General features: G+C 47.6%; 220 protein-coding genes, 6 pseudogenes and 1 riboswitch (1 of these 227 cut by a window edge). Of the genes and pseudogenes, 187 read left to right on the top strand and 39 right to left on the bottom strand.

The features are described from left to right. From BMY11_RS14865 to BMY11_RS14850, 3 genes are all read left to right on the top strand, one after another. A protein-coding gene (locus BMY11_RS14865; RefSeq protein WP_090577416.1) for a spore germination protein crosses the window boundary here: on the top strand, positions 1–219 show its 3' portion. The gene continues 1305 nt to the left of window position 1, outside the view; 219 of the gene's 1524 nt are visible here — the last part of the coding sequence; the start codon falls outside the window, past its left edge; it ends in the stop codon at positions 217–219. Between the two features lie 33 nt (positions 220–252). Then, on the top strand, positions 253–1410 hold the full coding sequence (locus BMY11_RS14860) for a Ger(x)C family spore germination protein (RefSeq protein WP_256217534.1): 1158 nt from the start codon (positions 253–255) through the stop codon (positions 1408–1410). Between the two features lie 233 nt (positions 1411–1643). Continuing rightward, on the top strand, positions 1644–2747 hold the full coding sequence (locus BMY11_RS14850; RefSeq protein WP_090577408.1) for a GerAB/ArcD/ProY family transporter: 1104 nt from the start codon (positions 1644–1646) through the stop codon (positions 2745–2747). Positions 2748–2763: 16 nt separating this feature from the next. Here BMY11_RS14850 and BMY11_RS14845 read toward each other — a convergent pair whose 3' ends face one another. After that, entirely contained in the window at positions 2764–3582 is an 819-nt protein-coding gene (locus BMY11_RS14845; protein WP_090577404.1) for a DUF2935 domain-containing protein, read from the bottom strand. 371 nt (positions 3583–3953) lie between these two features. On the opposite strand from BMY11_RS14845, the gene BMY11_RS14840 reads away from it, so the two are divergent. The 3 genes from BMY11_RS14840 to BMY11_RS28500 all read left to right on the top strand — a co-directional run bounded on the left by BMY11_RS14840 (position 3954) and on the right by BMY11_RS28500 (position 7796). Next, complete coding sequence (locus BMY11_RS14840; protein WP_090577401.1) at positions 3954–5801, top strand: assimilatory sulfite reductase (NADPH) flavoprotein subunit; 1848 nt, start codon at positions 3954–3956, stop codon at positions 5799–5801. 14 nt (positions 5802–5815) lie between these two features. Further along, a complete protein-coding gene (gene cysI, locus BMY11_RS14835) occupies positions 5816–7537 on the top strand; it encodes an assimilatory sulfite reductase (NADPH) hemoprotein subunit (RefSeq protein WP_090577398.1) in 1722 nt (573 codons plus the stop codon). A 136-nt stretch (positions 7538–7673) separates the two neighbouring features. Next, positions 7674–7796: a VOC family protein gene (locus tag BMY11_RS28500; RefSeq protein WP_143069275.1), complete on the top strand. Its 123-nt coding sequence runs from the start codon at positions 7674–7676 to the stop codon at positions 7794–7796. A gap of 580 nt (positions 7797–8376) precedes the next feature. Here BMY11_RS28500 and BMY11_RS14830 read toward each other — a convergent pair. Next, complete coding sequence (locus BMY11_RS14830; protein ID WP_090577395.1) at positions 8377–9978, bottom strand: xylulokinase; 1602 nt, start codon at positions 9976–9978, stop codon at positions 8377–8379. A 38-nt stretch (positions 9979–10016) separates the two neighbouring features. After that, positions 10017–10670, bottom strand: a complete 654-nt coding sequence (locus BMY11_RS14825; protein WP_090577393.1) for a TetR/AcrR family transcriptional regulator — start codon at positions 10668–10670, stop codon at positions 10017–10019. Between the two features lie 193 nt (positions 10671–10863). Between BMY11_RS14825 and BMY11_RS14820 the strand changes: the two genes are divergently transcribed. The 4 genes from BMY11_RS14820 to BMY11_RS14805 are packed head-to-tail and all read left to right on the top strand — an operon-like array spanning position 10864 to position 16399. After that, the gene (locus tag BMY11_RS14820; protein ID WP_090577390.1) at positions 10864–12339 is read left to right on the top strand and encodes an aspartate aminotransferase family protein; all 1476 of its coding nucleotides are present in this window, start codon (positions 10864–10866) and stop codon (positions 12337–12339) included. Positions 12340–12369: 30 nt separating this feature from the next. Beyond that, entirely contained in the window at positions 12370–13575 is a 1206-nt protein-coding gene (locus tag BMY11_RS14815; protein WP_090577388.1) for a class II aldolase/adducin family protein, read from the top strand. 31 nt (positions 13576–13606) lie between these two features. Beyond that, a complete protein-coding gene (locus tag BMY11_RS14810) occupies positions 13607–14986 on the top strand; it encodes an aldehyde dehydrogenase (protein WP_090577386.1) in 1380 nt (459 codons plus the stop codon). A 57-nt stretch (positions 14987–15043) separates the two neighbouring features. Then, on the top strand, positions 15044–16399 hold the full coding sequence (locus tag BMY11_RS14805; RefSeq protein ID WP_090577383.1) for a glycoside hydrolase family 30 protein: 1356 nt from the start codon (positions 15044–15046) through the stop codon (positions 16397–16399). 73 nt (positions 16400–16472) lie between these two features. Here BMY11_RS14805 and BMY11_RS14800 read toward each other — a convergent pair whose 3' ends face one another. Then, positions 16473–16763, bottom strand: a complete 291-nt coding sequence (locus tag BMY11_RS14800) for a DUF3817 domain-containing protein (RefSeq protein WP_090577380.1) — start codon at positions 16761–16763, stop codon at positions 16473–16475. A 188-nt stretch (positions 16764–16951) separates the two neighbouring features. Here BMY11_RS14800 and BMY11_RS14795 point away from each other — a divergent pair, with 188 nt between their 5' ends. The 24 genes from BMY11_RS14795 (at position 16952) to BMY11_RS14680 (ending at position 41859) form a co-directional block, all read left to right on the top strand. Further along, positions 16952–18217, top strand: coding sequence for an ankyrin repeat domain-containing protein (locus BMY11_RS14795; RefSeq protein WP_090577378.1), 1266 nt, complete (start codon positions 16952–16954; stop codon positions 18215–18217). Between the two features lie 155 nt (positions 18218–18372). Next, the gene (locus BMY11_RS14790) at positions 18373–18849 is read left to right on the top strand and encodes a DUF2975 domain-containing protein (protein WP_090577375.1); all 477 of its coding nucleotides are present in this window, start codon (positions 18373–18375) and stop codon (positions 18847–18849) included. 9 nt (positions 18850–18858) lie between these two features. After that, positions 18859–19077 carry a helix-turn-helix domain-containing protein gene (locus tag BMY11_RS14785; RefSeq protein WP_090577372.1) on the top strand — a complete coding sequence of 73 codons (219 nt, stop codon included), beginning with the start codon at positions 18859–18861 and terminating at the stop codon, positions 19075–19077. Between the two features lie 102 nt (positions 19078–19179). Further along, complete coding sequence (locus BMY11_RS14780; RefSeq protein WP_143069274.1) at positions 19180–20130, top strand: hypothetical protein; 951 nt, start codon at positions 19180–19182, stop codon at positions 20128–20130. Positions 20131–20199: 69 nt separating this feature from the next. After that, positions 20200–21123 (top strand): phosphotransferase family protein, encoded by a 924-nt coding sequence (locus BMY11_RS14775; RefSeq protein WP_218150186.1) that lies wholly within the window; start codon positions 20200–20202, stop codon positions 21121–21123. Between the two features lie 163 nt (positions 21124–21286). Beyond that, on the top strand, positions 21287–21622 hold the full coding sequence (locus tag BMY11_RS14770; RefSeq protein WP_090577366.1) for an ArsR/SmtB family transcription factor: 336 nt from the start codon (positions 21287–21289) through the stop codon (positions 21620–21622). Continuing rightward, complete coding sequence (locus BMY11_RS14765; RefSeq protein WP_090577364.1) at positions 21619–22017, top strand: SRPBCC family protein; 399 nt, start codon at positions 21619–21621, stop codon at positions 22015–22017. The genes BMY11_RS14770 and BMY11_RS14765 overlap by 4 nt, the downstream gene beginning before the upstream one ends. A gap of 132 nt (positions 22018–22149) precedes the next feature. Further along, positions 22150–24408, top strand: coding sequence for an ATP-binding cassette domain-containing protein (locus BMY11_RS14760; protein WP_090577361.1), 2259 nt, complete (start codon positions 22150–22152; stop codon positions 24406–24408). Positions 24409–24518: 110 nt separating this feature from the next. Then, positions 24519–25067 (top strand): YdeI/OmpD-associated family protein, encoded by a 549-nt coding sequence (locus BMY11_RS14755; protein ID WP_090577849.1) that lies wholly within the window; start codon positions 24519–24521, stop codon positions 25065–25067. 96 nt (positions 25068–25163) lie between these two features. Continuing rightward, positions 25164–26237: a Gfo/Idh/MocA family protein gene (locus BMY11_RS14750; protein WP_090577358.1), complete on the top strand. Its 1074-nt coding sequence runs from the start codon at positions 25164–25166 to the stop codon at positions 26235–26237. Next, positions 26237–27064 carry a sugar phosphate isomerase/epimerase family protein gene (locus BMY11_RS14745; RefSeq protein ID WP_090577355.1) on the top strand — a complete coding sequence of 276 codons (828 nt, stop codon included), beginning with the start codon at positions 26237–26239 and terminating at the stop codon, positions 27062–27064. Before BMY11_RS14750 ends, BMY11_RS14745 begins: the two co-directional genes overlap by 1 nt. Before the next feature lie 17 nt (positions 27065–27081). After that, positions 27082–28335: a carboxylate--amine ligase gene (locus BMY11_RS14740; RefSeq protein WP_177182654.1), complete on the top strand. Its 1254-nt coding sequence runs from the start codon at positions 27082–27084 to the stop codon at positions 28333–28335. Between the two features lie 25 nt (positions 28336–28360). Beyond that, the gene (locus BMY11_RS14735) at positions 28361–28840 is read left to right on the top strand and encodes a DUF6376 family protein (RefSeq protein ID WP_090577349.1); all 480 of its coding nucleotides are present in this window, start codon (positions 28361–28363) and stop codon (positions 28838–28840) included. 122 nt (positions 28841–28962) lie between these two features. After that, the gene (locus BMY11_RS14730; protein ID WP_256217498.1) at positions 28963–29814 is read left to right on the top strand and encodes an RMD1 family protein; all 852 of its coding nucleotides are present in this window, start codon (positions 28963–28965) and stop codon (positions 29812–29814) included. 131 nt (positions 29815–29945) lie between these two features. Continuing rightward, positions 29946–31448 (top strand): xylulokinase, encoded by a 1503-nt coding sequence (gene xylB / locus BMY11_RS14725; RefSeq protein ID WP_090577346.1) that lies wholly within the window; start codon positions 29946–29948, stop codon positions 31446–31448. 18 nt (positions 31449–31466) lie between these two features. After that, a complete protein-coding gene (locus tag BMY11_RS14720; RefSeq protein WP_090577344.1) occupies positions 31467–33302 on the top strand; it encodes a glycoside hydrolase family protein in 1836 nt (611 codons plus the stop codon). 32 nt (positions 33303–33334) lie between these two features. Then, positions 33335–33763, top strand: a complete 429-nt coding sequence (locus BMY11_RS14715) for a VOC family protein (RefSeq protein WP_090577341.1) — start codon at positions 33335–33337, stop codon at positions 33761–33763. Between the two features lie 35 nt (positions 33764–33798). Continuing rightward, positions 33799–34839 carry a zinc-binding dehydrogenase gene (locus BMY11_RS14710; RefSeq protein ID WP_177182653.1) on the top strand — a complete coding sequence of 347 codons (1041 nt, stop codon included), beginning with the start codon at positions 33799–33801 and terminating at the stop codon, positions 34837–34839. Between the two features lie 27 nt (positions 34840–34866). After that, positions 34867–35550, top strand: a complete 684-nt coding sequence (locus tag BMY11_RS14705; protein ID WP_090577335.1) for an orotidine 5'-phosphate decarboxylase / HUMPS family protein — start codon at positions 34867–34869, stop codon at positions 35548–35550. Then, positions 35537–36451, top strand: coding sequence for a sugar phosphate isomerase/epimerase family protein (locus tag BMY11_RS14700; RefSeq protein WP_256217495.1), 915 nt, complete (start codon positions 35537–35539; stop codon positions 36449–36451). Before BMY11_RS14705 ends, BMY11_RS14700 begins: the two co-directional genes overlap by 14 nt. A 5-nt stretch (positions 36452–36456) precedes the next feature. Beyond that, a complete protein-coding gene (locus BMY11_RS14695; RefSeq protein WP_090577329.1) occupies positions 36457–37230 on the top strand; it encodes an SDR family NAD(P)-dependent oxidoreductase in 774 nt (257 codons plus the stop codon). A 1-nt stretch (position 37231) separates the two neighbouring features. Further along, positions 37232–38566: a phospholipase D-like domain-containing protein gene (locus tag BMY11_RS14690; protein ID WP_090577326.1), complete on the top strand. Its 1335-nt coding sequence runs from the start codon at positions 37232–37234 to the stop codon at positions 38564–38566. Between the two features lie 438 nt (positions 38567–39004). Then, positions 39005–41188, top strand: a complete 2184-nt coding sequence (gene glgP / locus BMY11_RS14685) for an alpha-glucan family phosphorylase (protein WP_090577323.1) — start codon at positions 39005–39007, stop codon at positions 41186–41188. Between the two features lie 176 nt (positions 41189–41364). After that, on the top strand, positions 41365–41859 hold the full coding sequence (locus tag BMY11_RS14680; RefSeq protein WP_143069273.1) for a hypothetical protein: 495 nt from the start codon (positions 41365–41367) through the stop codon (positions 41857–41859). A gap of 59 nt (positions 41860–41918) precedes the next feature. Here the strand turns inward: BMY11_RS14680 and BMY11_RS14675 are convergent, their stop codons facing one another. After that, positions 41919–42644, bottom strand: coding sequence for a YjgB family protein (locus BMY11_RS14675; RefSeq protein ID WP_256217492.1), 726 nt, complete (start codon positions 42642–42644; stop codon positions 41919–41921). Positions 42645–42812: 168 nt separating this feature from the next. Between BMY11_RS14675 and BMY11_RS14670 the strand changes: the two genes are divergently transcribed. From BMY11_RS14670 to cyoD, 9 genes are all read left to right on the top strand, one after another. Then, on the top strand, positions 42813–44297 hold the full coding sequence (locus BMY11_RS14670) for a spore germination protein (RefSeq protein WP_090577317.1): 1485 nt from the start codon (positions 42813–42815) through the stop codon (positions 44295–44297). Between the two features lie 8 nt (positions 44298–44305). Then, the gene (locus tag BMY11_RS14665) at positions 44306–45508 is read left to right on the top strand and encodes a Ger(x)C family spore germination protein (RefSeq protein WP_177182652.1); all 1203 of its coding nucleotides are present in this window, start codon (positions 44306–44308) and stop codon (positions 45506–45508) included. Positions 45509–45512: 4 nt separating this feature from the next. Continuing rightward, positions 45513–45740, top strand: coding sequence for a hypothetical protein (locus tag BMY11_RS14660; RefSeq protein WP_090577311.1), 228 nt, complete (start codon positions 45513–45515; stop codon positions 45738–45740). A 24-nt stretch (positions 45741–45764) separates the two neighbouring features. Then, positions 45765–46853 (top strand): GerAB/ArcD/ProY family transporter, encoded by a 1089-nt coding sequence (locus BMY11_RS14655; RefSeq protein ID WP_090577308.1) that lies wholly within the window; start codon positions 45765–45767, stop codon positions 46851–46853. A gap of 991 nt (positions 46854–47844) precedes the next feature. Then, positions 47845–48147 carry a hypothetical protein gene (locus tag BMY11_RS14645; protein ID WP_090577302.1) on the top strand — a complete coding sequence of 101 codons (303 nt, stop codon included), beginning with the start codon at positions 47845–47847 and terminating at the stop codon, positions 48145–48147. A 250-nt stretch (positions 48148–48397) separates the two neighbouring features. Further along, entirely contained in the window at positions 48398–49405 is a 1008-nt protein-coding gene (locus BMY11_RS14640; protein ID WP_090577299.1) for a ubiquinol oxidase subunit II, read from the top strand. Positions 49406–49426: 21 nt separating this feature from the next. Then, complete coding sequence (locus tag BMY11_RS14635; RefSeq protein WP_090577296.1) at positions 49427–51400, top strand: cbb3-type cytochrome c oxidase subunit I; 1974 nt, start codon at positions 49427–49429, stop codon at positions 51398–51400. A 1-nt stretch (position 51401) separates the two neighbouring features. After that, positions 51402–52028, top strand: coding sequence for a cytochrome o ubiquinol oxidase subunit III (gene cyoC / locus BMY11_RS14630; protein WP_090577293.1), 627 nt, complete (start codon positions 51402–51404; stop codon positions 52026–52028). A gap of 1 nt (position 52029) precedes the next feature. After that, positions 52030–52374 (top strand): cytochrome o ubiquinol oxidase subunit IV, encoded by a 345-nt coding sequence (gene cyoD / locus BMY11_RS14625; RefSeq protein ID WP_090577291.1) that lies wholly within the window; start codon positions 52030–52032, stop codon positions 52372–52374. Positions 52375–52385: 11 nt separating this feature from the next. Here cyoD and BMY11_RS14620 read toward each other — a convergent pair. After that, positions 52386–53441: pseudogene (locus BMY11_RS14620) on the bottom strand (GerAB/ArcD/ProY family transporter); the annotation flags it as partial. A gap of 23 nt (positions 53442–53464) precedes the next feature. Here BMY11_RS14620 and BMY11_RS14615 point away from each other — a divergent pair. The 18 genes from BMY11_RS14615 to BMY11_RS14530 all read left to right on the top strand — a co-directional run bounded on the left by BMY11_RS14615 (position 53465) and on the right by BMY11_RS14530 (position 67868). Further along, a complete protein-coding gene (locus BMY11_RS14615) occupies positions 53465–53875 on the top strand; it encodes an ABC transporter permease family protein (RefSeq protein ID WP_090577286.1) in 411 nt (136 codons plus the stop codon). 75 nt (positions 53876–53950) lie between these two features. Continuing rightward, positions 53951–54100: a 50S ribosomal protein L33 gene (gene rpmG / locus BMY11_RS14610; RefSeq protein WP_090577283.1), complete on the top strand. Its 150-nt coding sequence runs from the start codon at positions 53951–53953 to the stop codon at positions 54098–54100. Positions 54101–54262: 162 nt separating this feature from the next. Continuing rightward, a complete protein-coding gene (locus tag BMY11_RS14605; protein ID WP_371262838.1) occupies positions 54263–54682 on the top strand; it encodes a GNAT family N-acetyltransferase in 420 nt (139 codons plus the stop codon). Between the two features lie 27 nt (positions 54683–54709). Further along, positions 54710–55210 (top strand): DinB family protein, encoded by a 501-nt coding sequence (locus tag BMY11_RS14600; RefSeq protein WP_090577280.1) that lies wholly within the window; start codon positions 54710–54712, stop codon positions 55208–55210. A gap of 152 nt (positions 55211–55362) precedes the next feature. Beyond that, positions 55363–55788 carry a DMT family transporter gene (locus BMY11_RS14595; protein WP_090577277.1) on the top strand — a complete coding sequence of 142 codons (426 nt, stop codon included), beginning with the start codon at positions 55363–55365 and terminating at the stop codon, positions 55786–55788. A gap of 27 nt (positions 55789–55815) precedes the next feature. Continuing rightward, positions 55816–56514 (top strand): Crp/Fnr family transcriptional regulator, encoded by a 699-nt coding sequence (locus tag BMY11_RS14590; RefSeq protein WP_090577274.1) that lies wholly within the window; start codon positions 55816–55818, stop codon positions 56512–56514. A 2-nt stretch (positions 56515–56516) separates the two neighbouring features. Further along, the gene (locus BMY11_RS14585; RefSeq protein WP_090577271.1) at positions 56517–57017 is read left to right on the top strand and encodes a DMT family transporter; all 501 of its coding nucleotides are present in this window, start codon (positions 56517–56519) and stop codon (positions 57015–57017) included. Between the two features lie 143 nt (positions 57018–57160). After that, positions 57161–57610, top strand: a complete 450-nt coding sequence (locus tag BMY11_RS14580; protein ID WP_090577269.1) for a GNAT family N-acetyltransferase — start codon at positions 57161–57163, stop codon at positions 57608–57610. A gap of 133 nt (positions 57611–57743) precedes the next feature. Beyond that, positions 57744–58499, top strand: coding sequence for an SDR family NAD(P)-dependent oxidoreductase (locus BMY11_RS14575; protein WP_090577266.1), 756 nt, complete (start codon positions 57744–57746; stop codon positions 58497–58499). 14 nt (positions 58500–58513) lie between these two features. Next, a complete protein-coding gene (locus BMY11_RS14570) occupies positions 58514–59524 on the top strand; it encodes a sugar phosphate isomerase/epimerase family protein (protein WP_090577263.1) in 1011 nt (336 codons plus the stop codon). After that, positions 59521–60303: an SDR family NAD(P)-dependent oxidoreductase gene (locus tag BMY11_RS14565; RefSeq protein WP_090577260.1), complete on the top strand. Its 783-nt coding sequence runs from the start codon at positions 59521–59523 to the stop codon at positions 60301–60303. The genes BMY11_RS14570 and BMY11_RS14565 overlap by 4 nt, the downstream gene beginning before the upstream one ends. Positions 60304–60326: 23 nt before the next feature. Then, entirely contained in the window at positions 60327–62321 is a 1995-nt protein-coding gene (locus BMY11_RS14560; RefSeq protein ID WP_090577257.1) for a YjhG/YagF family D-xylonate dehydratase, read from the top strand. Positions 62322–62327: 6 nt separating this feature from the next. Continuing rightward, complete coding sequence (locus BMY11_RS14555) at positions 62328–63101, top strand: SDR family NAD(P)-dependent oxidoreductase (protein ID WP_090577254.1); 774 nt, start codon at positions 62328–62330, stop codon at positions 63099–63101. Between the two features lie 118 nt (positions 63102–63219). After that, positions 63220–64074, top strand: a complete 855-nt coding sequence (locus BMY11_RS14550; RefSeq protein ID WP_090577251.1) for a phosphotransferase — start codon at positions 63220–63222, stop codon at positions 64072–64074. Positions 64075–64098: 24 nt separating this feature from the next. Beyond that, positions 64099–64938 (top strand): MBL fold metallo-hydrolase, encoded by an 840-nt coding sequence (locus BMY11_RS14545; protein ID WP_090577248.1) that lies wholly within the window; start codon positions 64099–64101, stop codon positions 64936–64938. Positions 64939–65066: 128 nt separating this feature from the next. Beyond that, positions 65067–66011: a phosphotransferase enzyme family protein gene (locus tag BMY11_RS14540; RefSeq protein ID WP_177182651.1), complete on the top strand. Its 945-nt coding sequence runs from the start codon at positions 65067–65069 to the stop codon at positions 66009–66011. Positions 66012–66049: 38 nt separating this feature from the next. Further along, positions 66050–66907: a phosphotransferase family protein gene (locus BMY11_RS14535; protein WP_177182650.1), complete on the top strand. Its 858-nt coding sequence runs from the start codon at positions 66050–66052 to the stop codon at positions 66905–66907. Positions 66908–66941: 34 nt separating this feature from the next. After that, positions 66942–67868 carry a phosphotransferase family protein gene (locus BMY11_RS14530; protein ID WP_090577239.1) on the top strand — a complete coding sequence of 309 codons (927 nt, stop codon included), beginning with the start codon at positions 66942–66944 and terminating at the stop codon, positions 67866–67868. A 180-nt stretch (positions 67869–68048) separates the two neighbouring features. Here BMY11_RS14530 and BMY11_RS14525 read toward each other — a convergent pair whose 3' ends face one another. From BMY11_RS14525 to BMY11_RS14515, 3 genes are all read right to left on the bottom strand, one after another. After that, positions 68049–68417 carry a VOC family protein gene (locus tag BMY11_RS14525; protein ID WP_090577236.1) on the bottom strand — a complete coding sequence of 123 codons (369 nt, stop codon included), beginning with the start codon at positions 68415–68417 and terminating at the stop codon, positions 68049–68051. 85 nt (positions 68418–68502) lie between these two features. Next, positions 68503–69264, bottom strand: a complete 762-nt coding sequence (locus BMY11_RS14520) for an SDR family NAD(P)-dependent oxidoreductase (protein WP_090577233.1) — start codon at positions 69262–69264, stop codon at positions 68503–68505. Between the two features lie 28 nt (positions 69265–69292). Continuing rightward, positions 69293–69988 (bottom strand): GntR family transcriptional regulator, encoded by a 696-nt coding sequence (locus BMY11_RS14515; RefSeq protein ID WP_090577231.1) that lies wholly within the window; start codon positions 69986–69988, stop codon positions 69293–69295. Positions 69989–70205: 217 nt separating this feature from the next. Here BMY11_RS14515 and BMY11_RS14510 point away from each other — a divergent pair, with 217 nt between their 5' ends. The 9 genes from BMY11_RS14510 (at position 70206) to BMY11_RS14470 (ending at position 81325) form a co-directional block, all read left to right on the top strand. Continuing rightward, positions 70206–71000, top strand: coding sequence for an SDR family NAD(P)-dependent oxidoreductase (locus BMY11_RS14510; RefSeq protein WP_177182649.1), 795 nt, complete (start codon positions 70206–70208; stop codon positions 70998–71000). Positions 71001–71048: 48 nt separating this feature from the next. Then, entirely contained in the window at positions 71049–73982 is a 2934-nt protein-coding gene (locus BMY11_RS14505; RefSeq protein ID WP_177182648.1) for a sugar-binding domain-containing protein, read from the top strand. A gap of 1 nt (position 73983) precedes the next feature. After that, positions 73984–75558 (top strand): RICIN domain-containing protein, encoded by a 1575-nt coding sequence (locus BMY11_RS14500; RefSeq protein ID WP_177182647.1) that lies wholly within the window; start codon positions 73984–73986, stop codon positions 75556–75558. A 120-nt stretch (positions 75559–75678) separates the two neighbouring features. Further along, positions 75679–76530 carry an ornithine carbamoyltransferase gene (locus BMY11_RS14495; RefSeq protein WP_090577219.1) on the top strand — a complete coding sequence of 284 codons (852 nt, stop codon included), beginning with the start codon at positions 75679–75681 and terminating at the stop codon, positions 76528–76530. A gap of 29 nt (positions 76531–76559) precedes the next feature. Beyond that, positions 76560–78044 (top strand): amidase family protein, encoded by a 1485-nt coding sequence (locus BMY11_RS14490; protein ID WP_090577216.1) that lies wholly within the window; start codon positions 76560–76562, stop codon positions 78042–78044. Between the two features lie 222 nt (positions 78045–78266). After that, positions 78267–78998 (top strand): polyprenyl diphosphate synthase, encoded by a 732-nt coding sequence (gene uppS / locus BMY11_RS14485; RefSeq protein ID WP_090577213.1) that lies wholly within the window; start codon positions 78267–78269, stop codon positions 78996–78998. Between the two features lie 22 nt (positions 78999–79020). Further along, positions 79021–79680 (top strand): HAD family hydrolase, encoded by a 660-nt coding sequence (locus BMY11_RS14480; protein ID WP_177182646.1) that lies wholly within the window; start codon positions 79021–79023, stop codon positions 79678–79680. A 324-nt stretch (positions 79681–80004) separates the two neighbouring features. Then, complete coding sequence (locus BMY11_RS14475; protein WP_256217533.1) at positions 80005–80937, top strand: phosphotransferase enzyme family protein; 933 nt, start codon at positions 80005–80007, stop codon at positions 80935–80937. Positions 80938–80977: 40 nt separating this feature from the next. Beyond that, positions 80978–81325, top strand: a complete 348-nt coding sequence (locus BMY11_RS14470) for a VOC family protein (protein WP_090577204.1) — start codon at positions 80978–80980, stop codon at positions 81323–81325. Between the two features lie 67 nt (positions 81326–81392). On the opposite strand, the gene BMY11_RS14465 is transcribed toward BMY11_RS14470, so the two are convergent. Next, positions 81393–82709, bottom strand: coding sequence for a hypothetical protein (locus BMY11_RS14465; RefSeq protein WP_090577201.1), 1317 nt, complete (start codon positions 82707–82709; stop codon positions 81393–81395). 361 nt (positions 82710–83070) lie between these two features. Between BMY11_RS14465 and BMY11_RS14460 the strand changes: the two genes are divergently transcribed. The 6 genes from BMY11_RS14460 (at position 83071) to BMY11_RS14430 (ending at position 93543) form a co-directional block, all read left to right on the top strand. Continuing rightward, positions 83071–84870 carry an ABC transporter ATP-binding protein gene (locus BMY11_RS14460; RefSeq protein ID WP_090577198.1) on the top strand — a complete coding sequence of 600 codons (1800 nt, stop codon included), beginning with the start codon at positions 83071–83073 and terminating at the stop codon, positions 84868–84870. Beyond that, entirely contained in the window at positions 84867–86660 is a 1794-nt protein-coding gene (locus tag BMY11_RS14455; RefSeq protein ID WP_090577195.1) for an ABC transporter ATP-binding protein, read from the top strand. The genes BMY11_RS14460 and BMY11_RS14455 overlap by 4 nt, the downstream gene beginning before the upstream one ends. A 381-nt stretch (positions 86661–87041) precedes the next feature. Next, the gene (locus BMY11_RS14445) at positions 87042–87875 is read left to right on the top strand and encodes a sugar phosphate isomerase/epimerase family protein (RefSeq protein ID WP_090577192.1); all 834 of its coding nucleotides are present in this window, start codon (positions 87042–87044) and stop codon (positions 87873–87875) included. A 74-nt stretch (positions 87876–87949) separates the two neighbouring features. Continuing rightward, on the top strand, positions 87950–90658 hold the full coding sequence (locus BMY11_RS14440; RefSeq protein WP_218150185.1) for a UxaA family hydrolase: 2709 nt from the start codon (positions 87950–87952) through the stop codon (positions 90656–90658). A 33-nt stretch (positions 90659–90691) separates the two neighbouring features. Continuing rightward, entirely contained in the window at positions 90692–91231 is a 540-nt protein-coding gene (locus BMY11_RS14435; protein ID WP_090577189.1) for a P-loop nucleotide/nucleoside kinase family protein, read from the top strand. A 62-nt stretch (positions 91232–91293) separates the two neighbouring features. Beyond that, the gene (locus BMY11_RS14430; protein ID WP_090577186.1) at positions 91294–93543 is read left to right on the top strand and encodes a glycoside hydrolase family 76 protein; all 2250 of its coding nucleotides are present in this window, start codon (positions 91294–91296) and stop codon (positions 93541–93543) included. Between the two features lie 64 nt (positions 93544–93607). Here BMY11_RS14430 and spoVB read toward each other — a convergent pair whose 3' ends face one another. After that, the gene (spoVB, locus tag BMY11_RS14425; RefSeq protein ID WP_090577183.1) at positions 93608–95155 is read right to left on the bottom strand and encodes a stage V sporulation protein B; all 1548 of its coding nucleotides are present in this window, start codon (positions 95153–95155) and stop codon (positions 93608–93610) included. A gap of 211 nt (positions 95156–95366) precedes the next feature. Here spoVB and BMY11_RS29710 point away from each other — a divergent pair. Continuing rightward, positions 95367–95561 (top strand): annotated as a pseudogene (locus BMY11_RS29710) (zinc-ribbon domain-containing protein); the annotation flags it as partial. 328 nt (positions 95562–95889) lie between these two features. Here the strand turns inward: BMY11_RS29710 and BMY11_RS14415 are convergent. Further along, the gene (locus tag BMY11_RS14415) at positions 95890–96960 is read right to left on the bottom strand and encodes a lactonase family protein (RefSeq protein WP_090577177.1); all 1071 of its coding nucleotides are present in this window, start codon (positions 96958–96960) and stop codon (positions 95890–95892) included. Between the two features lie 185 nt (positions 96961–97145). Here BMY11_RS14415 and BMY11_RS14410 point away from each other — a divergent pair, with 185 nt between their 5' ends. From BMY11_RS14410 to BMY11_RS14390, 5 genes are all read left to right on the top strand, one after another. Then, entirely contained in the window at positions 97146–97955 is an 810-nt protein-coding gene (locus BMY11_RS14410; protein ID WP_090577174.1) for a hypothetical protein, read from the top strand. Between the two features lie 187 nt (positions 97956–98142). After that, a complete protein-coding gene (locus tag BMY11_RS14405; RefSeq protein ID WP_256217482.1) occupies positions 98143–99057 on the top strand; it encodes a phosphotransferase family protein in 915 nt (304 codons plus the stop codon). Between the two features lie 40 nt (positions 99058–99097). Then, positions 99098–99745, top strand: coding sequence for a P-loop nucleotide/nucleoside kinase family protein (locus BMY11_RS14400; RefSeq protein ID WP_090577171.1), 648 nt, complete (start codon positions 99098–99100; stop codon positions 99743–99745). Beyond that, entirely contained in the window at positions 99742–100377 is a 636-nt protein-coding gene (locus tag BMY11_RS14395) for a GNAT family N-acetyltransferase (protein ID WP_090577167.1), read from the top strand. The genes BMY11_RS14400 and BMY11_RS14395 overlap by 4 nt, the downstream gene beginning before the upstream one ends. Before the next feature lie 29 nt (positions 100378–100406). Beyond that, positions 100407–101105 carry a nucleoside/nucleotide kinase family protein gene (locus BMY11_RS14390; RefSeq protein ID WP_090577163.1) on the top strand — a complete coding sequence of 233 codons (699 nt, stop codon included), beginning with the start codon at positions 100407–100409 and terminating at the stop codon, positions 101103–101105. 69 nt (positions 101106–101174) lie between these two features. On the opposite strand, the gene BMY11_RS14385 is transcribed toward BMY11_RS14390, so the two are convergent. Then, a complete protein-coding gene (locus tag BMY11_RS14385) occupies positions 101175–102023 on the bottom strand; it encodes a helix-turn-helix transcriptional regulator (protein WP_090577160.1) in 849 nt (282 codons plus the stop codon). Between the two features lie 151 nt (positions 102024–102174). Between BMY11_RS14385 and fabF the strand changes: the two genes are divergently transcribed. The 16 genes from fabF to BMY11_RS14300 all read left to right on the top strand — a co-directional run bounded on the left by fabF (position 102175) and on the right by BMY11_RS14300 (position 117018). Next, entirely contained in the window at positions 102175–103425 is a 1251-nt protein-coding gene (gene fabF, locus BMY11_RS14380; RefSeq protein WP_090577157.1) for a beta-ketoacyl-ACP synthase II, read from the top strand. 162 nt (positions 103426–103587) lie between these two features. Next, positions 103588–105252 carry a glycoside hydrolase family 13 protein gene (locus tag BMY11_RS14375; protein WP_090577833.1) on the top strand — a complete coding sequence of 555 codons (1665 nt, stop codon included), beginning with the start codon at positions 103588–103590 and terminating at the stop codon, positions 105250–105252. Positions 105253–105596: 344 nt separating this feature from the next. Next, positions 105597–106601, top strand: coding sequence for a phosphotransferase (locus tag BMY11_RS14365; protein WP_090577152.1), 1005 nt, complete (start codon positions 105597–105599; stop codon positions 106599–106601). Between the two features lie 114 nt (positions 106602–106715). After that, positions 106716–107504, top strand: coding sequence for an RNA polymerase sigma factor (locus BMY11_RS14360; protein ID WP_090577149.1), 789 nt, complete (start codon positions 106716–106718; stop codon positions 107502–107504). A 17-nt stretch (positions 107505–107521) separates the two neighbouring features. Beyond that, positions 107522–108532, top strand: a complete 1011-nt coding sequence (locus tag BMY11_RS14355; protein WP_090577147.1) for a hypothetical protein — start codon at positions 107522–107524, stop codon at positions 108530–108532. A gap of 32 nt (positions 108533–108564) precedes the next feature. Continuing rightward, positions 108565–109527 (top strand): GyrI-like domain-containing protein, encoded by a 963-nt coding sequence (locus tag BMY11_RS14350; RefSeq protein WP_090577144.1) that lies wholly within the window; start codon positions 108565–108567, stop codon positions 109525–109527. A 157-nt stretch (positions 109528–109684) separates the two neighbouring features. Next, positions 109685–110311, top strand: a complete 627-nt coding sequence (locus BMY11_RS14345) for a cysteine hydrolase family protein (protein WP_177182644.1) — start codon at positions 109685–109687, stop codon at positions 110309–110311. Between the two features lie 171 nt (positions 110312–110482). Next, positions 110483–111046, top strand: a complete 564-nt coding sequence (locus BMY11_RS14340; protein WP_090577138.1) for a hypothetical protein — start codon at positions 110483–110485, stop codon at positions 111044–111046. A 150-nt stretch (positions 111047–111196) separates the two neighbouring features. Then, positions 111197–112204 (top strand): Delta(5) desaturase DesA, encoded by a 1008-nt coding sequence (locus BMY11_RS14335; RefSeq protein WP_090577136.1) that lies wholly within the window; start codon positions 111197–111199, stop codon positions 112202–112204. Between the two features lie 241 nt (positions 112205–112445). Beyond that, positions 112446–112790: an ArsR/SmtB family transcription factor gene (locus tag BMY11_RS14330; protein ID WP_305728894.1), complete on the top strand. Its 345-nt coding sequence runs from the start codon at positions 112446–112448 to the stop codon at positions 112788–112790. Positions 112791–112807: 17 nt separating this feature from the next. Continuing rightward, positions 112808–114118 carry an arsenic transporter gene (locus BMY11_RS14325; RefSeq protein ID WP_090577131.1) on the top strand — a complete coding sequence of 437 codons (1311 nt, stop codon included), beginning with the start codon at positions 112808–112810 and terminating at the stop codon, positions 114116–114118. 15 nt (positions 114119–114133) lie between these two features. Next, positions 114134–114568 (top strand): arsenate reductase (thioredoxin), encoded by a 435-nt coding sequence (gene arsC, locus BMY11_RS14320; RefSeq protein WP_090577128.1) that lies wholly within the window; start codon positions 114134–114136, stop codon positions 114566–114568. A gap of 269 nt (positions 114569–114837) precedes the next feature. Next, positions 114838–115203, top strand: a complete 366-nt coding sequence (locus BMY11_RS14315) for a DUF2089 domain-containing protein (RefSeq protein WP_090577125.1) — start codon at positions 114838–114840, stop codon at positions 115201–115203. A 13-nt stretch (positions 115204–115216) separates the two neighbouring features. After that, positions 115217–115639 (top strand): hypothetical protein, encoded by a 423-nt coding sequence (locus BMY11_RS14310; protein WP_090577122.1) that lies wholly within the window; start codon positions 115217–115219, stop codon positions 115637–115639. Between the two features lie 6 nt (positions 115640–115645). Then, positions 115646–115930 (top strand): hypothetical protein, encoded by a 285-nt coding sequence (locus tag BMY11_RS14305; RefSeq protein WP_090577119.1) that lies wholly within the window; start codon positions 115646–115648, stop codon positions 115928–115930. Positions 115931–116121: 191 nt separating this feature from the next. Next, positions 116122–117018, top strand: coding sequence for an aldo/keto reductase (locus BMY11_RS14300; protein WP_090577116.1), 897 nt, complete (start codon positions 116122–116124; stop codon positions 117016–117018). 291 nt (positions 117019–117309) lie between these two features. Here the strand turns inward: BMY11_RS14300 and BMY11_RS14295 are convergent, their stop codons facing one another. Further along, the gene (locus BMY11_RS14295) at positions 117310–117912 is read right to left on the bottom strand and encodes a YjgB family protein (RefSeq protein ID WP_090577113.1); all 603 of its coding nucleotides are present in this window, start codon (positions 117910–117912) and stop codon (positions 117310–117312) included. Positions 117913–118172: 260 nt separating this feature from the next. Here BMY11_RS14295 and BMY11_RS14290 point away from each other — a divergent pair. The 6 genes and pseudogenes from BMY11_RS14290 to BMY11_RS14265 all read left to right on the top strand — a co-directional run. Then, a pseudogene (locus tag BMY11_RS14290) lies at positions 118173–118733 on the top strand (thiamine pyrophosphate-dependent enzyme); the annotation flags it as partial. Further along, entirely contained in the window at positions 118730–119425 is a 696-nt protein-coding gene (locus BMY11_RS14285) for a DUF7002 family protein (RefSeq protein ID WP_090577107.1), read from the top strand. The pseudogene BMY11_RS14290 and the gene BMY11_RS14285, both read left to right, overlap by 4 nt. Before the next feature lie 58 nt (positions 119426–119483). Then, on the top strand, positions 119484–120404 hold the full coding sequence (locus BMY11_RS14280) for a LysR family transcriptional regulator (protein ID WP_090577104.1): 921 nt from the start codon (positions 119484–119486) through the stop codon (positions 120402–120404). Between the two features lie 114 nt (positions 120405–120518). Then, a pseudogene (locus tag BMY11_RS29290) lies at positions 120519–121502 on the top strand (SLAC1 anion channel family protein). Between the two features lie 62 nt (positions 121503–121564). Further along, positions 121565–122173: a hypothetical protein gene (locus BMY11_RS14270; protein WP_090577101.1), complete on the top strand. Its 609-nt coding sequence runs from the start codon at positions 121565–121567 to the stop codon at positions 122171–122173. A gap of 130 nt (positions 122174–122303) precedes the next feature. Further along, positions 122304–122642, top strand: coding sequence for a hypothetical protein (locus tag BMY11_RS14265; RefSeq protein ID WP_090577098.1), 339 nt, complete (start codon positions 122304–122306; stop codon positions 122640–122642). A gap of 82 nt (positions 122643–122724) precedes the next feature. On the opposite strand, the gene tatA is transcribed toward BMY11_RS14265, so the two are convergent. From tatA to BMY11_RS14250, 3 genes are read right to left on the bottom strand one after another with little or no spacing between them, the layout of a single operon-like run. Next, positions 122725–122907, bottom strand: a complete 183-nt coding sequence (tatA, locus tag BMY11_RS14260; RefSeq protein ID WP_090577095.1) for a twin-arginine translocase TatA/TatE family subunit — start codon at positions 122905–122907, stop codon at positions 122725–122727. Positions 122908–122932: 25 nt separating this feature from the next. Then, positions 122933–124129, bottom strand: coding sequence for a ZIP family metal transporter (locus tag BMY11_RS14255; RefSeq protein ID WP_256217479.1), 1197 nt, complete (start codon positions 124127–124129; stop codon positions 122933–122935). A 19-nt stretch (positions 124130–124148) separates the two neighbouring features. Further along, positions 124149–125015, bottom strand: a complete 867-nt coding sequence (locus BMY11_RS14250) for a multicopper oxidase domain-containing protein (RefSeq protein WP_371262845.1) — start codon at positions 125013–125015, stop codon at positions 124149–124151. A 446-nt stretch (positions 125016–125461) separates the two neighbouring features. Here BMY11_RS14250 and BMY11_RS14245 point away from each other — a divergent pair, with 446 nt between their 5' ends. From BMY11_RS14245 to BMY11_RS14200, 10 genes are all read left to right on the top strand, one after another. Beyond that, the gene (locus BMY11_RS14245; protein ID WP_090577089.1) at positions 125462–125962 is read left to right on the top strand and encodes a hypothetical protein; all 501 of its coding nucleotides are present in this window, start codon (positions 125462–125464) and stop codon (positions 125960–125962) included. A 227-nt stretch (positions 125963–126189) separates the two neighbouring features. Continuing rightward, positions 126190–126456 (top strand): CD3324 family protein, encoded by a 267-nt coding sequence (locus BMY11_RS14240; protein WP_090577086.1) that lies wholly within the window; start codon positions 126190–126192, stop codon positions 126454–126456. A gap of 154 nt (positions 126457–126610) precedes the next feature. Next, a complete protein-coding gene (locus BMY11_RS14235) occupies positions 126611–127690 on the top strand; it encodes a nucleotidyltransferase domain-containing protein (protein ID WP_090577083.1) in 1080 nt (359 codons plus the stop codon). Positions 127691–127847: 157 nt separating this feature from the next. Continuing rightward, positions 127848–128693, top strand: a complete 846-nt coding sequence (locus BMY11_RS14230; RefSeq protein WP_090577079.1) for a DNA-primase RepB domain-containing protein — start codon at positions 127848–127850, stop codon at positions 128691–128693. A 244-nt stretch (positions 128694–128937) separates the two neighbouring features. Beyond that, a complete protein-coding gene (locus BMY11_RS14225; RefSeq protein WP_090577076.1) occupies positions 128938–129843 on the top strand; it encodes an aldo/keto reductase in 906 nt (301 codons plus the stop codon). A 78-nt stretch (positions 129844–129921) separates the two neighbouring features. Then, the gene (locus BMY11_RS14220) at positions 129922–130494 is read left to right on the top strand and encodes a 2-phosphoglycerate kinase (protein ID WP_090577073.1); all 573 of its coding nucleotides are present in this window, start codon (positions 129922–129924) and stop codon (positions 130492–130494) included. A gap of 128 nt (positions 130495–130622) precedes the next feature. Further along, a complete protein-coding gene (locus BMY11_RS14215; protein ID WP_090577071.1) occupies positions 130623–131867 on the top strand; it encodes a multidrug effflux MFS transporter in 1245 nt (414 codons plus the stop codon). A gap of 259 nt (positions 131868–132126) precedes the next feature. Continuing rightward, entirely contained in the window at positions 132127–133050 is a 924-nt protein-coding gene (locus BMY11_RS14210) for an ABC transporter permease (RefSeq protein ID WP_090577069.1), read from the top strand. An 11-nt stretch (positions 133051–133061) separates the two neighbouring features. Continuing rightward, positions 133062–133955: a carbohydrate ABC transporter permease gene (locus tag BMY11_RS14205; RefSeq protein WP_090577063.1), complete on the top strand. Its 894-nt coding sequence runs from the start codon at positions 133062–133064 to the stop codon at positions 133953–133955. Positions 133956–134054: 99 nt separating this feature from the next. Next, entirely contained in the window at positions 134055–135668 is a 1614-nt protein-coding gene (locus tag BMY11_RS14200) for an extracellular solute-binding protein (RefSeq protein ID WP_090577060.1), read from the top strand. Positions 135669–135719: 51 nt separating this feature from the next. Here BMY11_RS14200 and BMY11_RS14195 read toward each other — a convergent pair whose 3' ends face one another. Then, entirely contained in the window at positions 135720–137969 is a 2250-nt protein-coding gene (locus BMY11_RS14195; RefSeq protein ID WP_090577057.1) for an AraC family transcriptional regulator, read from the bottom strand. A gap of 230 nt (positions 137970–138199) precedes the next feature. Here BMY11_RS14195 and BMY11_RS14190 point away from each other — a divergent pair, with 230 nt between their 5' ends. From BMY11_RS14190 to BMY11_RS14180, 3 genes are all read left to right on the top strand, one after another. Then, the gene (locus BMY11_RS14190) at positions 138200–138928 is read left to right on the top strand and encodes a class I SAM-dependent methyltransferase (RefSeq protein ID WP_090577054.1); all 729 of its coding nucleotides are present in this window, start codon (positions 138200–138202) and stop codon (positions 138926–138928) included. Between the two features lie 92 nt (positions 138929–139020). After that, positions 139021–139953: a dihydrodipicolinate synthase family protein gene (locus tag BMY11_RS14185; protein ID WP_090577051.1), complete on the top strand. Its 933-nt coding sequence runs from the start codon at positions 139021–139023 to the stop codon at positions 139951–139953. Positions 139954–139985: 32 nt separating this feature from the next. Beyond that, on the top strand, positions 139986–140684 hold the full coding sequence (locus tag BMY11_RS14180) for a copper resistance CopC family protein (RefSeq protein ID WP_090577048.1): 699 nt from the start codon (positions 139986–139988) through the stop codon (positions 140682–140684). Positions 140685–140791: 107 nt separating this feature from the next. Here BMY11_RS14180 and spoIIP read toward each other — a convergent pair whose 3' ends face one another. Further along, positions 140792–142276 carry a stage II sporulation protein P gene (spoIIP, locus tag BMY11_RS14175; RefSeq protein WP_090577045.1) on the bottom strand — a complete coding sequence of 495 codons (1485 nt, stop codon included), beginning with the start codon at positions 142274–142276 and terminating at the stop codon, positions 140792–140794. A 236-nt stretch (positions 142277–142512) separates the two neighbouring features. Between spoIIP and BMY11_RS14170 the strand changes: the two genes are divergently transcribed. Together BMY11_RS14170 and BMY11_RS14165 are read left to right on the top strand one after the other, a co-directional pair. Next, positions 142513–142785: a hypothetical protein gene (locus tag BMY11_RS14170; RefSeq protein WP_090577043.1), complete on the top strand. Its 273-nt coding sequence runs from the start codon at positions 142513–142515 to the stop codon at positions 142783–142785. 420 nt (positions 142786–143205) lie between these two features. Continuing rightward, positions 143206–143628, top strand: a complete 423-nt coding sequence (locus tag BMY11_RS14165) for a VOC family protein (RefSeq protein WP_090577040.1) — start codon at positions 143206–143208, stop codon at positions 143626–143628. Between the two features lie 117 nt (positions 143629–143745). On the opposite strand, the gene BMY11_RS14160 is transcribed toward BMY11_RS14165, so the two are convergent. Then, positions 143746–144396, bottom strand: a complete 651-nt coding sequence (locus tag BMY11_RS14160; RefSeq protein ID WP_177182642.1) for a ThuA domain-containing protein — start codon at positions 144394–144396, stop codon at positions 143746–143748. A 25-nt stretch (positions 144397–144421) separates the two neighbouring features. Further along, entirely contained in the window at positions 144422–145144 is a 723-nt protein-coding gene (locus tag BMY11_RS14155; RefSeq protein ID WP_090577034.1) for an SDR family oxidoreductase, read from the bottom strand. A gap of 150 nt (positions 145145–145294) precedes the next feature. On the opposite strand from BMY11_RS14155, the gene BMY11_RS29075 reads away from it, so the two are divergent. Beyond that, positions 145295–145621: a hypothetical protein gene (locus BMY11_RS29075; protein ID WP_090577031.1), complete on the top strand. Its 327-nt coding sequence runs from the start codon at positions 145295–145297 to the stop codon at positions 145619–145621. Between the two features lie 104 nt (positions 145622–145725). Then, positions 145726–146250, top strand: a complete 525-nt coding sequence (locus BMY11_RS14145) for a 5' nucleotidase, NT5C type (protein WP_090577027.1) — start codon at positions 145726–145728, stop codon at positions 146248–146250. A gap of 314 nt (positions 146251–146564) precedes the next feature. Here BMY11_RS14145 and BMY11_RS14140 read toward each other — a convergent pair whose 3' ends face one another. Then, on the bottom strand, positions 146565–147155 hold the full coding sequence (locus BMY11_RS14140) for an NAD(P)H-binding protein (protein ID WP_218150182.1): 591 nt from the start codon (positions 147153–147155) through the stop codon (positions 146565–146567). A gap of 265 nt (positions 147156–147420) precedes the next feature. On the opposite strand from BMY11_RS14140, the gene BMY11_RS14135 reads away from it, so the two are divergent. The 7 genes from BMY11_RS14135 (at position 147421) to BMY11_RS14100 (ending at position 154372) form a co-directional block, all read left to right on the top strand. Then, positions 147421–148002 (top strand): TetR/AcrR family transcriptional regulator, encoded by a 582-nt coding sequence (locus BMY11_RS14135; RefSeq protein WP_090577024.1) that lies wholly within the window; start codon positions 147421–147423, stop codon positions 148000–148002. A 462-nt stretch (positions 148003–148464) separates the two neighbouring features. Next, positions 148465–148665, top strand: a complete 201-nt coding sequence (locus BMY11_RS14125) for a cold-shock protein (RefSeq protein ID WP_090577021.1) — start codon at positions 148465–148467, stop codon at positions 148663–148665. A gap of 317 nt (positions 148666–148982) precedes the next feature. After that, positions 148983–149324, top strand: coding sequence for a DUF952 domain-containing protein (locus tag BMY11_RS14120; protein WP_090577018.1), 342 nt, complete (start codon positions 148983–148985; stop codon positions 149322–149324). After that, positions 149325–150287 (top strand): homoserine kinase, encoded by a 963-nt coding sequence (locus BMY11_RS14115; protein ID WP_090577015.1) that lies wholly within the window; start codon positions 149325–149327, stop codon positions 150285–150287. Positions 150288–150452: 165 nt separating this feature from the next. Then, complete coding sequence (locus BMY11_RS14110) at positions 150453–151361, top strand: helix-turn-helix transcriptional regulator (protein WP_090577012.1); 909 nt, start codon at positions 150453–150455, stop codon at positions 151359–151361. A gap of 31 nt (positions 151362–151392) precedes the next feature. Further along, the gene (locus tag BMY11_RS14105; protein WP_090577009.1) at positions 151393–153867 is read left to right on the top strand and encodes an alpha-mannosidase; all 2475 of its coding nucleotides are present in this window, start codon (positions 151393–151395) and stop codon (positions 153865–153867) included. A gap of 148 nt (positions 153868–154015) precedes the next feature. Then, entirely contained in the window at positions 154016–154372 is a 357-nt protein-coding gene (locus tag BMY11_RS14100) for a YciI family protein (RefSeq protein ID WP_090577006.1), read from the top strand. 647 nt (positions 154373–155019) lie between these two features. Here BMY11_RS14100 and BMY11_RS14095 read toward each other — a convergent pair. Continuing rightward, the gene (locus tag BMY11_RS14095) at positions 155020–155454 is read right to left on the bottom strand and encodes a hypothetical protein (RefSeq protein WP_090577003.1); all 435 of its coding nucleotides are present in this window, start codon (positions 155452–155454) and stop codon (positions 155020–155022) included. Between the two features lie 358 nt (positions 155455–155812). Between BMY11_RS14095 and BMY11_RS14090 the strand changes: the two genes are divergently transcribed. Then, positions 155813–156703 carry an AraC family transcriptional regulator gene (locus BMY11_RS14090; RefSeq protein WP_143069271.1) on the top strand — a complete coding sequence of 297 codons (891 nt, stop codon included), beginning with the start codon at positions 155813–155815 and terminating at the stop codon, positions 156701–156703. Here BMY11_RS14090 and BMY11_RS14085 read toward each other — a convergent pair. Beyond that, the gene (locus tag BMY11_RS14085) at positions 156690–157655 is read right to left on the bottom strand and encodes a zinc-dependent alcohol dehydrogenase (protein ID WP_177182641.1); all 966 of its coding nucleotides are present in this window, start codon (positions 157653–157655) and stop codon (positions 156690–156692) included. The genes BMY11_RS14090 and BMY11_RS14085 overlap by 14 nt on opposite strands. A 360-nt stretch (positions 157656–158015) precedes the next feature. Here BMY11_RS14085 and BMY11_RS14080 point away from each other — a divergent pair, with 360 nt between their 5' ends. The 4 genes from BMY11_RS14080 to BMY11_RS14065 all read left to right on the top strand — a co-directional run bounded on the left by BMY11_RS14080 (position 158016) and on the right by BMY11_RS14065 (position 161911). Next, positions 158016–158894, top strand: coding sequence for a class I SAM-dependent methyltransferase (locus BMY11_RS14080; RefSeq protein ID WP_090576995.1), 879 nt, complete (start codon positions 158016–158018; stop codon positions 158892–158894). A gap of 229 nt (positions 158895–159123) precedes the next feature. Then, complete coding sequence (locus BMY11_RS14075; protein ID WP_090576992.1) at positions 159124–160020, top strand: AraC family transcriptional regulator; 897 nt, start codon at positions 159124–159126, stop codon at positions 160018–160020. Between the two features lie 91 nt (positions 160021–160111). Next, positions 160112–160576, top strand: a complete 465-nt coding sequence (locus tag BMY11_RS14070) for a hypothetical protein (protein ID WP_090576990.1) — start codon at positions 160112–160114, stop codon at positions 160574–160576. A 417-nt stretch (positions 160577–160993) separates the two neighbouring features. Further along, positions 160994–161911 (top strand): phosphotriesterase family protein, encoded by a 918-nt coding sequence (locus BMY11_RS14065; RefSeq protein WP_177182640.1) that lies wholly within the window; start codon positions 160994–160996, stop codon positions 161909–161911. 110 nt (positions 161912–162021) lie between these two features. Here BMY11_RS14065 and BMY11_RS14060 read toward each other — a convergent pair whose 3' ends face one another. Both BMY11_RS14060 and BMY11_RS14055 read right to left on the bottom strand, forming a co-directional pair. After that, positions 162022–163434 carry an MFS transporter gene (locus BMY11_RS14060; RefSeq protein ID WP_090576985.1) on the bottom strand — a complete coding sequence of 471 codons (1413 nt, stop codon included), beginning with the start codon at positions 163432–163434 and terminating at the stop codon, positions 162022–162024. Between the two features lie 154 nt (positions 163435–163588). Beyond that, a complete protein-coding gene (locus tag BMY11_RS14055) occupies positions 163589–164152 on the bottom strand; it encodes a TetR/AcrR family transcriptional regulator (protein WP_090576982.1) in 564 nt (187 codons plus the stop codon). Positions 164153–164460: 308 nt separating this feature from the next. On the opposite strand from BMY11_RS14055, the gene BMY11_RS29280 reads away from it, so the two are divergent. The 3 genes from BMY11_RS29280 (at position 164461) to BMY11_RS14045 (ending at position 169062) form a co-directional block, all read left to right on the top strand. Then, positions 164461–165000, top strand: coding sequence for an aminoglycoside phosphotransferase/kinase family protein (locus BMY11_RS29280; protein ID WP_256217474.1), 540 nt, complete (start codon positions 164461–164463; stop codon positions 164998–165000). Positions 165001–165047: 47 nt separating this feature from the next. Then, positions 165048–165347 carry a phosphotransferase gene (locus tag BMY11_RS29275; RefSeq protein ID WP_256217473.1) on the top strand — a complete coding sequence of 100 codons (300 nt, stop codon included), beginning with the start codon at positions 165048–165050 and terminating at the stop codon, positions 165345–165347. Between the two features lie 463 nt (positions 165348–165810). Continuing rightward, the gene (locus BMY11_RS14045; protein ID WP_256217472.1) at positions 165811–169062 is read left to right on the top strand and encodes a carbohydrate-binding protein; all 3252 of its coding nucleotides are present in this window, start codon (positions 165811–165813) and stop codon (positions 169060–169062) included. A 92-nt stretch (positions 169063–169154) separates the two neighbouring features. Here the strand turns inward: BMY11_RS14045 and BMY11_RS14040 are convergent, their stop codons facing one another. Next, complete coding sequence (locus tag BMY11_RS14040) at positions 169155–170342, bottom strand: MFS transporter (protein ID WP_090576979.1); 1188 nt, start codon at positions 170340–170342, stop codon at positions 169155–169157. A gap of 117 nt (positions 170343–170459) precedes the next feature. Between BMY11_RS14040 and BMY11_RS14035 the strand changes: the two genes are divergently transcribed. The 9 genes and pseudogenes from BMY11_RS14035 to BMY11_RS14000 all read left to right on the top strand — a co-directional run bounded on the left by BMY11_RS14035 (position 170460) and on the right by BMY11_RS14000 (position 176656). After that, positions 170460–171347, top strand: a complete 888-nt coding sequence (locus BMY11_RS14035) for a LysR family transcriptional regulator (protein WP_090577821.1) — start codon at positions 170460–170462, stop codon at positions 171345–171347. 225 nt (positions 171348–171572) lie between these two features. Next, positions 171573–172610, top strand: a pseudogene (locus tag BMY11_RS14030) (LLM class flavin-dependent oxidoreductase). A gap of 103 nt (positions 172611–172713) precedes the next feature. Beyond that, positions 172714–173319, top strand: coding sequence for a pentapeptide repeat-containing protein (locus BMY11_RS14025; protein ID WP_090576976.1), 606 nt, complete (start codon positions 172714–172716; stop codon positions 173317–173319). A gap of 166 nt (positions 173320–173485) precedes the next feature. Then, on the top strand, positions 173486–174025 hold the full coding sequence (locus BMY11_RS14020) for a sigma-70 family RNA polymerase sigma factor (protein ID WP_256217471.1): 540 nt from the start codon (positions 173486–173488) through the stop codon (positions 174023–174025). Between the two features lie 4 nt (positions 174026–174029). Further along, positions 174030–174725: a DUF4367 domain-containing protein gene (locus tag BMY11_RS14015; RefSeq protein ID WP_090576970.1), complete on the top strand. Its 696-nt coding sequence runs from the start codon at positions 174030–174032 to the stop codon at positions 174723–174725. Between the two features lie 155 nt (positions 174726–174880). Further along, the gene (locus tag BMY11_RS14010) at positions 174881–175246 is read left to right on the top strand and encodes a GOLPH3/VPS74 family protein (protein ID WP_177182639.1); all 366 of its coding nucleotides are present in this window, start codon (positions 174881–174883) and stop codon (positions 175244–175246) included. A gap of 50 nt (positions 175247–175296) precedes the next feature. Next, the gene (locus tag BMY11_RS28885; RefSeq protein ID WP_177182636.1) at positions 175297–175455 is read left to right on the top strand and encodes a hypothetical protein; all 159 of its coding nucleotides are present in this window, start codon (positions 175297–175299) and stop codon (positions 175453–175455) included. A 185-nt stretch (positions 175456–175640) separates the two neighbouring features. Continuing rightward, positions 175641–175952 carry a DUF1806 family protein gene (locus BMY11_RS14005; RefSeq protein WP_090576964.1) on the top strand — a complete coding sequence of 104 codons (312 nt, stop codon included), beginning with the start codon at positions 175641–175643 and terminating at the stop codon, positions 175950–175952. Continuing rightward, positions 175949–176656, top strand: coding sequence for a PIG-L family deacetylase (locus tag BMY11_RS14000; protein WP_090576961.1), 708 nt, complete (start codon positions 175949–175951; stop codon positions 176654–176656). Before BMY11_RS14005 ends, BMY11_RS14000 begins: the two co-directional genes overlap by 4 nt. Positions 176657–176804: 148 nt before the next feature. Here the strand turns inward: BMY11_RS14000 and BMY11_RS13995 are convergent, their stop codons facing one another. Continuing rightward, positions 176805–177968, bottom strand: coding sequence for an acyl-CoA dehydrogenase family protein (locus tag BMY11_RS13995; protein WP_143069283.1), 1164 nt, complete (start codon positions 177966–177968; stop codon positions 176805–176807). A gap of 6 nt (positions 177969–177974) precedes the next feature. Beyond that, positions 177975–178955 carry an aldo/keto reductase gene (locus BMY11_RS13990; RefSeq protein WP_090576958.1) on the bottom strand — a complete coding sequence of 327 codons (981 nt, stop codon included), beginning with the start codon at positions 178953–178955 and terminating at the stop codon, positions 177975–177977. 158 nt (positions 178956–179113) lie between these two features. On the opposite strand from BMY11_RS13990, the gene BMY11_RS28880 reads away from it, so the two are divergent. Next, positions 179114–179281 carry a hypothetical protein gene (locus BMY11_RS28880; RefSeq protein WP_177182638.1) on the top strand — a complete coding sequence of 56 codons (168 nt, stop codon included), beginning with the start codon at positions 179114–179116 and terminating at the stop codon, positions 179279–179281. 54 nt (positions 179282–179335) lie between these two features. Continuing rightward, a complete protein-coding gene (locus tag BMY11_RS13985) occupies positions 179336–179779 on the top strand; it encodes a cell wall hydrolase (protein WP_090576956.1) in 444 nt (147 codons plus the stop codon). Positions 179780–179863: 84 nt separating this feature from the next. Here the strand turns inward: BMY11_RS13985 and BMY11_RS13980 are convergent, their stop codons facing one another. Next, the gene (locus tag BMY11_RS13980) at positions 179864–180499 is read right to left on the bottom strand and encodes a lysoplasmalogenase (protein WP_256217470.1); all 636 of its coding nucleotides are present in this window, start codon (positions 180497–180499) and stop codon (positions 179864–179866) included. Positions 180500–180739: 240 nt separating this feature from the next. Here BMY11_RS13980 and BMY11_RS13975 point away from each other — a divergent pair, with 240 nt between their 5' ends. The 15 genes from BMY11_RS13975 (at position 180740) to BMY11_RS13905 (ending at position 198052) form a co-directional block, all read left to right on the top strand. Next, complete coding sequence (locus BMY11_RS13975; protein ID WP_090576953.1) at positions 180740–181609, top strand: AraC family transcriptional regulator; 870 nt, start codon at positions 180740–180742, stop codon at positions 181607–181609. A gap of 217 nt (positions 181610–181826) precedes the next feature. Further along, positions 181827–183863, top strand: coding sequence for an ABC transporter substrate-binding protein (locus BMY11_RS13970; protein ID WP_090576950.1), 2037 nt, complete (start codon positions 181827–181829; stop codon positions 183861–183863). 104 nt (positions 183864–183967) lie between these two features. Beyond that, positions 183968–184966, top strand: a complete 999-nt coding sequence (locus tag BMY11_RS13965; protein WP_090576947.1) for an ABC transporter permease — start codon at positions 183968–183970, stop codon at positions 184964–184966. Next, positions 184963–186123, top strand: a complete 1161-nt coding sequence (locus BMY11_RS13960; protein ID WP_090576944.1) for an ABC transporter permease — start codon at positions 184963–184965, stop codon at positions 186121–186123. The genes BMY11_RS13965 and BMY11_RS13960 overlap by 4 nt, the downstream gene beginning before the upstream one ends. A gap of 45 nt (positions 186124–186168) precedes the next feature. Then, positions 186169–187188, top strand: coding sequence for an ABC transporter ATP-binding protein (locus BMY11_RS13955; RefSeq protein WP_256217469.1), 1020 nt, complete (start codon positions 186169–186171; stop codon positions 187186–187188). Between the two features lie 43 nt (positions 187189–187231). Continuing rightward, on the top strand, positions 187232–188251 hold the full coding sequence (locus BMY11_RS13950) for an ABC transporter ATP-binding protein (protein ID WP_090576941.1): 1020 nt from the start codon (positions 187232–187234) through the stop codon (positions 188249–188251). Continuing rightward, entirely contained in the window at positions 188248–188655 is a 408-nt protein-coding gene (locus BMY11_RS13945) for a hypothetical protein (RefSeq protein ID WP_090576938.1), read from the top strand. Before BMY11_RS13950 ends, BMY11_RS13945 begins: the two co-directional genes overlap by 4 nt. Further along, positions 188630–189094 carry a hypothetical protein gene (locus tag BMY11_RS13940; RefSeq protein ID WP_090576936.1) on the top strand — a complete coding sequence of 155 codons (465 nt, stop codon included), beginning with the start codon at positions 188630–188632 and terminating at the stop codon, positions 189092–189094. Before BMY11_RS13945 ends, BMY11_RS13940 begins: the two co-directional genes overlap by 26 nt. 33 nt (positions 189095–189127) lie before the next feature. After that, positions 189128–189892 (top strand): DeoR/GlpR family DNA-binding transcription regulator, encoded by a 765-nt coding sequence (locus BMY11_RS13935; RefSeq protein ID WP_090576933.1) that lies wholly within the window; start codon positions 189128–189130, stop codon positions 189890–189892. Positions 189893–189906: 14 nt separating this feature from the next. Then, a complete protein-coding gene (locus BMY11_RS13930) occupies positions 189907–191046 on the top strand; it encodes an acyltransferase family protein (RefSeq protein WP_090576931.1) in 1140 nt (379 codons plus the stop codon). A 363-nt stretch (positions 191047–191409) separates the two neighbouring features. Further along, complete coding sequence (locus BMY11_RS13925; RefSeq protein WP_090576928.1) at positions 191410–192549, top strand: Gfo/Idh/MocA family protein; 1140 nt, start codon at positions 191410–191412, stop codon at positions 192547–192549. A 264-nt stretch (positions 192550–192813) separates the two neighbouring features. After that, on the top strand, positions 192814–195453 hold the full coding sequence (gene ppsA, locus BMY11_RS13920) for a phosphoenolpyruvate synthase (protein WP_090576925.1): 2640 nt from the start codon (positions 192814–192816) through the stop codon (positions 195451–195453). Positions 195454–195653: 200 nt separating this feature from the next. After that, positions 195654–196277, top strand: a complete 624-nt coding sequence (locus tag BMY11_RS13915) for a thioredoxin family protein (RefSeq protein WP_090576922.1) — start codon at positions 195654–195656, stop codon at positions 196275–196277. Positions 196278–196353: 76 nt separating this feature from the next. Next, positions 196354–196884, top strand: coding sequence for a GNAT family N-acetyltransferase (locus tag BMY11_RS13910; RefSeq protein WP_090576919.1), 531 nt, complete (start codon positions 196354–196356; stop codon positions 196882–196884). 151 nt (positions 196885–197035) lie between these two features. Further along, the gene (locus tag BMY11_RS13905; RefSeq protein WP_090576916.1) at positions 197036–198052 is read left to right on the top strand and encodes a Gfo/Idh/MocA family protein; all 1017 of its coding nucleotides are present in this window, start codon (positions 197036–197038) and stop codon (positions 198050–198052) included. A 42-nt stretch (positions 198053–198094) separates the two neighbouring features. Here the strand turns inward: BMY11_RS13905 and BMY11_RS28875 are convergent, their stop codons facing one another. Together BMY11_RS28875 and BMY11_RS13895 are read right to left on the bottom strand one after the other, a co-directional pair. Further along, entirely contained in the window at positions 198095–198526 is a 432-nt protein-coding gene (locus BMY11_RS28875; RefSeq protein WP_090576914.1) for a hypothetical protein, read from the bottom strand. After that, positions 198523–198729 (bottom strand): helix-turn-helix transcriptional regulator, encoded by a 207-nt coding sequence (locus BMY11_RS13895; protein WP_090576912.1) that lies wholly within the window; start codon positions 198727–198729, stop codon positions 198523–198525. The genes BMY11_RS28875 and BMY11_RS13895 overlap by 4 nt, the downstream gene beginning before the upstream one ends. Positions 198730–198948: 219 nt before the next feature. Between BMY11_RS13895 and BMY11_RS13890 the strand changes: the two genes are divergently transcribed. Together BMY11_RS13890 and BMY11_RS13885 are read left to right on the top strand one after the other, a co-directional pair. After that, positions 198949–199830, top strand: a complete 882-nt coding sequence (locus tag BMY11_RS13890; protein WP_090576909.1) for a TolB family protein — start codon at positions 198949–198951, stop codon at positions 199828–199830. A gap of 135 nt (positions 199831–199965) precedes the next feature. Next, on the top strand, positions 199966–200745 hold the full coding sequence (locus BMY11_RS13885) for a squalene/phytoene synthase family protein (RefSeq protein WP_090576906.1): 780 nt from the start codon (positions 199966–199968) through the stop codon (positions 200743–200745). 120 nt (positions 200746–200865) lie between these two features. Here the strand turns inward: BMY11_RS13885 and BMY11_RS13880 are convergent, their stop codons facing one another. Further along, positions 200866–201126: an ArsR/SmtB family transcription factor gene (locus tag BMY11_RS13880; RefSeq protein ID WP_371262844.1), complete on the bottom strand. Its 261-nt coding sequence runs from the start codon at positions 201124–201126 to the stop codon at positions 200866–200868. A gap of 208 nt (positions 201127–201334) precedes the next feature. Between BMY11_RS13880 and BMY11_RS13875 the strand changes: the two genes are divergently transcribed. From BMY11_RS13875 to BMY11_RS13835, 9 genes are all read left to right on the top strand, one after another. Beyond that, positions 201335–202468, top strand: coding sequence for an NADH:flavin oxidoreductase (locus BMY11_RS13875; protein WP_090576899.1), 1134 nt, complete (start codon positions 201335–201337; stop codon positions 202466–202468). Between the two features lie 477 nt (positions 202469–202945). Further along, positions 202946–203374, top strand: coding sequence for a DUF1641 domain-containing protein (locus BMY11_RS13870; protein WP_090576896.1), 429 nt, complete (start codon positions 202946–202948; stop codon positions 203372–203374). Between the two features lie 38 nt (positions 203375–203412). Continuing rightward, positions 203413–204591, top strand: a complete 1179-nt coding sequence (locus tag BMY11_RS13865) for an NAD(P)/FAD-dependent oxidoreductase (RefSeq protein ID WP_090576893.1) — start codon at positions 203413–203415, stop codon at positions 204589–204591. 263 nt (positions 204592–204854) lie between these two features. After that, positions 204855–204989 (top strand): hypothetical protein, encoded by a 135-nt coding sequence (locus BMY11_RS29270; protein ID WP_256217468.1) that lies wholly within the window; start codon positions 204855–204857, stop codon positions 204987–204989. Between the two features lie 36 nt (positions 204990–205025). After that, positions 205026–206519, top strand: a complete 1494-nt coding sequence (locus BMY11_RS13855; protein WP_090576886.1) for an RCC1 domain-containing protein — start codon at positions 205026–205028, stop codon at positions 206517–206519. Positions 206520–206650: 131 nt separating this feature from the next. Then, positions 206651–206905 (top strand): hypothetical protein, encoded by a 255-nt coding sequence (locus tag BMY11_RS29705; protein WP_371262830.1) that lies wholly within the window; start codon positions 206651–206653, stop codon positions 206903–206905. Between the two features lie 483 nt (positions 206906–207388). Further along, the gene (locus BMY11_RS13845; protein WP_090576882.1) at positions 207389–208588 is read left to right on the top strand and encodes a hypothetical protein; all 1200 of its coding nucleotides are present in this window, start codon (positions 207389–207391) and stop codon (positions 208586–208588) included. A gap of 42 nt (positions 208589–208630) precedes the next feature. Then, positions 208631–209089 (top strand): signal peptidase II, encoded by a 459-nt coding sequence (lspA, locus tag BMY11_RS13840; protein ID WP_256217467.1) that lies wholly within the window; start codon positions 208631–208633, stop codon positions 209087–209089. A 120-nt stretch (positions 209090–209209) separates the two neighbouring features. Next, positions 209210–210079, top strand: coding sequence for an NAD-dependent epimerase/dehydratase family protein (locus BMY11_RS13835; protein ID WP_256217466.1), 870 nt, complete (start codon positions 209210–209212; stop codon positions 210077–210079). A gap of 206 nt (positions 210080–210285) precedes the next feature. Here BMY11_RS13835 and BMY11_RS13830 read toward each other — a convergent pair whose 3' ends face one another. The 3 genes from BMY11_RS13830 to BMY11_RS13820 form a co-directional block, all read right to left on the bottom strand. Continuing rightward, complete coding sequence (locus BMY11_RS13830) at positions 210286–211875, bottom strand: phytoene desaturase family protein (RefSeq protein WP_090577810.1); 1590 nt, start codon at positions 211873–211875, stop codon at positions 210286–210288. Between the two features lie 159 nt (positions 211876–212034). After that, on the bottom strand, positions 212035–213078 hold the full coding sequence (locus tag BMY11_RS13825) for a zinc metalloprotease (RefSeq protein ID WP_090576876.1): 1044 nt from the start codon (positions 213076–213078) through the stop codon (positions 212035–212037). 50 nt (positions 213079–213128) lie between these two features. Next, positions 213129–213386, bottom strand: a complete 258-nt coding sequence (locus BMY11_RS13820; protein ID WP_090576873.1) for a hypothetical protein — start codon at positions 213384–213386, stop codon at positions 213129–213131. A 105-nt stretch (positions 213387–213491) separates the two neighbouring features. On the opposite strand from BMY11_RS13820, the gene BMY11_RS13815 reads away from it, so the two are divergent. The 7 genes from BMY11_RS13815 (at position 213492) to BMY11_RS13785 (ending at position 218639) form a co-directional block, all read left to right on the top strand. Then, positions 213492–213674, top strand: coding sequence for a hypothetical protein (locus BMY11_RS13815; protein WP_090576870.1), 183 nt, complete (start codon positions 213492–213494; stop codon positions 213672–213674). Between the two features lie 271 nt (positions 213675–213945). Next, a complete protein-coding gene (locus tag BMY11_RS13810) occupies positions 213946–214962 on the top strand; it encodes a Gfo/Idh/MocA family protein (RefSeq protein ID WP_090576867.1) in 1017 nt (338 codons plus the stop codon). A gap of 226 nt (positions 214963–215188) precedes the next feature. After that, positions 215189–215758 (top strand): dihydrofolate reductase family protein, encoded by a 570-nt coding sequence (locus BMY11_RS13805; RefSeq protein WP_090576864.1) that lies wholly within the window; start codon positions 215189–215191, stop codon positions 215756–215758. A gap of 137 nt (positions 215759–215895) precedes the next feature. Next, positions 215896–216372 carry a DinB family protein gene (locus BMY11_RS13800; RefSeq protein WP_090576861.1) on the top strand — a complete coding sequence of 159 codons (477 nt, stop codon included), beginning with the start codon at positions 215896–215898 and terminating at the stop codon, positions 216370–216372. 192 nt (positions 216373–216564) lie between these two features. Then, positions 216565–216948 carry a YhjD family protein gene (locus BMY11_RS13795; protein ID WP_090576858.1) on the top strand — a complete coding sequence of 128 codons (384 nt, stop codon included), beginning with the start codon at positions 216565–216567 and terminating at the stop codon, positions 216946–216948. A gap of 214 nt (positions 216949–217162) precedes the next feature. Then, positions 217163–217969 (top strand): alpha/beta fold hydrolase, encoded by an 807-nt coding sequence (locus BMY11_RS13790; protein WP_090576855.1) that lies wholly within the window; start codon positions 217163–217165, stop codon positions 217967–217969. Positions 217970–218186: 217 nt separating this feature from the next. Continuing rightward, positions 218187–218639: a VOC family protein gene (locus BMY11_RS13785; RefSeq protein ID WP_090576852.1), complete on the top strand. Its 453-nt coding sequence runs from the start codon at positions 218187–218189 to the stop codon at positions 218637–218639. A gap of 212 nt (positions 218640–218851) precedes the next feature. Here the strand turns inward: BMY11_RS13785 and gcvPB are convergent, their stop codons facing one another. The 3 genes from gcvPB to gcvT are packed head-to-tail and all read right to left on the bottom strand — an operon-like array spanning position 218852 to position 222824. Next, a complete protein-coding gene (gcvPB, locus tag BMY11_RS13780) occupies positions 218852–220315 on the bottom strand; it encodes an aminomethyl-transferring glycine dehydrogenase subunit GcvPB (RefSeq protein WP_090576849.1) in 1464 nt (487 codons plus the stop codon). Next, complete coding sequence (gcvPA, locus tag BMY11_RS13775; protein WP_090576847.1) at positions 220312–221676, bottom strand: aminomethyl-transferring glycine dehydrogenase subunit GcvPA; 1365 nt, start codon at positions 221674–221676, stop codon at positions 220312–220314. The genes gcvPB and gcvPA overlap by 4 nt, the downstream gene beginning before the upstream one ends. 44 nt (positions 221677–221720) lie before the next feature. Continuing rightward, positions 221721–222824: a glycine cleavage system aminomethyltransferase GcvT gene (gene gcvT, locus BMY11_RS13770; RefSeq protein WP_090576844.1), complete on the bottom strand. Its 1104-nt coding sequence runs from the start codon at positions 222822–222824 to the stop codon at positions 221721–221723. A gap of 234 nt (positions 222825–223058) precedes the next feature. After that, positions 223059–223162: riboswitch (glycine riboswitch) on the bottom strand. A gap of 203 nt (positions 223163–223365) precedes the next feature. On the opposite strand from gcvT, the gene gcvH reads away from it, so the two are divergent. The 7 genes and pseudogenes from gcvH (at position 223366) to BMY11_RS13735 (ending at position 230469) form a co-directional block, all read left to right on the top strand. Further along, positions 223366–223752, top strand: a complete 387-nt coding sequence (gene gcvH / locus BMY11_RS13765) for a glycine cleavage system protein GcvH (protein ID WP_090576842.1) — start codon at positions 223366–223368, stop codon at positions 223750–223752. Further along, positions 223733–224644 carry a lipoate--protein ligase family protein gene (locus tag BMY11_RS13760; protein ID WP_090576839.1) on the top strand — a complete coding sequence of 304 codons (912 nt, stop codon included), beginning with the start codon at positions 223733–223735 and terminating at the stop codon, positions 224642–224644. Before gcvH ends, BMY11_RS13760 begins: the two co-directional genes overlap by 20 nt. Before the next feature lie 150 nt (positions 224645–224794). After that, entirely contained in the window at positions 224795–225631 is an 837-nt protein-coding gene (locus BMY11_RS13755; protein ID WP_090576836.1) for a gamma-glutamyl-gamma-aminobutyrate hydrolase family protein, read from the top strand. After that, positions 225552–227057: an NAD-dependent succinate-semialdehyde dehydrogenase gene (locus BMY11_RS13750; RefSeq protein WP_371262829.1), complete on the top strand. Its 1506-nt coding sequence runs from the start codon at positions 225552–225554 to the stop codon at positions 227055–227057. Before BMY11_RS13755 ends, BMY11_RS13750 begins: the two co-directional genes overlap by 80 nt. A gap of 3 nt (positions 227058–227060) precedes the next feature. Then, positions 227061–228479, top strand: a complete 1419-nt coding sequence (locus tag BMY11_RS13745) for a glutamine synthetase family protein (RefSeq protein WP_177182637.1) — start codon at positions 227061–227063, stop codon at positions 228477–228479. Next, positions 228427–229269, top strand: coding sequence for an SDR family NAD(P)-dependent oxidoreductase (locus tag BMY11_RS13740; RefSeq protein ID WP_256217462.1), 843 nt, complete (start codon positions 228427–228429; stop codon positions 229267–229269). Before BMY11_RS13745 ends, BMY11_RS13740 begins: the two co-directional genes overlap by 53 nt. A 203-nt stretch (positions 229270–229472) precedes the next feature. Next, positions 229473–230469: pseudogene (locus BMY11_RS13735) on the top strand (Gfo/Idh/MocA family protein). The last annotated feature ends 217 nt before the right edge of the window (positions 230470–230686 follow it).

Genomic DNA, 230686 nt, shown 5'->3' with positions numbered 1-230686 from the left:
GGTCTTTACGGCATTACGGTAGGGATGCTTTGCATATTAATCCACCTTGCCAGCCTCAAGTCGCTCGGAGTTCCTTATTTATTCCCTATTTCTCCCGTTAGTTTTCAGGGACTAAAGGATACTATTTTTCGAGCTCCGTTATGGACAATGAATTATCGCCCACAGCTGGATGGGAAGAGCCAAGCCCAAACCCGTATACCGAAAGGGCAAGAACCGTAGAGTGCGAAAGGAGGAATCAGGTTGAACAATAAAGTGCGGACACTTCTTCTGCTTATGTATATCCCGCTATTAAGCAGTTGTTGGGACAGGGTGGAAATGAATGATGTGGCTTTCTTCATGGCATCTTCGCTCGATATGACCAAGGATGGCCGGTTACTTGTTTCGATTCAGATCCCTCTCCCCGCTACGAAAGGAACTCCATCAGGTTCCCTTGGCAAAACGTTCTTCGTGTTGTCCGCCGTAGGGACCAATATTTACGATGCAGAGCGAAAATGCCAACAGCTGCTCTCGCGGAAATTTTTCAAAGGACATCGCAGGGTTGTTTTCATTGGAGAATCTTTCGCCCAAAAAGGGATAAAAGATATTATGGATTACTACACCAGAGATCCGGGAACCCGTCTGCGTACTTACCTCGTAGTTGCCAAAGGGAAACAGGCTATTGAACTGATCAAAATGGATCATCCTTTCGAACGTATACCGTCCGAGGAGGTTCGTGAATTGGAGTATAAACAAGTAGGTACAGCGGTTACGTTTCGGGATTTTCTCATCAACCAGGGTCGAGATGGAATTGTTCCTGTTCTAGGCGCGGTGGAAATTCAGAAGCTTTCACAGAATAAGGAGCAACAGGAAGGCGAGAAGCCGAAGCAAACCGTATTTCATCTGTCGTCGACAGCCGTAATGAAAGATTACAAATTGGTTGGATATCTGGATGACATTGAAACGAGAAGCCTCAGGTGGGTTAAAGGTGATTTAAAGCATGAATATCTGGCCGAGGAAATTCCGACGATTGGAGGGAGTGTCGGCGTTATTATGAACAAAGCGAGAAAGAAAGTGAAGGTGATTATCAAGGATGGTAAAGCAACGATTCATGTTGAGCTAAGCGGAGAAGGATTGCTTCAAGAATCGACGGTCAAGCTGGATATTGCTAGGGCAGAAAGTGTAATCAAGATTGAACAAGGTCTTAATAAACGCATTGAAGAGCAGACCCTTCGCACGATAAAGAAAGCACAGACACAATGGAAATCCGACATATTCGGATTTGGATTGTTGGTGCATCAATATCACTATGGGACGTGGAAAAAGGTGAGGCAGGATTGGGATACGATATTTTCTAAAGCTGATATTACCGTACATACTGAAATCCACTTGCGAAGAGCCGGCATGATTGGTTCATCAGTAAATACCGAATGATGAATATAGTGATGTACTCGTTGTTAGTTGCCATTCTCTACTGGGTTCAACTTAAGCTGATGAAAAAGATGGCGCGAACAAGGGATTATGTTGTGGTGGGGCTTATTTTAACACTAACGACTATTGTCGGTATATGTTTGGCAATGGGGATTCAACTCACAAGTCCCACTATGATTTTACAAAAATGGATATTGGATGTAGTGAAATGATGGAGATAAGGAAGGGAATAACAGATGAAGAGTTATGGACTCAATAACCTGATCTCAAATACAGAGCTATGGGCTCTCATGTTCGTATTTATGGTCGCAAGCTCCATGTCACTGCCCATCGGTTACACTTCCGAACATGATTCATGGATTTCTGCCATCATTGGCAGCCTTGCTGGGCTATTCATAGCTTGGATATATGTGACACTGTGCGGAAAATTCCCACAAAAGTCCGTCATTCATATCGCCAAAACCCTGTTTGGGACCTGGATCGGGACAGCGATCGGGATTTTGTATACAGGATACGGCTTCCAGCTGGGAGCTTACGTTTTGAGAAACTTTGAAGATCTTACCGTAACCGTGTTACTACCTCGAACGCCGAGCGTTGTCATCGGTTTGATTATGATTACCATTTCGGCGTGGGCTGCTTATCAAGGGATTGAAGTGATTTGCAGATGCGCACTTCTATTAATGCTCATTGTCGTTCTGCAAATTGTATCATTCACCTTGTTATTGATACCGGAAATGGATCCAAGCTTATTATTGCCTGTATTTGAATCAGATTGGGGTTCCGTGCTGGACGGAGCCGCACAAATCTCAACCTCTCCGCTGGGCGAGACAGTGTTATTTATCATGATCATCCCATTCATTAACCGCCCCGAGAAAGTGAAAAAGACTGTCCTCACTGTTATCGGAATAGCCGGTATCGTTTTGATCTCAACTCATTTCTTCAATGTCATGGTAATGGGGGAGCTTTCTAGCACACAAATTTTCCCCGCGTATACGACCGTAATGTACATTTCAGTAGGGGACTTCTTCGAACGAATCGAGCCGCTGGTGTATATCGTTTGGGTGTTTGGTGAATTTATGATGCTAAGTGTTTGTCTCTATGCTGCCGCTTTAGCATTAGCGCAGACGGTAGGGAGCCGAGATTATCGGATTTTCATTGTACCTCTCGGGTTGGCGCTGTTAGAGTTAACTTTGTTTCTTCATCCGAATCAACTGGACGTAATCGAGTTTCAGAAGCATTTTTGGCCATGGGTTTCCTTGCCTTTCCAGGTTGTTATTCCTCTGGTCTTGTTGCTATTCTCTCTAATAAAACGGAAGAGTAAAAGTGACTCATTGGAATGAGCACAAGCGAGATTGTTTAGTTCTCGGTTCTGGGCTTGGTTGGATCGCAATCCGGGCGGGCGAGACCATGCGCTGCTTGACTCAGCTTCGTTAAGTAGTAGCATTCCTCCCGGTACATATGGTCCGTAAGCAGAATCGTCATCGTACCGAGCAGCTCTTTGTTCGCCGTGAACTCCTGCACTTCGGTCAGAAACTTCATGAATAGGCGCATCTCACCATTGGCGTCTTGATTAAATCTGCGTAGAGCAGGGAAGTCCGCAAGCCCTGTTCGCATATACCCCGCAAGCTCGATTGCTTTTAGATACAACGCTTGAAAACAACGATCGAATTCCGTGCTTCTATTAATCCAACCTTTCTCCACAAGATCAAATTCGATGGCTAAGCTGCTGGAATGTCCGATGGCATCTTGAAGCCATACGAGATGCTGATGAACAGCTGGTCCCGGAGGTGGCAGCTGTCCGTTTGTCAACGCTCCAAATACACGCATTCCTTCCTCAAGCTCATTGACGTTATGATTCAGAAAAGTCTCGGACAAGTGGATGACGATATTCCCTGTGAGAGATCGCTGCAGCAGATGCAATTTAAAGGTGCGCAGCTCTATGGTTAGCGGAATGACGACTTGCAGCAAAGCAGCAATACCCTCTCTGGACAAGTTCATCCGCGCTGTAGCGAGTACCTGATCGAAGGTTTGAATGAAATGCTGAGCACGAGCAATCTCCATCGTCTCTCCTGGAGCAAGGCTATCATGGATAAACCTGGAATGATCCCCGAAAATCTGCAGCCAAAATCGGAGCTCGAATCGTGCGCCTTCCTCAAAGGTGCTTTCCGCCGTCATGCTTCATAACCCCCCGTCAAATATCGCATACCTTCCATGTATTAGACTATGTGGCGGTTGTCTTGTCAGATACCTGACTGCTGATCTGCTTTGAGTCGAATATAGACTGAGTGAATGATATATAGGACCGCCATAATGGACGGGACTGCTAGCAAATTATAATTTCAAGCTACTAGAAGCAGTCGCTCACACGTTTCGGCTGCATTTTTGTTGCTTTTTTGTTGCTTTATTGGAATACCTTATTAATGTTATAAAATCAATTGTGTTGTTCATACGAGCAAGGCGTGGTAGGGTAAATATATGAATGTTTGTAATTGATATCCGAATGCTCGGAATAATTCATATTACCCTGAGTGAGGTGTACGAAAGAGATGCTGCAAGTAACGAACAGTCCATTCGGACAAGAGCAGGTTGAATTGCTGAACCGCTTGCTTCCTACGCTGTCAGAAGTACAGAAGATTTGGTTAAGCGGCTATTTGGCTGCTTATCAGCAGGTTGGATTACAAGCAGGTGGCGCGGTTGCAGTGCAAGGAGCACCTTCGGCGAGTGCACCGGCGGTTGCGGTTTCGAAGGAAGCGACCGTTCTCTTCGGTTCGCAAACCGGCAACAGCCACAAGCTGGCGAAGAAGCTTGCAGGCAAGCTGCAGGATCAAGGGCTTCAGGTCACGCTATCATCCATGATTGATTTTAAGCCAAACACGCTCAAGAAGATTGAGAATTTATTCATCGTCGTGAGTACGCACGGTGAAGGCGATCCGCCTGACAATGCAATCTCGTTCTACGAATATCTCCACAGCAAACGGGCTCCACAGCTGAAAGAAATGTCTTTCTCTGTACTTGCGCTTGGCGACACATCCTATGAATTCTTCTGCAAGACTGGTAGAGATTTCGATACTCGGCTGGAAGAGCTTGGCGCGAAGCGAATTGCTACACGTATTGATTGCGATGTCGACTTCGAGGACTCAGCGCAGGAGTGGCTAACGAGCGTGCTGCAAGCAGTGGGACAGTCCGCAGCTGCGTCGGAGACTGTATCTGTATCGGCAGCTGGAGTCGGTGTTGCTGCCGAACGGAGCGGACAATCGACGGAAACGGAATATACGAGATCCAATCCTTTTCAAGCGAATGTGCTTGAGAATTTGAACTTGAACGGACGTGGTGCTGAGAGAGAAACACGCCATCTCGAGATTTCATTAGAAGGCTCTGGCATCCAATATGAGCCTGGAGACAGCGTTGGCATCTATCCGCAGAATCATCCGCGTCTCGTCGATGAGCTGATTGAAGCGATGGAGTGGCAGCCGGATGCACAAGTTCCTCTTCGGAAGAGTTCAGAGCGTATTCCGCTCAAGGAAGCTCTTACAAGCCATTATGAGATTACGGTGCTTACGCCTGTGTTAATTGAACAGCTTGCAGAGGTAGCCCCAGATAGCGGATTGAAGCAGCTGCTCGCGCCAGGTCAAGAAGGGGAGCTCAGATCGTACTGCAGAGGCCGGGATCTGCTAGATCTGGTACAGGATTATGACTTGAAGGGGCTAAGCGCTAAGGCGTTCACCGCTCAGCTGCGCAAACTGCCTCCAAGACTATACTCCATCGCAAGCAGTGCGAAAGCTTATCCGGAAGAAGTTCATCTGACGATTCGCAAGGTGCACTATGAGAGCCTGGGAAGAGTCCGCTATGGCGTCTGCTCGACATTCGTATCCGAGCGGTTGGAATCCGGCCAAGAGCTGCCGCTCTTCGTGCAAGAGAACCCGAATTTCAAGCTGCCATCGAACCCGGAGACGCCAATTATTATGATTGGTCCCGGAACAGGAGTGGCTCCATTCCGAGCTTTCCTAGGTGAGCGGGAAGAGCTTGGTGTGGAAGGGAAGTCGTGGTTGTTCTATGGCGATCAGCATTTCGCTTCGGACTTCCTCTATCAAGTGGAATGGCAGCGCTGGCTGAAAGAAGGCGTTCTGACTCGGATGGATGTCGCATTCTCGCGGGATACGGATCAGAAAGTGTACGTCCAGCATCGTATGCAGGAGCACAGTAAGGACTTGTATCAATGGCTGCAAGAGGGAGCCGTTGTCTATATTTGCGGTGATGAGAAGAAGATGGCGCATGATGTTCACGCAACACTGCTAGCCATTATTAGGCAGGAAGGCGGCTTAAACGAAGAGGACGCTGCTGCGTACTTGTCGAAGATGCAGCAAGAGAGACGCTATCAACGAGATGTCTATTAAGGAGGTTAGCGAGAATGTCAGACAATAACTTGCTGTCGAAGAACAGTGCACCGCATAGCGATGTAGAGGCGATCAAGGAAAGAAGCGATTATTTGCGTGGAACGCTAGAAGAGACTTTGAAGGATCGGATAACTGGCTCAATCTCGGAAGATGACAACCGGCTCATGAAATTCCATGGCAGCTATATGCAGGATGACCGCGATGTCCGTAATGAGCGGAATCGGCAGAAGCTAGAGCCTGCCTATCAGTTCATGGTTCGTGTTCGCGCGGCCGGTGGTATCGTCTCGCCGGAGCAGTGGCTAATGATGGATCGAGTCGCGCAGAAGTATGCGAATGATACGATTCGGTTGACGACAAGGCAGTCATTCCAGCTGCATGGCGTAATCAAATGGAATATGAAACAGGTTATCCAAGAAGTGAATGAGGAGCTGCTTAACACGCTTGCTGCCTGTGGTGACGTTAACCGTAACGTGATGTGCAACCCGAACCCTTATCTGTCCGAAGTACATGAAGAGGTCTATGAGTGGGCAAAACGGGTAAGTAACCATCTTGATCCGCATACAAGGGCTTACCATGAATTGTGGCTCGACGAGGAGAAGGTTGCAAGCAGTGATGACGGAGTCGAACAGGAACCGATCTACGGCAAAGTCTATTTACCACGTAAATTTAAGATCGGCATCGCGATTCCGCCTGCGAATGAAGTCGATGTATTCTCTCAAGACCTCGGTTTCATCGCCATTCATGAGAATGGCCGGTTACTCGGCTTCAATGTTGTGGTCGGCGGCGGCATGGGTATGTCGCACGGTGATCCGAAGACGTATCCGCAGGTCGCGCGTACGATCGGATTCATTACGCCAGAGCAGATGATTGATGTTGCGGAGAAAACCGTTATGATTCAGCGGGATTACGGAGACCGTGCGGTTCGCAAGCACGCGCGCTTCAAATATACGATTGACGATCGCGGACTCGAATGGTTTATTCAAGAGCTGCAGCTGCGTTTGGGCTGGAAGCTAGAAGAAGCTCGTTCGTATCATTTTGACCATAATGGAGATCGGTACGGCTGGGTGAAGGGAAGCAACAACAACTGGCATTATACGTTGTTTATACAGAATGGCCGTGTGAAGGATGACGGCGGCTATCAGCTGATGACAGGGCTGCGCGAGATTGCGAAGATTCATAAAGGGGACTTCCGTCTTACGCCTAACCAGAACCTCATTATCGGGAATGTATCCAGCCAGCGGAAGAAGAAAATCGATCAGCTTATTGAGACCTACAAGCTGACGGACGGAGCGATTTATTCGGCGCTGCGGCGTAATTCGATGGCTTGTGTCGCATTGCCGACTTGCGGCCTCGCGATGGCGGAATCGGAGCGTTATCTGCCTACGCTGATCGATAAGCTCGATCTGGTGATGGAAGAAGCTGGATTGCGCGACGATGAGATCGTCATTCGAATGACTGGCTGTCCGAACGGCTGCGCCCGACCGGCTTTGGCGGAGGTTTCGTTCATCGGTAAAGCGCCTGGCAAATACAATATGTATTTGGGCGGCGGCTTTGCCGGCAACCGGCTCAACAAGCTGTTCCGCGAGAATATTGGCGAGAACGAAATTCTGAGTGAACTGCGTCCGATCCTGCTCCAGTATGCGAAGGAGCGTAAGGATGGCGAGCACTTCGGAGACTTCTGCATCCGCGCGGAATATGTGAAGGAAGTTCATTCGGGACTTGATTTCCACGATTAGATAGTTGTTATGCAAGCAGTCGATCTCTAATGAGGATCGGCTGCTTTTTTAATTGAAGAGATCAGGAGGAAGCCGTATTACAACACGCGAATATAGTTGTTATGTGATAAATTTCCAATTATAGGAGTGGATCGTAATGGCAGAACAGACAAGCGTGAAACAGCAGGTCGTCAAAGATTTTACGCTCGAAATTCCGGTCAAAGACATTGAGCAGTCGGCAAAATGGTACGTGGATTATTTAGGCTTCGAGTTAGTTTAACCCGTGCTTGGCATAGCAGAATTGAGGCTCGAATCAGGTTGCCGCATCTGTTTGTTTCACCCTGATCACTCAGATGAAACGAGCTACTGGTATGTAAAGAATGCGGACAATTACCGCGTCCGCGTCTGTTAGAGGATTCCCAATCTCGAACAGCTTCACAGCCGGTTAGTCGAAGCCGGAATTACGGTTAGTCCAATCGAAGGAGATCTCGGCTGCGGCTGGGCATTTCATTTCTATGATATCAACGGGAACAAGCTCATCGCTTGGGGCGGCTATACAAAGGAGCATGTTTGGTATTATGAGTGAGGGTTGCAGGGCGAGCGAGGGATTCACATGCTGAGAGCACGTATTTGATCTCTCGGCGACATATAAAGTTGGTTACGGAGCCGAGAGAACATATATGGTCTCTCAGGCTCGGATTTGTGCGATACATAGTGGTTTTTCACGCTGAGAGCACGTATTTGATCTCTCGGCGGCATATATAGTTGGTTTCGGAGCTGAGAGAACTTATATGGTCTCTCGGACTCCGATTTGTGCGATAAGGTGTGGTGAGCGATGCGCGATCATGCTGAGAGGCGCCTTACTTGCTTGCATTAAGCAGTAGAAAGTCTTTCTTATTGTTCTTGTATAACGCCTTGAACACTTTGAAGTTCCTGTCATGTATGGCTTTATTCATTCGATTAGGCGTGTATCGCACACTCGCCTTAATCAGCTTCTTGGCGTCGTCGATCTTGTCAATCCAACCAAGGCCAACAGCTGCAACGATCGCCGCGCCGACAGCTCCAACGTTATGCGGGTTGTCGACGGTCTCAACATCGCGGCCGAGAATATCGGACAGCATTTGGCAGGTGAGGGGAGCGAGTGCACCGCCGCCGACGAAACGGATCACGGGCGACGTCTTCACTTTCTTCTCCTGCGCTTCCAGATGCCATCTGAGGTGATAACAAATCCCTTCGAGCACCGCGTGAATCATCTCGGTCTTCCCGGTTTCGAGTCCAATGTTGAAGAACATGCCGCGCGCATTGGCATCCTCAAAAGGGCATCTATTGCCATGCAGCCATGGCGTGAAGATAACCCCGTTGCTGCCGGCAGGTACGTTCTTTATCGCATCCATCATGTAATCGTATAGGCTTTCATAATGCGATTCATAAGCCTCCGACACATGCTTCTTCTCCAGATAGATGTTGATCTCATCGAGCGCAAGATGATCCTTGACCCATTCCAAACATTTTCCAGCAGTCTCAAGCTCTGCAAAATAGTTGAACGTCCCATGATTCGCACCTACAATCGCAGCAATCATCGCCGATGCATCCACGACTTGACGGTTCACGACGGTTGATACCCAGCCGGATGTGCCCGAATAAATATGTGTGCTGCCAGGCTCGACTGCGCCAGCACCTACACCAATGAGCGAAACATCGCCGCCGCCGCCGAACACAGGAGTACCTTCCGCCAGATTCAGCTGGGATGCAGCTTCCTTCGTGAGGCCTCCTACCCTATCAGTGCTACGGACGATGCGAGGGAGGTGGGTCATATCGACACCGTACATACTGCACACCGCTTCGCTAAAGCACTCTTTGCCTTTACGAGTATCATAGAGCAGGGCAGCGAATGCGCTGTCTTGGGTCATAATGAACTCACCTGTACATTTGCAGATGAGATATTCCTTCACATCAAGCCACTTGAATACCTTGCTGAATATGGCAGGCTCATTACGCTGCACCCATTTGTACTTCCAGACCGGGTCTTTGACGCTCGATGCGACGGCGCCAGTAATGGCCAATGATTTGAGCAGCTTGAAGACATTCGCTCCAGCAATCTGCAAGCCATTCGCGATACCTTCCTTCAGCTCACGCTTCGCCCGATGATCCATATAACTCATGGCACGCCGCAGCGGAACACCGTGCTTGTCGACGAGAACGAGCCCTTGCATCTGGGCACAGAACGATATCCCTTGAATACTTCCGGCAGGGAGGCCTGATTTCTCAAGTACGCGCTCCGTTGTGATGCACATCGCATCCCACCAATCCTGAGGCTCCTGCTCAACGCCGCCATTCTCCATTACATATAGCTTATAGTGCTCCGTTGCGGAAGCCACCAGCTTAATCGTGTCCGTAACTTCAATGAGACAGGTCTTGATCCCAGTAGTTCCTACGTCATACGCAATCACATAACAAGGCATGTTCTAGCATCCTCTCGCACGGAATGGGTCAATTTCACTCAATTCAAGAAGAAAGCTCCCTTAATAAACTTTATTAGCTGCTCTGCCACAAGCTCATCCTGATCGTGAATATCAATGCCTGCAAACGTCCGCAGCCGTTCTTTGTAATAATCGCTCGAATAGGAGAATTGCAGCGTAATGAAGAGGTTATCGAGAAAAAAAGCAAATAATTGCGGATGAATATCAGCTCGAATCGAGTGGGAGGCTTGTGCTTCTGCAATGAACGAAGCATAGAGCCCGGCAGTGTCGTTCTCCATCTCGGACACAATTCTGCCTGCTAGCTCGGATTTGCTCTCTGCTGCCATAATATTATATAGCCTCGTTAGATGAAGATTCTCCCGAGATTGGAGCTGAATCGTCCTTATGATCCGTTCTATGCGGCTGAGGAAATCTTGCTCACCCAACATAATCTCCTCGAGCACTTTCTTGGTGGATTCAATTCCGATTCGAATGATCATGAGATACAATTCTTCTTTGCTGCCAAAATATTTATAGAGAGAGCCGACGCTAATTTCTGCTTTCTGGGCAATCTGATTTATGTTAGCGCTGTCAAAACCGTGTTCAGCAAATTCGATAATGGCCGCATTTAATATTTTATCTTGCTTTTCTTGCGATATTTTCTTGAAAGAATCTGTGTAATAGGATTCAAGCATAAGGAACACCTCGAGTCAGTGAGTGAACGTTCACTCACATTCTAGCACATAATTCGACTATTGCAATCATTCAGATAATTCTGTTGACAACTGGCGATAGCCAACTATACTGAAGTCGTGAGTGAACGTTCACTCACATCTGACTCATGCATGCATGCTGAACCACTTCCGATATACTACGTGGAGGGCGAATATGGATAACAAAAATGGCATTTCAGAGTACCCTAATACGGCTGCAATCATAAGACAATTGGATGACTTAATTAAACAACCCATCTATACGATTAAACCGGAAGCGCTTACAGCCTACGAGCAACAATATTATGAGAAGAAGTGCGCGAAGTCTAAGGCCATGATTCAGGAGGCGGTCCATGTTATTCCTGGAGGTGTGCAGCATAATCTTGCCTTTAATCATCCGTTTCCACTCGTATTCACGAAGGCGGAAGGCGCCTATCTCTACGACATTGACGGCAATCAATACTATGATTTCCTGCAGGCAGGCGGCCCGACTGTGCTTGGCAGCAATCCCATTCATGTCCGCAGCAAAGTCATCGAATTGCTGAATGATTGTGGTCCTTCGACGGGCTTATTCCATGAGTACGAATATAAGCTAGCGAAGAAAATCGCTGATCATATTGAATCGGTTGAGATGTTCCGGATGCTCGGCTCAGGTACAGAAGCGTGTATGGCTGCAATAAGAGTGGCAAGACTTGCGACCAAGAAGAAGCATATTATTAAGATGGGTGGTGCCTACCATGGCTGGAGTGATCAGTTGGCGTACGGTATTCGTATTCCCGGCTCCAAATGGACGCAGGCACATGGCGTTCCGCGGCATATGTTTAAGTACACGCAGGAGTTCTATCCCGGCGATTTGAAAGACCTTGAGCGGAAGCTGCGGTTTAATCGTTTGCGCGGCGGCACGGCGGCTGTACTGATCGAACCGGTCGGACCAGAGAGCGGAACGAGGCCGCTCGAATTCGATTTTAACAAGGGTGTAGAAGAGTTGTGCCGAAAGTATGGCGCACTGCTTGTGTTTGATGAGGTTGTCACTGCTTTTCGGATCGGAATGAGTGGGGCGCAAGGTTACTTTGGCGTATCTCCCGACTTGACTGTGTTCGGCAAAGTCGTTGCCGGCGGGTATCCAGGAGCAGGAGGCCTCGGCGGTAAGAAACAATATATGAAATATTTGTCAGCCGGCTTGGGGTCGGGAGACAAACACAAGAGGGCGCTCGTCGGCGGTACGATGGCGGCGAATCCGCTCAGCTGTGTGGCAGGCTATTATACGCTTGATGAGATGGAACGAACGAATGCGGTTCAGCGTGCAGGTATAATGGGCGATAAACTGACTAGCGGATTGAAAGCGCTTATCGAGAAGCATAAGCTCCCATTCGTTGCGTTCAATCAGGGCTCCATCTGCCATCTCGAAACGGTAGGGACGCTCCATTATGCAATCGACTGGTCGAAGCCGTGGCGTATACCTGGCGTGCTCAAAGCAACCTCGGAACGCAAGAAAGAGATGGAGCATATGGGTGCGGCCTACATGGCAGAAGGAATTGTGACACTTGCAGGCAGTAGACTGTATACGAGCGCTGCTTATACGGATGAAATGATAGATGATGTGTTGGTCCGATTTGACCGCGTATTCGGGCAAGTTGCTATTAAAGCCTAATACAACGCTTAAGGCTGGGGGATTTCATGCATGCATATGGACACGCTTGAAGCAAAAGAACGAGTAGTAAAGGCAGGCAGGAAGCTTGTCGAGTCGAAGCTGATCGCTCGCACATGGGGAAATGTCAGCTGCCGGATAAGCGACTCGCATTTCGTCATTACGCCTAGAGGTAGAGATTACTTGCAAATGACGGTAAACGATATCGTCGAAGTGGCTATAGCAGATTGCAGCTACAGCGGCGATGTGAAGCCTTCTTCTGAGAAAGCGATGCACGCGGCGGTATATAAGCAGTATCCGGAGGTCAATTTTGTCATTCACACTCATCAGGAGAATGCGTCCGTCGTAAGTGCTGCGGGGTTAGAGGCGATGAAGGTAGTGGGTGAATATCCGCTGCTCGGCGGCGAAGTGATATGTGCGGAATACGCATTGCCGACGACGACGAAGCTTGCTCGCAAAGTTTCAAAGGTGTTAATGCGAAAAGGTGGTCAAGCTGTTATTTTGGCAAAGCATGGTGCGCTGTGCTTCGGTGTAAGTGATGATGAGGCGTTCCAAGTCGCTACGGACTTGGAGACTGCTTGTGCAGACTATGTCAACAGTCAGTACAATCATCTAAGCGGAAATAACAGTGGTGATTTGGTGGAGCTGAGTTATTATGCCATCTCGCGTCTAATGGGTAAGCCTCAGCCGTTGCCGGAAGCTATGGAATCCGGGTTCTATTTCGAGAGCGAGAGGACGGATTCAGGGTTCAGACTAAAGCTCAACAACGGTGCAACGATTGAAGTGAAGAGTGGTGAGCTGCATTCGTCGATGCCCGAGGAAGCGAAGCTGCTTAACGAGATTTATCAATCTTTTAACGACATTAATTATATTGTACATACGAATTCCTTAAGTGTAGCAGCCGTGTCGCACGCTGATTTGACCGTTCGTCCGCTACTAGACGATTTCGCACAACTAGTGGGCACTTCTGTGAAGACAGTAACGCCTTGGAATGCTCCACGCATTCGGAGTGCATTAAAACATGCTTCTGCTGTGTTGCTCCATCGGGAAGGTGCCTTATGCTGTGGGAGCACCAGAAGTGATGCAACCGCTGTAGCGATGGTTCTGGAGAAGAACTGTAAAGCGCTCATTGGTGCTTCTTTGTTCGGACCAGTCAAACCGATCCACCAGCTAGAGAGTATGCTAATGAGATTCATGTATTTGAAAAGCTATTCCAAGCAGGCTGCGAAGAAGTCTTAATCTCATACTTGATTGGAGGTAAAGCGGATCGATGCCAACCTATCCAACCTATTCAGAGCTTGTCGCATCCCAGCGGACGTTCTTTCAGTCTGGTTCCACACGATCCTATGCATTTCGCAAGCAGCAGCTGGAGAAGTTATATCGGCTCGTTGCAGACAACGAACAGCTTATCCTGAAAGCCGTTCACGAAGATTTAAACAAGAGCGAATTAGAAGGGTTCTTCGCGGATGTCGGTTACATCAAATACGAGATAACGCATGCGCTTAAACATCTTAAACGCTGGATGAAACCACAGCGTGTTAGAACACCTCTGACGCATTTTGGCAGCAGCAGCTCCATTTATCGCGAGCCGTACGGTGTGAATCTCATTATCGCACCGTGGAATTATCCTTTCTTACTGACCATTACGCCGCTAATTGGGGCCATCGCAGGCGGTAACACCGCGATTGTAAAACCTTCTGAGCTTGCAGTCCATTCCTCGGATTTGCTGCATAAACTGCTCTCTAACGCATTTCCGTCTGAATACATCGCCTGCGTAGAAGGTGGGGCTGAAGAGACGACCGCACTTCTGCAGGAGCGCTTCGATCACATTTTCTATACAGGAAGCAGTTCGATCGGCAAGATCATCATGACCGCTGCAAGCCAATATCTCACCCCAGTTACGCTTGAGCTTGGCGGCAAGAATCCGGCCATTGTCGATGAGAGTGCCAACATCCCGCTTGCAGCCCGAAGAATCGCATGGGGGAAACTGCTTAATGCGGGACAGACCTGCATCGCTCCTGACTATATCTATGTCCATCGCTCGGTTGAGCAACGATTTCGAGAGAGCTTGAGAGATGAAATGATTCAGTTATATTCGAGTCAACCATTAGATAATCCAGACTACACCTGCATCATTAATGATAGACACTTGAGCCGTTTGCAACGTTTGCTAGCTGAACCGACTGTTTACTATGGGGGAGAAGTAGACCGGCAGAAACGAATGCTAGCGCCGACCATACTGACAAACGTCACTTGGGATCATGCTGTTATGCAAGAAGAAATCTTCGGTCCGATCACACCGATTCTTACCTATGATTCGCTCGATGAAGCTATTGCACAGATTAAGAAGCAAGAAAAGCCGCTCGCGCTTTATCTATTCACAGAAAACAAGCAAGTGAAGCAGCAAGTCATTCGCGAGATTCCATTTGGTACAGGCGGCATCAATGATACGCTATTTCAATTCTTGAATCCGAATTTGCCGTTTGGCGGTGTTGGCAGCAGCGGCTCAGGCTCCTATCATGGAGTTTATTCCTTTCAATGCTTCACACACCCAAAGAGTGTTCTCTCCCAAACGACCAAATTTGACCTTCCACTCCGATATGGCAGAAGTAAAACTGCACTCCAGATTATTCGACAATTGTTCAAGTAGCATCGAAATCCGTTATCCGTTCCAGTCAATCTACTATGAAAAGGACAAGGTGAGCGTATGAATGAGCTGAATCGAATTGAAGTTAATCTGGCGAACAAGAAGCAGCAGATGGAGGGATTCGGCGCATCAGGCGCTTGGTGGGCACAGCATACGGGAAGCTGGCAGCCGAACGAACTATCACGATTTCTCGAGCTGCTGTTTAATCCGCAAACGGGTATTGGCCTTACCATCTATCGACACAACATCGGTGCAGGAGATGGTCAAGAGATTGAAGATCCATGGCGCCGTGCAGAAACGTATGAAGTGTCGGAAGGGGAGTATGACTGGAGCCGAGATGCGCAGGCTGTGGCTGTTATGAAGCAGGCGGTTGCAAGCGGTGCTGAACGAATCGTCGCATTCGCGAACAGTGCTACACCAAGAATGACGCAATCCGGTATGACCTCCGGGCATCAGGAAGGAAGATCCAACTTCAAGGAAGGTATGGAGGATGCTTTCGCCACTTATTTAGTTGATGTCGTTAAACATCTCATCGACGACGAAGGATTGCCAATTGATTGGATTTCCCCGATCAATGAGCCGATGTGGCTGTGGAACGCGCAGAATGGGCAAGAAGGCTGCCACTATCAGCCGGAGGAATGCGTAGCTGTTTATCGTGCACTCGCAAGGCGTCTCAAGGAGCAAGGGCTGCCTGTCCGAATTTCTGCTATTGAAGCAGGGGAATGGTCGAGTGCCAGAATGTATTACTACAAGCTGGCTGAAGACAAGGAGCTTATGAAGTATATTGACAATATCGCGGTGCACTCCTATGTCCCGCACGTATCCAACATTGTCTTTAAAGAAGAGTTTGCGACCTTGATTCAGAAGGAACAGCCTGAGTTGCCTATCTGGATGTCCGAATGGACCGAAATGGAAGGCGGCAAGGACTTCGGCATGTCTTCGGCACTCCATATGGCGAACTTAATTCAAGAAGATCTAGCGATTGGACAGGTTACCTCTTGGCAATATTGGATCGCGGTATCTCGTTATGACTTCCGAGATGGACTCGTCTACGTTGATGAGTCGGAAGGAACGTTCCAAGAAACGAAGCGATTGTGGGCGTTCGGCAATTTTAGCAGATTCATTCGTCCAGGCGATATTCGGGTCGAGGCTGATTCTGCTCATGCAGAGCTCAAAGTTGTTGCTTACACGGATCTGGGTGGTCATCGCGCGACGCTGGTTGTTATCAATAACAGCAAGGAAGCAATCACATCACAATTCCAGTTTGGCTCGGATACCAGCATCAAGCATGCTGCAATCTGTGTTACTTCAGAGGATGAGAACCTCGCATGTGTATACAGCGGTTTGCCGTTGAATGAGTGGACTTTTAAAGCAGAAAGCATAACTTCGATTATCGTGGAGACGAGTGAAGTGTAAAGAAATCGTATGTTTTCTGGATGAAGTAAGGCTGCTCGGTATCGTATCGGCAGCCTATTGCTTTTGGAAGGGATTATCGGCTTGCGCGAAGACGACGTTCGAATACGAACGGACCGAATGGCAGGAATGCACAAATAATTGCTCCGAGAAGCCTTGGAATCCGCCAGCTAGCCGAGAAAAGCATCGATATAGCAGTAAGGATATAGAGGCTGAATAACGCACCGTGAATCATCCCCACGATGGTGACGGGGCCAGGTATATCAGCAAAATATTTGAGCGGCATTGCGATGCATAGTAAAAGCAGGAATGAAATGCCTTCCAATGTCCCAATGAGACGGAATCTGTTATGCGGGTTGCGCAGCATGTCGTTATGAACCTCCTTGCAGAATAGGAATGCTATTATTTTACCGTAGCCCGTTCGTAGAATGCCAGTTGTTCACGAAAGTATCACCATTTCTGCAAAGCAACATCAGTGAGGATTAGGGTATAGATCTGGCAGAAATAAACAGGTAAACTAGAGGAGTTAGCATACCAATCGGAGGTGCGCGGGTAATGAGTGAGCAGCATGCGATTGAACAATTCAAACAAGCCGTTATGAATAATAATGTGGCAGAGGCTAGCAAGAGCTTACTCGATAATCCGTTCCTGGCTGAGCGAATTAACGAGTCTTGGTTTTCATTCGATACACCCGCAATTGTCCAAGCAGCAGCTAGTGGAAATCAAGAGATGGTAGACCTGCTCCTTGAGAACGGAGCTGATCTTAATGCCAAGAGTACTTGGTGGGCGGGAGGATTCGGCGTTCTGCACCATAATCATCATGAGCTATCCCACTATCTAATTGAGCGGGGAGCTCCCGTTGATATCCATGCAGCCGCCGCACTGGGGTTGCTTACGACTCTGCAAGATATGGTGGAGAAGAATCCCGCTGCCGTTAATGAGCGAGGTCCGGATGGACAAGCTCCGCTTCACTTTGCCACTGACACAGCGATTATTGATTTCCTGCTTGAACATGGAGCCGAGATTGACTTGCGCGATATCGACCATTATAGTTCACCATCACAGTGGGCAATTGATGATGTTGAGAAATGCAAATATCTCATCGAACGTGGTGCGTCTGCGGATATTTATATGGCGATCCAGCTCGGAGATCCGGAGCTAGTCCGCAACATATTGCTCACGGAGCCCGATTGTCTAGACGCTCGTGTAGGACAAGGCCGCTTCACATCAGGAGATTCCGAAGGCGGACATATCTACTTGTACAAGATCGGCGGCGATGTGACACCACTGCAGCTCGCTGCGCGCCATAAGTGTACTGAAATTGCAGAATTAATTCTGGAGCATCGTCCTCCAGCGCATCGGTTGCTGTATGCGTGCTTGACTGGTGATCAATCTGAGGTTCAAGCTCTGTTATCGCAAGAGCCAGGCCTGGTTCAGTCGCTTTCGACACATGATCTCAGCACGATTACCGATGCTGCTTCGAGCAACGATATGGATGCTGTTCGTGTCATGTTGCAAGCCGGGTTCCATGCCGATGCACGTCGCAGTGCGGCGGATTTCACAGCACTCCATAACGCGGCGATGCGGGGGAATGCCGAGATCGTGCGCCTCCTTCTCGCGCACGGTGCATCTCCTCAGATAACCCACGGATTCGGCGGTGACGCACTTGGCAGCTGCATGTGGGGCTCCGTTCATTTCCGCTCTCCAGCTGGGGATTATTTAGGCGTTGCAGAGCAGCTCGTAAGAGCCGGCGCGCCGGTGCCAAGCCAGTTGAGCGGAAGCGAAGAGGTTAATCGAATGATTGAACAAGCTCAAACTTAAGTTCGTCTGAATCCGCGGCTTCCGCGGATTCTTTTTTATTAGAGGGAACTGCTTAATAACAATTGAATTTTACTGCAACTCAAACATAATTTATTGTAAAACAATAAATATCGTGTTACATTGTTGCTGACAATAACGAAGTGAGGTGCACACAAGTGGAGCGAGGAACAACACTCTTCTTAAAAATTACAGTTTGTCTGATTGGTATCGTGGTGCTTGCTATGGTCTGCATATTGCTGCCTATAATCGCGCATGAAGTATCAGATGATTATCCGGCTCATTTACTCTATCCCATCTTCATTGTGATGTATTGTTCGGTAGTACCATTCTTCTATGCCTTATATCAGTCGCTGCGGCTTCTTGGTTATATTGACAAGAAGGAGGCTTTCTCGGACCTCTCCGTGCAGGCGCTGAAGCGGATTAAGTACTGCGCACTCACGATCAGTCTCTTATATGTCGCAGGGTTTCCGTTCTTTTTTATGTTGGCGGATAAAGATGACGCGCCAGGTCTTGCTGTGATTGGACTGGTCATTATTTTTGCCTCCATGGTCATCGCTGTCTTTGCCGCAGTTCTTCAAAAGCTATTAAAAAAGGCGATCGATATTAAATCAGAAAACGATCTTACGGTCTGAGGTGAAGACATGGCGATAATCATCCATATTGATGTCATGCTGGCAAGACGGAAAATGAGCGTGACTGAGCTATCGGAGAGAGTGGGCATCACGATGGCCAATCTTTCTATCTTGAAGAATGGGAAGGCGAAAGCGATTCGCATCTCCACATTAGAGGCGATTTGTAAAGCGCTCGAATGTCAGCCTGGAGATATTTTGGAATACAAGCAGGATGGAGCTGAAGGTTAGCGAAATGCGTAATTTGGAGATTGGTTATTGAATGCCTGCATATAGTTGTAAGGGATTTCGCATGAACATGTGAAGGATTCTTACGGAGAGCAGGTGTTCCTTGTGACTGTCAATCTGGATATTGCCACACTTGTATCTGCTGTGATGTGGCCGGTTGTCATTTGCGTCTTACTCTTAATCTCTCGCAAACACTTGCCGGATTTGCTGAACGTGTTGTTGAAACGCGTGAAGAGGATCGATTTTGCAGGGGTATCGCTTGAATTATCCGAGACAAAAGCCTTCACACCGACCTTATCGGTTAGTCAACTAGATTTAATCAATATGATGGAAATTATGCAGAAGTCCAGTGAAGCGATCGATATTAGAGATCTATTGTTATCGGAAGGCAGCGCAGATTATACAGTTATCCATTTGGGAAGTGGTAAGAACTGGCTTACCTCGCGTCTGTTTATTATGTCGATCATGTTTGCGCATCAGAAGAATATGAAAGCCTTTGTATTCCTTGAATCGAATAACGATAATCGCAAACGATATGCTGGCTGGGCCAAACCTGCCACCATCCGTTTTGCGCTCGCGAAACGATATCCATGGTTTGAAGCTGCGTTCGCTGAAGCTTATTGTGCGGTAGTAAAGAAGCATGGTCGCCTTCAGCTGGTCACCTCCAATCGTGGGGAACTCGGTAATGGTGAACCGTTTGTGTCTGTTCTTCGTGATTTTTTGAATGAGGTTCAAATTAACGACATTAAACAAATTGAGCTTGATGCAAGATCAGAATGGATTAGTTTAACTTCGGCGAACCGTACCTATGAACATGCAGAATGGATCAACGGTGTATTGTTAGAGGAGCTTCTTGAGGAAGACCTTCATGTATCCGTCATTCAATCAACCAAAGTCAAGGAGATAAAGCTAGACAACGCACAGTTTCAGAGAATACTGGACTCGCCAGAAGAGTTCATTGCGATAACTTCGTTTAACGGGAAATTTAAAGGGCTGTTGGAACGAAATGCTGTTCTTGAGCAAGCCGTTAGACAAGTCACACATTCGCCGGAATGAAATCGGGACAGCATTACTTAGCTCGAAATGAGGAAATAGATTGCTAATTGACGAAAAGGTTGTGTTCGAATGAAGCCGCAGTTTTCCCCGCAAGCTATCATGACCACTGTTTCACGAAAATTAAATTGCGAGCTTTCTAAATGGGAGCCTGTATCCGAAGGAGAGGAGTCACAAGCTTTCGCAGTCTCAATTGGCGAGAATGAATGTATTATTCGCGTCAATCGTTCTGCAAATGACTTTTACAAGGATGCATTCTGTTCTCGTCAGTTTGCTTCATCCGACTTACTAATCCCGGAAATCATCCATATCGGTGCACTCGATGTTGAATATACATACTGCGTTTCTAGGCGCGCGCAAGGTGTTACTTTGCAGGATCTGCCGTCTTCGGAGTTGCCATATGTGGTCAGGTCTGTCATGCAGGTAATGGAAGTGATGGCGAATGCTAATTGTGATGGGACAACGGGGTTTGGCCCATTCGACGAGCATGGAGTCGGTCGATTTGCGAGTTGGCACGACTTTATTATGAGCATCACGGACTCAACTCGGTATAATTGGGATGCTCTGAGCGAGGGAGTTGTCGATTCTAACAGGCTCGCGCCTTACTTTAAAGCTCTCGAAGCTTTCGCGCCGCGTTGCCCCGAGATTCGTAAGCTCGTCCATGGCGATTTCGGCTCGAACAACGTGCTGACGTATGGAGCTCGGATTACAGGTGTGATCGATTGGAGCGAAGCGCTGTTCGGCGATCCACTCTACGATGTCGCGAACATCTTCTTCTGGCGTACTTGGCTCGACTGTATGGAAGTACAGGCGCAATTTATCGAGGAGCAGCATCGCGAGCTAACCGGGCGGACAGAAGAGCTGCGTTGCTACCAGCTCCGTATTGGACTTTATTTGATCTTCCAAAGCGCGTCGGCAGGCGACACGGAGATGCTCGAATGGGCGTTGAAGCGCTGCGACGCGATTGTCGGAGATGAAGTAAAGCACAACGGCTAGCGATTCTAGGACAACCAGTCCGCGATTCATATCGCGGGCTTTTTTCTCATGGTATCGGGGCATAATAAAACAGAATTGACAGGACACCAAACGGTGTCATACAATAAAAATGTCACCAAATGGTGTCCAATAAAGGTCAACTGAAAACGTAGGAGAGGGTGTTGTGAGCGATAACGATCAGTTGCGGGATGTATTTGACGCGATTGCAGATCCAACGAGGCGAAGGCTCATACAACTGTTATCAGAGGCTGAGGAGCTGCCGCTTCATGAGCTAACTTCACAATTCGAGATGGGCCGAACAGCGGTATCGAAGCATTTGACTATATTGAAAGAAGCTGGACTGATCATGGACCGGAAAGTCGGTCGAGAAACGCGATTTAAATTAAATGCGGCTCCTCTACAAGAAATTCAAGATTGGGTAGCATTCTATAGCAAATTCTGGAGTACCAATATGCTGCGTTTAAACCAGCTGTTATTAGAGGAGGAAGAAGAATTATGAGTTTAACTTTGAATTTGGATTTTCAATATACAACAACGATCGAGAAGCTGTGGACTGCTATTACGGATCCTAACAAGCTTGCTAAATGGGTGATGGAGAACAACTTCAAGCCAGAAGTCGGCTATCAGTTCCAGTTCCGCCAGAAACCGACCGAATATTGGGATGGTATCGTTGAAGGAGAAGTGCTAATCGTAGACGAACCAAGCAAGCTGTCTTATACGTGGGGCACTGGAGCGGAGAAACATACCGTTGTTTGGACCCTGCAGGATTTGGGAGATGGCAAAGTCAATCTTCACCTCGAACAAACGGGAATTTCCAATCCGCAAGCGCTGGGTGGCGCGAAATATGGTTGGACGAATATGGGCGGCGAGCTGGAGAAGCTGCTGGCACAGTAATGACAGACTAGAATTAGACCGGCTGCATACACGCAGCCGGTTATGTCTGTTTATACAGTCTGACAAATTCCTCTTGTTTCTGTACAATATGAAGAGGAATATTATTGAATACATAGGCGGAAGGATGTTATCATGACCGATTCGAATCAGGAGTATATCGTCATATCAGGCGCAAGAGAGAATAATCTCAAGGACGTGTCCTTGCGCATTCCGAAGCGGAAAATCACGATCTTCACAGGGGTATCCGGTTCAGGCAAGTCATCAATCGTCTTCGATACGATCGCATCGGAATCTACTCGGCTGCTGAATGAGAACTTCAGTATGTTCGTGCGTAACTTCTTACCGCGTGTTCCGCAGCCGGACGCAGACGCAATAGAGAACCTGAGCATGGCGGTCATTGTGGATCAGAAGCGGCTCGGCGGCGGTTCACATTCGACGATGGGCACGATAACCGATATTTCTCCTATTCTTCGTTTACTCTTCTCCCGAGCGGGTCAGCCTCAAGTTGGACCCGCGAATATGTTCTCCTTCAACGATCCGCAAGGCATGTGTCCGGAGTGTAACGGGCTCGGCCGCAGTCTAGTCGTGGACATGAGAAAAGCGATTGATATGTCCAAGTCGTTGAAAGAAGGAGCGATTCTGCTTCCTGACTACAAGTCGAGCAGCTTTGATCTATCTATTCTAATTGAATCAGGGGCATTCGATCCTGATAAGAAGCTTAGCGATTTCTCGGATGCAGAGCTTGAAGAGCTGCTACATGGCAAAGCTAAGAAAGTAGAAGTCCAATTCATGAGTAAGGCGATGAATGTGACCGTTGAAGGCTGTATCGAGAAATTCACAAACAAGTACATTAGACGTGATATAAAAACGATGTCTGAGCGTACTCAGAAGGCCGTTATGCCTTATATTATCGAAGGCGTCTGCTCGAGCTGTCATGGAGCAAGACTCAGTCAAGCTACGCTTGGCAGCAAGATCAATGGGTATAATATTGCCGATTTGGCCGCTATGGAAGTCGGTCAGCTCATCCGAGTCGTGCGGGAGATTGACAGTCCTGTCGCTGCGTCTATCATCAAGGCATTAACTGATAGGCTGCAGCATCTTGTCGATATCGGACTTGATTACTTAACGCTTGACCGCGAGACTGATACGTTGTCCGGAGGAGAGTCGCAGCGTGTCAAGATGGTTAAGCATCTGAGCGGCAGTCTGGTCGATGTCACCTATATTTTTGATGAGCCAAGCGTTGGTCTTCATCCTCGTGATGTCCATCGTCTGAATGAATTGCTGCAGAAGCTGCGCGATAAAGGCAATACGGTCATTGTCGTCGAGCATGATCCAGATGTCATTAAAGTGGCGGATCATATTGTCGATGTCGGTCCACTAGCCGGCAGCCGTGGTGGTAATATTGTGTTTGAAGGAAGCTACCAGAGCTTGCTGGAATCAGGCACATTGACTGGCAACCATATGAAACGCCCGCTCGAGCTGAAGCAAGAGACCAGGAAGCCAAGCGGCAAGCTGTCAATCAACAATGCCACTCTGCACAACCTGAATAACGTCAGTGTTGATATCCCAACGAGTGTGCTCACAGTTGTTACCGGTGTTGCTGGATCTGGCAAAAGCACGCTCATTAACGATGTATTCCTAAGCAATCATTCGGACGCAATCGTCATTGACCAGTCGGCGATTGGTGTATCATCACGTTCGAATCCGGCAACTTACACGGGCATCATGGATGATGTTCGGAAAGCTTTTGCTTCGGCGAATAAAGTCAATCAAGGCTTGTTCAGCTTCAACTCCAAGGGAGCTTGCGAGAACTGTGGCGGGCAAGGCGTTATCTCCATTGACCTGTCATTCCTGGACAGCGTTGATCTGCCATGTGAAGTGTGCGGAGGCAGAAGATTTAAGGAAGAGGTACTCGTGTACAAGCTAAACGGCAAGTCCATTGCCGATGTGCTCGAAATGACGGTTGAGCAGGCACTCGAATTTTTCGAGCTGAAAGAAGTTGTGCGCAAGCTTCAGGCGCTGAGTGATGTTGGACTGACCTACATTACTCTGGGGCAGCCGATGAGCACGCTGTCGGGCGGGGAATGCCAGCGCATCAAGCTCGCAAGCGAGCTGCATAAAAAGGGCAGTATTTACGTCATGGACGAGCCTACGACTGGCCTGCATATGTCGGATATTGGGCATCTATTGGAAATTATGAACCGTCTCGTGGATGCAGGCAATACCGTCATTGTTATCGAACACAATCTCGAAGTCATTAGCCAAGCCGATTGGCTTATCGACATGGGACCGGACGGAGGCAGCAAGGGCGGTCAGGTCGTGTTCGAAGGTACACCTACGGATATTGCGAATGCAGAGCGCTCGATTACGGGAAAATATTTGAAATCCTAATCATAAACAAAAACATAAACACAAACACAATCATCACATATTCACGTAGAAAGGAGTGTACAGGAGTGGCCAATCCAGTCAAAAATGCAACAGTGGATACGTTCATCAGCATGGCTAGCAAGTGGAAGGAAGAGTTCGAGAAGCTGAGGGAAATCGTCCTGGATAGCGAGCTTACCGAGGATTTCAAATGGATGCATCCTTGCTATACGTTGAATGATAAGAACGTCGTGCTCATTCACGGATTCAAAGAATATTGTGCGCTGCTGTTTCATAAAGGGGCTTTGTTGAAGGATCCGCATGGCATTATGATCCAGCAGACGGAGAATGTGCAGGCGGCACGCCAGCTTCGGTTCACCAGCTTGCAAGAAATTATCGATATGGAGCTCACCATTAGAGCTTACTTATATGAAGCGATTGAGATTGAGAAATCCGGTAAGGAAGTGCCTCTCAAGAAGGCTACCGAATTTGCAATTGCTGAAGAGTTTCAAGTGAAGCTTGACGAGAGCCCTGCCTTGAAAACAGCCTTTGAAGCATTGACGCCAGGCAGGCAAAGAGGTTACCTGCTGCATTTCTCACAGCCGAAGCAATCCAAGACTCGCACCGCAAGGGTCGAGAAGTACAGAGAGCATATTATGAACGGTAAAGGTATAGATGATTAATGAAGAAGAAGTCCGCGGGCGATCGCGGGCTTCTTTCTTTTAGCGAGGTGTGATGCTATTGTAATATCAAACAATAGGAAATGAGGAGATTCATAGATGGAGAAACCTAACAAGTTAAAAGTCGGAGTGCTCGGCTGTGGTGTCATTTCTCAAGCTGCCCATCTGGAAGCTTGCGCAAGAGCGAACAATGTAGAGCTTATTGCCATTTGCGACGTCGCTCATGATTTAGTAGAGAAGATGGAACAGAAATATAACCCGAAGCGTACCTACACCAATTACGATGAGATGCTTGCCGATCCAGAGGTGGAAGCGGTGATCATCGGGATTGCAGACCAATTCCATGTGCCAATGGCGAAGAAGGCCGTGCTCGCTGGCAAACATGTTCTCGTAGAGAAACCGCTTGGCGTGACTATAGAGGAATGCGAAGAGCTCGAGGTAATTGTGACGCGCTCAAACCTGACGTTCCAGGTAGGCAACATGAAGCGGTTCGACCCCGGCATCGCCTACGCGAAGAACTTTATCCAGGAAGAAATGGGTGAAATGCTGGCACTGAAAGCTTGGTATTGCGATTCAACTTACCGATACACGGTTACAGAGAACGTAATGCCAGTCATGATGTCGAGTGGCGCAGCCAAGAAACCAGAGGGGAATCCGAAGCTGGACAAACAGCGCTATTATATGATGACGCATGGAAGTCACCTCGTGGATACGGCGAGATTGCTCGGCGGGGAAATCGAGAGTGTACATGCTTGGCATACAGAACGATTCGGTGCGCATAGTTGGCTTTGCACCATTGCCTATACGAATGGCACGGTAGGACAGCTAGATCTCACCGTCGCGGTGAGAATGGATTGGCATGAGGGCTTTCAAGTGTACGGGGAGCACGGCAGCGTAATTGCAAAGACCTATAATCCTTGGCTGTTTAAGTCAAGCGACGTAGAAGTGTTCTCGGCCAGAGACGGGTTATACCGCAAGCCGCTTGGTGCAGACGCGCATTTCTACAAGCTCCAGTTAGAAGGTTTCGCGGATACGATTCTGAGCGGTGCTCCCATGATCGGCGCTTCGATTCATGATGGCGTGCAAAATATGAGGGCGATGGTCGCATTGGCAAGATCAGCGGAAATCGGCGGCGGTAAAGTCAGCCTATCCGAAGTAACTGGCGGTGTGTAATGGAAATCGGAATATTCGCGAAAACCTTTAGCCGGAGCTCGGTCGAAGAAGTATTTCAAGCTATCCGTGGATACGGAATCATGACGACACAATTTAATATGTCCTGTGCCGGACTTCCTCCGATGCCAGACCATATTGATCCAGATTTCGCACATTCGATCAGAAGTGCTTGTCAGCACAATCAGATAGAGATGTCCGCACTATCTGGTACGTTCAACATGGCTCATCCCGATGCAAGCATTCGCGAGGCGGGAATAGACCGTCTGCATGTACTGGCACAAGCTTGCAGCACACTCGGAACATCAACGATTACGCTCTGCACAGGGAGTCGAGATCGAGACAATATGTGGAAGCTGCATCCGGATAATCGGAGTAAAAAAACATGGGCGGATATGATGCATACGATAGCGGCAGCAGTAGTAATTGCGGAGCAATATAACATTGTACTGGGTGTCGAGCCGGAGCTCGCCAATGTCGTGTATGATGCGAAGAGAGCTAAGCTTCTACTGGATGAACTTCAATCGCCTAACGTCAAGATTGTAATGGATGCCGCGAATTTGTATAATCCTGAGAGTGGCCGTTCGCAGAATGATATTTTGTCAGAAGCATTCGACTTACTAGGCGAACATATCGTCATTGCACATGCGAAGGATATCATTATGGATGGACATGCGGAGTTTGTTGCTGCTGGAGCCGGCATGGTCGATTATCATCATTATTTGCAGCTGCTCTCGGTACAGCATTTTACAGGGCCACTCATTCTGCATGGTTTGAGTGAGGATCAAGTGGATTCAAGCTTATCCTTCATTAGAGCTCTGATTCCATAATGAACAAGGAGATTACGATGAAAAGTTACGATTTTTTACCGATTATACTTGGAAGCGATGAGAATGCGTACGGCAATGTGAGGCTGATTCATGAGCGATACCAGATCAAGCCGCTGCTGCTGTGCAGCCGCTTATTAATTCCGACGATGAATAGTTCGTTGTTCGACCTGGTACAAATTGACCGCTTCGACAGTGAGAGTGTATTCCCAGGCGCATTGCTTAAGATATTGGTGAAGCATGCGGCTCCAAACCGCAAATTAGTCGTGATTCCTTGCTCGGATTACTACGCTGGTATGCTGTCGCGCCATTACAGCACGTTCAAAGGGCTGATCGCGAATCATTTTATATCCGAGTCATTGCTCGATACGCTAGATACGAAGGACAAGTTCTACAAACTTTGTGAAAAACATGGCATGGATTATCCGAAGACGATTGTAAGCGAGCCGAATGAACGCGAGAGAGCTTTGGAGCAGATGGAGTTCAAATTTCCGATCGTCGTCAAGCCGGAGAACAGTAATGCATATGAGTATTTGCATTGTGAATTCGAAGGGAAGAAGAAGGTGTTCTTCTTTAATAAGAAGGAAGAATACATGGCGATGGTTAGAAGCATGAATACATCTGATTACAAAGGAAAGCTGATCATTCAGGAGTTTATTCCAGGTGGGGACAGCTCGATGCGAGTCATTAACAGCTACTCCGATGATAACGGCAAAGCGCGCATGATGTGTCTCGGCCAGCCAGTCCTTGAGGAGTATACGCCGAAGACACTTGGCAACTACGCTGCGATCATTAGCCGTTCGGATAAAGCGATTTATGAGAAAATCAAGAAGTTCCTCGAAGAGATCGGTTATATCGGCTTCTCCAATATTGATATGAAATATGACAGTCGAACAGGCAAATATATGCTGTTCGAAATTAACCCGCGCCTTGGCAGAAGCAGTTTCTTTGTTAGGGCTGCTGGGTTAAATATGATTGAAGCATTGATTGATAACGTCGTTTACGGCAAGAATGAGGCTACCGTCTACAGTGACCAAACAGCGCTCTGGACGAACGTGCCGAGAGCTGTTCTTCGCAAATATGTAACAGAGCCGGCACTATCATCGGAGATTAACGCGCTCTATCGGCAGAATAAAGTGCTCAAGTCGTTGTGGTACAGCAAGGATTTGAACCTGAAGCGCATATTACGAGTTTCACGCTACTATTTCGGCCATATCAACAACTATCGGAAGTATTATTTTGATAAATTAGATACTTCGGTGACCGAACTTTAATGAAGCATTGGAGGGAGGATACCGCATGCTACGAAAACTGGCAATCGTTGTGAGTGTGCTTGTTGTCATCCTTGGAGGAGCATTTCTCTATTATAAAGACACCATAATCGAGACCGTTCACTTTGCCAAACAAACGAAGGAAACCGCTTCGAAGGTTAATGAGGTTAATAAGAAGCTGCCTGCATTGATTGAGCAAGCGAAGGGAAGTCAGGGTGCAACGAAGTCGGAGGACAAATCGGCGGCAGAGCAGGAGATCAAGCAACAATTGATCACTGTAAAGCAAGAGCTGAACAAGCTAGTTCAGACAGAGCCGCCAGCAAAGCTGAAGAGTCTTCAAGAAAAGCTTGCAGCGAGCTCTGACGAGGCGAATCAGCAGATCGACGAATACATCAGTCAAATCGATAACGGTCATTTTGACCCGGAACAGTTCGAAGCTCTTTATGAACAGATGAAGGATTCACCTGAGTTTAAAGAAGCAGAGAAGTACTTGAATATGTTGAAGTAAAGTAACCATGCAGGAGCAGTCGATTATTCGTTAATCGGCTGCTTTTTCTATTGCTCGAGTTTACATTGCCTCTAGTAGGTAAAGACTTACAGTTAGAACAACTTACTGAAAGTGGAAGATCAATGGAACTGACTAATATCTCGTTTAAAGCATTGTCCATCACGAGCGAAATCGATCTCAATAAAATTGCCATTTACTTAGGCATGCCCAAGAAATATACGTGGGAGCAGCCGTTAATTCTAAGAGCGAAAGAGCTCGAATCGATATACACGGATCGAATGAATGAACTGCAGCAAGTGCTCATATTTTCGTTTGGCAGCGTCGTCTTTGTGAATCACTCGGATAAGAGCGAGATCCAGATGCTTCTGAAGTTCCTCCAAACCTTCGAGCGGGATATCGATCTATCGCGCGTAGATAGCTTCACGGATGACTATAGTCTACATATTGGGAACATTGAGGATATGGAGCTGACGGACGAGTATGTAATCGTGAATGAGTATGAATTTTTCTTGCCGGAGTTAATTTCGACCGTGCTAGCTAAATCAGTCGCGCTTGAGAAAGCAGAGCAGCAGTTAGGCAAGGTTCAAGACAGCTTGGAAGTGATGATCGAGCAATTAGAGAAGGGCAAGCTTCGGATCAGCAACAAGGTATTAGCCACAACGACTGCGAAGATCGTTCGGCATGAATTTAATACGCTTGCTTATATTATGATACTGGACAAGCCCGAGGTCACATGGACGCATCAATCGGCAAGCCAGTTTCACGATAAGATGATGGACTTCTTCGAATTGAACGACCGTTATACGATCTTGAAAAGCAAAACAGATATTCTATATCACATCACTGAAGGCTTCTCCGACATCAGCCATTCCATCCGCGGTCTCTTTGTCGAATGGATCGTCGTTATTCTCATCGTCATCGAGGTCGTGCTCACCGTACTGCAAATACTGGGATGGGTTCCTTCCCATACCTAAACATAAGCCTCAGCAATCGCTGAGGCTTTTTTGCGTTTAAATTTGCAACAGTTTCTCAGCATGGAAAAAGGAGGAATGATTAATGTGGCGAACTTATTTAGGGAAGCGATGTTAGAAAGGAGTTTATCCGATTGGCAACTCTAATGGGCATTGATATTGGCACATCAAGCGTGAAATCGATGGTAATGGACGATCAAGGCAATATGCTCGGCCTCGCACAGATGAATTATGACATTAGCATCCCAAATCACGGCTATGCGGAACAAGATCCAGACGAATGGTGGGACTTGGTATGCCAAACTTCTACTGCAGCGATTCGGCAAGCACAATTGCGCCCAGATGACATTGCAGGAATCGGCTTCTCTGGTCAGATGCATGGACTGGTTGCGCTGGATGCGGAAGGAAAGCCGGTCAGACCTGCAATTATATGGTGTGATCAGCGTTCCATTCCGCAGAAGGAGAAGCTTAGCGAGCTCTTCACGCCGGAGGAGCTTGGACAGCTCATTCAGAACCATATCGCGACGGGGTTCCAATTGGCTTCCTTATTGTGGGTCAAGGAGAACGAGCCCGAAGTCTATAGTCAGATCCGTTCGGTCATTCTTCCCAAGGATTATGTCAGATATCGGCTCACTGGTGTCATAGGCGTCGACACGACAGATGCTTCCAGCACTTCGGCCTATAATGTGGTGGAGAGGGAATGGTCCACCGAGCTGTTGTCGCGCGTTCAGATTGACCCGACTTTGTTCCCCGAAACTAGCGAGCCATGGCAAATATGCGGAACCATCACGGCAACGGCAGCCGCAGAATCGGGCTTATGTCCAGGCACTCCGGTTGTATATGGCGGAGCCGATCAAGCGATGCAGGCGGTTGGCAACGGCATCGTAGAACCTGGCGTAATTTCCTGTACGATAGGCACTGGCGGTCAGCTCTTCACGACGGTTAACCGCATGGTATTCGATGAAGCATTAAGGACACATACCTATGTTCATGCCGTACCGAACAAATGGTATTTACTTGGTGCCTCAATGAGCGCAGGGTTGTCATTGAAATGGCTGAGCAGCCAGATTCTGAATGTGCAGGATTACGGCGCTCTTGATGAGCTGGCAGCAGCGATCCCGGCAGGAAGCGATAACTTATTGTTCTTGCCGTATTTGGCCGGGGATCGGACCCCGCACATGGACCCTCATGCGAAGGGGGCATTCTTCGGACTCACCTTAAACCATGGAAGAAGCCATCTCGTCCGAGCTGTTCTGGAAGGCGTTAGCTTCTCGCTGAAGGACAGCTATGATATTTTCAGAACGCTTGGTGTTCAGTCGGATAGGTTAATTCTATCTGGTGGCGGAGCAAAGAGCGTGTTATGGAAGCAAATGATCGCGGATATATTCGATAAAAAGGTTTATACCAGTACGATGCACGAACAAGCTTGCGTAGGCGCTGCTATTATGGCAGGTATCGGCATCGGTCGTTACGCTAACGTAGAAGAAGCGTGTAGAACGGTTGTCCGAATCAAAGAGACACCGGTGACTCCTAATGTGGCTAACCGTGAGACTTATACGCGATTGCATACCGTATATAAGGAGTTATATAGCGCGAACAAGAAACTATTCCCATTACTAGATTCCCATCTCAATTAGAAACGGAGCGGAGTTTATATGAACAAGAATGCGTCTATAGAAGCTGCTGTTACAGCCGAGCGCGGCGGCGGGCCTATTAATCTGGACTGGGGAGCCGTTCAAGCGCTAGCGGTCAGCATTGATATTGACGGCCAAGCAGAGGGAGAGCTTGCTGCAATCACTTCAGCAGAATCCGGCGTGCGGATTCGATTCTATACTGGATTTTCAAATGAAATTAAAGCGCTTTCGTTAATTGCCGAGCTATATACGGATGCAAGAAAGACTCCGTTGGTGTTATCCGCTCCATGGGATCGACTCGGCAGCTCGAAGCATTCCGTACACTTGCAAAACTTGGGCTATGCGGTTCGTTTATTCGTAGACGGTGTTCTCGTGGATGAAGATTGGCCAATGGGGGCGATTGACCTTCATGATGCGACGATTCAGTTGTATAACGATGCGGAGCAGCTTCGCATATGGAATGAAGCAATCCAGCCTGAAGCGCTAGCGACACCACAGATTGAATCTCTCATTCTGGGGGAAGAACCAGCAGCGCTGCAATATTGGCGGCCCAAAGGCTTCAACACAAGTGTCGGTGATTGTATGCCTTTCTTCGATGGTGAAAACTTCCGCGTATATTACCTGTTTGACCGCAGAGGTCATGCCAGCAAATGGAGCCTCGGCGCACATCAATGGGCACAAGTGTCGACCAAAGATTTGCGAACGTGGGAGCATCATCCCATCGCAGTCGGTATTACCGCGGAAGAAGAAGGCTCAATTTGTACGGGCTCGGTTTTTGTGAAGGACGGCATTTATTATGCGTTCTACGCAGTCAGAGCAACCGATGGTTCTCCAGCGCAGCTAACATGGGCGGAGAGCAGCGACGGCATTCATTTCGACAAGACGAATACAAGTATCCGAATCTCGGACCGCTATCTGCTATCGTCCGTTCGCGATCCTCATGTGTATCAGGATAAAGAAGGCAAGTATCACATGCTCGTTACGACGAGTCTCGTTCATCCGATAAAGCACCAAGGCTGCCTCGCACATCTCGTATCCGATAATCTCACGGACTGGGAGGAGCTTGAGCCATTCATCGTGCCAGGTTATCATGATGAGCCGGAATGCGCAGATTTCTTCGAATGGAATGGCTGGTATTATCTGATTTTCAGTAATGACGGGCTTGCTCGTTATCGTTATTCGCATAACCCGGAAGGTCCTTGGCTCCGTCCAGCGATGGACACTTTAGATTGTGTGCAATGGCGTGTGCCGAAGACAGCAGCATACCATGGTGGAAGACGTATTGCAGCAGGATTCCTATCTTCACCGGGACGATATGGGGGCGAGCTCGTTTTCCGAGAGGTCATCCAACAGACAGACGGTTCCTTGGGACTTGGTTTCGTACCTGAGCTGCGTGAAGAGACGAAGTCTGTCAGGACATACGATGACATCACGCTTGACGCCATGAGCGGCTTCGATGCAAGGACGATTGGTTCGTTCGACGGTGATTATATCGTCTCGTTCGAGGTGACGGTGAACTATCCGAACATGTATTTCGGCTTCTCCGTAGCGGATTCAGCGAACTTCGAGCAAGGACACGGATATGATGTCCGGTTTGAGCCAACAGATCGGAAAGCAGGTATTCACAAGATTCATGCTCGTTCCCTTCAAGCCAATGAGGATTCTTCCATCTATCAAGTTGGAGGGTTAACCGAGAAGATCGCCATTAAAGCGATTGTGAAAGATGGCTGGATTGACCTGTGCGTCGGTGGAGAACGAACGCTAATCTCGCGGACGAACGGTAGGAACAGCAGCCTTCGTTTCTTTGTCCAGTTCGGTTCTGCACAATTTGAACGAATTTGCGTAAAAGAGATATAACTTCCAAGATTCGGGAGGATTCAACATACGCGATGTGGAAGTTATTTTTGGAGACAGATAAATTTGCGCTAAAGGGGGAGGATTCACTGCGCTTACAATCTAGTTATCAGTACATACCTGTATCGAACCTTCAGGCAGCTTCAGAATGGTACGCAGAACATCTCGGTTTTACAGTAGCGGTCGAAGATCCGATTTTTTTGGAACTCAGAAGCGCATCCGGGATTCGGATATTTCTAATTCCGAATGAAGACGGCAACGTTACTTCGCATATGAACTATTCGAGTGGCGTGCAAGCCTCTTACGGATTTACTGTGGCTGATAATGTCCAATCGTTGTACCAGTACTTCAAGGACAAAGGAATTCAGGTAGGAAAGCTAACTGACTATCAAGGCATGTCTTTTAAGTTCTACGATCCGGATGGTAACGCCATTGAATTATGGGGGGACTATCCGCAAGGTTGAAAGACTCATTCTTTTACAAAAAGGAGATCGCCGCGATGAAAGCTGTAGTCAATTATTCGTCTGGAAGTGGAAGCGTGGAGGTTCGTGATGTGCCGATTCCATCGGAGCTCGGACCTAGAGAAGTGCTTATTCAAGTAAAAGCAGCAGGTGTATGCGGCAGCGATCTGCATATGTACCATGATATTCAAGGTTTTCCAGTGAATCGTCCGGTAACGCTCGGACATGAATTCTCAGGCGTCGTGGCCGGTATTGGCGCGGAAGTGAAGCAGTTCAAGATCGGTGATCGCGTTGTAAGCGAAACACCTTCTTATGTGTGCGAGACTTGTATATATTGTCGTACGGGTCAATACAACCTTTGCCCGACACGAAGAGGGTTTGGTGTTCTGGAGAACGGAGCGATGGCGGAATATGTTAGGACGAGAGAGGCAATCGTTCATCTTATCCCGGACAACGTCAGCTTTGAGAAAGCAGCACTAACGGAACCTTCTTGCGTCGCATACAATGCCGTTGCCCATCATTCGCAAATTCGTCCTGGCGATTACGTCGCTGTATTCGGACCTGGTCCAATTGGATTGTTGTGCGTGCAAATTGCCAAGCTGTTCAGCCCTGCGAGGCTAACCGTCATCGGGACGGAGAAGGACGCGAAACGCATGGAAGTTGCCAAGCAGTTTGGTGCGGATTGCGTCATCGTTGCTGAGAAGCAGAACGTTGTCGAGGAGCTGCTAGCTTATGGCGATGGCTTCGGCCCTGATGTGATTTTGGATGCTGTAGGTGTAAGCGCTTCACTTCGTCAAAGTATAGATGCTATTCGTCCAGGCGGACAGATTACGAAGATTGGCTGGGGGCCAGCGCCTGTAGGTTTCTCGCTCGATCCACTGATCCAGAAAGCGGCAAAGCTACAAGGCTCCTTCAGCCACAATTATCCGATGTGGGAGAAAGTATTAACGTTGATGGGCGCTGGCTTGATTGATCCACTTCCGATGGCAAAATGCTACGGCATCAGCGATTGGAAGCAGGCCTTCGATGAGATGGATGGATTGCAGCATGCGAAATCGATTATTTTGCCAGAAGCTTAATAGCTAAATGAGGGAGATGATGCTCGAATGGAACCGATCGTGCAAATTTCATTAGATTTAACGACCATTGAAGAAGCGCTGGAAATGGCGGAAATCGCCGTTGAGGCAGGAATTGATTGGATTGAAGCTGGTACACCGCTGTTGCTTGGTGAAGGGCTCCATGCTGTAGTGGCGCTCCGCAAAGCGTTTCCGAACCATCCCATCATCGCGGATCTCAAGACGATGGACGGCGGTTACCTGGAAGCGGAAATGATGGCGAAGGCCGGCGCGACCCATGTCGTCGTCATGGGTGTCGCTCATCCTGCTACCATACGAGCTGTCGTTCGCGCAGCGCGAGATTACGGCATCAAAGTGATGGGCGATATTATGGCTGCCCCAGATCCAGTTGCTTGCGCACAGTTCCTAGAGCAGAATGGCGTCGATTACATCCTCGTTCACACTTCTTTCGATGAACGTGGGGAGGACCCTGCCCGGAGCCCTTACGATCACTTGGCTGCCGTGGTTAGTGCGGTGAACATCCCCGTTCAAGCCGTAGGCGGACTTTCCATTGATCAAGCCGCAGAGATGCCGAAGCTCGGGGCCCCTCTTGTCGTCGTCGGAGCTCCACTCGTCATTGACCACAAAGAGTTTCGTCCGAGTACAGATCGCGGAGAACTTAAGCAGGTGCTTGAGACGCTTGTAGCGAGGGTGAAGAACAGTGCCAACATCTAGTCTAAGAGATGCGAGAGTCGCCGTTTTCCCGAAGGGGCTTATGGATGAATTGACGGACGGTACAATTACGATATTCGATTGGATTGAGATGGCAGCTAGGCTCGGCGTTGATGGTCTTGAGCTATATCCGACTTTCCTCAAACAAAGCGATGAAGACTACCTGCTCCGAGTGAAGGCTGCTGCTGTTGCCCATAACCTTGAAATTCCGATGATGTGCTCGTCGCCAGATTTCACTACTCCTGATGTGGAGCAAAGGGAGCAAGAAATCGAGAAGATGAAACAGATGATCGACCTGATGGCACTGATCGGACCGGATGAGTTCCGCAGCGTTCGCGTTCTCTCGGGTCAGAATCGGCCGGGCCTTGACCGGGAAGATGGCATTAGATGGACGGTTGATTGCATCCGTCAGCTGCTGCCTTATGCAGAAGCGAAACGGGTTCATCTCGTCATGGAGAATCATTATAAAGATGGCTACTGGGTCTATCCAGAATTTGCGCAATCATCCGAGCTCTTCTTAGCCATTATTAGTGAAATTTCGTCTCCTTGGTTTGGCGTCAACTTCGATCCGTCGAACGCGCTGCTCGCGGGGGAAGATCCGCTTGATGTGATGGAGAAAGTGAAGCATCGCATCCTCACGATGCATGCAAGCGACAGGTATTTGAAGCCGGGCTATACGCTAAACGATCTGCGTGAATATACGCTTCAGGGATATTCTGCGTCGCTGGCGCATGGTGTCATTGGCCAAGGACTTAACGACTATGACGCGATCTTCGAAACATTAAATGCAATCGGTTTCAACAGGTGGATATCCATTGAAGATGGTGTTAATGGATTAGATGAAATGCAGCAATCTGGGGTTTTTCTGAAATCGAAATTGGCGGAGTGGGCTGCTAAGGAGTGAAACGAATGGGACAACGGCTAAGTGGCAAAACAATCATCGTAACAGGAGCGACAAAAGGAATCGGTAAAGGCATTGCGCTCAAATGTGCTAGCGAAGGGGCGAACGTCGTCGTTGCCGGCCGGAGTGAACAAGAAGGAGCGGCAGTAATCCGGGACATCGAACAGTTGTACGGCACAGCCGGATTATTCGTTCGGACCGATGTGAGCAAGACGGAGGATTGTCAGCAGTTGATTGACAAAGCTGTTGAACGATTTGGTCGTATAGATGGGCTCGTGAACAATGCAGCGATCTTCCCACGCGGGAATCTGCTCAATACGTCTGAAGAATTGTTCGATACGGTGTTTGATGTGAACATCAAAGGATCTTTCTATTGTTCTAGATACGCGGTCGCCTCGATGCAGGAGACAGGGGGCGGATCAATCGTCCATATTGGGTCTACTAATGCCTATATGGGGCAGATGGATCTTGCTGCTTATTCTTGCTCCAAAGGTGCGATGCTGACGCTGAGTAAACATATCGCTTCGAATTTCGCAGCGCAGCGGATTCGCTCGAATTGGATTACGGTAGGTTGGGTTGCCTCAGATGGCGAAATCGAGCTGCACGAGAAGATGGGGATTAGCGCCGAACAGTTGGCTGCGATGGGTGAAGCAACCGTTCCGATTGGGCGGCTTCAAACGGAAGAAGACATTGCTTACGGCGCTGTCTTCTTGTTAAGCGAAGAGTCGGCTTCAGTGACAGGCACGGAGCTGGCGATTACTGGCGGCCATCGGATGCGATAACTTGGCTTCACGTCCTAAGACGGATACCATTCCTTTTGCACCCAAAGCGTCATATCCTGTCCGCTCTGGCAATCGAATCAAGCCGCTCATTGACGGAGAACCAGCTTTCCGCCGTGTCTGTGAAGCCATTGAAGGGGCACAACACAGCGTTTGGGTGACGGTAACGTTCATGTGGGAAACATGCCGAATGCCAGATGGCAGAGGATCGCCACTTGATGTTCTGAATCGGGCAGCGGAGAGAGGGCTAGATGTCCGCATGGTCTTCTGGCGTCCTGACCCAGAAACGGAATACTTGAAAACGAATGCTTTCTGGGGAGCTCCTGAACATTTGGATAAGCTCAGAGCGTCTGCTTCGACCATTCGTATCCGCTGGGATCGAGCCAAGCTTGGGTTTTGTCAGCATCAGAAGAGCTGGATCATTGACGCAGGCTATGCAGCAGAGACGGCGTTCCTGGGTGGGATTAATCTCAATCCCCATTCTGTAGTCACTCCGGGACATAGCGGCGGCGAAGGACAGAATCATGATCTGTACATCGAACTCGCAGGCCCATCAACTGTCGATGTTCACCATAACTTTGTCCAGCGCTGGAACGAAGCAAGCGAGCGTCATCTGTTTGATGGACGGTGGGGCGAAGGAAGCGATTCGGATCTTCCTTTTCCGACGGAAGTACCGGGCAATCGCGGAAACGCAAGCGTTCAAATTCAGCGGACGATCGCAGACGGTCGGATGTTGTGCGGTCAAGCTACACCACAAGGTACAGCTTATCCAGTACATGAAGGTGAGCGCTCGAACTTTGACCAATATTGTGCAGCAATCCACGCGGCGCGCCGTTCGATCTATATGGAGAACCAGTACATCGCTGTTCCAGAGATTCTCGGCAGCTTGCGCCTTGCTCTATTGCGAGGGGTAGAAATTGTAGCTGTTGTACCGGCAGCAGGTGAAATTCCTGATGCACTGTCTGAGCTTGCGACGTTCGACCAATTCACCTTGGCGGGCATCGCTGGTCTGAGCGAAGATGGCAAACGCAGCAACGTCTGGGTTCATTCCAAGCTTATGATTGTCGATGGTGAATGGGGTACAGTTGGATCGTGTAACATGCATCATTACTCGCTATTTGGCAACTGCGAATTGAATGCTGCTTTCTGGTGTAACGAGACAGCTCGTGCACTTCTAGACGAACTGCTCTATGAGCATCTCGCGATGTCCGTGACTGAGCTCGATGATCTTGCTGCGCTACAGCTCTTCGGGAGGATTGTTCGAAGTAATCGCCAATTATTCGAGAGTGGCGACAGCAGTTGGCAAGGTCTCGCTTATAGCCTAATTTCAAAGTTGTAAATGGACCTCAAGCCCGCGGGAATCGCGGGCTTTTTGTATGGCCATCGTAGTAGGCAGCTATACCCGAGCAATTGCACCCCTGCCAAGTACCCAATCCATTCATGCACCTCGGACATATTCTAAACAGACTCTAATCTTCAGGAGGTGCAATACATTGAACGGTTTTAGCGGTGGTCACGTTGGTGGTGCGTTTACTAGCTCCGGTTCGATTCTGGTGCTTTTCATTCTGCTTGTCATTGTCATCTGCGGTTGCTTTAGATAACGTGAGCAATGAGCATAGATCAATAGTTCGAGCAATCCAAGAAGGCAGCAGTCCAATCGGGCGGCTGTCTTCTTTCGTTTTCCAATGGGCACTCACACCACTAAGCGGCATATAGTAAAGGGGTGCCAGTTAGGCGCTTACATGACGAAGTGCAACTTGCTAAAAGAGGTGACATCATGAAAAACCGTGGTATCGCGTATTTCTCGGCAGAGTTCGGACTCGATGAAACTTTACCGATTTACTCAGGTGGTCTTGGTATATTGGCAGGTGACCATATTAAGGCAGCAGCAGACATGAATGTTCCGCTCACGGGCGTAGGTATATTTTATGGCAAAGGATATTTCCAGCAGCGAATCGACGAGGGGGGCAGGCAGCAGCATCTGTACCCTGAGGTCAACCTGGAGGCAAGTGTCTATCCGGTTCAGCTCGTAATGGATCATAATAATCAACCTCTTCTCATCGAGGTTCCTTTAATAGGCAGAAAAATATTTGCAAACGCATGGGCTGTTCAAGTGGGCTCGATCACTGTGTATTTGCTCCATACAGATATTGAATCCAATAGCGAAACAGACCGCCGCTTAACGGATACGTTATATCCGAGCAATCAAGATTTGCGAATCAGCCAGGAAATTCTACTCGGCATCGGCGGTACACGTCTGCTTGCGGCACTCGGCATCGAGCCGGAGGTTTGGCATATGAACGAGGGGCACTGCGTATTCCTAACGCTCGAGCGAATTCGGGTGTTGTCTGCACAAGGCTTACCTTTCGAGACAGCACTTGAAACGGTAAAGGCAAGCACTGTCTTCACGACGCACACTCCGGTTCCGGCTGGTCATGACGTATTCTCCATTGAAATGATGGACCGATATTTCGGCGACTATTACTGGCAGCTCGGGGCTGACAGGGAGAGGGTCCTGTCGCTTGGTCGCATGGATGGTGCTTTCAACATGACACGGTTTGCCGTCAGCACGTCTTCGAAGGTGAACGGGGTGAGCAAGCTGCATGGCGAGGTGACCCGAGAGCTGTTCCACCGCTGGATGCCGCATATTCCGAAGCAGGACATTCCGGTAGATTCCATTACGAATGGCATTCATATTGAAACATGGCTGGCTGCTGGAATGAAGGAGCTGTTCGATCGGCATCTCCCATCGGACTGGACTTCTCGCACAACGGACCCGAAAGTTTGGGCTGCTGTTCGGGATATTCCAAGTTCTGAGCTGTGGGAGGAGCATCTGAGGGCGAAATCTGTCATGTCCGAAGAGCTAGGACTGCCGATTAGCTCGACGAGCAGAATCCCGCTCGTCATTGGTTTTGCCAGACGGTTTGCGACTTATAAACGAGCGCTTCTTATCTTCAGTGATCCGCAGCGGCTTGCGCGTATCCTAGGTGATCCAGAGCGTCCGGTATCCCTTATTTTCGCTGGAAAAGCACATCCCGCAGACGCACCTGGACAGAATATGATCCGCCAAATTGTAGAGTTATCTCGAGAAGACAGGTTTAAAGGCCGTGTTCATATTGTTGAGAACTATGCGATGGATAAGGCAAAGAAGCTTGTCCAAGGCGTCGATGTCTGGCTCAACACGCCAACTAAGCCAATGGAGGCAAGCGGTACTAGCGGGCAAAAGGCTGCGGTGAACGGCGTACTGGGCTGTAGTGTGCTGGACGGATGGTGGGCGGAAGGCTATAACGGGCGGAACGGATGGGCAATCGAGGGCAAGGTAGATGGCGACCACGATACTCAGGTGAAGCAGGATAGCGAAGCGCTTTATCGGCTACTTGAGGAAGAGATTGTTCCGCGCTACTACAATCAGAATGAACAGTCGCTCCCTATGGAATGGGTCGACCTGATGAAAGAATCCATTTGCACACTTGCGCCGGCTTTCAACACGCACAGAATGATAAATGATTATTGGAACAAGGTGTATGTCCCCGCCATGGCAAGAGGGAAGAGGTTCGCATCGGATCACTTCGAGGTCGCGTCAAGAGTTGCAGCCTACAAGCAATTCGTTCGCAATAACTGGTCAGGAGTCCGTGTCAGCAAAGTAGATATTGTGACAGACAACCATAGCGGCAGAATTGGACTGCACAAGACGACCTTTCGAACTGAAATTGAGCTCGGCCCGATATGGCATAAGGACGTCCGCGTAGAGGCAGTCGGCTCGGATGGCCGCGAAGGCATATGGAAAGTAAAGCTAGAGCCGGTACAGCAATCGTCAAAAGGAAAATTCGTCTACGAAGGCGCTACTTTCGACACTTCAATCAACTTCTGGAAGGCGAACGTGAACGTGCGGGTCACGCCAATCAGCCCAGACTTCGAGAGCAACTTCGAGTTGGAGTTGGCAGCGTGGGGTTTCCATTGAAAAGCGTCTATTAGCGGGATGCATCGTGTGCTACAATGTCCTTTGGTCAATACGAGAAATTTCTCTATGATCATATAATGGATGTATTGTTGAGGACAATAATGAAACTAACACTGAAGCAAACGGCGAGAACAAAATTTAGTTTGGAGCATCACGGACAGGAGATCGAGTCCTACTTGATTAAAGGCACGACGCCTATTTTGGGAAACGTTGAGATTCCTGGACTCATGGAAGCCGCGTATACGCTGATGGGCAACAAGCAGGATCGGTTTATTCTTGATGATGGCGAGATTTATAATGTAAAAGTAGCGAGGTTCATTTTCTTTGGCTACAGCTTCACCAAATTGCATCTTCACGGTCGCGAATATGAGGGGTATGAGGTGGGAAGGGGCAGAGAAGGTCATTTTCTATGCATTTATGAAGGCGATCAACAGATCGCACTCATCGAAAAAGATAGGGTTGTTATGGATAACAAGGACACCTATGACCTTTACGTCGAAGCATCAGCACACACGGATATCGCCAAAATATTTGCAATTCATTGGGATTGTTCCACTTACGCGAATTCAGGTGAGTATTTAAACAAGTCCAAATCAATCGAGATCGCCTTTACCATCAATAAATTTCTGAAAAGCAAGTATGACCCCGCATTTAAGAGTCGTTGTTTCTAAAGTAAACAAACAAAAGGAGATTCCCCGCCAAGATAGGTGAGGAAATCTCCTTTTGTTTGTTAACCTGCCATATTGTTGACCGCATCCGCAGGCGCAAACACGGAGATATGATCAACCTTACCTGTATCCTTCGAGATAATGAAGCGTAGTTCAAAGGTTTTGTTAGCTTCGTACGTATAGATGGTGTCGCTGCCGTTCTTGGTGACATTGTTCGCCTTACCAAGTGCTGCTTCAATCTGCTTGAGTGTATAGGAATGCAATTCAGGTGCATCGGAACGGACATCAAAGATTTGACTGCCTTTATTGAAGCCGATCACCGCGTGCTTCTTCGCATAGGTAGCATACATGCCTTTGCCTGCGAAATCCGTCTTGTCGGCTTTGCCCCAATCCTTCTCAACGTCATCGATAAGTCCCTTATCTGCCGTAAACGGTATCCCCTTTACTTTCCCGTCCTTCGCGAGCGTCAGCATCGCTTTAAGATCCTTGGTCGTTTGGCTCTGGTCATTCGATGGCGAAGTCGTATTATCCGGTGCCGAATTGGAGTTCGTATTCGTATTCGTATTCGTATTCGTCGTATTGCCTGGTTCATTCGCCGGTGCATTCGAAGCATTGCCAGCGTTAGATTGCCCATTGTCCGAATTCGTCGAATCAGCAGGTGACGTCGAATTATTGGAATTGGCCCCGGTGGAATTGTTAGTCGTATTATCGCCCGAACATGCAGACAGCATCATCGTGCTTGTCAGCAGTACCGCTGTCACGAGTGTTTTCAGAGCTTGTTTCTTCATCTTTTTCGTCTATCTCCATTCTGTTTAGCTTTAGAACCTTCATCCTCTGAACGAGAATAATTGCGAATAGGTTGCAGGGATTAGTATCGTCCAGAAAATTGAAATCATGCTTTATGGAAATAATGGTCATATATCATTTAAACCGCAGCATATCGGAGCGCATATGACATGAGACATTTAGAAACCGAACTGGAAGCAACGCTGGACATGATAAGAACTGAACTGGGCAACAGCACGGATCTTGTCATTCGCAGCTTCACGGTCATCACACAGCTGCAGGCTCACTCGGCTGCAATCGTATACATAGATGGGCTCGCCAACGTGAAGGACATGTTGGAATCGCTCCTTGCCAACTGCGGCGAGTCGCAGCCCGTTATCCCGCCCGAGGGAGTGACTTCTCCTTTGCAGTGGATTCAATCGTTCATGCTAAGAAGCGGTGACCTTTCAAGTGTGAAGGATTGCGATTCGCTTTGCCATGCCATTCTGTCCGGTGAAACGGTTGTACTCGTGGATGGCTATTCTGAGGGGATCGCAGCTGCGACCAATGAGTGGAAGGATAGGGGCGTCACTGAGCCTACTTCCCAATCTGTCGTGAGAGGACCGCGGGAAGGCTTCTCCGAAACATTGCGTACGAACACCGCATTGATCCGTCGTAAAATCAAAGATCCTCGTCTATGGTTGGAAACTAGGCAATTGGGTGCTGTGACGCACACGGATGTATCGATTATGTACATACAGGGTATTGTTGACGAGAAGGTTGTGGAGGAGGTTCGCTCAAGGCTGGACCGTATTGATACTGACGCCATTCTGGAGAGTGGCTACATCGAGGAATTCATTCAAGACAAAACAATCACGCCGTTCCCCACGATCTATAATACGGAGCGTCCAGATACGGTTGCAAGTGGTCTTCTTGAGGGACGTGTGGCTATTCTCGTAGATGGAACACCTTTTGTACTGGTCGTGCCAGCCTTATTTACTCATTTCATTCAAACGGCAGAGGACTACTACCAGCGCGCAGACATCGGCACTCTGCTTCGATTGCTGCGATACGTTTGCCTATTTATCGCCTTGTTCGGACCAGCTGCATACATTGCAATTACGACCTTCCATCAAGAAATGATTCCGACGCCGCTACTCATCAACATCGTGGCACAACGTGAAGGGATACCGTTCCCTGCTTTTATAGAAGCACTCCTGATGGAAGTGACCTTCGAAATATTAAGGGAGGCCGGGGTGAGGATGCCCCGCACCGTCGGACAAGCTGTGTCGATTGTAGGGGCACTTGTTATTGGTCAAGCTGCAGTGGACGCGGGATTAGTGGGACCGGCAATGGTCATCGTCGTCTCAATTACGGCGATTTCGAATTTCGTTATTCCCTCGTACAACATGGGGATTTCGATTCGTATAATCCGGTTTTTGTTTATGATGCTCGCTGCATCCTTTGGACTATTTGGCATACTCGTTGGGAGTATTATTATGGTGCTTCATTTAAGCAGCCTACAATCGTTTGGCGTTCCCTATTTGGCACCGTTCGCACCGTTCATCAAGGAAGATCAGAAGGACAATATGATGCGATTACCACAGTGGCTGCTAAATACGCGTCCGCGATTAATGAACCATAATAATCCTGGGCGGCAGAAGGAGAGGAGATGACAACTACTATGAGCATGCGTAAATTGTTGCTCTGCGCGCTTCTCCTGGCCGTGGTCGTCACGTTAACCGGCTGCTGGAATCGTAAAGAGCTTAACGAAATCTCCATTGCGACAGCTTTTGGCTTTGATAAGAATAAGGATCATTATCGTGTCTCGGTTCAGATCATTAATCCTGCGGAAATAACTGCATCCAAAGGCGGGAGCGGACGGACTCCTATTATCACAGTCCAGCAATCGAGAGGAGATACCATATTCGAATCCATTCGCGAGCTGACAACGGTGACTCCTAGGAAAATCTATGCTTCTCATCTGCGGATACTCGTTATCGGAGAGAGCCTGGCTCGGGATGGCATCGCTAAAGTATTGGATAGCCTCTCTCGGGATCATGAATTGCGAACAGATTTCTACATCATCGTAGCTAAAGATGCTACCGCGAACGAAGTGCTACGAATATTGACCCCACTGGAGAAAATACCTACAGATAAAATGTTCTCCTCACTCAAAGCTGCTCAGCGTAATTGGGGCGTAACGGCTAAGGTCGATTTGCATGAGTTAATTTATGATTTGGTCGATAAAGGTAAAGACCCTGTGCTAGCAGGAATCCGTATTATCGGCGACACCCAGCAGGGGCAGTCTCAACGGAACTTGAATTCGGTTAGTCCGCAGACGATGCTGAAGTATGAAGGACTTGCTATATTTCATAAAGACAAGCTCGTCGGTTGGATGAACAGTAAGCAAAGTAAAGGCTACAACTACATCCTTGGGAATATTCAAAGCACGATTGTCCGTCTCCCTTGTCCGAGTGGAGGGAACTTGAATATCGAGTTGATTCATACGACCCATAAACTGAAAGGGAAGTTTGTGAATGGGCAACCTGAGGTACAAGTTGACGTCCGGGTGGAAGGGAATGTTGGAGAAGTAGAGTGTGACATGAGAATGGGCGAGAATAAAGCGATAGCTCTACTGGAGAAAGAATTAGGAGATGAAGTTAAGTCGACGATAGAGGATTCCGTGAAGCGAGCGAAGTATTACAAATCGGATGTCTTCGGCTTCGGAACTGCTATCCATCGCGCGAATTACAAAGCGTGGAATCGTATGAAGGATCACTGGGAGGAGGAGTTCGCGAAGATGACCGTACATGTGAGGGTTTATGCGAAAATCCGCCGTACCGGTTCGATTGTAGAATCGTTCCTTGAGCGAATGGAGGAATAATGAGTTGCTGTGGATCGCGTTTCTCGTTGCGGCAGGTGCTGTTAGCTATGAATATCCGAAATTGAGACGGGCCAAGCAGTTTAAAGAGCTATGGGTGTTCGCGGTCACTCTTGCATTTGGGCTCGTGCTCAGCATCGCCGAAAATCAGCATTTCCCCATCCCTAATCCTTTAGACTTGATAACAACGCTTTACAAACCGATGAGCAGAGCCATTCTGTCCATCTTCAATTAGCATTTCGAAAGGAAACCTTGATCCATGATTGAGAACGCAAAGATAAATCTACGTCAATTGTCCATATTGACGGTGCTGTTCAGTTTGGGCAGCACGATTCTCATTGTACCTTCCGCATTGACGTCCATCGCTAAACAGGACGGATGGATTGCCGCGATAGTTGGTGTCGCAGAAGGCATGCTATCTTTGTTTATCTACGTCGCCCTTGGCTACCGATACCCTGGTCAATCGCTGATGCAGTTTACAGAGACTATTCTGGGACGGTGGTTAGGTAAGGGGATAGGCTTACTCTTTCTTACCTATTTTTTAATATTGTCTGCATTGGTACTAAGAAATGTAGGCGACTTTATTACGACCATCGTTATGCCAGAGACACCGATTCAGGTCGTGCATGCCCTATTCGTGCTCGCAGTTGTAATGGGTGTAAGCCTGGGTATCGAAGTGATCGCACGTTCGGCGGAGATATTCCTGCCATGGGTTGCCTTGCTGCTCACCGTGCTAGTCGTCTTCCTCGTTCCTCAAATCGAATTCGACCGCATTCAGCCTATGTTCGAATCTGGCGTGAAAGGAATTATACATGGCAGCCTATCTGTCCTTAGTATCCCTTATATGGAGCTTGTCGTCTTCCTAATGATTTTTCCTCACCTCAACAAATCCAAGGGGTATGGGGCGGCTTTCGCCAAAGGCAGCTTTATCGGAGGGCTCGTCATCATTATCGTAACGATATTTTGCGTGTTCATACTCGGGTGGGACTTCACAGCTAGACATACCTTCCCAAGCTATACCCTTGCTAAGAAGATTCAAGTTGGGGAGTTTCTTCAGCGGATCGAGGTTATTGTGGCGATCATTTGGTTTCTGACGATCTTCTTCAAGCTGGCGATCTGCTTTCATGCTTCAGTGCATGGCATGGCGCAGTTGTTTCAATTGCGTACCGCTCGTCCTCTAATCGTTCCATTAGCTATTGTATTAGTCGTGTTATCCATCGTTGTCTATCCAAACATCGTTTACTTCAGAGTGTTCGCTACGGAGATTTGGCCGCTCTATGCAATTACGTTTGGGTTAATCATTCCGCTAGCGCTACTGCTTGTTTCCGAAATAAAGCAACGACTTTAAACCCACTCTGCAAATTACGGCAACAAGCAACAAAGTGGCTGCATATGCGGATGCATATAGCCATGGTGCAACGTAAAGTGCGAGATGCCCTGTCTCATAAAGGAAGTATTGTCCAATTCCGATGCAAATACATCCCATGAAGGTGAAGATGTACTTGTTTGACCAAAACATTGCATTGACAAGAATCAGTGCGATGCAGAAGCTTAAGGTGACCGTGAGCATGACGTCATCTCGCAACGGGTTATGATACAGCCCGAAATGTAACCGCCGCCATCCGGATAAGAGGTACATAAAGAATATAGAATCCGAGACGCAGAAGGTATACAAGAGTAGTGTAAAGTATTGAAAAACTGGCCTCCCTTTACGGATTTTAGTCATCCATGTACGGCAAATCCAGAAAAATCCCAGTAGTGTTACCACGGTGTAGAGCGATGTCCACCAATGATGCCGATAGATGTTCAAATAAACGAATAGCCAATCCATCCCACCGAGAAAGACGGCCGCGTAAATAATCCATTTCGAGCGTAACTGATAATAAGCGATGAGAATGGCGACAGCAGGTACCGTGCAGAAGTTAGACACGGTAGCTCCGAACATGCTATCTAAATAGTTGTTCTTTAATATGCCTGGACTGTAATCATAAGCCTTAAATATAACAAGAACCACGAGTTCGAATATATAACTCATTCCGGCAAAGGCGAGGTGCAAGACAAGAATTATAGACTTCCATTCACGAACCATCATGATGGTAAGGATGAGCAATGAAGCTATAATGAGCGATAAATACGGGATATAGTTTGGCATGATACACCTCAGGGTAGATTTACCTTCTAGTATTTACATTTCGGTTTTAACCCAAACAGCACAGTCGGCGCTGCAAGTGACAGGGGCTAATCGCATATTAGATAAAAAAATGAACAAAAAGTGAACACCCGGTGACAAATTTGTGATATAGTAAACGTATACAATACGTCATCGGGAGTGTTTCACAATGAACAAGAACACTAAGGCAGCAGGTGCTGACATTCAAGTTCCGTCACAAGCACAGAAAATAAACTACTGGACATCGTTGATGCCTCGCATCGGGTTCGGCTTGATGCTCCTTGGCATCATCCTGAGCGCTTGCTTCGCTCACGACTTTAAAGATACGAATTTGGGTCTTATGATTGGCTTCGGTTTCATTATTGGAGGCATTCAAGTGCTGCTCCTCGGCTCGTTGTTCCATGCCTTGCAGCCGAGCTTCGCTAAGGAACGGCAGAAGCTTCACGGCGAACAGCAGCCAGAACGCGTTTAAGTAAATACCAGACCATTATGCTCTTTCACTTCCCCCGGGAAGTGAAAGAGCATTTTTTGTTTTTCCTGTATTTGAATATGAAAGCCCTTTAATGTCCTAATCTTGAACGACTGTTGAACACAAAGTGTCTGAAAAGAAACAGAAGATTGACGGTTTTGTTAACGACGGTAACAATTGCACAAGACTCTGATATGCTAGCGACAAAGGGCCATGAAAGCACGCCTTGAGTGTGCAAGGAGATGAGTAGCAAATGAAGAGAAGATCCAAACTCCGCGGCTTGATGCTGCTGATTACCGGACTACTAAGCGTCATTCTTTTGTCCGGATGTGAAGGCAAATTTGTTGTGTTTGATCCGCAAGGTCCTGTCGCGGAAACGCAGCTTCGGCTGATCATTCTGTCCGCAATCCTTTGCGCGATCGTCGTGATCCCCGTGCTCGCGATAACAGCGTTTATCGTCATCCGATATCGCGACAAGCCAGGTAATACGGCTCCCTACAAGCCGCATTGGGACGACAGCAAGGTGCTTGAAGTGCTTTGGTGGGGCATTCCGATTGTCATAATCGGTATCCTCGGCGCCTACACGGCTCGCGATACTTACGGTCTTGCGAAGAAGCCGCCAGTAACAGATGTCAAACCGATCAAGATCCAAGTTACATCACTTGACTGGAAGTGGTTGTTCCAGTATCCAGACCAGAACATCGCGACGGTCAATTACGTGCACATTCCGGCAGGCGTACAAGTCGACTTCGAATTGACAAGCGATGCACCAATGAACTCGTTCTGGATTCCGCAGCTCGGCGGACAGGAATACACAATGCCAGGTATGGCGATGTCATTATGGCTGCAGGCTGATCGTCCAGGCACGTATTACGGAACAGGCGCTAACTTTACGGGTAAAGATTTTGCACATATGAGATTTAACGTTGTCTCGGAGTCTCAAGCAGACTTCAATAAATGGGTTGAGAGTGTCAAGGGCTCGAACAACGAGCTGACGAAAGCCGGCTATGAGGCACTCGCTAAGCCAGGTCAATCCGAAGAGCAATCATTCTCCTCGTATCCATCAGACCTGTTTGATTCCGTCGTGATGAAGAATGGTGGTCATCATATGGATATGAACAAGGATGAAGAAAGTACAGATCCTACCGACTCGGACGACACAACGAGGTCCGATTCCAATGAAGTCCACGATATGGACGATATGAGCGGCATGGATATGAATAATTCGAATTCAAGTGAAATGAATCACAATCATCAGTAGGATGAGGGAGGAGCACAATCTATGTATGCAAGTATCAAATCATTCGCTTCCTCTTTTTTTGTGACAGGCGATCCTCTAATTTATGGTGCAGACGTTTCCATCGGACTAACTACCATCGCGATTCTCTTCGTACTCTTCTATTTCAAGAAGTGGGGCTGGCTTTGGCGGGAATGGCTAACGACCGTCGATCACAAAAAAATCGGAATGATGTATCTTATCGCATCGCTGCTTATGCTGTTCCGCGGCGGGGTTGATGCGCTGCTTATGCGGGCTCAGCTGGCGATGCCAAACGTACATTTTCTACAAGCGGAGCATTACAACGAAGTATTTACTACACATGGCACAATCATGATCCTGTTCATGGCGATGCCAATGATGTTCAGTTTGTTTAACATGGTTGTCCCTCTGCAGATCGGAGCGCGCGACGTCGCGTATCCGTATTTGAACGCCGTCAGCTTCTGGCTGTTCTTATTCGGCGCAATGCTGTTCAACATCAGCTTCGTTATCGGCGGTTCGCCGGACGCGGGATGGCTAAGCTATCCGCCGCTGTCGGAGATGTCGCATAGTCCGGGAGTCGGGCAGAACTTCTACATCTGGGGCATTCAAATCTCGGGTATTGGTTCACTTGCAACCGGGATCAACTTTATCGTTACGATTCTAAAAATGCGTGCGCCAGGCATGAAGCTGATGAAGATGCCGATGTTCTCGTGGTCGGTGCTCTCCAGCAGCATCATTATTATCTTTGCTTTCCCGATTCTAACGGTTACGCTGGCACTATTGTTCATTGACCGGTTCCTCGGCGGCCATCTGTTCACAATGGATGGTGGAGGCAATCCGATGATGTACGTCAACTTGATTTGGATGTGGGGACACCCGGAGGTCTATATCGTCGTATTGCCGGCATTCGGGATCTTCTCCGAAATTGTTGCAACGTTCTCGCGTAAACGGATTTTCGGTTATAAATCGATGGTATTCGCACTTATGAGTATTAGCATTCTGTCATTCTTCACATGGGTGCATCACTTCTTCACGATGGGCGCTGGGGCGGACGTCAACGTCTTCTTCGCCATAGCGACGATGGCAATCGGTATTCCAACCGGGGCCAAGGTGTTCAACTGGCTGTTCACAATGTTCCGAGGCCGGATTAGGCTCGATCAGCCAATGATGTGGACGCTTGCGTTTATACCTTGCTTTGTCGTCGGTGGGGCAACAGGCGTCATGCTCGCTGTAGCGCCTGCGGATTACCAATATCACAACAGTTACTTCTTGATCGCGCACTTCCATCAGGTGCTGATTGGCGGCGTCGTGTTCGGTTATCTCGCGGGCATCTATTACTGGTGGCCGAAGCTGTTCGGCTTTAAGCTTAATGAGCGACTTGGCAAATGGGCGTTCTGGCTATGGAACATTGGCTTCTACGTCTGCTTCATGCCTCAATATGCACTTGGATTTATGGGCATGACGCGCCGCGTCTACACATACGGGTGGGATTTGGGCTGGGGCCCGCTTAACCTCGTATCCACGATCGGTGCATTCTTGATGGGCATTGGCTTCGTGTTCCAAGTATGGCAAATCCTTTATAGCGTTAAATATGGTGAGCGCGACACGACAGGCGATCCGTGGAATGGTCGCACGTTGGAATGGTCAATTCCTTCACCACCGCCGATGTACAACTTCGCAGTTGTTCCTTATGCAGGTGAGCGAGACTCGTTCTGGGAAGAGAAGGAGCGACGTAATTTTGAGCCAGCTCCACCAGTTCCAATAGAGCAGCTGGAAGCGATCCATATGCCGAAAAACTCAGGTGTTCCGTTTATCTTCTCCGCATGCTGGTTCGTTGCGGGCTTCGGATTCGTGTTCGACTGGCTGTGGATGGCGATTCTGGGGATGGTTGGCGTTGGCGTGACGTTGCTAGTGCGTTCGTTCCAATATGATACCGATTATTATGTTCCGGTCGAAGAAGTCATAGAGACCGAAGTAGCAGCAGGGAGGGCGATTTAACATGCAGCATGCCACCACACATAGCCATTCACACGAGGCGGATTCGCACTCGCATGACCATGGTCATCACGACCAAGAGTCGATGAAGGTGCTTGGCTTCTGGATCTTCCTCGTCACCGACTGCTTGCTGTTCGGTACATTGTTTGCCACGTATGTCGTCCTCAAGGCGCATACAGACGGAGGTCCTACAGGGAAAGAGTTGTTTGAAATTCCTGGCTTCGTAGCGGAAACGTTCATCCTTCTTACAAGCAGCTTTACGAGTGGACTCGCAGTACTCGCTATGAATCGGAAGAAGGTCAATCAGCTCATCGGGTGGCTGATTGTCACCGTCTTGCTCGGCGCAGCGTTCGTTGGGCTTGAAATCAACGAGTTCGTGAACATGGTGCACGAAGGTGCGACGATCTCAACGAGTGCCTTCCTAACAGCCTTCTTCGTCTTGGTAGGTACACACGGACTGCACGTATCAGTTGGTCTCATCTGGATGATCGCGCTCATGGTTCAACTGAAGATGCGCGGTGTCACACCTGTCACAAGACGTAAGATTACAGTAATTAGCTTGTATTGGCACTTTCTCGACGTGGTCTGGATCTTCCTCTTCACGATCGTATATTTGATGGGGGTGATGTAACATGAGTCAGCATCATGCAGGAACAGCCGGACATGACCATCATGACGAACACGATGACCACGGTTCACTGAAGGCTTATATCACTGGCTTCATTATCTCCATTGTGTTAACGGTAATTCCGCTGCTAGTCGTATTCGAAACGAGCATGAATAAGACCGGTGTCATCGTCACCATTATTACGATGGCTGTCATCCAGCTGATCGTGCAGTTGTTCTTCTTCATGCACATCCGAGAAGGAGATGGCCCCAAGTACAACGTCATGGCTCTTATTCTCGGGCTGTTCATCGTACTCGTAATCGTAGCCGGATCCGTATGGATTATGTCATTTAATTCGGTCGTTCAATAATAGAATCAAGATTAGGAAGACTTGCCGGATGGCAGGTCTTTTTTCATTTTGGATGCAAAGCTACTGATGACAAATAGCAACGGGATATAGGCGAAGATGAAATAGAATCCAAGATCATTAATGAAGGATTCTAATGCATTGATCTGCGTTCTCTCATCAAAGAAGAGTATGGAGATGCCGAGGGTAGCCAATACAATAGGCAATGAAAGCCGTGGTTTAATTGTAGCAACTCGCTTCATAATTCGTGTACAGCACCAGATAGGGATACTAACCGTTGGGATGATCACTAACAGCCACATAAAAATAAATAAGTATTCGAATCTGGCGAGGAAGGATAATTCAATGATCTTGGTCATCGCCATCGTTGGCCACATCGTATGCTTCAGCAGTCCTTGACTGAAATACATCAACGATATGAGCATGATTGCAACATACTTGATCGTTGAGAACAACAAGGCAATATGCGCCCATTTGGCGTTTTTCTGCGATGATTTCAAGAAAGGAAAGTAAATGAGCAGCGCTTCGATCCCGAAGAAAATAAACCCGATTGATCGGGAGCCTTTAAGCAAATCAAGAAAAGAATGATTGAGTACAGGCAGCAAATGATGGAGATTGCCCTGGCGAATGGGGAAGTAGAGCCAGATAAGCAACGGGAACATAGCCGCGTAGAAGAAACTAATCCCGGCGACCACTCTAAACCCGCCGGATACAACATAGTAAATCAGGCAGATGAAGAGAGCCGTTATAGCCCATGTTCGAGCAGTTGGAAAAACCCACACTTGAATAATTTCGATATAAGCGCGGAGGTAAAACAGAGTCATTAAGAAATAATATCCGACTAACAGCAGAGACAAGGCGTTCCCGAAAAATTTGCCGAACAGTGTTCGATGCAAGTCAATCACATCTTTCGATGGATGATCAAGCATCTTGTAAATCATCCAGACGATTACATGTATGCTTAGACCTATGAGAATGATGGATATCCACGCATCTTGGCCGGCGTCGATAAGCACAAGACTTTGAAAGTTAAAGATGTTCGCGGCAGCTTGGGAAACGCCGATTAAGAAGAAGACGAAGTATCCGGAAGACGATGGTGCTCCGCGAGAAGCAGTTCGTGCTCTCTACTAAGTCAATCGGAGCAGGTCGCTGGACGATCATGCGGACACATCTGTTACCACATTTGCAGGAAAGCTTGTTGATCCTCTTTGTCCAAGAAATCGTCTTGATCCTGAGCCTATTCGGACAGCTGGCGGTCTTCAATTTCTTCGTCGGTGGCACGCTTGTGTACGAAAACCCGTGGCCCGAGCTTCCCCTGTATGTGAGCCGCACGAACGAATGGAGCGGATTAATAGGCCAAGCCCGCAGCAATCTGTATATTTACCAGTGGGTGCTGTTCGTACCGTTGCTCGCCTTTATCATGTTCATTGTCGGCTTCCATATGATATCGCTTGGGCTAGAGAAAATGTACAAGCAGAAATTCTCCAAATTCTCGCATATTTGAGCCGTTCAACGTTTCTTCGATTGTCACCCAGATTCCTTCAGTCATACCATATGACAAAGGAAGGTGATAATCATCATGCGCGTAATCATTACGTTGGCATGCACAGAATGCGGTGGACGCAACTATACGACAATCAAGAACAAGAGAAACAATCCGCAGCGTCTGGAGCTTAAGAAATATTGCCCGTCTCATAAGAAGATGACGCTCCACAGAGAGACAAGATAGTGAGCTGGGAATGCGCGTTGACAATCCATTGAAACGGAGTGGTAGCGTTCACCTGAGTGATAATAGACCCTCGTTCCATATGGAATGAGGGTCTTATTTGTTTGGCAGGAAAATGAAATCCCAGTGAGGAATTTAGCAGTAACAACACTGGAGGTGGACCAAATGAGCAGCAATGAGAAATGGCAGCCGTTGTATCAAAAGGTTGTCATTAATTTACCGATAGCACCGCACGAGGTTCCCAAACTAAGAGAGTCCGTTGGCTGGGATGGTAGATATTCTGATTATCCGATTTTATTTGAGCGTTGCAATTTCTGGGCGGGACTCCGGGATGAGCATAATGAGCTGATTGCGTTCGGATATGTTGCAGGAATGGGATTGCAGCATGGCTATATGGAGGACATTATCATCCATTCTGAACATCAAAGGAAGGGAATTGGCGAAGCGCTAGTAAAGAGATTGCTGCTAGAAGCTGATCGTGCTGGTCTTGAGATTGTAACATTGACGTTCGATACGAAACTCACATCGTTCTATACAAAAAGCGGGTTCGTTCCCTGTGGCGGTGGAGTGTGGAGAAAAGCTTAAGATAACATTGAGATAGGAGGTTACACGATGTTGAAGCTATTTCACTATAACTGGCAAGTTCGCAATGACTGGTTTAATTGGTGCGAGTCTGTCGCCGAAGAAGAGTTGATGAGAAGACGCACAGGTGGGCTCGGTTATATTTTACCAACACTCTATCATATAGTAGCAGTCGAATTTGGCTGGCTATGTGGCGGAATCCAAGAAAAGCCGATCATAATCCCGACATTTGAGGACATCGCTAGTTTGCCGCAAGTAAAGGAGTTTTCCGCTCGTTGTCATGTGGAAGTCTCGCAATTCGTCCAATCCTGGAATGACGATCTGGAAGATCGCATTATGATTGATACTACGGACAATGGGGAACGGGAAGCCCATACATACGGAGAGGTGCTGCGACACGTGATCGCCCACGAGATTCATCATATGGGTCAATTGTCCGTGTGGGCACGGGAGATTGGAAAGAAACCAGTGTCAGCGAATTTTATTGGAAGAGGATTATATACGATAGGCGAATCAGGGGAAAAGTATTAAGGGTAACAAACGAAACTGCGCCGAGATGCGCAGTTTCGTTTGTTTGAAAGCTAGTATCTGCTAACTTTAATAGTTAGGACATATGTCCTTTCCGGAACCAACTGTCCATCGTTTAATAAGGAGAGCAGGTTCAATGAGGAGGAAGTAGGGGAATGAAAGGAATCGGATATGCCATACTTGGCGGCGTATTTCTAACGATGCAAAGTACCGCCAACGCCGCAATCGGTACTCGGCTCGGAACATGGCATGCGGCGACTTTAACGCAAGGAACAGGGTTTGTTGCTGCTTTGATGCTATTATGGATGACGAAGGATCAATCCTGGAGGAAGCTCTCAAAGGTGAAGCTTCGATATCGTTTGGGCGGCATGCTGGCAGCGATTATCATTTTCAGTAACATTACGGCTTTCCACCACAATGGAGCAGCTTTAACGGTATCGTCATTATTGATCGCTCAAATATTGGCCACGCTTGGCATGGAGAAAGCCGGCTGGTTCGGGACGCGTACGCTGAAGCTCCGATTGCCACAATGGCTTGGAATTGGACTTATGATTATAGGGATCTTATGTTTATCTTTCTAGGCTCCGCAAACGATTAAGGAGAGTTTGATGATGGAATTCGAGAACGCAGATCGGATTAGGCAATATCTAAATCAATATGAGCTGGAAGATGTTTTCCCCCATTCACTTCGTCAGCACTTAGTGCTGTTCAAGTTTGGCCCGGACGAAGCGCTCTGCAGGCAAGGCGAGACTCAGGAATGGATCTTTGTGCTCGTGAGCGGGAAAGTGAAGGTTTACACGACGTCATCTGAAGGGAATACACTTCTAGTCAATTTTAACTCACCGCTCGGTGTCATAGGTGAGATCGAGTGTATAAGCGGGCTGGATACGTTGAATACGGTCACGGCCGTAACGGAAGTTGAAGCGATTGGTATTCATAAACGCTGGCTGCATCTTTACCGGGAGGAAGTGACGTTCCTGCAGTTTTTGCTGCATCTGGTCTCTCATAAGTTTCACAGCAAGTCGATATCACTCAGCTTCAATCTGTTATATCCGGTAGAGGTACGTCTGGCAAGCTACCTGTTATCCGTGACATCTCCCGAAGAAGCAAAAATCAGCATCGCTAATTTGAAAGATATCGCGAGCCTTATCGGCACTAGCTATCGGCATTTGAATCGAGTCATTCTGAAGTTTTGCAATATGCATCTTCTTGATCGAGCTCGGGGTACACTTATAGTCCGTGATAGAGCAGGGCTTGAAGCAGCCGCGGGTCAAAATATATACGAACACGGAGAAAGGAGGAAGTAGCATTGCTTATCGGTATTGTATTATCACTCATGGCAGGGATGCTCGTCAGTGTACAGACTTTGTTTAATAATAAAGTGAGTTATACTGTGCACACCCATACGACAACCGCACTCGTGCTGGGCATGGGATTCATCGCCTCGCTTGGGATGGGATTGTTATTGGAAGGCGCTGATTTTATTCAATGGCCCGCGATGCCTGTTTGGTTCTGGTTCAGCGGGTTATTAGGAATCGGCGTAGTGACCTGTGTCGTTAATGGAGTTCGACTTCTCGGTCCGAGTGCTTTGACAACGATGGTCATGGCTTCTCAGCTGCTTTGCGCGCTATGGTGGGATTCAGCAGGCTGGTTCGGACTCGAACAGGTTCCTTTCAGCCCGCAGAAGGCCATTGGGATAATAGCGCTAATCGCCGGTTTACTGTTATTTAAGCGCCAGCGTAAGGAGAAGGTTCGGATAGGTGAATCTAGTAGACATCAACAACATGACCTTTCAAAGGTTTTATCATGAAAAATCCGCTCCCCTAGCGGATTTTTTTTATGCGATTGTATTTATTTGCTTCCACACCGGCTCATGGCACTGAATTGGAATTGACAGATTTCAGGTCAATGATTAGCATTTTTAGTAAATCATCGTAAGGGAGTTAATTTGGAATGGAATTTACAATCATTGAGTATGAACCTTCCTATGCCTTACAAACGGTGAAGATGTGGAGAGAGAGCAAGGAACAAGCGATTGGGCACAGCGATATTCATCCCATAGAGGATCATCTCTATTTTCTCAATAACATTCTGGTCCAAGATAATAAGGTATATTTGGCAATTGACACTTCCGGCGAGCAAGTCGTAGGCATACTAGCTTGCAATGCGAACTGGGTGAATCAGTTATACATTCATATCGACTATCAGGGGAAAGGAATAGGGAAGGAGCTTCTGAACCTCGCTAAACAGCAATCAGATGATACCTTGTTCTTATACACTTTTGTCGTCAATAAGAAAGCACAGCAATTTTATGAGAGAAACGGATTTCGAATTGTTGGCAGAGGATCCATTAATGAAGAACAGCTTGATGATATCAAGTATGAGTGGAATAAGCCGCGCTAGTAGAAAAATTTTACGATTCGACCTATTTCGACAGACTTTGCACTTATAAAGTATAATATTGGACATGAACAAGGAAGCGCTTTCCTAAGAGACTTTATTATGATGAGGTTGTGGAAGGAGTGTACGCTGTATCATGTTTACATTGGAAGGAAAAACAGCGCTGATTACTGGGGGCACGCAAGGATTAGGTCTTGAATTCGCCCGTGCGCTAGGGCATGCCGGAGCGCATGTTGTCGTCACCAGCCGGGATCTCGGTAAAGCTGAGCAAGCAGCAGCGTTGTTGACCGAAGAAACGGGCATTAGAGCGGCAGGATTGGCACTTGATGTGCTTGATTACACACAGATCGAACGAGCAGCAGGTGAAGTCATCGAGAAGTTCGGGCGTATTGATATCTTGATTAATAATGCTGGTGTGAACGTACGCAAGCCGATCCTCGATTACGATGAGGCGAGCTGGGATCTCGTGCAAGGGACAAATTTGAAAGCGCCTTTTTTGTGCGCGAAAGCAGTTGTGCCGCATATGATCAAGCAGAAATTCGGACGTATTATTAACATCGCATCTATGCTGGGCACAGTCGGTTTAGCAGAAAGGTCAGCATACTGCTCCAGCAAAGGCGGTCTTATTCAACTGACGAAAGTAATGGCACTGGAATGGGCGGAGCATAACATTACTGCGAATGCGGTCTGCCCGGGTCCTTTTGCCACAGAACTTAATCAGGTCGTTATGAACAATCCTGAGGCCAATCAATTCTTTATGAATCATCTGGCGATCAAACGCTGGGGCAAGCCGGAGGAGCTAGCGAGTTTATTAGTATACCTCGCTTCCGACGTATCGAGCTTTATGACTGGATCATCCATCGTCATAGACGGCGGATGGACGGCAGAATAAGGAGGAGTACGTAGATGAGATTCGGACTTACTGCTTACGGAACGGTATATCATATGGGGCTTGCAGGCGCCTCTAATCGAGTGCGCATTACGGCGAAGGATCAGATTGACATGGCGGAAGCGTATGGCCTTGAAGGTGTGGAAATTCCTCTAGATGTGCTATCGCAGAGTGACCCAGTAGAAGTTGCCGCTTACGCGAGACAGAAAGGGATGTTCGTCAACGTTGCGATGGGCGGTTTCGAGCCTGCGGCACTTGTGAAAGCGCTTCATGTTGCGAAGCTGGCTGGCGCAATAACGCTCCGTACTGTCGTAGGCGGGGCTAAATTCGGCGGAGATCGCCGTCATATGGCGGGAACCTGGCAGCCTTTTCTCCAACAAATCTTGAGCTCATTCCAAGAAGCCACGGAAGTCGCGGAGACACTCGGCGTTAATCTTACCGTAGAGAATCACCAGGATATCGCTTCCGAAGAAATACTGTGGCTTTGCGAAACAATCGGCTCTGAGCGGTTTGGGATTACACTTGATACAGGCAACCCGCTTGCAACAGCCGAACACCCTGCCGATTTCTTCCGAAAAGTTGCACCGTATGTCAAGAATGCTCATTTGAAGGATTACAAAATCTACCGGTCCGAAGATGGATACCGTCTCGTTCGCTGTGCAGTCGGGCAAGGCGTCATCGACTTTCCAGATCTCTTCCAGCTATTAAGCGAGGTTAACCCGAATGTAACGATGTCTGTGGAACACGGTGCGCTTGAAGCGCGGCATGTGCGGGTTCTTCAGGAGGATTTCTGGACCGAATATCCACCTCGCACAGCATCGCAGCTAACCCGAATTCTACGCTTCGTGGAGGATAACGCCAGAGCAGGTGGCGATTGGAGAACACCTTACGAGCGTGGACAAACACCGGATGAGATTGCGAAGTACGAATTGGAAGAGATGGATATCGCAATGGGGTATCTTTCGCATCAAATCCGCAAGTTTGGAAGCCGCAGTGAATCTACAATATCTCAGGGGGGATCATTGTGAATACGACAGGATTGCAAGGTAAGAATGCGCTAGTTACCGGTTCGAGCCGGGGGCTTGGTAAGCAATACGCGCTTGATCTAGCTCGCGCAGGCGCTAACGTGATTATTCATGATATTTCAGATAGCTCGGCAGCTGAGTTCAATGAAGCGGCTTCCGGCCATGCGGTTGCCGAGGAAATCAGACAGCTTGGCGTCAAATCGGCGTTTATTGCAGCTGATCTGGCCGATCCGGTTCAAGTCGAGTCGCTAATTAACGGCGCCATTGCCGAGCTCGGCTCCTTGGATATTCTCGTCAATAACGCAGGTGGCGATATTGGTCTAAACACGCCTCGCCCTGATCCTAACGATGCGCTTGATATATCCGTCGAAGATATTCGTTCGGTTGTCGAGCGGAACCTGTTGTCGACCATGTATGCTTGCAAGTTTGCGGGCTTGCATATGAAAGAGAGAAGAGCCGGCAAGATCGTGAATGTCGGATCGATTGCAGGACATGTACCGGTGACGTCAGGAATCATCTACGCATCGGCTAAGGCTGGCATCTCGTTCTATACACGAAGTCTTGCTGAGCAACTGAGAAAGTATGATGTGAACGTGAACTGTATTTCACCTGCTCCAACTTATACCGGTAGATTCCTTGCGACGCGGACTGTGGGAAGCGAAGAAGGACGGTCCCGCCTGCAGCGCATCGCGCAGCCAGAAGATATGTCGAGCATCGTTATGTTCCTGTGCGGCTCCGCTTCGGATGCCCTATCTGGCGAAACGATCGTATGCTGGAAATAACAAACCTGAGGTGAGGTAACACGATGTCCGAAGCAATACGTTTCGTCATGGGAGCAGAAGATCCGAATCGATATGACATCTTCACCCACGCAGCCGGTCCAGAGGGCAAGCTTCCGCTTACTTCCGATATGCTGATGAATCTCCCAAGCGGGGATTTATTCGGCATGAGCCAAAATGTCGGCATGGGGTGGAAGCCCGAGCGACTTCTCGGTAAGCAGGTACTTATCCTTAGCACACAAGGCGGTCTTCGCAGCGAAGACGGCACGCCGATCGCGCTCGGCTACCATACGGGACACTGGGAAGTAGGTATTCTCGTCAAAGAGGCTGCGCTTGAAGTGAGCGCACTTGGCGGAGTTCCCTTCGCCGCCTATGTTAGTGATCCTTGCGATGGTCGTTCGCAGGGGACGACCGGTATGTTTGATTCACTGCCCTACCGTAATGATGCCGCGATGGTGTACCGACGCCTGATTCGATCGCTTCCGACAAGAAGTGGCGTCATTGGGGTGGGCACCTGTGACAAAGGGCTTCCCGCCATGATGATTGCCCTTGCTGCGATGCATGATCTTCCTGCAGTTGTCGTGCCAGGAGGCGTTACTCTGCCGCCGACTGTCGGTGAAGACGCGGCGAAGATCCAGACCATCGGAGCTCGTTATTCACATGGACAGATCACGCTAGAGGAAGCGGCCGATCTCGGTTGCCGTGTATGTGCCACACCTGGAGGCGGATGCCAGTTTCTTGGCACCGCCGCCTCCGCGCAAGTTGTCGCCGAGGCTCTTGGCATGTCACTGCCGCATTCGGCACTCGCACCGTCCGGCCAGCAGATCTGGCGCGACATTGCTAGTCAATCTGCTAGAGCGATTCAGCGTATGCATGAGAGCGGCATTACAATGCGAGATATCTTAACAGATGCTGCCATCGAGAATGGGATGGTCGTTCATGCTGCATTCGGCGGCTCCACGAATTTGCTGCTACATATCCCGGCAGTTGCTCATGCGGCAGCATGCCGGATACCCGATGTTGCGGATTGGACCCGTGTGAACAAGGCGGTTCCGCGGCTTGTGAGCGTGCTGCCGAACGGACCGGAATATCATCCGACCATCCGTGTGTTTATGGCTGGGGGCGTTCCAGAGGTTATGCTTCATCTGCGTAAGCTCGGTCTGCTCAATCTGAACGTCAAGACAGTCGCGGGCGAATCGTTAGCCAATGTCCTAGACTGGTGGGAAGATTCGGAGCGGCGCCATATCGTTCGCAAACGTTTACAAGATATCGACGGCATTGATCCTGATGAAGTCATTATGAGTCCGCAGCGAGCATACGCCAGAGGATTGACGTCCACGGTTACTTTTCCTATTGGCAATCTGGCTCCAGAAGGTTCGGTTATCAAGTCAACGGCAATTGATCCAAGCGTTGTCGGGGAAGACGGTGTATACCGTCATACCGGGCAAGCTAAAGTATTCACCTCCGAGAAAGAGGCGGTTAAAGCCATCAAGCTCGGTCAAGTACAGGCAGGCAATATCCTAGTATTGATGGGCAGAGGTCCTTCCGGAACAGGTATGGAGGAAACGTACCAGTTAACTTCGGCATTAAAACATCTGCCATTCGGAAAACATGTAACGCTGCTGACAGATGCAAGGTTCTCGGGCGTGTCGACTGGAGCTTGTATCGGGCACATCAGTCCTGAAGCGCTGGTTGGTGGTCCAATCGGTAAGCTGCAGAATGGTGATTGGATTGATGTCCGTATTGATATCAATAAGCTGGAAGGCAGCATCGATTTCGTAGGTCAGGGCGAAGAGCGCTTCAGCCCCGATGATGGCGCTGCGATATTAGCAGCACGTCCGTCGCATCCTGACCTTGCCCCCGATCCAGGTCTGCCTGATGATACGCGGCTATGGGCTGCACTTCAAGCAGCAAGCGGAGGCACGTGGAGGGGAAGCATCTATGATGTCGATCGGATCGTCGAAACGCTGCAAGCAGGTATGGAAGCGATAGCGAGATCCAAGCAGAAGACGGGAGGCTAATTATTCATGGGTAATAATCGTCTGGAAGGCAAAGTGATCGTCGTTACCGGCGCAACGAAAGGAATTGGTAAAGGCATCGCTCGTATGTGCGCGGCAGAAGGCGCGAAGGTAGTCATTAGCGGCAGGAACGAGCAGGACGGGAGCCAAGTCGTCTCGCTCATTGCTCAGGATTTCGGAGCGGAAGCGCTATTCATTCAGAAGGATATTAGCAGCGAGGCGGGTTGCCGCGAATTGATCGAGGAGACGGTCGCGCATTTCGGGCGTATAGATGGTCTTGTGAATAATGCGGGTGTCTTCCCGCGAAGCACGATACTGGAGACGACGGAGGAGTTCTTCGACTCCATCTTCGACGTCAACGTCAAAGGGGCATTCTTCTGTTCGAAGTATGCGATTGCGGAGATGCAGAAGACAGGCGGCGGCTCCATCGTTCAGATTGGTTCTACGAATGGTTATAAAGGCTCCAAGGATCTTGTCGCATACGCATGCTCGAAAGGCGCGATGCGGACACTTAACCGCAATATCGGAGTCCATTATGCCGGGGATGGCATCCGTTCGAATTGGGTAACGGTTGGTTGGGTGGCATCCGAAGGCGAGCTGGAGCTGTATGGCAAATTGGGCTACAACGAGGAGCAGCTGCAGGAATGGGCGACAACCCGCATTCCAACTGGACGCATGCAAACGTCAGATGACATGGCCTATGGCGTCGTCTATCTGCTGTCGGATGAGTCTACTCAGGTAACGGGAACAGAGCTCTCTATCGCAGGAGGAATGGGCATCTAGTCTCTAGTATGGAATTGTGGAATCTCTTTAAGCTTCTCATGGGTTCTTAATGAGGAGCTTTTTTTTCTAGCGCACATTGTAACTAATCCACTTACAGCTGTTAGGGAGAGGGACTCACTTGATTAAACATCCGTATTTCAATTTGCTATTGCACGATGACGAGGAGCTTGAATCCATCCTGGGAACTTCCATAACAGAGAGATCAACGCTTCACCAATGGCCACTTTCCTGTGTTCAGCGTATTCGTATGAGTGATGCGTCAACGATAATTTATAAAGTGCAAGGTGAATTTTCTGTTGAGGCTCCGTTCTATAGAGCAGCGCGTTCCTCTCTATTAGTTAGTGCGCGAGCGATTGAGCAGAATGATTCTCTACATGCCTTGCTCTTAGAGGATATTGATGCTCCTTGCTTATCCGAGCTTACATTGGATAGGGATGAAGCGTTACGTCTCGTCGATGACATTACCTATCAAATCTCTCAAATTGAAGTTGAAGGCGCTCTCCCTTTTCTAACTACCATTGGCGGCCTCTCTAACTGGAATCGTTACACGATCACGCAATTAAGAGACCTTGAAACGTTAATTGAGCGTGGAACCTTTCGAGAGACCAATCGAGATGTACTGGATAGAATCGCATCGGTGTGTAATCATTCCTCGGTTCTCACTGTGATACAATCGACGAGCGGTTTAGTACACGGAGATTTGAACCGCGGCAACATCATTATGCATCCAGATGGAACCAAGGTTATTGATTGGCAGAAGGCATTCTATGGGCCAATTGAACTTAATCGAGCAAATCTGTTAGAAGAATTAGGTATGGACCCGAGACCATATGTAAACCCAGGTGTGATAGACTTATTAGGTATTCTGAAAATATCCTGGTTCATTCAATGTGCACTACGCTGGTTTCCAGATGGTGCGGAAGGTTATGACAGAGAAATTGCTAAACTCCAATTGTGTTTAACCGAATGTTGAAATTTTAAGGGGGAACAGAAAGAAATGGAGAATACTAACGTTCGTACAGGCGAAGCGTTAATTCAGGAGATCAACGAAACACGCGTCCCTTATGGCATGCTCGCCATTTGGTTTCTCGGGCAAGTAAGCGTCGTCATCAAAGGTGGCGATACGATTGTATATATAGATCCTTATTTGGCTGATGCTCCTTACAGGCGTTTCAAGCCGCCACTTCGGCCTGAAGAGGTAGTCAATGCCGATTGCGTGCTGATTACGCATGATCATATCGATCACATGGATCCAGATACGATTCCTGGGATGGCGAACAATCGCAGCGATACGGTATTTGTTGCACCAGGCTATTGCCTGAACGCCCTCGCTGAATATGGCGTGCCACAGGAGCGACGCGTTCATGCGAAAACAGGCGAGTGGCAGGAGGTAAAAGGGCTGCGATATATGCCGATCCCGGCTGCTCATGAGGAGCTTGAGTACGATGAGGCGCTTGATCATCGTTTCGTCGGCTACGTGATTCAGCTGAATGGAGTGACATTCTATCATGCGGGAGATACGACGATTTATCCCGGAATGATCGAGACCGTGAAAGCGGAGAACGTCGACTGCGCGCTTCTGCCGATTAATGGACGCGATCCTTTCCGCTTGGCGCGTGATATTGTTGGCAACATGAACTTCCGCGAGGCTGCCGAGTTTGCGGTCGCTGCGGGCATCGACACCGTCATTCCAGCGCATTATGACATGTTCGAAGGGAATTCGGAGAATCCGGGCTATTTCATTGACTATTTGTACAAGAATTACCCTACACAGAAGAGTCATGTTCTGGCACGCTTCGAAAGGTATGTGTACGTATCTGACCGGGCGCTGAAGTAAGATTATTGTGAATGGTAAAGTCCGCGTATTCCGCGGGCTTTTTGATTGCGTATTTCGACAAGAAGAGGCAGGAAAAGCAAGTACATAAACGGAAATATTGAATAAAGGAAATGAGAAGGGGGTCTGAAATGGTAGAGGATCGTGTTTTGGACGCAGCAGCAGACGCCTTTGGGTTGGATGCTAGTCTTCTTACTTATACAGGCGGCAATGTTAATGCCATATATCAATCTCCTGCACATAACGGTCACGGTGATCAGATATTACGTGTATCGAAAGAAAGCTGGCGTAGCGAACAAGAAATCGTAGCGGAACTACACTTTATGAATTACATGTTTAATAATGGACTATCTATTCCTCAGCCGTTCCTATCAAGAACAGGTAGATGGGTTGAAAATGTTACAGAGGGCTGTTATGCTTCACTATTCGCTAAAGCCCCTGGCAGAACTCCGACGGAAGAGGACTGGAACCCGAACATGTTTGTTCACTGGGGACGGACTCTCGGACAGTTACACTTGCTTACCCAATCCTACGTTCCCTTGCAGAATGCCAAACGACGGGATTGGAAGCAAGAACCATGGATGGATATGCTGCGGCATTTGCCGAAAGAGGAGGTCATTGCAAGGCAACAAGCGACCGAGTTATTGAATTGGTTGGAAACGCTTCCGACAGACTCGCGAAACTACGGCCTGGTCCACTGTGATCTGCATGCTCACAACATTTTTGTAATGGAAGATGGTACCATTACTGCATTTGACTTTGACGATTCCTGCTATCATTGGTTCGTTTATGACATTGCGATCATCCTTTACTCGGTCAGCGTTAGACATAACCGACTGAATATTGAGGGGGATCCGAACGAGCATGCAGCCTGGTTTCTTGAATGGTTTCTGAAAGGCTATCAAGAGATAAATACCATCGAGAGCTGGTGGCTTGAAGCATTGCCGAGATTCATTCGATACCGAAGGCTGCTCGATTACAATTTCTTATTCCAACGTTATGAATGGGAGACGGTAAATCATGATCTCAAAGTGAAATGGCTCCGCTTGAAAGCTGAGATCGAAGAAAAGGTTTAGCAATGTTAGCTGATCATACGAGAGAGGTGTATACAGTTATGTATCGACATCCATCATTCGATTTATTGCTGCATGACGACGACGAACTAACCAAATTGCTTGATAGTTCGGTATTGGAAAGAGCTACGATTCACGAGTGGCCTCTATCGTGTGTCCAACGTGTACGAACTGCAAGTGGCAACAGCTACATCTACAAGGTGCAGGCGCCGCCGACAATTGAAGCAAGCTTTTACAATCAGGCGCGATCGAAGCTCCTGGTTTCTGTGCGTGAAATCGAGGCGGAAGGCAGTATGTCGGCAATGATCATGGAGGATGTCAACGCTCCGCGGTTGAACGACATTGAGCTGGAGCAGACAGAGATCCCAGGAATTGCTGCTGAACTGCTGAAACAGATCGGAGAGATAGAGGGAGATTTACCGATATTTTTAGATATTAGTACCGAAGAACACTGGACTGCTTATACCGAAATGGTCTTCGATGATATGCGTTTCTTGATTCATGAAGGGAGTTTTAAGCAGGTAGATCTTGAGCTAGTAAGCAGCCTCTCTGATTGGAGTAAAGGTTCGACAATCATGAATGCGCTCCACACTCAGGTAGGATACGTCCATGGGGACTTGAAAGCTGACAATGTCTTGGTTACACCTGATGGTTACAGAGTCCTCGACTGGCAGCGGCCGATTCGTGGTCCCGTATTGCTGGATACCGCTACACTGCTTCTATCATTGGGAATTGATCCAACACAGCATGTTCCTATTGGGATCGTACAACTCCATCATTTCCTTCATCTTGCTTGGTTCGCACAGGCCGCTAGGAGATGGGTTCCTCAAGGTAAAGGGTGGTTCGATGGCATCATTAAGGGCATGAGCGCAGAGATAGCACGTTTGGAGCACCAATGAGTGAATATTAATATTCATAGGGGAGAAATAGAGAATGGGGACTCTTTTTCACAAAGAAATCTACGATTGGCCGACCTGGTCATCGATCCTGCAGTCCATAGAGGAGTTCAGTCCGTTAATCCATGCCATATTCGGGAGGGAAACGCTTGTTGGTAGCGATCAGCTCGCACTGCTTACGCCTGCAACGAATGCAGTATTTAGGGCAGGTAACTATGTAGTAAAGATCTTTGCACCCGAAGAGTCTGGTGTAGGTACAGAAGCAGGTTACGAATTGGAGGTCCAATCCACGCGAAGAGCGCATGAACTAGGCATTCGTACACCGAAGATTGTTGCCGCCTCCTACTGGCAAGACAAGTACTTATTTCCGTACATCATCTCGGAATTCATTGAAGGCGAGGTAGCGGGACAAGCTTTCAAGAAGTTCGATCACACTCAGAGGATGCCATTTATCCAAGCTCTTAAGAGCAATATGGCTCTGTATAACATCAAACCAGATCAGGAGATTGATGCTTCTGGTATGCGTAATCAGGCCAAAATGAATCATAGATGGCAGCCGTACCCGGAGTCTGTGAGAAGGCAGGCTGTAGCGCTCATCGAAGAGCTCGACCTCTCTCATTGCGTCAGTGTACATGGAGATATCAACGCCAACAATGTCATTCTCGATAAGAATGATCAACTCTACATGATTGATTTTGCAGAAAGCTCATTTGCCCCAGCTTGGTATGAATATCCTCCGATATTGTTCGATCTCTTCGACCACGATCAAGCAGCGATTCAAGCATTTGTCGCAGATGTTGATCATCCGGATGCGGTTGGTATGTTGTTTGATGGACTGCTTCTGCATGATTTTGGCGCGGATTACATGAGGGAGATCTACTTGAGGCACACGGGGAAGACGGTTCAAGAGATGAGAGATATCTACGAGATTAGGAACATATTGGATGAGATATTGAATGGGTAACGCTAGCTGGACGCTGAGTCTGATTTCAACACAATAACGTTTCTCAGATTCGTTACATTCCAAAAACGAGGTAAAAATAATGCCCGAGATGAAGTCCCAACAAGACTTCATTCTCGAGCATGATGAGCCTGCCAATTCGCCAAACTCTTGTGCGTGATCGTCATCTTTTACCTATATCCGCTAAAGCGCCTCGCCAAAATATATCGTATGACCCTGATCATCCTCAATGATAAATTCCTTCGTATTCCATTCTGTCTCGCACACTTCAGCAGCAAGAGCGACTCCGCGAGCCTTCAATTCTTCAGCTAAGCTAGCAGCATCGTCCGTTTGCAGGTAGAGATGGAAATGATCGCCGTCTCGAGTAAAGGGGATAGAAGGGTCTTGTTCATCTGCAAGCTTGAGATGGAATACCTGGTTCCCTGCCCGAATACCGGCGTAGAAATCCTCGTGGCGGAACGCAAGCTCGAGGCCTATCTTCGTCGTGTAGAAATGAATCGTACTGTCAAGATTCAACGTTCTAAGCTGCGGAATAACACCTGATATGGTCATTGTTCTCCTCCTACAGTCTAGTGATTTCGTCTGCTGAGCATCTCAGCTTGTCTCTAATTATAGCATCTCTATTGGATAATATTATTTATTGCAGGAAAAATCGAGTGCTCGATCCACCGTCGACGGTAAGAATCTGACCCGTAATAAAGTCCGCGCCAGAGCTTGATAGAAAAGAGACCGCTTCAGCAACGTCTTCTGGGTATCCGATTCGTCCAAGCGGAATTTGCTTGCCCACAGCATATTTGTCGTGGTTCGGATTTTCTGTAAACTTCTCGACTTCCGTCGCACCCGGAGCAACCGCGTTAACGTTGATGTGATATGGGGCCAAATCGAGCGCGAGCTGCCTGGTCATTGCGTTCATACCGCCTTTGGTCGAGGCATAAACGGCGTATTGCGGCATTGTCAGGTTGCCGTGGACAGAGCTTATATTAATGATCTTTCCTTTACCGGTCTTTCTCATTACCGCAGCACAAGCTTGAGCGCAAAAAAAGGCGCCTTTCAAATTCGTATCGACAACACGATCCCAGAAGCTTTCCGTCACTTCGAAAAAGTCGATCGTAGGATCGATAGCGGCATTATTGACGAGAATATCGATTTTGCCGAATCTTTCAATCGTTTTCTCAACCATTTCGTGAATCTGACTGACGTCGGACACGTCTGCCTTGTGGGCAAAGCTCTGACGGCCTAGCTTTACTATTTCACTAACGATTTCGTTCGCTCCTTGTGCGCTGTTCGCATAATTCACGACAACATTCGCACCGCATTCAGCAAGCTTCAAGGCGATTCTCTTGCCGATACCTCTGCCAGCGCCTGTCACAAGCGCCACTTGCCCCGTAAAATCATACATGTTCCAAGCCCCCTTTATCTAGAGTTCACTAGCGACTCTTAAGCCGATCAAGCACAAGTCTTTTGGCTTTCGAAATATGCTCCACGATTCTTTCAAGAACGATCGGGTTACGTTGAATGATTAAATCCGAGAAGGCTTTGTGATCTTTAAAATATTCATGAAAACTATTGAAGTTACTACGATTTGAGATCGTCAACGCAGTATACATCGTACTGGCCAATAGGTTCCAGGCTTGCAGCATTGGAACGTTCTCGCTCATGATCATGATGCTGCGGTGAAACTGAATATCTACTGCAGTGATGGCTTGCACCCAGTCATCGGCAGGTTCGTTTCCATCTTGGATTGTTGCGTTAATTTCACGGATTTGCTCGATGATGGAGAATAGGGGATAGAAATCAACCATTTCGTTCGCGATGATCAGTTCCAGTGCCTTGTATTCAAGCATCAAGCGAAAATCGAACGTATCCTCGGCGGCTTTCAGTGAGAATCCAACCACGACTGTACGACCATTGGGCAGCGAACGCACAAGACCTTCCTGCTCCAGGTTTTGCAAAGCGGTTCGAACGGGACCCCGACTGACGCCAAGCTCTGCTGCGATTTGATTTTCCACGATATGTGAATCAGGGGTTAGCACGCCTAATAGGATATCTGTACGAATTTTATTCAGCACATCTTTTGTTTGTGGAGTCCTTGCGTAGGGTTCAGGTGTCGGTTTTTTTAACATAGTCTGGCCTCATTTCTCTTTTGCTCATAATCCTCTGCATATCTTTGTCTATTAGTATAGCGAACATTAAAGATTTAGCCAACAAATTCGAAACAGTGAAACCATTTATGTTTATTTGTTAACAAATTAAATAATATGTTGACGATAACAAGTGGCGGTCGTAAGATGATACCAGATCCTTATTGAAAGCGGTTACGGAATGGAAAGGGGGAAGCCAATGAGATTGCTTGAAGACCGAATTGCGGTCGTCACAGGAGGCGGAAACGGAATAGGCAAAGCTATCGCTATAGCGCTTGCTGAGGAAGGAGCGCGAGTCGTCATTGCCGACATTCATATGGAGGCTGCATTTAAAGTCGAGGAGCATATCCGTCAAAACGGGGGTACATGTCTAGTAGTCGAAGCGGATGTTGTGCGCAAAACCGATGTTGAACGCATATTCGATGAAACGTTACGAGTATTCGGCAAGGTGGACATTCTCATTAACAATGTCGGAGGTACGATTCGAAAGGCAATGGTCGATTTTACGGAAGATGAATGGGACCAAATTATCGACATTAATTTAAAAAGCACATTCCTCTGCTCCCAGGCTGCAGGCAAAATCATGCTTAAGCAAAAACGTGGTGCTATCGTTAATATTTCATCCATCCATGGATTGGGAGGGATTCCCAATCGAAGTCCTTACGCTACTGCAAAGGCAGCAATTAATAGCTTTACAAGTACAATCGGATGTGAGTGGGCTGCGGATGGAGTTCGCATGAATGCGGTTGTTCCTGGCTATATTTTGACGGAAGGTCTGGATCATACGTTTAATGCAGGATTACTAAACCGTGAAGATATGGTTAGACGTACTCCCCAAGGAAGGCTTGGAACGCCCGAGGACATTGCCGAGGCGGCTCTGTTTCTCGTATCTGACAAAGCGAAGTTTATTACAGGTACGACCCTATACGTGGATGGCGGCTATTCTGCTTATCATGCCCCAGAAATCCAAACTTCCGTCTATCATCAGATTTGATCATTCATATCGAACGTTTCGGCACAATTCATGAGAGGATGTACCAGCGTGAAGAATAATCAACAAGTACTATCGGGGGCATGGTGTCTTGCAAAAGATCCCGAGAACAAAGGTACGGAAGAGAAATGGTATGAATCGAATATTGTGGAAGAATCGGAACTTGCGCCGGTCCCCGGCCTCATTCAACAAGTATTCCCAGACTATCATGGCGTTGCATGGTATTGGCATCGTTTCGTTCCGCGAGTGCCGTTTGCTTCGGAGCATCAGCAATTTCTGAAGTTCGAATTCGTAGATTACTACGCTGAGATTTGGCTCAATGGCATTTATATCGGCAGTCATGAAGGCGGGGAAATGCCTTTTGAATTTGATGTGACCGATCACTTGATCAGATGCAGAGAGAATCTATTAGCCATTCGGATTCTTAATCCAATTGATCTTGAAATCGACGGGATCATACAGAAGCAAACTCCTAATCGCCATAAAAGCACGAGAGAAGTATCGCCAGGCACCGGATTTAATTTTGGCGGCATCTATTCCGATATCCATCTGGTCGAATTACCGCAAGTCCGCATATCCAATTTATTTGTAAGACCAAATATGGTAACTGGTGAAATCAATATCCGAGTAACGGTCGCGAACGGTACTTCTATTCCAGTGAATAGTAGAATCAATATAGATGTTAGTTCAAGTGAATCCGGCGAAGTTTTGTTATCTTCGAATGGAGATTACGACTTTGCTACCGGTGAATCGGTCTTCGAAACGGTGCTAACCATCGACAAGCCTCGACTTTGGAGCTTGGAAGTTCCTTATTTGTACAGAGTTAACGTAACCTTGGATAGTAAATGGAGTGATCGAATTCAAACCCATCATTCTTCCGTAAGGTGTGGTTTTCGAGATTTCCGAGTGGAGAAGGGTTTCTTCCGCTTGAACGGCAAACGTATTTTTGTTCGATCTACTCATACGGGCAATCATTATCCGGTCGGAACCGCAGTCGCAATAACCGATCCCTATCTCGTTAGGCAGGATCTCATTTATGCCAAAGCGAGTGGATTCAATATGATCCGATTTATTGCCACGGCTCCTCTTCAAGAACAATTGGATTTTTGCGACGAGATCGGACTTATGGTTTACAACGAGTGTGCTGCATCATGGGGGATGGAAGATTCTCCTATGATGAAAGAGCGATTCAACAATTCCACATTAGGGCTCGTTAGGCGCGATCGCAATCACCCTTGCGTCGTGATCTGGGGACTATTGAACGAAACGATGGATGATCCGATATTCCGGCACGCAGCATCGATTCTGCCACAGTTGAGAGCTGTCGACGATACTAGACTCGTATTGCTTGGAAGCGGCAGGTGGGATCGACAGCTCGGGATAGGAACGATATGCAATCCAGGAGATGTTAATTGGCAGTTTGAATGGGGAGCCGAGGAGTACGGTGCGGCCGAAATACCGAACAGATCGCCTTTCACTTGGGAATGGGGCTATCCGACAGGGTTATACGAAGGCATGGGAGATGCCCATTTCTATCCGGTCGAGCCTCGAACGGGTCCAATTAACGAACTCGTGCGTACGCTTGGTCAGGAAACGAAGCCCGTCTTCTTGTCGGAATGGGGCTATGGCAGTCTGCTCGATGTCATTCGGGCAACGAGATACTTCGAACAATATGGGGCACGCAGCGACCTTCATGATGTCGCGTTGTTTCGCAGGATGGCAGATCGATTCGAATCGGAATGGAACCGTTTAGGCATGCAGGAGGTCTACGCATTCCCGCAACATATGCTCGAAGACAGCAGTCGCATACATAGCAGGCAGAGGAGAAGGGTGTTCGATCATGTCCGCTCTAATCCAAGGTTTTGCGGGTACAATTTGACAGGCATGCTAGACCATGGATATTCCGGCGAAGGACTTTGGACTTTCTTCCGAGAATGGAAGCCCGGCGTAATAGAAGCTTTGCAAGACGGATGGTCTCCGCTGCGCTGGTGTCTCTTCGTAGAACCGATGCACGTTTATGCAGGGACTCCATTCCAAGTAGAAGCTGTTCTGGCCAATGAGGACGTGCTTCTGCCTGGCGAATACCCCGTTTGTTTCCGAATTTCAGGTAAGAGCGGAGTCGTATGGGAAAAACGCGCCAAAGTCAGTATTTCAGAAACCGAAAGCGGAGAAGACGGTCCTCTCGCAATTCCCGTCATCCTCGAACAAGTCGTATTGGACGATGTGAAAGCCGGTGAATACGAGCTATCGGCATTCATGGAATACGGCGGAGCGCCATCTGGAGGGAGACTTAGATTTAATGTAGCGTACAATCAATCGTATCGGGTTCTTCGCTCAGAACCAATTTCTGTAATCGGACTCGATTCTACTGCCGAATATTGGCTGAATAAGAAAGGGATACAGATTAAGCCACTCACCGACCGCATAATTGAGCATGATGGACTTATCATAGTTGGGGGCTTTTCCGGAGAAGAGTTGACTTCAGCAACTTGGGATTTGTTAATGAAAAAAGCCGAAGCTGGCAGTACGGTCATATTCCTCTCGCCGCATGTGTGGAAGCGTGGAGAAGATAGTATGGGTTGGTTTCCGTTTACGAATAAAGGTCGGTGCTATAAATTTATTGACTGGCTGTATCACAAGGATTGTGTGGCGAAGGAGCATCTATATTTCGAAGGCTTGCAATCAAAGGGAATTATGGACATCGATTATTACGGTCAAGTCATTCCAGATTATATATTTGACGGGCAAGATACTCCTGATGAAGTTATGGCTGCTTCTTTCGCTGTCGGTTACCCGTGCGAGACCGGCGTGGCAACCGGCGTATTGCTAGGATCCTATGCTCTTGGCGCCGGACGTATCGTACTGAATTCGTTCCGAATTATGGCTAATCTTGGTGTTAACCCCACTGCGGACATGCTGCTTATGAACATGATTGCGTATGAACAAAGCCGAACAGCTCCTATATCAGAAAAAATGGAGGTTTAGCATGATGAGAATGCACAAGAAGATTTCATTGGCCCTCGTTATTGTTTTGCTCGCGGCAACAATTCCAGTTCTTCAGATCGTTCACGCATTTGGACCTGTTACGATTTGGCAGCAACCCAATTCATCTGTCAATGCGAAGTATCCTCGGGCCATTAAGCTTGAGAATCAGAGCAGTGCATCAGACAATGGCAAGCTACTTGCTTCAGAGCAAATAGACGCCTACACCAGCCTACCCATTCATATAAGCTCAGATCGAGGGCAGAGCTGGTCGACCGTTTCAACAGTAAGCGATGTCCATTCCGGCGAGAAGCTGGTTAATGCCAACAATCTATATGAATTGCCGCAAGCGATCGGGAGTATGCCGAAAGGCACGATTCTATTTACCCCAACCGCTGCAGACAGCTCTGGTAATTTAATGATTGAGCTTTATAAAAGCAACGATGTCGGCCAAACGTGGCAGTTTGTATCGAAGATCGTCACAGGCGGCCCATATGCAGGTGCAACTTTAGCGAGTCAAGGTGTTTGGGAGCCGCAGCTTCTTGTTGCCAATAATAAGCTGATCTGTTTCTACACAGATGAGACGGATGCTAATCATAATCAGAAAGTTGTCCATAAGACATCAACAGATGGCGTGAATTGGTCTAGTGTCGTAGACGATGTGAGGATGGGCTTAAATTATAGACCTGGCATGGCTGCTGTTACGAAGATGGGAAATGGAAACTATATTTTGGCCTATGAGATCGTTGGATATGCCAACTCTCAAGTTTATTATAAGATCTCTTCCAACCCTGAATCCTGGACTCCTGACAATGTTGGATCGCCGATTAATAGCCCGGGGTATACGATTGGAAGCACGCCGTATATTATTTGGACGCCACTAGGCGGACCGAATGGGTCACTGATCTTATCCGCATGGTCCGATAATCATTTGTTCGTTAACTACAACAATGGAGTAGGGGATTGGTCTGCACTTGATAGCGTTATTCCAACAGCTTATAGCAGAAGTTTAGTATATACAGGCGGCTCAAAAGTAGGAGTACTGGCTTCTGACTCTACAGATTCAAAAATTATTTTTGGAACTGTCGATATCGGGGTGGCTAGCAGTATCATTTCAGGTCGCACATATAAGCTATTGCCGCAGACAGGTGAAGTGAACAATCAGGCGCTTGATGTGACTGGTTGGGGATCTACAAACGGAACAAATGTGGAGACGTGGGAGGATCTGGATAATCCTGCGCAGAAGTGGAAAATTGTTGACGTAGGCGGCGGATATTACAAGCTACTGCCGAAGAATGGTGAAGTAAACAACCAAGCGCTTGATGTTGCAGGCTGGGGGTCGACGAACGGGACGAACATAGAGACTTGGCAGGATAACGGTACCCCTGCACAGAAGTGGAAAATTGTTAATGTCGGCGGCGGGTATTTCAAGTTGTTGCCACAGTGCGGTGAAGTGAACCACCAGGCGCTTGATGTAACTGGTTGGGGATCAACAAACGGGACGAATGTGGAGACTTGGGAAGATAACGGAACACCAGCACAGAAATGGAAGATTGTTGAGGTTACTCCGAATTATTAATTCGTTCAACAAAAGGGAGGAAGGCAGTCGGTCGTAACGATCGGTTGCCTTCTTCTTTTTTCTTGCGCATAATAGGATAATATTGGTAGTGGAGAAAAGTACATGATAGGAGGGAAATGCTTGCACCTATTGAATCTAAGAGAATTATCGCATAAGCAAATAGATGAGATTTTTGAGTTAGCTGATGAACTAAGATTGCAAAATGATAAATACTCGAGGTCTTTAACTCGAAAAACATTTGTATTATTCTTTCCTGAATCGAGTCTTAGAACAAGAATTACTTTCGAGAAGGGTATTAAGGATCTTGGGGGAGAGTGCATATTATTCCCTCCAGAAACGCTAGATAAGAGGGAACAGCTAAGTGATGTTACCCATTACCTAGAGAACTGGGTTGACGGAATCATTGTAAGATATCCTGATTACTCAAAAATCCAAGAGTTAGCTTACCAGTCATCATTGCCCATTATTAATGCTATGACATCGGTAAACCATCCTTGTGAGATTTTGTCCGACCTCTATTCAATAAGCAGGCAAAGGGAGAATTTCACAGAATTAGTATATACGTTCGTAGGGCCTGCGGGAAATATTTGCAGATCATGGGTAGAAGCAGCAGGTGTGATGAATTTGAATTTTAATCATATTTGCGCAGAAGGACATGAATTGGGAGAGAGGTCTACTAACTACTCCTACCACAATGAATTTGAAGATGTACTAACAAGAAGCGATGTAATCCTGACCGATTCATTGCCGAAGGAGTTACTTACCGATGAATATATCAACAAATATCAGATCACTCTGGATAGAATGAAATTAGCCAAGCCCAATGCAATACTAAATCCATGTCCTCCCTTCTTCAGAGGGGAAGAGATCAGTGAAGACGCGATTTCATCTGACTATTTTGTTGGACATTCTTTTAAGAAGAATCTCCTTTATGTTCAACAAGCAATAGTGCTATATAGTTTATGGAATTAACTAGATTACTACGAGGAGCGACACATTAAATGGACAGAACAATAAACGAATTTCTAATAGAAGCAGACATCGTTTCGTTGCAGCTGGCGATGGAATCAGGCGAGTTATCGTCGGAGGCTTGCGTTCGTTGGTACTTGGAGCGGATTGAACGGCTTAACCCGAAGCTGAAAGCGGTATTGGAAGTCAACCCGGATGCGATATCTATCGCAAAGGAGCTTGATGCAGAGCGGCGGGAGCGAGGATCACGCGGACCACTTCATGGTATCCCGATATTGCTCAAGGACAATATTGATACTGGCGACAATATGCATACTAGCGCCGGCTCGGTCGCTCTAGCGGAACATATCGCTCAGAAGGATTCGGCCGTGGCTTTACAATTAAGAGTTGCGGGAGCTGTATTCCTCGGTAAAGCAAACATGACGGAGTGGGCAAATTTCATGTCGGGCACGATGTGGTCGGGGTATAGTTCCAGAGGTGGACAGACGCTCAATCCTTACGGCCCCGGCGAGTTGTTCGTGGGTGGCTCGAGCTCGGGATCTGGGGCGGCGGTTGCCGCGAATCTGTGTACTGCTGCCATTGGGACTGAAACATCTGGTTCGATCATCAGCCCATCCTCACAGAACGGACTTGTCGGCCTAAAGCCAACTATCGGGCTCGTAAGCCGTGGAGGTATCATCCCGATTACGCAAACCCAAGATTCAGCTGGTCCGATGACGCGTACGGTTAGGGATGCTGCTATCCTGCTCGGCGCCATGACAGCGATGGATCCAGAAGATACGGCAACGCGAGACACTGGGCGATTGGCGTATATGAATTATACAACTTTCCTGGACGTGGATGGCTTGCAAGGCGCAAGAATTGGAATTCCTCGGTATTATTATCAAGGATTGGACAAGGCTCGTGCGGAGATTATCGAGAGGGCAATCAACTTGTTAAAGGAATGCGGGGCAGTTATCGTCGACCCGGTATCGTTGCCTTGCGAGAGTGCGAAGTGGGACTGGGACGTGATGCGATACGAGTTCAAACATGGCTTGAACAATTATCTGAGCAAAGTAGGCCCTGGCGCGGCTGTCCGTTCCTTTGATGAACTCATTTCTTATAACGAAGCGAATCGCGACGTTGCATTGAAATACGGGCAAGGCACATTGATCTGGTCAAATGGAACGAGTGGAACATTGACTGAACCGGAGTATTCCGAGAGTTTGCGCCTTAACTGTGAGACAGCCCGGGACCAAGGCATCGACCACGCGATCCGAGAATATAAGCTGGACGCTTTGTTGTTCCTAGGTAACGAGGATGGGCTCGATATATCTGCGCGCGCGGGTTATCCTGCCATTACTGTGCCTGGCGGCTACGCAGAAACAGGCGTTATCGCAGAAGGTGGTTATACGACCAAGGGACCGCAGGGAATCACTTTCGTTGGAACCGCCTACAGCGAGCCCGTACTATTCCGATTAGCTTACGGCTATGAGCAAGCGAGTAAATACCGTTTTGCTCCTAGTGATCCGGTCTGAAATTTGAATTGTGCTGCTACATGGCAGTAATGCTGATATAGGATGAATTTTTTGGAGCAGGCTGCCGACGGCAGCTGCTCCATTTTTCATTTTGCAAACGAGTAGTTTTCACGTGGAATTGACTCATTGAAAATATGTAATTACGATATCTTAAAGTTACAGTTTTTGGATAAATACAGATGTAATATAATGATTTAGAGCGGACAGGGGAGGGGATATGAGTTGCTATCATTTACAAAAGAACTAAAAAAAAGAAGACTAAGGCATTTAATAAACTGGGATGCAATCCCAAAGCATGTTGCGATTATGATGGACGGAAATGGAAGATGGGCTACAAGACGAGGACTGCCTCGTACCGCCGGACATTTTGCTGGAATGAAGGTAATGGAAGATATTATCTACGTCAGTCATAAACTAAAACTTCATTATCTGACGCTGTATGCTTTTTCAACAGAAAATTGGAAGAGGCCTGCAGTAGAAGTAGAGTATATTATAGGTCTTATTAATCAATTTGTGACGGAGATCAATATTCATAGGTTTAATGAAAACAATATTAAAGTAAATTTTATAGGGGACATCTCAAGGTTTTCAGAAGACACACAGCAACTCATGCGAAGTGTGATAGACAGCACTAATGGGAATACAGGTCTGACTGTAAACTTTGCTGTGAATTACGGGGGACGCGCAGAGATTATCCATGCTACAAGGGCAATCGTTGCAAAGGGTACAGATAATATCACGATAGAAGAGTTTGGAAAATACCTACATACAGTTGACTGTCCTTCTCCGGAATTAATAATAAGAACAAGCGGTGAGAAAAGACTCAGCGGTTTTTTATTGTGGCAAGCTGCCCAATCTGAATTGTGGTTTACCGATGAAATGTGGCCAAGCTTTAATGAGTATCTTTATTACCAGGCTTTTTATGAGTACCAGCAGCGTAAGAACAGGGCGTAATGGTCCTAAAGAGGTGACGAGGTTGAATTCATACAAGGTAAAAGGGATTATTTTTGATATGGACAATACCATCCTACGATCAAAGATAAATTTCAGTGCGATGAAAGCTGAGATTTCTCAGTATTTACTAGATAATAGACTCCTACATGAGAATTTCCCTGTAAATGATCACACAACCTCAACGATCATTGAACATGTTCAGCGTTCAGAACATTGGGACATACATTTGCAGGAGATTTTATGGGATATTGCCAAAAAGCATGAGCTGATGGGTATGTCTGGTGCGGATTTAGAGCCAGGAGCGAGAGAAATTCTGCTTGAATTACATGGTAAGTTTAAAATGGTCATTCTAACGAATAATTCATATACGGCAGCGATGTCAGCTTTATTAAATCATAGAATCAATCCTTTTTTTGAGACGGTTATTGGCAGAGAACAGATGAAGTTCATGAAGCCAGCCCCAGATGGCGTGTATGCTATTCTTAATAAATATCCTAATCATTCTGCTGATGATTGGATATCAGTTGGTGATGCATGGATAGATGGTAAAGCGTCGCAAGATGCAGGGGTAAAGTTCATCTCCTACCAAGGAGATATCGACAGGATGAGGAGTAAAGGTGTTATTCCAATCGCTTCTATCGATGATCTAGCTCAGTTAGCTTCTTATATCAGACGGGTATAAGATGGTGCAAGTTGCTAGAACTCATATACTTGAAATGATTAAAATGGGGGCTTTATATGGATTTCGGGGTCGATATACAAGAGAGTCGCTTCGAAGGTCTTAACCAATACCTATGTGATATTAAGAAACGTATTTCCGCATCAGCAGCATCAGTATTAATAATCCAAAATGACGTTATTATCAATGAATGCCCCCATAGGTTATGATTATATAAGAGACATACAGACCTTTGGTAATATGGTTAGGGAATGCATTTTGTCACAATGAGATAGGTGGCCAGATTTGCGAAATATAGAGTAAAGGATGATTTTACTGTTGGAAACCATGGAATTGTCTCTAGAGCATTTTTCGTCAATCGCACCTCACGTAGGAACTCCGAGGACACTCATACAAATGTCTAGCGGATTCAGTAATGATAATTACATACTAACGACGAGTCAGAGTAAGTATAGGGTCCGGGTTTCAAAATATTCCAAGCATACAGATGAACTGCTGGCAGAACAATTGATTCTGAGCAGGGCGGCGGAGCAACATAATCTGATCGTTCCGATGCTGAGACTGTTTAGGCTGCCTAATGGGACGAACGTTAGCATTTTCCCATACCTGGAAGCTGATCTTAATTTCGATATAAATAACGAAGAGTTGATGCGTGACGCGGGTAAGGCTTTAGCACATTATCACTTGTCTGTTGATGGGTATACGGGCAGCTTGCCTTGGAAGCCCTTATCGGAGGCTTTTGGTCATGAGGTGCTCCAAGCTGGCGAGCTAAGCAAATTTATAGATGATCAGGCGCTATTAGAGTATCCAAACTTATGGTGTAGCATCGAGAGTCTACTGCAACGTATGGAAGATGCAAATGTTCTTATGAACGAAGAGCCATGTTCGTTACTGCCTCAACTCCCTTGTCATGGAGATTTTGCCCCTGCTAATCTGCTGACACACGGTAATCGTATAACAGGCATGATTGATTTTGAGTGCTGTCGCTGGGCACCAAGGCTGTATGATTTATCTACTTTTTTGATCTCTTTGCAGGAAGATGAAGGGTTTGAGATGGATATGTCAACATGGTTTCTGGAAGGGTACAACTCCGTACTTCCTTTATCCGAGAATGAACTGAAATTAATACCCAAGTTTCAATATATCCGTTCGTTGGAGGCGGCAAAAAGACATTTCATTCGAGTCCTCAACGGAGATCACAGAATGCATTTTGGTTTAATTATGTATTGGGAACGAGTTACGATAGACTTAAGGAAATAGCGGATCAGCTAAAATTGAAGATAGACAGGAGCTAGATACGATGATAAAAGGTTTTGGAGGCGTTTTTTGGAGAACTAAAAATCTTGAGGTTGTGAAAAAATGGTACAGCGAAGTATTGAAGCTTGATATAAATGATTGGAACGGAACCGTTATCAAACCCGAATTAGGAAATGAAACGATCTTTTCTTTCTTTACCGAGAATGACAGTTATTTTCCAACAGATCAACAAGTGATGCTGAATTTCCAAGTACATAATATAGACGAGACGATTAAGCATCTTGAACATATGGGTGTGCCTCTTGCTAAGAAAGAAGAGACTGGTGAATTTGGGAAATTTATTTGGATTGAAGACCCTGATGGTCGATTAATCGAGCTTTGGGAGAAATAACGAGTTGACATTCGACAAAATAGGCAGCCTCTGCATGGATTTTCGCAGGGGCTGCCTATTTGTTAGGTTATGGATGATAAGCGATGCTTTCAGTGTTGCCTGTAAGTGCGTTGACGTACGCGAGCGTAACGCCTTCTACGCCAGTCACAGGTATTTCGTACACGAGTTTGCCATCGTGAATCTCGAGCTTTGGAGAGCCGGCGACTCGCAAGTTCGGGCCGAGAGCCGCGGCAGCTTGTTCCGCTGTCTGCTTCGGATGAAGTGGGAAGCTTTTATTGTAATTTCTATAGTAGTCGGATGCGTCGAAGCTGATCAGCTCGCCTGTGCGCGGGTCGAATCGCCATACGACTTTCATCTGGGAAATAGGCACTTGCTCTCGGACCGGGATATAAATGAGTTGAATCGAGGTATCCGTTTGAGCTTTCGTCATGAGCGCTAAGTGGTCATCGGACCACCGCTTCATCCATTCGTCCGCGAGCACGATGGCTTGTTGCTCGTCCATAGGTTGCTGGGAGGTTTCACTTTGCGAGCCGCTCTGTGTCACCCGAATGACATGTTTACTTTTGCTTAGCGTGACGATGTAGGGACTGGTTCTTTTCCCATTTGCGTCGGATAATGTGAAATCCATGACTTCGCCAAACTCGGGGCTGACCCCACCGGAAACCATACGGACGATTTGTTTGCCCGGTCCTTTGTTCCAAGCGTCTCCCATGAAGGTTTTTGCTTTGGTCGCAAGCTCCGTCGCCTTAAAGGTCAGCTCGCCGGCAAACACGGTACCCGGCTTCGTCGGATTGTAAGGATGTAGGTTGTATCGGAATTCATTGAAGGCTTTATTGCCGTAAATTGAAATCCCATCGAGCTTGGCGAGCGCCAACTCCATCTCTGCAGATATCCGCTGTATACCCGTTAGGGAGACTCCGTGCGCTTTCATGCGATCGACGTAAGGCATGGCCGTGCGTGCGAATTTCCGCATCCGCTGAATTTGCTCCAATTGATCCGAGAGGAGTGCCGGCCCTTTCTCGCTGTAGGGATAGACCAGGTACCGATTACTGTCGTTTGCAAATGATTCATAAGAGGGCCAGTAAAGACCATTAAAGTTCATAGCGGAAGCGTTCGTAAGTTCGTGAATAATGAGGCCTGCTTCCTCACTTGCATTATTGATCGCCTCTTGCCGATTGATAGGGGAGTTGGCCGCAAGCGCCTCTGCGAGGGAGAAGTCAAAGCCGCTCAAGTACATGGATTGCAGTTGAACCCCATATATGACGTTTCGGTAATGTTGCCGCTCCCATTCTCGATTGTGCTGATGTTCCTTATAACCATAAACCGCACATGCGATCGTCGTTATGCCGAGCAGGCTGATGATGCATTTGGAGATAACGTTCATGTCTATTAATGCTCCTGTCTTTGTCTCGCGAGTCTTATCCACTTTAACAAAGACGGGAACACAGTTTAATGCGTAAATGTTGCCAATGCCCAGTGTCGATCCCTTTTACTCAGATGAAGTGTAAAATTCATTTATAGTCGTTTCTTCCTTTTTTTTCCTAAGTAGAAACAGTTAAACTAACCTTTAGGGGATTAGCTCTTAGTACTTTAACATTTATGCTCTATAAGAAAAAAGCGCCACCTTTTAGGTGGCGCACTTGATTTTAGGCACTATTTAAGCGAGGGATCTATTTCCAATCCCTTACAATATTAGTATATCCCACGGAAAAATATAAGTCTATATTTTATTGGGAAAACCTAGTATGTTTGATGTCTCGACGAAGAGCAAGGCAATAACCTCGGAAGGAGTGTATATTTTGAAACCTGAACGAAGCTTATCAATCTTTTGGCTGTTACGTTATCTCGTCCCCGTCAAAGGGCGAATCGTCATTCTCTTGGGAATGCTGCTTACTTCAACAGCACTTCAACTTATCAATCCGCAAATTGTCCAACAGTTTATCGACACGGCTTCCACCAAAGGAGCGATCGTGGGTCTGCTCAGACTCGCTGGCATCTTCCTTGTCATAGCTGTTATCAACCAGCTTCTCACTGTAGCCGTTAGCTACATGGGAAACGACGTCGCCTGGCGAGCTACTAATCGGCTGCGGGCCGATCTGCTCAAGCAATGTCTGCGGCTCGATATGCGCTTTCACAATCTTAAAACACCCGGTGAAATGATTGAACGCGTTGACGGTGACGTGACTAATATGTCGAACTTTTTCGCCTTATTTATTGTCCAGATTATTGGCAGCTTTGTTCTCCTTGCGGGCATTCTGGGTTATATGTTTACTACGAGTTGGCCGATTGCAACCACGATGACCATTTTTACATGTATCTCCATAGGGGTCATGGTATATATTCGCGACCTCGGAGTTACCGCAACGCAAGCGGAACGTCAAGCCAGAGCATCGCTGCTCGGTCTTATCGAAGAACGTATCTCCGGAATCGAAGACGTGCAGGCGAACGGTGGTGTACCGTATGTGATGAATCGCTTTCATCGAGCCATGCGCAGCGTATTCCTGACCGGGCGCAAGGCATGGATGCTTCGCGTAGTCCCTTGGAACGCCACAGTCGTCTTATTCGCGGTAGCTGTCACGGTGGTACTGTTGATTGGCGTTAATATGTACCTCAAAGGTCAGATCACCTTAGGTACGTTATATCTTGTCTATCAATACACGCAAATGCTGAACGATCCGATCGAACAGCTCGGTAACCAAGTGCAGGAATTTCAGAGAGCCAAATCGGGAATGCGCCGCTCCAGTGAAATCCTTTCTTTGCAAAGCGAGATTCGTGAAGGAACGGAAGAGACGCTTCCTGACGGAGCTCTCGGTGTTGATTTTGACCAGGTTAGCTTCAGCTATAACAGTGACAACCGCGTTCTTCAAGACATCAGCTTCTCCTTGCGACCGGGGGAACGGCTTGGCATTGTAGGACGTACCGGTAGCGGGAAGTCCAGCATTAGCCGTCTACTGCTTCGCTTGTATAACACGGATAGCGGCGTAATTCGAGTAGGCGGTACGGATATTCAAACTTTAAGGATGGAAGCGCTGTACAATCGGGTCGGCATGGTCACGCAGGATGTGCAGTTGTTTGACGGGACGCTCAGGGACAACTTGACGCTATTCAACAGCAAAGTGTCGGATCAAGAAATTATGGAGACCACCGAAAGACTCGGCTTACGAAAGTGGATTGATAAGCTGCCACACGGATTGGATACTCATCTGGCGGCTGGCGGAGCTTCGTTATCTGCGGGTGAAGCCCAGTTGTTCGCGCTGACTCGGGTATTCTTAACGAAACCTAGCCTTGTCATTCTGGATGAACCTTCTTCCAAGCTTGACGCAGCGACGGAAGCCGCTTTGCAAACCGCTGTCGATCAAATTATGGAGCATTGCACAGGTATCGTTATTGCACATCGTTTATCAACGTTGAAGAAAGTGGATAAGATCATGGTGCTTGGCAACGGACGTATTCTCGAGTTTGGTCCGCGGGAAGCGCTAGCGCAAGATTCGTCCTCACGCTTCGCGAAGCTATTACGAACGGATCGTCAGGAGGAATTGGCATGAAGGTAGGTCATTTTGTAAGGCAGCTCCTTCGATTTCGATTATCGTTGTATGTCATAAATGTGCTGCTATGGTGTTTGTTTCACTCCATACCATTGCTATTTGGTATTGGAATGCAGTGGTTCTTCGACCTTGTCACAGGCAAGTCTCATAACTTTGTTTCGATAGCGACGCCGCTGTTGATTGTTGCAGTTATCCGATTTACCAGAGTCGGCATGTTTTTCATCGCCTTTTATAAATGGATCACCTATTCGTATCACTTGCAAGCCATATTGCGTACGAACATGCTGACTGGCATCATGCAGTGGCCTGGGCGAAATCTTCCTGCTTCTCCAGGGGAGGCCATGACCCGGTTCCGGGATGATATTGACGAAGCTGTAGAATACGTGGAATCCTGGGTAGATTTCTGGGGGAAGTTAGCGTACGCGATTATTGCCATCGTAATTATGGCTCGAATTAACTGGACTATCACCGTCGTTGCAATTGTTCCTTTGTTAATCGTTACACTGCTGAACAACTTATCTAGGGGACGGGCGAGAAAGTACAGTCAGCTAAACCGCGAAGCGACCGGCCGAATCACCGGTTTTATTGCTGAAACGTTCGGCAGCGTTCAAGCCGTGAAGCTTGGACGGGCGGAAGAGAATGTCTTAAATCGCTTTTTAAAACTCAACGAAGCTCGTAGACAGGCGGCACTAAAGGATAACTTGTTCATGCAATGGATGCGGTCACTTTCTCAGCACGTGTTAAACATCAGTACCGGCATCATTTTATTGATGTGTGCTTCCCAGATGCAGGCCGGCCGTTTTACCGTCGGCGACTTTGCTCTTTTTACGATGTACGTGGGCTCCTTTGCATCTAGTATCTCGCTATTCGGTTACATGGTCTTTCAGCACATGCGTTTGAAAGTGGCGGTTGACCGGATGCGGATGCTGTTTCGTCCAGGGACGCAAGACAGCATTGTGGATCATAATGACATTCACCTGTACGATACGCCGCCGGATGTACCTGTATTTGACAAAAACAAGGAGGAGCATCTGAACAGCCTAGAGGTAAAAGAGCTCTCGTATGCATATCCGAATTCCGATAATGGGATTCAAGACGTTAGCTTCCGCTTGGAGCGCGGTACATTTCTCGTCATTACCGGGAGAGTTGGTTCTGGCAAATCAACGTTAGTACGGACGCTTCTAGGACTTCTTCCCAAAGAGGGCGGGACGATCACTTGGAACGGGAAGACGATTGACCATCCGGCTTCGTTCCTGGTTCCACCGAGAGCGGCATACACACCGCAAGTACCGCGCCTGTTCAGCGATCCCCTTCGCGAGAACATTACCCAAGGTAGCGGAGTTTCCTCGGATTCACTCGACAATGCGATCCACATGGCCGTGATGGAGCAAGATGTTCAAGATCTCGAAAACGGCCTCGAGACGATGGTTGGTCCGCGGGGTGTCATGTTGTCCGGCGGACAAATTCAACGCGCAGCCACCGCTAGGATGATGCTAACGAAATCAGACCTGTTCATCTTTGACGATTTATCTAGCGCGCTGGATGTAGAAACGGAGAATGTGTTATGGGAGCGTCTGTTTAACGAACAGGAAGTTACCTGTATCGCCGTATCTCATCGCAGAGAGGCGCTGGCACGTGCGGATCATATTATCGTGATGAAGGATGGACGTATCGAAGCGGAAGGATCATTGCAAGAGCTGTTGACCTTCAGCAGTGAGATGCAGCTACTATGGCAAGGAGAGGAACGAACCGCTGAGGAAGATGTGGAGCAGCAGTCGGTGGCGAATTAACGACTTCAGATGAGACAAGTGAGTGCAGGTGGGTTCCTAAGGAACATGTTCTGGACTTCATTACTCTACCGGCCATTCGCATGCGCTTTGAAGCATACTTGAACTTTATCGGCGCTGTGAACTACATCGAATACGCCACGGAGACAACTTCTGCATGTAGTCTCAAGCTTCAAAGAAGTGTATAAAACCAGCCCTTGCCCTTGTCGAATAACTAGATCCGCTAATAGAGCGGGTCTTTGTTTTTATTCGCTAGATTTTATTAGCTCTATCCCGCATCAAAGGGAGGAAAACACATTATGTAAATGGAATATGTTCCAGTAGGAATCGACATAAATAGATTCGAATTACTCATTACCGACGTAAACATGGGAGGGATACGGTATGAAAATCAGCATTTGTTCTTTCAGTTTTCACAGAATGTTGGCGGCAGGGGAGCAAGACATTTTCCAATATATCAAGGATTGTAAACAACTTGGGTGTACACAGCTCGATCCTTGGAATGCACACCTCGCTCAATTGAATCATGGAGCCGATGCGCTGCACGCCGGTGCCAATCCGGATCAGTCCCAGCATTTGAAGGCGGTAGACGATGAGTTTCTAGAACGTGTGAAGCTTGCAGCTGACGAAGCAGGCCTTCCGTTCGGCTGTATCGCCGTGGACGGTGCACATATCTATGAAGATTCGGAAGAAGCTCGAAATAGCAATCGGCAGCGCGCATACCGCTGGATCGACATTGCCGAGAAGCTTGGCGCGTCCTCCATCCGTATCGACTCAGGCGGGCCGTCGCAGTGGACCGAAGAAGTGTTCGACATTGTTGTTGAAGGGTATAAGGATATCATTGCACGTGCAGAGAAGGCTGGAGTCAAGGTGGTCGTAGAAAATCACTGGGGTCCAACTGTAGATCCGGATAATACAGTCAAACTTCTGAAAGCGGTTCCAGGGCTCGGGTTGCTGCTGGATTCTTGGAATTGGGCGCATGGGAAGCAGGCGGATGGTTGGCTGAAATGCGCGAAATACGCAACTGCCACCCATATCAAAACATTCCGTTTCACGGAGGATGGTCAAGAACTAACCCAAAATGTTCCTGCCTTCTGCAAAGTGCTGCTAGAGAACGGCTTTCAGGGCACTTGGGGTGTCGAGAGCGTGCCGGCAGACGGTAATGAAATCGAAGGCGCTCGCAAGACGATTCAGCTGATCCAGCGGTCAGTTTCATAGAAGTGAACGATCAAAGCTTTCTTAAGTGAGTTCAACAGACACTACATAATCTTTCAAGTCAAAGGTGAGTGAACATGATGAACGCAATATTACCATTCCATGAAGTAGCCAGACTTCCCTTGCCGGGAGATAACTGTGCCATAGCGATTCGTCGATTAGAAGCCGGATCTATCATCCAATATGAAGAGCAAATGCTGACCTTGGATTATACAGTGCTGGAAGGCCATCGCTTTGCAGTTAAAACGATAGAGCCGGGTGATAGTTTGCTTTCCTGGGAAATGCCGTTTGGCGTGGCTGTGCAGTCGATTCCGCCTGGACATTATGTGATCAACGGAGCCGTCTTGGGCGAGCTTGGTGTACGACAGCTGAACTTCGCACTTCCGGCCGAGGCGAATTTTGAGGATCGCGTTCCGGACTATGTGCTGGATGAAGTAAGCTTCCAGCCTGCACCGGCACCGCCAGCCTATCCGGATACGCGCACGTTTATGGGCTATCGCCGCTGCGAAAGCCGGGGCGTTGGTACACGTAATCACGTGGTGCTGCTCGGCAGTTCGTCACGTACCGGCAGCTACGTGAAGCAGCTTGCCCGTCGCCTGCAGGACGACTTGAAGCTATACCCGAACATCGACGGGATCGTTCCCGCGGCGCATACGGAAGGCGGCACCGATAACCCGAATAATCTCGACTTGCTGCTGCGGACGCTAGCCGGCTTTACGGTGAACCCTAACGTCGGAGCTGTCTTAATTGTCGATTACGGCATCGAAGCGGTTACGAACGACATGGTGCAAACCTATTTGCGCGACAATGGTTATCCGATTGACGACGTCATTCATAAATTCGTGACTCTCCAAGGCGCATTCGAAGCGGATCTAACGGAGGGTGAAGCAATTGTGCGCGCGTGGCTGCCGACAGTAGACGCTATGCAGCGGACGAGCGAATCCATCAGCCACTTGAGGATCGGCTTGCAGTGCGGTGGTTCAGATGCGTTCTCCGGTATTTCTGCGAACCCGCTTCTCGGTTGGATTTCGGAAGAATTGGTTCGGCACGGAGGCGCGGCTAGTATTGCTGAAACCGATGAATTGATTGGTGCGGAGCCATATGTGCTGTCGAAGGTACGGAACGTGGAGACCGCTCGTAAGTTTCTGAAGCTGGTTGACCGTTTCAAGGAGCGTACATCCTGGCACGGATCAAGCGCGGAAGGTAACCCTTCCGGCGGCAATAAATATCGCGGCCTCTACAATATCTATCTCAAATCTATTGGCGCTGCGCGTAAGAAAGATCCGATCACTCGCCTTGACTTTGCCACAGAATACGGGGAGCTGATGAAGGACGGCGGCTACTATTTCATGGACAGCCCCGGCAATGACCTCGAGAGCATCGCGGGTCAGGTCGCAGCAGGCTGTAATATGATCTTCTTCACGACAGGCAATGGCTCGATCACGAACTTCCCGTTCGTTCCGACGGTTAAGGTTGTCACGACGACGAACCGTTTCCAGTTGTTGTCTAATGACATGGATATTAACGCGGGGCAGTATTTGGAAGGTGCGTCCATGGATCAGCTGGGCCAGGAGACCTTCGAGCTAACGCTCCAAATCGCTTCCGGACAGCGCAGCGTAGGCGAGAAGGCGGGCCATGCCCAGGTGCAGATTTGGCGCAATTGGCAGCAAACCGACGCGAGCCGGTTGGAAGAATTGCTTCATGCCCCGGCACCAACGGGGGAACCGATCGACATTCAATCCTACTCGGAAGCGGAAGTCAGCCCAATCCAATTTACCCTTGCAAAGCATGCGGACAACAGCGTGGCTAGCGACAATATCGGCTTGATATTGCCGACGAGTCTGTGCGCTGGGCAGGTAGCCACGATGATTACGCAGCAGTTGAACAAACAATACGCCGATCATCCCGAGGTTTCGCGCTTCGTTGCTTTGGCCCATACGGAGGGCTGCGGGAATTCTGGCGGACAAGCCGAACAACTGCATGCGCGAACGTTGATCGGTCACGTCACCCATCCGATGGTGAGCCATTGTTTGCTGCTCGAGCATGGGTGCGAGAAAACCCACAACGACTTCATGCGCCATGAGATGGAAGAAATGGGAGTTGACGCAAGCCGTCTCGGATTCGCCAGCATACAGCTAGACGGAGGCATCGCGAAAGTGACGCAGAAGGTGGAAGCATGGTTTGCAGAGCGGCTTACGGCAGGCACAACGTCCGATGAGGCAATCGTCGGTTTGGAAGGGCTGCGAATCGGCATATTGAGCGACGGCGCCATCGAAGGCGAGGCCGGGGCGCTGCTCGCGAGGTTGACACGATTGGTCGTCGGAGCAGGCGGTTTGGTTGTTGTGCCGCAGAACAGCGGTTTGTTGACTGCTGATGCTTATCGCTCGTCGGTATTCGCACAATCCGATGTCCAGCCGTCCATTGCGTACGGAGAACATGTGCGCCGAAGAGGCTTCCACATCATGGAAACCCCAACCGAGCATTGGGTAGAAACGGTGACCGGCCTTGCGGCTACCGGTATCGAAATCATAATCGCGCTCGTCGGTGAACGTCCGATGCAGACGCATCCATTCGTGCCTATGCTGCAAATCGCAACAACATCGGCAAATGCAGCCATCAATGAGAACGATTTGGATCTACGGCTGACAGGCGATTCGGGGGCGTGGACGACGCAGCTGCTAGAGCGCATCAAACAAACATTGGAGCATGACTATACGCCGCGTCTCTATCAGCAAGGCAACGTCGACTTCCAATTAACGCGCGGGTTCCTCGGCTTTTCGCTATAAAGGAAAAATATAGATAGAGGGGTTTTCTATTCGATGAGCAATGTAATTCTAATTTCTGGTCCTAGTGGCAGTGGCAAAACAGCGCTTTCGGAATATCTAGGCGCTACATGTCATTTTGCCGTTGTAAGTGAGGATAAATTCTGGGGTGAATATAAGGCAAATTGTCCGGTGGATGAGGGACGAACCCTTGAAGAGGAGGTCATTATTCAGAACCAAGTTGCAACTAAAGTAGAACAACTGCTTCAAGAGGGAAAGAATGTCGTGCTTGAATTCATTCTGTATTGTGATCCGCCAAGACCTCTGCTCGCATACCAGGAAGCTCTACAAGGTAAGGCTTTGAACCTTACAACTGTTCTGCTCAAACCTTCTGTGGAGGTGATATTGGATAGAAAAAGACTCCGTGGGCGCATAAGCGAGCAGAATTCAGCGAATGAAACCACTATAGGCGAGAGTCAATTAAGCTGTCTGGACAGTCCTTACATCAAGAAGGAGTGGATTGTTAACAACGATTCCCTCACGATATCCGAAACCTATGAAATGCTTGCCCGCGACAACAGGCACATCTTTGAGTAAGTCAGACGTATTGTCATTGGCTGTGCTTTAACCAATTCGTCCTTTAGGAGAGTGTTAGTCTAATGTCTCTGTTTCGTAACCCGTTGAAGAAACTTAGAACGACTGCCAGCAAGATCATCTTATCCACCATGATCGCCTTTCCTATTATTGCCGGTTCATTCGCCGCACCAGCTACTGCGTTCACAAGCACGGACGCCGATACGGCGATGAATGCTTTTATTAGCGGGTATTGGATGACAAGCGCCAATCAATTTGCCATTGATACGAATAAGTCGACGAAAGATGAATTTTGGAAGCAAGCTCTGATGCTAGAAGTACTCGAGGACGCCTACGATCGGTCGTCAAGCACAACCTATTACAATTACATTGTAAGTCTTTCTAATTCGATATTAACGCAGTATGGAAATGACTGGACCTATGTCGCAACACTTACGGATGATCCGATGTGGATGTCGATTGCCTTCCTGAGAGCATACTCCATTACTGGCAACACCAATTACAGGACAGCAGCTAAGAATACCTTTGACGGCGTGTGGAACGCTGCCTATGACACTCAGCTGGGCGGCGGAATCTGGTGGGATTATGCAAAGACAGCGAAGAATACTTGCAACAACATGCCAGCGGCCGTTGCAGCAGTCCGGTTATCCAGCGCGCTTGGCGATACGACCTACTTAACGAAGGCACAAGATTTGTACAATTGGGAGAAGAGCCGCCTGTTCCTTAACGGGCGTGTGATGGACAACCTGCACAGCGACAACACAACGATTGACAGCTGGGAATTCTCGTACAACCAGGGCATATTCATCGGTGCGGCTCATTACCTGTATAAAGCGACGAATAACACCTCGTACTTGAAAGACGCCATCGCTGCTGCGGACTATTCGTATCAACACATCACGGATACCAATTACATTCTGAATTTTGACTCCGAAGATGGGGTAGAGGCTGGAGCTGGTTTCAAAGGTATCTTTGTCCGGTATATGAACTTGCTGATTAATCAAGATGGCCAAAGCCAGTATTCGGCATGGATGAATTTGAATGCGAACACGGTTTGGAGCAATCGGCGAACATCGGATAACCTTACTTACAAGGATTGGTCAATCAAGGCTCCGAGTTCCTTAATTAAATCGTTCGGTAGCTCGACTGGAGTGGCGGCGCTTCAAACCACCGTTCCTGCCAGCGGTTCGATCACCAAGCCACTCGCTCCTGCGACTACAACCACGGTCGATCTGAAAGCGCTTGGTGCATACAATGAAGATGCGATCAGCACAGATGCATCTCCTGGCAGCTTCAGTTGGAGTGGAGGTACATATGCCTATCCTGCTGAGCAGGTTCCTTCCACAATCACATTCGATAATACACCGTATCTAATGGGACCTAATTATGATGGGAACTGCAATGGCACTATTAATACGGAATGCAATGCCATCAAAGCCGTAGGACAAACGATCTCGCTTCCTTCAGGAAAATACACTGAAATCCGGATGCTTGCGGTTGGAACGTATGGAAGCCAATTGGCAAAAGAAATCAAGATCAACTATAGCAGCAGCGGCAGTGTTTCCAATCAGGCGAACATCGTCATGTCAGACTGGGCGGCAAGCGATTATACCGGTCAGAAAGTCGCCAAAACATTCACTTCCATGCATACCTCTTCCGGCGATACTTCTGGAAGCGGCAGAATTTATGCCTACTCCTTGCGGACGACCCCTAACTGGAATCTTTCAAGTATAACGCTGCCAAATACGCCGAATGTCAATATTTTTGCCATCACACTTGTCTCCGCCCAGCAAGCAGACTTGTCCGCTTACTACAACGAAGATGGCTGGGGCAGCGACTCGAACCCGAGCAATAACAGCTTCGGCGGGGATGCGGGGTATGGTTATTCTGCGAACGTATTGAATCTGAATCCAACATACAGCGGTATCAAGTATACCCTTGGAGCAGCGACAGACGGCCAGAACAATCAGATCAAAGGAACAGGTCAGACTTTGCAGCTGCCACCGAACCAATATTCTGCGATCAAGCTTCTGGGCGCTAGTTCACACGGTAACAAAACGGGGACCTTTATCGTGAATTATTCCGACGGAAGTACAAGCAGCGTGAGTGTCTCCATGCAGGATTGGGCTTTGCCTAATACGACTGCATATCAGATGCAGGTGATGTCGTACGCGCATATTAGCGGGGCTACCGGCACCGGATCGTTCTATGTATTCGGATACAGCCTATCTCCGACTGCAGGAAAAACCGTAACCAGCCTTACGTTGCCTGCCAATTCGGATATTCATGTGTTTGGTTTATCGTTGGTTCCTTAGACTTGTACCTTAAACTGCTAAAAAACCGACTCTGGCCATTGCCAGGTCGGTTTTTCTTCGCTATTCAACGTGGTATCAATATCGAACGGCTTACTCTTCGCAAAGCATTCATAGATAGAAGTGCAACGAAGTAGACCAGTAAAGAACAGAGGATAGAGCCAATGACGCTCCATAAGAGCGAGAGGTGCTCTACGACGGTTAAATATTCGAGGGTCCATCGCCCGCAAATCGCCATCAGCAGCATGCACGCGCCAACCTTCAGATAGGGCCCAATACTCATATAGATGCCGATCGAGCTAGATATTGAGAAAAAGTTTAGCATAGCTTGCATCATAATTCCGATTCCAATGCCGAAGGTGACGCCGACAATGCCGAATTGGCTGCCAAATACGAATATGGCGATCGCCTTTAACGCAGTGGAAACGACATAGTTCCAAAGCGTAGCATTCGCGCGTCCAAGTCCGAGTAGGATGGCATGCATGGGAGCGTCGAAATAATGGAGGAAAAATATCGGCGCTAATATCTTCAGCAGCAGTCCCGCTTCAGGCGCATGATAGACAAGAGTTGTAAGCGGAGTTGCCCACTGAAATAGGATAACAGTAGCTGGTGCGCCGATCAGTAAACCTAAGTTCAACGCTTGATTCATCCGCTCATGCATAAGTCGATCATTTTTATTAGCAGCAGCCTCAGAGGCAGCCGGCACAAGCGCAGTAGATAAAGATTGCGTAATAAAGCTAGGCATGTATAGCAGCGGAAACGCATACCCCGCCAACATCCCGAACTGCTTCGTAGCAAGTGCCGTACTTACGCCGGCCATCGCGAGGCTAGTTGCAATGAGCAAAGGCTGGAAAGCACTATATACCGAATGAACTAACCCTGTACCCGTTGTCGGCAGGCCAATCTGCAGCAGCTCGGTGAGGGTTTTTTTGCCATTCCTCAGATGTCCAGCCCATGTCTCGCCCGCAACTTTGGCTTCACCATATAATTTGTAACTAATAACGAGGAACGAGAGACTGATCGCCTCGCTAATAACAGAGGCAGCCATAGCACCAGCTGCCGCGTAAGCAACGCCATAAGGCAGCAGCAAATGGACCAATGCGAGAACACAAGCAATCTGAACCGAATACTCGAGCACATCGGAAGCGGCGATCACTTTCATTCGCTGAATGCCTCGGAAGTATCCCTTCAGAACGGCGGAAACGGCGACAATCGGGGCAATCGGTGTAATCGCAAGCATGGCATAATAAGCGCGCTGGTCGCTTAGCATGATAGATGCAATCCAATGAGAGCCAAGCAAGGAGAGAGTCGTCAGCGCTACACTCAAGACGCCGGTCACTGCTAGTGATACATGCAGTATACGCCTGACTTTCAACAACTCATCGCGAGCATAGGCTTCTGCAACCAGCTTTGAAATTGCAATAGGTAAACCAAGCTCCGTAATCGTAATGACAAGCGGCACGAGAGGATGTGCCATCATTAACAAGCCAATTCCTTCCGCTCCAAGAAAGCGAGCGACATACATGCCGCTTATAAAACCAAGAATACGGTTAATAAAAGCAGCGACAGATAAGGCCATCGTCCCTCTCATGAACGATTCCTTCTTTTGTGCCATCTCCTTGTCCTCCTGATCCTCGAATACTTAAATGTATTCATGAATCGGAAAAGCATGCGAGTTGGTGGGGAAGGGGGCTGCGATGATTGTTGGAGGAGGGTCGGTCAATTAAACGCAACTTTATTCAGCATCATACGTCTTAACTGTAAAGGGATCCCATTTGGAGGAGCTTTCTTTCGGACATCATTGCAGAGAATGGTAGGGCTGCAGATTGGCAGTTAAGATATGTACGAAGTGTGGGGAGTCTAACTCCGAGGGTTCATTATTATGTGTTGTCTGTGGAAGTTCGCTTACAAGTGCACCCATAGAAGGTACTCCAAACGCAGCTAAGATTTATTCAGGAAACACCAGCCCAACCACATGCCAACATTGTAATGAGCGTCTGGAGCAAGGAGCATTAAAGTGCAGATATTGCGGGACCGTCGTATCCAAAATGGCAAAAAGCGCTCGTTATTATAGTGATCATACTCCTTCTTACACCGACAGAGGAGAGTCCACATCCATGGAAACGTTCGGAAGAGGCTGCCTTTGGCTTATACTTGGCGCCGTAGGATTGTTCTTCCTCGCTTTCATCACTCAAAGTACAATTAACATTCCTTGGTTCATATTCATTCCAATCGTGATTGTCGTCTTCTGGTTGGCGTCAAAGAAAAGTAAATAATTATCCCCAATAAAGATGAGGGCAACCACTATTTTAGCGGTTGCCCTCATCTTTATTAACCCATATTACAGCGTTAACCCATCTCAGAGAAACGGATACATACCGGCTTCGATACGTGAAGCTCGCTGCCAGTCGGCTGAAGCTTGCCCGACTCAGCATCTCGGCTGAATGTCACGATATTGTTGCCATCACGATTCGCGACAAGCACGAAGTGGCCGTCTGGTGAGATCCCGAAATTCCGCGGGTGTCCGCCGAGCGTAGGTGCATATTCAATCGGCTCAATGCGGCCATCAGCCGAGTCGACGCGGTATACAGCCAAGCTATCATGCCCGCGGTTAGAGCCATACAGGAACTTACCATCCGGTGACAGGTGGATGTCAGCAGTAGCACTGTCTCCCACGAACGATTCCGGCAGCGTGGAGATCGTCTGAACGACACTGAGCTGTCCTTGATCAGCATCGTACGCATAGACCGTTATCGTGCTGTTCAATTCGTTAATGCCATATCCAAATGGCAGCGACGGATGGAAAACGAAGTGGCGCGGACCAGATCCAGGTGCGATGGTTGTCTTATTGTGCAGTTGCAAACGTTGGTTCGGTACATCTAATTCATAGACGAAGAGAGTATCAAGTCCGAGGTCGGACACAACAGCATACTTGCCAGCGTTGTCGACAATGACCGAATGCGCTCTCGCCTGCGTTTGTGCTGGATGAACGCTCGATCCTTCATGCTTGTGAACGTCGATCGTCTGACCGATGCTGCCATCTTCGAGAATCGGCGAAAGGCTGAGCATACCGCCATGATAGCTCGCCGTCATGGCAAACTGGTGCGACGGATCAAGTGTAATATGACATGTCGTTGCCGGAAGCGTGATCGCTTCATTCAATTTTAACAGTTTTCCTGTTGCAGGATCGAAGCGGTAAGCAGCGGCTGCACCGCATTTATTCCCTTCAGAATCTTTACCCTCCATAATCGTATAGAGCGTCCGGTTCGTCTCGTTAGGAACTAGGAATGTCGGATTCTGAAGGCCATCCGCTTGACCGATCAAGGTTAATGCGCCAGTTTGTTTGTCATATGCACAAGCGTAGATACCGGGTTCATTCGCGTTCGCATAGGAACCGATAAAGGCAAATGTCGAAGCCATAGTCAAGCATACCTCCAAGATTCTAATTATAATCGTTCTAAGTTAGCATTTTACCATTATTCGCTTCATCTGGCACTCTTGGATCATTTGGACAGATGTGTTGAAATTCCTTTTGACATTGATAATCATTATCATTTATTATAGAGGGACTAAAAACCACTTATAACGAATAAGGATGTGGCATTATGGTGGCTCCATTTCAAGTTGTTACAGATGTGACCGATTGTCCATCTCCCGATATATTGTCTGTTAGCGCGAGCGCGGATGTTATGTTCGCTGCAGCTTTCGGAAAAGGCATTTTCCGTAAAAGCCCTGATGATATATGGTCTGAAGCAGATCAAGGGCTGCCTGACGGAATCATTGTAAACCGATTACAGTTCATAGATAGGTCGGTCTACCTCTGCACGAATCAAGGTTTGTTCTTCTATGACGCGAATTGTTGGTACCCGACCGAAATTACAATTCCTTGCTACCAAGTCGTCAAACAAGGCGTGTTCTTCGCTGCAGCAACGGAGTACGGGATATGGTGCAAAATCGGAACACATTGGAAAAATATCGCTTATCCGAACATGCCTGTATACGATCTGCTACTTACTCCTCAGTATTACTTCCTCGGTTCGAATCAGGGAATATCCCTTTATGACCGTTATACGGATTCCGGGGCTGAATTCCCTCTCGGAACTGCAGTTACAAGTTTAGCGGTGGTTCACGGCCGATTGGTTGGCGTAAGTATGGATGGAAAGCTGGTACAAGGAAATCAAAAGGGTGGATTCACTGTAAGCGGCTTCGAGGGGTTAAGCCTGTATGCCTTGAAATCAACCGAAACTGGCGTGTACGCTTGTTCGAGCCGCGGACTGTACCGACTTCAGCTGCTGGGATCAAGGGTAATCATGCGATCTATGCTAACTGGTTATCCGGTAACCGATATGTGCTATACCGGGGATTGCATGTATATCTCTACTTTAAATTGGGGGCTAAAGAAGGTTGTTCTCTGAGAAGACAAGGCAGCTGGCCCATACGGTCAGCTGCTTTTCTTTATTCATTTTAAGATGGACACCTATCGGATAATGAATTATATTGAAATCACTAATTATGGAAGCGGTTACTCAGCAATATTTGAAAATAAATATCCGCTACTTTTGGCGGGTTTTTATTTTGGATTCTCAAGTATTATAAAAGGATGTGCTGAAACTGTTCACAAAAGATGAGCTATTATCTCAAGTAGTATCATTCGTAGAGACAATCGGCTTAACTGAAGTCATGCCTGTTGTTCTGAGTGATGGTGGTAACCTCATTATTCATCTAGCTCCACATCCAGTCGTAGCACGAATTTCAACTTTTGGATCGATCCAAGTCAGAGATCATGCATATACGATACTGAATCGTGAATTACATGTAGCGAACTACCTCCGAAGCTATGGTGTTCCCGTGTTATCACCTGCTGAGAGATTAGGTACTACTCCCTACAACGTTAACGGAACATGGTTGACTTTGTGGAACTATGAGCCTTGGACAGAATTGCAAGCGCTCTCACCCAGTGAAAGTGTTCAACTGGTGAGCTTATTGTCAGGTGCGATGAGGCATTATCCTGGTGAGCTCCCTGTACTTGGTGTTTGGGAACGATCCTGCCAATCCGCCTTGAGACTAGCGAAACAATCCGACCTGAGAATCAGAAGCTTGCTTCATGACTTTCAAGAAACGAATGAACAGATCCGTTCCCAAGAAATGTTTCTTGTTCCGTGTCACGGTGACGCTCACAAGGGAAATCTATTACCAAGCCCGAGCGGCTGGAAATGGATGGATTTTGAAGATGTTTCTCTGATGCCAATTCACTGGGACATGGCTTCCTACGTTGGTAATCTCGTATTGTTTGGCGGTCTTCAGGAACCTACTTTCAGGTTTATGTTAGAACAGTTAGAACAAACGGCTATTTCAATTAATGCGGAGTCATTTACATTTACAGTGTCGGCACGAATACTGATGTCAACGCTTGGCAATCTGGATTACGCGTTAGAAGGGCACGGCGATTTACCATTTGCTACTCGCCAGCTTGAGCTTGCAGAGGGAATTCTGAGTGAGCTTAAGCGTTTGAAGTAACCGTATGCATCAACATTTTCAGATGGGATTGGTGAGTTGAATGTTCAACGTATGTCCAGCTTGTGGTGAATATCGTATAGATAAAAGCATTCAGCAAACCGATGGAGGTACCTACGCAATCTGTCCTGCATGCGAGCATCCGCATCCTTTTCTTCAATTGCCGCTATTTATCGTGACGGGAGCGAGCGGGGCGGGGAAATCCTCTTTAGTATTGCAGCTATCGAGTATAACGAAAGACTTCGTGGTGATGGAAACGGACATTCTGTGGGACAACCGTTACAATGAACCGGATACGAATTATCGCGATTACCGGGAAATGTGGCTGCGGATGGCTAAGAACATTACGCAAGCAGGGAAGCCTGTTGTATTATGCGGCTCAACGACACCGGAGCAGCTAGAGGATTGCGTAGAGAGGCGCTATTTTGGCGAAATCCATTATATCGCACTGGTTTGTGAGAGCGGCTTGCTTGAGGAAAGACTGCGAAGTCGTCCTGCATGGAGGGGCAGCAGCAGTGATGATTTTATAAAAGGGATGGTCGGCTTCAATCAGTGGTTTATCGAGCAGGGTCCAATAAACTCGCCTCGAATAGTTGCTCTCGATACTAGCCATGACTCGCCTCAAGATACTGCACGCAAGGTTTATGAGTTGATCTGTGAATTATCCTCTCGATCGGACGTGATCAAATGAGTATCCCGAGCTTTGATTTATTTATGATGTGTTCATCGTTAATTCCATCTGCAATCCAAGAAGTACCGCAAGGATTTCACGTTAGAACCTGCAGGAAAGATGAGCTGGATGTCTGGAAAACGATCCATTTTGATGATCCCGAAACCGCGAGAAACTATGGTGAGTTCATGACGAATTATTTTCATGATGTGTATGCGCAGGAAGGGGAATTGTTTTTCGACAAGTGCTTGTTCATATGTAATGACGAAGATGCGCCTGTTGGAACATGCTTCATATGGAAAGCGTATGGTCAAATCAATACGCTTCATTGGCTAAAGGTGCTGAAGTCGTCCGAAGGCAAAGGGTTAGGTAGGGCGTTAATTTCTGAAGTCATGAAGGAACTTGGAGAGGAAGACTACCCTGTTTACCTCCATACGCATCCGTCCAGCTATCGTGCAATTAAGCTATACTCGGACTTCGGTTTCGCTTTATTGTCAGACCCCGTAATAGGTAGCAGGAAGAACGACCTGGAGGAGTCTCTCCCTATCTTGCAAGACCATATGCCTGCTGAAGATTATAAGAATCTGCAAATCTGCCAGGCGCCGGAGGAATTCTTGGAAGCGGTACGCTCGTCAGCAATTAATCAGTTTTGAAGTTGACTCTGGGCACTAGGAGTGAACCAATGTCTGTCCAATCAGATAAGTCGAGAAAAGCGATGATCACTACCCTTGCCAATGAAATCGTCTCCTTAAGTTTGAGCCACCCGACAAGGGTTGCAGTTGACGGGCGATCTGCTGCAGGTAAGACAACCTTATCTGATGAATTGGCTAAAGCAATCCGTGAGCTTAATCGCGGGGTTCTTCGGGCTTCCATCGACGACTTCCATTATCCAGGGCATAAATATCGTTCGCAGCGAGGCGAGTGGACACCGCGTTCATATTATGTTCACGGATACGACTATCGCTCGTTTGTCGATCTCGTCTTACAGCCGCTTGGTCCTGCTGGCAGCCGGAGATGCCGCACGGATCTTTGGGATTCGTTCCATGACAAGGAAGTGCCTGAGCAATGGCATCAGGTGAGTGAAAGTGATGTGGCCATTATAGATGGTATTTTTCTTCTCCACCCGATGCTTGCAAATCACTGGGATTACATCATATGGCTTGATATTGATAACGAAACGATGGTTACTCGAGCTGTACAAAGAGATGTGGCATGGGTTGGCTCGACTCAGGTCGTTGAAGAGAGATACCGCCGATTCTGGGTACCGACGCACGAGCTCTATGAACAACTTACCTTAGCGCCTTCTCGTGCTGATGTCATTGTCGATAATCGTGTACTCTCGGAGCCAAGGCTAGAGCGTAATAGAACAAGTAACCAGTAAAAGAATATCGTAAAAATAAAGAAGCTGCCAACGGATTGGCAGCTTCATTATTTTTACATCGCGGTAAGGTTATGTTCGTGAAGGCGTATCCACCAGTTTTCGTAGCTTTGCTTCGGTCTTCGTGTCTGCGGCTGGGGTGTACACGCTGCAGCGGAGGTCGTCTTCACCTTGGACTTGAAGTGAGGTCAGCTGAAACAGCATTTTGCCAGCAGCCGCATGGCGGAACTCGATCAGCATATCTGGTGAGAGACTGACGCGGCTCTGCTCCCAGAGGGAATCGAAGTTGGGATAGGACTCCCTCATTTCTGAGAGGAAGCTGCTATACCACTCATCCTCCACGTATCTTCCGTAGTAGGCTCGGAAGATCGCTAGGAAATCCAAGGCGAAATGCTCCCAATTAACCGCTAGCCTACGGAAATCTTTACGCTCGAATAATAGTCGGATCAGGTTGCGGTCTTCCGCAAGTAACGTATTGAAATCAATAAATACGCGCGATGCGGCCTCGTTCCAGCCGACAATTCGAAATCTCCGATCCGTAACGATCGTCGGGCAGTAACGGAGTTCTTGCAAGATGCGCTGCAGGGATGGATTAATCTCAAGCGTCCGCTCGATTCCCGGAGCCGGCGCACTCGTGGACTCCATCGCTAGCGAGAATAGGTACTTCCGTTCGTCTGATGTTAAACGGAGAGCTGAAGCTACACAGTCCAGCACAGAAGCAGAAACTTGAATATCGCGGCCTTGTTCAAGCCACGTGTACCATGTAGTGCTCACGCCTGCGAGCTGCGCGACTTCCTCACGACGTAGCCCCGGCGTCCGCCGACGAGTGCCGGTGGGAAGGCCGACCGTCTGAGGCATCAGCTGCTCGCGGCGCTTTTTAAGAAATTCGGAAAGAGCTTGCAGTCTGGCTTGGCGATTCATGATTCGGATCGCTCCTCATTTAAGGCGTGGGATAGTCTGGTAGTCTTTATACTAGGATAAATGCTAACTTGTAATAGGATAAATTCTAGCGCAATATAGGACTGTAAGCAAGAACGGCGCGAATAGTGAATGGTTAGAAGGAGGAATTAATATGGAACGGGTAGTCATTACAGGCATGGGGATTATTTCACCGCTCGGCAACGAAACGGCTTTGTTCTGGGAGAGGTTGAAGAGAGGCGATTCCGGTATCACCGCGATTGATACGATAGATGCGAGCCGGTTGAAGTCACGCATTGCCGGTCTTGTACGCGATTTCGACAGTGAAGCGAGATTCGGGCGTAAGGAAGCGAGAAGAATGGATCGCTTCGTTCAGTTCGCGATGGCGGCGGCCGAGCAAGCTTGGACGGACGCTGGGTTGAATGCCGAATCAATCGACCATGAACGACTGGGCGTATATGTCGGATCGGGGATCGGTGGACTGAATACGCTGCTCGAACAAGATGGTGTTCTGCGAGAGCGAGGTCCAGACAGAGTTAGTCCGACGCTCGTGCCGATGCTGATCTCGAATATGGCCTCTGCAATGATCAGCATTCACTACGGCGCGCTCGGGCCATCGATGTCGCCCGTAACCGCTTGTTCGATAGGAAACACCGCGATCGGCGAAGCGTTCCGGCTCATTCGATCTGGAGGCGCCGACGTCATATTCGCCGGGGGGTCGGAAGCTGCGATAACGGAGCTGTCGCTCGCCAGCTTCGGCAACGCGACTTCGCTATCGACCAACAACGAGAATCCCTCTGACGCGAGCCGTCCATTCGATCGCGGACGCGACGGCTTCATCATTGCCGAAGGTGCGGGCATTGTGATTCTGGAATCATTATCCCATGCGCTTGCAAGAGGCGCTGCGATACATGGAGAAGTGATCGGTTACGGAGCCAGCTCGGACGCTTATCATATCGTCGCTACACATCCGGAAGGCACAGGCGCTTACCTTGCGATGAAAGCGGCGCTGCGAGACGCGGGATTGACGCCGCATGACGTGGACGTCATCAGCGCTCACGCGACAAGCACCCATGTAGGCGATATTTCCGAGACGCGGGCGATTAAACGGCTGTTCGGTGAGCACGCTTACCGCGTACCGGTTACAGCAAACAAATCGATGACCGGGCATATGCTAGGCGCGGCAGGTGGAGCCGAAGCAATCGCGCTCACGAATTCGCTTCGAGAAGGCATCATTCCGCCGACGATCAATCAAGAAGAAAGCGATCCGGACTGCGATTTGGATTACGTGGCGAATACCGCGCGCGAAGCGGATCTTCGGATCGGAATGTCCAACTCTTTCGGATTCGGCGGACATAATGCCGTCATCGTGCTTCGACGCTATGACGACGAGAAAATAAGATAAACATTTGTAAGAGAAGACTAATCACTTCATGTATAAAAGTCGCTTAAAAAGCGGCTTTTTTGTTTGGAAAGAATCGGTGTTCATTTTCAGCTCCAAGGTATGTGCGGCAGAAAATGTGGGCATGAACGAGGTAGGAAAATGTTTGAAAGGCGGAATATTGCAATGAACAAGGTTTGGTGGAAAGACGCGGTAGCATATCAAATTTATCCGCGCAGCTTTATGGACAGTAACGGGGACGGCATTGGCGACCTGCAAGGCATCATCTCGAAACTTGATTATTTGAAGGATCTTGGCGTCGATGTGCTGTGGGTGTGCCCGTTCTTCAAATCTCCGAATGACGATAATGGCTATGATATCTCTGATTATCAGGACATTATGGAAGAATTCGGTACGATGGACGATTTCGACCGGCTATTGAAGGAGACGCATGCGCGAGGCATGAAGCTGATCCTCGATCTGGTCATCAATCATACGAGTGACGAACATCCATGGTTTATTGAATCCCGTGCATCCAAGGACAGTCCGAAGCGAGACTGGTACATATGGCGGGACGGTAAGAACGGCCATGAACCGAACAACTGGGAAAGCATATTCAGCGGATCGGCATGGCAATTTGACGAGAAGACGGAGCAGTACTACTTGCATATTTTCTCAGTGAGGCAGCCGGATTTGAATTGGGAAAACCATGAAGTGCGCGATGCGCTCTACGATACAGTCAACTGGTGGCTCGACAAAGGCATTGATGGCTTCCGCGTCGATGCGATCAGCCATATTAAGAAAATTCCAGGGCTAACGGATATGCCGAATCCAGATGAGCTCGACTTCGTCCCTTCGTTCGAAGGCCATATGAATCGCGAAGGAATTCAGACGTATCTATTGGAGTTGAAAGAGCGGACGTTCGACAAATACGACATTATGACAGTCGGGGAAGCGAACGGCGTGAGCATCGAACAGGCGGATGATTGGGTAGGCGAGCAGAACGGAAAGTTCGATATGATCTTTCAGTTCGAGCATCTGGGATTATGGGATATCGGTCTAAACAACGGCGTTGACGTGCTTGCTCTTAAGGAGACGTTGTCCAAATGGCAGAAGGGACTTGAAAACCGTGGTTGGAACGCTTTGTTCTTCGAAAATCACGATCAGCCCCGCTCGGTATCCACATGGGGCAATGACGCCGAGTACTGGGAGCAAAGTGCTAAAATGCTCGGAGCCTGCTACTTTTTCATGCAAGGCACGCCATATATCTATCAAGGCCAGGAGCTTGGCATGACGAACGTGAAATTCGAATCCATCGACGATTACAACGATGTCGGCATGATTAACTATTACCGCATCGAAACGGGGAAAGGGCGTCCGCATGAGGATGTGATGGAGGTTGTCTGGAAACGAGGCCGTGATAATTCTAGAACTCCGATGCAATGGTCGGATGCACCGAATGCGGGCTTCTCGACAGGTAAGCCGTGGATGGGTGTTAACCCTAACTACACCGAGATCAATGTGGAACGAGAGCAGGAAGATCCAAACTCCGTGCTGAATTTCTATAAAGATATGATTCGCTTGCGCAAGGAATATCCGCAATTCGTATACGGCACGTATGAATTGCTGCTCGAGGACGATAAGCAGATATTCGCATATACGCGCAGCGGTGACAGCGGCAAGGCACTTGTTATTTGCAACTTCTCAGCTGAAAGCGCGGAGCTGAAGCTTCCGGCGGAAACAGCAACTGGCAAGCCTCTTCTGATGCTACATAACTATCCGGTCGAAGATACAGGAGCGCTTCGGGATGGCACGTTGAAGCCTTACGAGGCGCGTGTGTATGTGATGTAATTGAGCAATAGCGTTAAGATATGGCGGATAGAGTTTTGCGGAAGCTATGTTGCAGAGTTAGCTGAGAGTATAGAACAACTTAATCCATTATTGATTTACGTAGAACAGAACGATCTAGATCATTCTTTCAGAAAAGCAATGCGCGGGAACGACCAAAGACTGAGTAAGAGGTCAACCAGTTAAGACTGGCTGACCTCTTTGTTGTGATTATTTAAGCTTATCAGGTGAGAATTCAGAAAAATTATTTACAACCGAACATATATTCGCTATTCTATTTTTGGATAAGAATCCCACCTCTAGTTGAAGACTCATGTGGGATTAAGATTTGAAGGAGTTGCTCCTATATGACAGCCGATTTACAAATTAAGAAGTTATGTAATGAATTGCAGCTTGGTGAATTAATAGGTATTCCTGTAGCAATACCCGGTGGGCTTCTGCACAGCATGTATAGGGTTGAAACTCATCAAGGGACGTTTGCAATTAAAGCATTAAACCCTCAAATCATGATTAGACCTACAGCAATGATTAATTTTGTCCATTCAGAACAAATTGCGAATATTGCAGCTAATCATGTTCCTGCTCTTCCAGCTAAGCAATTTAATGGAGCTTCCGTGCAAGAAGTAGAGAATCAATACTTCCTAGTATTTGATTGGATAGAAGGCAGAAGTCTGAAGCCTGATGAAATTAGTACAACTCATTGCGAGATAATGGGAGAAATTGTTGGAGGAATCCATCAGTCTGATTTTTCAGAGCTAATTATTCCTGTACATGTATCAATTAGTACTTATGTGACGGATTGGAGTCAATATTTGAAGCAAGGACAAGACAATAATTCTGTGTGGGTTGATCTGCTTCGTGACAATATGGATCAGCTTTACGAATGGCATATTCAAGCAAATCATGCAGCAGAAATGCTTATATCCAATATGGTCATAAGCCACGGGGATTTGGATTCTAAAAATGTGATGTGGAATCAAGATCGCCCAATCATTATTGATTGGGAAGCATCCGGCTATATAAATCCGATGCAAAACGTAGTTGAAACGGCTGTTTACTGGTCTGAAGATAAAGCCGGGGACATTGATAAAGAAAGATTTATAGCTTTTATTCGCAGTTATAAAGTGAGATGCGGAACACTTCATGCTAACTGGAAAGCGGTCTTAGATAATGGCTTCCTCGGCAAAATAGGATGGCTAGAATATAACTTGAAACGGTCCTTGTGGATCGAATGCACGAACGAGAAAGAACAGCAGTTGGGAACGGAGCAAGTTTTACTCACAATTAATGCCATTAAGAGTTATGCAGATCAGATCTCAGAATTAGAACAATGGCTAAATGATGAGATTTAAAGACGAATAATTAAGAGACTGCTGCCATGAGTGATCAGCAGTCTTATTCATATCCATAAAGTGATAGATAATCTCTTCATCTGGCATCTAATAGTTATCCGGGGTAGGAGGAGTATGATGCTACATGTTGAGATGAACGAGATAACCGCAACATCGCGATTGGCTACGGCTGAGAACACGGCCAAGAAGGATGCGGTTCGCGTGCTTGTTGAACGTGCGCGTGAAGGAGACCAAGAAGCGTTCAGCGAGTTGGTTCGCGCTCATCGGGCACAGGCCTATGGGTGGGCGAATACCATTGCGAGGGATGTTCATTTGGCTGACGATATCGTTCAGGATGCTCTCATTCGTGCCTTTCTGCACATTGGCACTTTGGCGGATACCGGGCGATTCTTGCCTTGGCTCCAGACGATCATCCGCAATCAAGCCTATATGAAGCTGCGCCGAGGCGGGCCATTCGGTAAAGAACAGCCTTTCACCAGTTTCGCAACGCAAAGCGGGTATTCAGTAGATGATTTCTCTGGAGATACCGATTCCATGGACTGGGGAGATATTGATCGGATCCTGTTCCAGATGTCCCGATCCGCTGTTCAAGAGGCGCATCGAAGCGGAGATCATGCCAGAGGCATGGTTAGAATGGAATTAATGGAGCAGCTGCGATCGCTGCTGCACTGCCTTAGCAAACGTGAGCGTCAGATCTTCGAAGCTCATTTCTTCGGTGAACTGCCACCGGGAGAAATTGCACAACTGTACGATACGACGACTGCTAACGTTTACAATCTTCTGTCTCGCTCCCGTGCGAAGGTGCAGAAAGAACGGATTCGGGTCGCCATTAAGCTTTATGTCAAGGTACGTGAGGATACGGGGCAGAAGCGGGTTAACATTTTGCGTAGTCCACAAATTTGATTTGAAGGAGATGCACTATGAACGAAGTAAACAGCACGATTCAAAAAGATTGGACAAAGTCGTGGACGAGCGCCGCATCCGCGATCCATGGAGCCATTGCCTATACGGAAAAGGAGCACTATTCATTAGTTGATGTAATGGGCATTACAGGCCATGCATTCCGAATCAATATTGATCCCGATCATATTGATGTGGCTGGCCCCACAATGTTTCCAGGCGGTTATCTCGTTAGGCGGAATCTGTGTAACCTGGGGTATATTAGCAGTCTCTCCGATACTGTGAAGCCATTCACGCCGGAGAAGGTTGAGAAGGTACTCGCTCTTATCCAGCAATCTATCGATAAGGGATTTCCGGTTATCAGTTTTGACCTCTTCATACCGGAATTCGGGCTCATTTATGGATACGACGACGAACAGCAGGTATTTCACGCTAAGGATGTCTCACAAGAAGGTACGATTTCGTATACCGATTTCGTGGAAAAGCGTAATATGCTCTGGGTGACGGCCATTAGTGAAAGTCTACCGCACTCCAAATACGAAACGCTGCGTATGGCGCTCGATATGATCGTGGATCATGCGCGGGGACGGGAATGGCAGCACATTTTCGAAGGCAAATATCAGATTGGGCTTGCTGGGTACGATGCCTGGATTGCCTGCATGGAACGTAGAGGTGCGGACCCTTTCGGTAACGCTTACAATATTGCGGTAGTAAGCGACGCCCGCGAATATGCTGCGCAATTTCTGAGTGAGCTAGTGATTCGCTGGAACGGTGAAAATGTAGTTGAGCGTACGGTGCGGAAATTCGCAGCAGAGGCGGCGGCGCATTATTCAAAAACCGCTGCAGCTCTGGCACAAATGCGAGAGATGTTCCCTTTCCCTCAGGGCGGTCAACCAGATGAGCCGGAGGTAGCTGAGCGATCGGTACAACTGCTGCGGGCAGCTAAGGAATCCGAAATGTTAGGAGTAGAAGTCTTAGAACGATTGCTCGATTTTATGAAGGGATATTGGTCGGAAGCGTGGGTCAACTAATACTGTTTATGTGAAGGGAGGCGTTAATTACAATGAATATTGTACCGCGGTTAGTTGAGTGTCCAGAGCGTAAGATTGTTGGCATAGGTAATATTGGTGAAGCTGCCAATCCTGGGGATTGCTGGCCTGTTTTGTTAAAGAGGATCGAGGAAGTGAATGACAGAGTAAATCAACTTGAAACAATTGGATTGATAAAACGAGATGAACTTGGCTATATGGCCGGCGTTGAAATTAACCTAGTAGGTGAAATACCTGAAGGAATGTATGCATTTACAATTCCCGCTGGCCAATATGCTGCAGCTGTACATCGGGGGCCCATAAGCAGAATTAATGATACTTTCGAAGCACTCATGAGCTGGCTCGGGTCAAACCATTATGAGCAATTCGACGTTGTCTGCTTCGAAGTATACGATGATAGATATAAAGGTGAAGAGAATGATAGCGAATTCGATGTGTTTGTTCAGATAAAATCGGCTGTGCGAGAATCCATTGTGATTGATCTGGTTGAAGTAGCACCATTCAAGGCATTGGCAGTAAGAACGGGAATGACACCGGACAAGAGCGGGACCCGTGTAGCCTGGAACAAGCTTACAGCGCAGATCCCACTGGAAGATGCGCGACTGTCTGAAGGGTCGTCAGCCTATGTGTTCATTCCGCAAGAGCAGTGGAGTAAAGAAGTCGAAACACTGTGGGTTGGATTGGCCGTTCGTGAATTTGGGGATGTGCCGGATGGAATCGATACATTGGAAGTAAGCGGAGGGCTGTGCGTGAGCGCCAGAGTATCTGGGGATGAAGCCCATATGTGGCGTGTCTATGATGCCATGTTCGGTTGGCTCGAGCAGTCGTCTGAGTATGAAATTGATACGCGTGAAGGTGTTCTCGGGATGGAGACAGTTCCGCTTGAACCACTGAACGCACTTACGATTCCTTATTCGGAAATCGAGACATTTGCATTTACAATGCTTTATCCAATTCGCAAGAAAGCTGTAGGATGACAACACATATAGGACTAAGAAGCCGCTAATTGCGGCTTTTTCTACTTCATAATTCAGCTACGGGCAGTTTCCATACTTTAATGGTAGAATATTCGTATTCGTAACAAGTTGATGAGCGATGTAAGGAAATGAAATGAGATGTGTTTGGAGGTGCAAAATGTCAGTCATTTTCCTATCTATTGATTTGCAGAACGACTTCGCAACAGAAGGCGGTGCCCATTACAGCCCACGGCCTTGTGTACCATTTATTAGAGACACCCTATTCCCGTTTGTTCGCGAGCGCGGTTATAAGGTTGTTGAGATTATATCAGACTATCGTGATACCGAGCCTGATAAGGGTACATCAGTGTGTATACCAGGTACGTGGGGATATGAATCTCTCGTCCCTACCGACATTAAACACCAGTCCGTATGGGTCAAGTCAGAACCGTCGCCAGTATGGATTCGTGAAGGAGCCGGAGAGGTGAGTGATCTGCCAGGTATCCCTTATCCCTCTCCGAATGGCTTTGACAGGTGGTTGTCCGAAACGATCGGACCACCGAGCTCCGAGCATGAAATTGTCTTAATCGGACTGGTATTCGAAATCTGCGTTCTGAGCACTCTCCAGGAACTGCATCATCGCGGCTATCGCGCCAAGGTTCTGTTTGAAGCTGTGGACACTTACACGGGTAATGCGGATCAGAAGAAGGGGCTTTTCGAGACGCTCTTCCCGTTCTGGGGTTCGCCTCTTTATTGGGACGAGTGGGTAAATACGAACCATTTCGAAATTGTACCACTGGTCTGACGCTGTTGAATTCTATACAGCAAAAGGATTTTCGAAGGCTAAACTTGAAGTTGAAAGTATTACCATGATTAAAAATTTGTCTTAAGCATCGATACATGAGCCCTCTTAAACAGCAACACTCTTTTATCCCATTGGAATATAATGTTAGAAAAAAAGATGGGAGAGAGGAGCATGAATGGAGAACCACCCAAACCTCAGTCTTGGTGGCAGACGCTGCCGGGTATATTGACAGCAATGGCTGGCATTATTACGGCTGTGACCGGTTTGACCATCGCACTAACTCAAGCGGGTGTCTTCTCTATTGGTGAAAAACATGTCTCTTCCTCTACAGAGACGAAGACGATAACCTCGCCTGTTGAGACATCCGAACCTACAACAGTTGGCAATTCAAACCAAGTAGGTGAGTTGGAGCAGAAATTGCATGGCGTCAACATTGAGCTTGGCCCAACAGCTGTAGATGCAAAAAAAGTCCGTGGATATCTCGCAGGCACGAACAAAGCTTACCGACTGCTTGCAGCCAGTTGCCTTCAAATTTTGGACAATCAACGTTTGAAAGAAGTAGGCTATCTGGATGTAATAGACGATCAATATACAAGGTTGGTCGGCGAGTTGAATTACGCTTCCGCGGATGGTAAATTGAATGTGGAGAAATTGAAGGAAGCGATGGTAAATGCACAAAATGAGATCCATGGTGCCGAGGCGACGACTTACGATCAAATCGTTGAGTCTCATTAAAAGTTGTTCGATGACAAGCATTAGAAGCCGCAAATTGGCATATCAGCAAAAAAAAAAAATAATTGGAACTACTTTGCCCTATCCACGTACTACCGTTGTTGGTACAATTAAGCTCAATGATGGCAGGCAAAGAGAGGATAACCTTACAACATGATGGATTCTGAGCAGGATCACTGGCGCAAAGAGATTGCAGCCTACGAAAAACCGAGATTAAAGAACAGTATTTGGCAGATCGTGAATACGATTGGGCCTGTCCTGCTGCTGTGGCTTGCCGCCTATTGGAGCTTATCTGTTTCGATTTGGCTGACTTTAGCACTATCCGTCGTCACCGGAGGATTTCTGGTACGGACGTTTATTATTTTCCATGACTGCTGTCACAAATCGTTTTTCAAGAACCGCAGAGCTAATGATATTGTTGGTACCATTACTGGAATTATGACGTATGTGCCATACCTTCAATGGAAGCATAGTCATACCGTACATCATGCGACTTGTGGCAATCTCGAACGGAGAGGGACAGGCGATATCTGGACGATGACGGTTGACGAATATTTAAATGCTACACCTTTACGCAAACTAGTGTACCGGTTGTATCGCAGTCCCTTCATCATGTTTACGATCGGGCCCGTGTATATCTTCCTGATTGACTACCGCTTTAACCGGAAGCGCGCTAACACGAAAGAACGCTACAATACCTATTTGACCAATGCAGGTATCGCCGCTGTTGCCGGACTGCTTTGCTGGGCAATAGGCTGGCAGTCGTTTATCCTTATTCAGGGAACGGTATTCTTCGTTTCAAGTGTGGCTGGGATTTGGCTGTTTTATGTACAGCATCAATTCGAGGACTCTTATTATGAGATGAACGATAAATGGGATTATGTACAAGCTGCGATGCAAGGCAGCTCCTACTATAAATTACCTCGTGTCCTGCGTTGGATATCTGGCAACATCGGGTTTCATCATATTCACCATTTGAGCCCAAGAATTCCAAACTATAACTTGGGAACTGTTCATCATTCCAATCCGCGTATGCGGCAAGTACAAGAAATTACGCTGCTCTCCAGTCTTGCTTCACTAAATTTCAGACTTTGGGATGAGGCAAGTAGAAAATTCATTGGATTTCGGGCATTGAAGCGGATACAGAATGCAGCAAATTAATCCGCTGTAATGCTTTGTAAATTGTACGATCCCCAGGCAACCGACCTCAAGAATCGGTTGCCTTTTGATGTTAATAGCGCAATGTATATTCATTAAATCAACTTTTTTTGATTAGATGTTGATCTGAAGATGATTGTGTGGTAAGTTTTTCTCAAGCTTTTATATCAAAAAAATTTGATTATTATCTTCAGAATCACTGATGCTACAACAAATGCAAAGAAGAAGGCGAAGGTGATCGAGATTGAAAAGAACAATTCCAATCAATGAACAAACAACTCAACCGATTTCATTTGAAAAATACGAACAAAAATTCAAGGCTTTAGCTGATGAAAAAAGACTTCAGATTCTGTATGAGTTGTGCCAACGCGGCAATACTTGCGTCTGTGATTTAACTGAAGTAATGGAGATGCCACAATCCAAGCTGTCGTATCACCTTAAGTTACTGTTAGATGCTGGCCTTATTACGAAAGAGACAAGAGGGACTTGGAGCTATTACGAGCTCAATCCTAACGAGATAAACGCCCTTCTTTCTGAGCAGCTCTGCTGCATTTTTAGACCGGCGGACAATAATTCAAGCTGCTGCTAAGTAAAATGGAGGGACTAATGGCATTTGTAGCCTTACTAATTTTTCTTGTTACCTTACTGTTTGTTATTTGGCAACCGAAAGGAATTAATATCGGATGGTCCGCGAGCGGTGGAGCTATCCTTGCTTTGATTTTTGGAGTCGTTGATATAGCAGATGTCGGAACGGTTACCGGTATCGTTTGGAATGCAACGCTAGCATTTGTCGCCATCATTCTGATCTCACTCCTATTAGATGAGATTGGATTCTTTGAATGGGCGGCGCTGCATATGGCACGTCTTGCCAAAGGCAACGGTAAGCTGATGTTCGTATACGTAATTCTTCTTGGCGCGGCCGTAGCTGCTTTCTTCGCAAATGATGGTGCTGCGCTCATTCTGACGCCTATTGTTCTCTCCATGGTGCGCGCACTTAAATTCGATCAAAGGATGATATTGCCGTTCATCATGGCGAGTGGTTTTATTGCAGATACGACTTCATTGCCACTTGTGGTCAGTAATCTCGTTAACATTGTGTCTGCCGATTATTTTGGTATCGGATTTGTCCAATACGCTAGCCGGATGATTGTACCGAACCTATTTTCTCTGTTGGCGAGCCTCCTTGTCTTGGTCCTGTTTTTCCGAAAGAGCATTCCTGCCAATTACGATCTCAATCAGCTCAAAAGACCGGTCGATGCCATTAAAGATAAGAAAATGTTTCGACTTTCTTGGGTGATCTTGGCTGTACTGCTCGTAGCGTACCTTGTTAGTCAGTTCATTCACGTTCCTGTTTCAGTACTAGCAGGAGGTGTTGCAATTTGGTTTATTCTCTCCGCAAGGCGCAGTCCTGCGATTCATACCTGGAAACTCGTTAAAGGCGCACCTTGGGCAGTCGTCATCTTCTCACTTGGAATGTATGTTGTCGTTTATGGACTTCGAAACGTCGGGCTGACAGATACCCTTGGAGATGTTATGCAAGCGATCGCTAATCAAGGTTTGTTTGTTTCTACGGTCGCTACAGGGCTTTTAGCAGCGATATTATCATCCGTTATGAACAACATGCCGACTGTTATGATTGATGCGCTTGCCATAAAAGGGACATCCACGCAAGGTGTTATTCGTGAGTCTCTGGTGTATGCCAATATAATCGGTTGTGATTTAGGACCAAAAATCACGCCTATCGGTTCACTGGCAACGCTCTTGTGGCTGCATGTATTATCCCGTAAAGACGTGAAGATTACATGGGGCGGGTATTTCAGAATCGGTATCATGCTGACTGTTCCAACACTATTTCTCACGTTAACAGGATTGTATTTCTGGCTTTACTTGATTAATTCCACAGGCATTTCAAGATAAGGGAGAGTACTAATAATGAACAATAAGAAAAACAAGCCACTCGTTTACTTTCTCTGTACCGGAAATTCTTGTAGAAGTCAGATTGCTGACGGTTTCCTTAGAGCACTTAGCAATGATAAATTCGAAGTGAAAAGCGCTGGACTGGAAGCCCACGGATTAAATCCCCGTGCGGTACATATTATGACGGAAGCAGGTATCGATATTTCAACTCACACATCGGATGTTATTGATCCAGAAATCTTGAAACAAGCGGACTACATAATAACCCTATGCGGACACGCAAACGATAAATGTCCAATTATCAGCAATGACAAAGCTGAGCGATGGCATTGGGGCTTTGATGATCCAGCAAAAGCAACCGGTTCTGAAGAAGACATCAATAAAAAGTTTCGCGAGGTACGCGATTCGATTAGAAACCGAATCGAGCGATTTGTTGCAGAAGGGAAATAAAACCATCAAACAAATTACGAATCGCAAATGAAACGCAATCATTAAGTAAAAGAGTCTCTTTGAGTCGTAGGGATGGACCAGGTTGAAACTGGGCGTCATCCCGATGAATTCGATGAGGCTTTTCTTTTTTTAATTGAACACTTAATAATCAGAGAGTGATGACACTCGGTAAATCAATAAAATTAATTTCGTACTTAATTTTATTGATTATAACCGTTTACAAATTGAATATGTTGAAATATACTTTAAGAAAAGGAAAGGAGTCGGGTATGAAATATCCCATCATCACACAGTGCCCTGTATGCTACAATTCGCTGTACGCCGTCAAGTTGGAATGCGGACATTGCAGGACGCGAATTGAGAACACATTTGAATTATCAACACTAGCTCAACTTTCGCCCGAACAGCTCCAATTTGCGATCACCTTTCTAGTGAACAGAGGCAATATCAAGGAAGTGGAGAAAGAGCTCGGCATTTCTTACCCGACGGTGCGCGGCAAGCTCAATGACATCATTACGGCCCTCGGGTACGATACGCGGAAGAAGTCGGAAGTCGATGAGAAGAAGGTCATTTCCATGTTGGAGAATGGCGAGATTACTGCGGACGAAGCGGTCAAAATGTTGAAGCATGAATAAGGAGGATGAAACGATGAAAGAAGAAATCGGCAAAGTGCTATCTATGATGCAAGAAGGTAAAATTGATTCAGTCCAGGCTTCAGAATTGATTAACGCGCTAAAGGAGAAGCAACCCGTTCAAGCCGTACAGGTGCTGGCAAGACCCGACTATTCGAGAAGATTGTCATCGACATCCGGCGGTTATTTATCTAAGACGTTGAAAATACGAATTACATCCCAAGATAATGATAATGTCAATATCAATGTGCCCATCAAACTGGTGAAAGCCGTACTTGGAGCAGGGCACAGCATCGCGTCCAATATTCCGCAGGCAGCGCAGTATGTGAAGGATATCGATATCAACCTGCTGATCGATGCAATCGAGAACGAGCTTGATGGACAAATCATTGACATCCGCACTGGTGACAATGATACCATCACCGTAGTGATTGAGTGATAGCTCATGATAATGGTGAAAGTTAAGAGTAAGGAGCACGCTTTTACAATTCCTGTCCCTTATACCGTATTACGATTGGGGAGTGGAATACTGACTTCCAAATTAGTCCATCGCAGAATGAAAGATTGGCTGAGCAATAAGAAGGGGATTGAACTGGTGCTGTCAATTCTCGATAAACGTAGCACGAAGCAATCGATTAAGAAGCTCATCAAGGAGCTGCAACGTTGCAAAGGAACGGTGCTGGTCGATGTCCGGGCTCAGGATGGCACGGAAGTGTTGATTAGATTGTAAGTCGTATGAAGTCCGCGTAAATCGCGGACTTTTTCTAATTTAGGCGATGACAACGATTAACGGATTCATTAGTAACTATACATTAGGTTAGCTGCTGACAAATTTTTCACTTCTTTCTAAACATTAGCGAACAGCCTATAATGAGAGACATCAATCCAAGTCCAATCGACGAAAGTGAGGCGGTATGCAAGGTGGAAAAAAGGCAGTATGGCAGAACCGACATGAACGTGAGCATTCTAGGCTTCGGTGGCGCGGAGATCGGCTTCGAAGGTATCAGCGCTGAACAGGCGGACAAGCTGCTCGGCAGCGCGCTCGATGCGGGGCTGAACGTCATCGACACGGCGGAATGTTACGCGACGAGCGAGGAACTGATCGGCAAGACGATTGCGAAGCGGCGTGGGGATTATTATTTATTCACCAAATGCGGCCACGCGTCCGGGTTCAACCAGCAGGACTGGGATCCGGCCATGCTGGAGGCCAGCATCGACCGTAGTTTGAGACGATTGCAAACGGACTACGTCGATATCGTGCATCTGCACGGCTGTTCCGAGGAACTGCTGCGCCAGGGCGACGTCATCGATGTGCTGAAACGGGCGAAAGAGAAAGGCAAGACGCGTTACATCGGTTACAGCGGAGACCATAAAGCCGCACTCTACGCCGTGCAATGCGGTGCTTTCGACTCACTCGAGACATCGGTTAACATTGCCGACCAGGAAGCGATAACTCTGACGATTCCGGAAGCTCAGCGGCGAGGCATCGGCGTCGTCGCGAAACGGCCGATCGCGAACGCGGCTTGGAAGACGGGCAAGAAGCCGGAATCCGGGTACCATCACACATACTGGAATCGGCTGCAGGAGCTCGGCTACGACTTCCTGCAAGAAGACCTGAGCGAATCAATTGGTACGGCGCTCCGCTTCACTCTCTCCGTACCAGGTGTGAATGCCGCAATCGTCGGCACGACAAAGCCGGACCGCTGGACGGAGAATGCACGGCTGCTGGCACAGGGCTTGCTGCCTGTGGAACAATACGAAGCGATTCGTGAACAGTGGAAGGCGAAGGCGTTGGCCGATTGGATCGGTCAAGGCTAAGATACCAGATATGGCTGCCGAGAAGGTGGGCCCGGACTATACGCTCCGTTTATGAACAGCCGTTATACGGCTGACGAGAGTAAGACCGTTTATTTTACCCTGTCGCTGTGGAACCCGTACAATGTGTTCTGGTTTAAGGCGAATTTGCAGAAATGAATAAAAAACAGGCTGCCGATTATAAATTCGGCAGCCTGTTCAGCTATTAGGCGGTTTTTCTGTGTTCCTAAGTGTTCTGTTCCTGAGTGTTCTGTTCCTAAGTGTTCTGTTCCTGAGTGTTCCTGTTCCTGAGTGTTACGTATTCGCTTTGGCAGCGTAGACGTTGATGTGGTCAATATGCGCGACTTTACCTTTAGCAGCTTTGCTTGGGCCGACGAATTTCAGTTCGTATGCTTTGGCAGGACTGTATACGTAAATTTTGTCTGTCCCTGTGAAGCGAACTTCTTTGGGCATGCCTAGTGTTTGGATGACGGAAGCGAAGGTCAGTGACTTGACGCCAACTGACTGATCAATGGACTGCCCGAAATTGCGCAAATCATAGATGACACCGGACTTGTTGATGCCGAAGCCGTAAGCGCCTTGTCCCATACCGAAATTGTACATTTCGTAATGGTTACCTTTCAGGTCGCCGCCAACTTCCGGACCGCCCCATTTGTAATGAACGGCTGAGATCGGCGTTTTTCCAGCGATGGCGTTTAATCCGGGAATTTTCCCAACACTTGCAAGCTTGTAGATGGTCTTAATATAAGTGCTGCCCTTCTGCGCGCTAAGGCCGGCATCGGCTGTTGCCGCGTGGACATTCAAATCGGAGATAGCTGCTGTGGAGCTTACCGCAATCAATGCGGCCAGGGCAATCTTATTGACTAATTTCAAGGAGTATTTGGATTTGTTCTTCATAAAACAATCACCTCTTCAAGTTTTGTGGAGACTAGGGACGGTTAACTTACAACCTTATAGTAACTAACCTTGTCTCAGAAGGGGTGACAGAACGGTAACGAAATAGTTACAACAAGGTAACAAGCCTCCACTCGCGTAGCGCTTGCTTATAGTGGTCGCCGTACCGCGTCGCGAATACTTCCGATCATCCATAAAATCAAAGGGATGACAATGTACACGAAAGGGTAGAAGCAACAAATGAGGTAGAAGTTTTTAGCGAAACGACGAATGGGGAAGCGATCATGACTACGGACGTCGGTCAGAATCAAATGTGGGCCGCTCAATTTTATCAATTTAAGCACCCGCGTTCGCTCATTACCTCTGGAGGACTCGGAACAATGGGCTTTGGATTTCCGTCTGCAATAGGGGCACAAGTAGGTAACCCCGGCCGACTCGTGGTGTCCGTAAATGGAGATGGTGGGTTCCAAATGTGCGCTCAAGAGCTTGCCATCTGTGCGATTCATAACATTCCCGTGAAGATTGTCATTCTCAACAATCAAGTTCTGGGCATGATACGGCAATGGCAAGAACTTATATACGATGATCGCTTTAGTCATATGGACCTCTCCGGAAGCCCTGATTTCGTAAAGTTGGCTGAAGCATATGGCGTTACTGGTCTCAGGGCAACAAACAAAGACGAAGCCCGCACGGCGTGGAAAGAAGCGATGGACAACCCTGGACCTGTACTCATTGATTTTGTAATCAACCAAGAAGAGAATGTTTACCCAATGGTTACCCCTGGCTCGACGATTGATGACGTGATTATGGGAGATGAGAAGTGAAGCTCCAAGCGTATGATGAAATCGTAAACAAAGTAACGAAGAGCGTAATGCGGAAGTCCTTCTATCACTTCACGAGAGTCCGAAACTTGCCTTCGATCGCGAATGTCGATGCTCTGTATTCAAGTATCGAGGCTGATCCTGCATTAGCAAATGAAAGTCGAAGCAGCCGTAAAGAGATTCAATTGCATGGAAAAACTTTCGTTGCGAATGCTCATCTGCGTATTGTAGATCAAGTGATGGATGCGAATACGACTCAGCGACAATTTCAACAGCATCTTGATCAGCATGTGTTTTTTTGGCCGACCAGAAGGAGTTGCCTCAAAATGCTGGAAATGTATTCAAAAAGAGAACCTCATGAGGGCTTTGCCGTGTTTCAACTTGATGCGCAATCGTTGCTCCGTGACTGCTTTGAACAAGTCAAATTGTCTAAGTACGATTCCGGAAGCTCGCCTCGGTATCCAGCTCGTGTTTCCTATAAGAAAAGCCTGCAAATGTTTTTACCACTCATGCGATTCGAGTCTGTACAGGAAAGTTACTTGCCTTCAAAACCGTCCGAAATACTTGAGGTGCTTGTTGAAGGAAAAGTAACAAACTTGTCCCGTTACTTAGAGGCGATTTATTGCAAGCATGACGAGGATATTCCTGAAATATGGAGGCATTACGCCCGGTCATTACAACAATTCATAGATTGAACAGAAGCCAAAAGTGGGATAGTAAGTAAGTGGCACCGTGCAGAGAGGGCGGATCTAGATGGAGTTACGTCAGTTAGAATACTTTATCGCAACATGCGAAGAACTACATTTCACAAGAGCATCCGTCAGGCTGGGTATTACCCAGCCTTCTTTAAGTCATCAAATAAAAGCGCTAGAAGACGAGCTTGGCGTCCCCTTATTCGACCGTATCGGGAAGAAAATCGCGATAACCGAGGCCGGGATGATCCTGTATAGGCAGAGTAAATTGGCATTTGGCAATTTGGCGAGTGCCAAGGAGCAAATTGGTGAGCTACAGCAAATTGAGCGCGGCACATTATCGATTGGTGCGCTTCCAGGCGAGCTGAACCGATTGGTCTCATCGTTGCTGCTTCATTTTCATCGCGATTATCCAAAGGTTCGCATTAAAATCTTTGGTGTCGAGAATATCGTAGATCGTGTCTTGAATAACGAATTGGATGTAGCCGTTACGATTCTTCCGATCGAGGATGAGAGGATTCATACGATTCCGCTCTATGAGGAGAAGTTCTATTTTGTTGCAACAATGCAGCATCCCTATGCAGGTCGCAGCTCTATCGATTTTGAGGAAATTATGAATGTGCCTATCGTTATGTTTCCTGAAACCCACCGCTGCCGACAGTTAGTCGATATGACTTGTTCTAGGGCCGGTTTCAAGTTCCAGCCTCTGATCGAAACGACAACGATCGATTCGTTATTTGGACTCGTTCGTTCAGGTGCAGGCGGGACCGTATTGTCAAAAACATTATTTGAAATGTACAACTATGAAGATTTGCTTCCGATTCCGATTCAAAATCCAACACTGTGCCGAGAAGTGGGTATCGTTTATCACCGGGATAAATACATGGGAAAAGCAACACAAGGATTTATTAATCTGTTGACCGCACATATAAAAACACTAAAGCAAGATACGCAGATGGAGGGCTGTGATCGCTTAACTTAATCATAGTTTTTATCTATCATTTTCATAGAAACAACGATATTGATCAATGATTAGATATTTCTTAGAATAAGGCATCGGAATAATTCCGAACTGAAAGAGGGAGGGATCAATTCCATGCAAACCATGGCTGCCATTCAGAAACAAAGAAGCATCGGCTCAATCCAATTCTTACCCGTTAATCTATTTGCGGCGGTTATGGGAATATCGGGTTTGTCGCTGGCATGGAGACAAGCAAGTAAGTTGTTCGGCTTTTCTACGAATATAGCGGATATCAGTGGAATTGTTGCTGTTCTGTTATTTATCGTGTTAGGTATCGGGTATCTTACCAAATGGATTCTATATCCGCAAAAAGTGAAAGCAGAATTCATGCATCCTGTCTTAGGGAATTTTTTCGGAACGATTCCGATTGCCATACTGTTGCTCTCCTCCGTGATCGGCATTTACAGCAAACAATCGGGACAAACCATTTGGATCATCGGAACAATACTGGCATTAGCCGCTTGCTTTGTTTTTGTTTAACGATTGTTAAACGGAAATCTGGAGCCGCTTAACAAGGTTCCAGCTTCCCTGGTTCCGGTGGTGAGCACACTTGATATTCCGGTTGCTGGAGGGACGATTCCTTTCCAGTGGGCGCATGAGATTAATCTGATGTCTCTTGCAATCGGGGGAATTGTAGCTTTGGTATTCTTTACACTCATATTATCCAGATTGATTCATCATGCTCCAATGCCAACGGGGTTAACGCCTTCGATGATTATCTTGATTGCGCCGTTTGAGGTTGGTTTTCTCGGGTATACGAATTTTGTGCAACGAATTGATCCATTCGCATCCATGTTGTTTTACTTCGGATTGTTCTTGTTCGTCGTATTGTTCTTCAAAGTATTTAAGAAGTCTAACCCGTTCGGTGTTTCCTGGTGGGGAGTAAGCTTCCCGATAGCAGCGCTTAGCAACGCAGCGATCAAATATGCGATGTTCATGGATTCATGGCTGTTAATCGTCATTGCAGCGATCATTCTGGCTTTACTAAGTATGGTTGTTATCGTTCTGTTTATTCGAACGTTGAAGATACTATTTAATGGGACTCTGCTTCATGGATAAGCATGAATGGCTTGTGGCTTTCGCCGAGTTTAGCAGCATTCTAGGGTACTTCATTAAATCATTTGACAGTGACGCCGCTACTGAAGCTATGGCTTGGTTTTGTTATTATTATTATTCTCATGCATCTGTTTCGAGTGAATTTCGGACCAACCATTCCTGCTGGATTGCTGCCGATCTTCTTAGGCCTTCATGATTATGTATTTGCAATCTCAACAACGATCTTTACGTTCGTCATTATGTTAGCTGCTTATAGAATGCTGAAGCAAGCCAAACTACCTAATGGTGCTGCGACATTTCGTAAAAAGACAGATACTCTCATAATTAGCATCGTTTTATGCCTTTGGATTGGATTCGCATTCGGAACAAACCTTGAGGTAATCGTGGTTCCACCTGTATTTGCCCTCATTTTTGAAAGCTTTCATGCTGAGAAATTTGCTTGGCGGATGATTCCGCCGCGATTAGCGGTATTGACGATTACGGCTGGTCTTGCAGTTACTGTGCATCACTTGTTGCCAGAGTCCATCATTTGGGTCGGTGTTATAAATGTCGTCATTACATCAGTTCTATGTAAGTTATTAAAGGCTCCAGTGCCTGTAGCATTTGGCGTATCCTTAATGCCATTAAGGAGTATTAATGGGTGTAGCTGCAGCCTATCGACAGTACAGAAATAGACAGGCTGATGCCGTACAAATCGAATCAAAAAGGGCAGTTCTAAGATAAGCATGCTGTTTCACGAGTAAACGGTGATGGTTAAGGTATGGGAAACAGGGGAATCTTCCCTGAACGAAGAGGTGAATAACGATGAATGCAATTCTGATTATCGTTGGTGTCTCTGTGTTCTTGATCGTCGCCGCCCTCATTATCCGAACCAGTCGCTGGAAAACAGTTCTGACCGCACCAGGCAGTCAGGCGGAAGAATTACAGGATAAACATGCCTATTTACACGGACGGGGCATACGGTCCCGTATCCGCGAGCAGGACGGTCAGCCGTTATCGGGCATTGCCGCCGGCACGATGGACTCATCGCTCCAATATTCAGCTTTGAATTTGCAGGTCCATAAAGATGATGTCCTGCAAGCCAAGGAAGCGCTTGAGAGTTACACGCATGAGCTTCATACCACACATTCGCCAATATTATAGTAAGAAGCAAGCACATTTCGAATGCTGAAAAGCCACGTGAATTCACGTGGCTTTTCGGCATATTGAGACTATAGCGTGTCATCTATTTATCGTCTTTCTCTGTCTTAGAATCATCACTCTCGATCCATTCTTTTGTGCCGGATCGAAACTCTCGAATTGTGGTTCCGATCGCTTTTCCGAGCTGTGGCAGCTTGGAAGGACCGAATAATAGCAGAGCAAGCAGCGCAATCAAGATAAATCCGGTGATTCCAATATTCATCGGCATTAGAATGACTCTCCTTCAAAATGCTTTAGTGTACTAATATTGCCGTTGCATACATGATAGCTACGCCAAGCGAAAGGCCAGCGAAGTTAGACCAAGAGACGGCAGGGGAACCTAATTTGCTTGCTTCTCTTACGATCATTTTGCTAATGACATAGACCACTTGCAGGATCGCTCCCGCGCCGATGCCGAAGAACAAGGCAGACAGTGTAGGGTTAAATAGGAAGCCTCCGATCCATGTACCTAAGATTGCAGGTCCACCGGCCAGTACTGCCAAGGTAAGAAAAGTCTTCGGACCTGGTCGATCCTTCAACATCGGAGCCGCAATGCCGACGCCTTCTGTAATATTGTGCAGAGTGAATCCGATAATCAGGAAGGTGCCCAGAGCGGCATTGCCCGCCGCGAATGCAGCCCCGATCGCAAGTCCCTCTCCCAAATTATGAAGACCAATTCCTCCAGCGATTTTGTAAGCTACTCTCTTGCCGGATGCAAAGCCTATCTTGTCATTCGACTGATCTACAGCGAGCAGGAACAGAAAGCTGAGTAATGCCGCAAGCCATACCAAACCGGTGCCTTGGAAAATTCCTGGTGCCGCTGCCGCGAGCTCAAAGCCTTCTTGAAAGGTATCGATCACGAGGAAGATTAACAATCCGACCGTTAGCGCCAATACAGCTTGAATTCCTCGATCGGAGAACCGTCTCATGAACGGGAACCACAGCAAGCCCAGTCCGACTGGGACGACGCCGACATAGAACCCAATCAGCGCGTATTGAAGGAACCGATTCGTATTAAGCTCTGGCGTCATACTCGCTACAGGAACTTCAGCAGTAAACAGCAATCCATTGGTCGTAATCAGGACGATGGTATACGGATCGCCTTCTACCCAACCATATGGGATCGTGATTTCGGTCTCGCCGAACCTGCCGACGGTTGGACTTGAGTGGAAATCGGCATTCCAGAAAGCATCGTTTACTACGACTTGCGCGATCGTCACAGTTTCCGGGCCTGTGTTCAGAACCTTTAAAGTAAATCCCTCTTCGGTCATCATAATCCTCTGGATGTCCAACACTTCAATCGGTGCTGCGGACTTATCCTTAATGCCGGTTCCCAGAGTTGAGAGGAGAGAGATAATGATAACGAGTAGAACGAAGGGGATAAGGCCCCATAACCAAAACCGCTTGGAGTTGTTCAGCTTTTCTTTCACAGTTACGAATTCCGTGTTCAATGCACCTCACCTCCATTCCTTAAACTTTAGCTTCGAAGAACCCCATCCATCCCAGCTCGGCGAATTCGCTCTGGTGTGCGTGGAACATGTATTTGCCCGGTTCAGGGAAGACGATCTCAAGTATGCCGCGCTGTCCCTGGCACTGCATAATCGTATCTGTAATGATGGGACGGGCGTCCGGGTCAGCGCCGACTTCGTAATACTTGAAGATATTTGCATGCAGGTGAAAAGAATTGATGAGATCGAACTCTGTCAGATTACTGAGATAAATCCGAACCATTTCCCCAACTTTAACTTGAATGGGGTAGGCTTGAAATGCGAACGCATAGCCGTTCACCGTATACACCTCATTCGCGCCGTCCAAGTCCAAATCGTATCCATTCATCACCATGTTCAACTCTTTGGCCGGCTTCCTTGGCTTTATCGGATCAATGATAAGATTGCCATAAAGCCCTTTGTGGATATGCTTGGCGAGTGGAGGGATGTGGCAGTGATAAACATGCATACCGGCCGGTTTGGCTTCAAACTCGTAGATGAATTTGTCTCCGGACTGGATAGGCTCTAGACCATCCATCTTCGGCGAATGGATGCCATGAAAATGAATGGAGTGTGGATGCATGGATCCATTCCAGAACTCAACACGCACAATATCTCCTTCCGTACATCGGATCGTCGGACCGGGTATCGTACCGTTGTAAGCCCATCCGGGGAACTTAATACCTTTGGCGATTTCGACCTCGACGTCCACCGCGACCAATTTATAGTCTCTTACCGTTTTCCCATCGGCCCGCGTACTGACTTTGCCGTAATCAAAATCCGTGAGTGCATTGATGGCTTGCTTCAAACCGTCCGTCATACCGGTTCCCGGATCGTAACCGTGCGCCATCTGTTGATGCTTCTTGTTCTCACTGCCCGAATGCCCTGTATGTCCCGTTTGATTCTCCGCGGCACTCACGGATTTCGAGAACAAGGATACGGGATTAAGTATGGAACTGCCGATAACACCAAGCGCGCTGACAGCGCCCCACTTTAACACCTGTCGTCTAGATACCGGACGCTTTGGATCGAACGTCATTTCGAGAACACCACCTTTTTGTATTAGGGAAACTATTTTGTCCAAGAGCAAAACAATTGTCAAAAAAAAGCATACTTGTTCAAGGGACAAAATGTTGCATTGATGCAAAACTTTTAAATTAACTATATGCTGTCGCACTGTCGTTGTAAACCAAATTTTAAAAAATCGATCGAACTTCGAATTTATTTAATCGCGTAAGGGTCGCTTGAGGAAGGCGAAGTGCATATATATAAGAAAACCTGGAAGGGGTGAATGCCATGAAATATACGGTTCAGTATATCCCCCTTAGCAAGATCAAACCCGGATTAACGACCCAGCTAACGAATCGAATCAAGGAGCTCAAACGGACCGCACAGGATTGTATGCAGCTCATGATTGTCCGCAAGAGCAGGAAAGCTGGCGGCTACGTCCTGGTGAGTGGAAGCAGCCATTATGATTACCTAAAGAAGTACACGAGGAAATCAGCTGCGCCATGTCTTGTAGACGAGACTAAAGCGTCGGCCAAGCTGAGTTCGTTGATTCAACGGATACGCAAGCAGAATTTGCCTTATGAAGTGCCATACATGAAGCGGGAACGAACCCCGTCAAGCAGTTGGGCCATTATCCGTCGCTTCTTGAAGCAGGAACCTCGGTTCAAGAGTCTCTCTCGCAGAGAACAATTGCAGGTGCTTCGGCTGGGAATTCAATATAAGCGAACAACCGTGTCTGCGATGAAAGACATGGTTCATAAACAGTTAAACAACAAGAAATCGGGGTAAAACTTTGTTATACTTGCGAATAGATGGCAGATTTCTTATATGGAGGTGTAGCTATTGAAACCAATCGGAGTAGGATTCTTACATGCGCGGCTCTATGCAAAGCCAGTGAAGGAAATGGCAATGCTTTGCATAGAGGTTAAATAATTTCACATTGCCAACTACCAATCGTTATTTTCTTCAAGCTGGCTTTGCTACCTTATTGATCCATTAAATAAGGAGTGAGGCAAGTGAAATATTCAAAAGCCGAGTCCATTTTCCCGGAAGAATTACTACTTATCATTCAACAATATGTTCAAGGCGAATTGGTTTATATTCCAAAACCCAAAGAGGCACATAGTAAATGGGGCGAGAATACTCGCAGTAAAAGTATGGTCTCCGCTCGAAACGCTGAGATTAAATCACTATACCGTGGTGGAGTCAGCATGCGTGAGCTGTCGGATCGGTATTTCTTGTCCCACGAAAGCATAAAGAAAATTATTTATAAAAAGGACTAATCAAATCCGTTAAGCAGTCAAGAAGACTGTTTAGCGGATTTTTGTGTATAAGATGAGTTAAAACAACTTCTACATAGCAATCGCCCCGCTAAATCGATAGACTCAAGTTGAAATAGTTGCCTGAGTAGGACGGCTCCAAGAAAGGGTGTAACGTATGAACGAATTAATCAAGAAGCAGCTGATGGAGAAGAATGAACGGCTCATAAAGATGGTGATTGAACGTGCAAAAAGAGATTTTCCTGATGATATAGCAATTATTGGGCTTACAGGTTCTATGAGAACCGGAGACTTCCACGAGAAGAGCGATCTTGACCTCATTATCATTAATAACACGGACCGGGCCTGGGGGATATCCTATTGCTTTATATTAGATGAAGTCGGATATGATATGTATTGCACGCCTTGGGACACTCGAATCCAGGCGCAAGCGAGCTTGGAGAGTCCGGGAGTTTCGAGCCTAACCGATCTCGAAATTCTCTATTACGCAAAGACGGAGGATTTAGAGAAATTTAATAAGTTTAGGCAAAAAGCTCTAGATGCGCTTGCAAAGCCAATTGGAGAAGAGTGTCTTATTCGAGCAAAAAAATGGATCGATATTGCAAAGCAAGAATACAGCGCTACCATGCTGGCTGATGATATCGGCTCAGTGCGCCATGCATCTGCTGGTGTTATCTATAATCTGGTCAATGCCTTGGTCAGCATGAATAACACGTGCATCAAACGGGGGATCAAGCGGTATTTGGAAGAAATCTGCATGTATCGCTATATCCCAGACGATCTGGAATCCTTATACATGACAGTAATTGAAGCAAATACGATAGAAGGCATCCGACATGCATCTTTGACTATTCTGAGAAGCGTTACGGAGTTACATCGAACAATGTGTACGAGCTTCCTTGTAAAACCGACTCCGACTTTCGATAATCTTAGAGGAACATACGAAGAATTGTGGTGCAACTGTCGAAATAAAATAATGAACAGTGTTGAGACTAACGATACATCGTATGCGTTTCATGCAGCTTTAGGAGCTCAAGAATATCTCGATGAGATGGCTGCGGTTAAAGGAACACCAAGGTTTGATTTGATGCAGCACTTTGATGCAAGTGAATTACAAGGAATGAAAGAGAAATTCCTTCAAATGATGGATGAGTACCTAGACGAATATGTTAAGGTCGGCAGAAAGGTAGAACGCTACGATACCATTGAGCAATTATATGCTCAGTATATGAGTTAGTTCCAGAACAGAAGGGCTGCCTATGGCAGCCTTTTTTCGTTCTTTCCATACGTGTCAATGAGCCAGGGGATGAGTGACCACACGTCCGGCAGCTCGGCAGAATAAATATGTTTAGGAGAATACATTGTGATATGAGCAAAATAAAGGATGTGATTCCGTGGAGCAGCGTTTGACACTGCATGCAAGAAGCATGTGGCTGCGTTCCCGCCAATTCCGTTATTTTATAAAGAAGCTTGGTTGTAAAAGAAACCAAACATTGCATTTCACCCTCGTCCACGACACTATGGCACGGGTGCCTGTTCAGCCGACTTCGCACAGTAAGAAGCGGGCGATGACGTTGCATAAGAAGATGAAGCTGATGGAGTACCGGCTGCCTCGGATTAAGTTGCTGACCTATGCCAATAAGCCAATTCCTCTGCTGCTCAGAAACAAGGACGGCTACGCGGTGTTCATGACCATCAACTACCGGGAAAAGGCTCGTGGTGACTTCCAGAAGGTTCGCGCTCATTTCATCGACGTTGACCTTAATAAGATATCTGAATGGTTTCATTCGATCGAAGAGGCAGAGCAGCGAATGAAGGAGCTGCAAGCAGATCCCGTAGAAAAGATCCTATCCGTCACTTTGACGCCTACTAAGCAAGGACGTTACCGATTGCTCGCTTTGCGTAGCAGGCGAAGAGTACAGCAGCTGAAACGGAGATTTCTCATAAAGCACCGGAAGCACCTTCGCACTTCGCTGATCGTCGAGACCAAGAACGGCTATCATATCTATTGGGCAATCAGAAATGGATCGCTTGGCCGGTTCGTGTCTATTCAGAAGGCGCTCGTTCGCAAATTCAACTCAGATCCCTCTATCACAGATCTCGGTCGAGTCATGCGTGTTCCCGGCTTCTACCACCGGAAGAATCCGGCAAGCCCTTACCTCGTTCGCGTGAAGCGCTGGGGGAGAAAGCGTCCTTTTACGCAGGCCGAGCTTATCAAGAGATTAGCTTTAACGTTATAAACAACCGTTACGGATAAAGGAGAGGGGGCTGGAGTATTCCAGACTCCTTTTTTGTATGCACCTCGTACCTCTACCACGCAGTAGTTACTTAAAGGTTAGTGAGTAATCATTTTTTCACTTCTTATGCTAGAGGGGGGCTATTGATATAATAGAACATGGTTGATGCGTTCATGATGATACTCACATTATATTTGCATATCCATGTAGGGTTTAGGATTCACTATTCGTTTGAGGAGGAATCAGAATGCAGAAAGCAGTGCTAGGTAGAACAGGACTCGAGGTAACGAAATTAGGATTTGGCGCCATGGAAATTCGTGGCCCGCGGATATGGGGAGGTCGATCCGTCACGGACTCCGAGGCTGATCGAATCTTAAACACCGTGCTTGATGCGGGCATTAATTTTATCGATACTGCTTATGATTACGGCTTAAGCGAAGAATACATCGGCCGCTTCATCAGCAAACGCCGTGACGAATATATTCTTGCAACAAAATGCGGATGTACAGTAGTCAATTGCGGCGATCACGATGAAACGCCTCATGTTTGGACAAGGGATAACTTGCTGCACAACATTGAAACAAGCTTGCGTCGAATGAATACGGACTATATTGACTTGTTGCAGCTCCATAATCCGACTGTTGAGCAGACTGAAGAAGGCAACTTGGTAGAGGTGCTTCGGGAAATTCAGGCTTCCGGTAAAGTACGCTGGATCGGCATTTCCTCGACGTTACCACACATTGCAAGCTACATTCAATCCGGCGTGTACGACAGCTTCCAAATTCCATACTCCGCGCTTGAAAGAGATCATGAGAACATCATCTCGGATGCGGCGAATGCCGGTGCAGGAACGATCATTCGCGGTGGTGTAGGTCGCGGGGAACCTGGCGCAGGACTTGGCAATGAGGATCGCTGGGCTGTTTGGGAGAAGGCGCAGCTGGATGAGTTGCTGGAGGAAGGCGAAAGTCGGACTGGCTTTATCCTTCGGTACACGCTCAGCCATCCGAATTTGTCCACGACGATCGTTGGAACGAAGAATCCGGAGCATCTTGCCGAGAATATTCGAATTGCCGAGAAGGGCGCACTTTCAGGAGAGATATACGAAGAAGCAAAGCGTCGTCTGCAAGCGGCTGGCCAAGGTCCAAAGAGCTGAATGTAGTTTGAAATGACCGAAACATCACAGGTACAATCCAAGTGATTGTACCTGTTCTTTATAGAGAGGGGGAATTCGATGATTATTCTTATTAGCGGCAACAGTCAGATGGGTAAAACCTATATGGCTCAAAAGCTGCTCGAAACCTACAAGATTCCTTACTACTCCATTGATCATCTAAAAATGGGGATCTATCGGGGCAATGCCGATTGTGGCTTCACACCTATGGATAGCAATGAACACATTGGTGATCGATTGTGGCCCATCTTGAAAGGGATCATCATGACGGCGATTGAGAATCAGCAGAGTCTAGTCATAGAAGGGTGCTATATTTTACCACATTATCTTCAAGAGTTTGATACATCCTACTTGCGCAACATCATTCCTGTTTTCCTCGGCTTCTCCAATCGCTATATCATGGAAAACTATGAAGAGAAGATACTGAAGTACAGAAACATCATTGAAAACCGAGGCGACTTGACGCCAGAAGATAGCTCCGATTCCACAATCGAGGAATATCTCAAAGAAAATGACGTGTTTAGGCGGAGCTGCGCAGCAACTGGAGAGAAATTCTTCGAGATCGATCGCTCTTATGAGGATGAAATAACCCGCGTTTATGAGTATATCGCTATCCGTAAAGAACAGATCTGAATGTTCAGTGGAGTTAATGCTAGCGTGGGTGGTAATAAGATAGGATGTATTTTAGTAGAACAATCGTTTATTATTAGAAGATTCACTATAAATAAGGTATTGGATATGGAATAGGAGATTGCTTGAACATGACTAAACAGAACAGTCTGAATGTGTTTAAACTAGCACTACTACTGGGGATATTTTCAACACTCGGGCCTTTTACGATTGATATGTATTTACCGGCTTTCCCGGAGATTGTGAAGCAATTCGATACGTCGGCTTCGCTTGTACAGATCAGCCTAACCGCTTGTTTGCTCGGACTCGGTATCGGTCAGCTCGTTATGGGCTCGCTCAGTGACGCTCACGGTAGACGTAATCCGCTACTTTTCTCAATGGCCGCTTATGCCATCGCTTCATTAGCTTGCTCCATCTCGCCCAATATTGGTTTATTGATCGCATTCCGCTTCATACAGGGCTTCGCTGCCTCGGCGGGCATTGTCATTTCCCGCGCGATTGCACGCGATCTGTACAGCGGTCACGAGCTCACTAAATTTTTCTCGATGCTCTTGCTTGTCGGTAATTTGGGGCCGCTCGTAGCGCCGGTTACGGGTAGCGGGGTTCTGTCCTTCACGAATTGGCAAGGTGTATTTATCGCGTTGGCATTGCTCGGATTATATCTGCTGACGGTCACAAAATGGAAACTTCAAGAGACGCTTCCAGTTGAAAACAGAGGGCCAAGCAATTTCTTACAACAGCTGGGGAACTATGGAACGCTCTTGCGAGATCGCCAGTTTGTCGGCTATATGCTGGCACAGGGAATCATGATCGCCGGGGTCTTCGCGTATGTCTCGGGAACGCCTTTTATCTATCAAAATATTTACGGGGCATCGCCGACCGTGTTTGCGCTTCTTTTCGGAATGAATGGTATAAGCCTGATGATTGGCTCCCAGCTTGTCGGGCGAATGGCCCATCGAGTATCTGAACATACCTTCCTATTATTCGGCTTGCTGCTCGCTTGTTTGGCAAGTGTCGCTGTTATCGTAGTAGCCGTCGTTCATGGACCGCTATTCACATTGGTCATTCCATTATTCTGCTTCGTAGCGGCAATCGGCATCACATCAACCGCAGCATTCCCGCTGGCCATGGAGAGCCAGAAACATATGGCAGGCAGCGCTGCTGCTTTACTCGGCGTCATTCCATTCTTACTCGGTGCGGTCGTTTCTCCACTAGTCGGAATCGCGGGTGAAGACACAGCTGTTCCGCTCGGCGTCATTATTCTAATTACAAGCGTTGCTGCAATGCTGGCTTACTTCTTACTGGGCAAGAAGAAGCCAAGCCATTATTCTACCCAAGCTGCTGCAAATCAACAGATGAACGAGAAAGCTATCTAATCGTTCTTAAAAACCTACCTATAAACGGTAGGTTTTTTTTGTTTGGAGTGAACGTACAGCTTCAAAGGAACAGGATGTTGGTTCAATTACTGTAAAATTCACAAATCGCAATAACGTTCACACTCGAAAAGAAGCGATAGTTCACCATTGCCGCAAAGGTACTCTACTCCGGAACGAGTCGATAAGTGTAATCTAGTCTCAAGCCACTAAGACGTGAAGCGTCTTCATAAACGTGGATTATTGGGAGGGAATACGCCGTATGCCGACGAGCAAATCATTCATCCGCGAATTGATGACCAATTGGTTGTTGTTCCTCATGTTAATGCCTACCATCATTTTCTTCTTGCTTAATTCGTATTCGCCCATGGTTGGCATTTACTATGCATTCACGCGATTCGACTTTAATACCAGCCTGTTTAACTCGCCTTTCGTCGGACTAGAGAACTTCAAGTTTCTATGGAAATCCGGGAAGCTGCTCCAACTCACGTTCAATACGTTCGGTTATAATCTCGCATTTATCGTCTTCGGCAATCTATTTGCGATCATACTAGCCATCATGCTGAGTGAACTTCAAGGCAAATGGTTCAAAAAAATTACGCAGTCCGTACTTTTCCTACCGTATTTCATCTCATTTGTCGTTCTAAGCGTTATCGTCTATAACATGTTCAACTTCGAACATGGGTTTCTGAACACCTTGCTGAAAGGGTTCGGCGTGCAGCCTGTAGACATCTATAGCAAGCCAGGCTGGTGGATTGTACTAATCATCATTTTCTATCTATGGAAGAACATCGGGTACAGTATGGTCATTTACTTGGCTGCGATTACCGGGATTAGTGATGAATATTACGAGGCTGCGAAAATCGACGGGGCAAATATTTACCATAGAATCTGGTATATCACGATCCCAATGCTGAAAACGACGTTCGTGGTACTGCTCTTGTTTGCGCTTGGAAGCATCATGAAAGGACAATTCGAGTTGTTCTATCAGATGGTCGGCAACAACGGCCTCCTGTTCAACACGACGGACATTCTTGATACTTACGTGTACCGCTCGTTAAAAGTTACCTTCGATGTCGGAATGGCGACCGCAGCAGGGGTTTACCAATCGTTGATCGGCTTCACCTTAATCATGACTGTCAATACCATTATCCGCAAAATCAATTCCGACTACGCCTTGTTCTAAGGAGGGTGCACATGACGATCAAAGAAGAAAATTCGACGAAACTATTCCGGCTTCTAGCGCTGCTCTTTATCTTGCTCGGAGCGATCATCTGCTTCATCCCGTTCCTGCTTATTCTATCAGCATCGCTTACGAACAACGAATCGATCATTCGCGATGGGTTCCATCTCCTTCCCAAGGTATGGTCCTTACAAGGCTACACAACGGTATTCCGTTTCCCCGACCAAGTGCTGCGAGCGTATGGAGTGACGGTCCTTACGACTGTTGTTGGAACTTGCATTGGATTGTTCCTGATGACGATGGCAGGCTACGTACTTCAGCGAAGAGATTTCAAGTATCGCAATTTCTTCTCCTTCTTCATCTACTTCACTACGATGTTTGGCGGGGGACTGGTGCCCTGGTACATGCTGATGACGAAATACTTGAAGCTAACGGATACCTATACCGCTCTTATCTATCCCGGGCTTATGACGCCTTTTCTCATTATTCTGATGAAGAACTTTATCCGTGCCTCCATACCGGATGAGATCATTGAGTCGGCGAAGATTGATGGGGCGAACGACTTCCTCATCTATTACCGGATCGTTCTGCAGTTATCGCTTCCCGGAATCGCTACGGTTGGCTTTTTCTTAGCGCTTCAGTATTGGAACGATTGGTTCCTCACGTCCTTGTTCATTAACAACACCCATCTCTTCCAGCTCCAGTTCTACCTCTACAACCTGATAAACGCTGCGGACTCAATCAGTCGGCTGGGAGCAGGCTCAGGTGTCAACGTCGCTGGGGATATCCCAACCGAATCGACAAAGATGGCGATGGCAGTCATCGTCATGGGACCGATCCTATTCCTGTACCCCCTTGTACAGCGGTATTTCGTCAAAAGTCTTACGATCGGCGCCGTTAAAGGCTAACTGTGGTTAGAACCTATCCAGGGGCCCCTGGATCGGCTAACATAGAAGAACAAGAAATCGTTCGGTCATTACATCGCAATCAACAAAGGGAGGTTTCATATGCTTAGTATGACGAAGAAGTGGTCAAGCGCGTTACTCTCCATTGCGTTAGTAAGTTCTTTTCTAGCGGCATGCTCCAGCAATAACAACAATTCGAATACTTCGAATACGACATCGAATACGAGTACGAATACGAATACGTCAACGAATGAGTCTACATCCAACACTCCGGCTGAAGCAAAGCCGAATGGACTGGATATCTCCAAGCAGGTCGATCTGCAATTCTATATGCTCGGTGACGCTCCGAAGGATCTTGCCAAAATTCAAGCCGAAATCAACAAAATGGCGGAGAAAGACCTGAATGTAGACGTAACTTTCAACTACACCACGTGGACGGACTGGGATCAGAAGTATAAGCTGCTGCTTTCTACCGGCCAACCGGTTGACTTGATCTTCACCGCAGATTGGACCCAATACCAATCCTACGCCAAAGGCGGTGCGTTCTTGCCGCTGGATGACTTATTGCCGAAAGCCGCTCCTACGCTGCAGCAGTTCGTTCCACAAGAGATGTGGGATGCCGTCAAAATCGACCAAAAAATCTATACAGTACCAGCTACTTATAAGGAATACGTGACGAACGGATTCGTCTGGAGGGAGGATCTGCGTGAGAAATACAATCTCCCTAAGCCAGTCGATCTGACTACATTTGAAGCTTACCTAGACGGAATCAAGAAGAACGAACCTACGATGCAGCCGCTCGCGGTCGGTGCGGACGTTAGAGGCGCGCTCTCGGACACTTACCGCGAGATCGCTCACAACCCAGTCGGGGGGCCGTTGCCATACGGGATTGGGATCACGTACGATAAGCCAGGGGACGTCTATTCCTACTGGGGGTCTGACGAGCAGCTTGCTGACCTCAAAACCTATAAGCGCTGGGCAGATAACGGCTACATTTCGAAGAACGAATTGAATGAGAAAACGACGGACCAAGAGAAGCTGACAACCGGTAAAGCCGCTGCCATGCTCGGAGATAACCCAACCCGCTACAACGCAACCAACCAGAACATGCAGTCGACGCATCCGGATTGGAGCCTCGGCTACTATCCGTTCCCGCTTGCACGCGGCTTAGCTATTCCGAATCATCCGATCCACAACGGTTTCGCAATTCCGAAGAGCAGCAAGAATCCAGAACGCGCTCTTGCTTTCTACGAGAAGATGGTGCTCGACAAACGCTATAATCAATTGACAGAATACGGAATCGAAGGCACAAACTATTCAGTAGACAACGGGTACTACCAAATGGTAGGCGACGTTAACTCGAACGGGTTCCCTCGTGAGGCGATGAACGGCTGGGCATGGCGAAATCCGGAATTCATGTTGTTCGATCACAGCTACGACGGCGTGAAAGCAATCTTTGAGCAGCTAGACAAGGTCCAGAAGCCTGACATCTTTACCGGTTTTGCCGAAGATTATTCTACTTATCAAGCAGAACGCGCGGCGCTCGATCAGGTCGAGAAGCAATATCTATACCCACTCATTGCAGGACAAGTCAGTGACATCGAGGGCGGCCTCAAAACGTTCATGGAAAAGGCGAAGCAAGCGGGCCTTGAGAAAGTTCAGACCGAATATACGAAGCAGTGGAAGCAGTACTTGACTGACAAAGGAATCCAATAACAACAAACGAGCCGCCTCGCCGCTGATTCATCGCGGTATAGGCGGCTCTCTTTACAGCTTATTTTCCGATCGGACGGAATCGGACTTGCGGAATTCGGCAGGAGTTACGCCAAAGGTTTTCTTAAACATTCGGTGGAAGTAAGAACTATTCGTGTAGCCGGTTCGTTCGGCGATTTCCACTATCGATAGCTCGGTCTGGCGGAGCAGCTCTTGAGCTTTATCCATACGCGTCTTGTTAATCACATCTACGATGGCTGCAAACGTCTGCTGCCTGTAAACTCTGCTTACATGGAAGGAGGACAACTCCAGTTCATCTGCAATTCCGTTTAAGCTAAGGTTCGGATCAGCGTACCGCTCTTCAATGAGGGCATTGACTCTTCGGCTTATATTCTCCTGCTTTCCGCTTCGTTTGTCGCTAAGCTTGATCTTGATTTGGTCGAAGAAAGCAAAGTAGCAAGCAGTCAGCTCTTCCAGAGTCTCAAAAGTATCGACGTAAGGCAACCCGATGTCCGCATTGGCATGCCAATCCAATTTTATCGAAGCGTTCTTCTTTATCTCGCAAAGCAGGTTGTTCATCGTCATCGTCAGGCGGGAGACAGCTGAACGGACAACATGGAGCGGATAGTCTGATGTTTCCTTGAGAATCTCGCCGATCAGCGTTTTCGCTTCTTCGGTCTTGCCTGACATGAGGTTCTCGACAAGCCGCTTCTCTTTGTTAGCGGGGAAGGCATACTCATTGGTCTTGTAGCTTTCAATTTCGGCAGCGTCGATTATAGAGCCTTGACCACGAAAGAAACGATAAGAGGTTGCTTCCTTTGTGAGCTTGAACATAGGATGCAAATGCTGTACACCGCAGTCAACTGGGCTGTAAGCAATCGTCACGCCTATCTTCACGTATTCGAGACAAGCATTTCGGATTTGCTCGAGCACCGATAGGACGGAGGGTTCTTCGCCTTCCGGCAGGACATTGGCTAGCAGAAGGATACCATCCTCGTCATAGCCGATCGTTTCTACGCAATAGCTCTTGGAGCCGATCTCCGATGCAATGTTCATAATCGCGAATCGGAGCACAGTCAGGTCATTGCTATGCTGCTTTTTCAACTCCTCGAATCGGTCGAACCTTAGATACACGAGTCTATAATTCTGCGTAAAGTCGAATGTGATTCCGAGTGCCGCTAACTTCTCCAGCTGCAATTTTGGGTGAAATGAATGCATCTGCAGCAGCTTGCGCAGCGCATTTTGTCTGATGGCGAAGCTGCTATCTCGTTTCTCTGTTTCGAGTGAATGGACGCGTGTAACGATTTGTTGGATGGGAACGTACAAAATGCGCGAAAGCACCCAAGCTAGCAGCAGTCCAGCCAGTAGGATTCCCGCGGCAATCTCAATTGTCATACGGCGTACATTAGCGATTTTCTTCGTGATGAGATCATATGGAGTAATCCGAACGTATTGCCAGGAAAGTGAGTCGGGAGAAGTGAAGCTGATTAATGACTTCTTGCCTTGAAAATTTGCGATGATGTAATCTGCCTTCCGTCCTTGTACACGAGAATGGAGCAATTCCGCTTCATCGGAAGACCAATTCTGGGGGGAGAGGTCATTACCGGACAAGATGCCGCCTCGATCGTTAAGGATATAAGTTCGACCGCCTTCGCCGTCGGTCAAACCAATATCCCGGTTAATCCAAGAGGAAGAAATATTGATCATGACGGCGGAATTGATCTTGGAATCGAAGCCGATCGCATCATAGCAAAGATATGTATAGATGGCGGTAGGCTCCGGGTCATCTGCCGTCAGCTTATACCGGCGCGGAATCGGAGAGAACGGTTTATAGTCCCCGAAATGGTTAAGCACGTTCAGTATATCCGTATCTTCCAACTCATTCACTGTGAAGATGCCGTTCTGTCCTTTCTCTGCTGCGATGTAGAAGGATGAAGCGGCCGGATTATAGACGTAGATCGATTCGATGAACGGCATGGAGTTCAAATAGTTGGCTAGATCTCCCATAGCGGCTTGAACGTCGTATACATTGGGTTTGTTATAGAAGAGCAGCTTCGTAATCGTGCTATTGCGATAGATCTGGAAAGAAACAGCTTGCGCGCTTTGCGTGAGTCCGACGACTTCTCGGCTTGTCTGCCCGAGGTTGCCAAGATCGGTCTTGTATGCTTGCTTCTGGAGAATATCAGAGTAGTTCATGTAGTAAATAGAAGAGGAGAGGAGAAGGGTGAATACGATGCAGATCGTGATGCCAACCAGAAGCTTGATATAAATCTGACCATTGCGTCGAAGTCTTGAAACCTGCATATCATCCCTCCAATTCGGTCATACACACAATAGTTCACAGTGAAGGATTCCGTTTCTGTAGTTTTCATTATATTATTAGATGAAAGCGCTGACAATGAACGAAGATCGTCTGCCTATACTTTGCTGTTATACAGGGTGTGAACATTCCGAACTTTGGTGAACAAAGAAGTGAAATTCAGGTCAGCCGTTAAAACAGCATACGGACATAAGTGAAACTTGGAGGTACATAGATGGTTGATAAGATATTTGAAGAGCCGCGGCTTGCCGATGTTTATGATTGGTTTGATTCGCTAGAACGTCCGGATCTGGATCCTTATATTGCACTTGCAGAAGAATTCGGAGCTCAGTCAGTAATAGACATTGGCTGTGGAACCGGCAACCTTGCGTCACGACTTGCAGCGCTTGGTAAGGATGTCGTCGGAATCGATCCAGCGCTTGCTTCACTTAATGTGGCAAGACGAAAGCCTTATTCGGATCGCGTAAAGTGGATTCATGGAACAACCGAAATGCTTTCTGGATTACAAATCCAAGCGGATCTAATCACAATGACAGGGAACGTCGCTCAAGTCTTTGTAACGGACGAAGAGTGGATATCAACACTTCGCGCTTGCCGTGGGGCTATACGCCCAAGTGGGCGGCTTGTCTTCGAGGTCCGGGATCCTGCAAAGGAAGCATGGAAGAACTGGTATCGTGAGCAGACTTATCAGATGGTTGAAGCTCCTGGTATTGGAAATGTAGAGTCGTGGACCGATCTTATTGATGTGCAGCTTCCGCTTGTAACGTTTCGGAGCACATTCGTTTTTCACAGAGACGGATCGGTACTGACATCGGACTCGACGCTAAGGTTCCGTAGTCAGTCCGAGATTATTGACTCATTAGCTGCTGCGGACTTAAAAGTCGATGATATTCGAGATGCACCGGATCGTCCTGGATTGGAATTCGTATTCATCGCTCGTTGACGGAAAAGCACATATTATGTAAATGGATTTACAGGATAATTTAATCTCTTCACGAATACTTCAATCATAGAAAATTTGCGGAGGTGAGCTAGTTGGGAGCTGGGATAAACGGAGGAGTGTGGCCTACGATGGTCACACCTTACACAAGTGATAACCGGATTGATTATGCAGGGCTCGAGAAACTGATTGAATGGTATATAGCACGCGGCGTGCACGGGTTATTCGCGGTGTGTCAATCTAGCGAAATGTTTTATCTGAGTCTGGAAGAGCGGGTATCCTTGGCATCGTTCGTCAAACGTACTGCCGCAGGGCGCGTACCTGTCATTGCTTCCGGTCATATTTCTGAAGCGTTCGAGGATCAGGTCGAGGAATTAAACAGGATTGCCCAAACCGGAATCGATGCACTGGTATTGATTACGAACCGCCTCGCATCACAAGAGGAATCCGACGAGGTTTGGATAGAACGGATGGAGCGGCTGTTGCAGCAACTACCGGAGGAGTTAACGCTTGGCTTGTACGAGTGCCCGTATCCGTATAAGCGTTTATTGTCCCCAAAGGTGATTGAGTGGTGCGCGGACAGCGGAAGGTTCCGTTTCTTAAAGGATACCAGCTGCGACATCGAAGACATTCGGCTAAAGCTGGAAGCGGCGGGCGGGAGCGGACTGCAGATTTTCAATGCCAATGCAGCGACTTTGCTAGAATCGTTGAAACTTGGCGTGGCAGGTTTTAGCGGCGTCATGGCGAATTTTCACCCCGAACTGTACGTTTGGTTAGTGGAGAATTGGAAGGATCGCCCCGAAGAAGCAGCTAGACTGGCCGATTTGTTAAGCGTGTGCTCTCTAATTGAGAGACAGCTCTATCCTGCGAATGCTAAGTATCATCTCTTACTGGAAGGTATTCTAACAGATGTCTCCTGCCGGAATCTGAATGGACAGACGCTGTCGGCGACCAATCGGCTGGAAGTCGAGCAGCTTCGGCGGGTGTTCGGTGAATACTCGAATCGCATTAGCACAATAAATCTATAAGAACAGTAACGCTCCCGTAAGGAGATATACACATGAACAAATTTATTGCACTATGTTTCATTCTTTTTACCGTACTTTTACTTCCACAGCCAGTATCAGCCCATACGGATTTAAAAAAATCAACGCCGGCGAATGGAGACACTGTCACAGCTGCACTGGGTGAAATCAAATTATCTTTTGCTACAGAAATTCAACCTCTTGTTGTTCTTACCGTTACAGATGCTTCGAAGAAGGAAGTCCCTGTTAAGATTGAAACGGGCAAAGATAACATGACAGGTGTGTTTGATGCACCACTAGCGGATGGTACATATACCGTGAATTGGCGGATTATTGGTGAGGATGGCCACAATATTAAAGGCGAGTATTCATTCACGGTCGCCTTGCCTAAGGAACCAACACCGGCCCCGGATGATACTACAACGTCTGAGAATGCGCCAGATGCAACGAATGCAGGTAACACAAGCACTTCGTTAAACAACTCGCCGGAGCAGACACCAACATCAGAAAGCAATTCGAATACAGCTGATGCTGAAACCACTTCTAATACAACTAATACTGCTACGGATACGTCCGTTGCTGATGATCAAGCGACAGACACCGTTCTTCCTGAGGGGTATGCAAACGCTGCAGATACGGGCGCAGCACAACATAAAACATGGACGGCAATTATTGCAGTCGCTGTGCTTGTGGTGGTATTCCTCTTCTTTAGAAAAGTGATCAAGCAGAAATAGCCCTTGTCTGCCACCTGGAACGAGAGGATACTCCAAATTAAAATGCCTTTAAACACAAGGATTTCCGAGTGTTTAAAGGCATTATTTATTTATTTATTCGTCTTAACTCACTGCCCGCTCAAACGGATTTGATTGATGGCTTGAGCCAGGATATCCATCGTTCGATTCGATTCCGCAAGCGTATTTGCCGTTCCACCGACTTCGATTAATGCGCTGTTAGGAGAGTAGTTTTGATTGTACCATCCGTTGCCGACGCTTTTATCTTTATAATAGATTCCTCTGGACAGACCTGGGTATTTGGCCGTGACCAAAGCTTGTAATTTAGTGGCGAAGGCAGCGTTCTGCTTCCAATTCGGATTCTCGAGTCCGATCACGAAATATAGCTTGGCATAGTTTGTACCGCGAATGTTGGCTGTCGTCTCGATTCTCGGACTCGTGTCGCGATGAAGATCAAACATATACTTGATTTGCGGATGCAGAGCAAGTTGATTGGTAATCGTTTTGCCCGAGTAGACGTATGATTTCCCATAACTGAACTGGCTTCCGTAAATAGATGCGTAGTCATAGGAAGTATGATAAACTTCTGCGCCCATCGCTTGTAGAATGCCAGCCAACCGTGCCCCTAGCATGGAGACATTTGTTGTCGCATTGAATGCGAGATCGGGGTTCGTTACGCCTGGCAGTTCGGGGATCCACGATTCCCGATTATGCGACTGGTAAATATAGATCGCCGACTTAGAGACTGGATTTGCAGTTGCCGAATTAATACGAATGACCAGCTTAGACGGGGCTCCGGTGTTTTCAATTTGGAAGGTCACTTTCTGCTTTAAATCCGCTACGACTTGAATAGCCGAAGATTCCGAATCCTTCATCATGTAACGGATCCCCGAAATATAAGGGTTACTCTGAGAAAGGTTAGAGACTTTACCCATGGTATTCTCGGCTGGCTCACTAATCGCCCCCTTAAACGTTACACCAGGTAGATCGACGACCAGCCGATCCGGATTGGTTAATGTGGAAACGCTAGGAGAGAAGCTGCCATCGGTTGCGATCGTTAATAAATTATTCTCCAATTGAATGGATTGCAGCGCAGGATATTGATCCGGAGGTAATATAGGTACGCTCGGATCGGCGGCTGGGTCGCTGCCGGATACGCCGCTATTCGTTCTCCATAAACTGACTGCATAAGCTGAAGCATCCCACTTCACGATAAGGCCAAGATTTTCGGCGACAAACCGAATCGGAAGCAAAGTAACGCCATTTATGACGATTGCAGGCTGCTTCAAAGGCATTGTTTTTCCGTTCAGAATCGCATAGGCACCGTTAATCGGAAGGGTGATTGTCGTCTTATCGCCCGATAAGGTTGTAATTTGGCTCTTCTTATTCCATATGACGTTAGCGCCTAACCCTTCTGCGATGACGCGAATCGGTACCATTGTGGTTTGATTAATCAAACGGGGGGCAACGGTCGATTTTAGCTTTTTACCGTCAAGAAACAACCCGATCGTCGCTGGTGCCGCATATGTAGCTGGAAGAGCTAATGTAACTAAGAATAATAACGAAAATAAAGCAAGAATCAATTTTCTCATCATGCACCTCTAGTCTAGTTGTCAAATCTAGCAAACTTTTGTCATAACAAAAAAATGAAAGCCTCTTTAAAAATAAGAAACTTTCACCATTTTTACAAGACTATATTATTGGTAATGACAAACTAAGGAGTGTAGATAACAAAGATTAGAACAGATTCTATCAAAATCCCAGTCATCCTTTTATACGTTTGAATAGATTAATAAAGTAGTAGTCGTGCAGAGTAGAAGGGGGAAACCATATGGCTGTCAGCAAAAACCAGATTTCGAAATATTACGGCAAGAAGATCTATGCGGTCAAGAAGGATGGAACAATCGTTACAGGGATACTGACGCAAGTTCAAGGTAATCGTGTAGTTCTGACTCAGTATAGACAGGAAGAAGGAAAAGTCGTAAAAGCGAAATTTCTTATTCCGTTGTTGTTATTTGATTTACTCGCAATTGGCTTGTTTACTGGGTTTGGCGGTTTTGGTGGATTCGGTGGATTCGGCGGTTTTGACGGTGGGTTTTTCTAATAACGCATGATGAAGAGGACATGAACATAGATGCATTTGAATCCGCGATTTCAGCGGATTTTTTTCTGCAAGGTAGCCGACGATAAACGATCGGAGAGTAGTTGAGAACAGGTACTAGCGTAATATGGTACTTATCAGAACTTCTATTGTATTAGATAATGTGAATATAGGACATTCAAGTGGAGGACTCCGGAAATGCGTCTAGCTCGTATCCCTTAACGTATTTGCTAAGTATGATGTATTATTTCAAAAAACATAAGCGAAACCATGGAAAGATGTGGGTACCGGCAGTTCCATTCGTTCATCTCGTTATTGTGGTTTTACTGTTCTATTTTTGGAACATTTCAGAGTAAGCTGCAGCTGAACACTTAATCAAAACTTAGAATTGGAAAAAAAAATAATTTTAGGAGGGTTTGGAGTATGGTTCAATCAATCTTACATATCGCTCTTGTTGTAAAAGATTATGATGAGGCTATTGAATTTTATACGAAGAAGTTAAATTTCATATTAGTTGAAGATACCTATCAGCCAGAGCAAGATAAAAGATGGGTAGTTGTATCTCCGCCTAGTTCAGTTGGTACCACAATATTACTTGCAAGGGCATCAAAACCTGAGCAAGCGCTGTTTATAGGCAACCAGTCCGGCGGTAGAGTCTTTCTGTTTTTAAACACAGATGATTTTTGGAGAGATTATAATGAAATGGTCTCAAGAGGAGTGGAATTTGTGAGAGGACCAGAAAATCAATCATATGGTACCGTAGCAGTATTTAAGGATTTATATGGGAACCTATGGGATTTAGTGCAGATGGAGGAAGACCATCCAATCTCCAAACGAATGAAGTAGATGATAACTGTTGATTCGTTTAACGGATAGGGAATAGTACTTAAATGACTCAGTCTAAAACCTCCTACTAGAAGCAATTTAGAATGAATTGCTCAAGTAGGAGGTTTTATTATGAATTTATACGAACGATGAGGTCGAGGTCAGCCATTGCGCACAGTTCTGAATGAGCCTGCGGCAGGATGGATGTAGGAACGATGGCTTATGGTGGCCCGGCATTAAGTACACGATCCGGCCTTGCCCGCGGATCGCAGTCCATGCAGCTGGAATGCGCCGATCGTCAAGCGTATATTCGAGCAGTACTTCATTGCAAGCATCGGCATAAAACTCGAATTGATACGGCTCTTCCTCTAGAGAGAAAGGCTCGATGCCGCTCGTAATCGGATGTTGGATCTCGGTCTTGCAGAAGTCCAGACGTTGATAGTCCGGGTGACCGGTAAATTTACCGCCAATGAGCAACGCGCACTCCTCACGCGATTGCAGTGAGATGCCATTATGTATGACGAGCAGGCTTCCTCCGCGCTGAACGAATTGGACGAGCGACGCGGCTTGGTGTTCCGTCACTGGTACTGACCAGCAGTCCGTGTAGGCAATGATCAGATCGTATGAATGAATGTTATCAGGGTCAAGCGCGCTGTAATTATCGGTAATATCGATTGCATAGTGGTCGCCAAGAATGGCAGCAAGCTCGTCTTGAATATTAATTAGCGGATGATAGGGCGCTCGCTCATTGTTGTCGCCTAGTACAAGAATATGCTTTTGGACGGTCATCTCACAATCCCTCGCTTTCTTCGGCTTACCAAGGCAATTTGTTCCCCTCATAATCGAGGTATTTCGGCTTCTCTTCGGGTGCGGCAGGTATTTCTTCCTGAATCCGATCGATGAGATGAGCCGCGGACTCGTCCGCAGTTAATGTTGCTTCTGTATTTAATGAGCCGCTCATGTAAGATTGCACCCATCCTGGATGGAGAAGAAGCACTTTTCCGCCGGACTTCTTCACTTCGTTATGAATGAGCGCGCCTTGCATATTGACGGCGGTCTTCGACATGCAGTAGCCGAACCAGCTGTTGCGCTCGCAATCGCCAATGCTGCCAGCCTCCGAAGAGATTTGCACGAACAGCTTAGATTCGCCTCGAAGTACGAGCGGCGCGACCGCGTTAGTGACGCGGAGCGGACCAAGCGTATTTACATTATAGACGTGCTGTATGTCCGCGAAAGGAAGCGGATCGAGGATCGTCGCTTGAATATCGCCTAAAATCCCTGCGTTATTAATGACCAGCTCCAAGGTGTCCGTAATGCGGGCTATTTGTGCTGCAGCATCGGCGACGCTACGATCGCTGGCGACGTCCAACTCTACGAGCGACAGCTGGTCTTGCCACAACTCAGCAAGGTCAGTCAGCTGCTGATTGTCTGCCATGTAGCGTCCTGCAATGACGCAATACTGGCGATTAAGCAATTCCTTTACGAGCGCAAAGCCGAGACCGTGGTCTGCGCCGGTTACGAACGCATATCGTTTCATGGAAAAGTGCCAACTCCTTCACCGGTGAACTAGTGGTTACAGGTAGTGATTGTACCCTCTTCCATTTTACTCTTTTTCCGCTAACTGCGATATATATTGATCGGACGTCGCGGAATCAATACGAATACAACCATCACTAGAAGAACGAATATGAATAAAAAGTTGGGCTACAACCTGACCATTGTTGAGCTCGCCGATGGCCTCAAAAAAGGCGGCACGCCAGTAAATATCCGTGAAAATACGATCAATATCGTGAAACGTATGGGCTGTGAGAACTCGAAAACATTTTACTTTGACAAGCTGTGCCAAATGAAAATGCCGTCTTGGACAAAAGGAAGGGTAGCGCTAGTCGGTGATGCTGGATACTGCGCCTCTACGGCTGCTGGCATGGGTGGATCACTGGCAATAGACGGGGCAGCCGCCTTGGCTGATGCTTTCCTCAAACCAGCGGCAGCTGCTCTTTTTTTATTGAAGTAACGGCAGGATTTTGTAATCATTACGCGAATTCATCAAAGGAATCCGTCGATGACACCGGCCAGCACGTTGCCAGATTGATCTTAAAGGGAGTGCGGGATATTTTTATGAGAAGAATTGCAATTGATATGGACGAAGTAATAGCTGATTTTAACTTGAAACATTTACAAGTGTTTAATCGCGATTACAATGAGAATCTTACTCTAAACGATTTGATGGGAACACATCTTAGGGATTTACGTCCTCAGTTAAAGAATGAGATTATTGCTTACTTAAATGACCCTACATTTTTTCGCGATTTAGATGTCATGAAAGATAGTCAAGAAGTAATCCAAGAATTAAGTGAACAGTTTGAAGTTTTCATCACGACAGCAGCGATGTACTTTCCAACTTCTTTTACAGCTAAGTATGAATGGCTAAAGGAACATTTTTCATTTCTGGATGAAATGAATTTTGTTTTTTGTGGAAATAAGAGTATTATTAATGCGGATTACCTGATTGACGATAATGAAGAACATTTTCAAAGGTTTAAAGGTCAAGGAATTTTGTTTACTGCACCACATAATATACATGAAACAGGATACGTTCGAGTAAACAATTGGTTAGAAGTACGGGATTATTTTTTGAAGTGATGTTGAACTAATGATTCACATCAATTTTAGATGTTAGATGATAGCAGCGTGGAACGTTTACATGCAAGCTGCCGAATTTGACGGCAGCTGTCAGGTGACAAGAACATTATCTCATTTAAAGACCAAAGGCCGCGAAAATCGCGGTTTTTTTTTGCCACTAATACATATTGGATATTGTGGTTCTGTATTTAACTTATGGCAGGCTTTAGAACTTCCTCACACCACTGAGAAAAACCGGTTGGCGTACGCTGCGAGGTACGCGACTCGTTGTTGTAAATGCCCTGATCCTGTGCTGCAGCTCGATGACCGAAACGCTATCCTGACCGTCCAAGAGTCATCGAGCAGCAGCTTGGCAGCCACAGCGGCGATATCGTTAGTGGCACAGGCGCGAGCTTGTGATCTCCGGCGTTTGGCATTACGAACATGCCCTGGCTCTTGATCGTGTAGATCTGATGGAGCAAGTTCTCCATGAAGAACGGCATGCGCAGTGATCGGTAGCTCACGCCCGTAGTTTCGATAAGGTTGTCCATCGCGAACGCTGGCGACAGTAGTCCGGCGTCCTTGCCGAAATCGCGACCTAAGCTTGAGACGCCGATTACACGCTTGACACCCTGGCTCTTGATTGCCTCACACGCCGGACGTGTGAAATTCAAGTAATGGCTCATCGGATTCTCGGCACGGGAATTCGGGGGCACCAGCCATAGCACGCAATCAGCACCTTCGAACGCCTTGGTGACGACATCAATATCGTCATGCGATCCCTGCACGATCTCGACACGCTCAAGTAAGCGTGGGGATAGACGGGATGGATCGCGTACGATCACACGGATTGCCTCCGTGCTGGCAAAGATGTTATCAAGGACCTGCCTACCGATTTGGCCGGTGGGAGTGGTGATGACGATCATGATAACCACCTCCAAGAAATAGTTTCAGTGACATGATGTCCTCCAAATCGTACTTTTGCTATTGCTATCACACTTATCATCCTTTCTATAAGTCAAAATCCTACAAGTGTTGTTTACACAACGAATTTCTGTATACTACACTGTATAGTGCATGGTAAGCGATATGAGCGGACAGAACAATCAGCACAAAGCTATTATCGTGGTGTAACCGACATCTGCGCGTTATTGTCGGTTTGTCTGTGTAAATGGAGGAGAGAAGTGAATCATGCTGATAAACACAAACGATCCCCGCGTGAAACGAACGCGCCAGTTAATGATGCAGTCCTTCATGGATTTGCTGCTAGAAAGAAAGAATATCTACTCCATTTCAGTTCAAGACATTGCTGCTCGGGCGACTGTTAATCGGACCACATTTTATGCACACTTTGCAGATAAATTTGCTTTTCTTGAGTGTTGGATGAGGGAGAAGTTTCAGAGAAAATTGAAAGAGGAGCTACCGGATGCCTCAATTGCGAACATGAGTGGTTTAAGAACCCTCATCCTATCCGTATTCGATTTTGTTGCCCGTACTCGCCTGTACATGAAGTCAGAAGAAGACCGTCAATTTGAACCGCTATTTGAAGTCGCGATGCAACAAGAGCTTTATCAGCTGTTGTTCGAATGGCTGAATAAAGAGTCCAATTCGATCTCGCAAGAGATTGTGGAAGCCACATCCCTCGTCACAAGTTGGGGCATATTTGGGTCTGCTGTGCAGTGGAGCCGAAACCCTGAGAATCGCTCAGCGGAAGCGATGGTGCAAGACGTTTTGGTAGTTGTGGCAGCGAGTTTGGCACCTGTATTGCAATAACATTATCGGTAGTAGACACTTTCAGAAAAGGGGATGTCAACCATAAAAATACTCTTTATATGCAGCAGAAACAAATGGAGAAGCCCAACGGCCGAAAAAATATTTCATAAATGGAATGGTTATGATGTGAGATCTGCTGGAACAGATCATCATTAAATGAAAAGCCGATCTGGAACCTAGATATACCTGACGATTATGAGTACATGGATGAAGAGCTCATTGAAATACTAAAAGCAAGGGTTGCGGAATATATAGATGTCCCAGGCTAACAGGCATAAAAGCTAATGAAGTTGGCAGTATTTATCCACTTTTCTGCATCAAAAAATATTTTCACATACATAAAACTCAATTTAAAAAATTTTTAGATAAATTTCAGAAGCTTTTTTATCGATTATGGGATATACTTGTGAATAGTCCGCTTTGTGCGGCATTATGTTTTTAAACTTTGGAGGTTTTTAGTTAATGGAAACAGGTACAGTGAAATGGTTTAATGCAGAAAAAGGTTTTGGCTTCATTCAAAGAGAAAACGGTGACGATGTATTCGTTCATTTCTCTGCTATTCAAGGCGACGGTTACAAATCTTTGGACGAAGGCCAACGCGTTGAATTCAATGTAGTTAAAGGCCAACGCGGTCCACAAGCTGAAAACGTTGTAAAAGTGTAATTTGTAAGCCTGCTTCCTGACTTTGTGTCAGGAACAGGCTTTTTATTATGAATTGCCCGAGAAGTCGGGTCGCGATAGTTAGCGAATGTAATAAAGAGTCGATCTAGAAGGCTAAGCGCCTTCTAGCCGACTCTTTTTTCGTCCGAACCAAGATGTCGGTGTATGTAGTCATGCTTATGCATCCATAATTTTCTTGATTATAGGTGGTATGAATAACGTATGTTCGAAAAAAAATAGTGGTGAACCCACTTAACATAGAGTAAACTCCATATTCAGGACCTCATGTAGAGATTACGTTCAGAAGAGGAGATGGCAGGATGATACTGCATATCGTTAAGAAATCAGAATGGGAAGAGGCACAGAAGAACGGTGTTTACGCGCCCTCCAGTTTAGAGACGGACAAATTTATTCATTGCTCCACCAGCGATCAAGTCATTGATGTTGCAAACGACTTTTATAAAGGTTCCAAGGACTTGTTGCTTCTTTGTATTGATGAGAATAAGGTTAGCCCAAAAATCGTATATGAGGATTTATATAACACAGGGAAGTTATTTCCACACATCTATGGTGCTTTAGAGATTGACTCTGTAGATCAAGTCATTAAATTCGAACCTAACAGCGATGGACTCTTTAGTTTTCCAATTGGGATATCCACGTAGATGGCACTCAAAACCAAGTTTAGCGACGAGGAACTTATACATATTCTTTCACACTACGAGCTAGGTGAATTCATTCATTCAGAACCATGTGCGGGCGGGACCGTGCAAACCAATATCGTTCTCTACACAACCAAAGGGCGGTATGTGTTCAGATATTATGAAAATCGCAAGGAAGGCTCCGTCTTATTCGAGGTGAGCCTCTTAAGCTACTTGAAGGATCAACAATATCCTTGTCCGGCACCCATATGTAAAAAGGATGGTGGCTATATCGGCGTTCATCAGCTGAAGTCTTTTGTTCTATTCGAATTTATGGACGGTCAACATATAAGTAATCCGACGATGAACCAGCGGAAGCAACTCATTCAAAAAGCAGCAGAACTGCACAACCTTACTCAGCATTACGTCCCAGTAAATAGGGAAGATCGATTAAATTACAGTATGGATCTCTGCCGTGATCTTGCCCATCAAGCTTCCCACAGGATTAACACGACTGAAGCAACGGAGAAGTTCTCCTGGCTTGAGAAGGAATTGCTTCAACTTCAGCTCCCTCAGTCACTTCCGAGCGGGATCTGTCACGCGGATTTCCACTTTTCAAATGTTCTCTATCTTAATGATGAGTTCCATGCATTGCTCGACTTTGACGATGCCAACCACACGTATCTTCTATATGATCTCGTTGGCTTGATCGAGTCCTCGGCATGGCGTCACGATCATGACAACATCCTCGATTTTGCGAAAGCTAGACAGGTTCTCTCCGAATATTCGAAATACAGGGCGTTGCATAGCTTGGAAGAAATGCATCTGTTTGATGTATACAAGCTGAGCATCTTAATGGATTGTGTTTGGTATTTTGATCGAGGACATGTGCAGGATTTTTATGAGAAACGAAAAATCGACTTTATAAATGCGATTGGGAGAGAACAATTTAATCATCAGCTGTTTGGATCACTTTCATCGCATTAACTTTAACCGCGCTATGCGCGGTTTTTTTGTTATGGATGCATAATTGTCGCCGGAAGGAGGGTTTTTGCTGAAGATGGCAGAATTTTATAAAGAAATCTATCATTTTGTCATACAGGAAAAATGAGCTTCTTCTATAATTTTGAATTATGAAGGGGGACGAAAGTAATGAAAAATGGCTCAGCTGCATATAAGCTTCCTCTTCAACAGTTACGCCTGCTCATGCTTCAACCCATTCGAATTGGCGGTCTGACGATTACTTTGCTAGATGCATTGTCGGCTGATCATGACGAAGACTGGTCGTATCCGTCACATCGGCATCCCTGGTATGAGTTTAATTATGTTTCTGATGGAGGGCTGTTTACGACGATAGCTGGGGACGAATTCCGAATTGAAGCGGGACAGTCCTACCTCATTCCGCCAGGCATCGTACACTCGCATCGACATCGACAAGGGGAGAGTGACGAGGGGTTCTGCCTTCGATGGCAAATCGTAGATGAGGCCCATGATGATTTAGGAACGGGTACTGCCGAAGAAAAGGAATTTCTACAATGCTTCGCACAAATACGCCCTTACGCGTTAAAACCCGAAACGGCCGCTCCTCTGCTGGCGCTTCGTTCAGAGATGAGCGTGCTCGCACTGCGATCCGCTTTCGCGAGTTGGATAACCGGGCTGTTTGAGGACTGGCGCGCGAATACACAAATTCCTTTATTGCAGTCTCACGATCACAGCGACGTGATTGTCAGGCAAACCCTGCTGTACTTGAATGCCTATTATGCGACCGAACTGCGAGTACAGGATATCGCCAGTAGCCTGCACGTTAGCTACCGGACGTTAGCGCGGCTATTCAAACAACGAACTGGCGTAACGGTCATCGAGAAGTTGAACGATATTCGCATCAAGCAGGCGAAGAAGCTGTTGATCGAAACACAGCTGACATTGAAGCAAATTGCGCTTGCCGTTGGATTGAAAAATGAGTTCTATTTCTCCACTTTATTTCGTCAGGTAGCGATGGTGACTCCGTCTTCATTTCGAGAGTTGCATAAGCCCTGGTCTGAACGATTGTTTGTTACTTGAATCATTTAATCGAGAAGGGTGAGGTTCAATTATGACGCAAATCGGGAAAATTCATTTGATTGGTAATGCCCACTTAGACCCCGTATGGCTATGGCAGTGGCAGGAAGGCTATGGTGAAATTAAAGCGACGTTCCGTTCTGCGCTTGATCGTTTAAAGGAGTATCCGGAATTCGTCTTCACCCGCTCCTGTGCAGCCTATTATGCTTGGATTGAAGAAAATGCGCCAGACATGTTCGAAGAGATCAAGGTGCGCGTCGCAGAAGGTCGCTGGATCATCGTAGGCGGTTGGTGGATTCAGCCTGACTGCAACTTGCCTTCTGGGGAATCATTCGCGCGGCATGGACTATATGGTCAGCGCTATTTTCAAGAGAAATTCGGTGTGATGGCGAAGGTAGGATACAATGTCGATTCCTTCGGTCATAACGGCATGCTGCCACAGCTTTTGAAGAAAAGCGGAATGGATTATTACGTCTTCATGCGTCCTGAGAAGCATGAGAAGGAACTGGACCAAAATTTATTCTGGTGGGAATCAGAGGATGGCAGCCGTGTCCTCACATTCCGTCTCTCCGATAACTATTCGACAAGCTGGGGCACACCGTTTGAGGATAAAGTGTTGAACCATGGATTAATGGCGGATGCTGACGGCCATGCACATATGACTTTCTACGGAGTTGGGAATCACGGCGGAGGACCAACAATCGGAAATCTGGAGGTCATCCAAGGACTACAGGAAAAGTTCGGTAAGGACCGGCTTGTAATCAGCACACCAAATCATTATTTTGCCGAGATAGAATCGACTCAGCCTGAGCTGCCTGTACTGAAGGATGAACTGCAGATGCACGCAGTAGGCTGCTATTCCACGCATTCAGAATCGAAGGAAAACAATCGCCGTGCAGAGCATCGTCTCCTAAACGCTGAGAAGTTTTCATCGACCGCAAATGTGCTGCTTGGGCTAAAGTACCCGAATGAGCAATTGAAAGTCGCTTGGGAAAATGTGTTGTTCAACCAGTTCCACGATATTATGGGCGGCTGCAGCATACGGGAAGCGTTCCAGGATGCTCGTGAATCGTATGGAGAAGCGTTACATATTGCGGCAAAAGCATTGAACGCTGCGACGCAGCGCATCTCTTGGTCGATTGATACGATGAAGCCGGAAGTGCGCACACTTAGTAAGGATAAGAACTGGATGTCGTGGGAGCAGGGCGATCTCGGCACGCCGTTCGTCGTCTTTAACCCGCTGTCTTGGGAAGTAGAGGTGCCGGTTCACGCTAACCGTAAGATGTCGGCTGTTTCAGATGAGTTAGGGAACCCTGTACCGATGCAAACGGTTCGCGCTTCAAGAACGAACGGACAAGACAATTGGGATACGCTCTTCATCGCACGAGTTCCTGCAATGGGCTATCGCGTTTACTGGTGCTACCTAACGAACGAGTCACTATCTGGTTCGGTGGACAACCCTGTCATCGCAGAAGGGCATGTGCTGGAAAATGAATTCCTTCGTGTCGAATTTAATGCGAATTCAGGTACAATCAAGCGGTTAGTAGACAAACGGACAAATACAGAAGTGCTGGACGGTCCAGGTGCAGTTCCTGTTGTAATAGACGAGTATCATAGCGATACGTGGGGACATGGCTTGCATAGCTACCGTGAGCTAATCGGCTATTTCTCAGATGCCGAGGTGAAGGTGCTTGAACGCGGACCATTGCGTGGTATCATTCGCGTTACGAGCCGGTATAACGGCTCCACTTTGCGTCAAGACTTCACTCTGCATCACCATGCCGCTGAAGTTCAAGTTAACGTGCAGCTCGACTGGAGGGAGAAGCACAAGATGCTGAAGCTCTCGTTCCCAGTCGCAGTCGAGCAACCGGAATCGGTATCGGAAATTCCATATGGTTTCATTCGCCGTGAGACAAGCGGCAAGGAAGTGCCGGGGCAGCAATGGTTCGATGTGTACGGGCAGGCGCGGGGGACAGGCGAATTGCGCGGTCTAGCTATTCTTAACACGGGCAAGTACGCATACGACGTTATGGGGTCTGAAGCGCGTTTGACGGTGGTCCGCAGTCCGATCTTCGCCGATCACTACGGGGAACGTGACGATCAGGTGGAATATATGGATCAGGGCATACAGCAATTTAGTTATGCGCTTGTCCCACACAGTGGCTCCTGGCAGGAGAGCGGCATTGTGCGCAAAGGCTATGAACTGAATGTACAGCCGATCGGCGTATGGGAAACTTACCATGAAGGCCCACTGTCTCAGCTTATGGAAGGCATTCAAATCGCTTCGGTTCAAGTGGTGGCAACTGTGTTCAAACAAGCTGAAGACGGTGACGGATGGATTCTGCGCTGTTACGAAACTTCGGGTTCTTCGGTTGAGACAGAAATCGTTGTTCCGTTGTTAAACCGTTCTTGGCATGCAAGCTTTGGCAAATGTGAAATCAAGACTTTCTTCATTCCAAGCAACTCTGCCCATCCTGTGCAGGAAGTGAACTTGATCGAGTATCAATAAGCCGATCATAACGGGAGATAGAGATTATTAAAGATTTTTTATTCTGTTTGTCGATTTTGCTTTTTCCTGTTCGTTGTATTGATATGGAGACCGATTATGGATGGTCATCTAGAGAATGAACTTGTCTCAACAATGAGGAGGAAGATGTATGTTATTTATGTTGATCGTTAAAGCTTCAACGAATCCTGAAGGACCGAGTCCTGAGCTCCATGAAGCCATGTCGAGGTACAATGAGGAATTGGTTGAGGCAGGAGTACGGGTTATGGCGAAAGGACTTCATCCAAGTTCAAATGGGATTCGCATTTCGTTCCCAAATCCAGGGGAAAAGCCGGTCGTTACAGATGGCCCATTTACAGAATCGAAGGAATTGATTGCCGGGTTTATTCTGATTGATGTAAATTCGAGGGAAGAAGCCATTGAATGGGCCATGCGGATGCCGGACCCTCAAGGACGTGGAGAAGGTCAGATTGAATTGCGTCAAGTATATGACCAGCGCCCAAGTTAGAATCAATCCTGAGTATCCCACTCACTGTCAATAGCCGCGTATATCGCGGCTTTTTTGTATGTTGGAAATAAAATTCTTCGACACCGATATGTAACTTTTGGTGAGCGTTCTGGGGTATTCAACCACACGGATATGATAGGGGGGCATATAGTAGTAAGCAAACGCGGAAAGGGATGAAACTTGCTCATGGAAATCATGCATACGATGCCATTTTTTATCCGTTCCGATAATAAGGATCAAGACTTGAAGTTAATGAAGGCATGTTTCGAAAGCCTGAGTTATACGAATGACACCAATGTTGTCATATATAATCAGGGATGTATGATGGAGCATGAAATTGAAAAGCTGCTAGAACCCTAGACGATAGCTTGCTTATTGGATACTCCTATTATATGGGTACTATATGCAACTGGCGTCCAAAGTGTATGCCGACATCATGGGTCTATCATGCGACATTGGCACAGCGAATGACTCTTGGAGATCGGCAAGAAGATTTCCAGAAAAATTTGAATGGCTTGTTTCAACAATATGGCGCTTACGGATTGAAGGAGTTAGCTCGGTTACACGGAGAAACGTCAACGGGACATTTTCAATCTTATTTCAATAGTCTGGTGCAGGATAGGTAACGTAGTGCGCGGATACGTTAATCAAACTTCAGATACTGCGGTAAAATTAACACTTTCTGGACCGACTCTTGTTACACCTACAAGTGATGCTTGAATAAATACGGTGTATGCAACATTAGCAGTATTAGGGGCATTGAAATCCGATCCTGAGAAGGAAATGACTTGCGGTCCGAGCAGATTAATATTTAAGTTTCTTGAAGCAGAGAAGACGCTGACACCTGAAGTTGTTAAGCCTCTAATCACAGTGATTAGAATGTTGGTAGCGGGTTGTTGAGGGCCAACTTGGAGTACAACTGTTCCTGAGAAAGAAACAGTTGTAAAATTCGCAGCTCCAGTGGATAAATTAAGTGTTTGTTGCGCAATAATTTGTGGGAGTGATATCAATATGATCGGTATTGAGATGGAGTTCGCATAGCTGGCATTTTGTGAAGTTTTCGAATCTAATAATCTCGTCAATACTCTATCACCTGCCTTAAGTACCTTTACTAAAACATATGCGACCTGGATTACATGTGGTTGGACCGAACGGGAATTAGAAGAAAGAGCATTCGAAGTATAGTCTCTGGTTACATATTAGAGTTAATAGAGAGCAATTATTCAGTAAATGTAACACGATTGAAATGCTATCTTCATCTCCCCTTAATGAAGTGCGTCTATAATAAAACTCAACCCCCTATTAATATAACTTAGACCCACGGCCCGTTGCTGTGGGTCTCTTTTTTTGTTGAGGTAACTGGCAGATATAGCTCAACGAAACTCGGTTTATCGCGTATGGTACAATAAGGGAAGATACTACCATGGTGAGGTGTATGGAGTGAATACGATTCTATACGGGGAATCTTTTTTTCGTCCCGGGGAGCTTTTCAGTATTGTTCGTCATGCAGAAGTAGACCGGGATCACAGGTATTATCATTCTCATGATTTTCTTGAGATTTGTTATGTATATAGTGGCTCCGGGTTTCATCGGATCGGGGAGATGGAATACCAGGTAGGTCGCGGCGATGTTTTTATCATCAATGACGGAAATAAGCATGCTTTCTATCGGGGCGAAACGGACGATGAATTAATTACTTATAATCTACTTTTTAAACCGGGATTTATTGATGATAGGTTGCTGCCCTTCGACGACTTTTCCAGCCTTTCTTTGTCTTACTTATTCGAGGGCTTATGGGAGGATGAATCGCAGATGGTCGGATTACGGCTTTCTATGGGGAACCTGAACGAAATCGATCCTCTTCTAGATGATATGATTCAAGAGTACAAGAACGCTCTTTCGGGATATCAGGCTATTCTACGATCGCATTTGATTCGATTTATCGTCAACATTATGCGCGTGCTTCACTTGAAAGGGGAGGAGCTGGAGAATCCTCACCCTCGCCGCAGCTTGTCCATGATTGAATCCGCAGTTAGGCATCTTCAAGCTAACTATGCGAAATCAATCGATATCGAGGAGTTGGCTCGCAAATCTTTCTTTAGTAAAAACTATTTTGCGCGGTTGTTTAAAGAGACGACGGGCATTACCGTCTATCAGTACGGCCAGCAGATGCGGATCGAAGAAGCCAGCAGGCTGATCCGGAATACGGACAAGTCACTTGGAGAAATCGCTCGAGAGGTAGGCTATGCCGATTATAAAACCTTTTTCTCGGCTTTCCGCAAGTTGAAAGAGGTATCCCCGCAGGTTTATCGGGACCTCAATCCCACTTGATCGTAATTCCGTTATAGGAATTACGCTCAGGAGTAAATAGTTGATTATAAACATGTTCCGCTTCGCTCCAATGAAGCTCATGCGATATGAGCGCTCTCATGTTCAGCTTTCCTTCTTCGATCCAACGGATTACGCTTTCTCTTACCGGTCTATCGCCAATAAAACAGGGAAAGACGGCGCTTAACTGTTTTTCGTGCGGTGTTTGGAAATGAAAGCTCGCCCGATCCGGATACCATCCGAGGAAGACAAAGGTTCCTTTCCTGCGGCAAGCGGACATAGCGTCATCCAACAGCGTTGTAAAGCCTGTCGACTCTGCAACCACATCAACACCTTCAGGAAATTGCTGGAGTATCGCGTTTAGCGCATTTTCCTCCGTAGAGTTAATCACCCAGTCGGCACAATTCGCCCGAGAGCGTATCAGACGATCTTCCGAAATATCCGAAGCGATTACATACGCGCCACGAAGCTTCGCGATCATAGATGCGCATTGTCCGACCAGCCCTTGTCCTACAACATAGGCAATATCGCCGGTTTGCAGATTTGCCAGATTCCACGCGTTTGCGGCAACGCTTGGCTGTACGAACATGGAGCATGTCTGCATGGAGTCCGCACTAGACAACTTATGGACGAGATCGATTGGAGCTTTGACATATTCCGAGTGGGCTCCGGAACAGAAGACGGCAACCGGGTCGCCGAGCTTAACCTTGCTTTCCGCTCCGGGACCGATTGCAACGACCTTCCCAGTTGCTTGGTAACCGTTTACGAAGGGTACCGAACCATAATCGTTTCGTTTCCCTTCCGCAATCCACATCTCCGTACCGATACTGACGCTGGAGTAGGCGGTTTTAATAACGATCGAGTTGGCGTCGGCAACCGGTATTGGTAACGAAATCAACTCTGCCTTCTTTCCAAGGATGGTAACCGCAAGAGCATTCATCATTTGATTGGACACAAGATCACACCCCTTTATGAAGTAGGCTTTCGCTTCCATTGTAAGGATGATCTCTTCTAGTTGCGATGGCGAAAATAACGGGTATGTTGGCGAAAATAATCTTGATGGGTATGATATTCAGAACAAAACGATGGCAGCCGATCACAGGATCAGCTGCCATTTTATCGAAGTAAGGGTCAATATAAAACAGAAAAAACCGGCATAATGATATGCCGGTTAAAAACGCTTCCTAAAATTGCCATAGATAAATAATAGTCTATATAAAATTTCAACATAAGTCTATTTCTTTTTTCACATAGATTGTATTGTAATCATGCGACCGCGGCGCAAATTTATTTTTGCACAGAAGGAGATATCCGAATGGACGATTACTATTGGGACAATAAAATTGAATATTTAAGCAAAACTAGATGGTTGAATTACAATGATGATTATTTGAATTTCCTTCTAAGAAGCGTTTGGAACATTTCATCCCCTGTTCGGATCATCGATTTCGGTTGTGGCTATGGATATTTAGGGACCAAGCTAATGCCGCTGCTCCCAGAGGGGTCCACGTATACGGGTGTAGATGCTGGTCGCAAGTTAATTGATTATGCACAAGAAACATTTCAAAACGCTCCATTTCAAACAGAATTTATCCTTGGTGATATTCAGGAAATGGACTTTGATCCAAAGTACGATGTTGTCGTTTGCCACGCCTTTTTATTGCATGTGGAAAATCCGAAGGAAATTTTGCGAAAAATGATAAATTGTTTAGTGGATCAAGGCAGGATCATATGCTTTGAACCTCATTGGATCTCAAGCATGGCGAGCTACTATCTTGACGGCCACTATCCATCAGATGTAGTTCAACTAGGGTTCCTCCAGGAGTTATTTGAAAGAGATGCACAGCGGAGTGGGAAAGACGGTAATGTAGGGATAAAGCTGCCCATTTATTTAAGTCAGCTAGGGGTTAGGCAAATTGAATGCAGAGTCAGTGATAGGGTGAATTTTTTAAATCCTAAATCTGATTCTGAAGAAAACGGAGCATTATACAATTCTTTAAAGGAGGGCGGCTTTGGGGCTGATCCGGGGGAAGAAGAATCGTTTATTACAAATTTGCAGAACCGTGGCGCTAGCTTTGAAGAAGGTCAGAAAGAGTACAGGCTGGAGTCGTTCTTGTCACAAGCTTTTAACAAAGACGTCTTCCTCACCTATGCCCCAAATATGAAGATAACTACTGGAATCGTTGAACGATAGGGAGTAGCCATTTAATTGTGCTAACGGGTACATGAGCTGAACGAACAAGGAGCAGTTTGCCAGCGGCAGCTTCACCTTGTTACATTGAAGTAACAGGCAGTTCAGCTGAGTGATTCGTGATAAAATATCGTTGAAGTAATATGCAAATGTAACAGTCAAAACTCATATCTCGATTAGCGGGTTTCTTGCATAAATAACCGTTATATTATGGATGAAGGGAGGTTATGGGATGAATACGATGAAGCAGCTGAATGACGCGATGCAGTATATCGAAGAGCACTTATGCGATGAAATGAATTTTGAACACGTATCGAGAATCGCATGCTGCTCCGAATATCATTTTAGACGGATATTTTCGTACGTTTCAGGTATGTCATTGAGTGAATACATCCGCAAAAGAAAATTGTCGTATGCAGCAAGCATCCTACAAGCTGGTAATGAAAAAATCATTGATATCGCATTCAGACTTGGTTATGAATCACCCGATGCTTTCAGTAAGGCATTTCAAGCCATGCATGGTATTAGTCCATCACACGCACGGAAAGATGCTGTTATCCTTAAAACATTCCCTCCTTTAACCTTCCAACTAACACTAAAAGGAGGATATGAAATGAATTACAGAATCGTTGAAAAAGGTGAGTTTTATATGATGGGTGCCCGGGGGAGAATTCCTTTGATTTACAACGGTCCGAACCCTCATACCGCAAATGTATGGAAAAAGTTGAAGCAGGAAGATTTGCTGGTATTAACGGAATACACCAAGATTGAGCCGAGAGGCATACTCAATGCATATTCAAATTACGATGACAAGCAAGTTGAGGGGACCGAACTGGATTTAGTTGTAGGCATCGCGATGGAAGAACCAATGCCCGACCGTTTTAAAACAAGATTTGATGTATTGCCAGTTGAAGCTTCTACGTGGGTTGTATTTACAACGATCGAGAAACGACCCTATGAAACACAGGATACATGGGGCCGAATTTATTCGGAATGGTTTCCCACATCCGGATATGAAATGACAGATGGACCAGAAATACTTTGGTATGAAAGTTTTGATTTCAGTAAGCCGGATTTCAAAACTGAAATTTGGATTCCAATCAAAAAAATACTTGGCGAAAGTAAATGACTATAGCGCGCGAAATAGATTTATTTAGAGACAGTAGCCGGTCAAATAACCGGCTGCTGTATTTTGGATTGATCAAGAGGGGGATTACTGAATGTTACCTTTATCATTTACAACCGAAGAGGCGATCGAATTTGCTGAGCACGGCTGCATCGAAGAGTGGGTACACCTTTTTCTGAAGACGGCGGGAGGTAACGAGCCATTTTCTGAAGGGCTTAAGCTTCAGCCTAGATATTGGACGGGGCCAGTGCGTTTACCGCTTCAAGAGCTTATCCGGTGCTGCGGCCCGGAAGCGGAGATGGAATATTGCGTCTCGCAGGGCAGCTGGGACATGCATGTAGCAGAGCTGATGGAGCTCTATCGCAAAGGCTGGTCATATCCGCCGTTGATCGTTCAACTTGTGGACGGGCATCTTTCGATTCGGGATGGCAATCATCGTCACGAAGCCATGCAGCGTCTAGATTTCGCGGATTGCTGGGTCATTCTATGGGACAGTGAAAGCAAGGAGAACCTAGATCAGTATGTGAGCGTTAGTCAAGGTAGAAACAGGAGGGCATAAATGAATATTGAAGTCGAATTAGCCACTCACTCTTTAATCGGTTCGCCGGTACATGGGAAGTAAGGCAAACAGTCGGTAACCAGCCTGCTTACACTTTCTGGAAACGAGTCATTGCAGAATATAAAAAGAACAACGACTATCAAGAGAAATTGCTACATAATGAAAACTGGAATGGTCCTGTCTTTGTCTTCGAGTCGAGCAAAGATTGAACTACGACGGGGATGATTCATTTGATTTGGAGGGGCAAGAAGTGTACGGAGTAGTTGCTCATTTTGACCAGAATATCCATTCATACGAACGTTTTAGGTAAGTAAATCGTACGTTATTCCAATTTGGCAGGATAGCTCAATCATTTCGCGAATACAACCTTGGTAGTGAAATGCAAGAAAACCAGATTCACGAAAAGAGGTGCTTTCGTTGTTGCAAACGGTTACAGGTCAAATTACTGCGCTGGAAGCTGGACGAATATTAGAACATGAGCATGTGCTCGTTGGGTTTGTGGAAGACGGCAAGCTTACACCGGATATGTATGACCGTGACGAGGTGGTCACGTCCATCCTTCCGTTTTTGTTGAAGTTGAAGGAAGCCGGATGCAGCACGATGGTGGACTGTGCACCGGAGTATTTAGGACGGGACCCTTACATTTTGCGGCGGTTGTCAGAACTGTCTGGAGTCCATCTAATTACGAACACCGGATTTTACAAGAAGCCGTATCTGCCTTCTTTCGTGTATGAGATTTCAGAAAGAGACCTAGCCGATATATGGATTCGTGAAGCAAGGGACGGCATTGGAGAGAGCGGGGTGTACCCGGGTTATATCAAAATCGCGCTTAATGACGGAGCAGCAATCGACGATATGCAATTGAAAATCCTCCGTGCAGCTATGCGAACCTCACTGGAAACCGGCCTGCAGATTCAATGTCATACGATAGGCTCTGAAGTCGCCATGCACGCCTACGAGATTATGAAACTAGCGCAGTTCGAACAGGATCGATTCATTTGGGTGCATGCGCAAACATTCAAAGTCACTGATGTCTACAAGCGGCTTGCGGAGGCCGGAGGTTGGATCTCAATCGACTCCATTCTGCCGGGGACGTATGAGGAGCATGTGGATCTGCTAGGTCAATTACTAGACAGCGGCGTCGGTGACCGAGTGCTGTTGTCTCAGGATACCGGTTGGTATAATGTAGGACAGGACAAAGGCGGCAATATGCGTCCTTATCATCACTTATTTACTGACTTTTTCCCTGCAGCAGTGGCTGGGAGGCTCGATCCACAGTGGCTTGAGGAATGCGTTACTAGCCATGCCTTTCAGGCTATGAGTAGGCGATCCTAGCAACAAATACCAGATCGTACTAACGTTTGGTAGAGGCACGCGGAGCATTACCATTCAAAACCATCGCCTTAATAAGACGATGGTTTTGTGATTTATATGAAAACCCAGTATCAGCCGAGCTCATTAACAGCTCGCGAATGGCGAGCCGCCTGCTTGCTTCTGCTGTAAAAGACGAGAACGCTGAGTACGCTGAGCAAAGTCATGGCTGCGCCAGTAAAGAGCGCCGGCACAATGTGGTCACCGAAGTCGGCTGGTGACTGGATAACAGCGCCGGATTGGAAGACGAGACCACCGATGGCGATGCCGAACACACCTCCGAGCTCGCGCATCGCGTTGTTAACACCGCTTGCCTCACCTGCGGCTGATTCTGGTACCGAGGAGAGGACGCCATGCGAGAGCGGGGTGAAGCTCAGTCCCATGCCGGTTCCGGCCATTATCATGAACGGAACCATGTAGCCAAACGGAAAATCGACGCCTAGATCGAGAATTTGCAGCCCGAATCCGAGCAGTGCGCCTCCTTGGAGCAGTAAACCAGTCAGCAGAACGGTGCGGGTGCCGAGCTTCCCAACCGCCAGACCTGCAAGTGGCGCGGCCAGCATGGTACAGCCGGTCCATACCATCTCTCGTACGCCGGCTTCCAGCGCGGAATTGCCTTGCGCTTGCTGAAGAAATAGCGTGAGCAGGAAGATGGCGCAGAAGATGCCGGCATTCATCCAGAAGCTAGCCAGAACGAGGCCGGTGTATTTGGAACGGCGGAAGAGCTCAAAGCGGATCAGAGGATATTTGCGGGTGCGTTCCCACAGAAAGAATAGTGCTAGCAGCGCCGCGCCGCCGACAAGATAGGAGAGGACGAGTGCGGATTCCCAACCGTCGTTATTGCCGCGTTCGAGTCCGAAAACGATACCGAACAGACCAGCTCCAAGGATTAAAATGCTGGGCACATTGACCGGTTTGCGTTCGCCACGTGCTTCAGGCAGCCAGCGCATGCCAAGTAAGAAGGCCAGGACACCAACGGGAACGTTGACCCAGAATATGAGCTGCCAAGGAGCGCCGTTGACGATCAGACCACCGACAAGCGGCCCGACGGACAAGCCGAGTCCTGAAATGCCAGACCAAATTCCGAGTGCGACCGCTCTTTTTTCCGGAGGAAATGCGGAATTGACGAGCGTCAGACTAAGTGGAACGACCGCAGCGCCACCGATGCCTTGGAGTGCACGGGATAGTATAAGCTGAATTGAGCTTTCGCTAATACCGGAGAGAGCGGAGCCGAACGTGAACAGCACAATGCCGGTCAGGAACATCCGCTTGCGGCCAAAACGTTCACCAAGGACACTGAAAGGGATAAGCAAGACGGAGAACGCGAGAGTGTAAGCGTTCATGAACCATTCCAGGTCGGAGATACTGGCTTGAAATGATTTTTGAATCGCGGGCAGCGCGACACCGATGACGAGATTGTCGAGCATTGCCATGAATAGCGCAGCACAGGTGATGGTGAGCAGTTTGACACGTGAGGATGTAAACAATGATATCACTCCTTTTGTTATTTATTAATAAATAAATAATTAGCTGTAAAAGCTTAATTATTTATCAATAAATAAATTCTTCGCCGAACAATACGCAGCGGGATCGTTTGACACAAAGTCATGGAAAAAAGTCCGCTGCGCGTCATTACTTCACTCAAACAGTGTCGTTCCGTTGATGTTCGTGATTCTCTGGATCATTCTCCCGCCATCGACACAGATACGGTAGGTCAAGCGTTTCCGACATTGCAATCAGGAGACCGAAGCTGATGAAGTTGCTCGCTTTTTGCTTAGGCTCAGCAAGTCCGGCTTGCGTGAACCGGTTCAAGACGCGATCGTAGACCATCTCCATTTGACTGCGTGTATGGATACGAATCGCAGGCTCGGGAGTCGTATATGCCATCATAATCAATAGGATCTCATCCCGGTGATCGGCTAGCAAATCGATAAATGCTTTGCCCATTGTTTCCTGCAGCATATCTGGCGGCGCCTGAACGGAGCTGAACGCATACAGAATGCGCTGATAGGCGCGCTCTAAGACAGCTAGATACAACGATTCTTTCGTCTTGAAAAAATGAAATACGTAAGGTTGGGTAACGCCAACGGCCTCTGCGACTTTAGCAGTCGTCGTCTTGTAATAGCCGTTCTCTGCAAAGAGAGTTGCAGCAGCATCAAGGATCTGTTCTTTGCGGTTTAGGGAAGCGTCTTCTTTGGATGTCATTTCGAATGTGCCACCTTAAGCGTTATTTATTGACTAATAAATTAATAACATATGGTACAAGTGTCTGTCAACGACCTTACGAACAATTAGGCAAGTGGGAGGATTTCAAAGAGGATTTGCATAATATTACTAGTTATGGTATATAAGGCACTTGAGACGAAAGGAATAAAAGTCGAGTACGTTCTAATGGACAACGAAGGAAATTTCTATTGCAATACCCCAATACGGGATGTTAAATTTTGGGTAATTGGGATTGTAATGAAGTTTAAATATCGCACTTGTACAGGTAGTAGCTAAAGGAGGAGTTTATGACTTATAACGAGGTTGTTAATATCGCTGATGCTTATTTAATTCCATTGATATCTGAGCTGTACGGGTTGGAAGGCTATCTAACCAAGCCTATTAAGGCACATTCCGGAGGGCGGAATGTCGTTTATACCTGTGAGAAAGAAGGCGCCGACGTAAAAATACTCAGAATCTCCTTCTTAAATGACAGGAGCCGGGAAGATTTTCTGGGCGAAGTTGAGTATATCAGGTATTTGTTCGAGCATGGCGGAAGTGTCTCCGATGTAGTCAGTTCCCAGAAGGGGAATCTGCTGGAAGAGATCACCCATAATAATCATACCTATTTTATCTGCTTGTTTGATAAGGCTAAGGGTAAAATGCTCGTGGAAAATAGTTACCGGTACCGCGAAGGCGCTCCAATTAATGAATATTATTATAATTGCGGTAAAGCCCTGGGGAAAATACACCAATTATCACAAGAATATCGTCCTGGCTCGCGTCGGTATAGCTTCTTTGAAAAATCAATGCTGAATTTATCGATAAACTGCTTCCCGGTTCGTTAACTCTGCTGAGGGAGAAGCTGTTTGAGCTCCTTCACACCTTAGAAGGATTGGACAGGAACTGTGCTTCTTTCGGTGTGGTTCATTTTGATTACAACGATGGGAATTATTCGATAGATTTTGATACCGGACAAATAACCGTATATGATTTCGATAATTGTTGTTACTGTTGGTATATGTTTGACTTGGCGAGCCTCTGGACACTAGGAATGGGCTGGATACAGTTCGAACCAGACGCCGGTAAACGTAAAAGATTCATGGATGATTACTTTGAAACAGCCCTCGCAGGATACAAATCCGAGACCGAGATCGACAATTCGATGTTGGAAATGTTGCCAATATTTATCTAAGTAAACCTCATGGAAAATATTGTTGATGCATTCGAGGTCATGCGTAACAACGGCGAAGTGCCGGATTGTGATGAGGAGTTGTCATATCGTATCCGATGTCTGGAATACGATATCCCGTATATGGGGTTTTTCCATGATATTTACTCGTGTGAAGAACCCTTTGAGGTTGAAAAAAGAAATATTTAGCTGACTTCAAGGTAGCAGATAATAACAGTACTCATGGACAGCCGCGTTTATCGCGGTTTTTTTGCGTCGACTACATTCGACAAATTTATGGAAAGTAGTTCTTTTTGCTCAATTAACATAACATGATATACCATTTATATATAGTATTATGGATATAATTGTCTCTGTTATATTGACATAATATTAATATATTCTATATGATTAGGTGACTGAAGCCGATTGTATGTCCGTATGCGAATTGGCTTTTAGTGTAGTCAAATATAGAGGAGGACTGTAATTGACCAGTAAAATCAAGATACCTAAGCTTATTGTTCTGCCCATTGCACTTGCGCTTTCGATTACACCGTTAATGCCAAATGGAGTACCCCGTGCTCATGCTTTCGAAGCTGCGGATGCCAAAACAGCGATTGAGTCGTATAATGCTACATTCTGGGATGCAAATGCCAAGTATTTCTGGAAAACCTCTAATCATGACGGATATCAAGACTTTTGGGTGGAGGCAGAGCTGTGGGAGCTTGTCATGGATGCTTACCTAGAAGCCACCGATCCGGTTCTTAAAGCGAAGTTGCGTGCCCAGATTGACGATGTATATGACGGGGCTGTAGCGAAGTATGGACAGGACTGGAAGAATAACACGTTTAACGACGATATTATGTGGTGGGCGATGGGAAGCGCAAGAGCCTATCAGATTACGAATGACCCGAAATATCTCGAGAGAGCGGAATATTATTTTAATTATGTTTATGATACGCAGTGGGACGATGAATTTGCAGCTGGCGGCATTTGGTGGAAGAGTGATGACCGTACTACGAAAAATGCCTGCATTAACTTCCCTGCTGCAGAAGCAGCTGTGTTCCTGTATAACGCGACTCAGAACGAGCGTTATCTGGATGCAGCGGAGCAGATTTACCGTTGGGGTAAAACGATGCTGACAGACGGGAACGGAAAAGTGTTTGACCGGATCGAGACGCAGAGAGGGCCAGTCCCGGATGCTACTCATTATAATCAAGGTACGTTCATTGGAGCAGCCGTTGGTCTATATCAGGTAACTGGAGACAAGATCTATCTTGATGATGCCATCGATGCAGCCACCTTTACGAAAGAGAGACTGGTGGATGCTAATAAGCTGCTGCGCTATGAAGGCCCTAATGGAGACTTGAAGGGTGGCAAAACGATACTCGTTCGTAATCTCGGCTATCTTCAGCAGGCTGTAAATACGCGCGAGGAGAGCACGTATCAGTCTTTTGCCGAAGGTTATAACGAATGGCTTGCCTTCAATACGGATATGGCATGGAGCCACCGTAATAATGCCAATCTAGTGGATGGCAATTGGGCGGGACAACAGCTGTCAGGCACGTTTGAATCATGGAGCTCAGCTGCGGCTGTACAAGCTTTGACGGTACTCGATCCTCATGCCAATGTGCTGGAATATGCACGCAAAGATCCTTACAGCAAGATCGAAGCGGAGAACTATAATATCGTTCAAGGTCCAGGAATGGAAGACAGCATTGAAGGCTCGCTCCAGCTTGGTGGGATTCAGAACGGCTACTATGCCGCTTATAAAAATGTGGATTTTGGTACGGGTGAAGGTGCAAGCGGTTTCATTGCTCGTGCATCAAGCGGTACGGGCGGCGGTAATATCGAGATCAGGCTGGATGCAGTTGATGGGCCGAAGGTAGGCACATTACATGTCGAAGGCACCGGCGGCTGGAATAATTTCATTGATGCTGGAACGCTGCTAAAAGACGATCAAGGCACGACCAGCTCAGTGACTGGCGTCCATAATGTATATCTCGTATTCAAGAAAACGAGCGATAACTACTTGTTCAATCTGAACTGGTTCAAATTTACGAAGTCCGATCCGACGAAGACCGATGCTTATGCCAAGCTGCAGGCAGAGCAATTTGTAAGCAGTGAAGGGCTAGGCATTGACAGTAGCGGACAATTTGCTGACGGTATTCACAATAATGCTTATGCTTCTTATAGCGATATTGATTTTGGCTCCGGAGCGGCAGGTATAACGTTGCACCTCACAAGTGGTAATCAGGGCGGCTCCGTTGAAGTGAAACTCGACAGTCTCGATGGTCCTACGGCAGGTGTGATCGACATCCCGGCACTCGGCAGCTGGCAGAATTGGGTCGACATCACCTCAATTATTGATGATACGAAGGCGGTTGGTATTCACGATGTGTATCTGATCTTCCATGGAACAGACGGCAGCGACTATCCTTGCAATCTGGACTGGTTTACCTTCTCTACGATAAAAGGTAAAGCAAGAGATGCCTACAGCAAGCTGGAAGCAGAAAATTTCACCAACAGTGTACAAGTAGGTACGGAAAACGGTGGTAATCAGACTTACTTGGCAGGTGTATATGGCCCGAACAATCCGTATGCGATGTACAACTACATTGATTTTGGCAATACAAGCCCGACCGAATTCCATATCCAGGCAGCAAGTGCAACAAACGGAGGAACGATAGAGGCACGTATCGACGGTATTAACGGACCTGTCATAGCGACTGCCACGGTAGGTGGAACAGGCGGTTGGCAGACGTTCAAGGTGTTTGACGGCCAAGTAACGGCTCCTGTAACGGGTAAGCATCTCGTCTATCTATTGTTCAAAGGCAATGACTGGTTATACAACTTTGATAAATTCACCTTTGGTAATGTATCCGTATTCACGGCGGAACCTCCGGCACCTGAGCCTGTCGATGATGATACAGCGCCAGGAGAGGTAGAGAACGTTCAAGTAACCCGTAATAGCAGCGAAATGACTGTGTTATGGGATGGTCCGTATGATCTTGATGGTGACATCGTGAACATCACGCTGCTACGTGACGGTGAGCAGGTTGGAGATGTACGCGAGATCAAACGTGGCGTTCAGACAGTTGTGTTTACTGGCATTGAAGCAGATCAGAACTACACGCTCCGGTTCAGTACCGCAGACAAATCTGGTAATGAATCCGCGGGTATTACGGTAGACGCGAATGCTGCGCCTGTCTATGCCTTGACGGTGAATGGAGCTGCTATATCAGATGGAGCAGTAGTAGATGATGACAAGTACCTCCGCTTACAAGCAGGAGATGGCCAGACTGCTATTAAATCGGCAAGTGTGACCTTTGACGGCAAGAAGTATTCGTTATCGTTAACTTCGGGCCCTTCGCGTGATATTCGAGTCGGGCTGGCTGGACAGCTCGGAACAAAGAGCGTTACTGTTGAGGTAGAGGATGCGGCAGGGAATAAGCTTCAGAAGACGATATCTATTCAGGTACAGACGAGTATCGGTAGTCTGACTAATCTCGTTGCCAAATACAAAGCAGCTAACGAAATAAGTAGTTCATTGGCTTCACAGCTGACGAACAGCCTAGATCAGGCGCAGCATCAATTAGACAAAGGCAAGCATGATCAAGCGATTAAGTTTATGAACAAATTCATTGATCAGGTTAACAAGGAGAAAAAGAATAACATTTCGGATCAGGCGAAGTCCGTATTAAATACGGATGCGCAATCGCTTATTGGAAGCTGGTAGGCGAGGACAGTGATTAACGGGTAAAAGAGAAGAGACGCATCGAATTGACCACTGTGCTGGACAAATTCGATGCGTCTCTTCCATATGGTCATTTAACCCTTTTCAAGGGACGGACTATTTGCTTGTGCGCCAAGGAGACGTCGCGACAACAGCAGAGCATAAGCCAGAAATACGAACACGATAAAACCATACAGCAGATAATAGCCGCCGATATTGTAGATTAGACTGCCAACAATCGGGCTGCAAGCCATTCCCATATAACGGAAAAAGTTATACGCTCCAACGGCCGTTGCACGGTTCTTCGTGAAAGCTCCGGTCAGCAGCGTTGTCTGAACGGGGAGCGAGAGCCCGAGGAATAATCCGAAGAGTATAATTCCTGCCAGCAGCCAAGCTAATGAAAATGAATAAAAAATGATGAAAAACAACACCGAAATCGCATTTAAATAAGTCGTCAGAACAAGAAGCTTCTCTCCATCAATCCGTGATTGGAACTTTCCTCCTAAATAACTACCGACCACGAGACAGAGTGACATCGGCAGAAATACCAGTCCCTTTTGCTCTGCTGATAAGCCGTAACGATCGCTTAAGATGTTTGGCAGGAAAACAAGAAAATCGTAGAACACATAATACTGAATAAAGCCAAGGTAAATGATGGACGATCCGATCCGATTCTGAAGAATCGCTGCAAAATCCCGCAGTTGAAAGCGACCTACTTCGACGGTGTCCGGCTTCGTTTCCTTCAAATACAGGTAGTTGAAAATTAGAACAAGCAATCCTGTTGCTGCAAGAGCTAGAAACACTGAGTGAAAATTGAACAAACCGCTTAAGAAGCCGCCGATGACCGGCCCGAGCACAGGGCCAAGCGAAACCAACATCTGAAAGGTTCCCATCGCTTGGCCGCGTTCTTTTCCATCGAACAAGTCACTGATGACCGTAACGGCAACAACGGATCCCGCTGCAATTCCGATAGCTTGCAACGCTCGGAAGAATATGAGCAGCTCAATATTTTCAGAGAAGAAGCACCCGACCGAAGCGATAACATACAGCGATATTCCGAACAGCATGACTTTGCGGCGCCCCTTCGAGTCAGTAAGCGGACCATAGATCATCTGCATGATGGCAAGAAATAAGGTGAACACGGAAATCGTCAAATTTACGACGAATGAGGTGGAGTGGAGTTGACTGGCAACTTCCGGTAACACCGGGGTGTAGATCGTTTGCGTGAACGGCCCGAGAAATGCAGCAAACGCAACGAGATAAACAACGAATTTACGATTCATGATGTTCCATCCTTTCTATGAACTGTTATTGCCATCGTACTTGATATCCATTATTTATTCCAACGCATTGCATGCTATATTCACATTGACTAGAAGGAATGAATGGAGCGTGCGAGTTTGGAACTTCTTCAACTGTACTATTTTCTCGCGGTAGCTCGTTCGGAGCATGTGACAGAGGCTGCCCGGAGTCTGCACGTCACGCAATCGTCATTAAGCAAAACGATTCAACGTCTTGAGGAAGATCTAGGAGTCTCGCTATTTGATCGAAAAGGCAGGAAGCTGCAATTGAATGCGTTCGGAAGAAGCTTTCTTCGACGAACAGAAAGGGCTTTGTTCGAATTGGAGCAGGGCAAGCTAGAGCTTAACGACTTACTCAACCCCGATCATGGCACACTTGAATTAGGGGTGACTAGCGCAAGTGTATTACCGGGCATTCTTCGTGAATTTCGAAAAAAGCGGCCCAATATTCAATTTCATGTGCAAATGCTGACTACACAGGAAATGGTTATGCTTCTGGAAAGAGGTGAGGTCGATTATTGTTTGTCCTCGCCGCCTATCGAACGAGATGACATCGAATGTCAAATCGTGTACATCGACCCCATCCTTGTGGCCGTTCCAAAGGGGCATTGGTTGGCAGATCGAAGCAGCGTATCCTTGACCGAGCTGAGGGATGAATGGTTTGTCGGAGTAAAGGTCGGCTTCGGTACGCGCGATCTAATGGATGCGGTATGCAGATCAGTCGGATTTGCACCTCATTACGTGTACGAGGGGGATGAACCGGCGAGGTTGGTCAATCTGGTGGAAGCCGAGATTGGCATTGCCTTCATACCAAGCACGGCGAGGAATGAACGAGCCCAAATCCATTATCTCCAGGTAGAGACTCACGAAGTGGTACGGGAAATCGCATTGTTGTGGCATAAGAGTCGATATCTATCGCCGGCTGCATTGGAATTTCGCGAGATCGTTGTAGCATTTTTCGAGACCATATCCAAACAGACCAATTAATTCCATAATAAGAAACGAATTTGGGCAAGCTCAATTAAAGCACAGGAGGTCCAACGTTATCTCATGAAATGGCCGCGAAAATCGCGGTTTTTTTCATGCTTCGAGCGTACAAGAAGCCATAATAAGGAACTAAAATTGAATTGATTTACTATCTACTAGAAGGTAGAATGAGCCCATAGTTTGATCATTTAGTAGATAGGTAAGACGGATAAGGGGGAATTACAAGTGGAAATAGGCATCGATACTTTTGTGGAAACAACGCCAGACCCCAGAACGGGTGAAATGATGAGCCACGCTCAACGTTTACGTGAGGTCGTTGAAGAAATTGTACTTGCGGACAAGGTCGGCTTGGATATCTTCGGCATCGGCGAGCATCATCGGAAGGAGTTCGCGGATTCCGCTTCAGCCATGGTGCTGGCCGCCGCTGCCCCGATGACCAAGAACATCCGCCTGACAAGCTCGGTTACGGTGCTCTCCGCAGCAGATCCAGTACGCGTCTTTCAGCAATTTTCGACGTTGGACGGTATCTCGAACGGGCGAGCTGAAATTATAGTGGGCCGCGGGTCCCTGGTCGATGCGTTTCCGCTATTTGGCTACGATCTGGACGATTATGAGGAGCTGTTTGAAGAAAAGCTTGAATTACTGCTAAAAATCAGAGACTCGGAGCACGTCACTTGGAGAGGCGGGCATCGTCCGGCCTTTACGAATTTGGGGATCTATCCGCGTCCAGTCCAGGACCCGCTGCCGGTATGGATCGGAAGTGGGGGCAACCCGGAGTCGGCCATTCGCGCCGGCACACTAGGCCTGCCGCTGGTCTTGGCGATCATTGGCGGAAACCCGTTGAAATTCGCGCCTGTCCTACAGCTCTACTAGAACGCGGCAGCTCGCGCTGGCCACGATCCATCGAAGCTTCGCATCGCGCTTCACTCCCTCGGTTTCGTCGCAGGAAGCAATTCGCTCGCAGCGGAACAGTATTACCCGCCGACCAAGGCGTCGATGGACTATTTCGGCCGCGAGCGCGGTTGGAGCTCTTATAACCGTGAATCCTTCGACTCCGCTTGCGGTCTTGAAGGCGCCTTGTACGTCGGAGATCCCGAGACTGTAGCCGATAAAATCTTGTTTATGGGCGAACAACTGGGTTTCTCACGGTTCATCATGCATATGCCAGTGGGCACCATGCCGCATGACCAGGTCATGAACGCGATCAAATTGATGGGTACTGAAGTCGCGCCGATCATCCGGGAGAAGCTCGCGAAAAAATAATACACTTGACTATTCATGAGGATCAGACAGGTACTTGACTTCCGTATGCTATATTAAAAAGGTGATTTTCACTTTGAAAATAACTATTTTACGGAGGCACCTTATGTTTCAGTATAGCAATCAGCAATATACAGGAGTAGAATTTGGCTCACAAGATTTAAAGTATGGCGAGCTAACAAGTTGTACGTTTAATCAGTGCTCGTTCGCGAATGGAACATTAAATGAAATTGTCTCCAGCAACTGTCGGTTTATAGAATGTGATTTTCGCGGGGCATCGTTAAATGGTTCTATTCATAATGAAACCGCATTTGAGAATTGTCGTTTTAACGGAGCTAACCTGTTCGTATCGAAATTTGTTGCGTGCAAAATGACAGGTTCGGATTTCTCCAGCGCCACTATGGATGGAATCTCTATTATTAAAGGTGACTGGTCCTATACAAATTTGAGGCATTCCAAATTAGTCAGACAGGATTTGCGTGGGGTTAAATTTCATGAAGCTGACTTATCAGGAGCCAATTTAGAAAAGGCCGACCTACGAGATTGTGATCTGACGATGGCGATACTCGCCAATGCGAAGCTGCATGGCGCAGATGTAAGAGGGGCAAAGATGGAAGGAGTGGATTTCAAATCACTCACCGTTACAGGAATGCGAATGGATAGGGAGCAAACGGTGCTGTTTACCCTCGCTTACGGTGCTAAAGTAGGTTAATGGAGGCAACAATAAAACAAGGGCTGCTCATTACGAGCAAGCCCTTGTTTGTTATATCACTTCGTCTTGTTATTCTTACGGTGAAGCTTTCGGTGCCGAAAATGATTTTCTGCTCGATGAAGCGGATTGACTACTCATGCCGTCTAATAGGTTGGAGGTGGTTATAGTGAAGCCGGCCGGCTTGAAATCCCATGAAAACTTTAGGAAAGACCCCGCGCAAGCGCTTGAGCAGCTTATGGAAGCGTTCGGTTCCGTCGTGATGCGCACCGCTTATTTCTATACAGGTGATCGTCATCTCGCTGAGGATATTAGCCAGGAAGTATTTTTGCGAGCGTATCGTAATTGGTCATTGTTTCGGGGGGACAGCGCCGTTAAAACGTGGCTGACAACCATTACAGTCAATGTATGTCGAGACAAAATGGGTGTTCGGATGTTCACAGAGCAGCCGACAGACCTCAGTCATATGGAGCTCGGACGAACGATCAGCGTCGAGGATCAAGTGCTTGAACAGCTGAAGAAGAGCGAGGTGCTGCAGCATGTGCTGTGCTTGCCTTTACCCTATCAGGAAGTATTGTATCTGTATTATTATTTGGAGCTAAGCACGAAGGAGATTGCGGTTGCAACGCAGTCTCCCGAAGGAACGGTCCGTGGCAGGCTGCATCGAGCGCGTGAGGCGCTCGCCCGGAGAATGGATAAGGAGGAATAGACAAATGACAAACATGGATCAGGATCATAAATTAGGTCGGCAATTTCGAGAGGAGTCGGATGAGATGCTCTTTGCTACAGTTGAATTAAGTGATCAATTAAAGCAGAAGATCCGGCAGCAAGCAGCTGTGGAGAAGAAGCGCCGCATGTTCATATTCTCGAAAGCATGGATGAATGGAATTGCGGCAATGGCTGCGGTAGTTCTCATTGTTGCTGGCATTCTGGTGTTTCAAGGGCCGTCCGCGCAGTCGCCTGCTCAGAATCAAATTGGCAATGTAGATGTACCCTCGACTAATGAAGGTGTGACTGGATCAGAGCTGTCCCAATTGGTAACATCGAATCTAAATACGGTGGAAGAAGCTCAGCAAGCTTTCGGACCAGGACTGCTCGTCCCGAGCGAATTGCCAGAAGGCTTCACACTCAAGGAGATTTCTGCGGTGGGGATGGCAGGCGAACTGGCGAGGGACATCAATTTCACGTATGGATCTGGCGATAAGACGATCACGTATGTCGTAAGCCGTATGCAAGCAGCATTTCCGACTGATCTGTTCACCAAGACGCAGATTGGCGGGAATAACGGACTCATTTTTGAACAGCCAGAGCTCACGGAATTGTATTGGATGGTCGACGATGTCCAGTACTCGATTGTAGGCAATCTGACTGGCGTTGAAGCAAGGAAGGCTGCAGAGTCTGTACAGTAAGGGGATTATTAGATGAAAACCGTCCATTAGGACGGTTTTTTCTTTTGTCATATGAAAGAAGGATTCCTTTGACTTTTTATATTTCGCACAATATCAAAAGTGATAAGTAGTAAGTAATAAGCAGTATGTAAAAACTTCGAGAGGATGACATGACCATGTTAAACCATTTATCAATTCCCCAAGAGTTTGTCTTACTTGCACTAGATCGTGAAACCAATAAACTAAAGTCTATGTTTCGAATGCATGTTGCCTTGTATACGTTAATCGCTTGTATCATGGAGCTTTCTATCAATGGCAACGTTACATTCGAAGACGATGATACGGTCAGAATATCAGACTCAGCATCCACAGGAGAAAAATATCTGGATAGATTAATCGAAATTATGGCTGCTGAGAAACCAAAGAAGCTAACGAAGTGGGTTTCTTACTTTTACTACAGACAAAAAGAAATATATAAATTGGTTGTAGAGAGTCTTGTAGATAAAGGAGTTCTAGAGATTGAAAATACGGTGTTTTATTAGTTCATCCAGTAAAAAAATATTCGGATGTAGCAAATACGCTGAACCACATCGTGGAGAAGATTCGAGCTGAGTATCTGGCTGGCGTCGTGCAAGGTTTCTGCTACACGCAGCTGACGGACGTGGAACAAGAAATTAACGGACTCTTGACTTACGACCGCGAGCCGAAGCTGCCGCTCGATGCGATTAAAGCAATTGTGGAAGGCCACTAAAACACAGTTCACAATGATTCAAAACACAAGAAATCTCGCAGACGTAGGCTCTGCGAGATTTTTTTAAGTTTCCAAACCTCGAAGCCTGATCATCCGCCAAAATCGAGGAGGCATTCGAACACGGCATGCCTCACATGTTACAATAAGCTGGAAATCAAAATCCCTAAAGAAAAGAGATTTGTACCATGATCCCTATTAATAGAATGGAAGTGGAAGCCGAGCTCCGAAAATTCGTCGGGTCAGAGGCTTATATCCACAGCGAAGCTACATCGTTCGTATTCGTCCGCAATTTCAAGGTACAGGTAACGCACGCTTTTATCGCGGGGGAAGGGTCCTTCCGCGCCGCGCTCCGATTCGACGGGCACGGCTGGCTGCGGATGGAAGCGCTCACTCATTTCGAGGTGGATGGGCTGGGCCGCCTACTGCTGGCGGGCTATGATGACAGAGGGCGTATGAACGTCGCGCTGCATCTAGGAAGGGAGCCGTTTGCAGAATGAACCATGAACAAGCGCCGAAACGCAAGCTGCTGGCGGTATTCGCCCATCCGGACGACGAGTCGTTTATTTGCGGGGGCACGCTGGCCAAATACGCCTCTGAAGGCGTCGAGATCACGCTAGTAAGCGCAACAAAGGGCGATATGGGCCGCCGAATGGGCAACCCGCCGTACCTCAATCGCGAATCGATGGCCCTCGCTCGCGAGCAGGAGCTGCGAGAAGCATGCGACTGCCTGGGCATCGGTAGGCTGATCTTCTTCGGTATCCGCGACAAAACCGTTGAATTCGAGGACGAAGCATCACTTATTGAGCGCATCGAAGCGCTTATCCGCGAAGTGGAGCCGGACGTCGTGCTGACGTTCCATGAACAATACGGCGGACATCCGGACCACTGCGCGATCGGCAAAGCCGCGACGGCTGCCTTCCGGCGTTCGGCGGACAAGAGCAAGCTGTACTTCATAACGTTCGGTGACGCGCTGGAGCATCCTGAGAAATATAAGTACACCAAAAAGGACGTCGTCCGTATCGACGTCCAGGCGCACAACGTAGCTAAGCTTGCCGCGTTCCGCGCTCACCGCTGTCAGACCGAAATCGACGAATGGGTATGGCAATCCGATAAAGCTGCGCTGTCTCGGTTCGGGAAGTATGAATATTTCCTGAAAGGGGATGTCAACACGCCGCAGCAGGCAAATGACGATTTGTTTTAGTTGTTGTGTTTGCGTTCATGAACGGCAAAGAAGCCGCTAGTAGAATCTAGCGGCTTGTGTGTTCGCTCTAATAGCGCCGAAAGCGCCTTGCTTCAATGTCAATAAGCTGCGTGATGGCGTCGGCCGTGCATCATCTGCAGCGGCTTACCTACGAATGCGAACCTTCATCAAGCGCGGACGAGGCCAATGTCTGGATGACCGAACTGTCCATCGGGGGGTTGTGCAAGCCGGCGCGGACGTCACGGTAATAGCGCTCTAGCGGATTCGCACGCGACAGACTGGTGCCGCCAACGATACGCATGGCCAAGTCCACGACGCGGATGGCGTTGTTCGTGACCGTATATTTCGCTAATCCGAGCTCAGGTTTCATCGCGGTTCTTTCCGCAGGTTCCTTATCCCATCTTTCGGCTGCCGCATACAACAGCGTGCGGGCGGTACGAAGCTCGATCTCCATCTCCCCGATCGTCTGTTGAACAGAAGGGAGGGTGGCAATTGGCTTATCCAAGGAATTGGGCTTATAAGTGCGTGCGAATGCAAGTGCATAGTCGCGCGCGGAGAGGGCGATACCCATGTAGCAGGCCGGAATATGCAGCAGCCAACCACCGCCGTCATCCGTGCCTTTGCCGGTCAGCCGGCTGTCCGCACCGGCGAAGGCCCCGTCAAGCACGACGTCATGGCTACCCGTCGCACGCATCCCGATCGTGTCCCATGTCTCCACGATCGATACCCGGTCCGACCGATGGACGAGAAAATCGGCCGTACAGTCTTCGTCCGGGATATAGGCGGACACGACGAAACGATCGAGAATCGGCGACAGCGTGCTGAATGTCTTGCGTCCCGAAATCCGCCAACCGCCGTCCGCGGCAACCGCGGTCGTCTCTGGACGGCCGCCGCGGCTCGGGCTGCCGGAGGACGCTTCGCTGGCAAACGTGTTGATCATCGTGCCGTCCTTTACGACTGAGCGACACAGTGCCTCGAACGTCTCCGCCGGCCACTTTCCGGTCGTGCGCAAATGCATGATTTGGCCGAGATGCCAACCGACGGCAAGCGAGGTCGAGCCATCCCCGTAAGCGAGCCGTTCCTGCAATAAGACGAACTCGTACAGCGAGATTTCATCGCCGCCGAAAGCCCGAGGAACGGTCAGCTTGAGATAGCCATCCTCCCGCAGGTCGGCAAAATTCTCAAACGGAAACGAGCCCTCGCGATCGTACTGGGGCGCACGTTCCGCGAATCGAGCTGCCAGCCGCTCGACGAGTGCGGCTCGGTCCCGTTCTTCTTCATTGCGGATGGGGCTGTCAATGAATCGTTTCATCATGGCTCACTGGAAGCCCAGTATGGGATGTGGCTGGTACAGTTCTTCCAGCTCATGGATTTCGCTTGCAGTGAGCGAGAGCGAGAGCGCCGCTGTCGCATCGTCCAAATGTTCGGGCTTCGTCGCGCCGATGATTGGCGCCGTGACCGCGGATTTGCTCAGCAACCAGGCCAGTGCCACTTGAGCTTGCGGTACCCCGCGCTCGGCCGCGATGCTCCTAACGCGTTCGACGATCGCTCGGTCCGACTCGACGGCGGACGTATATAGCGTCTTGCCGAACGCGTCGGTTTCCGACCGTTCGCTGATTTCGTCCCAACCTCGCGTCAAGCGGCCGCGGGCCAGTGGGCTCCACGGAATAACGCCTACACCGAGATCTTGGCAGAGCGGAAGCATTTCTCGTTCTTCCTCGCGGTACAGCAGATTCAAATGATTTTGCATGCTCACAAATTTGGTCCAGCCGTGCTTCTCCGCCGTGAACTGCGCTTTGAGAAACTGCCAGGCGTACATGGATGAAGCGCCAATATAGCGGGCCTTGCCGGACTTGACGACGTCATGCAGCGCTTCCATCGTTTCTTCGATCGGCGTATGCGAATCAAAGCGGTGAATTTGATAGAGATCGATATAGTCCGTGCCGAGTCTTTGGAGGCTGTCGTCCACTTCGCTTAGAATCGCTTTACGCGATAAACCGGCGCCGTTCGGGCCTGGCCGCATGCGGCCGTGAACTTTGGTCGCGATGACGACGTCCTCGCGCCGGGCGAAATCCTTCAGCGCGCGTCCCACGATTTCTTCGCTCGTGCCATCCGAGTAAACGTTGGCCGTATCGAAGAAATTAATGCCGAGCTCAATCGCCTTACGGATGAAAGGGCGGCTTCGCTCTTCGTCAAGCGTCCACGAATGCGATCCTCTTGACGGTATGCCGTAGCTCATGCAGCCCAGACATAGTCTGGATACCTCCAGGCCGGTTTGGCCGAGGCGTGTGTAATCCATATTCGATTCCTCCTCTGAATTCGTCGATCGATTTGGCGAACGGAGTCTGCTAATCTAGCTGTTAACTCTATCGTAACGTTTTTTCGATGGGATCACAATTTCCTTCGGAATCGGATACGGTAAATTACAAGATCAATTATGGAAGGGAGACTTGAAAAATGCAGAAAGCAATCGTTGTTTATTACATTTCCGAAAAGAAAAACAATCTCGATGAATTGAATAATATGCTTGAGAATGGGTGGAAAGTCATCAACCAAAGCCCGATGGGTGGCGAATGTGGTACCGCTATGTATTCATTAGTAATCCTTTCTATTTTGCCAGAGTAACACATCCGCTTCACCTACAATATGATGAGTCTAGAAATCTAAAGAGGTGAGCCAATGGCTGTCGTAAAATCCAGAAAACAGGATATTGATATGCTGGCGAGGTTGCTTCGAGCTGAAGCTGAGACCGAAGGCGAAATGGGCATGCTCCTTGTTGGAAATGTTGGCATTAACCGAATAAGAGCGAACTGCTCTGATTTTAAAGATATCCGGACAATTCCTCAAATGATCAACCAACCGCATGCCTTCGAAGCGTTGCAACATGGTATGTACTATCAAAATGCAAGAGAGAGGGAACGCCGACTGGCGCAACGGGCGGTGAATGGTGAGCGGAATTGGCCAGCCAAATTCTCCTTATGGTATTTCCGTCCAGGATCGTTCGATAATCCTGGGCCATGTCCGGCAACCTGGTATAATCAGCCATTCGTAGGACGATGGAAGAAGCACTGTTTTTATGAACCGACCGGTGCAGAATGTGAAAATGTATACAATACTTTTTAATCAAATTAACGAAAAGAGCCCAGGATCGGGCTCTTTTTTATTATCGGATCAAGGGAGCTGCGTTAGCGCACTGCTCCTATTTCGTCACCTAGCAGAGGATTCCCGAATGCTGCTGGCAATGAAAAACTGCGCCGCATAGTAGGTGCTCATAATCCATATCGTGGAATAGGAGATGTCCGAAACGAACATGTTCCAAGAGAGGATGGAGTCGGAGGCCAGGAAGAGCAGCGATCCGATTATCGCGTTACGATTGCCTGTTAATATCGCCGTCCAAGCCATCAACGAGATAATGGTGATATAAACGAGAACAGGCGCTATGAGTCCGCCGTCCCCGCTGTCTTGAAGCGCGTTCATAAGGCGGTGGCCCATATACCCGGCATAGAGAGCAATCGGTAGAAGAGTTGCGGCACGCGGCCAGGAGAAACGGAGCTGCCTCGTGAAAGATGCGATGTAGAACATATGTCCGATCAGAAATGCGGAGAGCCCGGGAACGAACCATTTCATGAGTCCGTCGCCGCACATGGAGAAGAATAGCCCGAACAAGAGCAGCCAATGCTTCGGCTGCCTTGCAGGCGGACAAAGCAGGCTGGCATACGTCAGGATGAGCGCCATTGGAATCAGCTTGAAAACCAGCTTCATGCCTGCTGGTTCGGCTGGAATGACGAATACGTACAAGATGCTCATAAGTGCGATGGCATATGGAAGTAGCTTGCGGATCAATGGCTGCTCCTCCTAAAGGAATATGTGATTGATTTACAACATTCGATATCATTTCCCCTGTTCCTGCTACGCTCACTGAGACAAGTTTTAATGGGTCCATGCATACAAATAACAATTTAAATGTGAGCAATGTGGGATAGGAGGGAATGTTAAGGAATTGGCGAATGTAGTACTGTCACGCAAAATAATCGCAGTTGGCGATTGCAAAGGGGCTTTCTGCGGAAGAAAGAGGGCTAATAAATGAATGTCTACCAAGCTATTGATTTCATTCAGAACGATGAGCGAATCGCACTGCTAAAGTTGTCGAATCACTCGCATGAGCCCGAGCACACCCATAATTTTGTCGAACTAGTGTATATTTTGCGAGGTACAGGTAGACACCAGGTAAACGACCAAACGTATAAGGTCCAGCGTGGTGATTTGTTATGGATGAATGTAGGCGATCGTCATTCATTCGAGGATGTAGAAGGTATGGAGTATATGAATATTTTGATTCAAACTGATTTCTACAACAGACAATTGATTTCACTTGAACCGGACGAAAGCTTTTTTTCACAAGAGCTTTTTCTAGAGTTTCATCCTACTCTGCAGCGATCTTCGCGACAAATCCGGTTTATAGGCGGCTCCATACTGGAGCTGGAGGAGTTGCTCGAAACGATGTACATGGAGTACACGAATAAGAACTACGGTTATCGAGCCATGCTAAGCGGCTACACAACGCTGCTGCTAACTTCTGCTTTTCGTAGGATGCAGGACAATCTTCAAAACGGAGCAACCCAAGACATTCAGATATTACTGCCAAAGCTATTGTCATATATCGAACAACATTATGCCTCCCCGATCACACTCCAAGATCTTGCCAAAGAAAGCTATTATTCCTCTTATTACATTAGCAAAATGTTCAAAGTTTGCTGCGGCTATACGTTTACCGAGTACGTCCAGAAAGTAAGACTTCGAGAGGCGAAGCGCATGCTGCTCGAGACTGTCGAATGTGTGGGTTCTATTGGAAAGAGTGTGGGTTATTCCGATAAATCACAATTTTATCGGTTGTTCAAACTGTATTACGGACTTACACCTCAGCAGATGCGCGAACAGCATATAACAAATTGAAATCGCTTACATTCGACAAAAAGTCCCCTTGTGGGGCTTTTTTTGTTTTATGTGGGCATATGGACTGCAAAATTTGTTACCGAGTGGGCGATCTTTACTTCTTATTCAAAATTCAGAAAAAACAGAAATCTTTTATTGAATTTGTGGGTAATCTCACATAATAATGATGGTGAGTCCAATAAACTCAAAAACAAACAAAGGTATCGGAGGGTTGTAAATGAAGTTAAGGAGAAAGCTTTTGCTAGTATCTCTTGTAACCGCTCTCATTTGTACGCTCGCTTTAACAGGTTGTTATGGCAATGATAACTCTTCAAACTCGAAAGGCACTTCGAACGCAACCACCAAGAATGACAACACGACAACGAATACGGCAGACAACACCGCTAACAATTCAACAGACACAGCAACGAACGATGCAACAAACGATTCAAAGAACGACGCAACGAACGATGCAACGAACACATCTACAGATGGGCAGATTACAGAATTCCATCAGTCACCAGTATTAGATAGCAAGGGCCTTCCTGCTGTGAAAGATCGTTTACCTGCAGACTACAAACTTACGAATGAAATGACAGAGGATGAGTTGAAGTATGAAGTTGGCTCATTCGGCGGAACTTTGAAAACGGTTACATCGGTTGCGAACTGGGATGCGGACGTATTCGTTATGGACAACGAGCCGCTGCTCAATACCCCAGGTATTCTCGGAGAGAAGCTTACAGGCAACGTGCTCAAAGATTATCAATTGAGCGATGACCAGAAATCCATTACGTTCCAAATGCGTAAAGGACTGAAATGGTCCGATGGAGAGCCTGTAACGACGGAGGATATCCGGTTCACGGTTGAGGATGTTCTGATGAATAAGGCACTGACGCCGATCTTCCCATTATATCTTCAATCCGGCGGTGTAGCTGACGGTGCACCATTGAAGCTTGATGTCATCGACGAGTTCACTTTCAAGCTCTCGTTTGACCGTCCCTACGGTGGTCTCCTAATCCGACTTGCCATTCAAGGCTGGCGTGGATATACGGAACTTCTGAAACCTGCTCACTTCCTTAAGAAATTCCACACCAAGTACACACCGCTCGATCAATTGGAGCCGGAAATCAAGAAAGCCGGCTTTAAAAAAGGCGAGTGGGTGAATCTATTCAACTTCAAGGATATTACAAACTGGAAATTGAATCATTCGGAAGCGATTGGATTCCCATCGCTTTATCCATGGATTATTACAAAAGCGACCCAGAGCTTAACGACGTATGAACGGAATCCGTACTACTTTAAAGTCGATACGGCAGGTAACCAACTTCCTTATATCGATAAAATCGAAAGCTCGCTCGTAACGGACATTGAAATGGTTGGTTTGAAAACGATCGCCGGCGAAGTTGACTTCTCCCGCGAATCGGCTTCCCTCGTCAAGATGTCTCTGTACAAAGAAAACGAGAAGGACAAGTACAAAGCGGTGCTTAACAACATGCACGTTACACCGACAGATATTTTCCTCAACTTGACCTACAAAGATCCGAACTGGCAGAAAGTCGTTCAGGACGTTCGATTCCGCAAAGCGCTTAATCTGGCGATCAACCGCCAAGAGCTTATCGATACGATCTATTATGGTTTCGCTAAGCCGGGCGACATCGTTGATCCTACGTTCGATTTGGATCAAGCGAACCAGCTGCTTGACGATATGGGTATGAAGAAAAACTCGGACGGCAAACGGTTAGGCCCTGACGGAAAAGTATTTACAATTCCGTTTGAAGTAGGTGCTCAAGCGCCGGATATCGTTCCGTATACACAGCTAATCGTCGAAATGTGGAAAGCACTCGGACTAAACGTAACGATGAAGACGATAGACCAAACGCTATGGGGTCAACGTAATACCGCCAATGACCTTCAGGCGACAGTCATTTGGATGCATACACCACTTTGGTATATGGGCGATTGGGGTCAAGGCATGTGGGCTCCGCAGTGGGATCAGTGGCATTCAAGCTCAGGCAAACAAGGTAAAGAGCCACCTGCAGACGTGAAGAAACTGTATGATCTCATCGACCAAGCATTGGCTACTGATCCTGACAATGCGAAGAAAATCATTGAGCAGGTGAAGCAAGAAATGAATAAAAACGTGTGGGCATTCGTTCCGCTGAGCGAAGTGAAACAACCGCTCATCGTCAACGCCAAGCTCCATAATATTCCGAGCGATAGCAGCTTTGCGATCGCCTCAGACTTTAGCGGAGAGCAATTCTTCTTCGGTAAATAATAAGTAAGTCAACGAACCTTACAGGAGCCCAGGGAGCCGATACAAGGTGGCTGGGCTCTTGGTTCGTTACTAGGTTTGCGGCGTACAATGAAGGAGGGAACCGCATGCTAAATTATATTTCGTACCGCGTACTACAGCTTATTCCGTTGTTGATCGCGATAAGTGTTATCGTGTTTGTCATCATTCAGCTGCCTCCAGGTGATTTCTTGACCAACTATGTTCAACAATTGAAGCTAGCAGGTAATGATGTTTCAGAGAGCGCTATCTTGAGCTTGAAAGCACAATACGGTCTGGATCAATCGTTAATCGTCCAATATGTCTATTGGATTAAAGATATTGTCTTTCACGGAGATCTGGGTCGTTCGTTCCAGTACAATATGCCAGTTGCTGACGTCATCTGGCCAAGACTTGGTCTGACGGTCACCATATCGCTTGTTTCTCTTATCTTCGTTTGGCTCGTGGCCATTCCAATCGGCATTTATTCGGCAACACACCAATATTCGATTCTCGATTATGTGTTTACCTTTCTTGGATTTATCGGCGTTGCGATCCCAGGCTTCCTAATCGCACTTATGCTCGTCTATTTTATATTCATAGAGACGGGAGTTTCGATTACGGGGCTGTTCTCCACACAATACGTCGATGCACCATGGAGCTTCGCGAAGCTGATGGACATGTTGCCGAGGATGATATTACCTGTTGTCGTCATCGGGATGTCTGCCGCTGCCTCGCTCATCCGTATCACAAGGGGTATGCTGCTTGATGAATTATCGAAACAATATGTCATTACCGCTAGAGCGAAGGGTGTTTCGGAAGGCAAGCTGCTCTTTAAATACCCCGTTCGCATGGCGATCAACCCGCTCATCAGCACGATCGGATGGACGCTTCCCGCGCTAATTTCCGGAGAAGTCATCGTCTCGATTGTTCTCAACCTGCAGACAACAGGACCGATGCTGCTGAAAGCGCTCATGTCTCAAGATATGTACTTGTGCGGCAGCTTTATATTAATTACTAGCGTCATTACGGTGCTAGGAACCCTGCTTTCGGATATTTTACTTGCGGCAATTGACCCTCGAATCCGCTTCGGAGGTGTATCAGAATGAGTGGATTATCAACCGTACTTAACCAGCTTCGCCGGCAATCGCGAACGAAGCGAAAAAAGTCAGCCGACCCAACAAGCTATGAAGTGGCTTCGCAATGGCAACTTATGTGGTGGAAATTCAAAAAACATAAACTGGCGGTTATTTCGGCGGTTCTCTTGATTATCATGTATCTAATCGTTATGTTTTGTGAATTTTTGTCTCCTAATTTGGCAGGGACGCGTTTCACAACCTATAAAGACGCCCCGCCCCAAAAGATTCATTTCGTCGATCCCGAAACCGGCTTTCAACTTCGACCTTTCGTTTACGGGATGAAAGAGAAGGTAAATCCAGACACATTTTTGCGGACGTTTACAGAGGATAAGACACAGAAATACCCGATCCGCTTCTTCGTAGCTGGAGAGTCTTATAAGATGTGGGGTTTTATACCGTCAAATATTCATCTGTTTGGATTAGGTGATTCGAAAGCTGCGCTCATTCTGATGGGTACGGACCAGCTCGGACATGATCTGTTCTCTCGCATCATTTATGGGGGCCGCATATCCTTATCGTTTGGACTCATAGGTATCGCATTAACGCTCATTATAGGACTGCTGCTCGGCGGCATTTCCGGCTACCTGGGCGGAGTATCCGATACGATCATTCAACGTATTATTGATTTTCTCATTTGTATTCCAACCATTCCGCTCTGGATGGCGCTATCGGCGGCTGTCCCCCGAGACTGGTCGTCTACGAAAATCTATTTCGGTCTTATTATCATCTTCTCCATCATTGGTTGGACGGGGCTCGCCCGAGTCGTACGTGGTAAAATCTTGTCTCTTCGCGAAGAAGATTTCACGATGGCGGCACGGCTAGCTGGGGCAAGCGATTTGCGTATCATCAGAAAGCATCTTCTTCCCTCATTTGCTAGTTACATCATCGTGAGCGTGACATTGTCCATACCGGCCAATATTTTAGGTGAGACTGCACTTAGCTTTCTCGGTATTGGCTTACAAGCTCCTGTAGTATCATGGGGCGTCCTTCTACAGGATTCGCAGAACTTGAATACACTTGCACATCATCCATGGTTACTCATGCCGGCTGCCTTTATTATGGTAACCGTACTCATGTTCAATTTTCTCGGAGACGGGCTTCGGGATGCCGCAGATCCTTATAAATAGCTTCTGCATATATTTAGGATCGCAAAACTCTTAGGAGGTGGAGGCGTGACTCAGCAAGAGACCGTAATATTGGAAATGAAGGACGTCAAAGTACAATTCCGACTTGATGAAGGCCTTCTGAAAGCAGTAGACGGGGTCGATCTGCGGATAAAGCGCGGCAAGACATTAGGCATCGTTGGAGAGAGCGGATGCGGTAAAAGCGTAACTTCACAGGCGCTGCTGCGCATCGTGCCGAAGCCAGGAGAGGTTCAAGGTGAAATTCGGCTTTCCCGGAAGAAGGCAGATGGAAGCTATGAAACCGTCGATCTCGCCAAGCTCGATGCCCGGGGCAAAGAGATCAGAGATATTCGCGGCGGGGAAATCGCGATGATTTTTCAAGAACCGATGAAGGCGTTCTCGCCAATTCATACGGTCGGTAACCAAATCATAGAGGCGATCTTGCTTCATGCGACTGATAATAAGAACGAAGCTTACCAAATTGCAGTCGATATTCTGAAGAAGGTAGGTATGTCAAATCCTGAGCAGCGGATGAGTGAATATCCTCATCAGCTGTCCGGTGGGATGCGTCAAAGGGCGATGATTGCGATGGCACTCTCGTGCAGCCCTTCCATTCTGATTGCCGACGAGCCGACGACGGCGCTTGATGTCACGGTGCAAGCACAGGTGCTGCAGCTGATCAATGATTTGAAAACGAAGCACGACACTTCCGTCATCTTCATTACACATGATCTCGGTGTAATCGCAGAAATGTCGGACGATGTAGCGGTTATGTATTTAGGCAAGGTGGTCGAGTATACGGACGTGGATACGTTGTTCCATAACCCGAAACATCCCTATACGAAAGCACTTCTCAATTCAATACCTTCCGTCATGCGGGAGAGTCAAAGGCTAGAATCGATTGAAGGTACCGTGCCCTTCCCGATGAATTTACCTAAAGGATGCGGCTTCTATTCGCGCTGTAAGCTAGCGAAGGACGGCGTTTGCAATGTCGATGATGTGCCGCTCTTTAATGTGGCGGAAGGTCATTCTGTCCGTTGTTTGCTGGTAGAAGGGGTTATAAACTGAAGCGTATGCTTACGAAGCGCAAAAACTCTTAGGAGGTTGAGCAATGATCCAGGAGGAATTCGTACTAGACGTCCATGCCATGAAGAAATACTTCCCTATTAAACAGGGATTCTTAAAGAAAACGGTCGGATTTGTCAAAGCAGTCGACGATGTACATATTCAAATTCGGCCTGGAGAAACACTTGGTCTTGTCGGAGAATCCGGCTGCGGGAAGACGACTCTCGGACGCTGTGTATTACGGGCGATCGAGCCAACATCGGGAAGTGTAATGTTCCGCGACCGACAAGGTCAAACCAAAGATGTAATGAAGCTGAACAATCAAGATCTGCGGTCAATACGAAGAGATATGCAGCTCATCTTTCAAGACCCATATTCGTCGTTAAACCCTCGGATGACGGTGCTCAATATTATTGCAGAACCGCTTATATGCAACGGAATGGCTCGGGGAGATGAACTCAAGGACCGTGTCAAGCAGCTGATGGAAATGGTCGGATTGAACAGTCGGCATTTGGAGCGCTACCCGCATGCATTCAGCGGCGGACAGCGTCAGCGTATCGGAATCGCGAGGGCACTCGCAACGAATCCGAAATTTATTGTCTGCGATGAGGCGGTATCGGCGCTCGACGTATCCGTTCAGGCTCAAATTATCAATTTGCTGCAGGATTTGCAGGAGAGGCTGAATCTGAGTTATTTGTTCATCTCTCATGATCTTGGCGTTATCCAGCACATATCCAATCGAGTCGGTGTGATGTATGTCGGCAAGATGGTGGAGACGGCTGCAACGAAGACGTTGTTCCGAAATCCGCAGCATCCTTATACGGAGGCGCTGTTATCCGCCAAGCCTTTACCAGATCCACGAAAGAAGACAAATCGTATTATTTTAGCAGGCGAGGTTGCTAATCCGGCGAATCCGCCTTCCGGCTGCTACTTCCACCCGCGTTGTCCGTATGCGCAAGACGTTTGCAAAAGCACCGCTCCTGAGTGGAAGCAAGTGGGTGAGGGACATTATTCCGCTTGTCACTTTGCCGGAGAGCTGCAATTGCAGGGAGCGTCATCCATATGAGTGCGATTGCGCTGATTTTACTCATATTCTTAATTAGCTTATCTCTCATCATGTTTGCCTCGATATGGTACATGCGGTTTATGCTCGAGAAGATCTTCGGAGAGAAACATCGCGACATTGATGCCATCACCTCATCTGGCATGATCCCGGAGCGTTGGTCGCGCAAAAATAATCTGAGACTCATCCAGCTTCATCAAAGTGGGAACGAAAAGGCGATTCAGAGAATGCAGCAGGCTGCTGCCCGCAGTTACCTGCGGAAACTCCGCCGATTAACGGCTTATGTTAAACGAACAAACCTCGTTGAGAACGAGGAAGCTCGGAAGGCTATTCTGCGAACACTCCAGCAACTCTATAGAGAGTGGAGTGAGGAGGGAACGAATGGATCCGTTATTGCAGGAGCATAAGAAACATGCCTTGGCCGGGTTTCTGTCCGTACTCCTTACAGCTGTCGTATCGCTCATCGGGATTGTTAATTGGCTATCGCTGCGAGGACTCGTAATTGCATTTCTCGGCTACTTTGAAGTGGATCCTTTCAAATGGCAGGCCATCGACTATAGTTTGTTTATTATTCTTGGTATCGGATGGCTCGTATTTGTATATTACAGTCAATATCATTTCAAGAAACGGGTCTTATCCGGAGGACTATGGAAGTCCTTTACCAAGGTTCTTTCTATCCAAGCTTGGATTTTGTTCGCCTGTGGGCTTCCATACTTATTAGCAGGAATGCAGAGCAAGCTTCAGAGCGATTGGATTCTCATTGTAGTCGAGGGAATTGGAGCATTGGTTCTTTCGATCTTATCCGCAGCGCTCGGGAAGAAAGCAATTGCTTCCGATCAAAATTAATGTAGAAGCGAGCTTGGTAAGGAGGTGGCAATCATGCTCGTAGCGGAGAGGTACCAATACATTGTTCGGATTGTGAATGAAAAAGGCAGCATACGCGTTGCTGAGCTTAGCCAATTGTGTAGAGTCACCGAGGAAACCATACGTCGTGATTTGGATCGACTAGAAAACGAGGGCCGTCTGCTGCGCAGCTATGGCGGCGCCATACGCATTCAGCCGCAAACGCTTGAAACGCCTTATTTACTTAGGGAGTCGGCGCATGTGGCGGAGAAGCAAAATATCTCGATGGAAGCCGTCAAGCTCGTCGAGCCGAATGATCGAATCGTGATTGATGCCAGTACGACGACATGGCATCTCGCTGAGCTGCTGCCAGACATTCCGCTGACCGTTCTGACGAATTCGTTGAATGTCGTGTATGTGCTAAGGGAGAAGAAGAATGTGGTTGTCATCAGTACAGGCGGTACACTTGTGCCGAATTCACTTTCATTCGTTGGTCCTTTGGCCGAGCAATCGCTAGAGGAATATCACGTCGATAAAGCATTCATTTCCTGTAAAGGAGTTCATATGGAGCGCGGCATTTCCGAATCAAACGAGCTTCAGGCCAGAGTTAAGCGCAAAATGGTTGGCATGGCGGATCAAGTGTTTTTACTGGCAGACTACAGCAAATTTAATATGCAGGCATTCACAACGATCACGGGTTGGGACCGGATCGATCATCTTATTACGGATACGCAAACACCTGCCGAATATGTGCAGCAGCTCCGCCGTCGATCTATAGATGTTATTCAGCTGCTGAATTGAAGGAGTGCATCATAATGGAACGCAATGCCGGATTGGATTTCATCCGTAGCATCGCTATTTTTCTCGTGTTATTCTGCCATGCACTCGGATTCTTCTTCATGCAATATCACAATTTCAACCCGCTCAACTATGTAACCGGGTATTTAGGGGTCGAGCTGTTTTTTGTATTAAGCGGTTTTCTGATTGGGCGGATTCTACTAAAGGACATCGTTGAGAATGGATCACTCTCTGGTTTAAAGCAATTCTATCTCCGTCGCTGGTTTCGGACGCTGCCGCTGTATTATTTCACAGTGTTCGCCACGTATTGGTTAGTAAGTAAAGATATGGATTTTTCAAACCTTGTCTTTCTGCAAAACTTTAATGAGCAGCATTTATCGTTTCTTCCGATCTCATGGAGTCTTTCCATTGAGGAATGGTTTTACCTGTTGATTCCGATTCCTCTGCTATGGGTAGGTAAATTTCGCAATAAATCGGCAGCCTTCTTCGTTATGACATCACTGCTTCTTATTCTTTTTCCCTTGCTGCGAATGGCTGAAGTCCAGGGCGGTCAGCCGCTCTGGGATTATGGGATACGTAAGCAAATCCCGCTGCGTCTCGATAGCCTTGTGTTCGGTGTCATGCTCGCAGGTTTCAGAACGTACCATGTGACGTTTTACCGGAAAATTCTCGCAGGCAAAACGTCCTTCGTTCTCGCGTTAGCCGGGCTCACGTATTTCAGCGGCTACCTTGTTTACAAAGGTATTCAAGATCAAACAATGGATCAATCCTGGTTTGACAGGACGATCCTGTTCAGTCTTGTATCCTTGTTTATCGCGCTGCTGATTGCTGTGCTGGAAGTGCATTTCCCACGACTGGATCGGCTTCCGAAGCTGCGGTCTAGCATCCGCTTCTTCAGCGCCCAGAGTTATGGGTATTACTTGTTTCATTGGAACATATTCATCTGGTTCAATAAGGAGAATACGACAGCGAGTGTTGGACATAGCTTGTACTTGCTCATATTTGCGCTAATCGTGTTGTTCACGTTTACGTTCCTCATGCATCGGTATTATGAGGTCCCAATCATGAGGATGAGGGACCTGATAACGAAGAGCTCCAGTCGGACAGAGGTTGTGCTGCCGATTTCACGAGAGAAGGAACCGCTCAAGTACGATTAGCCTATAAGCTTCGTACCATACAAGCACCAAAGAGAGCCAAGACGATAAGGTCTTGGCTCTCTTTTGACGTATACAATTCCCATCCAGTGTCTTCACATTCTGACAATATTTTCATCATACTTATTATATGATGTTCTTATTCATATGGAGGAGTTGAGGGAGAGGTATGGAGCATTATTTGCAGTATCGAGTATGGTACAAGATGAATGGACATTTTAACAACAAAATAATTTACGGACCAACCATTAAGACTCCCAGCGATGCGCTATCTTTCTTTAAAAAACTCCATGGTATTCAACCAAGTCATGCTGAATTGGTGTGACCGGGGCTAAAAGACTAACGTAAAGCGGAGGTGGACTGAATATGAGTGCGCCGTTGCGGGCAGTCGTTATTGGTGCCGGTTGGGCTGGGGAAGGTCATACGATTGGCTTAAGGAGTGCAGGTGTTGAAGTGGCCGCTATTTGCGCTCGTAACGTAATTGTCGTCAAGGAGGTTGCAGACAGGCTACAAGTTCCTGTAGCATCGATTGATTGGCGCGCTACATTGCGTGAATTGAAGCCTGATATTATTTCGCTGGCGACACCAGCTGTATTACGAGAGGATGTTATCCAAGAGGCTCTCGCCCTAGGAGCTCATATTGTTTGTGAGAAGCCCCTCGCAGTGTCTGCAACTGAAGCACAACGCATGTTGAATGCGGTCGAGGACATCGGTATTAAACATGCTTACGCAGCAACTCAAGCGTATGATCCGACTACATCCTGGATTCAAGAATTGGTTCAATCGGAAGCAATCGGACGGATAAAGGCTGTAGAAATTAGTGCCTTCGTACCCATGTTTCACTCAAACTCTCCATGGACGTGGACATTTGACCTCTCACTCGGCGGTGGAGCGTTGCATAATGTTCTCACGCACTTTCTAGGGATTCTGAGCAAGGTTTTCGGCAGTGATCCCATCCGCGTGATGGGAGAATCGCGACTTGGTAGAGAGAAGGCACCAGTTATTGGTGAGATTCATGATTGGCGGCAATCCTTTGCGATTCTGAGCGATGAGGAGGTTGCTGCCGCCGAGTGGAAATCGGTTGATGCAGACTCATCCTTTAATGCTATATTGGAATATCGTACTCCATCTGGAGACAGCTTTACTTGTACGATTCAGTTCGATGCTATGATGCCATTTTCTCCTACAGCCCCGTATTTTCGAATCTATGGAGAACGTGGAACGATAGATGCAAAAGGCATTTTTTCTTACGATGTAAGTATTGTTAACCATGAGGGAACGATCACCAAAACAATGCCGGATCGATTACTAGAGGGATATGCTGATACAGGTAATGGGGAACAGAATAAATGGAATGCTTTCTTCCGTGAATTTGTAAGAGACGTCAAAGGCGAGGCCTATCAACCTTATCCCACTTTCCGAGAGGGATATCGTGATCAGCGTATTATTGAAGTGATCCGATCAGGAAGCGGTTGGACTTCCATTCTAACGGGAAACGATAGCTGAACGAAACAAGGAGCAGATTGCCGACGGCAGCTGCTCCTTGTTTATTCTGACTCGTTTCTGCCGTCGTCTTCCGATGATGCATCAAAAAAGAACCTGGACGGCAGTCCAAGTTCTTTGTATATTGCACTAAAATAGAGGCGAAGTTATAATCAGTATACGATTAGTTTTTTCCGTTTGAACACAGTTGTTTCATCTTATAAATTAATCGTACCATGCCGGCAAGCTCTTGTCAATTGTCAATTTAATGGTGAGGAGACATGTTGAATGAGTACTTTGGTTCTCGATATTCAGAAGGTAGAAAAAACGCAGCTTTGGCTCGTTGGCGGAAAAGGGTTGCATTTAGGGAAATTATCAAAGATTCAAGAGATACAAGTACCGGAAGGATTTTGTGTGACGACAGAGGCGTACCAGCAAGCCATCGAACAAAATGAAACGTATCATGTTTTGCTCAATCGACTTAGCACGCTAAATGAGGAGGATCGAGACCAAATCGGTGAAATCAGCAGGAAGATAGGGCAGATCATTACGGAAGTAGAAATCCCATCCGAGGTTGTGAAAGAAGTTGCTCACTATCTCTCCCAATTTGGCGAGGAACATGCTTATGCAGTTCGTTCAAGCGCGACTGCTGAAGATTTGCCGCATGCTTCTTTTGCCGGTCAACACGATACTTATTTAAATATCATCGGTAAAGATGCGATTCTGAAGCATATCAGCAAATGTTGGGCTTCTCTATTCTCGGAACGAGCTGTAATCTACCGTATGCAGAATGGATTCGATCACAAGCAAGTTCATATATCCGTTATCGTTCAAAAGATGGTTTTCCCGCAAGCGTCAGGGATTTTATTTACCGCTGATCCCGTGACTTCTAACAGAAAATTACTGACCATCGATGCCAGCTTTGGACTTGGAGAAGCTCTGGTCTCCGGCTTGGTATCTGCTGATTGTTATAAGGTGCGGGATGAGGAAATCGTCGAGAAGAGGATCGCAACTAAGAAATTGGATATCTATGGAAAGAAAGAAGGCGGGACAGAGACAATGCAGATCGATCCGGATCAGCAGATGTCTCAAACACTTTCGGAGCAACAAATTTTACAGCTGGCTCACATTGGTAGACAGATCGAAGCTTATTTTGGCTGCCCGCAAGATATCGAATGGTGCTTGGTTGATGATACCTACTATATTGTCCAGAGTCGGCCGATCACGACGATATACCCGATCCCTGAAGTTAATGATCAAGATAATCACGTCTATTTATCTGTCGGTCACCAACAAATGATGACAGATCCCATTAAACCATTGGGATTGTCTTTTTACCTGTTAATTACTCCTGCACCTATGCGCAAGGCAGGTGGGAGGTTGTTCGTTGATATTGCAGCTAGGCTGGCTACACCTGCCGGCAGGGCAGCTTTATTGAAAACCTTGGAATCCGATCCGCTCATTGTAGGCGCAATTACGACCATAATAGAGCGAGGTTTTATCAAATTGTTGCCAAGTGATCCTTCAGCAGCACCGCCACTGGGTAGAAGTAACACTGATAAGCTTTCACAATTCGAGAACGATCCAACAATCGTTTCTAATTTGATAAAATGTAGTCAAACATCGATCGATGAGTTAAAACAAAACATCCATGCAAAATCGGGACCGGATTTGTTTGATTTTATACTAGAAGATATCCAGCAATTAAAGAAGATCTTATTTGACCCACAAAGTACGGCTGTGTTTATGGCTGCTATAAATGCTACATCATGGGTGAATGAAAGCATGAACGAATGGTTAGGCGAAAAAAACGCAGCAGATACTCTTTCACAATCTGTACCTCATAACATTACTTCGGAAATGGGTCTGGCGTTATTGAATGTCGCGGATGTGATTCGGCCCTTTCCAGAAGTTATTGCATATTTGCAGCATGCGAAAGAAGATCATTTTATGGATGAACTGCTTAAGTTCGATGGAGGAAGGGAAACGAGAGAAGCTATCTATGATTATCTCAGCCAATACGGAATGCGATGTGCCGGAGAGATCGATATTACGAGAACTCGTTGGAGTGAAAAACCAATTACGCTTGTCCCCCTAATTCTGAGTAACATCAAGAACTCTGCGCCTAATGCCGGCAATCGTAAATTTGAGCAAGGACGCCAGGAAGCTTTGGAGAAAGAAAAAGAGTTGATAGATCGATTGAAGCAATTACCGGATGGTGAACAAAAAGCCAAAGAAACAAAACAAAGGATCGACCTCATCCGGAATTTCATCGGCTACCGGGAATATCCGAAATACGGCATAGTAAGTCGCTACTTCGTTTATAAGCAGGCTCTACTGAAAGAAGCCGAACAACTCGTTCAAGCTGGCGTTATCCATGACAAAGAAGATATGTACTATTTAACCTATGAAGAGCTTCACGAAGTCGTACGCACTCACAAACTAGATGATCCGGGTTACTTGGTCGAGCAGCAAGCGACGCTTGCGACCAGACAGATCATCAGTAAACGAAAAGAAGATTACACATTTTACGAAAAACTAACTCCCCCGCGAGTCATCACGTCTGATGGTGAAATCATTACAGGTGAGTACAAACGAGAACATCTGCCGGTTAGTGCGATTGTAGGATTAGCTGTTTCTTCTGGAGTGATTGAAGGAAGGGCTCGTGTCATTATAGACATGGCAAATGCCGATCTGGAAGATGGAGATATATTAGTCACCACCTTTACTGACCCGGGCTGGACACCGTTATTCGTGTCAATAAAAGGTCTAGTCACCGAAGTTGGCGGACTGATGACCCATGGAGCAGTTATCGCACGTGAATATGGCTTGCCGGCAGTTGTTGGAGTGGACAATGCTACCAGACTGATCAAAGACGGGCAACGAATTCGCGTGAATGGAACAGAAGGGTACATTGAAATATTGTAATGAAACGATAATGCGAGGCTGCCGCGAAACCAATCGGCAGCCTCGTTCTGTTTACTGACGGGATACCATGGGTGCGCGTTTTGAGGTTTCACGAATTTTCTATCATCCAATAGAAAAAGTCAATTAGCCATGTCAAAGAGCTATGCTCATAATATACATATAAACCAATAAGAATAATCGGATAAAATGGAGGTATTCCCATGACCCTATCAGAGACATCCAACCTTTCTCAAGAAAGAAGAGAGCGTGCATTTCAAGAAGCCGTTTCTTTCGGCACGTTCATCGAGCAGGCGCAGGTGAACCAACAGGCACTTGCGGCTAATTTCGAAGCTTATGCGCCGGACGAACGGCAGTTAGATTTCCTGAACGAACTCCAGGAACCGGTGGACGTTCTCGTGCTTGCACACGATTGGTGCGGAGATGTTGTCGCGAATCTTCCGCTGTTCGGTAAAATCGCGGAACGGACAGATAAGCTACGACTGCATATCCTAAACCGCGATCCGGATAATCAAGATATCGCCGACTTGTATAAGCATGCCGACGGGCGCAATCATATTCCTACGTACGTCTTCTTCGACGGATCGGGACAAGAACTCGGCGTCTTCATTGAACGTCCCGCGGAGATCAGCGCCCTTCTTGGCCAATGGATCGCAAATTTCTGGACCGACCATCCGGAGCTCGAAGGCCGCGGGAAACCGATTAGCTCGCTCGAAGAGGCGGAGAGAAAGGAACTGCTTCACTTCTTGAAGCTTCGGAGAACGGAAGTCATCGGCCAAGAACAGAATGCCATTCTTCGGGAAATTCAGTCCATCATTAGCCGATAGGCCCTTAGAAGGGGACTGATATGAAAGTCGTCGGAGAGGAATATGTTGAGTCTTAATCATAAACGAGGTGACGAGAATGAGTGATATCTATCGATTGGCTACGCTAGATGATGCCGAGGAATTGCTTGGCGTCATTCTGAGGGCTTATGAGACGATTCGGGAGTTAGGCATTAATTTCCCAGCGGCTTACGCAGACATTGAGATGGTGCGGGACACTGTCGCAAATCATGAATGTTACGTGCTTGTTCGTGACGGTGCAATCATTGCGACAGTCACCATCTCCGAGCCAGTTGAGCAGCTAAAGGCAATTGCTGATTTTCCATTTATCATGAAATTTGCGGTTGAGCCCGCTTTCAAAGGTCAAGGAGTCGGCAACTGTCTTCTCACATGGGTAGAAGAAGACATAGCCCGTGGCAAGTGGAAGGCAGAAGCGGTTACACTTGGTACAGCCGAACGCCATCCGTGGCTCGTGCAGATGTACGAGCGAAGAGGTTACGAACGCATTTACGAGCTCGAGACCGTGGATGACGGCAAGATGGTTCTGTTGAAGAAGCAGCTAACCCGATCGGAACAATCGTTAGGCGAAACAATGATCGTACTGACCTAAGAGGACAAGAGCATCATGTCATTAATAGTCATCATGTCAATAAAAGCCGCGAAAATCGCGGCTTTTATTTCGTCTGTTGCATATCGAATTATTTTAGTTTATGAGAAAATGATGTGGGGTTTATCATTATTCGGAGAAAAGAGGGACGAGCGTGAAACATTTTCCAATCGGAATGATCGGTGCAGGCGGGATTGCGATTTCTCAGCATTTGCCTAATTTGCAGAAGATCGAAGGAGTCGAGTTCGTTGCTGTAGCTAATCGCAGTCTGGAGAGCAGCAGGAAGGTGGCGGAGGCGTTCGGTTTCGCCAAAGCATACGAGCATTGGAAGGAAGTAGTGGACGATCCGGCGGTGCACATCATCTTTAATTGCACCCCACCTTATATGCACAAGGAAATCAGTTGCTACGCGCTATCCAAAGGCAAGCATGTATTTTGCCAGGCACGAATGGCCATGAATTTAGCCGAAGCCGAGGAGATGCTTGAAGCCGATCGGAATACGAAGCTTACAACTATGCTTTGTCCTCCTCCTACCTATATGGCAGTTGAACCATTCGTGATGCAATATTTGGCAGAAGGACATCTCGGAGAAATTCGCCATATCATGCTCCATCATGCGACGAGCTCGCTCAATGATCCGGAAAAGCCTCTGCATTGGCGTCAGCGTCAAGATCTGCAGGGGATAAATCTGCTGGAAGTTGGCATTATGGGCGAGGTGCTAAACCGGTGGTTTGGCCCGCTCAGCCACTTAAGCGCGCTCGGCAAAACCTGGGTGAACGAGCGGCCAGCCGACCTTGACGGCAAGTCTAAGGTTGATTTGCCGGATTCGGTTACCGTCATTGGACAGTTCAAGATCGGTGCAACTTTCACAGCCCTATTCACCGGAGCGGTCAACACCGTCGCATGCAGCTTGACGATTCACGGAAGCAAAGGGACGCTCCGCTGCATCCAGGGCGAGCCCTTCGTGTTTGTGCAAACGAGTGAGGGGGAACGTAGAATCGATATCCCTGAAGATTTAGTAGGAAAATGGGAAGTAGAGAAGCAATTTCTGCGTGCCGTAGCAGATGGAAAGAAAGGCGCTCCTTCGTTCGAGGAAGGTGTGCGGTATATGCGGTTTACGCAAGCGATCACAGATTCAATGGAGCAGGGGATGCGGCCGGTTCAGCTATAAACTGTGGCTGATCAAACGTAGCGTTTGAGTTCGCCTTGTTTATTACATCTCTTTAAAGTACTTGACGCGGTAATAAGAGCCATATCCAAGGATAAATAGATAGGCAAAAACCAATACAAATAACGTAGTTATATCTATATCCATTAAGGAAAATGCTAATATTAAAGCTCCATACATAAAAACAATCATGTCATATGCTTTCGCTTTAGCCCGATTAGCGATTGCCAAATTTCGCTCATCTTTCTTGTCAATCTCCATCTGCTTTGCTGCGGCAGGATTATTCTTCATAGTGAATCGGATGAGTAATTCTCCCATACCGTGCCCGAATATAGCACAGCCGAGCCCAAAACTGATAGAAGGTAATACTCGCAGTAAACCTTGTGGATCTTCAATTGTTTTAATGAAGTACAGACCAACTGCAAATAGTGCTACACCTGCAATGGTAAGAAAATATGATGAAATCGTTTTTTTCATACAGTCTCATCCTCCTCATATATAAAGATCTCTTCGATACTCATACCGAAAAAGCGAGCAATCTTGAACGCCAAGAGGATCGATGGGTTATAACGCCCCTTTTCCAGCGAACTGATCGTTTGCCTTGACACTTCAAGAGCCAATGCCAATTCTTCTTGCTTAATTCCGCGTTGCTTGCGGATTTCTTCTAAGCGGTTGTTCATGTGTTCACTCTCCTTATGGAAAGCTAACTTTCCATAAGGAGAGAATATCGTGCAACGCAAGAACTGTCAAGCGTGCTTTCCATTTTAAAGGATCAAGTTATTGTCGAGCAGATTACATCAACATTTTCGGCTATTATTAAAGTGATTTATAGAGATTGATTTACATGTGATTGGAGATAACAGATATCATAGAAAATAGAAGTCCGAGGTGAAAGTAGGATGAAGCGGTTAAAAGAACCCCGTAAAGAAGAAGGAAGAAATGTAACTAGTATCCTGGAAACCGTTGATGTGCAAAGCGGAGAAAGTTACATCTTGGCCGAGTTCGATTATCTGATTGAGGCGCCTAATTGGACTCGCGACGGCAAGTCTCTCATCTATAACAGCTTGGGACGGCTCTATACATTTGACATCGGTACGGGTGAGAGCACAATAATCGAATCGGGTTTTGCCAGTCAATGTAATAATGACCATGTACTTTCACCAGATAACACACATGTAGCCGTCAGCCATCATACCTACGAGGATGGCCAGTCCCGTATTTATATTTTTTCCTTGCAAGGTGGCAATCCCGTGCTTGTCACTCCGATGGCTCCCAGTTATTTGCATGGTTGGTCACCGGACGGAACCCTACTCGCTTATTGCGCCGAGCGGGACGGTGAATACGATATTTACACCATTCCCGTAAGCGGAGGCATCGAAGAGCAATTAACGGATACCGCTGGACTTAATGACGGGCCCGAATATTCACCGGATGGCAAGCACATTTGGTTCAATTCCGTACGCACAGGACTTATGCAGGTATGGCGCATGAATGCCAATGGTAGCGAACAGATTCAGATGACATTTGATGAAAGCAACAACTGGTTTCCTCATATCTCTCCTGATGGAGAAAAGGTTGCTTATATTACATATCGTAAGGGCGATGTCGCTCCCGGGGACCATCCCCCCAACAAGGAAGTAGAAATCCGTATCATGCCTAGCTCAGGCGGTGAATTCCGTACGCTTGTTAAGCTATTCGGAGGACAGGGAACCATTAACGTCAATTCCTGGTCTCCCGATAGCAAGCAATTGGCATTCGTTAGCTATAGAATGAAGGAGTGATATTGTTCGAAAATATGTAACAATGGTCGAAGTACTTATTAACATCCTTCATTCGTGTTATCATGTATAATAAAGCGATAACTCAGTCAAACTCAAAGGACTATTTTGGAGGGAATTCCCATTAATAAAAATGCAATGGATATGTTGAAGAACACGAGCCGTACTTTTTATATACCGATCAGTAAACTTGATGGGGCATTAAAAGATGCAGTCGCATCGGCCTATTTATGTATGCGTGCAATAGATGAAATCGAGGATCATGAAGAGATTTCTGTACAATTGAAGGTGGCGCTGTTAAGCGGGATCAACGAGGCATTTAATTCTCCGCAAGTAATCGAAGCCACTCAAAAGCTGTTAGCGCCTTATCGGGAGGTACTACCAGCGGTTTCTATGCAGCTTGATGAATGGGCGATTCTGTGTCCGCCTACCGCGGCTCCGATTGTATTTCGCTACATAAGTAAAATGGCTTTGCAAATGACCGATTGGGTTCAGAATGGATGGAATATTCATACGGAAGAAGACTTGGACCACTATACCTACAGTGTAGCCGGAATGGTTGGCGAAATGCTGTCCGAGCTATGGCTGTGGAATGACGGAACCAAATCCGATCATGTGAAGTCAGTTTCATTCGGAAGAGGACTCCAGGCCGTTAATATCATCCGCAACCGAGACGAGGATCTTAAGCGAGGTGTGGATTTCTTCCCGGACGGCTGGGAACTCAAAGACATGCTGCAGTACACACGCCGCAATTTGGCAATCGCCGATTCCTACATTGAAGATTTGAACAAAGGTCCAGCGTTGAAATTTTGCAAAATCCCATTAGCGTTAGCTCATGCTACAGTGAACCTCATCTCCGTAGGCGGAGGCAAGCTAACGAGAGATACGGTTCTGAAAATTGTCAATCATCTAAGCTGAATGAACGACCAACTCGGTCGGAGTATAAATCGATTAAGGACACCTGGGATGGTGTCTTTTTTTTCTGAACATAGAACTAATGGACAAGTTTGTAGCTTCGGGCACGTTGGAAATATGCTCCTATGAGCCATTGTAGGCATTTAGAATGGAACTTAGCAAGCCAGGGAATCTTTCTTCTAGATCAGCTGTTCGAATGGACAAGAAACGCTGGGTTCCCTGCACGCGAACCTGTACGACCCCCGCTTCGCGCATTGTACGAACATGGTGGGATAACGTTGATTTCACGACGTTAGCATCGATGCCGCCACAAGTGCTTTCTCCAATTCTGCTGATTTCTGCAACAATAGATAACCGAACGGGATCACTGAGCGCATAGAGGATGGACGAGAGATGAATATCAGCTTTGTCCGGGTGATATAGTATCCTCAGGATGTTTCCTCCTTGTCGAAACGTAGTGATTGCATTTTACCATACCGCATGCTATATTTCTATTGTTCGATAACAATCGAATTATTAAACAGACAATCGTTGGAATAACATGTCAAAAATGAACTCATTAAAAAATAACAAGTGGCGTGGGGGAACAATTATGACAAATCAAGATACCAATCAAGCAACGAACTCGCATTCAGTTGAAGTATTGTTCAGTCCTTTTTCATTAGGTAATCTCAGCTTAGCTAACCGGATCGTGATGGCTCCGATGACGCGAGCCTTCTCGCCAGGAGGTGTACCTGGACAGGACGTAGTAGATTATTACCGTAGACGCGCGGCTAATGGCGTTGGCTTAATCATCACGGAAGGTACGCTGATCAATCATCCAGCGGCAACCGACAATGCTAATATCCCTAACTTTCATGGAGAAGAAGCGCTTGCTGGCTGGAAACGCGTCGCTGACGCGGTGCATGAAGCGGGAGGGCGTATCGTGCCGCAGCTCTGGCATGTCGGGATGACCCGAATGAACGGTTCACTTCCTCATCCGGAAGCGCCATCGATTGGACCTTCAGGACTCAATCTACTGGGTGAACAAGTGAATGAACCGATGACGCAAGCGGAAATCGATCAAGTCGTACAAGCTTTCGCACAAGCGGCAGCCGATGCGAAACGGATTGGCTTCGACGGTATTGAGCTCCACGGCGCCCATGGTTATCTGATCGACCAATTCCTCTGGGAGAGAACGAATCAACGCACGGATGAATACGGTGGCGATTTAAAGGCACGTACTCGATTTGCCGTCGAGATCATCGAAGCTTGCCGCCGCGCAGTAGGTCCTGAGTTCCCGATCATCATTCGATTGTCGCAGTGGAAATCGTCTGAATATACAGCGAAACTCGCAGCTACGCCAGAACTGCTCGGTCAATTACTCGCTCCTCTCGTGGAAGCAGGTGTGGATGTATTCCATTGCTCGACTCGCAGGTTCTGGGAACCCGAATTCGAAGGATCTAGCCTTAATTTGGCAGGATGGGTGAAAGAGTTAACGGGCAAGCCTACGATTACGGTGGGGTCCGTCGGTCTCGATGATGAATTCATGGGCTCCTTCAGAGGAAAAAGTGCAGGAACGTCCGACATTAACGAGCTGCTTGTCCGTTTAGAACAGAACGAATTCGACCTCGTCGCTATTGGACGCGCCTTGTTGGTGGATCCTGCCTGGGCTGAGAAGGTTCGGGGAGAACGGTTCAATGAACTCCTTCCATTCTCCGCTGACGCATTGCAGCGTTTGTACTAATTCAACTCCTTGAAAACACAGAACAAAAAGAGATGACACTTCAGTCATCTCTTTTTGCTCTCTGGCAGGCTAAAGCTATTGAAAATTCATGCTAAAGATGGGATGAATAGATGGGGGAGAATGAGCCCTAATTGGTGACGTTTTCATTTTTCACAGTGCCTCTAAGCTGTATGGTTCCTACACTGGGAAAATTTTCTCGCTAGATAAATTATTTTTATTGACACAATAAAAATAATTTTTTAAATAATCTATAGTCGAGACGAGCAAAAAGCAGTACAGTAGAGAAAGAAAAAAGGTTGCTTTCATCTTCAAAGTGTTTTGTGATTTATTTCACACTCCCTCATTTATTTGCGTTGGAATGCTTTACCGCGTTGCACGTTTAATGGGATTAAGTCTGCACTGCCTACAACGGCGGGCAGGGGGTTCATCTTGCAAGATGATCGCAGCTGAGTGACTACATCTGAAGGAGGCAATACAATGAGTGAAACAATGGTAAAAGACCTGGAGCAGCAGGAATCCGTATCGGCACTGGCGAAATCGGACGTGCTTGATCAACTACTGAAGCCGGAAGTGCAAGAAGCGCTGACGCAGCTGGTGGACCAACTGCCGAAACTGTCCGAAATGATGAGCTTGATGACGAAAACGTACGAACTTGCGCAAAAGGTCACTTCCGACCGCGTCTTGATCCAAGACACAGTGGGTGGCATTCAAGAAGTCGTGAAACCGCTGACAGAGAAAGTGAAAGGCTACGCGTCTGCAGCTATCGAAGCAAGCGACCGCGCAGAAAGCAACGAGAATGTAATCGGTTTGTTTGGTATGATTAAGCTTCTGAAAGATCCGGAGCTGCAAAAGATGCTTCGTTTCAGCCAAGCGTACCTCGATATCCTGGGTGAAAGAAAGAAATAGAAGCATCATACTAATTGAAGCACGGAGGATGAGATCCCATGAGAAAAGAAATATTGATTCTAGGCGGAGGCTACGGCGGTTTGCTGAGTGCGCTGTCAGCACGCCAGCATCTGACGACTGAAGAAGCGGGCATCACGATCATTAACCGCGTCGGCTCCCACCAAATCATTACGGAGCTTCACCGTCTTGCAGCAGGCAACGTAGCCGAGAAAGCCGTTGCATTGCCGCTCGCGAAACTGCTAAAAGGCAAATCCATCAACATCGTAGTCGGCGAAGTGCAAACGATCGACGTTGAAGGCAAAAAAGTCGCTTTGAACGATGGATCTTCTTACCGTTACGATAATCTGGTGCTTGCGTTGGGTAGTGAAACAAACTACTTCGGCATCCCTGGACTGCAAGAAAATAGCCTGACGCTGAAATCCGTCTCAGACGCTAACCGCGTATTTAACCATGTGAAAGACCGCGTCAAGGCTTATGCAACAAGCAAGAACAAAGCAGACGCTACATTCGTTATCGGTGGCGGCGGCTTGTCCGGCGTAGAGCTGGTCGGCGAGCTTGCGGACGAGCTTCCGGGAATCTGCCGTGAATACGGCGTCAACTTCTCGGACGTTTCGATTTCGCTGGTCGAAGCGATGCCTACAATCCTGCCTATCTTCTCGCCTGAGCTGATCCAGCGCGCAGTTACAAGCTTGGAATCGCGTGGTGTAGAATTCCTGACTGGTCTTGCGATCACGGAAGTGAATGGCAACATCGTTACGCTGAAGGACGGCAGAACGATCGAGACAAATACGCTCGTATGGACAGGCGGCGTTCAAGGCAGCCCGCTCGTTGGCAACTGTGGCATCGAAGTGAACCGCGGCCGCGCAACGGTCAATGAGTTCCTGCAATCCACATCGCATCCAGAAGTCTCCCTTGCCGGCGACTGTGCGGTCGTATTCGCTACAGAAGGCCGTCCATACCCGCCGACTGCCCAACTGGCATGGCAAATGGGCGAGCTTGTAGGCGCGAACATCGCAGCATCGTACAAAGGCGCTGCAATGGGTACATTCAACCCGGTGTTCTCCGGCACGCTGGCAAGCCTTGGCCGTAAAGACGGCATCGGCGTCATCGGTGAGAGCGGTATCGTGATGAAAGGCTCGCCTGCTTCCTTGATGAAGAAAGCAAGCAATGCCCGTTACCTGTCGCACATCAACGGTTTGTTCTCACTCGCATACTAAGCTAAGCAAAAGTGCGAAAGCAAAAAGCAAGGCAACAAGCCCCGGCTCATTATGAGTTGGGGCTGGTTGTTTTATATGGGATATTTAACCTTGCAACTTTCCCGATTCGATCGCGTCCATAAGTGCATCACCTAGGAACGAGGATACTTACTCTATGAACAAAAAGTGGCTGTTTGGTACAGCGATCGCGGCGGTTACCGCGATATCAGCAATTTCCGTCCACGGCTTGGCGTCAGATCATGTTGCAAGCATGGAGATGAATAATGACGGTTTCGACGTACAAAATATCACTGCAGTGGTTAGACCTAGAGCCCGGCAAATACCAGATCGTAAAAAGGTTTGGTGGAGGCACGCTGAGCGTCAAGCTCGCCGCGCCATTCGAGGTCGTAGCGGAATGAAGCCTTAAGTAGAGGATATTTTGTTGGGGGTTTATCATGAGTTTGTACAACTATAATTTAAGATCAATTTTACTCGTAATTGCTATTTTCTTTCTAATGATTCCGGTTGTTGTGGAGGCAAATGAATCAGGTTCTAACCTAGTAGTCCAAGCGGATGATTCACGCTATTTAGTGGCGACCCAAATCGAGGCAGGAGCTGAGTCAGCTTTTGCGATCGCCAAGGACGGTACGGTATGGGGTTGGGGCGGAGGTTATGGAGCTTTAGGTCATGGCGCTACCACGCCAGCCTTTCTGCCAGTACGCATCCATATTGATCACGTTCGACAAATCTCTAGCGGTTACAGGCACACTCTCTTTTTGAAAGAAGACGGTACGGTGTGGGCAGTAGGTGGAAATGAGCATGGGCAACTTGGTAATGGTCAAATAAGTAATGGAGAGAAGTTATTTACAGAACCGATGCAAATACTAGGGTTGTCAGATGTTATTCATATAGCCGCTGGAGATAATCACAGTCTTGCAGTCAAAAGTGACGGTACTGTTTGGGCATGGGGTGGAAATGAACACGGCCAACTTGGAGACGATACACGAGAGAACAGACTGAATCCGAGACTGGTTGTTGGTATGCCTAAGATGAAAAGTGTCGCTGCGGGACAGTATACATCAATAGTGCTCAGTGAAGAAGGCGATGTTTGGGTATGGGGCTTGCAGGCTTACAACGTGAATGATATCCAGCATGGATTTATTCGCAAACCGACCCCAATGTCTGGCAACAATAAGTATCAAGCAATTGCTGCTGACTCTACACTGGGAGCAGCCTTGGATAGCTACGGAGCTGTATGGGTGTGGGAAAATTACAGCGGTAGCTCATGGAAAGCAGAATCAAAGCTTCAGCCACAGCGGATTCTAAATATGAACAATATTGTTTCATTTACAGTTCATTCAGCGGTAGATTCGAAAGGGAATGCTTGGAAGTGGAAAATTGCTACTGGGAAATATCTAGAGCTTAATGCACTGCCGGTGCCAGTGAACCAGGCACAAGCGATCACTGAGGGTAGTCGCAATATTTATGTACTGATGAACGACGGCAGTATTTATTCGAAAGGATTTAATCAATTTGGACAATTAGGTCAAGGTACTCTAGACTTTGAAGTTGGAAGTTTTAAGCCGATAAGGAAAGCTGCCTCCATTATTTTGAACGGTAACAGCATTGAGCCAACAGTGCCTCCACTAATATTGAACGGAGTAACCTACATTCCATTACGAGGAGTTCTTGAGGCAATGGGCGTGAATATCCGCTGGGATATCGCAAGCAGGTCCGTCATTGCTGATAAAGGTAATAAGCATATCGTCTTCAATACGATAAGCGGGAAAACAGAAGTTGACGGCAAGACTGTAAATCTCGATAAAAAGCCTGTTTATGCGCATGACAGCTTGCTTGTACCGCTTCGATTTGTGTCCGAAACTGTTGGTGCAAAAGTCGTTTGGAATAGTGCTGAATACACGGTGGAAATCAATACTGTTTCTCGCTAACGACAGAAATCCACCTGCATAAATTAATGAGTAAAAGAGCTTGAGAAATCAAGCTTTTTTTGTTATGAATTTGATTATCGAGCATGTGGATTATTTGAAACGACTCAGTTAATTGGAGGCGAACCGAATCAATGTCAACTCTTAACAAAGCAATTGAATTAGCAGCTTTATTTCATGAAGGCCAGAAGGATAAGTCTGGTCAACCGTATATACTTCATCCTCTACGTGTCATGATGTCTCTTGAAGCTGAAGATGCAAAAATTGTTGGAGTATTGCACGATACTATTGAAGACACAGAGCTTACATTAGAGCGGCTTAAAAACGAAGGATTCTCCAATACCATTCATTCTAGACGCTCTGATAAGTGTGACAAGACAAGATCATGAGTCATACGAAATGTTCATTTTTAGAGCGAGGCAGAACGAAATTGGTCGAACAGTTAAGTTCGCTGATTTACGAGACAACATGAATTGGGACAGAATCAAAGCGCCAACACATACAGACAAAAAGAGAATGCAGAAGTATCAAGATGCTTATTTCAATTTGCTTTAAGACTAATTAACCACCTCTGTCCATGAATTCATCTGGCTCAGTAGGAATAACGGCGAGAAGTTAAACAGAGCTTGTTAGGTAACAAGAAAATTATCTCATTAACGGCCGCGAAAATCGCGGCTTTTTATTATGGGATCAAGTTAGCTTGCCGACGATGATCAAGCCAGCGTGTGAAGTTAAGTAATCGCTGAGAGTTTCAAGAGTAATTTTGACCTCACAGGAATTAACTTCAGAGGTGCAGAATGGAATAGTGAGTAAAAACAAGCAGTTCTTCTCACGGATAGCTTGTTTATTCCAAAATAAGGAGTGTAGTCAATATGAAGCGAGTTCTATTATTCGTATTATCCCTGTTAATGTTCTTGCTAACGGCTTGTGGAAAGCCCGATGTTAATAATCATACTGCTGACTACGAATCCACAATGATGTCGGATCAGAACCCTTATTTTTTGGAACAAGAAATGAAATATGTTGAACTTGTCGTCAGAGGAAGTATTCTAGGTCTACAAGAAACTCGCAAACGAGATTCGGGGATAGAAAATTCAAAGGTTGATACCGACTTTGATGTGACACCTGCTATCGTAAAGATAAGTAAAGTGCTGTACGGTAAACGACCAACTTCAGATACGATCACTTTATTACAGCACGGTTCAACATCTGGAATAGAGTCAAAAGATTTTGTGAAAAAAGGAGATGAAGTCATTCTTCTATTAATGAAAACCATGGATGGCTTTTATTGGTCTTATAGTTATGGAGACGGCATTTGGCAGGTCAAGGACGGAATCGTTACCTCTAAAGCTACCAAAGAACTGCTAGTACCTTTTAATAATCGTAGTGTGGAGGAGTTTCAACAAATCATATCGACGGCGGTTAGGAACAGTAAACAAAAAGACCCAGCCGAAAGATTTACCGACATCCTTCAAATCATTAGTGATCACAAAGTAGTAGAAGCTAGTTATCCTCTAAGTGCAATGCAGATTGAATATCCAGATAACCTCTATGCTTATAAATCACAAATTGTTGGATCACTTGTTTTATTAGCAGAAAGAAAAGCATTAGAATCCATATCTGAGAGCTTGGATAAAGGAAATAAACTGCGGAGTTCCGTACGAAACGAAGTGGATTCGAATATTAAAGAAATTAATGAATATATGAACAATAATATGATAACATCGGGACTAAACGAACATACAGAAGATACGGTGAGCTATGTAATCGATCATTTCAGCATGGAAGTAACGAAAGAAAAGGTTGAGCATATAGACTTTTCCGATCTCACGATTGTCAATCCGTTACAAGCTTATGAAGAAGAGGGCATGAATCCACCGAATTTGCGAGATATCATTATCTATTTCTGGGTATTACCTAACAAAGAGTTTAAAATCATCTACCAAACTTACTTTAATGATGGGAAACTGGACTATATCAAATACTTTAACGAGTTCGCTAATGTATTCAAGGAGTTCAATTCACCATTAGCAGAAGATTGCGAGAAAATAGCTGAAGGACTTATGCAATAGCAATCATTTGTAGATGGTGGTATTAACGGAATTTGAAAGCAGGTGATTGTAATCTTTTATTGGATAGCGATACTTATGACAGTAGTGGATCAGATCACAAAATTGATCGTGCGTTTGAATATGCAGGTTGGTGATACACATCCGTTTCGACAAGGCATTCTGCAGTTTACATATTATCAGAATTCCGGTGCAGCCCGCAGTTCATTTCAAGGCAACGGAAGATTGTTTGGCGTGATCGCTGTGGCTTTCATTACAATAGTCATATTCTATCGAAATAAACAAACTTCGAATCACCGTTGGATGGATGTCGGATTAGCGTTCCTAGTGGCAGGAGCGGCTGGGAATGGCGTGGAGCGGTTATTATTTGGGAAAGTAACAGACTTCCTGCAATTCGGATCTGGGCAGGGGATCATGAATATCGCGGATCTATCAATCAACGTTGGTCTGCTCGTGGTCTTCATCCAGCAGATCGTTTTATCGAAACTCCGAAAGAAAGCTTAGTTATAGTTTATTTTTCCTCATGTATGTTGAGTTAACGGTGACAGGGCCCTAGACAAACGATGAATATCCATGTGAAAATGATAATTGAAACGGATTGCCCAAGGAGGCCATGGATAATCAATGATGAGAAAAAGAGTAGTTGTTACAGGCGGGAGCGGTAAAGCGGGGAAATGGATTGTTAAAGAATTGGTAGAGCAAGGCTATGAAGTGTTAAATCTGGATTGGAAGCTGCCAACTGAGCCGCTCTGTCCAACTCAGATTGTCGACTTGAATGATTTAGGCCAGGTACATAACGCTTTATCTCAATTCGGTACCGGGGATCGATTGCCGATCCATGCTGTCATTCATTTTGCAGCAATACCGCAAGCATTCATCTACCCAAATGATGTAACCTTCAAAAATAACGTGATGAACACCTACAACATTCTTGAGGCTTCCGCTAATCTCGGCATTTCCAAGGTGGTACTTGCTTCAAGCGAATCCTCTTATGGTATCGTCTTCGCGAGCCAGTTCTTTGCTCCAAATTATTTGCCGATTGATGAGCAGCATCCGCAGCTCTCGGAAGACAGCTACGGACTATCCAAGATGGTGAACGAAATGACTGGTGAAACCTTCCATAGACGCACCGGAATGCAGGTTATTTCGTTCCGGCTTGGAAATATTTTGGAACCACAGGATTATCCAAAAGTGAGAGAGAGGTTCGATGATCCACAACAACGACTTCGCATTCTATGGAGTTATATCGATGTCCGCGATGTGGCTGTCGCTTGTCGTCTAGCTGTTGAGAAGGAAGGGCTAGGCGTGCACTCGCTAATTCTGGCAGCTGATGATACATCATCAGATCAACCTAGCTCCGAGTTGATACAGCGGTTTATGCCGGAGCTATCCGAATATTCGTCTAAGCTTCCGGAACGTACTAGCTTTTTGTCCAATAAGAGAATAAAGGAAGTATTAGGCTGGAAACAACAGCATTTCTTTACGGAGCAGTAATGGCTCTTCTCATACGCAAGTTAAGCTGTCGACAAGCACGATGAATCGAACGGTATTTGTCGGGCGACAAGAACATTAATTCATTAAAGGCCGCGAAAAATCGCGGCTTTTTTATTTATGGGATCAAGTTCTTGTCAAAGACCAAATGATAAAGAACTTGATCCCATTTCCGACGAAAATATATCGTGCAAGCAAATATGATTTGCTCAACGGTCGAGAGATAATAGTTGCTGCGCCACAATGTAGCCCGATCCTCCGTTTATGCCGTGACCCGGCCATGTAGCAGCGCCAAGCATGTAAAGGTTAGCGATTTCTGACCGATGGCCCGGCTGGGAAGGCAGCGGTCTGAACAAGTAGCTCTGCATTAGGTCATGTGATCCACCGTATGGATCACCAGGTCCGGAATTCGGGTTGAAGCGGGCAATGGTATCAGGCGTGACGACGGATTTGCCGATAATAGCGTCTGGAATGTTAGGTATATGCTTGCCTACTATGGCGATCACTCGCTCAGCGAATCTTTCGGTAAGTTCATAGGTCCACGTTCCGTCTCCGACGTCAATTTGACCGGCAGCATCGCCGCGAGGACGGCAAGGAACCTCTAGAACCTGGATCCGCATAATCGCTTTGCCGACCGGCGCTCGACTCGGATCGAGATTGGTTGAGCAATCGACCGTAAAAGTCGGCTTTGCAGGCAAAAGATCGGCCATCCCTTGTGCAATGGCTTGGGTGAAGCCGTCAAGCCCATCGGTAAGATGGGGCTGACCGACTCTGGCAAATCGAGGATCGGGCCATTTCGGCGCTTCTTTCAGAGCTAGATGAATCTGCACGCAGCCTCTTCCATAGCGGTATCGTTTTGCTTGGTTGCGAATGTCGGAGCTGACTGGCGCATCCGCTAGGAGCGACAAGTACAGCTGGTCTGGACCAGTAGAGGCAACGACAGCATGTTTAGCGTGGTATTCCTCGCCTTCCGCTGTACGCACGGCGACAGCCTTGCCGTTATTGACGATAATCTTCTCAGCTCTTGTACCCGTAATGATCGTGCCGCCTTGATCCTGCACCAAACGAGTCAATGCCAGAGCAAGTTTCTCGCTACCCCCTTCGGGAATAGGCATCCCGCCGCCCATAAGCGCCATTGTCGTAAGTGGGACCCAGATACCGCTGCCGATTTCGTCCGGCGTCCGACCCAGGTGAGTGACCCATGAAGCGAGCATCGCGCGTGTAACAGGAGACCGGAAATCTCTAACCACATTGCGGGCGGTGGAAAATAGGGAAGCGGCGAATGCCGAGTAACTTTTGCCCCCAGTTCGTTCGTCATACAATAAATTCTGAATTGTATTGGAAGCTTGCGATCCGGATAAATCTAAGGAAAATAATTCGAACACGTCCCCCGCATAAGGAGCAAATTCCTCGAACATACGTCCTAACACCGCCCCGTCACCGGGGGCTAGACGCTCAGCTTCAGCGGCCAAGTCCTCGCTCGAGCGTGATAAAACTGCAGTCTCGCCATTCTCCATAGAAACGCCTGTCGGCAGTTCCGTGTTCACATAACGCAACCCACGCGACTCGAGTGCTTCCCTAAAGTCTGCATAAGCGGGGCCAGTCAGGAACAGCGGATGGGCTGCTGCGTAGACGTCGTGCTTGAAGCCGGGCAGCGTCAGTTCTTCCGTCCGCAAAAATCCGCCAGCCCGGTCATTCTTCTCCAACATAAGAACGCTTCTCCCAGCTCGCGTCAAATAAGCGGCCGTGATCAGCGCGTTGTGGCCGCATCCAATTATGATTACGTCGTACTTGTTCAACGTCATATACCCCCTCCGCGTCTATAAACAAGATCAAGTTTAACGTAAGCAAGCGGCGAGGACTGGCACTTGGTGTCGACTAGTCCAAAATTTACCTAAATAAAGCTGGCCATTACACAAGAAAAGCAACCGTCGAAGTGAACGGTTGCTTTTTCATTGCTAAGAACCATCAAAGATAGGTAGCGGATAATAAGATCCTGGAATTCTCCATAGAGAGAAGTCGTGCGCTGGAGCAATGATTAACTCGACGACATCGGGCGCTAGGATGCGGTTTAATTTGACCGAGAGATTGAATTGAGCGTCGCGAAATGTGTCTGCGGCAGGTATCGTGTCATCACTGAAAGGAATTTGACCAACATATAGGGATCGCTTGTCAGGACGGATTTGACGGATCACAATGGCATCCTGTGCCAAACCGCTATCCCATCCAATACTTTTGTGATAATCGATAAAGTAGGCTGCTTGGAAGGGGACCTTGAAGTTGATAATTCCTACCTGGACGCGTCCAATCGTATCTTGGTGTATCGGATTCAGAATGAGCGACGTCTTCTTGGGACGTTTGTCATCGCACTCGATTTTAATTACATTGGATGGCGGTAACCAACCCTTGCTGGTGATGTAGGTGGAGGCAAGTGACGGGCCAGAGGGTCCGAACCGATTATCTATAAAACGAGCATCCGTCCCCCCGTAACTTTCGGCACTCATGACACAGAATGGATCACCATAGTCTTTGCCTTGCAAGTCATAAGAGTGCTGAAATCCATGACCGTGTCCCATTTCATGAAAAATAAAGCTCGGACGCATCCGCTCCTGATCGACAAGGACATGTCCATTTGCAGATCCGGGACCTTGCTGTCCGCCTTCCATTACGTTCTGACCAATAAACGGGACATCCGTGAAGACCAGGTAATTGTCATAGCCTGCGAGGTTGTGACCCGCATTTTGGTGTGCAGTAATTCCGTTCGCAATGGCATCGGATCGCCGAACGCCCTTTGCTTGTTCCGCTGTGATCGGCCAAGTGACCCAATCAAACACGGTCGATTTGGAAATATTCAAATTTCCGTATGACATGTCGGACCAGTAACTGATTGCGCTGCCGGAACCCCTTGCAAATAATTGATCGAAAAACGCTTTCGCTTGCTGATTAACAGGCGTATCCTGGCATTTGCATAATAATATTGCCCATCGGTATTGACTGCTCACTCTATCAATCCTCTCCTAAAAGGAAACTAATCGTGCATGCATTGTGCATCCTATGCTTGGCTAAGAGGAATAGCTTGGGTGCGAACTACCCGCTTTTTCTTTGTCCGCTTTCTGAGATTGCTCATAGGAGCCACGGCAACAACGGATTGAAAAGGAATATCGATCGGACCGTAAGTTCGGTCATGGATGGACAAGAAGTCGTCATGAAGCTGAATGATATGACCACGCACAATTCTTCCATTGGATAGGAACACGGTAATTTTACTCAATGACAGAAAGTAGATGTTATAGCGATCTATTAACTTCATCTACAAGCAACCTCCTAATAGAAATAGATAGTTTAATAGACTAGAACATGAGCCCTTTGATTGTAATATATTAATATAGTCTTATTGTTAAAGGAGGTCATTCCTATGGATTATATAAAGCAATTATTAACACTGCGCGCAACTTCATTAGATACCGCACAGATCACGCTCACAACGGGCATACTGGTCTTAGGTACCGTAGCTTTTGTTAACGACAACGCTGTTGCGATTTCAAATGGGATCAATATCTTAGTCATCCCATTTGACAAAATTGTTTCTGTCGCTTAGTTCGTTCTCTTAATTCGAATACTAGATTATATGATGGACCGCACCATTAGGTAGCGGCATTGTTAAGCAAATTAGAGACTTTCATTGAAGGACGAGCCCCATTTTGAATGGGGGAGTGATCGTCCAATGTCCCGAAGGCAGCTGATTAAATGGATCAGCTGCTTTTTTTATGTCAGAGGAATTTGTCCACCTCAATCGAATATGTACTTCAAATACAACACTAAGCTAATGGTGGACGATAAGTTCAGTGTAATCCTGAAGGAGGAGTTTGATGAGGAAGCTGCGTTGGGGGATTATGGGGTGCGCCCAAATTGCCACAAAGGCGTTTATTCCATCTGTCCGAGCTTCGGACATCCATGAGATAGTCGCCGTTGCAAGCCGTGAAGAAACAAGAGCTCGAGTGTTTGCAGACGCATATGGCATACAAGATGCATACGGCAGCTACATGGAGTTGCTAGCCAATCCATTAATTGATGCGGTCTACATTCCGTTGCCTAATCATATGCACCAGGAATGGACGATTCATGCCGCTCGAGCAGGCAAACACGTGTTGGTCGAGAAGCCGATGTCGATGTCGGAGCGCCATGCGATACAGATGGTTGAAGCTTGCGAGCAATTCGGCGTACACTTTCAGGAGAACATAATGTATCGCTTCCATCCGCGCTATGATCGTGTCAGGGAAATTATACGTTCAGGCGAGATTGGTACGGTTAGGGCAGTTCACGGTGTCTTTACGTCGGACCGCTCCAATATGGAGCGCGATATCCGATTCCATCAGGAAATGGGTGGCGGCAGTATGTACGACATCGGCTGCTACTTGCTCAGCGCGGCTCGCTATGTGCTGGAGATGGAACCAGCGGCCACAACGGTGCAGGCTTTTTTCTCCCCGGAACATGATGGCGTTGATATGATGGCTTCCGGTCTCGTCGAATTTCCGGCTGATGTGGCATTTATGTTCCAGTGCGGATTGTGGGCGGACTTCTCAAATACATTAGAAATCCGAGGTACTCGCGGCACTATCCGGCTGCCGTCAGCATTCACGCTTCGCGGTGATCTGAGCCCTGACATTCAGGTCACTGTGCTCGGCGAGATGCGGACGGAGCCGTTCGAGCGTGGGAACCAGCAGTTATGGCTACTAGACAGTTTCGCGCGAGCGGCGCTTCACGGAGAGCCGGAGGCAGTCAACCCTTGGGACGGCGTACGAACGATACAAGTCATCGAGGCATGTCTTGCTTCCGCGCGTGAAAAGAGACGGGTATCAATCGAACCTCTTGTAGGGAGCGTCTAAGCGACGAAGACAAGTGAGGTCAGGGATTTCTCGTTTGTATAAGGACGACGTGGTTAATCTCAGAGGCTTTATCCTCTACCGTCAAGGGCCAATACTTCGATTAATGATACCTATGATTACTTCCATCGTTGGTACGTAATGCTTTATAGTGAACGTAAGAGCAGGACGAAACACGGGCCTACTGCCAAATCGAGCAAATAAATTCGAAATCGAAGGAGAAACAAACATGAGAAAACTCGTATTGTTCATGCATGTGTCGTTAGACGGGTATGCGTCGGATTCGAACGGAGGACTGGATTGGATTCCGTACAACGAGGAATTAGAGAAATACGCCGAGGAGGTTGTAGCCGAAGTCGGCTCTCCCGTATACGGACGCACGACGTATCAAATGATGGAGAGCTACTGGCCCACGGTGTTGGAGAATCCGAATGCGTCGAAACACGGTAGGGAGCATGCCAAATGGCTGCAGGATGTTAAAAAGATCGTCATTTCCGGCTCTATGGACAAGGTAGAATGGAACAATACGATGCTGATCAAGGACAATATCGCAGAGGAAATCAAAGCGCTCAAGGAGCAGCCCGGCAAAAATCTCGTTATCTTCGGCAGTCCGGGGGCGGCGAAGACGCTGATTGACCTTGGCCTGGTCGACGAATTCTTGCTGACGATTTGCCCGGTCATCCTTGGTGGTGGAAGATCGGCATTCCACGGTGACGGTGAGAAAATTAGGCTCAAGCTGCTGTCCAGCCGAACGTTCAATTCGGGCATTATCGCGGTCCGCTATGAGTTGGAGAAATAACATGCGACTCAAGGTCAAAACATTCAGTTAGAATATTATGGGAGAAATACCTGTGTAGCTACATAAACGGAATTTGAGTTCTCTCCTTTTTTTGACTAAAATGAACAAGATACTTTCAATTTGGAGGGAAGATACGCATGTACCGGACTAAGGAAGATTTTGTGAATGACTGGTCTGCATCAGCGGCAGGTACAATAGCTGTAATGAAATCCATTACGGACGAGAAGATGAACACCGCAATTGTGGAAGGACATAATTCGTTAAGTTGGTTGGCTTGGCATTTGACGGGGACCGCGGCAATATTCGGACAAATTGCGGGGCTTCAAGTTCCAGTAGTGGAACGCGGAGTTCGAGCACCAGAGCATATAGCGGAGATCGTCGGCAAATATGAAGAGATCAACAAGGCTTATGGGCTGGAAGCTAATAAATGGACGGATGAACAGATGCTGGAGGAAATCCAAACTTTCGGAAGTAAAATGATGCGTGGCAAATTTCTGCGCCTGCTTATCGATCATCAAACGCACCACCGCGGTCAAATGACGGTCCTGCTTCGTCAAGCGGGCTTAACAGTTCCGGGTGTTGTTGGACCGACGAGAGAAATGCAAGCGAAATAACAAGCAGGTGGTTTTTGGCAACTAATCTAACCCAAATGAGCACCGATCCAATATCGGCGCTCATTTCGATTGAAAAGAGCATTGTTTAATGTGATTGGAGCCCTTTGGATAATGATCGAATACACACCAATCTTTTGTTAAACGGTTGTAACCAAACAAATGTTCGCATATACTACCTTTGAGGTGATATGTGTGAACTCGACACCAGAAGAAATCATACTGATTAAAGAGTGCTGCCTGTTGCCGATCATGCTGGATATGCTTGAGAAGCAACGTTTGGAGATGGAGAAGTCTACCTCACCAATGAAGACCCTTTACCAGGCAGCTCTCATAAGACTGCAGAATACGATCCACGCCGATCTTATGAATACACGGAATCAGCTTCGTGAAGCGAACATTAAAATGTGGAAGGTTCATTCATCTGAGGTGCGTGAGAAATCGGCCTTTAAATACGAATACTCAAATAAAGGATACCGTGGTGTATTTGAGATGTTGAGAAGCCTTGTTAGAGCTGAAATATCTAAGAAATTCGGTCAATATATCGGGAGGGTCTTTAATAATAAGTTTTCTGATTAAGCTAACGCCAGGATGATCGAGTGGGAAACCGAAAGATGGGGATCTTGCATTCATTGTTGAATAATAGCATGACTGGCACCCTGACCGGTGCTTTTTCTTTTGTTCATGTGAAGTTCATATACGTTTTTTATTATCTGTCAGAAGTGTAATAATTAATAAAGAAGTGAACCGTCTTCGGAAGTAGCACACTTAGGGATAATTAGGGGCGATTGCTGTGAATAAAAGAAAATCTGGCATAATTCATACAGAAGGTGATGATTTATTTTATAAAGTAACCGGAAACGGCATCCCATTAATAATGATCCCGGGTGGTGGCGGTGACGGGGATTCTTTTCTCCCATTAGCAGATGAGCTAGATGGCAAATTTAAAGTCACTACCTATGATCGAAGAGCAAATGCTAGGAGCACAGCTAACAAGCCCATTAACTTCTCGATTACACAGCAAAGCAGGGATGTGCTTGCAGTGCTTAACGCAGTGGGTGAAGAATCGGCCTTTGTATTTGGGAACAGCAGCGGCGGCGTTATTGCACTAGAACTTGTTAAAAATTTCCCGGATGCGGTTCGAATGGCGATTATCCATGAACCACCGCTCGCAAACTTTGCAAATGACCCTGCGAGATGGCTGAAATTCTTTGATGATTGTTATCAATTGGCTGTAAGCAAAGACTCTGGTAAAGTCGCTACAAAATTCGGAATGGGCGTGATGGGGCGTAAGACTATTGCTCCATTGTTATCAGATATTAGGCTAAAAATTTATTTATTAAAAGAGCCAAAGCAGGCAGGCGAAACTCGATTGCCTCAAAAACTGGCTGATGATATTTTTATAAAGCAAGAATTAATCCAAGTAACTAGTTACATACCTGATTTGGAAGCTCTGCGCGAACACAAGGATAAACTAATATTTGCATCAGGAGACTGGACCGTTAAAAATAAGGTCTGGTTCGCAGAAGTGGCTAAAAAATTATCTCAAGAAACTAGCAGTAGTTACCTTGCCCGGCGCACATATTTCGTTCATGGATAAAGCTCGAAAATGGGCGGAGATTCTAAATGTCTGCTATAACAAACCGAGAAAATAAGATCCAGCAATGCACCATACTATTGGCACGGTTTCGATCAAGATGTGCTTAATGAGGATAGTGAATGGACTTCGGAATCGTTTGGAAGGAATTAGTAATTCTTGATAGAATAAATATGAAGATGATCAGGTAATAAATTTGTACACTTAAGGAGATAAAACTATGGCAAAAAGCAAATTACTAAGAATGGATAATGTTGGCATCGTTGTAGAATCCCTTGATGACGCAATCCCTTTCTTCGAGGAGATTGGCTTGAAGCTCGAAGGGCGAGCCACTGTCGAAGGTGAATGGGCTGGTCGCGTAACCGGACTGGGTTCTCAGTGCGTAGAGATTGCTATGATGGTTACCCCAGATGGTCACAGCCGAATTGAACTTTCGCGATTTCTCACCCCACCTACTATTTCAGATCACCGGACTGCTCCTGTAAACGCCCTCGGTTATCTACGCGTCATGTTCACCGTTGAAGATATTGACGAATTGGTATCCAGACTCACTAAGTATGGTGCTCAGCTTGTTGGTGAAGTGGTGCAGTACGAGGACTCGTATCGGCTCTGCTATATTCGTGGAAATGATGGACTTCTAATCGGATTGGCGGAACAACTCAGTAATAAATAAGTGACGTTTAAAAGAAGTCTTATCTGAAATATTCATTTTAGAGTAAAAGCTGCCTTAACTCCCTCGGTACGATTTAGTTTTCACGCGAATGCTCGCTTATTCGCAGGAAGGCCGCGAAAATCGCGGCTTTTTGCATTATCCCTTTTACGATTATGACATGAACATTGTCTCATTCCCGACAGAGCATACAAAGTTGACTAATATATCCTTATTTAGAATCCGCACGAGCAGTTTAATATCGGCTTGCGCGCCGCGTTCGTCTCGTCGAGCCGGCGCACGACGGTACCGTAGGGAGCGCCTATGATGAGTTCGGGAGTCGTACGCGCTTCTTCGGCGATCTGAATCATCGTATCGATGAAGCGGTCGAGCGTCTCCTTGCTTTCGGTTTCGGTCGGCTCGATCATCATAGATTCCTCGACGTTGAGAGGAAAATAAATCGTCGGCGGGTGGTAGCCGAAATCGAGCAGACGCTTGGCGATGTCGATCGTCCGGACGCCGTAAGCCTTCAAGCCGCGCCCGGACATGACAAATTCATGCTTGCAGACGCCGGGATACGGAATCTCGTAATGGGATGAGAGGCGGTGCATCATGTAATTGGCATTCAGCACGGCGCATTCGGACACCTGGCGCAGCCCTTCCGATCCATAGGTGCGGATATACGTGTAAGCCCGGACCAATATGCCGAAGTTGCCGTAAAACGCTTTGACTCGGCCGATCGATTCAGGACGGTCATAGTCGAAATAATAGGTCCCGTCACTATGAAGGCCTACGATCGGCTTCGGCAGATATGGTATCAGCATGCTTTTGACTCCGACGGGTCCCGCCCCTGGTCCGCCTCCCCCATGCGGGGTGCTCATCGTCTTGTGCAGGTTCAAGTGAACGACGTCAAATCCCATATCACCGGGGCGGGTAATGCCCATAATGGCGTTGGAATTGGCGCCGTCGTAATAAAGGAGCCCCCCGGCCTCATGGACAATTTGCGCGATCTCTAAAATGTGCTCCTCAAATAGGCCGAGCGTGCTTGGATTCGTTAGCATGAGTGCGGCGGTATCGCTGCCGACGGCCGCGCGCAAGGCATCCAGATCGACCATGCCGCACGCATCCGACTGAATCGTTATAGTCTCAAACCCGGCGGTCGTCGCGCTTGCCGGATTCGTGCCGTGCGAGGAGTCTGGAACGATCACCTTCGACCGCTTTTCGCCCCTGTTCTCGTGGTAGGCACGGATCATCATGAGTCCGGTCCATTCTCCATGCGCGCCGGCAGCGGGCTGAAGCGATACCTGATCCATGCCAGTCAGTACGGCCAAATCGTTCTGCAGCGTATATAGAAGCTCAAGAGCTCCTTGAATACTAGTAGCCGGTTGATAGGGATGTATGTGGGCAAATCCGCTTAGCCGAGCAGTATCTTCATTAATCTTCGGATTGTATTTCATCGTGCAAGAGCCGAGCGGGTAGAAACCGTTGTCGATGCCGAAGTTCCGCCTCGAAAGCTCTGTATAATGGCGAATAACGTCGACCTCATATACCTCGGGCAGCTGAGCGGGCACTTGCCGGATCATTGATGCTGGAATGCAGGTCGCAGCCTCTGCTTCGGGAACGTCGCACGCCGGCAGCGAGTAGGCGATACGGCCCGGTTTGCTTAGTTCGAAAATTAGCGCTTTTTCTCCCGTATTCATGCCAATTCCCCCAATCTGCTTGCAAATTGATCGATTTCTTCGCGCGACCGTTTCTCCGTGACTGCAACCAGCATATGCCCTTCAAGCTCCGGATACGCCAGACCGAGGTCATAGCCGCCGAGGATACCGTACTTTAGAAGCTGTCGGTTGATCTCGCTCACAGATGGTCCTTCTTCCGGCAGCCGGATGACGAATTCATTGAAGAAAGGAGCGGTAAAAGGAATCGTGATCCCGTGTTGGTCGGCAAGCTGGCAGTTGGCGTAGTGCGCCTTCTGGAGATTCAGATTTGCTACATCGATAAGGCCTTGCTTGCCTAATGTAGAAAGGTAAATCGAAGCGCATAGAGCGAGCAGCGCCTGATTCGAGCAAATGTTGGAGGTCGCCTTCTCGCGTCGAATATGCTGCTCCCGGGCTTGCAACGTCAGTACGAAACCGCGCTTCCCATCGATGTCCTTCGTCTGGCCTACGATTCGGCCGGGCATCCGGCGCATCAGCGGTTCGGCGACAGCGAAGAAGCCGCAGGTCGGTCCGCCGAGCGATTGCGGTATGCCGAGCGGTTGCGCATCGCCTACGACGATGTCGGCACCGAGCTTGCCCGGCGCTTCGAGAAGTCCGAGCGAAATCGGATTGGCGCTGACGATGAACAGCCCTTTGACGCCATGGATGATCGGCTCGATCGCGGACAGGTCCTCCAGGCAGCCAAAGAAGTTAGGGGATTGGACAAGTACCGCAGCAGTATTGACGGTAACCGCTACTCGCAGTGCCGCCAGATCGGTGACGCCGATTGCGGAATAGCCAACCTCGACGATATCGAGGCCAAGTCCCCGCGCCATCGTTCGGACCGTTTCTCGGGCTTCGGGGTGAACCGTGCGGGAGATGATGAGCTCGCGCCGTTTGGTGGCTCCGGCTGCCAACGCGCCTGCTTCCGACAGCGCCGTCACGCCGTCGTACATGCTTGCGTTTGCAACGGCCATGCCCGTCAATTCACAAATATAGGATTGAAATTCGAAAATGGCTTGTAGTTCGCCTTGGCTTATTTCCGGCTGGTAAGGGGTATAGGCGGTATAAAATTCGGAGCGGGAGATCATATGGTTAATGATTACAGGTATATGATGATCATAAATGCCGGCGCCAAGGAAGCTGGTGCAGCTGCCAGTATCGGTGTTGCGGCCGGCCAGCTCTTTCATATGGGTAAGCAGTGAAATCTCATCCAGCGCAGGTGACATCGGCAGGACGCCGCGGTAACGGATCGCATCTGGAATATCGCGGAAGAGATCATCGGTCGAGGCTGCGCCGATCGCGGCCAGCATCTCGGCTTTATCCTGTTCGGTCATCGGGATGTAGCGGTGCGGTCTCGTCATTACGCACTCTCCTCAAATAGGGAATTTGATGGCGTCAATCTTGCTCATCTTTTGTAAAAAGGGGTTTTGACGACTTCGGCCTTGAGCAGCTTGCCGCGAATTTCGACCCATACTCCGGTTCCAGTCCCAGAGTAGCCAGACTCGATGAGCACAAGACCGAGGTTCCGTTTCAGCGTGGGGGATTGGGTGCCAGACGTGACCTCACCGACCGGTGTGCCATCGGCCGTGTAGACGGGATAATGGCTACGGGGGATGCCGCGGTCGATCATCTCGATGCCGACGAGCTTGCGGGGCACGCCGTCCGTTCTTTGATGAACCAACGCGTCGCGGCCGATGAAGCTGCCTTTATCTAGCTTGACGAAAGGGCTTAGACCTGCTTCGAGCGGAGAAATCCGAGCGGACAGCTCTTGACCGTACAGCGGCAGCCTGGCTTCAAACCGGAGCGTATCCCGCGCGCCAAGACCGGCGGGCTGGAGTCCGAATGCTGTGCCCGCAGCAAACAGCGACCGCCATACGTGCTGCGCCTGATTGGCAGACACATAGATTTCAAAGCCGTCTTCGCCGGTGTATCCGGTACGGGACACGAGAGATTGGACGCCGCCGACCGAAACAGCGGCCTCGAAGCGGAACGGAGCAAGTTTATCGCAATCGAATTGTTCCGTGGCCAATGCCATGATTGCGGCTGCAGACGGCCCTTGCAGCGCAAGCATGGCAAGCTCGCTTGATTTATTTTCGAGCGTAACATCGCCTATCAGATGCTCGCGCATCCAATCGAAATCACTGTCGATATTGGCTGCATTGACGACAACCATGAAATAATCTGCCGTTATCCGGTACACGAGCAGGTCATCGACGACGCCTCCGTCCGGGTAGCACATCAGCGTATATTGCGCCTGACCGTCAACCAGCTTCGATACATCGTTTGTGGTTATTCGCTGGAGAAAGGCTTCGGCGAAGCGGCCAGTAACAAAGAATTCACCCATATGCGAAACATCGAAGAGTCCGGCTTGTTGACGCACCGCATCATGCTCTTTTTGAATGCCGGAGAATTGAACAGGGAGCTCCCATCCGCCGAAATCGATGCAACGCGCACCGGGAAAGTCGGCATAGAGCGGGTAAAGCGGCGTTCTCTTCAGGTCGATCGCCATTTCGTTGCCCTCCTAGACGAGAATGCAAGACTAAGCCCTAAACATAAACTTAAAAAAGACAGCAGCAAAAAGCGTTACGAACGCACAGCTTGGCTGCGCATGCCCGTTCTCGCTCTTTGCTCTGTCCTTTGTACCTGAGAGTTACCCCGAACGAAGAAGGCGCATACGTTCAGGTTTCCCCGTGGGTGACGCCGAGGCAGTGGTACCCGCCCTCGCACGTGCTCTCCAGAGATGCGTCCGGTAAAGGTCCTTTTGCCTGAGAGATTCACTTCCTGCGAAGCTTACTCCTTCGGCGCCGCCGCTTTAAAGCCGTAGGCGGTCTCTCCCATTACCATCATCCGCTTATTCGGTTTTCTTGTACGGTATCAGCCCAATGCCTACCATCTTACATTAAGATATACACGCCCATGGGAGAAGATGTTAATGGAAAAAGTCGATTTGCAATAATATTTGTCAAGTATATTGACACTGGTTCGCTTACTCCATTAAGCTAAGCGTGTCTAACGGAGCGTTTCATAACGATTTCGGGAGGATGTTGAAGATGAGCTTAGTCAAGCCAGGATTAGGATATACAGAGGAGCATGAATGGGCGGAAGCAGGAAGCGGGGCTGTTAAGATCGGCATTACCGATTTTGCTCAAAATCTATTAGGCGATATCGTGTTTGTCGAGCTTCCGCGGATTGGCCAAGAGGTAGACGCAGGACAGTCGATGGGCAACATTGAATCGGTAAAAACGGTTTCCGAGCTGTACAGTCCAGTAACGGGAAAAGTGACGAAGATCAACGAAGCGCTGTTGGTCGCGCCTGAGCTCGTAAATTCGGATCCATACGGCGAAGGCTGGATCGTCGAAGTCGAGGTCAATGGCGATGCTACCGATTTCGTGAACAGGTTGCTTAGCGCCGACCAGTATGAAGCCATTAATAAATAGCGGGCAGTTGCGGCAAGATGCCGGTTATGATCGGTCGCCATGGCGGTTCTTGCATACAGGAAACCGATCTCCTGCGGAAAACATGGCGATTGACGAGGCGATCTCGCTCGCTCACAAAGAAGGCGCTGTACCGCCGACGGTACGTTTTTACGGCTGGAACCCGGCGTCTCTATCGATTGGCTATTTTCAGCAGGCGGAAAAGGAAGTCGATTTTCAGGCGCTTCGCGAGCATGGTTTGGGGTTCGTTAGGCGATCAACGGGAGGACGAGCCGTCCTGCATGATCAAGAGCTGACATACAGTATCGTCGTCTCCGAACGGTATCCGGGCATCCCAGCGAATGTAGCGGAAGCTTACGCAGAGTTAAGCAGCGGTCTGTTGATCGGCGTTCGAAAACTGGGACTGGATGCGGCGATGACGGGACAGGTAGGCGTGCCAGAGGTGCATAGCGGGAGAGAACACGTTTCCGCGCGGAAGCCGCTTACCGCAGCCTGCTTTGACGCGCCGTCCAAGTACGAGCTACTTGTCGACGGATGCAAAATCGCCGGCAGCGCGCAGATGCGCGGGAACGGCGTTATTTTGCAGCACGGCTCGATTCTGCTCGAGCTGGATGACGAGAAGCTGTTCTCCGTGCTTCGATTCGCAAGTCCGGACATCAAGCAGCGGATGCGGAGTCTATTTGGACGTAAGGCGTCTGCGATCAACGATTGTCTGCGACGGAGGGAAATGCCGCCCGTGTCGATGCATCATCTTGAAAACGTATTCCGTAACAGCTTCGCGGAAGGCCTTAAGGCCGAGCTCGTGAACGGGCAGCTAACCGAAGGCGAACTGGAGCTCGCGGGTCGGCTATCCAGCGAGAAGTATGGGGCGGATAGTTGGAATTATCGCAGATAGCGGGGATCAGATAGGTCCCTATTATAAATAATAAAGAGTTGATTAAGCGGCCTTCGTCCTAAATTCCATTGGACGAAAGGCCGTTTCATTTTGCTTGGTCATTTGTCCCACAGGCTCGGAATAAAATGAAGCGAGAAGGAGGGAGATCGGATGAGAACGATGCCGCTTATCGGCATTACGGGCTATCATGTCGCCGGCGAGGAAGGGGTAGGCGGGGCGTTCCGCGGCATGCCCGGACAAGGTTTTGGCGTGATCGGGCACGATTATATGCATGCTGTGCAGAAGGTCGGCGCGGCACCGGTTGGTATACCGGCGTGCGACCCTTCAGCGTGCGGGCGAATTGTAGAGGCGCTGGACGGCCTCATATTGGCCGGCGGCGAGGATGTCGATCCGCAGCTGTACGGGGCGAATCCCGATCTACGCTGCGGGATCATTGCGCCTGAGAGGGATCGATTCGAGCTGCGGTTGATTGAAGAGGCGCTTCGGCAGAAGAAGCCGATTCTGGCAATTTGTAGAGGGATGCAGCTGCTCAATGTCAGCTTCGGCGGCACGCTGTATGTGGACGTAGAGGATCACTCGGCAGATGTGCTCGCCCATCAGTTCGCCCGCGCGCCTCGCTGGTACAAGTCGCACCGGGTGAAGCTGCTAGCGGCGGAACTTCGGCGACTATATGGGATGGATGAAGTCAGGGTGAACAGTTATCACCATCAAGCAGTTCGAAGTCTCGGAGTTGGTCTTGTTGCGGCTGCTGTCGCTGAGGACGGTATTGTCGAAGCAATCGTTCATCTCGGTCATCCGAGCGTGCTCGCTCTGCAATGGCACCCTGAGATGATGGCCGTCCACGATGACGAAGGACTAATACCGTTCCACTGGCTGATTGATCAAATCAACGGAAGGAGCGGTAGCCGTGACGAGAGGGAACGAGGAGATGGATCCGAGACTGGAACTGGATTTGGATTTGGACAGATGGAACTGCCAATGGATTAACGGGGAGAAAGTAACAGAGGCACCAGGCAGCATGACAGTCTACAATCCAGCGACAGGCGAGGCGGTCGGCAGAGTGCCGAGAGGAGACGGCGAGGCTGCAGTAAGGGCTGTCGATGCCGCGTCGCATGCGCTGCCCGGCTGGGGACGGCTGACTGCTGTGCAAAGGGCAGCTTTCCTGAACCAGTGGGCGGATCGGATTGAGCGGGAACGGGATGAGCTCGCGCGCTTAATGTCGCGGGAGCAGGGAAAACCGTTTGCGGAAGCGGCTGGCGAGCTGGAAGGGTCGGCGCAGTTTATCCGTTGGTATGCCGAGGAAGGCAAGCGCGTCTACGGCGAGACGATACCCGGCTCCCGCCCCAATCAGCGCATTATGGTTTGGCGACAGCCGGTCGGTGTCGTCGGCATGATTACACCATGGAATTTTCCCGCTGCGATGATTATCCGTAAAGCTGCCCCTGCATTGGCAGCCGGTTGCACGATCGTCGTCAAGCCGGCGAGCCAAACGCCGTTGATTGCCGTCGCCTTATTTCAGCTGCTGATGGATACCGGCATTCCAAGCGGCGTCGCGAATCTGGTAACCGGAAGCGCCTCTGCGATCAGCGACGTGTTCTTATCGGATTCCCGTGTCCGCAAAATCTCGTTTACAGGTTCTACTGAAGTAGGCAAATCGATTATGGAGCGGGCGGCGGCAGGGCTGAAACGGCTGTCACTGGAGCTTGGCGGCATCGCACCGGTCATCGTTTTCCCGGATGCCGACGTTGAGCTGGCGGCGGAGTCGATCGTAAGCAACAAGTTTGAAAATTGCGGGCAAGTGTGCAACGGCATTAATGTGATCTATGCCCATGAGGCGATTCGTAAGGAGCTTAGTGAGCGAATCACCGCACAAACCCGCATGCTTCGCGTCGGCCTGGGCGATGAGCCCGACGTCGACATCGGCCCGCTGATCGACCGGGAGGCGATGCTTCGGGTCGACCGGCTAGTGGCCGACGCTAAGGCGAAGGGGGCGTCCATACAGACTGGCGGGTATCGCTTAATGGAAGAGAAATATGCGCATGGGCATTTTTACGCGCCGACTGTACTGACGGACGTTAATGAAGAGATGGACGTGATGAAAGAGGAAGTGTTCGGGCCGGTTGCGCCGATTGTGTCATTCGCTGAAGAAGACGAGGTCATCGTCCGCTGCAATGCGACGCCGTACGGGCTGGCGGCCTATGTGTTCACCCGCGACGTGAGCCGGGTGTACCGGATGTGCGAGCAGCTCGAGTTCGGCATGATCGCCGTGAACGGCACCTCGCTCAGCGTACCCCAGGCGCCGTTCGGCGGCATCAAGGAGAGTGGAACGGGACGGGAAGGTGGGCATCACGGGCTGGACGATTTTCTGGAGCTGAAATATATCAATCTGAACGTGGAGGGCAAGGGGGGATGAACGATGGATGACAATCGGAAGAAGACCGAGTCCAGTTCCGGGTCCGGCGGACTTATATCCACAGCGGAGCTGGAAGGAGCGATGAAAGGCGGTGAGATCGACACGCTGATTCTCGCCTTTTGCGATATGCAGGGCCGGTTAATGGGGAAACGGCTGACCGGTGATTATTGTCTGCGCAGCGGGCTGACGAAAGGAACCCACTTCTGCGTCTACTTGCTCGGCACCGATATGGAGATGAATACACCCAGCGGGTATGCGCTGATGAACTGGGAAAGCGGCTATGGAGACTGGCTGGCGAAGCCGGATTGGAGCACGCTGCGTGTCATTCCGTGGCAGGAGAGGACTGCGCTCGTTCTCTGCGATGTCGAAGATGAGCATACAGGCAGCCGGATCGCTGTTTCTCCGCGGGAGATGTTACATCGGCAGCTTGGGCGGGCGGAGCAACTCTCTTTCCGCATCATGACGGCGAGCGAGCTGGAGTTTTTTCTGTTCCGGGATACGTATGAACAGCTCCATACAGACGGCTATCGCACGATGCATATGAACGTCGCAGGGCATTACAACGAGGATTATAATTTGCTTCAGGGTACACGCAACGAACCGCTGTACCGGCTCATTCGCAGCAGCATGAACGCGGCGGGCATTCCCATTGAATCGACGAAAGGTGAAGCGGCCGTCGGACAACATGAGATTAACATGCGCTTTGCTGATGCGCTGACCTCGGCTGATCGGCACGTTATCCTGAAGCATGGGATCAAGGAAATATGTATTCAACAGGGCTGCTCTGTTACGTTTATGGCGAAGCCTCATCATGGCTGGACAGGATCAAGCGGCCATATCCATATCAGTGTTTGGGATCAGAAAGGGGAGAGCAATCTGTTTGATGACCCGGACCAGCAGCCGTATGGAATGTCGGAGAAGATGCGTTATTTTCTCGGCGGAATATTGGCCTGCACCCGAGACTTCTCGCTGTTCTTCGCCCCGACCGTCAATTCCTATAAAAGGTTCGCTCCTGACAGCTGGGCTCCGGTGAGCATCGTCTGGAGCAGGGATAACAGGACGAGCGGACTGCGCATTGTCGGAGAACGGCAGAGTTTGCGGATCGAAAGCCGCATTCCCGGCGCGGATATCAATCCGTATCTCGCCTACGCGGCTTTGATCGCTGCGGGTTTGCATGGCATCGAGAACCGGATCGAACCTCCTCCGGAGTGGAAAGGAAACGCTTATGCGGCCGAAGGGCTTCCCCGTGTTCCGGCGTCGCTTAATGAGGCGATGGCACTATGGAAAACGAGCCCGCTGGTACGTTCGGCGTTCGGCGATCTGGTGACGGACCATTATTACAATATGGCCCGCGTGGAGCAACAGGCATATGATGCGTTCGTCACCGACTGGGAACGGATGCGGTATTTTGAACAAGGGTGATGGAGAGGAGATTGCAGCGATGGGACGCTTGCAGGATCGAGTATGTATTATAACCGGCGCAGGCAGCGGCATGGGGCTGACGGCGGCTCGCATGTTTGCTCGGGAAGGTGCGAGAATCGCCTTGTTTGAGGTAAACGAGCAATCGGGTCAGGCAGCGGCCAGCGAAATTGGGGAGCAAGGCGGGGAGGTAGCTTTCTTCCGGTGCAACGTCGCAGATGAGCAAAGTGTGCAGACGGCGGTCGGCCTGGCAGTGGAACGCTTCGGTATTATCGACGTGCTGTACAACAATGCTGGCATTATGCTGGCGGAGGACGGCTCCGTCATCGATACGACAGTCGAGGTATGGGACCGGGTGATGGATGTGAATGTGAAAGGGACTTTTCTCATGTGCAAGCACGTCATCCCGCATATGGTGCAGCGACGAAGCGGCTCGATCATCAATATCGCTTCGTTCGTCGCATTCATGGGGTGCTCGGTGCCGCAGGATGCTTATACCGCATCTAAAGGAGCGATCGTGTCGTTGACGAGATCGCTCGCGATTCAATTCCGCCCTTACGGTGTGCGCAGCAACGCCATATGTCCCGGTCCGATTGAGACGCCGCTGCTTACTGAATGGCTGCTCAAGGACGAGGAGGCGAAGCGGATCCGCCTGAACCGCCAGCCGAGTGGACGATTCGGACGGCCGGAGGATATCGTGAACAGCGCGATCTACCTCGCATCGGATGAATCCGATTGGACGAACGGCGCGATCCTGAATATTGACGGCGGGATTACGTGCAATTATTTTTAAGCTTCGCCGGTGAAGGAACAACAATAGAAACTGTCCGTTGACAAGAATATGGTACGATTGCAGACAAGCAGCCGGTCGGCATGAAAATTTGTTGTTGTTGTTCCGCCCTGAAGTGAATGCGCGTTAACTTTGACCCAAACGCTTTGCAATCGTTTTCAAATCGGTTAAGGTAGAATTATCTGAGAGATAAAGGGGACTTAATCATGGCGGAACAACGCATCGTGAAATGGGGCATCATGGGTCCGGGAGGCATCTCGGACAACTTCGCTACGGAGCTACCGCACGCGCCGGGCGCAGAGCTCGTCGCCGTCGCGGGACGCTCGCTCGACAAGGCGCAAGCATTCGCCGAGAAATTCAGCATCCCGCGCGCTTATGGGAGCTGCGAGGAGCTCGCGGCCGATCCGGACGTCGAGATCGTCTATGTTGGCACGCTGCATCCGATCCACAAAGAGAACGCGCTGACGCTGCTGCGCGGCGGCAAGTCCGTACTCTGCGAGAAGCCACTTCACAATCAACGCTGCCGAGGCTAGGGAGATTGCAGACCTGGCCCGCCATAAGGGTCTATTCCTGATGGAAGCCATGTGGACGCGGTACCTACCCGCCATCATCAAGGTGCGGGAGTGGCTGGACAGCGGCGTGATCGGCGACGTGCGCATCGTGAAGGCCGAGTTCGGATTCGACGCGGGCTGGAATCCCGAAGGCCGGCTGCTTAACAAAGAAAAGGGCGGCGGCACACTGCTCGACGCCGGCATCTACCCGGTTTCGTTCGCGTCGATGGTGTACGGCGGAGAGCAGCCTTCCAAGATCGCGAGCTCCGTCCTGATCGGCGAGACAGGCGTGGATGAGCAGTTCTCGCTGCTGTTCGAATACGGCGGCGGTCGCACCGCCAGCCTGCACGGCTCGGTACGATTGTCCATGACCAACGAGGCTGTCATCTATGGCCCGAAGGGGCGGATCGAAATACCGGGATTCCTGTTCGCCAAGGCCGCGACGCTGCATGTGAACGGGGAGGAGCCAGTAATCTTCAAGCACGAGCTCGAGCCGTCCGGCCACTTCTACCAGGCAATCGAGGCGATGGAGTGCCTGCGCGCGGGCCGTAAAGAGAGCGAAGTCTTGACCGTCGACGAGACTGTGCGTATCATGGAGACGCTAGACCGGATCCGGGAGCCGTGGGGTCTTAAGTATCCGAGCGAAGCGTGATCGGTCGAGCCGAATGTTTATGTCGATAGGTATGTTAGAAGACCTTATGACTTAACATTCACGACGAATGCAAACACACGCAAAAAAACGCAAAAACTTCTAAGCAAAAAGCTGCCGTTTAATGAACAGCACCCCGTCAAGTAGACAGTACAAATAATTAAAAACAATCAAGCGGCCTTCGTCCGGAATTCCATTGGACTGAGGCCGTTTAGCTTTT

It is taken from the genome of Paenibacillus sp. OV219 (assembly GCF_900110075.1).
GTDB lineage: Bacteria > Bacillota > Bacilli > Paenibacillales > Paenibacillaceae > Paenibacillus_Z.
The sequence above is the reverse complement of the archived record's forward strand: the minus strand, read 5'-3'. Positions and strand labels throughout refer to the sequence as shown.

Excerpts from the sequence above, each read along its gene's own strand:
- BMY11_RS14850 (WP_090577408.1), top strand. The coding sequence starts at position 1,644 with ATGAAGAGTTATGGACTCAATAACCTGATCTCAAATACAGAGCTATGG.
- BMY11_RS14845 (WP_090577404.1), bottom strand. The coding sequence starts at position 3,582 with ATGACGGCGGAAAGCACCTTTGAGGAAGGCGCACGATTCGAGCTCCGA.
- BMY11_RS14840 (WP_090577401.1), top strand. The coding sequence starts at position 3,954 with ATGCTGCAAGTAACGAACAGTCCATTCGGACAAGAGCAGGTTGAATTG.
- cysI (WP_090577398.1), top strand. The coding sequence starts at position 5,816 with ATGTCAGACAATAACTTGCTGTCGAAGAACAGTGCACCGCATAGCGAT.
- BMY11_RS28500 (WP_143069275.1), top strand. The coding sequence starts at position 7,674 with ATGGCAGAACAGACAAGCGTGAAACAGCAGGTCGTCAAAGATTTTACG.
- BMY11_RS14830 (WP_090577395.1), bottom strand. The coding sequence starts at position 9,978 with ATGCCTTGTTATGTGATTGCGTATGACGTAGGAACTACTGGGATCAAG.
- BMY11_RS14825 (WP_090577393.1), bottom strand. The coding sequence starts at position 10,670 with ATGCTTGAATCCTATTACACAGATTCTTTCAAGAAAATATCGCAAGAA.
- BMY11_RS14820 (WP_090577390.1), top strand. The coding sequence starts at position 10,864 with ATGGATAACAAAAATGGCATTTCAGAGTACCCTAATACGGCTGCAATC.
- BMY11_RS14815 (WP_090577388.1), top strand. The coding sequence starts at position 12,370 with ATGCATATGGACACGCTTGAAGCAAAAGAACGAGTAGTAAAGGCAGGC.
- BMY11_RS14810 (WP_090577386.1), top strand. The coding sequence starts at position 13,607 with ATGCCAACCTATCCAACCTATTCAGAGCTTGTCGCATCCCAGCGGACG.
- BMY11_RS14805 (WP_090577383.1), top strand. The coding sequence starts at position 15,044 with ATGAATGAGCTGAATCGAATTGAAGTTAATCTGGCGAACAAGAAGCAG.
- BMY11_RS14800 (WP_090577380.1), bottom strand. The coding sequence starts at position 16,763 with ATGCTGCGCAACCCGCATAACAGATTCCGTCTCATTGGGACATTGGAA.
- BMY11_RS14795 (WP_090577378.1), top strand. The coding sequence starts at position 16,952 with ATGAGTGAGCAGCATGCGATTGAACAATTCAAACAAGCCGTTATGAAT.
- BMY11_RS14785 (WP_090577372.1), top strand. The coding sequence starts at position 18,859 with ATGGCGATAATCATCCATATTGATGTCATGCTGGCAAGACGGAAAATG.
- BMY11_RS14775 (WP_218150186.1), top strand. The coding sequence starts at position 20,200 with ATGAAGCCGCAGTTTTCCCCGCAAGCTATCATGACCACTGTTTCACGA.
- BMY11_RS14765 (WP_090577364.1), top strand. The coding sequence starts at position 21,619 with ATGAGTTTAACTTTGAATTTGGATTTTCAATATACAACAACGATCGAG.
- BMY11_RS14760 (WP_090577361.1), top strand. The coding sequence starts at position 22,150 with ATGACCGATTCGAATCAGGAGTATATCGTCATATCAGGCGCAAGAGAG.
- BMY11_RS14755 (WP_090577849.1), top strand. The coding sequence starts at position 24,519 with ATGGCTAGCAAGTGGAAGGAAGAGTTCGAGAAGCTGAGGGAAATCGTC.
- BMY11_RS14750 (WP_090577358.1), top strand. The coding sequence starts at position 25,164 with ATGGAGAAACCTAACAAGTTAAAAGTCGGAGTGCTCGGCTGTGGTGTC.
- BMY11_RS14745 (WP_090577355.1), top strand. The coding sequence starts at position 26,237 with ATGGAAATCGGAATATTCGCGAAAACCTTTAGCCGGAGCTCGGTCGAA.
- BMY11_RS14740 (WP_177182654.1), top strand. The coding sequence starts at position 27,082 with ATGAAAAGTTACGATTTTTTACCGATTATACTTGGAAGCGATGAGAAT.
- BMY11_RS14735 (WP_090577349.1), top strand. The coding sequence starts at position 28,361 with ATGCTACGAAAACTGGCAATCGTTGTGAGTGTGCTTGTTGTCATCCTT.
- BMY11_RS14730 (WP_256217498.1), top strand. The coding sequence starts at position 28,963 with ATGGAACTGACTAATATCTCGTTTAAAGCATTGTCCATCACGAGCGAA.
- BMY11_RS14720 (WP_090577344.1), top strand. The coding sequence starts at position 31,467 with ATGAACAAGAATGCGTCTATAGAAGCTGCTGTTACAGCCGAGCGCGGC.
- BMY11_RS14715 (WP_090577341.1), top strand. The coding sequence starts at position 33,335 with ATGTGGAAGTTATTTTTGGAGACAGATAAATTTGCGCTAAAGGGGGAG.
- BMY11_RS14710 (WP_177182653.1), top strand. The coding sequence starts at position 33,799 with ATGAAAGCTGTAGTCAATTATTCGTCTGGAAGTGGAAGCGTGGAGGTT.
- BMY11_RS14705 (WP_090577335.1), top strand. The coding sequence starts at position 34,867 with ATGGAACCGATCGTGCAAATTTCATTAGATTTAACGACCATTGAAGAA.
- BMY11_RS14695 (WP_090577329.1), top strand. The coding sequence starts at position 36,457 with ATGGGACAACGGCTAAGTGGCAAAACAATCATCGTAACAGGAGCGACA.
- glgP (WP_090577323.1), top strand. The coding sequence starts at position 39,005 with ATGAAAAACCGTGGTATCGCGTATTTCTCGGCAGAGTTCGGACTCGAT.
- BMY11_RS14675 (WP_256217492.1), bottom strand. The coding sequence starts at position 42,644 with ATGAAGAAACAAGCTCTGAAAACACTCGTGACAGCGGTACTGCTGACA.
- BMY11_RS14670 (WP_090577317.1), top strand. The coding sequence starts at position 42,813 with ATGAGACATTTAGAAACCGAACTGGAAGCAACGCTGGACATGATAAGA.
- BMY11_RS14665 (WP_177182652.1), top strand. The coding sequence starts at position 44,306 with ATGAGCATGCGTAAATTGTTGCTCTGCGCGCTTCTCCTGGCCGTGGTC.
- BMY11_RS14655 (WP_090577308.1), top strand. The coding sequence starts at position 45,765 with ATGATTGAGAACGCAAAGATAAATCTACGTCAATTGTCCATATTGACG.
- BMY11_RS14645 (WP_090577302.1), top strand. The coding sequence starts at position 47,845 with ATGAACAAGAACACTAAGGCAGCAGGTGCTGACATTCAAGTTCCGTCA.
- BMY11_RS14640 (WP_090577299.1), top strand. The coding sequence starts at position 48,398 with ATGAAGAGAAGATCCAAACTCCGCGGCTTGATGCTGCTGATTACCGGA.
- BMY11_RS14635 (WP_090577296.1), top strand. The coding sequence starts at position 49,427 with ATGTATGCAAGTATCAAATCATTCGCTTCCTCTTTTTTTGTGACAGGC.
- cyoC (WP_090577293.1), top strand. The coding sequence starts at position 51,402 with ATGCAGCATGCCACCACACATAGCCATTCACACGAGGCGGATTCGCAC.
- cyoD (WP_090577291.1), top strand. The coding sequence starts at position 52,030 with ATGAGTCAGCATCATGCAGGAACAGCCGGACATGACCATCATGACGAA.
- BMY11_RS14615 (WP_090577286.1), top strand. The coding sequence starts at position 53,465 with ATGGTGCTCCGCGAGAAGCAGTTCGTGCTCTCTACTAAGTCAATCGGA.
- rpmG (WP_090577283.1), top strand. The coding sequence starts at position 53,951 with ATGCGCGTAATCATTACGTTGGCATGCACAGAATGCGGTGGACGCAAC.
- BMY11_RS14605 (WP_371262838.1), top strand. The coding sequence starts at position 54,263 with ATGAGCAGCAATGAGAAATGGCAGCCGTTGTATCAAAAGGTTGTCATT.
- BMY11_RS14600 (WP_090577280.1), top strand. The coding sequence starts at position 54,710 with ATGTTGAAGCTATTTCACTATAACTGGCAAGTTCGCAATGACTGGTTT.
- BMY11_RS14595 (WP_090577277.1), top strand. The coding sequence starts at position 55,363 with ATGAAAGGAATCGGATATGCCATACTTGGCGGCGTATTTCTAACGATG.
- BMY11_RS14590 (WP_090577274.1), top strand. The coding sequence starts at position 55,816 with ATGATGGAATTCGAGAACGCAGATCGGATTAGGCAATATCTAAATCAA.
- BMY11_RS14580 (WP_090577269.1), top strand. The coding sequence starts at position 57,161 with ATGGAATTTACAATCATTGAGTATGAACCTTCCTATGCCTTACAAACG.
- BMY11_RS14575 (WP_090577266.1), top strand. The coding sequence starts at position 57,744 with ATGTTTACATTGGAAGGAAAAACAGCGCTGATTACTGGGGGCACGCAA.
- BMY11_RS14570 (WP_090577263.1), top strand. The coding sequence starts at position 58,514 with ATGAGATTCGGACTTACTGCTTACGGAACGGTATATCATATGGGGCTT.
- BMY11_RS14560 (WP_090577257.1), top strand. The coding sequence starts at position 60,327 with ATGTCCGAAGCAATACGTTTCGTCATGGGAGCAGAAGATCCGAATCGA.
- BMY11_RS14555 (WP_090577254.1), top strand. The coding sequence starts at position 62,328 with ATGGGTAATAATCGTCTGGAAGGCAAAGTGATCGTCGTTACCGGCGCA.
- BMY11_RS14545 (WP_090577248.1), top strand. The coding sequence starts at position 64,099 with ATGGAGAATACTAACGTTCGTACAGGCGAAGCGTTAATTCAGGAGATC.
- BMY11_RS14540 (WP_177182651.1), top strand. The coding sequence starts at position 65,067 with ATGGTAGAGGATCGTGTTTTGGACGCAGCAGCAGACGCCTTTGGGTTG.
- BMY11_RS14535 (WP_177182650.1), top strand. The coding sequence starts at position 66,050 with ATGTATCGACATCCATCATTCGATTTATTGCTGCATGACGACGACGAA.
- BMY11_RS14530 (WP_090577239.1), top strand. The coding sequence starts at position 66,942 with ATGGGGACTCTTTTTCACAAAGAAATCTACGATTGGCCGACCTGGTCA.
- BMY11_RS14525 (WP_090577236.1), bottom strand. The coding sequence starts at position 68,417 with ATGACCATATCAGGTGTTATTCCGCAGCTTAGAACGTTGAATCTTGAC.
- BMY11_RS14520 (WP_090577233.1), bottom strand. The coding sequence starts at position 69,264 with ATGTATGATTTTACGGGGCAAGTGGCGCTTGTGACAGGCGCTGGCAGA.
- BMY11_RS14515 (WP_090577231.1), bottom strand. The coding sequence starts at position 69,988 with ATGTTAAAAAAACCGACACCTGAACCCTACGCAAGGACTCCACAAACA.
- BMY11_RS14510 (WP_177182649.1), top strand. The coding sequence starts at position 70,206 with ATGAGATTGCTTGAAGACCGAATTGCGGTCGTCACAGGAGGCGGAAAC.
- BMY11_RS14500 (WP_177182647.1), top strand. The coding sequence starts at position 73,984 with ATGATGAGAATGCACAAGAAGATTTCATTGGCCCTCGTTATTGTTTTG.
- BMY11_RS14490 (WP_090577216.1), top strand. The coding sequence starts at position 76,560 with ATGGACAGAACAATAAACGAATTTCTAATAGAAGCAGACATCGTTTCG.
- BMY11_RS14475 (WP_256217533.1), top strand. The coding sequence starts at position 80,005 with ATGGAATTGTCTCTAGAGCATTTTTCGTCAATCGCACCTCACGTAGGA.
- BMY11_RS14470 (WP_090577204.1), top strand. The coding sequence starts at position 80,978 with ATGATAAAAGGTTTTGGAGGCGTTTTTTGGAGAACTAAAAATCTTGAG.
- BMY11_RS14465 (WP_090577201.1), bottom strand. The coding sequence starts at position 82,709 with ATGAACGTTATCTCCAAATGCATCATCAGCCTGCTCGGCATAACGACG.
- BMY11_RS14460 (WP_090577198.1), top strand. The coding sequence starts at position 83,071 with ATGTTTGATGTCTCGACGAAGAGCAAGGCAATAACCTCGGAAGGAGTG.
- BMY11_RS14455 (WP_090577195.1), top strand. The coding sequence starts at position 84,867 with ATGAAGGTAGGTCATTTTGTAAGGCAGCTCCTTCGATTTCGATTATCG.
- BMY11_RS14445 (WP_090577192.1), top strand. The coding sequence starts at position 87,042 with ATGAAAATCAGCATTTGTTCTTTCAGTTTTCACAGAATGTTGGCGGCA.
- BMY11_RS14440 (WP_218150185.1), top strand. The coding sequence starts at position 87,950 with ATGATGAACGCAATATTACCATTCCATGAAGTAGCCAGACTTCCCTTG.
- BMY11_RS14435 (WP_090577189.1), top strand. The coding sequence starts at position 90,692 with ATGAGCAATGTAATTCTAATTTCTGGTCCTAGTGGCAGTGGCAAAACA.
- BMY11_RS14430 (WP_090577186.1), top strand. The coding sequence starts at position 91,294 with ATGTCTCTGTTTCGTAACCCGTTGAAGAAACTTAGAACGACTGCCAGC.
- spoVB (WP_090577183.1), bottom strand. The coding sequence starts at position 95,155 with ATGGCACAAAAGAAGGAATCGTTCATGAGAGGGACGATGGCCTTATCT.
- BMY11_RS14415 (WP_090577177.1), bottom strand. The coding sequence starts at position 96,960 with ATGGCTTCGACATTTGCCTTTATCGGTTCCTATGCGAACGCGAATGAA.
- BMY11_RS14410 (WP_090577174.1), top strand. The coding sequence starts at position 97,146 with ATGGTGGCTCCATTTCAAGTTGTTACAGATGTGACCGATTGTCCATCT.
- BMY11_RS14400 (WP_090577171.1), top strand. The coding sequence starts at position 99,098 with ATGTTCAACGTATGTCCAGCTTGTGGTGAATATCGTATAGATAAAAGC.
- BMY11_RS14395 (WP_090577167.1), top strand. The coding sequence starts at position 99,742 with ATGAGTATCCCGAGCTTTGATTTATTTATGATGTGTTCATCGTTAATT.
- BMY11_RS14390 (WP_090577163.1), top strand. The coding sequence starts at position 100,407 with ATGTCTGTCCAATCAGATAAGTCGAGAAAAGCGATGATCACTACCCTT.
- BMY11_RS14385 (WP_090577160.1), bottom strand. The coding sequence starts at position 102,023 with ATGAATCGCCAAGCCAGACTGCAAGCTCTTTCCGAATTTCTTAAAAAG.
- fabF (WP_090577157.1), top strand. The coding sequence starts at position 102,175 with ATGGAACGGGTAGTCATTACAGGCATGGGGATTATTTCACCGCTCGGC.
- BMY11_RS14375 (WP_090577833.1), top strand. The coding sequence starts at position 103,588 with ATGAACAAGGTTTGGTGGAAAGACGCGGTAGCATATCAAATTTATCCG.
- BMY11_RS14365 (WP_090577152.1), top strand. The coding sequence starts at position 105,597 with ATGACAGCCGATTTACAAATTAAGAAGTTATGTAATGAATTGCAGCTT.
- BMY11_RS14360 (WP_090577149.1), top strand. The coding sequence starts at position 106,716 with ATGATGCTACATGTTGAGATGAACGAGATAACCGCAACATCGCGATTG.
- BMY11_RS14355 (WP_090577147.1), top strand. The coding sequence starts at position 107,522 with ATGAACGAAGTAAACAGCACGATTCAAAAAGATTGGACAAAGTCGTGG.
- BMY11_RS14350 (WP_090577144.1), top strand. The coding sequence starts at position 108,565 with ATGAATATTGTACCGCGGTTAGTTGAGTGTCCAGAGCGTAAGATTGTT.
- BMY11_RS14345 (WP_177182644.1), top strand. The coding sequence starts at position 109,685 with ATGTCAGTCATTTTCCTATCTATTGATTTGCAGAACGACTTCGCAACA.
- BMY11_RS14340 (WP_090577138.1), top strand. The coding sequence starts at position 110,483 with ATGAATGGAGAACCACCCAAACCTCAGTCTTGGTGGCAGACGCTGCCG.
- BMY11_RS14335 (WP_090577136.1), top strand. The coding sequence starts at position 111,197 with ATGATGGATTCTGAGCAGGATCACTGGCGCAAAGAGATTGCAGCCTAC.
- BMY11_RS14325 (WP_090577131.1), top strand. The coding sequence starts at position 112,808 with ATGGCATTTGTAGCCTTACTAATTTTTCTTGTTACCTTACTGTTTGTT.
- arsC (WP_090577128.1), top strand. The coding sequence starts at position 114,134 with ATGAACAATAAGAAAAACAAGCCACTCGTTTACTTTCTCTGTACCGGA.
- BMY11_RS14315 (WP_090577125.1), top strand. The coding sequence starts at position 114,838 with ATGAAATATCCCATCATCACACAGTGCCCTGTATGCTACAATTCGCTG.
- BMY11_RS14310 (WP_090577122.1), top strand. The coding sequence starts at position 115,217 with ATGAAAGAAGAAATCGGCAAAGTGCTATCTATGATGCAAGAAGGTAAA.
- BMY11_RS14305 (WP_090577119.1), top strand. The coding sequence starts at position 115,646 with ATGATAATGGTGAAAGTTAAGAGTAAGGAGCACGCTTTTACAATTCCT.
- BMY11_RS14295 (WP_090577113.1), bottom strand. The coding sequence starts at position 117,912 with ATGAAGAACAAATCCAAATACTCCTTGAAATTAGTCAATAAGATTGCC.
- BMY11_RS14280 (WP_090577104.1), top strand. The coding sequence starts at position 119,484 with ATGGAGTTACGTCAGTTAGAATACTTTATCGCAACATGCGAAGAACTA.
- BMY11_RS14265 (WP_090577098.1), top strand. The coding sequence starts at position 122,304 with ATGAATGCAATTCTGATTATCGTTGGTGTCTCTGTGTTCTTGATCGTC.
- tatA (WP_090577095.1), bottom strand. The coding sequence starts at position 122,907 with ATGCCGATGAATATTGGAATCACCGGATTTATCTTGATTGCGCTGCTT.
- BMY11_RS14250 (WP_371262845.1), bottom strand. The coding sequence starts at position 125,015 with ATGGCGCACGGTTACGATCCGGGAACCGGTATGACGGACGGTTTGAAG.
- BMY11_RS14245 (WP_090577089.1), top strand. The coding sequence starts at position 125,462 with ATGAAATATACGGTTCAGTATATCCCCCTTAGCAAGATCAAACCCGGA.
- BMY11_RS14235 (WP_090577083.1), top strand. The coding sequence starts at position 126,611 with ATGAACGAATTAATCAAGAAGCAGCTGATGGAGAAGAATGAACGGCTC.
- BMY11_RS14225 (WP_090577076.1), top strand. The coding sequence starts at position 128,938 with ATGCAGAAAGCAGTGCTAGGTAGAACAGGACTCGAGGTAACGAAATTA.
- BMY11_RS14220 (WP_090577073.1), top strand. The coding sequence starts at position 129,922 with ATGATTATTCTTATTAGCGGCAACAGTCAGATGGGTAAAACCTATATG.
- BMY11_RS14215 (WP_090577071.1), top strand. The coding sequence starts at position 130,623 with ATGACTAAACAGAACAGTCTGAATGTGTTTAAACTAGCACTACTACTG.
- BMY11_RS14210 (WP_090577069.1), top strand. The coding sequence starts at position 132,127 with ATGCCGACGAGCAAATCATTCATCCGCGAATTGATGACCAATTGGTTG.
- BMY11_RS14205 (WP_090577063.1), top strand. The coding sequence starts at position 133,062 with ATGACGATCAAAGAAGAAAATTCGACGAAACTATTCCGGCTTCTAGCG.
- BMY11_RS14200 (WP_090577060.1), top strand. The coding sequence starts at position 134,055 with ATGCTTAGTATGACGAAGAAGTGGTCAAGCGCGTTACTCTCCATTGCG.
- BMY11_RS14195 (WP_090577057.1), bottom strand. The coding sequence starts at position 137,969 with ATGCAGGTTTCAAGACTTCGACGCAATGGTCAGATTTATATCAAGCTT.
- BMY11_RS14190 (WP_090577054.1), top strand. The coding sequence starts at position 138,200 with ATGGTTGATAAGATATTTGAAGAGCCGCGGCTTGCCGATGTTTATGAT.
- BMY11_RS14180 (WP_090577048.1), top strand. The coding sequence starts at position 139,986 with ATGAACAAATTTATTGCACTATGTTTCATTCTTTTTACCGTACTTTTA.
- spoIIP (WP_090577045.1), bottom strand. The coding sequence starts at position 142,276 with ATGATGAGAAAATTGATTCTTGCTTTATTTTCGTTATTATTCTTAGTT.
- BMY11_RS14170 (WP_090577043.1), top strand. The coding sequence starts at position 142,513 with ATGGCTGTCAGCAAAAACCAGATTTCGAAATATTACGGCAAGAAGATC.
- BMY11_RS14165 (WP_090577040.1), top strand. The coding sequence starts at position 143,206 with ATGGTTCAATCAATCTTACATATCGCTCTTGTTGTAAAAGATTATGAT.
- BMY11_RS14160 (WP_177182642.1), bottom strand. The coding sequence starts at position 144,396 with ATGACCGTCCAAAAGCATATTCTTGTACTAGGCGACAACAATGAGCGA.
- BMY11_RS14155 (WP_090577034.1), bottom strand. The coding sequence starts at position 145,144 with ATGAAACGATATGCGTTCGTAACCGGCGCAGACCACGGTCTCGGCTTT.
- BMY11_RS29075 (WP_090577031.1), top strand. The coding sequence starts at position 145,295 with ATGAATAAAAAGTTGGGCTACAACCTGACCATTGTTGAGCTCGCCGAT.
- BMY11_RS14145 (WP_090577027.1), top strand. The coding sequence starts at position 145,726 with ATGAGAAGAATTGCAATTGATATGGACGAAGTAATAGCTGATTTTAAC.
- BMY11_RS14140 (WP_218150182.1), bottom strand. The coding sequence starts at position 147,155 with ATGATCGTCATCACCACTCCCACCGGCCAAATCGGTAGGCAGGTCCTT.
- BMY11_RS14135 (WP_090577024.1), top strand. The coding sequence starts at position 147,421 with ATGCTGATAAACACAAACGATCCCCGCGTGAAACGAACGCGCCAGTTA.
- BMY11_RS14125 (WP_090577021.1), top strand. The coding sequence starts at position 148,465 with ATGGAAACAGGTACAGTGAAATGGTTTAATGCAGAAAAAGGTTTTGGC.
- BMY11_RS14120 (WP_090577018.1), top strand. The coding sequence starts at position 148,983 with ATGATACTGCATATCGTTAAGAAATCAGAATGGGAAGAGGCACAGAAG.
- BMY11_RS14115 (WP_090577015.1), top strand. The coding sequence starts at position 149,325 with ATGGCACTCAAAACCAAGTTTAGCGACGAGGAACTTATACATATTCTT.
- BMY11_RS14110 (WP_090577012.1), top strand. The coding sequence starts at position 150,453 with ATGAAAAATGGCTCAGCTGCATATAAGCTTCCTCTTCAACAGTTACGC.
- BMY11_RS14105 (WP_090577009.1), top strand. The coding sequence starts at position 151,393 with ATGACGCAAATCGGGAAAATTCATTTGATTGGTAATGCCCACTTAGAC.
- BMY11_RS14100 (WP_090577006.1), top strand. The coding sequence starts at position 154,016 with ATGTTATTTATGTTGATCGTTAAAGCTTCAACGAATCCTGAAGGACCG.
- BMY11_RS14080 (WP_090576995.1), top strand. The coding sequence starts at position 158,016 with ATGGACGATTACTATTGGGACAATAAAATTGAATATTTAAGCAAAACT.
- BMY11_RS14075 (WP_090576992.1), top strand. The coding sequence starts at position 159,124 with ATGAATACGATGAAGCAGCTGAATGACGCGATGCAGTATATCGAAGAG.
- BMY11_RS14070 (WP_090576990.1), top strand. The coding sequence starts at position 160,112 with ATGTTACCTTTATCATTTACAACCGAAGAGGCGATCGAATTTGCTGAG.
- BMY11_RS14055 (WP_090576982.1), bottom strand. The coding sequence starts at position 164,152 with ATGACATCCAAAGAAGACGCTTCCCTAAACCGCAAAGAACAGATCCTT.
- BMY11_RS29280 (WP_256217474.1), top strand. The coding sequence starts at position 164,461 with ATGACTTATAACGAGGTTGTTAATATCGCTGATGCTTATTTAATTCCA.
- BMY11_RS14040 (WP_090576979.1), bottom strand. The coding sequence starts at position 170,342 with ATGAATCGTAAATTCGTTGTTTATCTCGTTGCGTTTGCTGCATTTCTC.
- BMY11_RS14025 (WP_090576976.1), top strand. The coding sequence starts at position 172,714 with ATGTTTCAGTATAGCAATCAGCAATATACAGGAGTAGAATTTGGCTCA.
- BMY11_RS14015 (WP_090576970.1), top strand. The coding sequence starts at position 174,030 with ATGACAAACATGGATCAGGATCATAAATTAGGTCGGCAATTTCGAGAG.
- BMY11_RS14010 (WP_177182639.1), top strand. The coding sequence starts at position 174,881 with ATGTTAAACCATTTATCAATTCCCCAAGAGTTTGTCTTACTTGCACTA.
- BMY11_RS14005 (WP_090576964.1), top strand. The coding sequence starts at position 175,641 with ATGATCCCTATTAATAGAATGGAAGTGGAAGCCGAGCTCCGAAAATTC.
- BMY11_RS14000 (WP_090576961.1), top strand. The coding sequence starts at position 175,949 with ATGAACCATGAACAAGCGCCGAAACGCAAGCTGCTGGCGGTATTCGCC.
- BMY11_RS13995 (WP_143069283.1), bottom strand. The coding sequence starts at position 177,968 with ATGAAACGATTCATTGACAGCCCCATCCGCAATGAAGAAGAACGGGAC.
- BMY11_RS13990 (WP_090576958.1), bottom strand. The coding sequence starts at position 178,955 with ATGGATTACACACGCCTCGGCCAAACCGGCCTGGAGGTATCCAGACTA.
- BMY11_RS28880 (WP_177182638.1), top strand. The coding sequence starts at position 179,114 with ATGCAGAAAGCAATCGTTGTTTATTACATTTCCGAAAAGAAAAACAAT.
- BMY11_RS13985 (WP_090576956.1), top strand. The coding sequence starts at position 179,336 with ATGGCTGTCGTAAAATCCAGAAAACAGGATATTGATATGCTGGCGAGG.
- BMY11_RS13975 (WP_090576953.1), top strand. The coding sequence starts at position 180,740 with ATGAATGTCTACCAAGCTATTGATTTCATTCAGAACGATGAGCGAATC.
- BMY11_RS13970 (WP_090576950.1), top strand. The coding sequence starts at position 181,827 with ATGAAGTTAAGGAGAAAGCTTTTGCTAGTATCTCTTGTAACCGCTCTC.
- BMY11_RS13965 (WP_090576947.1), top strand. The coding sequence starts at position 183,968 with ATGCTAAATTATATTTCGTACCGCGTACTACAGCTTATTCCGTTGTTG.
- BMY11_RS13960 (WP_090576944.1), top strand. The coding sequence starts at position 184,963 with ATGAGTGGATTATCAACCGTACTTAACCAGCTTCGCCGGCAATCGCGA.
- BMY11_RS13950 (WP_090576941.1), top strand. The coding sequence starts at position 187,232 with ATGATCCAGGAGGAATTCGTACTAGACGTCCATGCCATGAAGAAATAC.
- BMY11_RS13945 (WP_090576938.1), top strand. The coding sequence starts at position 188,248 with ATGAGTGCGATTGCGCTGATTTTACTCATATTCTTAATTAGCTTATCT.
- BMY11_RS13940 (WP_090576936.1), top strand. The coding sequence starts at position 188,630 with ATGGATCCGTTATTGCAGGAGCATAAGAAACATGCCTTGGCCGGGTTT.
- BMY11_RS13935 (WP_090576933.1), top strand. The coding sequence starts at position 189,128 with ATGCTCGTAGCGGAGAGGTACCAATACATTGTTCGGATTGTGAATGAA.
- BMY11_RS13930 (WP_090576931.1), top strand. The coding sequence starts at position 189,907 with ATGGAACGCAATGCCGGATTGGATTTCATCCGTAGCATCGCTATTTTT.
- BMY11_RS13925 (WP_090576928.1), top strand. The coding sequence starts at position 191,410 with ATGAGTGCGCCGTTGCGGGCAGTCGTTATTGGTGCCGGTTGGGCTGGG.
- ppsA (WP_090576925.1), top strand. The coding sequence starts at position 192,814 with ATGAGTACTTTGGTTCTCGATATTCAGAAGGTAGAAAAAACGCAGCTT.
- BMY11_RS13915 (WP_090576922.1), top strand. The coding sequence starts at position 195,654 with ATGACCCTATCAGAGACATCCAACCTTTCTCAAGAAAGAAGAGAGCGT.
- BMY11_RS13910 (WP_090576919.1), top strand. The coding sequence starts at position 196,354 with ATGAGTGATATCTATCGATTGGCTACGCTAGATGATGCCGAGGAATTG.
- BMY11_RS28875 (WP_090576914.1), bottom strand. The coding sequence starts at position 198,526 with ATGAAAAAAACGATTTCATCATATTTTCTTACCATTGCAGGTGTAGCA.
- BMY11_RS13895 (WP_090576912.1), bottom strand. The coding sequence starts at position 198,729 with ATGAACAACCGCTTAGAAGAAATCCGCAAGCAACGCGGAATTAAGCAA.
- BMY11_RS13890 (WP_090576909.1), top strand. The coding sequence starts at position 198,949 with ATGAAGCGGTTAAAAGAACCCCGTAAAGAAGAAGGAAGAAATGTAACT.
- BMY11_RS13885 (WP_090576906.1), top strand. The coding sequence starts at position 199,966 with ATGGATATGTTGAAGAACACGAGCCGTACTTTTTATATACCGATCAGT.
- BMY11_RS13875 (WP_090576899.1), top strand. The coding sequence starts at position 201,335 with ATGACAAATCAAGATACCAATCAAGCAACGAACTCGCATTCAGTTGAA.
- BMY11_RS13870 (WP_090576896.1), top strand. The coding sequence starts at position 202,946 with ATGAGTGAAACAATGGTAAAAGACCTGGAGCAGCAGGAATCCGTATCG.
- BMY11_RS13865 (WP_090576893.1), top strand. The coding sequence starts at position 203,413 with ATGAGAAAAGAAATATTGATTCTAGGCGGAGGCTACGGCGGTTTGCTG.
- BMY11_RS29270 (WP_256217468.1), top strand. The coding sequence starts at position 204,855 with ATGACGGTTTCGACGTACAAAATATCACTGCAGTGGTTAGACCTAGAG.
- BMY11_RS13855 (WP_090576886.1), top strand. The coding sequence starts at position 205,026 with ATGAGTTTGTACAACTATAATTTAAGATCAATTTTACTCGTAATTGCT.
- BMY11_RS29705 (WP_371262830.1), top strand. The coding sequence starts at position 206,651 with ATGTCAACTCTTAACAAAGCAATTGAATTAGCAGCTTTATTTCATGAA.
- BMY11_RS13845 (WP_090576882.1), top strand. The coding sequence starts at position 207,389 with ATGAAGCGAGTTCTATTATTCGTATTATCCCTGTTAATGTTCTTGCTA.
- BMY11_RS13835 (WP_256217466.1), top strand. The coding sequence starts at position 209,210 with ATGATGAGAAAAAGAGTAGTTGTTACAGGCGGGAGCGGTAAAGCGGGG.
- BMY11_RS13820 (WP_090576873.1), bottom strand. The coding sequence starts at position 213,386 with ATGAAGTTAATAGATCGCTATAACATCTACTTTCTGTCATTGAGTAAA.
- BMY11_RS13815 (WP_090576870.1), top strand. The coding sequence starts at position 213,492 with ATGGATTATATAAAGCAATTATTAACACTGCGCGCAACTTCATTAGAT.
- BMY11_RS13810 (WP_090576867.1), top strand. The coding sequence starts at position 213,946 with ATGAGGAAGCTGCGTTGGGGGATTATGGGGTGCGCCCAAATTGCCACA.
- BMY11_RS13805 (WP_090576864.1), top strand. The coding sequence starts at position 215,189 with ATGAGAAAACTCGTATTGTTCATGCATGTGTCGTTAGACGGGTATGCG.
- BMY11_RS13800 (WP_090576861.1), top strand. The coding sequence starts at position 215,896 with ATGTACCGGACTAAGGAAGATTTTGTGAATGACTGGTCTGCATCAGCG.
- BMY11_RS13785 (WP_090576852.1), top strand. The coding sequence starts at position 218,187 with ATGGCAAAAAGCAAATTACTAAGAATGGATAATGTTGGCATCGTTGTA.
- gcvPB (WP_090576849.1), bottom strand. The coding sequence starts at position 220,315 with ATGAATACGGGAGAAAAAGCGCTAATTTTCGAACTAAGCAAACCGGGC.
- gcvPA (WP_090576847.1), bottom strand. The coding sequence starts at position 221,676 with ATGACGAGACCGCACCGCTACATCCCGATGACCGAACAGGATAAAGCC.
- gcvT (WP_090576844.1), bottom strand. The coding sequence starts at position 222,824 with ATGGCGATCGACCTGAAGAGAACGCCGCTTTACCCGCTCTATGCCGAC.
- gcvH (WP_090576842.1), top strand. The coding sequence starts at position 223,366 with ATGAGCTTAGTCAAGCCAGGATTAGGATATACAGAGGAGCATGAATGG.
- BMY11_RS13760 (WP_090576839.1), top strand. The coding sequence starts at position 223,733 with ATGAAGCCATTAATAAATAGCGGGCAGTTGCGGCAAGATGCCGGTTAT.
- BMY11_RS13755 (WP_090576836.1), top strand. The coding sequence starts at position 224,795 with ATGAGAACGATGCCGCTTATCGGCATTACGGGCTATCATGTCGCCGGC.
- BMY11_RS13745 (WP_177182637.1), top strand. The coding sequence starts at position 227,061 with ATGGATGACAATCGGAAGAAGACCGAGTCCAGTTCCGGGTCCGGCGGA.
- BMY11_RS13740 (WP_256217462.1), top strand. The coding sequence starts at position 228,427 with ATGATGCGTTCGTCACCGACTGGGAACGGATGCGGTATTTTGAACAAG.